Source organism: Streptomyces sp. NPDC040718, assembly GCF_055593565.1.
In genome coordinates this window covers 57,672-259,826 of record NZ_JBVIXO010000011.1, presented here as the reverse complement: position 1 = coordinate 259,826, position 202,155 = coordinate 57,672, and the positions used below count along the sequence as shown (strand labels likewise).

Annotated in this window: 178 protein-coding genes, 3 tRNA genes and 1 riboswitch (1 of these 182 cut by a window edge); of the genes, 113 read left to right on the top strand and 68 right to left on the bottom strand. The window is 72.7% G+C overall.

Going from position 1 to position 202,155, the window contains the following annotated elements; genetic code table 11:
• Nucleotides 1–485 precede the first annotated feature (485 nt).
• The 4 genes from ACZ597_RS26215 (at nucleotide 486) to ACZ597_RS26200 (ending at nucleotide 3,383) form a co-directional block, all read left to right on the top strand.
• Nucleotides 486–2,231, top strand: a complete 1,746-nt coding sequence (locus ACZ597_RS26215) for an RHS repeat-associated core domain-containing protein (RefSeq protein WP_471334671.1) — start codon at nucleotides 486–488, stop codon at nucleotides 2,229–2,231.
• 11 nt (nucleotides 2,232–2,242) lie between these two features.
• Nucleotides 2,243–2,551, top strand: coding sequence for a hypothetical protein (locus ACZ597_RS26210; RefSeq protein ID WP_471334669.1), 309 nt, complete (start codon nucleotides 2,243–2,245; stop codon nucleotides 2,549–2,551).
• Nucleotides 2,552–2,815: 264 nt separating this feature from the next.
• Complete coding sequence (locus ACZ597_RS26205; protein ID WP_471334667.1) at nucleotides 2,816–2,986, top strand: hypothetical protein; 171 nt, start codon at nucleotides 2,816–2,818, stop codon at nucleotides 2,984–2,986.
• Entirely contained in the window at nucleotides 2,976–3,383 is a 408-nt protein-coding gene (locus tag ACZ597_RS26200) for a hypothetical protein (protein ID WP_471334664.1), read from the top strand. The genes ACZ597_RS26205 and ACZ597_RS26200 overlap by 11 nt, the downstream gene beginning before the upstream one ends.
• Before the next feature lie 552 nt (nucleotides 3,384–3,935).
• Here ACZ597_RS26200 and ACZ597_RS26195 read toward each other — a convergent pair.
• The 3 genes from ACZ597_RS26195 to ACZ597_RS26185 are packed head-to-tail and all read right to left on the bottom strand — an operon-like array spanning nucleotide 3,936 to nucleotide 6,371.
• A complete protein-coding gene (locus tag ACZ597_RS26195; RefSeq protein WP_471334662.1) occupies nucleotides 3,936–4,454 on the bottom strand; it encodes a hypothetical protein in 519 nt (172 codons plus the stop codon).
• On the bottom strand, nucleotides 4,451–5,890 hold the full coding sequence (locus ACZ597_RS26190; protein ID WP_471334659.1) for a hypothetical protein: 1,440 nt from the start codon (nucleotides 5,888–5,890) through the stop codon (nucleotides 4,451–4,453). Before ACZ597_RS26190 ends, ACZ597_RS26195 begins: the two co-directional genes overlap by 4 nt.
• A gap of 10 nt (nucleotides 5,891–5,900) precedes the next feature.
• The gene (locus ACZ597_RS26185; protein ID WP_471334656.1) at nucleotides 5,901–6,371 is read right to left on the bottom strand and encodes a hypothetical protein; all 471 of its coding nucleotides are present in this window, start codon (nucleotides 6,369–6,371) and stop codon (nucleotides 5,901–5,903) included.
• A gap of 152 nt (nucleotides 6,372–6,523) precedes the next feature.
• On the opposite strand from ACZ597_RS26185, the gene ACZ597_RS26180 reads away from it, so the two are divergent.
• A complete protein-coding gene (locus ACZ597_RS26180) occupies nucleotides 6,524–7,768 on the top strand; it encodes a cytochrome P450 family protein (protein ID WP_471334653.1) in 1,245 nt (414 codons plus the stop codon).
• Here ACZ597_RS26180 and ACZ597_RS26175 read toward each other — a convergent pair.
• The 3 genes from ACZ597_RS26175 to ACZ597_RS26165 all read right to left on the bottom strand — a co-directional run bounded on the left by ACZ597_RS26175 (nucleotide 7,722) and on the right by ACZ597_RS26165 (nucleotide 10,592).
• Nucleotides 7,722–8,693 carry an endonuclease/exonuclease/phosphatase family protein gene (locus tag ACZ597_RS26175; protein ID WP_471334650.1) on the bottom strand — a complete coding sequence of 324 codons (972 nt, stop codon included), beginning with the start codon at nucleotides 8,691–8,693 and terminating at the stop codon, nucleotides 7,722–7,724. The genes ACZ597_RS26180 and ACZ597_RS26175 overlap by 47 nt on opposite strands.
• Nucleotides 8,694–8,786: 93 nt before the next feature.
• The gene (locus ACZ597_RS26170; protein WP_471334648.1) at nucleotides 8,787–9,275 is read right to left on the bottom strand and encodes a RidA family protein; all 489 of its coding nucleotides are present in this window, start codon (nucleotides 9,273–9,275) and stop codon (nucleotides 8,787–8,789) included.
• A 39-nt stretch (nucleotides 9,276–9,314) separates the two neighbouring features.
• Nucleotides 9,315–10,592 (bottom strand): M6 family metalloprotease domain-containing protein, encoded by a 1,278-nt coding sequence (locus ACZ597_RS26165; RefSeq protein WP_471334644.1) that lies wholly within the window; start codon nucleotides 10,590–10,592, stop codon nucleotides 9,315–9,317.
• 284 nt (nucleotides 10,593–10,876) lie between these two features.
• On the opposite strand from ACZ597_RS26165, the gene ACZ597_RS26160 reads away from it, so the two are divergent.
• From ACZ597_RS26160 to ACZ597_RS26150, 3 genes are all read left to right on the top strand, one after another.
• Nucleotides 10,877–11,602, top strand: a complete 726-nt coding sequence (locus tag ACZ597_RS26160; RefSeq protein ID WP_471334641.1) for a TetR/AcrR family transcriptional regulator — start codon at nucleotides 10,877–10,879, stop codon at nucleotides 11,600–11,602.
• Nucleotides 11,603–11,706: 104 nt separating this feature from the next.
• On the top strand, nucleotides 11,707–13,248 hold the full coding sequence (locus tag ACZ597_RS26155) for an MFS transporter (RefSeq protein ID WP_471334638.1): 1,542 nt from the start codon (nucleotides 11,707–11,709) through the stop codon (nucleotides 13,246–13,248).
• Nucleotides 13,249–13,379: 131 nt separating this feature from the next.
• Entirely contained in the window at nucleotides 13,380–14,162 is a 783-nt protein-coding gene (locus ACZ597_RS26150; protein ID WP_471334717.1) for a dioxygenase family protein, read from the top strand.
• On the opposite strand, the gene ACZ597_RS26145 is transcribed toward ACZ597_RS26150, so the two are convergent.
• Nucleotides 14,159–14,812 (bottom strand): Uma2 family endonuclease, encoded by a 654-nt coding sequence (locus tag ACZ597_RS26145; RefSeq protein ID WP_471334635.1) that lies wholly within the window; start codon nucleotides 14,810–14,812, stop codon nucleotides 14,159–14,161. The two genes, ACZ597_RS26150 and ACZ597_RS26145, sit on opposite strands and share 4 nt — an antisense overlap.
• Before the next feature lie 578 nt (nucleotides 14,813–15,390).
• On the opposite strand from ACZ597_RS26145, the gene ACZ597_RS26140 reads away from it, so the two are divergent.
• Entirely contained in the window at nucleotides 15,391–16,368 is a 978-nt protein-coding gene (locus ACZ597_RS26140; RefSeq protein ID WP_471334632.1) for a sigma-70 family RNA polymerase sigma factor, read from the top strand.
• An 88-nt stretch (nucleotides 16,369–16,456) separates the two neighbouring features.
• Here the strand turns inward: ACZ597_RS26140 and ACZ597_RS26135 are convergent, their stop codons facing one another.
• Nucleotides 16,457–17,398 carry a helix-turn-helix transcriptional regulator gene (locus tag ACZ597_RS26135; protein WP_471334629.1) on the bottom strand — a complete coding sequence of 314 codons (942 nt, stop codon included), beginning with the start codon at nucleotides 17,396–17,398 and terminating at the stop codon, nucleotides 16,457–16,459.
• 62 nt (nucleotides 17,399–17,460) lie between these two features.
• On the opposite strand from ACZ597_RS26135, the gene ACZ597_RS26130 reads away from it, so the two are divergent.
• Complete coding sequence (locus ACZ597_RS26130; protein ID WP_471334626.1) at nucleotides 17,461–19,020, top strand: MFS transporter; 1,560 nt, start codon at nucleotides 17,461–17,463, stop codon at nucleotides 19,018–19,020.
• Nucleotides 19,021–19,172: 152 nt separating this feature from the next.
• Complete coding sequence (gene pfkB, locus ACZ597_RS26125) at nucleotides 19,173–20,111, top strand: 1-phosphofructokinase (protein WP_471334624.1); 939 nt, start codon at nucleotides 19,173–19,175, stop codon at nucleotides 20,109–20,111.
• 24 nt (nucleotides 20,112–20,135) lie between these two features.
• Here pfkB and ACZ597_RS26120 read toward each other — a convergent pair whose 3' ends face one another.
• Nucleotides 20,136–20,903, bottom strand: a complete 768-nt coding sequence (locus ACZ597_RS26120; RefSeq protein ID WP_471334621.1) for a DUF6227 family protein — start codon at nucleotides 20,901–20,903, stop codon at nucleotides 20,136–20,138.
• A gap of 192 nt (nucleotides 20,904–21,095) precedes the next feature.
• Between ACZ597_RS26120 and ACZ597_RS26115 the strand changes: the two genes are divergently transcribed.
• Complete coding sequence (locus ACZ597_RS26115; protein ID WP_471334618.1) at nucleotides 21,096–21,734, top strand: vitamin K epoxide reductase family protein; 639 nt, start codon at nucleotides 21,096–21,098, stop codon at nucleotides 21,732–21,734.
• A 130-nt stretch (nucleotides 21,735–21,864) separates the two neighbouring features.
• On the opposite strand, the gene ACZ597_RS26110 is transcribed toward ACZ597_RS26115, so the two are convergent.
• Complete coding sequence (locus ACZ597_RS26110) at nucleotides 21,865–22,266, bottom strand: rodlin (RefSeq protein ID WP_471334615.1); 402 nt, start codon at nucleotides 22,264–22,266, stop codon at nucleotides 21,865–21,867.
• A gap of 282 nt (nucleotides 22,267–22,548) precedes the next feature.
• Between ACZ597_RS26110 and ACZ597_RS26105 the strand changes: the two genes are divergently transcribed.
• Nucleotides 22,549–23,079 carry a hypothetical protein gene (locus ACZ597_RS26105; RefSeq protein ID WP_471334612.1) on the top strand — a complete coding sequence of 177 codons (531 nt, stop codon included), beginning with the start codon at nucleotides 22,549–22,551 and terminating at the stop codon, nucleotides 23,077–23,079.
• 174 nt (nucleotides 23,080–23,253) lie between these two features.
• Nucleotides 23,254–23,496 carry a chaplin gene (locus ACZ597_RS26100; RefSeq protein WP_469115572.1) on the top strand — a complete coding sequence of 81 codons (243 nt, stop codon included), beginning with the start codon at nucleotides 23,254–23,256 and terminating at the stop codon, nucleotides 23,494–23,496.
• Between the two features lie 77 nt (nucleotides 23,497–23,573).
• Here ACZ597_RS26100 and ACZ597_RS26095 read toward each other — a convergent pair whose 3' ends face one another.
• The 5 genes from ACZ597_RS26095 to ACZ597_RS26075 form a co-directional block, all read right to left on the bottom strand.
• Nucleotides 23,574–23,915, bottom strand: a complete 342-nt coding sequence (locus ACZ597_RS26095) for a hypothetical protein (RefSeq protein WP_471334609.1) — start codon at nucleotides 23,913–23,915, stop codon at nucleotides 23,574–23,576.
• Nucleotides 23,916–24,094: 179 nt separating this feature from the next.
• A complete protein-coding gene (locus tag ACZ597_RS26090; protein ID WP_471334606.1) occupies nucleotides 24,095–25,312 on the bottom strand; it encodes a chaplin in 1,218 nt (405 codons plus the stop codon).
• A gap of 125 nt (nucleotides 25,313–25,437) precedes the next feature.
• On the bottom strand, nucleotides 25,438–25,671 hold the full coding sequence (locus ACZ597_RS26085) for a chaplin (protein WP_471334603.1): 234 nt from the start codon (nucleotides 25,669–25,671) through the stop codon (nucleotides 25,438–25,440).
• A 246-nt stretch (nucleotides 25,672–25,917) separates the two neighbouring features.
• The gene (locus ACZ597_RS26080; protein ID WP_471334601.1) at nucleotides 25,918–26,328 is read right to left on the bottom strand and encodes a rodlin; all 411 of its coding nucleotides are present in this window, start codon (nucleotides 26,326–26,328) and stop codon (nucleotides 25,918–25,920) included.
• Between the two features lie 118 nt (nucleotides 26,329–26,446).
• Nucleotides 26,447–26,695 (bottom strand): chaplin, encoded by a 249-nt coding sequence (locus ACZ597_RS26075; protein ID WP_471334599.1) that lies wholly within the window; start codon nucleotides 26,693–26,695, stop codon nucleotides 26,447–26,449.
• 103 nt (nucleotides 26,696–26,798) lie between these two features.
• Here ACZ597_RS26075 and ACZ597_RS26070 point away from each other — a divergent pair, with 103 nt between their 5' ends.
• The 9 genes from ACZ597_RS26070 (at nucleotide 26,799) to ACZ597_RS26030 (ending at nucleotide 38,488) form a co-directional block, all read left to right on the top strand.
• Nucleotides 26,799–27,974, top strand: a complete 1,176-nt coding sequence (locus tag ACZ597_RS26070) for a DUF3344 domain-containing protein (RefSeq protein ID WP_471334596.1) — start codon at nucleotides 26,799–26,801, stop codon at nucleotides 27,972–27,974.
• A gap of 19 nt (nucleotides 27,975–27,993) precedes the next feature.
• Entirely contained in the window at nucleotides 27,994–29,187 is a 1,194-nt protein-coding gene (locus ACZ597_RS26065) for a glycosyltransferase (protein ID WP_471334593.1), read from the top strand.
• Nucleotides 29,184–30,710, top strand: coding sequence for a sugar transferase (locus tag ACZ597_RS26060; RefSeq protein ID WP_471334590.1), 1,527 nt, complete (start codon nucleotides 29,184–29,186; stop codon nucleotides 30,708–30,710). The genes ACZ597_RS26065 and ACZ597_RS26060 overlap by 4 nt, the downstream gene beginning before the upstream one ends.
• A 2-nt stretch (nucleotides 30,711–30,712) precedes the next feature.
• Entirely contained in the window at nucleotides 30,713–32,131 is a 1,419-nt protein-coding gene (locus ACZ597_RS26055) for an O-antigen ligase family protein (protein ID WP_471334588.1), read from the top strand.
• 500 nt (nucleotides 32,132–32,631) lie between these two features.
• Nucleotides 32,632–34,389 carry a murein biosynthesis integral membrane protein MurJ gene (gene murJ, locus ACZ597_RS26050; RefSeq protein WP_471334714.1) on the top strand — a complete coding sequence of 586 codons (1,758 nt, stop codon included), beginning with the start codon at nucleotides 32,632–32,634 and terminating at the stop codon, nucleotides 34,387–34,389.
• Complete coding sequence (locus tag ACZ597_RS26045; RefSeq protein WP_471334585.1) at nucleotides 34,379–35,155, top strand: polysaccharide deacetylase family protein; 777 nt, start codon at nucleotides 34,379–34,381, stop codon at nucleotides 35,153–35,155. The genes murJ and ACZ597_RS26045 overlap by 11 nt, the downstream gene beginning before the upstream one ends.
• Nucleotides 35,156–35,214: 59 nt before the next feature.
• The gene (locus tag ACZ597_RS26040; RefSeq protein ID WP_471334711.1) at nucleotides 35,215–36,582 is read left to right on the top strand and encodes a glycosyltransferase; all 1,368 of its coding nucleotides are present in this window, start codon (nucleotides 35,215–35,217) and stop codon (nucleotides 36,580–36,582) included.
• A gap of 77 nt (nucleotides 36,583–36,659) precedes the next feature.
• Nucleotides 36,660–37,349, top strand: coding sequence for a YveK family protein (locus ACZ597_RS26035; protein WP_471334583.1), 690 nt, complete (start codon nucleotides 36,660–36,662; stop codon nucleotides 37,347–37,349).
• Entirely contained in the window at nucleotides 37,346–38,488 is a 1,143-nt protein-coding gene (locus tag ACZ597_RS26030) for a GNAT family N-acetyltransferase (RefSeq protein WP_471334581.1), read from the top strand. The genes ACZ597_RS26035 and ACZ597_RS26030 overlap by 4 nt, the downstream gene beginning before the upstream one ends.
• A gap of 14 nt (nucleotides 38,489–38,502) precedes the next feature.
• On the opposite strand, the gene ACZ597_RS26025 is transcribed toward ACZ597_RS26030, so the two are convergent.
• Nucleotides 38,503–40,212, bottom strand: a complete 1,710-nt coding sequence (locus ACZ597_RS26025; RefSeq protein ID WP_471334578.1) for a glycoside hydrolase family 26 protein — start codon at nucleotides 40,210–40,212, stop codon at nucleotides 38,503–38,505.
• Between the two features lie 150 nt (nucleotides 40,213–40,362).
• Between ACZ597_RS26025 and ACZ597_RS26020 the strand changes: the two genes are divergently transcribed.
• The 5 genes from ACZ597_RS26020 (at nucleotide 40,363) to ACZ597_RS26000 (ending at nucleotide 46,072) form a co-directional block, all read left to right on the top strand.
• Nucleotides 40,363–41,841 (top strand): carboxylate--amine ligase, encoded by a 1,479-nt coding sequence (locus ACZ597_RS26020; RefSeq protein ID WP_471334575.1) that lies wholly within the window; start codon nucleotides 40,363–40,365, stop codon nucleotides 41,839–41,841.
• 218 nt (nucleotides 41,842–42,059) lie between these two features.
• Entirely contained in the window at nucleotides 42,060–43,346 is a 1,287-nt protein-coding gene (locus ACZ597_RS26015; RefSeq protein WP_471334572.1) for an NAD(P)-binding domain-containing protein, read from the top strand.
• Between the two features lie 23 nt (nucleotides 43,347–43,369).
• A complete protein-coding gene (locus ACZ597_RS26010; protein WP_471334569.1) occupies nucleotides 43,370–43,672 on the top strand; it encodes a hypothetical protein in 303 nt (100 codons plus the stop codon).
• Nucleotides 43,673–43,686: 14 nt separating this feature from the next.
• Nucleotides 43,687–45,774 carry a SpoIIE family protein phosphatase gene (locus ACZ597_RS26005; RefSeq protein WP_471334709.1) on the top strand — a complete coding sequence of 696 codons (2,088 nt, stop codon included), beginning with the start codon at nucleotides 43,687–43,689 and terminating at the stop codon, nucleotides 45,772–45,774.
• 118 nt (nucleotides 45,775–45,892) lie between these two features.
• A complete protein-coding gene (locus ACZ597_RS26000) occupies nucleotides 45,893–46,072 on the top strand; it encodes a hypothetical protein (RefSeq protein ID WP_471334567.1) in 180 nt (59 codons plus the stop codon).
• A 36-nt stretch (nucleotides 46,073–46,108) separates the two neighbouring features.
• Here the strand turns inward: ACZ597_RS26000 and ACZ597_RS25995 are convergent, their stop codons facing one another.
• The gene (locus tag ACZ597_RS25995) at nucleotides 46,109–46,546 is read right to left on the bottom strand and encodes a DUF6299 family protein (protein ID WP_471334564.1); all 438 of its coding nucleotides are present in this window, start codon (nucleotides 46,544–46,546) and stop codon (nucleotides 46,109–46,111) included.
• A 170-nt stretch (nucleotides 46,547–46,716) separates the two neighbouring features.
• On the opposite strand from ACZ597_RS25995, the gene ACZ597_RS25990 reads away from it, so the two are divergent.
• Together ACZ597_RS25990 and ACZ597_RS25985 are read left to right on the top strand one after the other, a co-directional pair.
• Entirely contained in the window at nucleotides 46,717–47,349 is a 633-nt protein-coding gene (locus ACZ597_RS25990) for a DUF4352 domain-containing protein (protein WP_471334561.1), read from the top strand.
• 56 nt (nucleotides 47,350–47,405) lie between these two features.
• Nucleotides 47,406–47,897 carry a DUF5949 family protein gene (locus ACZ597_RS25985; protein WP_471334558.1) on the top strand — a complete coding sequence of 164 codons (492 nt, stop codon included), beginning with the start codon at nucleotides 47,406–47,408 and terminating at the stop codon, nucleotides 47,895–47,897.
• A 149-nt stretch (nucleotides 47,898–48,046) separates the two neighbouring features.
• Here ACZ597_RS25985 and ACZ597_RS25980 read toward each other — a convergent pair whose 3' ends face one another.
• Together ACZ597_RS25980 and ACZ597_RS25975 are read right to left on the bottom strand one after the other, a co-directional pair.
• Entirely contained in the window at nucleotides 48,047–49,300 is a 1,254-nt protein-coding gene (locus ACZ597_RS25980) for a cytochrome P450 (RefSeq protein ID WP_471334555.1), read from the bottom strand.
• 78 nt (nucleotides 49,301–49,378) lie between these two features.
• Nucleotides 49,379–50,551 (bottom strand): low temperature requirement protein A, encoded by a 1,173-nt coding sequence (locus ACZ597_RS25975; RefSeq protein WP_471334553.1) that lies wholly within the window; start codon nucleotides 50,549–50,551, stop codon nucleotides 49,379–49,381.
• A gap of 268 nt (nucleotides 50,552–50,819) precedes the next feature.
• Here ACZ597_RS25975 and ACZ597_RS25970 point away from each other — a divergent pair, with 268 nt between their 5' ends.
• From ACZ597_RS25970 to ACZ597_RS25920, 11 genes are all read left to right on the top strand, one after another.
• The gene (locus ACZ597_RS25970; RefSeq protein WP_471334550.1) at nucleotides 50,820–52,226 is read left to right on the top strand and encodes an MFS transporter; all 1,407 of its coding nucleotides are present in this window, start codon (nucleotides 50,820–50,822) and stop codon (nucleotides 52,224–52,226) included.
• A 554-nt stretch (nucleotides 52,227–52,780) separates the two neighbouring features.
• A complete protein-coding gene (locus ACZ597_RS25965; RefSeq protein ID WP_471334548.1) occupies nucleotides 52,781–53,071 on the top strand; it encodes a hypothetical protein in 291 nt (96 codons plus the stop codon).
• Between the two features lie 295 nt (nucleotides 53,072–53,366).
• Nucleotides 53,367–55,637: a formate C-acetyltransferase gene (pflB, locus tag ACZ597_RS25960; RefSeq protein ID WP_471334546.1), complete on the top strand. Its 2,271-nt coding sequence runs from the start codon at nucleotides 53,367–53,369 to the stop codon at nucleotides 55,635–55,637.
• A gap of 141 nt (nucleotides 55,638–55,778) precedes the next feature.
• The gene (pflA, locus tag ACZ597_RS25955) at nucleotides 55,779–56,645 is read left to right on the top strand and encodes a pyruvate formate-lyase-activating protein (protein ID WP_471334543.1); all 867 of its coding nucleotides are present in this window, start codon (nucleotides 55,779–55,781) and stop codon (nucleotides 56,643–56,645) included.
• A gap of 67 nt (nucleotides 56,646–56,712) precedes the next feature.
• Nucleotides 56,713–57,807, top strand: coding sequence for an MFS transporter (locus ACZ597_RS25950; protein WP_471334540.1), 1,095 nt, complete (start codon nucleotides 56,713–56,715; stop codon nucleotides 57,805–57,807).
• Complete coding sequence (locus ACZ597_RS25945; protein ID WP_471334538.1) at nucleotides 57,804–60,122, top strand: molybdopterin oxidoreductase family protein; 2,319 nt, start codon at nucleotides 57,804–57,806, stop codon at nucleotides 60,120–60,122. The genes ACZ597_RS25950 and ACZ597_RS25945 overlap by 4 nt, the downstream gene beginning before the upstream one ends.
• A 7-nt stretch (nucleotides 60,123–60,129) precedes the next feature.
• On the top strand, nucleotides 60,130–60,729 hold the full coding sequence (locus tag ACZ597_RS25940; RefSeq protein ID WP_405980287.1) for a 4Fe-4S dicluster domain-containing protein: 600 nt from the start codon (nucleotides 60,130–60,132) through the stop codon (nucleotides 60,727–60,729).
• Nucleotides 60,726–61,382, top strand: a complete 657-nt coding sequence (locus ACZ597_RS25935; protein ID WP_471334534.1) for a QcrA and Rieske domain-containing protein — start codon at nucleotides 60,726–60,728, stop codon at nucleotides 61,380–61,382. Before ACZ597_RS25940 ends, ACZ597_RS25935 begins: the two co-directional genes overlap by 4 nt.
• The gene (locus ACZ597_RS25930) at nucleotides 61,379–61,747 is read left to right on the top strand and encodes a hypothetical protein (protein WP_471334531.1); all 369 of its coding nucleotides are present in this window, start codon (nucleotides 61,379–61,381) and stop codon (nucleotides 61,745–61,747) included. The genes ACZ597_RS25935 and ACZ597_RS25930 overlap by 4 nt, the downstream gene beginning before the upstream one ends.
• Before the next feature lie 2 nt (nucleotides 61,748–61,749).
• Entirely contained in the window at nucleotides 61,750–63,174 is a 1,425-nt protein-coding gene (locus ACZ597_RS25925; protein WP_471334528.1) for a NarK family nitrate/nitrite MFS transporter, read from the top strand.
• Between the two features lie 61 nt (nucleotides 63,175–63,235).
• On the top strand, nucleotides 63,236–63,457 hold the full coding sequence (locus ACZ597_RS25920; protein ID WP_007264613.1) for a hypothetical protein: 222 nt from the start codon (nucleotides 63,236–63,238) through the stop codon (nucleotides 63,455–63,457).
• A gap of 13 nt (nucleotides 63,458–63,470) precedes the next feature.
• Here the strand turns inward: ACZ597_RS25920 and mscL are convergent, their stop codons facing one another.
• The 7 genes from mscL to ACZ597_RS25885 all read right to left on the bottom strand — a co-directional run bounded on the left by mscL (nucleotide 63,471) and on the right by ACZ597_RS25885 (nucleotide 70,129).
• Nucleotides 63,471–63,980 carry a large conductance mechanosensitive channel protein MscL gene (gene mscL / locus ACZ597_RS25915; RefSeq protein ID WP_471334525.1) on the bottom strand — a complete coding sequence of 170 codons (510 nt, stop codon included), beginning with the start codon at nucleotides 63,978–63,980 and terminating at the stop codon, nucleotides 63,471–63,473.
• A gap of 123 nt (nucleotides 63,981–64,103) precedes the next feature.
• Nucleotides 64,104–64,661, bottom strand: a complete 558-nt coding sequence (locus ACZ597_RS25910) for a hypothetical protein (RefSeq protein WP_471334523.1) — start codon at nucleotides 64,659–64,661, stop codon at nucleotides 64,104–64,106.
• A 139-nt stretch (nucleotides 64,662–64,800) separates the two neighbouring features.
• Complete coding sequence (locus ACZ597_RS25905) at nucleotides 64,801–65,358, bottom strand: carboxymuconolactone decarboxylase family protein (protein WP_471334520.1); 558 nt, start codon at nucleotides 65,356–65,358, stop codon at nucleotides 64,801–64,803.
• A gap of 285 nt (nucleotides 65,359–65,643) precedes the next feature.
• Nucleotides 65,644–66,477, bottom strand: coding sequence for an S-methyl-5'-thioadenosine phosphorylase (locus tag ACZ597_RS25900; RefSeq protein ID WP_471334517.1), 834 nt, complete (start codon nucleotides 66,475–66,477; stop codon nucleotides 65,644–65,646).
• Between the two features lie 86 nt (nucleotides 66,478–66,563).
• Nucleotides 66,564–66,875, bottom strand: coding sequence for an FmdB family zinc ribbon protein (locus ACZ597_RS25895; protein WP_471334514.1), 312 nt, complete (start codon nucleotides 66,873–66,875; stop codon nucleotides 66,564–66,566).
• A gap of 67 nt (nucleotides 66,876–66,942) precedes the next feature.
• Nucleotides 66,943–68,253, bottom strand: coding sequence for an MFS transporter (locus tag ACZ597_RS25890; RefSeq protein WP_471334512.1), 1,311 nt, complete (start codon nucleotides 68,251–68,253; stop codon nucleotides 66,943–66,945).
• Nucleotides 68,254–68,668: 415 nt separating this feature from the next.
• Nucleotides 68,669–70,129 (bottom strand): potassium/proton antiporter, encoded by a 1,461-nt coding sequence (locus tag ACZ597_RS25885; RefSeq protein WP_471334509.1) that lies wholly within the window; start codon nucleotides 70,127–70,129, stop codon nucleotides 68,669–68,671.
• A gap of 281 nt (nucleotides 70,130–70,410) precedes the next feature.
• Here ACZ597_RS25885 and ACZ597_RS25880 point away from each other — a divergent pair, with 281 nt between their 5' ends.
• Nucleotides 70,411–73,386, top strand: coding sequence for a penicillin acylase family protein (locus ACZ597_RS25880; protein WP_471334507.1), 2,976 nt, complete (start codon nucleotides 70,411–70,413; stop codon nucleotides 73,384–73,386).
• Between the two features lie 42 nt (nucleotides 73,387–73,428).
• On the opposite strand, the gene ACZ597_RS25875 is transcribed toward ACZ597_RS25880, so the two are convergent.
• Nucleotides 73,429–74,055 carry a 5-formyltetrahydrofolate cyclo-ligase gene (locus ACZ597_RS25875; RefSeq protein WP_471334505.1) on the bottom strand — a complete coding sequence of 209 codons (627 nt, stop codon included), beginning with the start codon at nucleotides 74,053–74,055 and terminating at the stop codon, nucleotides 73,429–73,431.
• A 94-nt stretch (nucleotides 74,056–74,149) separates the two neighbouring features.
• Between ACZ597_RS25875 and galU the strand changes: the two genes are divergently transcribed.
• From galU to ACZ597_RS25840, 7 genes are all read left to right on the top strand, one after another.
• A complete protein-coding gene (gene galU, locus ACZ597_RS25870) occupies nucleotides 74,150–75,052 on the top strand; it encodes a UTP--glucose-1-phosphate uridylyltransferase GalU (protein WP_470966013.1) in 903 nt (300 codons plus the stop codon).
• Nucleotides 75,053–75,056: 4 nt separating this feature from the next.
• Nucleotides 75,057–76,412 (top strand): molybdotransferase-like divisome protein Glp, encoded by a 1,356-nt coding sequence (gene glp, locus ACZ597_RS25865; protein ID WP_471334501.1) that lies wholly within the window; start codon nucleotides 75,057–75,059, stop codon nucleotides 76,410–76,412.
• Nucleotides 76,413–76,492: 80 nt separating this feature from the next.
• Nucleotides 76,493–76,972, top strand: a complete 480-nt coding sequence (moaC, locus tag ACZ597_RS25860; protein WP_007264601.1) for a cyclic pyranopterin monophosphate synthase MoaC — start codon at nucleotides 76,493–76,495, stop codon at nucleotides 76,970–76,972.
• A gap of 38 nt (nucleotides 76,973–77,010) precedes the next feature.
• Nucleotides 77,011–77,556, top strand: a complete 546-nt coding sequence (locus tag ACZ597_RS25855; RefSeq protein WP_471334706.1) for a MogA/MoaB family molybdenum cofactor biosynthesis protein — start codon at nucleotides 77,011–77,013, stop codon at nucleotides 77,554–77,556.
• A gap of 17 nt (nucleotides 77,557–77,573) precedes the next feature.
• On the top strand, nucleotides 77,574–78,194 hold the full coding sequence (locus ACZ597_RS25850) for a GNAT family N-acetyltransferase (RefSeq protein ID WP_405980304.1): 621 nt from the start codon (nucleotides 77,574–77,576) through the stop codon (nucleotides 78,192–78,194).
• A gap of 154 nt (nucleotides 78,195–78,348) precedes the next feature.
• Nucleotides 78,349–79,371, top strand: a complete 1,023-nt coding sequence (gene sepX / locus ACZ597_RS25845; RefSeq protein ID WP_471334498.1) for a divisome protein SepX/GlpR — start codon at nucleotides 78,349–78,351, stop codon at nucleotides 79,369–79,371.
• Between the two features lie 78 nt (nucleotides 79,372–79,449).
• Nucleotides 79,450–79,523 (top strand) — tRNA-Ala (locus tag ACZ597_RS25840).
• Here ACZ597_RS25840 and ACZ597_RS25835 read toward each other — a convergent pair.
• The 3 genes from ACZ597_RS25835 to ACZ597_RS25825 all read right to left on the bottom strand — a co-directional run bounded on the left by ACZ597_RS25835 (nucleotide 79,505) and on the right by ACZ597_RS25825 (nucleotide 81,725).
• The gene (locus tag ACZ597_RS25835; RefSeq protein WP_471334495.1) at nucleotides 79,505–80,140 is read right to left on the bottom strand and encodes a hypothetical protein; all 636 of its coding nucleotides are present in this window, start codon (nucleotides 80,138–80,140) and stop codon (nucleotides 79,505–79,507) included. The genes ACZ597_RS25840 and ACZ597_RS25835 overlap by 19 nt on opposite strands.
• Before the next feature lie 431 nt (nucleotides 80,141–80,571).
• Complete coding sequence (locus tag ACZ597_RS25830; RefSeq protein WP_471334492.1) at nucleotides 80,572–81,060, bottom strand: DUF4265 domain-containing protein; 489 nt, start codon at nucleotides 81,058–81,060, stop codon at nucleotides 80,572–80,574.
• A gap of 59 nt (nucleotides 81,061–81,119) precedes the next feature.
• Complete coding sequence (locus ACZ597_RS25825) at nucleotides 81,120–81,725, bottom strand: DUF6461 domain-containing protein (RefSeq protein WP_471334489.1); 606 nt, start codon at nucleotides 81,723–81,725, stop codon at nucleotides 81,120–81,122.
• Nucleotides 81,726–82,013: 288 nt separating this feature from the next.
• Here ACZ597_RS25825 and ACZ597_RS25820 point away from each other — a divergent pair, with 288 nt between their 5' ends.
• The gene (locus ACZ597_RS25820; protein ID WP_471334486.1) at nucleotides 82,014–83,333 is read left to right on the top strand and encodes a CoA transferase; all 1,320 of its coding nucleotides are present in this window, start codon (nucleotides 82,014–82,016) and stop codon (nucleotides 83,331–83,333) included.
• 24 nt (nucleotides 83,334–83,357) lie between these two features.
• On the opposite strand, the gene ACZ597_RS25815 is transcribed toward ACZ597_RS25820, so the two are convergent.
• Complete coding sequence (locus ACZ597_RS25815; RefSeq protein WP_471334483.1) at nucleotides 83,358–83,861, bottom strand: GNAT family N-acetyltransferase; 504 nt, start codon at nucleotides 83,859–83,861, stop codon at nucleotides 83,358–83,360.
• A gap of 38 nt (nucleotides 83,862–83,899) precedes the next feature.
• Between ACZ597_RS25815 and ACZ597_RS25810 the strand changes: the two genes are divergently transcribed.
• A complete protein-coding gene (locus ACZ597_RS25810; RefSeq protein WP_471334480.1) occupies nucleotides 83,900–84,703 on the top strand; it encodes an exodeoxyribonuclease III in 804 nt (267 codons plus the stop codon).
• Between the two features lie 25 nt (nucleotides 84,704–84,728).
• Here ACZ597_RS25810 and ACZ597_RS25805 read toward each other — a convergent pair whose 3' ends face one another.
• Nucleotides 84,729–85,508: a MerR family transcriptional regulator gene (locus ACZ597_RS25805; protein WP_471334703.1), complete on the bottom strand. Its 780-nt coding sequence runs from the start codon at nucleotides 85,506–85,508 to the stop codon at nucleotides 84,729–84,731.
• A 233-nt stretch (nucleotides 85,509–85,741) separates the two neighbouring features.
• Between ACZ597_RS25805 and ACZ597_RS25800 the strand changes: the two genes are divergently transcribed.
• The 4 genes from ACZ597_RS25800 to ACZ597_RS25785 all read left to right on the top strand — a co-directional run bounded on the left by ACZ597_RS25800 (nucleotide 85,742) and on the right by ACZ597_RS25785 (nucleotide 89,472).
• Nucleotides 85,742–87,349, top strand: coding sequence for a flavin-containing monooxygenase (locus ACZ597_RS25800; RefSeq protein WP_471334478.1), 1,608 nt, complete (start codon nucleotides 85,742–85,744; stop codon nucleotides 87,347–87,349).
• Nucleotides 87,346–88,326 (top strand): alpha/beta fold hydrolase, encoded by a 981-nt coding sequence (locus ACZ597_RS25795; RefSeq protein WP_471334475.1) that lies wholly within the window; start codon nucleotides 87,346–87,348, stop codon nucleotides 88,324–88,326. Before ACZ597_RS25800 ends, ACZ597_RS25795 begins: the two co-directional genes overlap by 4 nt.
• The gene (locus ACZ597_RS25790; protein ID WP_471334472.1) at nucleotides 88,323–89,207 is read left to right on the top strand and encodes an SDR family oxidoreductase; all 885 of its coding nucleotides are present in this window, start codon (nucleotides 88,323–88,325) and stop codon (nucleotides 89,205–89,207) included. Before ACZ597_RS25795 ends, ACZ597_RS25790 begins: the two co-directional genes overlap by 4 nt.
• 76 nt (nucleotides 89,208–89,283) lie before the next feature.
• On the top strand, nucleotides 89,284–89,472 hold the full coding sequence (locus ACZ597_RS25785) for a hypothetical protein (protein ID WP_471334469.1): 189 nt from the start codon (nucleotides 89,284–89,286) through the stop codon (nucleotides 89,470–89,472).
• A gap of 206 nt (nucleotides 89,473–89,678) precedes the next feature.
• Here the strand turns inward: ACZ597_RS25785 and ACZ597_RS25780 are convergent, their stop codons facing one another.
• On the bottom strand, nucleotides 89,679–92,942 hold the full coding sequence (locus tag ACZ597_RS25780; RefSeq protein ID WP_471334466.1) for a S41 family peptidase: 3,264 nt from the start codon (nucleotides 92,940–92,942) through the stop codon (nucleotides 89,679–89,681).
• Between the two features lie 223 nt (nucleotides 92,943–93,165).
• Here ACZ597_RS25780 and ACZ597_RS25775 point away from each other — a divergent pair, with 223 nt between their 5' ends.
• Nucleotides 93,166–93,744 carry a TetR/AcrR family transcriptional regulator gene (locus ACZ597_RS25775; protein ID WP_471334701.1) on the top strand — a complete coding sequence of 193 codons (579 nt, stop codon included), beginning with the start codon at nucleotides 93,166–93,168 and terminating at the stop codon, nucleotides 93,742–93,744.
• Nucleotides 93,745–93,938: 194 nt separating this feature from the next.
• A complete protein-coding gene (locus tag ACZ597_RS25770; protein WP_471334462.1) occupies nucleotides 93,939–96,149 on the top strand; it encodes an MMPL family transporter in 2,211 nt (736 codons plus the stop codon).
• 147 nt (nucleotides 96,150–96,296) lie between these two features.
• On the opposite strand, the gene ACZ597_RS25765 is transcribed toward ACZ597_RS25770, so the two are convergent.
• On the bottom strand, nucleotides 96,297–96,698 hold the full coding sequence (locus ACZ597_RS25765; RefSeq protein ID WP_471334459.1) for an SsgA family sporulation/cell division regulator: 402 nt from the start codon (nucleotides 96,696–96,698) through the stop codon (nucleotides 96,297–96,299).
• Between the two features lie 177 nt (nucleotides 96,699–96,875).
• Here ACZ597_RS25765 and ACZ597_RS25760 point away from each other — a divergent pair, with 177 nt between their 5' ends.
• From ACZ597_RS25760 to ACZ597_RS25745, 4 genes are all read left to right on the top strand, one after another.
• On the top strand, nucleotides 96,876–97,937 hold the full coding sequence (locus tag ACZ597_RS25760) for an energy-coupling factor ABC transporter permease (RefSeq protein WP_471334456.1): 1,062 nt from the start codon (nucleotides 96,876–96,878) through the stop codon (nucleotides 97,935–97,937).
• 1 nt (nucleotide 97,938) lies between these two features.
• The gene (cbiQ, locus tag ACZ597_RS25755) at nucleotides 97,939–98,700 is read left to right on the top strand and encodes a cobalt ECF transporter T component CbiQ (RefSeq protein WP_471334453.1); all 762 of its coding nucleotides are present in this window, start codon (nucleotides 97,939–97,941) and stop codon (nucleotides 98,698–98,700) included.
• Nucleotides 98,688–99,500, top strand: coding sequence for an energy-coupling factor ABC transporter ATP-binding protein (locus ACZ597_RS25750; protein ID WP_471334451.1), 813 nt, complete (start codon nucleotides 98,688–98,690; stop codon nucleotides 99,498–99,500). The genes cbiQ and ACZ597_RS25750 overlap by 13 nt, the downstream gene beginning before the upstream one ends.
• Nucleotides 99,501–99,677: 177 nt before the next feature.
• Nucleotides 99,678–100,841 carry a serine hydrolase domain-containing protein gene (locus tag ACZ597_RS25745; RefSeq protein WP_471334449.1) on the top strand — a complete coding sequence of 388 codons (1,164 nt, stop codon included), beginning with the start codon at nucleotides 99,678–99,680 and terminating at the stop codon, nucleotides 100,839–100,841.
• A 42-nt stretch (nucleotides 100,842–100,883) separates the two neighbouring features.
• On the opposite strand, the gene ACZ597_RS25740 is transcribed toward ACZ597_RS25745, so the two are convergent.
• The 3 genes from ACZ597_RS25740 to ACZ597_RS25730 form a co-directional block, all read right to left on the bottom strand.
• Entirely contained in the window at nucleotides 100,884–101,363 is a 480-nt protein-coding gene (locus tag ACZ597_RS25740) for a YbaK/EbsC family protein (protein ID WP_125818511.1), read from the bottom strand.
• 104 nt (nucleotides 101,364–101,467) lie between these two features.
• Nucleotides 101,468–103,120 carry a penicillin-binding transpeptidase domain-containing protein gene (locus ACZ597_RS25735; RefSeq protein ID WP_471334446.1) on the bottom strand — a complete coding sequence of 551 codons (1,653 nt, stop codon included), beginning with the start codon at nucleotides 103,118–103,120 and terminating at the stop codon, nucleotides 101,468–101,470.
• 79 nt (nucleotides 103,121–103,199) lie between these two features.
• A complete protein-coding gene (locus tag ACZ597_RS25730; RefSeq protein ID WP_471334443.1) occupies nucleotides 103,200–104,966 on the bottom strand; it encodes a dolichyl-phosphate-mannose--protein mannosyltransferase in 1,767 nt (588 codons plus the stop codon).
• 67 nt (nucleotides 104,967–105,033) lie between these two features.
• Between ACZ597_RS25730 and rsmI the strand changes: the two genes are divergently transcribed.
• The 13 genes from rsmI to ACZ597_RS25665 all read left to right on the top strand — a co-directional run bounded on the left by rsmI (nucleotide 105,034) and on the right by ACZ597_RS25665 (nucleotide 121,115).
• On the top strand, nucleotides 105,034–105,930 hold the full coding sequence (rsmI, locus tag ACZ597_RS25725; RefSeq protein ID WP_471334441.1) for a 16S rRNA (cytidine(1402)-2'-O)-methyltransferase: 897 nt from the start codon (nucleotides 105,034–105,036) through the stop codon (nucleotides 105,928–105,930).
• A 160-nt stretch (nucleotides 105,931–106,090) separates the two neighbouring features.
• On the top strand, nucleotides 106,091–106,585 hold the full coding sequence (locus tag ACZ597_RS25720; protein WP_471334438.1) for a hypothetical protein: 495 nt from the start codon (nucleotides 106,091–106,093) through the stop codon (nucleotides 106,583–106,585).
• Nucleotides 106,586–106,594: 9 nt separating this feature from the next.
• The gene (locus ACZ597_RS25715) at nucleotides 106,595–107,506 is read left to right on the top strand and encodes a TatD family hydrolase (protein WP_471334435.1); all 912 of its coding nucleotides are present in this window, start codon (nucleotides 106,595–106,597) and stop codon (nucleotides 107,504–107,506) included.
• Between the two features lie 145 nt (nucleotides 107,507–107,651).
• A complete protein-coding gene (locus ACZ597_RS25710) occupies nucleotides 107,652–109,127 on the top strand; it encodes a ubiquitin-like domain-containing protein (protein ID WP_471334432.1) in 1,476 nt (491 codons plus the stop codon).
• Nucleotides 109,124–110,035 carry a 16S rRNA (adenine(1518)-N(6)/adenine(1519)-N(6))-dimethyltransferase RsmA gene (gene rsmA / locus ACZ597_RS25705; RefSeq protein ID WP_471334430.1) on the top strand — a complete coding sequence of 304 codons (912 nt, stop codon included), beginning with the start codon at nucleotides 109,124–109,126 and terminating at the stop codon, nucleotides 110,033–110,035. Before ACZ597_RS25710 ends, rsmA begins: the two co-directional genes overlap by 4 nt.
• On the top strand, nucleotides 110,032–110,931 hold the full coding sequence (locus tag ACZ597_RS25700) for a 4-(cytidine 5'-diphospho)-2-C-methyl-D-erythritol kinase (RefSeq protein WP_471334427.1): 900 nt from the start codon (nucleotides 110,032–110,034) through the stop codon (nucleotides 110,929–110,931). The genes rsmA and ACZ597_RS25700 overlap by 4 nt, the downstream gene beginning before the upstream one ends.
• Nucleotides 110,932–111,087: 156 nt before the next feature.
• Entirely contained in the window at nucleotides 111,088–112,446 is a 1,359-nt protein-coding gene (locus ACZ597_RS25695; RefSeq protein ID WP_471334424.1) for an acyltransferase family protein, read from the top strand.
• A gap of 28 nt (nucleotides 112,447–112,474) precedes the next feature.
• Nucleotides 112,475–114,274 (top strand): ABC-F family ATP-binding cassette domain-containing protein, encoded by a 1,800-nt coding sequence (locus tag ACZ597_RS25690; RefSeq protein WP_471334421.1) that lies wholly within the window; start codon nucleotides 112,475–112,477, stop codon nucleotides 114,272–114,274.
• 188 nt (nucleotides 114,275–114,462) lie between these two features.
• On the top strand, nucleotides 114,463–116,151 hold the full coding sequence (locus ACZ597_RS25685) for an outer membrane protein assembly factor BamB family protein (protein ID WP_471334418.1): 1,689 nt from the start codon (nucleotides 114,463–114,465) through the stop codon (nucleotides 116,149–116,151).
• Between the two features lie 53 nt (nucleotides 116,152–116,204).
• Nucleotides 116,205–117,869: an outer membrane protein assembly factor BamB family protein gene (locus ACZ597_RS25680; protein ID WP_471334416.1), complete on the top strand. Its 1,665-nt coding sequence runs from the start codon at nucleotides 116,205–116,207 to the stop codon at nucleotides 117,867–117,869.
• Between the two features lie 133 nt (nucleotides 117,870–118,002).
• A complete protein-coding gene (locus ACZ597_RS25675; protein ID WP_471334698.1) occupies nucleotides 118,003–118,716 on the top strand; it encodes a response regulator transcription factor in 714 nt (237 codons plus the stop codon).
• A 185-nt stretch (nucleotides 118,717–118,901) separates the two neighbouring features.
• A complete protein-coding gene (gene galE / locus ACZ597_RS25670) occupies nucleotides 118,902–119,861 on the top strand; it encodes a UDP-glucose 4-epimerase GalE (protein WP_471334413.1) in 960 nt (319 codons plus the stop codon).
• A 480-nt stretch (nucleotides 119,862–120,341) separates the two neighbouring features.
• Complete coding sequence (locus ACZ597_RS25665; protein ID WP_471334410.1) at nucleotides 120,342–121,115, top strand: LuxR C-terminal-related transcriptional regulator; 774 nt, start codon at nucleotides 120,342–120,344, stop codon at nucleotides 121,113–121,115.
• Here the strand turns inward: ACZ597_RS25665 and ACZ597_RS25660 are convergent.
• Complete coding sequence (locus tag ACZ597_RS25660) at nucleotides 121,074–121,571, bottom strand: MarR family winged helix-turn-helix transcriptional regulator (protein WP_125603002.1); 498 nt, start codon at nucleotides 121,569–121,571, stop codon at nucleotides 121,074–121,076. The genes ACZ597_RS25665 and ACZ597_RS25660 overlap by 42 nt on opposite strands.
• A gap of 146 nt (nucleotides 121,572–121,717) precedes the next feature.
• Here ACZ597_RS25660 and ACZ597_RS25655 point away from each other — a divergent pair, with 146 nt between their 5' ends.
• Nucleotides 121,718–122,575, top strand: a complete 858-nt coding sequence (locus ACZ597_RS25655; protein ID WP_471334407.1) for a trans-aconitate 2-methyltransferase — start codon at nucleotides 121,718–121,720, stop codon at nucleotides 122,573–122,575.
• Nucleotides 122,572–122,967 (top strand): VOC family protein, encoded by a 396-nt coding sequence (locus ACZ597_RS25650; RefSeq protein WP_471334404.1) that lies wholly within the window; start codon nucleotides 122,572–122,574, stop codon nucleotides 122,965–122,967. Before ACZ597_RS25655 ends, ACZ597_RS25650 begins: the two co-directional genes overlap by 4 nt.
• Before the next feature lie 117 nt (nucleotides 122,968–123,084).
• Here the strand turns inward: ACZ597_RS25650 and ACZ597_RS25645 are convergent, their stop codons facing one another.
• Together ACZ597_RS25645 and ACZ597_RS25640 are read right to left on the bottom strand one after the other, a co-directional pair.
• Nucleotides 123,085–123,759, bottom strand: a complete 675-nt coding sequence (locus tag ACZ597_RS25645) for a TetR/AcrR family transcriptional regulator (RefSeq protein ID WP_351826256.1) — start codon at nucleotides 123,757–123,759, stop codon at nucleotides 123,085–123,087.
• Entirely contained in the window at nucleotides 123,756–124,727 is a 972-nt protein-coding gene (locus ACZ597_RS25640) for an acyl-CoA desaturase (RefSeq protein ID WP_471334400.1), read from the bottom strand. The genes ACZ597_RS25645 and ACZ597_RS25640 overlap by 4 nt, the downstream gene beginning before the upstream one ends.
• Nucleotides 124,728–125,124: 397 nt before the next feature.
• Between ACZ597_RS25640 and ppc the strand changes: the two genes are divergently transcribed.
• A complete protein-coding gene (gene ppc / locus ACZ597_RS25635) occupies nucleotides 125,125–127,818 on the top strand; it encodes a phosphoenolpyruvate carboxylase (RefSeq protein ID WP_471334695.1) in 2,694 nt (897 codons plus the stop codon).
• Between the two features lie 87 nt (nucleotides 127,819–127,905).
• Here the strand turns inward: ppc and pth are convergent, their stop codons facing one another.
• The 5 genes from pth to ACZ597_RS25610 all read right to left on the bottom strand — a co-directional run bounded on the left by pth (nucleotide 127,906) and on the right by ACZ597_RS25610 (nucleotide 132,097).
• On the bottom strand, nucleotides 127,906–128,496 hold the full coding sequence (pth, locus tag ACZ597_RS25630) for an aminoacyl-tRNA hydrolase (protein ID WP_471334397.1): 591 nt from the start codon (nucleotides 128,494–128,496) through the stop codon (nucleotides 127,906–127,908).
• A gap of 99 nt (nucleotides 128,497–128,595) precedes the next feature.
• Nucleotides 128,596–129,180, bottom strand: a complete 585-nt coding sequence (locus ACZ597_RS25625) for a 50S ribosomal protein L25/general stress protein Ctc (protein ID WP_471334394.1) — start codon at nucleotides 129,178–129,180, stop codon at nucleotides 128,596–128,598.
• Nucleotides 129,181–129,356: 176 nt separating this feature from the next.
• Nucleotides 129,357–130,334, bottom strand: coding sequence for a ribose-phosphate diphosphokinase (locus ACZ597_RS25620; protein WP_362459180.1), 978 nt, complete (start codon nucleotides 130,332–130,334; stop codon nucleotides 129,357–129,359).
• 133 nt (nucleotides 130,335–130,467) lie between these two features.
• Entirely contained in the window at nucleotides 130,468–131,916 is a 1,449-nt protein-coding gene (gene glmU / locus ACZ597_RS25615) for a bifunctional UDP-N-acetylglucosamine diphosphorylase/glucosamine-1-phosphate N-acetyltransferase GlmU (RefSeq protein WP_471334391.1), read from the bottom strand.
• Between the two features lie 109 nt (nucleotides 131,917–132,025).
• Nucleotides 132,026–132,097: transfer RNA gene (locus ACZ597_RS25610), tRNA-Gln, on the bottom strand.
• Between the two features lie 184 nt (nucleotides 132,098–132,281).
• Between ACZ597_RS25610 and ACZ597_RS25605 the strand changes: the two genes are divergently transcribed.
• Nucleotides 132,282–133,523 (top strand): sensor histidine kinase, encoded by a 1,242-nt coding sequence (locus tag ACZ597_RS25605; protein ID WP_471334388.1) that lies wholly within the window; start codon nucleotides 132,282–132,284, stop codon nucleotides 133,521–133,523.
• Nucleotides 133,524–133,537: 14 nt separating this feature from the next.
• On the opposite strand, the gene ACZ597_RS25600 is transcribed toward ACZ597_RS25605, so the two are convergent.
• Nucleotides 133,538–134,047, bottom strand: a complete 510-nt coding sequence (locus ACZ597_RS25600; RefSeq protein WP_471334385.1) for an SUKH-3 domain-containing protein — start codon at nucleotides 134,045–134,047, stop codon at nucleotides 133,538–133,540.
• A gap of 5 nt (nucleotides 134,048–134,052) precedes the next feature.
• Nucleotides 134,053–134,616: a YwqJ-related putative deaminase gene (locus ACZ597_RS25595; RefSeq protein ID WP_471334382.1), complete on the bottom strand. Its 564-nt coding sequence runs from the start codon at nucleotides 134,614–134,616 to the stop codon at nucleotides 134,053–134,055.
• A gap of 228 nt (nucleotides 134,617–134,844) precedes the next feature.
• Between ACZ597_RS25595 and ACZ597_RS25590 the strand changes: the two genes are divergently transcribed.
• The 3 genes from ACZ597_RS25590 (at nucleotide 134,845) to ACZ597_RS25580 (ending at nucleotide 139,380) form a co-directional block, all read left to right on the top strand.
• Nucleotides 134,845–135,840: an SMI1/KNR4 family protein gene (locus ACZ597_RS25590; protein ID WP_471334379.1), complete on the top strand. Its 996-nt coding sequence runs from the start codon at nucleotides 134,845–134,847 to the stop codon at nucleotides 135,838–135,840.
• Between the two features lie 7 nt (nucleotides 135,841–135,847).
• A complete protein-coding gene (locus ACZ597_RS25585) occupies nucleotides 135,848–138,382 on the top strand; it encodes an SUKH-4 family immunity protein (RefSeq protein ID WP_471334376.1) in 2,535 nt (844 codons plus the stop codon).
• Nucleotides 138,383–138,507: 125 nt separating this feature from the next.
• Nucleotides 138,508–139,380 (top strand): DivIVA domain-containing protein, encoded by an 873-nt coding sequence (locus ACZ597_RS25580; protein WP_471334374.1) that lies wholly within the window; start codon nucleotides 138,508–138,510, stop codon nucleotides 139,378–139,380.
• Between the two features lie 319 nt (nucleotides 139,381–139,699).
• On the opposite strand, the gene ACZ597_RS25575 is transcribed toward ACZ597_RS25580, so the two are convergent.
• Entirely contained in the window at nucleotides 139,700–140,056 is a 357-nt protein-coding gene (locus tag ACZ597_RS25575; protein ID WP_471334371.1) for a hypothetical protein, read from the bottom strand.
• A 59-nt stretch (nucleotides 140,057–140,115) separates the two neighbouring features.
• Here ACZ597_RS25575 and ACZ597_RS25570 point away from each other — a divergent pair, with 59 nt between their 5' ends.
• On the top strand, nucleotides 140,116–140,724 hold the full coding sequence (locus ACZ597_RS25570; protein ID WP_471334368.1) for a DUF7691 family protein: 609 nt from the start codon (nucleotides 140,116–140,118) through the stop codon (nucleotides 140,722–140,724).
• 300 nt (nucleotides 140,725–141,024) lie between these two features.
• On the opposite strand, the gene ACZ597_RS25565 is transcribed toward ACZ597_RS25570, so the two are convergent.
• Nucleotides 141,025–141,876: an alpha/beta fold hydrolase gene (locus ACZ597_RS25565; protein ID WP_471334365.1), complete on the bottom strand. Its 852-nt coding sequence runs from the start codon at nucleotides 141,874–141,876 to the stop codon at nucleotides 141,025–141,027.
• An 82-nt stretch (nucleotides 141,877–141,958) separates the two neighbouring features.
• Between ACZ597_RS25565 and ACZ597_RS25560 the strand changes: the two genes are divergently transcribed.
• Both ACZ597_RS25560 and ACZ597_RS25555 read left to right on the top strand, forming a co-directional pair.
• Complete coding sequence (locus ACZ597_RS25560; RefSeq protein ID WP_471334362.1) at nucleotides 141,959–142,519, top strand: CGNR zinc finger domain-containing protein; 561 nt, start codon at nucleotides 141,959–141,961, stop codon at nucleotides 142,517–142,519.
• 251 nt (nucleotides 142,520–142,770) lie between these two features.
• On the top strand, nucleotides 142,771–143,280 hold the full coding sequence (locus ACZ597_RS25555) for a hypothetical protein (RefSeq protein WP_471334359.1): 510 nt from the start codon (nucleotides 142,771–142,773) through the stop codon (nucleotides 143,278–143,280).
• Between the two features lie 51 nt (nucleotides 143,281–143,331).
• On the opposite strand, the gene ACZ597_RS25550 is transcribed toward ACZ597_RS25555, so the two are convergent.
• Nucleotides 143,332–144,177: a hypothetical protein gene (locus ACZ597_RS25550; protein ID WP_471334356.1), complete on the bottom strand. Its 846-nt coding sequence runs from the start codon at nucleotides 144,175–144,177 to the stop codon at nucleotides 143,332–143,334.
• Between the two features lie 150 nt (nucleotides 144,178–144,327).
• The gene (locus tag ACZ597_RS25545) at nucleotides 144,328–145,956 is read right to left on the bottom strand and encodes an MDR family MFS transporter (protein ID WP_471334354.1); all 1,629 of its coding nucleotides are present in this window, start codon (nucleotides 145,954–145,956) and stop codon (nucleotides 144,328–144,330) included.
• 434 nt (nucleotides 145,957–146,390) lie between these two features.
• On the opposite strand from ACZ597_RS25545, the gene ACZ597_RS25540 reads away from it, so the two are divergent.
• Together ACZ597_RS25540 and ACZ597_RS25535 are read left to right on the top strand one after the other, a co-directional pair.
• Nucleotides 146,391–147,167, top strand: a complete 777-nt coding sequence (locus tag ACZ597_RS25540) for an ABC transporter ATP-binding protein (RefSeq protein WP_471334692.1) — start codon at nucleotides 146,391–146,393, stop codon at nucleotides 147,165–147,167.
• Nucleotides 147,164–149,737 (top strand): ABC transporter permease, encoded by a 2,574-nt coding sequence (locus tag ACZ597_RS25535; protein WP_471334351.1) that lies wholly within the window; start codon nucleotides 147,164–147,166, stop codon nucleotides 149,735–149,737. Before ACZ597_RS25540 ends, ACZ597_RS25535 begins: the two co-directional genes overlap by 4 nt.
• Nucleotides 149,738–149,897: 160 nt before the next feature.
• Here the strand turns inward: ACZ597_RS25535 and ACZ597_RS25530 are convergent, their stop codons facing one another.
• A complete protein-coding gene (locus ACZ597_RS25530; protein ID WP_471334348.1) occupies nucleotides 149,898–151,331 on the bottom strand; it encodes a DUF2079 domain-containing protein in 1,434 nt (477 codons plus the stop codon).
• Nucleotides 151,332–151,624: 293 nt separating this feature from the next.
• Here ACZ597_RS25530 and mfd point away from each other — a divergent pair, with 293 nt between their 5' ends.
• Both mfd and ACZ597_RS25520 read left to right on the top strand, forming a co-directional pair.
• Nucleotides 151,625–155,161 (top strand): transcription-repair coupling factor, encoded by a 3,537-nt coding sequence (gene mfd, locus ACZ597_RS25525; RefSeq protein ID WP_471334345.1) that lies wholly within the window; start codon nucleotides 151,625–151,627, stop codon nucleotides 155,159–155,161.
• Between the two features lie 37 nt (nucleotides 155,162–155,198).
• Nucleotides 155,199–155,753, top strand: coding sequence for a GNAT family N-acetyltransferase (locus ACZ597_RS25520; protein WP_471334342.1), 555 nt, complete (start codon nucleotides 155,199–155,201; stop codon nucleotides 155,751–155,753).
• A 13-nt stretch (nucleotides 155,754–155,766) separates the two neighbouring features.
• Here the strand turns inward: ACZ597_RS25520 and ACZ597_RS25515 are convergent, their stop codons facing one another.
• The 3 genes from ACZ597_RS25515 to ACZ597_RS25505 are packed head-to-tail and all read right to left on the bottom strand — an operon-like array spanning nucleotide 155,767 to nucleotide 158,235.
• A complete protein-coding gene (locus ACZ597_RS25515) occupies nucleotides 155,767–156,636 on the bottom strand; it encodes a hypothetical protein (protein ID WP_471334340.1) in 870 nt (289 codons plus the stop codon).
• A gap of 30 nt (nucleotides 156,637–156,666) precedes the next feature.
• Nucleotides 156,667–157,449, bottom strand: a complete 783-nt coding sequence (locus tag ACZ597_RS25510; RefSeq protein WP_471334337.1) for a hypothetical protein — start codon at nucleotides 157,447–157,449, stop codon at nucleotides 156,667–156,669.
• Between the two features lie 36 nt (nucleotides 157,450–157,485).
• Entirely contained in the window at nucleotides 157,486–158,235 is a 750-nt protein-coding gene (locus ACZ597_RS25505; RefSeq protein WP_471334334.1) for a hypothetical protein, read from the bottom strand.
• 160 nt (nucleotides 158,236–158,395) lie between these two features.
• Here ACZ597_RS25505 and ACZ597_RS25500 point away from each other — a divergent pair, with 160 nt between their 5' ends.
• From ACZ597_RS25500 to ACZ597_RS25490, 3 genes are all read left to right on the top strand, one after another.
• The gene (locus ACZ597_RS25500; RefSeq protein ID WP_471334331.1) at nucleotides 158,396–160,462 is read left to right on the top strand and encodes an N-6 DNA methylase; all 2,067 of its coding nucleotides are present in this window, start codon (nucleotides 158,396–158,398) and stop codon (nucleotides 160,460–160,462) included.
• Between the two features lie 106 nt (nucleotides 160,463–160,568).
• On the top strand, nucleotides 160,569–161,255 hold the full coding sequence (locus ACZ597_RS25495; RefSeq protein WP_471334329.1) for a hypothetical protein: 687 nt from the start codon (nucleotides 160,569–160,571) through the stop codon (nucleotides 161,253–161,255).
• A complete protein-coding gene (locus ACZ597_RS25490; protein ID WP_471334326.1) occupies nucleotides 161,252–162,766 on the top strand; it encodes a protein kinase domain-containing protein in 1,515 nt (504 codons plus the stop codon). Before ACZ597_RS25495 ends, ACZ597_RS25490 begins: the two co-directional genes overlap by 4 nt.
• Nucleotides 162,767–162,849: 83 nt before the next feature.
• Here ACZ597_RS25490 and ACZ597_RS25485 read toward each other — a convergent pair whose 3' ends face one another.
• Entirely contained in the window at nucleotides 162,850–165,255 is a 2,406-nt protein-coding gene (locus tag ACZ597_RS25485; RefSeq protein WP_471334323.1) for a YfhO family protein, read from the bottom strand.
• A 176-nt stretch (nucleotides 165,256–165,431) separates the two neighbouring features.
• Here ACZ597_RS25485 and ACZ597_RS25480 point away from each other — a divergent pair, with 176 nt between their 5' ends.
• Both ACZ597_RS25480 and ACZ597_RS25475 read left to right on the top strand, forming a co-directional pair.
• Nucleotides 165,432–166,058: a SurA N-terminal domain-containing protein gene (locus tag ACZ597_RS25480; protein ID WP_471334320.1), complete on the top strand. Its 627-nt coding sequence runs from the start codon at nucleotides 165,432–165,434 to the stop codon at nucleotides 166,056–166,058.
• 28 nt (nucleotides 166,059–166,086) lie between these two features.
• Nucleotides 166,087–167,097: a nucleoside triphosphate pyrophosphohydrolase gene (locus ACZ597_RS25475; RefSeq protein WP_471334317.1), complete on the top strand. Its 1,011-nt coding sequence runs from the start codon at nucleotides 166,087–166,089 to the stop codon at nucleotides 167,095–167,097.
• 58 nt (nucleotides 167,098–167,155) lie between these two features.
• Here the strand turns inward: ACZ597_RS25475 and ACZ597_RS25470 are convergent, their stop codons facing one another.
• Nucleotides 167,156–168,328, bottom strand: a complete 1,173-nt coding sequence (locus ACZ597_RS25470; protein ID WP_471334315.1) for a globin domain-containing protein — start codon at nucleotides 168,326–168,328, stop codon at nucleotides 167,156–167,158.
• Nucleotides 168,329–168,477: 149 nt separating this feature from the next.
• Here ACZ597_RS25470 and ACZ597_RS25465 point away from each other — a divergent pair, with 149 nt between their 5' ends.
• From ACZ597_RS25465 to ACZ597_RS25435, 7 genes are all read left to right on the top strand, one after another.
• A complete protein-coding gene (locus ACZ597_RS25465; RefSeq protein ID WP_471334312.1) occupies nucleotides 168,478–169,752 on the top strand; it encodes a cytochrome P450 family protein in 1,275 nt (424 codons plus the stop codon).
• A gap of 115 nt (nucleotides 169,753–169,867) precedes the next feature.
• Nucleotides 169,868–170,890 carry a transglycosylase family protein gene (locus ACZ597_RS25460; RefSeq protein WP_471334309.1) on the top strand — a complete coding sequence of 341 codons (1,023 nt, stop codon included), beginning with the start codon at nucleotides 169,868–169,870 and terminating at the stop codon, nucleotides 170,888–170,890.
• 275 nt (nucleotides 170,891–171,165) lie between these two features.
• Nucleotides 171,166–171,338: riboswitch (cyclic di-AMP (ydaO/yuaA leader) on the top strand.
• A 2-nt stretch (nucleotides 171,339–171,340) separates the two neighbouring features.
• Nucleotides 171,341–172,075: a transglycosylase family protein gene (locus ACZ597_RS25455; protein WP_471334306.1), complete on the top strand. Its 735-nt coding sequence runs from the start codon at nucleotides 171,341–171,343 to the stop codon at nucleotides 172,073–172,075.
• A gap of 315 nt (nucleotides 172,076–172,390) precedes the next feature.
• The gene (gene eno / locus ACZ597_RS25450; protein WP_469115684.1) at nucleotides 172,391–173,677 is read left to right on the top strand and encodes a phosphopyruvate hydratase; all 1,287 of its coding nucleotides are present in this window, start codon (nucleotides 172,391–172,393) and stop codon (nucleotides 173,675–173,677) included.
• A gap of 126 nt (nucleotides 173,678–173,803) precedes the next feature.
• Nucleotides 173,804–174,292 (top strand): FtsB family cell division protein, encoded by a 489-nt coding sequence (locus ACZ597_RS25445; protein WP_471334303.1) that lies wholly within the window; start codon nucleotides 173,804–173,806, stop codon nucleotides 174,290–174,292.
• A 43-nt stretch (nucleotides 174,293–174,335) separates the two neighbouring features.
• Complete coding sequence (locus tag ACZ597_RS25440; protein WP_471334301.1) at nucleotides 174,336–174,890, top strand: DUF501 domain-containing protein; 555 nt, start codon at nucleotides 174,336–174,338, stop codon at nucleotides 174,888–174,890.
• Nucleotides 174,887–175,858: a Ppx/GppA phosphatase family protein gene (locus ACZ597_RS25435; protein ID WP_471334298.1), complete on the top strand. Its 972-nt coding sequence runs from the start codon at nucleotides 174,887–174,889 to the stop codon at nucleotides 175,856–175,858. Before ACZ597_RS25440 ends, ACZ597_RS25435 begins: the two co-directional genes overlap by 4 nt.
• Nucleotides 175,859–175,894: 36 nt before the next feature.
• On the opposite strand, the gene ACZ597_RS25430 is transcribed toward ACZ597_RS25435, so the two are convergent.
• The 3 genes from ACZ597_RS25430 to ACZ597_RS25420 form a co-directional block, all read right to left on the bottom strand.
• On the bottom strand, nucleotides 175,895–176,194 hold the full coding sequence (locus ACZ597_RS25430; protein ID WP_471334296.1) for a type II toxin-antitoxin system RelE family toxin: 300 nt from the start codon (nucleotides 176,192–176,194) through the stop codon (nucleotides 175,895–175,897).
• Nucleotides 176,191–176,463 (bottom strand): type II toxin-antitoxin system Phd/YefM family antitoxin, encoded by a 273-nt coding sequence (locus tag ACZ597_RS25425; protein WP_471334293.1) that lies wholly within the window; start codon nucleotides 176,461–176,463, stop codon nucleotides 176,191–176,193. Before ACZ597_RS25425 ends, ACZ597_RS25430 begins: the two co-directional genes overlap by 4 nt.
• 213 nt (nucleotides 176,464–176,676) lie before the next feature.
• Nucleotides 176,677–176,964 (bottom strand): hypothetical protein, encoded by a 288-nt coding sequence (locus ACZ597_RS25420; protein ID WP_471334291.1) that lies wholly within the window; start codon nucleotides 176,962–176,964, stop codon nucleotides 176,677–176,679.
• Nucleotides 176,965–177,526: 562 nt separating this feature from the next.
• Here ACZ597_RS25420 and ACZ597_RS25415 point away from each other — a divergent pair.
• Both ACZ597_RS25415 and ACZ597_RS25410 read left to right on the top strand, forming a co-directional pair.
• The gene (locus ACZ597_RS25415) at nucleotides 177,527–178,912 is read left to right on the top strand and encodes an NAD(P)/FAD-dependent oxidoreductase (protein WP_471334289.1); all 1,386 of its coding nucleotides are present in this window, start codon (nucleotides 177,527–177,529) and stop codon (nucleotides 178,910–178,912) included.
• 279 nt (nucleotides 178,913–179,191) lie between these two features.
• Nucleotides 179,192–180,568, top strand: a complete 1,377-nt coding sequence (locus tag ACZ597_RS25410; protein WP_471334286.1) for a class I SAM-dependent methyltransferase — start codon at nucleotides 179,192–179,194, stop codon at nucleotides 180,566–180,568.
• A gap of 97 nt (nucleotides 180,569–180,665) precedes the next feature.
• Here the strand turns inward: ACZ597_RS25410 and ACZ597_RS25405 are convergent, their stop codons facing one another.
• Together ACZ597_RS25405 and ACZ597_RS25400 are read right to left on the bottom strand one after the other, a co-directional pair.
• Nucleotides 180,666–183,215, bottom strand: a complete 2,550-nt coding sequence (locus ACZ597_RS25405; RefSeq protein WP_471334284.1) for an ABC transporter permease — start codon at nucleotides 183,213–183,215, stop codon at nucleotides 180,666–180,668.
• 77 nt (nucleotides 183,216–183,292) lie between these two features.
• Nucleotides 183,293–184,060: an ABC transporter ATP-binding protein gene (locus ACZ597_RS25400; protein ID WP_042803491.1), complete on the bottom strand. Its 768-nt coding sequence runs from the start codon at nucleotides 184,058–184,060 to the stop codon at nucleotides 183,293–183,295.
• Nucleotides 184,061–184,489: 429 nt separating this feature from the next.
• Here ACZ597_RS25400 and ACZ597_RS25395 point away from each other — a divergent pair.
• Nucleotides 184,490–184,572: transfer RNA gene (locus tag ACZ597_RS25395), tRNA-Leu, on the top strand.
• Between the two features lie 136 nt (nucleotides 184,573–184,708).
• Nucleotides 184,709–185,563 (top strand): Bax inhibitor-1/YccA family protein, encoded by an 855-nt coding sequence (locus tag ACZ597_RS25390; protein ID WP_471334281.1) that lies wholly within the window; start codon nucleotides 184,709–184,711, stop codon nucleotides 185,561–185,563.
• A gap of 101 nt (nucleotides 185,564–185,664) precedes the next feature.
• Here the strand turns inward: ACZ597_RS25390 and ACZ597_RS25385 are convergent, their stop codons facing one another.
• Complete coding sequence (locus tag ACZ597_RS25385) at nucleotides 185,665–185,895, bottom strand: DUF4287 domain-containing protein (RefSeq protein WP_471334278.1); 231 nt, start codon at nucleotides 185,893–185,895, stop codon at nucleotides 185,665–185,667.
• Nucleotides 185,896–185,997: 102 nt separating this feature from the next.
• On the opposite strand from ACZ597_RS25385, the gene ACZ597_RS25380 reads away from it, so the two are divergent.
• The gene (locus tag ACZ597_RS25380) at nucleotides 185,998–186,354 is read left to right on the top strand and encodes a hypothetical protein (RefSeq protein ID WP_471334275.1); all 357 of its coding nucleotides are present in this window, start codon (nucleotides 185,998–186,000) and stop codon (nucleotides 186,352–186,354) included.
• Here ACZ597_RS25380 and ACZ597_RS25375 read toward each other — a convergent pair.
• From ACZ597_RS25375 to ACZ597_RS25365, 3 genes are all read right to left on the bottom strand, one after another.
• A complete protein-coding gene (locus ACZ597_RS25375) occupies nucleotides 186,338–187,141 on the bottom strand; it encodes a hypothetical protein (protein WP_471334689.1) in 804 nt (267 codons plus the stop codon). The genes ACZ597_RS25380 and ACZ597_RS25375 overlap by 17 nt on opposite strands.
• 314 nt (nucleotides 187,142–187,455) lie before the next feature.
• A complete protein-coding gene (locus tag ACZ597_RS25370; protein WP_471334272.1) occupies nucleotides 187,456–188,676 on the bottom strand; it encodes an acetyl-CoA C-acetyltransferase in 1,221 nt (406 codons plus the stop codon).
• Between the two features lie 610 nt (nucleotides 188,677–189,286).
• Nucleotides 189,287–190,330: an SGNH/GDSL hydrolase family protein gene (locus tag ACZ597_RS25365; RefSeq protein WP_471334269.1), complete on the bottom strand. Its 1,044-nt coding sequence runs from the start codon at nucleotides 190,328–190,330 to the stop codon at nucleotides 189,287–189,289.
• 113 nt (nucleotides 190,331–190,443) lie between these two features.
• On the opposite strand from ACZ597_RS25365, the gene ACZ597_RS25360 reads away from it, so the two are divergent.
• The gene (locus ACZ597_RS25360; RefSeq protein ID WP_042803490.1) at nucleotides 190,444–191,826 is read left to right on the top strand and encodes a cystathionine beta-synthase; all 1,383 of its coding nucleotides are present in this window, start codon (nucleotides 190,444–190,446) and stop codon (nucleotides 191,824–191,826) included.
• Nucleotides 191,827–192,169: 343 nt separating this feature from the next.
• On the opposite strand, the gene ACZ597_RS25355 is transcribed toward ACZ597_RS25360, so the two are convergent.
• A complete protein-coding gene (locus ACZ597_RS25355) occupies nucleotides 192,170–192,532 on the bottom strand; it encodes a hypothetical protein (RefSeq protein WP_471334266.1) in 363 nt (120 codons plus the stop codon).
• 147 nt (nucleotides 192,533–192,679) lie between these two features.
• Between ACZ597_RS25355 and ACZ597_RS25350 the strand changes: the two genes are divergently transcribed.
• A complete protein-coding gene (locus ACZ597_RS25350; protein WP_471334263.1) occupies nucleotides 192,680–193,522 on the top strand; it encodes a MurR/RpiR family transcriptional regulator in 843 nt (280 codons plus the stop codon).
• A gap of 670 nt (nucleotides 193,523–194,192) precedes the next feature.
• Here the strand turns inward: ACZ597_RS25350 and ACZ597_RS25345 are convergent.
• A complete protein-coding gene (locus tag ACZ597_RS25345) occupies nucleotides 194,193–195,539 on the bottom strand; it encodes a type III PLP-dependent enzyme domain-containing protein (protein WP_471334260.1) in 1,347 nt (448 codons plus the stop codon).
• A gap of 105 nt (nucleotides 195,540–195,644) precedes the next feature.
• Here ACZ597_RS25345 and hutU point away from each other — a divergent pair, with 105 nt between their 5' ends.
• The 6 genes from hutU to ACZ597_RS25315 form a co-directional block, all read left to right on the top strand.
• Nucleotides 195,645–197,309 (top strand): urocanate hydratase, encoded by a 1,665-nt coding sequence (gene hutU, locus ACZ597_RS25340; protein ID WP_471334258.1) that lies wholly within the window; start codon nucleotides 195,645–195,647, stop codon nucleotides 197,307–197,309.
• A 71-nt stretch (nucleotides 197,310–197,380) separates the two neighbouring features.
• Nucleotides 197,381–198,571 carry an allantoate amidohydrolase gene (locus ACZ597_RS25335; protein WP_471334686.1) on the top strand — a complete coding sequence of 397 codons (1,191 nt, stop codon included), beginning with the start codon at nucleotides 197,381–197,383 and terminating at the stop codon, nucleotides 198,569–198,571.
• Complete coding sequence (locus ACZ597_RS25330) at nucleotides 198,562–199,902, top strand: formimidoylglutamate deiminase (RefSeq protein WP_471334255.1); 1,341 nt, start codon at nucleotides 198,562–198,564, stop codon at nucleotides 199,900–199,902. Before ACZ597_RS25335 ends, ACZ597_RS25330 begins: the two co-directional genes overlap by 10 nt.
• Before the next feature lie 127 nt (nucleotides 199,903–200,029).
• A complete protein-coding gene (gene hutI / locus ACZ597_RS25325; protein WP_471334252.1) occupies nucleotides 200,030–201,208 on the top strand; it encodes an imidazolonepropionase in 1,179 nt (392 codons plus the stop codon).
• Between the two features lie 150 nt (nucleotides 201,209–201,358).
• Nucleotides 201,359–202,048 carry an LPXTG cell wall anchor domain-containing protein gene (locus ACZ597_RS25320; RefSeq protein ID WP_471334249.1) on the top strand — a complete coding sequence of 230 codons (690 nt, stop codon included), beginning with the start codon at nucleotides 201,359–201,361 and terminating at the stop codon, nucleotides 202,046–202,048.
• A gap of 15 nt (nucleotides 202,049–202,063) precedes the next feature.
• Nucleotides 202,064–202,155: the start of a COG1470 family protein gene (locus ACZ597_RS25315; protein ID WP_471334246.1), read on the top strand. The gene runs 940 nt beyond the window's last position; only the first 92 of its 1,032 coding nucleotides appear in the window; it begins with the start codon at nucleotides 202,064–202,066; the stop codon falls past the right edge of the window.

Below are 202,155 nucleotides of genomic sequence, written 5' to 3'. Positions count from 1 at the left end.
CGGCGCCGCCATTCCGCACTCGGCCACATCAGCCCGATCGAGTTCGAACAACGCTCGATCAACTCAGGTAGCCTGAACTTGGTCGCATAATTCGCAGATGTCTACATAACGGGGCGAAGCCCGCCCTCACCGGCACCTACACCGCAAGCACCACCTACGACCCCATCACGGGTCTGGAGCGCCGCAACACCCTGCCGGCCGCGGGCGGCCTGCCCGCTGAGCGGCTCACCACCGGACGCAACACCAACGGGCTTCCGGTCTCGTACGGCTCGGACAACGTCAACTACGTCAACTTCACCGACTACAACGAGCTCGGCCAGGTCGAGCGGACGACCTTCGGCGACGACCCGAAGCAGACCAGCTTCACGAACGTCCACGATCCGGCAACCGGCCGCCTCCTGAGTACCCAGCTGAACAAGCAGGACTCGGGCACCGCGGTCGACGTCACCAACTACACCTACACCCCGGCCGGCGACGTCACCTCGGTGACCAACATCCAGGGAGCCGCCCGTGACACCCAGTGCTTCAGCTACGACCACCTCCGCCGGCTGACCGAGGCCTGGACGGACACCGGAGCCACGACTACCCGGCCCGCTCCATCAACGCCTGCCATCGGCAACTGCGTCAATGCCACCCCGCAGTCCGGCCAGATCGGAGGCCCCGCCCCGTACTGGCAGTCCTTCACCTACGACGTGACCGGCAACCGCATCTCTTCCACCGACCACGATCCGGCGGGTGACAGCGCCAAAACAGTCACCACCACGCACGCCTACCCGGCCCCCGGATCCCCGCAGCCGCACGCGCCGACCTCCACTACCAAGAAGACCGGCACCGGGACCACAGCCACCGCCGACAGGACGTACGACGCTGCAGGCAACACCCTCACCCGCCCGGACGCTACGGGCGGCAAGCAGTCCCTGACGTGGAATACCGAGGGTGACCTGGCCTCGGTGACCTCCGAGGCGGGTACCTCCACGTACCTCTATGACGCGGATGGCAGCCGCCTGCTGCGCAGGGATCCGGGCAAGACCACCTTGTACCTCGGGTCCACCGAGCTGACCCTCAGCACCGGCACTAATACGGTCTCCGGCACGCGCTATTACGCCACGCCGGGCGGCACGGCCATCGTGCGTGGATCCGACGGAAACGTTTCCTACGTCGCCGCCGACCACCACAACACCGGCACCACTGCGGTGGACGCCGCCACGCTCCAGGTCCAGCGGCGCGCTACCAAGCCGTTTGGTGAGGAACGCGGAACTGCCCCGAGCGCATGGCCGGGCGAGAAGGGATTCGTCGGTGGCACCCAGGACAACGCGACCGGCCTCGTCCACCTCGGAGCACGTGAGTATGATCCGGTACTCGGCCGCTTCCTGTCGGTGGACCCGCTGATGGTCGTGGAAGACCCTCGCCAGCACAACGGCTACCAGTACGGCAACAACAGTCCGCTGACCGAATGGGACCCCACGGGCGAAGCCCTCGACGAGTGCCGCAGCGGCATGTACACCTGCACCAACGGCGGCACCAGGCCTACCGGCTACGGCAACAACTACGAACGGGAAGTCCACGCCAACCGTGGCACCCCGGCACCCGAATACGTCAGGCAGAAGACCCGCGCCAAGACCGCCTGCCGCCATGACCCCGACTGCAGGTCCTCTCGTAGCTATGGAGCCTCATCTCATTCGACTCCGGTTCCCAAGGCTAAAAAGGCGGCAAAGAAGCCGGAGAAGAAGGGGTTCGTCGCTAATATCGTGGCCGGTGACTTCAAGGGGGCGTGGAACGCCACCGCAGGCAATTCGACCTGGTGGAAACACAAGGGCGTGGATCTAGGAATCAAGGTCTTGGCAGGCGTGGGAACTGCGCTATGTATCGCCTCGGCGGTTTGTGGGATGGGACTGTTCGTCGTGGGCGCCGCCGCCCTGTTCACTGCGGGGCTGGGAGCTCACATGGCCGTCGCATCGGAGGAAGAGAAGGAACAGGGAGCTTCCCAGTTCCTGCTGAAGACGGGTAAGGCCGAAGCAATCGGCATGGCCTCCGGTGCTCTATGGGGCCGAGGTTTGCTCTTCGCGTTCGCCAGGGGTGGATCAAGCAGGGCGGCATGGGCAGCCAAGGGGGGACACCTGCGAACGACCGGTTTCTTCGCGGGGGGCAATCCCATTGCCCACACGGCCTCGCGCGGCCCGGCACTCCTGCGCACCACACGTGAAGCCCTGAACAACCGCTTCGGACGATGACGGACGTAGCCATGGACCAGAAGTTCTGCGGAACGCCCAAGCACATCAGGCTCGAGCGGCCTCCGGCCGGCGCGCCGGGCCGCACGCGAGTCTCGGTGCTCGCTGTGCTGAGGTCCGAGTGGCTACCCCTCGCGGTCTGGGTAGCCGTCGCAGGCTTCGTCTTCTTCCTCTGGCACGGGGTGGGGGCAGTGATCGTTGCGGGTGTCTTCGTCGCACTCCTGGCCACCGGGTTCTTCTGGAACCTTTCCAAGGGGCATGCGCCGGGGTGCTGTTTCCTCAGCTCCCTTGCCTCGGCCCTGCGGGTGACTGAAGGACTTTGACCAGAACCGCTACTTAGCCCAATCGGTCCGCCAGTCTGACTGGCGGACCGATTCTGCTTGAGCGGACGGGTGGCCAGTTCGGCGATAGTCGAGGCTGTGTGGCCTAGGGAACCGTTTAGCGTCGTGAATTGACGCATAGGCTGCATTACAGCCCGGAGTCTCCTTGGTTCGATCCATGGTGACTCCGGGGTCCTCTGTAGCGTAGAAAGGCGGCTAAGGTGTAGAGGGGACCCGATTTAGCGAGAAGTTGCCGACTATGTGGTCGTGATTGAGGTGTGGGGCTTCAATGTCGATGTCAAAGCGATCAGGACATATCGGCGCCTTGCCGTCGGCGTGATGAACCATATGAAGGTGACGAAGGTGGGCCGTAAGGTGGGGTGGGCTGCCTCGCAGCAGCGTCTCTTTCTGGGGGTGGGAGATGGGAATGATCATTGAATGGGTGTTACTGTCGCTATTTGCGCTGGTTGCGGGGGTGTTGATGCGGATGGTCATAGCTCGTCGGGCGGCCCGGCGGGTGACGGGGGTTATGAACGGGGAGGGTGTCGGCATCCCCTGCCGGGTCGCGTGGGAGCAGGGGTTGGGGCGACGTGGGTTTGTGTATGGGAAGCTGATGCGGGATGCGGAGGACGCGGTGTTCAAGCGGCCGGCTCGCCGTCCGGTGACGCTGCCCGTTGGCGGCCGGGCATTTTGCCGCCCCAGCTGGCGTCCTGGGATGCAGGTGTTTGAGTACAAGGCGCCCGACGGCGAGGAGCTCCGCCTCCAGTTTTACGAAGCTGAGGCTCACCTCGTGGCTGATCTCCTTCGGATTCCGGATCCGGCCGACTACGCCTGACAGGCACGGGCCCAGCCCAGCAGCCGGCAGAGGGTCATACGTGGCGCGATGCGTTTGAACGGGGTGATGGCTCCCTTCGGAAACCGATCACTTCGGCACCTGCTGGTCATGCCCTTGGTGGTGTTGGACTTGAACCTGTACGTCCCTCAGGCCAGCGGGACTCGAGCTCGATCCTGCCCCACCCGGGGAGCGCGCTGACTGCGGCTTCGATGGTGGGAGGAGGGGTAACGGCCGCCCAACCTGACCTGCGAAGGGGCCTCACGCGTTCCTGGAATCCGAGAAGGGCGTTCCAGGGCGGGCCTGAGGCAAGCCCCTGACCTGCAGTTTCGGAGTTTTCCGCAAGGCCCACGAAGGCGAAGGCGGCGATGGCAGCCTGTGAGGGCGTAGCCACCGCGGCCAGTGTAGCGGGTGGCGCATGATCCGTAGGCAGAGTTGTGTGCTCACGGGCTCGGGCTGCCGGGGTGCGGGTGATCTTGACGTGGGCGGGGGAGTTGCTCGGGAGGCTGCGGCGGGGGGTTGCACTCCGGACCGCGTCAGGGTTTCCCGCGGGCGTCAGTCGACCCCTCTCAGGTAGATCCGGCTGCTCCGTTCGTCGATCTGAGCCACCGCGACCTTGAGCCAGTTCAGGTCGCCCTTGCACGGAGCGCACACCTGACCCTCCCTGATCTCGGGGAGCGAATCCGGCTCCGGGAGCCCCAGGCGTGCGAACGGTGTGGCCGGAGTCGCCTCCGCGGCGAACGGCTGCTCGCGCAGCCTGAGGGGCCGGTCCGGATCCAGCTGGGCGAGGAAGGGGTCCACCGCTTCCGAAGGCAGGACGAAGGACAGGATCAACCCGTCGTCCTGGTGCCCCTTGCGGTGCGCCGCCGCGGTTCGGGTCGCCGTCGGGGGGACCGCCACGTGCAGGGCCCGGGCGACGGAATCCACGGTGGCGCCCTCTTCCCACGCCGAAGACCCCGCGTCCGCCGTCCGGCGGGCCTCCCCGCCGCTCGTGGCACCGGACGCCCCGGAGCAGCCGGCGGCGAGCGTGCCGAGCAGTACCGCCGCCACGGCGGGCGTCCGCGCGCGGATCACCGGGCGGCCGAATTGCGGCCGATGTCCGTGCGGGTGCCGTCCCGCCCGGTGTCTTCGGGTGCCGGCCAGGATCCCCCTGCCGACAGGTCGTGCCGCTGTACCGAGCTGCTTCCTCGCATGTCGAACTCCCTGGCCAGTCCTGTCGTGTGCATACGGGCCATGTCGGCATCGGTGACGGTGGTCGGTCCGATCGGCGTGGCCTTGCCCGGGTCCCAGTTGTAGCGGTCCCACACGTTGACCTGGTAGTCGATGCTGACCTGCGGTTTCCCGTCGGGTCCGGGAACGGCGGTGACCACTCCGGTCGTGTTGGTCATGCCACTGCCCACGGCCAGGTACCAGTTGTTCGTGCCGTCCGGCCCCTTGGAGTGCTCGTACCCGGTGCTGCCGGACTCCACGGGGATGGCGACGGGCTTGCCGCCGGACTTCTCGAAGGCTTCCAGCGCCTGCTGCCGCCACTCGTCCTGCTCCGCTGCCCGTATCCTCGCCACCTCGTCCCGGAGCGCGGGGTCGTCGGCGAGCATGCGGTCGACGTCCAGATCGAGCGTCTTGCCACTGCCGTTGAGATAGTGGTCCATGTGCCGGGCCGCGTCGGTCTTGCCCATGAAGTCACCGGAGTTCGAGATGCCGTTGGCCTGTATCTCCTTCCAGTAGTCCGATATCCCCGGCGATTCGACGTCGTACGGTCCAGCGCCGTTGTCCGCCGAGACCTGCTTGACCTGGGGACGGAGCAAGCCGGCCGCGAGGAGGTCGTCCCGGTGCCGGGTCCACAGCTGGGCCCGGGCCTCGGGTCCGAGGGACTGCCAGAGCCGCTGCAGTTCCTTCCGCTGGCCGGTGTCGGTGTCTGCGCCGAGCCCGGCCAGTTTCAGTGCCCGGGGGAGCATGTCCTCGTCGAGGGACGTGTACGTCGCGTGGCCGGCGTCGTACGGATCCGCCCCGTGGCTGCCGCGCAGGGCGCGTACGGCAGCGGCATCGACCTCGGCCGCATGGCTCAGCACCGAGCCCAGGCTGTCGGCGTACCAGCGCATGAGGTCCTGCTTGCGCTGTCCGGGACCGTCCACCTCACACACCACGGCATCCTCGATCGTCACCGATCCGCCCTGGCCCACGCGGACGTTGAAGCCGTTCTCCTTGGCATCGGCGGTCAGGTTCCTCGCCTGCTGCTGGATGGCCACCAGTTCCGAGTGGGCGTCCTGGAGGATGCCGAAGATGCTCTCGGCCTCCGCGTGGAGGTCTTCCACCTCCTTGACCGTCTTGCCGACGAAGGCGCGGGTCACACCGGCGTTCACGCCTTCCCAGCGGGCCTTGTCCGCCTTCGCCTTCGCCCCGTCGCGCGCCTGCGCGCCCAGGCCCTGCAGCGCGTCGGCCATGCGCTTCCAGTCCTGAACCGCGGACCCCAGCTTCGTGAGGTCGAGTGTCATGAGGTCCGAGTAGTCCATGCCCTGCCCCCTACTTGAGGTACTCGTCTATCCGGGAGACCGACACGGCAGAGCCGTCACGGTTGCGCAGCGAGGCCGCGATGGCCTCGTCGTCAGCGGCGTGCGCCTTCTTCGAGTGGTCCAGGTGGTTCGAGATGTGGGCGCAAGCCTGCAGGACGGTCTTCACCTGAGAGGTCCACACGGACACGGTGGTCTCCAGCGCGCCGCCCAGCGAGAGGCCGGCCGCCTTGAGGGAAGCCGCAGCCTGCATCGTGGAGCCGCTTCCCGAGCCGTCGGCGCCGGCACCCGCGATGTCGGCCTGCGTCTGCAGCTGCCCGTGCAGCAGGAAGGCCTCGTGACCCACGTCGCCCAGATCATCCTGGTGTACGACCAGGGCGTCCTGGCCGCCACCGGGTCCGCTCGTCAGCTGGTTGAGCCGCGTCGACACCTGGCGCGTACCGGCCGCGTCCAGCTTCGCCCGTTCCCATTCATCCCACACCATGGCGCCATTCGATCACGCTCGGGCGGACGGCACAGCAGCAATGAGAGTCGGTCTTCAGGGCTCGAACCTGCCCGCTGCCGGGAGGAGTCCGCCTCTTAACCTGGTTCCGTGATCCGGCGCGTGCGGGGCCGTCGGCGAGGGGTGGGGGAGTCATGGGCGGGGTCGTCGAGGCAGGGGTTCTGCCGGAGCCGTTCGGGGACGGGTTCCGGGCCGATCCGTACGCCGTCTACGCGCGGTTGCGCGAGCAGGGGTCCGTGCACCGGGTCGCGCTGCCCGACGGGTCGGCGGTGTGGCTGGTCACGCACGAGGCCGATGTGCGGCGGGGGCTGGCCGACCCGCGGCTGTCCGTGGACAAGCGGCACGCCGGGAGCGGCTTCAAGGGCTTCGAGCTGCCCCCGGCGCTGGACGCCAACCTGCTGAACATGGACGGCGACGACCACCTGCGGCTGCGCCGGCTGGTCGCGCAGGGGTTCACACCCCGGCACGTCGAGGGGATGCGCACGTCGATCCAGGCCGCGGTGGACCTGTTCGCCGGCCGGCTCGCCGCCCGGGTCGAGGCGGACGGGACGGCCGACGTGGTCGCCGAGTTCGCCAGGCCGCTGCCGCTGAAGGTCATCGGCGACCTCTTCGCCGTCCCGGAGGCGGACCGCGAGCGGTTCTCCGGATGGGTCCTGACGATGCTCGACCCGGCCGGCCGCGAGGAACTCGCCCGTGCTGTCGGGGAGATCCACCGCTTCTTCACCGCACTCGTCGCCGAGCGCCGCGCCTTGCCGGGCGAGGACGTCCTGTCCGGGCTGATCGCCGCCCGCGACCTGGACGACCGGCTGAGCGAGGACGAACTCGTCTCGCTCGCCTTCCTGATCCTCATGGCCGGCAGCGAAAACGTCCAGCACCTCATCGCCAACGGGCTGTTCACCCTCCTCGCCCATCCCGAGCAGGAGGAACTGCTGCGCGAGCGGCCCGAACTCCTCCCCGACGCCGTCGAGGAGCTGATGCGGCACTCCCTCGCCAACCACACCGCCATCCGCCGCTTCCCGACCGAGCCCGTCGAGATCGGCGGCGTACGCGTTCCCGCGGGCGACACCGTGCTCCTCTCGCTCGGCTCCGCCCACCGCGACCCCGCCCGGTACCCGGAGCCGGACCGCTTCGACATCGCCCGCGCCGACAAGGCCCATCTCGCCCTCGGGCACGGGCTCCACTACTGCCTGGGCGCGCCGCTGGCCCGGACGCAGCTCACGCTCGGACTCGGCGCCCTGGTGGGCCGGCTGCCGGGGCTCCGGCTCGCCGTGCCGGCCGCCGACCTGGCGTGGACGACCACCTTCAGGTTCCACGCCCTGCGCGCGCTGCCGGTCAGTACCGCAGCGACGCCGCCACCGGCAGGTGGTCGCTCGCGGTAGCCGGCAGGGTCCACGCCGAGACCGGGGTCAGCCCGCCCCGCAGCAGGATCTGGTCGATCCGGGCGACCGGGAACCGGGCCGGCCAGCTGAGGCCGAAGCCGGCGCCCGCCTCCTCCTGGGCGGCGGTGAAGCCCCGCGTCACCGCGGCGAGCGCGCTGTCGTCGGTGGTGCCGTTGAAGTCCCCGAGCAGCAGGGTCCGCCCGGCCGGTCCCTCCCGCAGCCGGGCGGCGAGGTTGCGGGCGGCCTCGTCGCGGCGCTCCGTGGCGAAGCCGCCGCTGCCCAGCCGGACGGAGGGCAGGTGGGCCACGTACACCGTGACGGGCCCCTTCGGGGTGTCGGCGGTGGCGCGCAGCAGGAGCCGCCACGGCACGATCGGGGTGCCGCCCGTGTCGCGCAGCGGGAAGGTGCTCCACAGCCCGACCGTGCCGTGCACCACGTGGTACGGGTGGCTCGCGGCGAGCTCCCGCTCGTACGCGTCGAGCGCGGGCCGGGTCAGCTCCTCCAGGGCGATCAGCTGCGCCCCCGAGGCGGCGACGGCGCGGGCGGTGCCCGCCGGGTCGGGGTTGGCGTCGTCCACGTTGTGCGTGACGACGGTGAGGTCGGCGGGGCCGCCCCGCGTGCCGTCGCCCAGGGCGGGCCCGTACGACCACCCCCAGGCCAGGGCGGGCAGCAGTACGGCGGCCAGCGCGCCCCGGGACCGGCGCAGCAGGGCGGCGGCGAGCAGGACGGGCACCGCGAGCCCGGTCCAGGGCAGGAAGGTCTGTACGAAGCTGCGGGGGTTGCCGCTCGCCGGGCCGCCGGGCAGCCAGGGGTGCGCCAGCAGCAGCAGGGCGGTCAGGACGGCGAGGGCCGCGACCACGCCCCCGCGGGGAGGGCGGAGCCGGGCCGCGGCGCCCCGGCGGCGGGGTGTCACGTACGGGGTCATGCCCCTGGTGACGCGCCCGGCGCGCCGGAGGTTCTACGGCCCCGCAGACGCGCCCGGCGCGGCGGAGGTTCTGCGGCCCGCCGGAGCCCGCGCTCACACCCCCATCGGGGTGTGAAGCTCCACGGTGATCTCGACCTCGACCGGGGCGTCCAGCGGCAGCACCGCCACCCCGACCGCGCTCCGGGCGTGGATGCCCGCGTCGCCGAAGGCCGTGCCGAGCAGTTCGCTCGCGCCGTTGACCACGCCCGGCTGGCCGGTGAAGCCGGGAGCGCTCGCCACGAAGCCGACCACCTTCACCACCCGCTTCACGGCCGAGAGGTCCCCGGCGACGGAGGCCACGGCGGCGAGGGCGTTCAGCGCGCACCGCTGGGCCAGCTCCTTGCCCTGTTCCGGGGTGACCCCGTCGCCCACCTTGCCGGTGACCGGCAGGGCTCCGTCGACCATGGGCAGTTGGCCGGAGGTGTGGACGTAGTGCCCGCTGACCACCGCCGGTACGTACACGGCGACGGGCGCGGGGGCCGGCGGGAGCCGCAGTCCGGCCGCCGCCAGACGTTCCTCGGGGGTCGTGGGGGTCGCGGTCACGGGGGCTCCTCAGGGCAGGCGGTGGGGGAAGAGACGGGGTCAGGGCCGGGTCACGCGCACCTGGTAGCGGCCGCCGGCGAGCTCGCCCACCACGGCGATGCTGATGCCCGCCTTGTCGTCGGTGAAGGTCTCGCCCGGCCGGAACGGGGCGTCCGACAGCTCGGCGTGCACGTTGGGCCGGCGGGTGCAGCCGCCGCTGCCGGTCGCGCTGTCCGAGACGGTGACCGGCCCGCGCCCGGTGTCCACGTCGGAGTCGACCTTGTAGATGAGCACGCCGGGCTTGCAGACGGCCTCGTCGTTCCCGGCGCGGGTGCGGACCTCGACGGCGTAGCCGGCGCTTTCGGAGAGGGGGGCGAAGGCCAGCTTCTTGCCGCCCTCGACGGCCAGCGGGGACAGTACGTGGTCGGTGGTGCCGGAGGTGGAGGCGCAGCTGACCTGGCTGCTGTCGAGCCAGCCCAGCTTCCACTTGTGCCAGCCGAGGAGGTCGTTGTTGGCGCCCCAGTCCTCGCTCATGATGTCCCAGTGGCCGACCGTGCCGCCGCCGTCGGCGGTGTAGAGGTCGGGCAGTCCGAAGACGTGCCCGTTCTCGTGGGGGAGCACCCGGTAGCCGGTCTCCCGGTAGGAGCCGGAGCCGTCGTCCTGGCGGCTGTAGACGAAGGACGTGTTCGCGAGGGGGACCCCGTCGGCCATCGGCGCCTCGCCGTTGCCGGAGAAGGTGACGGACAGGACGGTGTCGAGGGCGGACGGTCCGGCGTTCGGGGTGACCAGGATGTTGACCAGGTCGTACCGGCTGAAGTCGACCTCGGCGTCGGCGGCCTTCGCGATGTGCTCGACGAGCTGCCGGTAGCCGGGCTCGTACGGGGACCCGCGCTCGATCCCGTACGCCGCGAACGGCATCGGCATCCGCAGCCAGTCCCGCACGGGTGACTCGGCGCGGTAGTTCAGGCGGCCGTAGGAGCTTGTGCGGAACCAGTCGGAGGTCTGGGGGAAGAACTCCGCCAGCCGGTCCATGGCCGTGCCCTCGCCCTTGGCGTCCGGGAAGTCGATCATCAGGTTCAGCGCGCGGACCTCGCCGGTGGAGCGGGAGTACCCGGGCGGGGTCGGCAGGCCCTCCGACATCTGGACGCCCATGGTCCCGGCGATCCGGCAGGGTGCCAGTACGGATTCGGCGCTGGTGGCGACGGGGCCGGAGGCCGACTGGCCGCGGCCGGATATGCCGCCGCTGGCGGTGGCGGTGACGCCCAGGGCCAGTGCGGTGAGGCCGATGAACGCACTGGTGCGACAGGGTTTGCGTATCCGGCGGCGGGTCTGCGGCATGGAGATCGCCTTCGGTCCGCGGCAGCCGGCCGGGTCCGGACTGCTCTCTGTGGGCTCACCCTCCGACGATTGCGACACGCCCGCGCGTCGAAAGCCTCCAAATGGGATGAGACCGGGGCAAAAGCCCCTCCTGGGAGTGTGGTGCAGGTCACACTTCCGAGTGAAATAACCGGGGACTGGATCCCCGTTTGAACGAGAGTCCCACGAAGCGGGGACCGGCTCCCCGGTTGGCGGAAGCCGTACGAACGGATCCGCCGGATCCCGCGCCCCAGGAAGGCCCCGGAATGAAGAGCCCCGCCCGCACCCCGGCGGCCGCACCCCGAGCGGCCGTGGACCTCGCCGGCCCCGAAGCCCGCGCCGCGGCCGCCCCGGCGGCGCCCGGCCGGGTACCGAAGCCCCGCGCCGACGCCGTGCGCAACCGCGAGCGCATCCTGGTGGCGGCGCGCGAGGTGTTCGTGGAGTTCGGGTCGGACGCCCCCCTCGACGAGATCGCCCGCAGGGCCGGCATCGGCAACGCCACCCTGTACCGGCACTTCCCCGACCGGGCCGCCCTCGTCCACCACGTGGTGCTCTACGTGATGGACCGGGTCACCGCCCTGGCCGAGGACTCCCTCGCCGAGGAGCCGGACGCCTTCGCGGCGCTCTGCCGCTTCACACACGGAGCGGCAGACGAGCGGATCGGCGCCCTGTGCCCGATGCTCGCGGCGGGCTTCGACGGTGAACACCCCGAACTCCTCGCCGCCCGGGCCGCGTTGGAGTCGGCCGTGGAGAGGCTGGTCGACGCCGGCCAGGGCGGCGGCCTGCTGCGCCCCGACATCGGCGTCGGCGACCTGATGGTCGCCCTGTCCCAGCTCAGCCGCCCCCTGCCGGGGACCGACTGTCTGGGCGTGGAGCGGTTCGTCCACCGCCACCTCCAGCTCTTCCTGGACGGGCTGCGGGCCCCGGCCAGGTCCGAACTGCCCGGCACCGCAGCCACGTTGGACGACCTCAGGCGCACGCCGCAGGCCTGAAGGCAGACCTGAGGCCGGCCCCGAAGGCAGACCCGAAGACTTTTCACCACCCGAGTAACTCTCAGTAATTTTTCAGTCATCCGCACAGTGAAGTGGGTACCCCCATGTCAAAAACAGCCGCGACCGCCGTGCCGGCTGCCGTCGACCCCAGTCGGTGGAAGGCCCTGGTCTTCATCGCCCTGGCGCAGCTGATGGTCGTCCTCGACGCGACCATCGTGAACATCGCCCTCCCCTCCGCCCAGACCGACCTCGGCATCTCGGACGGCAACCGCCAGTGGGTCATCACCGCGTACGCGCTGGCCTTCGGCGGACTGCTCCTCTTCGGCGGCCGCATCGCCGACAAGTGGGGCCGCAAGAACGCCTTCGTCGTCGGCCTGATCGGCTTCGCCCTGGCCTCCGCCCTCGGCGGCGCCGCCACCGGTGAGGCGATGATGCTGGGCGCCCGCGCCCTCCAGGGCGCCTTCGGTGCGCTGCTCGCCCCGGCCGCGCTCTCCCTGCTGGCGGTCACCTTCACCGACGCCAAGGAGCGCGCCAAGGCCTTCGGCATCTACGGCGCGATCGCGGGCGGCGGCGGCGCCGTCGGCCTGATCCTCGGCGGCTTCCTGACCGAGTACCTCAACTGGCGCTGGACCTTCTTCGTCAACATCCCCTTCGCGGTCGTCGCGGCCGTCGGCGCCTGGATGGTCATCCGCGAGCCGGCCGGCTCCCGCAACCGCGCCCGCCTCGACGTGCCCGGCGTGGTCCTCTCCACCCTGGGCCTGGTCGCCCTCGTGTACGGCTTCACCCGCGCCGAGTCGGCCGGCTGGTCGGACACCGTCACCGTGGCCATGTTCGTCTCCTCGGCGCTGCTGCTCGCGGCCTTCGTGTTCGTCGAGGCCCGGGTGAAGTCCCCGCTGCTGCCGCTGCGCGTCCTGCTGGAGCGCAACCGCGGCGGTGTCTACCTCTCGCTGGGCCTGGCCGTCATCTCGATGTTCGGCCTGTTCCTCTTCCTCACCTACTACCTCCAGGTCGTGAAGGGCTTCTCGCCCGTCAAGACCGGCTTCGCCTTCCTTCCGATGATCGCGGGCATGATCACGGGCTCCACCCAGATCGGCGCCCGCCTGATGACCCGCGTCGCCCCGCGCCTGCTGATGGGCCCCGGCTTCCTGCTCGCCGGCGCCGGCATGCTGATGCTGACGCAGCTGGAGGTCGGCTCCTCCTACCCGGCGCTGATCCTGCCGGCGCAGCTGCTGCTGGGCCTCGGCATGGGCACGGCCTTCATGCCGGCCATGTCCCTGTCCACGTACGGGGTGAACCCCGCCGACGCCGGCGTGGCCTCCGCCATGGTCAACACCTCGCAGCAGGTCGGCGGCGCGATCGGCACCGCCCTGCTGAACACCATCGCCGCCTCCGCGACCACCGCCTACCTGACCGACCACGCGGCCGAGGCCGCGGCGGGCGGGCCGGCCGCGAAGCTGGTGCAGGCGCAGGCCATGGTCGAGGGCTACTCGTCCGCGATCTGGTGGGCCGTAGGCATCCTCGCGGCCAGCGCGGCCATCGCGTTCACGCTGATCAACACCGGGCGTCCGAGCTCCGGCGGCCCGGTCGCCTCCGGCTCGGGCTCCACCGAGGACGCCGAGATCAAGGTCCCGGTGATCGCCCACTGACGCGGCCGCACCCCGTGCGGGAATGACTGAGGACCCCGCCTCGTTCAAATTTGAACGAGGCGGGGTCGCTTTTTTCGCGGCACCCCGCACGGACGACCGAGGAGCGCCCAGTGACCACCGAGACCCCCCGCATGCCGGCGCTGTACCTGAGCCACGGGGCCCCGCCGCTCGCCGACGACCCGGTCTGGCCGGCCGAGCTCGCCGCCTGGTCCGCGGCGCTGCCCAGGCCGCGCGCGATCCTGATGGTCTCCGCCCACTGGGAGGAGGCCCCGCTGGCGCTCGGCGCCGTCGAGCCCGTCCCGCTCGTCTACGACTTCTGGGGCTTCCCCGAGCACTACTACCGGGTGCGTTACGGGGCCCCGGGCGCGCCGGAGCTCGCCGCCTCGGTCCGCGCCCTGCTGAAGGCGCCCGGCACCCCGGTCCAGGACGTCCCGGACCGCGGCCTGGACCACGGCGCGTACGTCCCGCTCGTCGAGATGTACCCGGAGGCCGACATACCGGTCCTCCAGATCTCCCTGCCCACGCTGGACCCCGCACGGCTGATGGACATCGGCCGCAAGCTCGCGCCGCTGCGCGACGAGGGCGTCCTGATCGTGGGCAGCGGCTTCTTCACCCACAACCTGGCCGCGCTGCGGCACACCGGGCCCGGAGTGCCCGGCTGGTCGGCCGAGTTCGACGACTGGGGCCGCGAGGCGCTGGCCGCGCACGACGTCGACGCCCTGCTCGACTTCGAGGCCAAGTCCCCGGCGGGCCGCCTGGCGCACCCCCGCACGGAGCACTTCGCCCCGCTCTTCGTCACCCTCGGGGCCGCCGGATCCGACCTCACGGCCCAGCACACCCCGGTGGACGGCTTCTGGATGGGCCTGTCGAAGCGCTCCGTCCAGTTCGGCGGCGGGGGCCTTCACGCCGTCTAGGGGGCGTGGGCCGGCCCGGTGATCTGCTCGCCGATCACGAAGCCCCGGGCCGGCCCCTCGGGCACGGCCACCCCGGTGCCGTACGGCGCCCGCACCTCGCAGGCGTACCGCGCCTCGTCGGGGACGGGGCCGGTCAGCACGCTGACCGTGCCGTGGCCGTCGTAGTCGTCGACGATCACGTAGACGGGGATCCCGGCCCGGGCGTACGCGCGGCGCTTGCGGACCCGGTCCCGCGCGACGTCCTGCGGTCCCGGGGCGACGACCTCGGCGACCAGGGGCACGCTCGACGCCTTGATCCCCAGCTCCCCCCGGGCGGCGTGCCCGGTGAGGTCGTCCGGCGCGAGGAGCACGTCCGGGGCCCAGGCCTGGTAGCCGCCGACCACGTACATCGCCATGTAGGGGGCGTACGGGCCCCCGGCCAGGTGGGCGGCCAGCCCGGACCGCAGCCGGTTCGCGGTGAGGGCGTGCGTGAACGGCCGCCCCACCCGCCACATCTCGATCAGCCCCTCCACGATCTCGACGCGGAAGGTCTCGGGCGGGTCGATGGCCTGCCAGGCCCGCCAGAGGGCCTTGTCCAGATCGGGGTCGGGTTCGGGACCGGCGCTCGTCGGCGCCGCGGTGCGGGACGGCCGCGGGATGTGTGCGATCACTCCCGGCACGCTACGGCCGGAATGTGGCATGCCGACGGAATATGCCCGCGCTTCACCCGCACGAGGGCCGAATCACCCGGACGGACGCACGTCCGACAGGCGTCCGACGCACGCGCGTCCGCGGGCCGGCCGCCGCCTGGGCGGATGCCCGGTGATTTTTGGCGCTCTGTACCTCTTGTCGCGTTTCCAGCGATTCGATCGCCAGTCCAGGCAACCGCGAGCCGGTACGGCCCGTCTTCAGGATGGGAGCGCGTCCACGGCGGCGCCGCCCCGGGCTCGAACCGGGCGGTACCGGATGTGACGGCGGTCTCACGGACGCCGTCACCGTACGGCTCCGCGAGCACCCCCGAACCGGCCTCGAAGCCCGGCCTGACCTGCACGTTCCCGGGTTCTCGCAGGAGGCCGCCACCCCCGGGTCCAGGGGGCGGCAGGGCAGGATACTGCAAGATCTCGAAAAAGGGAGACCGGCGTGGGAATTCTGTCCCGATTCCAGTCGTTGTTTCCTTTCGGAAGCGGGCACTCGGAAGAGTGTCCGAAGACGCATCGCGACCGATTCATCGCATCGCAAGGGAGCACGCATGGCAACCCGCGCCGTCGCCCGTCGTCAGTCCACGAGCAGCGCCCGCGCTGCGGGCGGGGAGATCGTCGACCGTGACCTGGTCGGCATGTACCTCGACGAGATCGCGCGCACCCCGCTGCTCGACGCCGCCCGGGAAGTGGAGCTCTCGCAGATGATCGAGGCGGGCGTGTACGCCCGGCAGATCCTCGACGGCGAGGCGGAGCGCGACGGGGAGATGCCCGCCCGCGAGGAGCTGGAAGCCCTGGCCGCCGAAGGCGAGCGCGCCAAGGAAGTCTTCATCCGGTCCAACCTCCGCCTGGTCGTGGCCGTCGCCCGCCGCTACCCGCGCAGCGGCCTGCCCCTGCTCGACCTCATCCAGGAGGGCAACGCCGGCCTGGTCCGGGCCGTCGAGAAGTTCGACTACGCCAAGGGCTTCAAGTTCTCCACATACGCCACGTGGTGGATCCGCCAGGCCATCACCCGCTCCATCGCGGACCAGTCCCGCACCATCCGCCTCCCCGTCCACCTCGTGGAGGAGCTCGGCAGGATCCGCCGGATCCAGCGCGAGTTCAACCGGGAGAACGGCCGCGACCCCGAGCACGCCGAGATCGCCGCCGAGCTCGACTCCACCGAGAAGCGCGTGGGCGACGTCCTGGACTGGGCGCGCGACCCGGTCAGCCTCAACATGTCGGTGGACGACGAGGGCGACACCCAGTTCGGCGACCTGCTGGAGGACACCTCCGCCATCTCGCCCGAGCAGTCCGTGCTCTCCCTGCTGCGCAGCGAGGAACTGGAGGACCTCCTCGGCAAGCTCGACCAGCGCACGGCCTCCATCATCAAGATGCGCTACGGCATCGAGGACGGCCGCGAGCGGACCCTGACCGAGGTCGGCAAGCAGCACGGGCTGACCCGCGAGCGGATCCGCCAGATCGAGAAGCACGCCCTGCTGGAGCTGAAGCGCATGGCCCGCGACACCGGTTTCGACGCGGTGGCCTGACCCGCCCCGCCCCCCCCGAACGAGCCCCGGTGCCTACCCCCCCCCGGCGCCGGGGCTCCCCCCTGCCCGGGCAGCACGGGGGCCGGCCTCAGGCCCCCGCCCGCGCCAGCCGCGCGCCCAGCGCCCCGGCCGCCTCCGCCAGGAACTCCGGCCCGCGCACCGTGAACTCCAGCCCCGTCAGCGCCATCCGGGCCGCCAGCCACTCCGGCGCGTCCCCGGTCTCGAAGCGCACCCGCGCCCCGTCCGCCTCCGCGGCGGCCGCCTCCCGCAGCCACGTCGGCAGTTCCTCGGGCGGCGCGGCGAAGGACACGTCGACCCGGTACGTCCGCTCGCCCCGCAGCGCGCGCCGGACGAACTCGGCCGCCTCCATCGGCAGCGTGCGCGGCACGAACCGGGCCCCCGTCGCGAAGGGCTCGCTCACCCGGTCCACCCGGAAGGTGCGCCAGTCCTCCCGCTCCAGGTCGTAGGCGACCAGGTACCAGCGGCTCCCGGTGCTCACCAGCCGGTACGGCTCCACCAGCCGCCGCGAGTCCGCCCCGTCCCGCGCCCGGTACGCGAACCTCAGCCGCTCCGGCCCCGCCACCGCCCCGGCCATCGCCGTCAGCGTCCGCGGGTCCACGCTCGGCCCGTCGCCCCGGGTCACCGCGACCGTCGCCGACTGCAGGGCCCCCACCCGGTGCCGCAGCCGGGCCGGCAGCACCTGCTCCAGCTTCGCGAGGGCGCGTACGGAGGCCTCCTCGACCCCCTCGATGGCGTGCCCGGCCCCCACCCGCAGCCCCACCGCGATCGCCACGGCCTCCTCGTCGTCGAGCAGCAGCGGCGGCATCGCCGCCCCCGCCACCAGCCGGTACCCGCCGTCGGTGCCCAGCGTGGCCTCGACCGGGTACCCCAGCTCCCGCAGCCGCTCGATGTCCCGCCGGATGGTCCGCGAGCTGACCCCCAGCCGCTCCGCCAGTTCACTGCCGGGCCACTCGCGAGGGGTCTGGAGCAGGGACAGCAGGGTGAGCAGCCGGGCGGGGGTGGTGTTCATAGGCCAAGATTGCCAGGCAAGTAGGACACTCCCTGGCCTAGTTCCCGTCTAGGTTTCTCTCCATGAGCACCGAGACGTCCATGGCATCGCCCGAAAGAGAGAACGGGCCCGTACGAGAAGAGCGGAACGCACCCGCCGAAGCAGCCACCGCACCAGACGCCCCCGGCGACCCCGCCGCCCCGGCCGACCGCCGCCGCTGGCTGGCGCTCGCCATCGTGATGACCGCGTCCTTCATGGACCTGGTCGACGTCACGATCGTCAACATCGCGATACCCAGCATGCGCCAGGACTTCGGCGCATCGACCAGCGCCATCCAGTGGATCACCGCCGGCTACGCGCTCGCCTTCGCCGCCGGCCTGATCACCGGCGGCCGTCTCGGTGACATCTACGGCCGCAAGCGCCTCTTCCTCGTCGGCGTCGCCGGCTTCACCATCGCCTCGCTGCTCTGCGGCATCGCGCCCGACCCGGGCATGCTCGTCGCCTCCCGCCTCCTCCAGGGCGCCATGGCGGCCCTGATGGTCCCGCAGGTCCTCGCGATCATCCACGTCACCTTCCCGCCGCACGAGCGCGGCAAGGTCTTCGGCATGTTCGGCGCGATCGTCGGACTCGGCGCGGTGTCCGGGCCGATGCTCGGCGCCCTGCTCACCGAGTGGGACCTCTTCGGCCTGGAATGGCGCACGATCTTCCTGATCAACCTGCCCGTCGGCATCGCCGCCGTGATCCTGGGCCGCAAGTTCATCTCAGAGTCCAAGGCCCCCAAGGCCCTGCGGCTGGACCTGGTCGGTGTCGTCCTCGCCACGCTCGCGCTGGTCATGCTGATCTACCCGCTGACCCAGGGCCGGGAGAACGACTGGCCGCTGTGGGGCTTCGTCTGCATGATCGCCTCGCCGGTCGTCTTCGCGGTCTTCGTCGCCTACGAGAAGTACAAGATCAAGAAGGACGGCTCCCCGCTGGTCGAGCTCTCCCTCTTCCAGATCAAGAGCTTCGCCGGCGGCATCACGGTCCAGCTGGCCTTCGGTCTGGCGACCGGCATCTTCTTCCTGGTCTGGACGCTCTACATGCAGATGGGCCTCGGCTGGACCCCGCTGCACGCGGGCAGCACCGGCATCCCCTTCTCGATCGCCGTCTCCGTCTCCGCGGGCCTCTCGGTCGAGAAGCTCGTGCCGCGCTTCGGCCGCAAGGTGCTCCAGGCCGGTGCGCTGGTCATGGCCGCGGGCCTGCTCCTCTACATCTGGGAGTCCGAGCGGTACGGCATGGAGATCACCTCCTGGCAGATGGCCGCCCCGCTGGTCGTGATGGGCATCGGCATGGGCCTGATCGTCGCCCCGCTGAACGACACGATCCTGTCGCAGGTGCCGCGCGAGCACGCGGGCTCGGCTTCCGGCCTGATCAACACCACCGGGCAGATGGGCAACGCGCTCGGCCTCGCGCTGACCTCCGTCGTCTTCTTCGGGACCATCGACGACGACCGGATCCTCGGCGTGCCGTACACCGAGGCCTTCCGCGGCGCGCTGTGGTGGGTCGTGGCGGTCCTCGCCGTGATCTTCGCGGTGATGTTCGTGCTGCCGCGTCGGCAGGTGCCGATGTCGGAGCGCGAAGGGGCCGTCGAGGGCGCCCACTGACGGTCCCGAGTCCGGCCCGGAGGTGCGGACATGCCCGCTCTGATGAGCGGGTATGTCCGTTTTTCTTTGTTTTCCCCTGGTTCTCTGCGTAAGGTGGGAGGGAAGCGGCAGAATCCGGTAGCGAACGGACACGAACCCACAGGCGGCTCGCAATGATCCTCACGGTCACCCCCAACCCCTCCCTCGACCGGACCTACGAGGTCCCCTCGCTGGATCGCGGTGCGGTGCTCCGGGCCGCGGGGGAGCGGGTCGACCCCGGGGGCAAGGGGGTCAACGTCTCCCGGGCCGTCGCGGCTGCCGGAGGCTCCACCACGGCGGTCCTCCCGCTCGGCGGCTCCGCCGGCACCCTGCTCCTGGAACTGCTCACCGCCGAGGGCGTGGACGTCACCGCCGTCTCCATCGCCGGGCTGACCCGCTCCAACATCGCCGTCGTGGAACCGGACGGCACCCTCACGAAGATCAACGCGGCGGGCCCGGAGCTCTCCGCGCAGGAGTCGGACCTCCTGCTCGACACCGTCCGCGGCTCCGCCGGAGCCGCCTGGGTCGCCTGCTGCGGCAGCCTGCCGCCCGGCCTGGAGCACCGCTGGTACGCCGAACTCGTCATCCGCGCCCGGGAGGCGGGCGCCCGTGTCGCCCTGGACACCTCCGGCCCCGCCCTGGCGGCGGCCCTGCCCGCCCGCCCGGACGTCGTCAAGCCGAACGCCGCCGAGCTCGCCGAAGCGGTGGGCCGCCCGCTGGCCACCCTCGGCGACGCCGTCAAGGCCGCCGGGGAACTGGTCGGACGCGGCGCAGGCGCGGTCCTGGCCTCCCTCGGCGCGCAGGGCCAGCTCCTGGTCACCGCCGACGGCGCCCACCACGGCACGGCGCCCGTCGCGGCGGTCCGCAGCGACGTCGGAGCGGGCGACGCCGCCCTCGCCGGCTTCCTGACCGCCGGGGGCACCGGCCCCGCCGCCCTCGCCTCCGCCCTCGCCCACGGCGCGGCCGCCGTACAGCTGCCGGGCAGCGTCATGCCGGGCCCGGCGGACCTGCGCCCCGAGGCCGTCCACATCACCCGGGACCTGCCGCTGGACCTCCCGCTGTCCGCGGCCTGACGGCCACCGCGGCCGCCGGCCGCGTCAGCGCACGTTGGCCCGCAGCTCCATCGCCCCGCGCGCGGCGGCCTCACTGTCGTAGACCTCGCACATGTGCCGCCCGTCGGGGGTCGCCGTGTGCTCGACCTCCCACAGGCTGAACTCGCCCCCGTCCAGCAGCACGAAGGCGTGCTCGTACAGGCTGAAACCGGCGTCCCGCCCGTCGGCCAGGCACTGCCGGCCGCCGAACGCCTGCGTGATGTGGTGCGCGTACGCCGAGCGCAGCAGCACCGCCACCGCCTCACCGGGCCGGTCGGCGTTCTCCGCGCGGCGCAGCACCCGCCGGGCGTGGTCGGCGGACTGCTCCACCGTGTACTCGCGGCGGCGCTGCTGCGGCGACGGGGCCGCGAACAGCGCGCTCAGCACCGCCAGATCGCCCTCCAGGCCCTCGTCCCCGTCCTCCGGGCCGTGCGCCGCGGGCTCCGCCGGGGACTCGCCGAACAGCCGGGCCACCGCCAGCCCCAGTTCGGCCTTGCTCTCGAACACCTCGTACCGGGTGCCGCGGTCGCCCCCGAGCCGGTAGGCCAGCTCCCACAGGGAGGCCGCACCCCCGTCGGGCAGCAGGTAGGTGTGCCGGTGGGTCTCCCGCCACAGCCCCGCCGACGGGCTGTGGTGGGTGGTGTACAGCGAAGAGCTGTGGGCGAGCGCCGTGCCGAGGCGCTCGACCAACCTGTCCGGCAGGTCGAAGGAGTTGAGGGCGCGGCCCAGGAGTCGCTCGAGGTGCGCCTCGGTTGTCTCGTACGGATCGCTCAAGGTGGGTCTCCAGGCCGTCGCAGCTTGTCACTTCGCGGAAGCACAACGTAGCCCCTGGTGCTGACATCACGTCCGGGATTCGGTAAAACGTCCGGGAAGCATCAGGGGTTCCCGCCACACCTTCAGGTCAAGTTGGGTACGGATGGCCCAGGTTCGCGGCGGTCCGTCACATTGCGCGGGAGCATGGGCGGTATGGCAACGAACACAGTGGGCGTCCCCCGCCAGCAGGGCCGCCCCCGCATCCGCCCCGAGGGCGAACAGGGCGCCTCCCGGGGGCTGGCCTGGCTGCTGGTGGCCACCGGGGCCGCGGGCCTGCTCGCCTCCTGGGTGATCACCCTGGACAAGTTCCTCCTGCTGGAGGACCCGGACTTCAAGCCCGCGTGCAGCCTCAACCCCGTGGTGTCCTGCGGCAGCGTCATGCAGAGCGAGCAGGCCGCCGCCTTCGGCTTCCCCAACCCGATGCTCGGGCTGGCCTGTTACGCCGTCGTCGTCTGCGTCGGCGCGGGCCTGCTGGCCGGCGCCCGCTACCGGGGCTGGTTCTGGCTGGGACTGAACGCCGGGACGCTCTTCGGAACCGGCTTCTGCGCCTGGCTGATGGTCCAGTCGCTGTACGAGATCAACGCCCTGTGCCTGTGGTGCTGCCTGGCGTGGGTGGCGACCCTGCTGATGTTCTGGGCGGTCACCGCCCGCAACGTCCGTACCGGCGCGCTGCCCGCGCCCGGCCCGCTGCGGGGGCTGTTCACCGAGTTCGCCTGGGTGCCGCCCGCCCTGCACCTCGGGGTGATCGGGATGCTGGTCCTGACCCGCTGGTGGGACTTCTGGACGAGCTGACCGGAGCGGGGCGTACGCGAACGAGGGCCCCGGCGGCTGGACGCCGCCGGGGCCCTCGTCACTTCGTCACTTCGTCACTTCGCTCCACGGGCTCTGGCGGGCCCTGACCGGAAGGGCCGAGCGGAGGGGGTCAGCTGCCGATCGAGCCGTTGCCGGAGAGGATCGGGATGTTGCTCAGGATGTGGGAGAGCGGCTCGTCGCCCTTGGCCTGGGTGGAGTTCTCGGTGCACTGCTGGTTCTGCGGGTTCGACAGGACGTTGATGTCCTGGACGCCGATGTTGAGCGCGGCGAAGATCGACTGGGCGTTGACCTTCGCGGGCAGGCCGATGCACGGCTTGTTGAGGGTGCCCTGGACCAGGCCGAGCTGGGGGCTCATGTCGCCGGTGGTCTTCTGGTTGCCGTAGATCTGCTGGGCACCGTTGCCGTTGACGGTGTTGATCCCGTTGTCGTTGCCGATGGCCATGGCCGGAGCGGCGCCCGCGCCGACGGCGGCGGCGGTGACCGCGGCGGCGGCCATGATCTTCTTGAGCATCATTGATCCTTTTGTCGCACGAGTGCCCGCTTGTGGAGCGCCCTGGCCAACAGGCCTTCCGGGGGGTTGGTTCCGCTTCTTCACTCGAACGGCCCGCCCGGGGGAGACGTTTTCCCCGGTGCGGGTGAGGCGGCTGCGGACGCCTGCGCGAAGCCCGTACGCAGCCCCCAGAGCCGGACCCGCCGCTCAAGATCGTGTTGCGCTCCGTGGAGAGGGTACGCACGGTGGGTGAGGAAGCGGATTGTTCCCGTCCGCTTTCGCGACCACCCGAAGGAAGCCCCCATGCGTACGAAGCCGTCCCGCCTCCGCGTCCTCGTCCCCTCGGCCCTCGCCGTCGTCATACTGTCCGGCGCGGCCGCCCCCGCGGTGGCCGCCGACGGCGGCGGCGCAGCAGCAGCCGTCGAAGAGCGGGCGGCCGCCGTGCAGGAGCGGATCGAACGGATCGAGGAGGTCAGGCAGGCCGTCCCCGACCAGGTCGCCGCCGGGCCGATCGACGACCTCCTCGCCAGCCTGACCAAGACCCTGGGGGACCTGCTGGGCTCCCTCACGAGTCTGCTGGGCGGGGTGAAGCTGCCGCCGATCGAGCTGCCGAAGCTTCCCGAGATCAAGCTCCCCGAGATCAAGCTGCCGGACCTGCCCGTGACCGTTCCGCCGGTCAACCTCCCGGCGCTGCCCGCCGTCCCGGCGGTCCCGGCCGCTCCGGAGCTGCCCGCCGTCCCGGCGGTTCCGGCGGTCCCCGCGCTGCCGGCCACCGGGGTGATCCCGGAGCTGCCCGACATCCCGGATGTCCCCGACATCCCCATCCGGAGCTAGCCGGGCCGGGAGGGCGGCGGGGGACGAACCGGCCGCATGGTTACGACTATTGGGCTGAACAGGTCTGGTTCGGGTTCAATTCGGCTCGCGGCCGTGTCGTCCGGGAAGCTGGACCGTTTCGCTTCGTGTGAGCCCCGGATCGGGGCTGGACATCGAAGAGAAGGTGCACTTCCCATGAACACTGCTGCCAAGAAGGCCGCTGTGGCCCTGGCCTCCGCTGGTCTCGCCGTCGCCGGTGCCGCCGGCGCCGCCTCCGCCGACTCCGCGGCCGAGGGCGCGGCCGTGGGCTCCCCCGGTGTCCTCTCGGGCAACCTGGTCCAGGTCCCCGTCCACATCCCGGTCAACGTCTGCGGCAACTCCGTGAACATCATCGGCGCGCTGAACCCCGCGTTCGGCAACGTCTGCATCAACGACTGACGCACGCGTCGTCCGCACCACACGACTGTGGGCGCTCCCGGCATCGCCGGGGGCGCCCACAGTCGTTCCCGGGCTGCTCAGTTCTGGCCGCCGTTGAGCTGTACGCCGCCGAGCAGCGGGGAGACCTTGGTCGCCCCGTTCGCCAGGCCCAGTACCTCGCCGGGGGCGTTGTTGCGGAGCTTGTTGACGCCCTGGGCGGTGCCGACGACCTTGTTGACGGTGTCGCCCTGTTCGGCGAGGGCCATGCCCAGGGTCTCGGGGGCCGAGGCGACGACGGGCTCGACGGCGCTCAGCGCCGTGTTCCATCCGGCCGGCAGGCTCATGGGGACGGCGGGCGCGTCCGCCGCGAAGGCGGGGGCCGCCGCTCCGAGCGCGGCGACGGAGCCGACGACGACAGCGGCGGCCTTGGAGAGCTTCATTATCGAAAATCCTCTTCTATTCGTGGACAGGGGTGCCGGCGGCGACCGTCGCGCCGCTTTCGACCTGGGTAACGATTACCGGCCGCTACGGAAACGCGGAGCCGGGCGCACGGCAGCGGCCGGAGAATCCGATGTGGGATTCTCCGGCCGGTATTTCTTCTGATTACCGGTATTCCCGGTCAGTCGATACGGGACCTGCGGTAGAGAATCGCGCCGCCGAGGATCAGGGCCGAGGCGAGGGCCGCCATGGCCGAGGCCTCGCCCGCTCCGGTGGCCGCCAGCTCCGGCATCCCGGCCCGGGCCGGCGCGGGTACGGGAGCCGGCGGGGCCGCCTCGGGAGCCGGGGCCGGGGCGGGGGCGGGTGCCGGGGGCAGGTGCACCGGGAGGTCGCCGGCCGGGGCCGCCGGGGGCTGGTCCGCCGGGCGGACGACCTCCGGGACGGGGAGCGGCGCGGGCTCGGGCCGCTCCGGCTGGCTGCCGTGCGGGGGACGCGGCGCCGGAAGCTCCGCGGCGGGCGCCGCCGGGACGGGCGCCGGGAGGGTGTGCGGCTGCTCCTCGGGCTGCGGAACCTCCTGGACCGGGGCGGGCGCGGGGGCCGGCTGCGGCGCCGGGGTCTCGGCCTGCGGGGTCTGCGGCGGGGGAGCCGGCGCCGGTGCGGGCTGGGGAGCGGGCTGCGGTGCGGGGGCCGGCGCGGGCGCGGGGGCCGGCGTCGGGGCGGGGAGCGGCTGGGGCGCCGGGTGCTCCGCCTCGGGCCGCGGCTCGGGCTTGGGCTGCGGGTGGGGCTTGGGCTGCGGGTGGGGCGGTGCCGGGTGGGGCGCGGGGTGCTCGGCGCGCGGGGGCTGCGGCGGGTGGTCGTCGCACTCCTCGCCGCCCTGGCCGCCGTAGCCGCCCTCGTCGCCGCCGGTCTGGTGCCGGGGTGCGGGGGGCTCGTGGCGGGGCGCCTCATGGCGGGGCGCGGCGTGCTTGGGGGCGTGCGCGCGGGGCGCCCCGTACCCGCGCTCCTCCTCGTCGTGGCGCTGGCGGGGCAGCGCGTGCCGGCCGCCCTGCTGCTCGTCGAGGTAGCGCTCGAAGGCCGCGCGGTGCTCGGGGCTCAGGTAGCGCTCGTAGTCGCGGCCGCCGTCGTCGCCGGCGTGGGATCCGGTGGAGCTGACGCAGGTGTTCCCCATCGCGGGGTTGAGGGCGGCACCCCCGTCCACGCTGTTGCCGCACACGTTCGGTGTGACCGTGATCGGTACCGAGACGCTGTTGCCGGACAGCACACCCGGCGAATGCGAGGCTTCGGCCATCGCCCCTGGATGCGCGCAGGCCGCGCCGGTCGCGATCGACAGCAGGCTCGATGCGGCCGCAGCGGTGAGCACCCCCTTGCCCAGTACCTGTCGGCTCAGTACCTGTCGCATGGGTCCTTCCCTGTCCACCGGCGCGTGGGCCGGTACTGAATCGAAGGTGGCCTCGGAGTGCACCGCCGTGCACTCCGAGGCCACCCCGAGGAGGTCTGCCCTGCCCTCGCGGGCCCAGGGCTTCGTCAGGCGTTGACGCAGGTGTTGCCGAAGGCCGGGTTCAGCACACCGACCAGCTGGGCGGTGTTGCCGCAGACGTTCACCGGGATGTGCACGGGAACCTGCACGAGGTTGCCGGAGAGGACGCCGGGGGAGTCCTTGGCGACCCCGCTGGCGCCCGCGTCGGCCATGGCCGGGGAGGCGACACCGGCGGCCATCATCGCGCCGGCGGCCAGCACCACTGCCTTCTTGTGCTTCATTTCTTTTCCAATCCTTCCCGCAGAGGTGTATCCGCTGCAATAACAACAACGAGCGGGTCCGGGAAAAGAAACCACGAATTCCTCGGGGCTTCTCCGTAATTCACTCCGATGCCCCGGGGGTGCCGGGCCGTTAATTCGGGCGGCATTGAAGGGGCGTCGGAAGGGGCCGGAATCGCGCGGGCCCGGCATGCGGCGAGGCCGCCGCGACCCGGGGGGTGCGACGGCCTCGCTCGGGGTGCTGCGCGATCAGCTGCCGGAGGAGACGTTGCCGGAGAGGATCGGGATGTTGTCCAGGATGTGCGACAGGGCCTCGTCACCCTTGGCCTGGGTGGAGTTCTCGGTGCACTGCTGGTTCTGCGGGCTGGACAGGACCGGGATGTCCTGGACGCCGACGTTGATGAGCGCGAGGATCGACTGCGCGTTGACCTTGGCCGGGAGGGCGATGCAGGGCTTGTTGAAGGAGCCCTGGATCAGCGCCATCTGCGGGCTCATGTTGCCGTAGGTGGCCTGGTTGCCGTAGATCTGCGCGGAGTTGTTGCCGTTGACGGTGTTGATGCCGTTGTCGTTCCCGACGGCCATCGCCTGCGGGGCCAGGGCGGCACCGAGGCCCACGGTGGTGGCGGCAACCGCTGCGCCGGCCGCAAACTTCTTGATCATTATCGTCCCTTTTTTGCAGGATTGCCCGGTACAGGAGCATCCGGATCAACGGCCTCGCCCCGGTTCGGGTTGCGTGGCTTCACCCGGATGCCGCCGTTTCGGGCGCCGCGGTTGACGTTCAGGCGTTCACGCAGGTGTTGCCGAACGCGGGGTTCAGCAGCCCGATCACGTTGACGGTGTTGCCGCAGACGTTCACCGGGACGTGGACGGGGACCTGGACCAGGTTGCCGCTCAGCACGCCGGGGGAGCCGGCGGCGAAGCCGTCCGCCGAGGCGCCGCCGTGCGCGGAGGCGAGGCCCGCGCCGCCCATCAGCATCGCCGCGCCCGCGACCGCCACGGTGCTGCCGCGCATCAGCCTCTTCTTCATCTCCGTATTTCCTTTCGGTTCGAACGATGGTGCACCGGCATAACGACCCGCCCACGGAGAGGGTGCGTGCTATCGCCCAAAAGGCCGTACGAGCGAGTCCGACGTGATTTCCAGCCCGATTTCTGCCAAAGTTCACTCCTGTTTTGTCCCCTTGATCGAAAATGGAGACAGGGTCATGGGTTCCTCCCGCAGAATCCTCGGCACACTCGGCCTGCTGTCCTGCCTCACACTTTCCGCATACGTGCCCCCGGCGGGTGCCGCGGTGCCCGCCGCGGCGCGCGAACTGCCCCGGGTGCCCTTCACCCAGCGCTACCAGGCCGTCCAGCACGGCGGGCTGGTCAGGGCCTCCAACTCCGCCATCAGCTGCCGCCGCGAGGAGAACGACCAGGCCGAACCGTGTGCCGAGGTCAAGAAGGGCGCGGCGGGGGTCAACGGCGACTTCGAGATGTTCTACGACGAGGTCGACAAGGACCCGGACACCTACAACTCCACCCGGGCCGAGCTCAAGGTCCCGCAGGGCGCGAAGGTCTCGTACGCCCGCCTGTACTGGGGCGGGAACCTCCGGGTGGGGGAGCAGAAGCCGCCGGAGGACAACGGCCGGGTGCTGGTCGCCGAGCCCGGGGGCGCGTACAAGGCGGTGCTGGCCGACACCGTGATCGGGCACCACACGGACAAGGGCAGCGACGCCTACCAGGCCTCGGCCGACGTCACCCCGATGGTGCGCAAGGGCGGGGCGGGGATGTGGACCGTGGCCCAGCTCAACGTGGCCATGGGGCACTCGGAGGCGGGTGCCTGGGGCGGCTGGACGCTGGTCGTCGCGTACGAGCACCCGCAGGAGCCGCTGCGCCGGGTCTCGGTGTGGGACGGCTTCGAGTCGCTGGCCGCCGGTGCCGGTGAGGCCGCGGGGGAGACGGTGGAGGTCGCCGGCCTGGACGTGGCGCCCGGCGCCGCCGGGAAGGCCGGGGTCGTCGCGTACGACGGCGACCGGGGGACCCTCGGGGACTCACTCACCGTGACCGCCGACAGTGGCCGACGGGTCAATGTCAGCGATGCAGAAAATCCTTTTAATGATGTTATGAATTCCACGATCACGGAATTCGGACATCCCTCGTTCGTGCGACAGCCCGAACATATGAATAATCTCGGATATGACGCGGACGTGTTTGACCTGAGTCCCGCCCTGTCCGGTGGCGCCCGCAGCCTGAGCTTCAAGTTCGCGGGCGAAAGCCAAGGTCAATTCCTCGGTGTGCTCTTCGTTCAGACAGACGCGCGCCGCTGAACGCAGGAGACCACTCCACGTGCCGAAACACCCCTCGCCGGACCCGTCACCGGCCGGTTCCGGTTCCCCCTTCACCGTCCTCCACCTCGTCCAGCCCGTCGACGGAGGCGTCGCCCGCGTCGTCACCGACCTCGTACGGGCGCAGACCGCCGCCGGACTGCGCGTACTCGTCGGCTGCCCGCGCGGCGGGCAGCTCACCGATGCCGCCCGCGACGCCGGAGCCGAGGTGCACACCTGGCGCGCCGGACGCTCTCCCGGACCCGGGCTGCCCGCCGAAGTACTCGGCGCCGCCCGGCTGATCCGGCGCCTCGCCCCCGACCTGCTGCACGCCCACAGCGCCAAGGCCGGGCTCGCCGGGCGGCTCGCCGTACGCGGCTCCGTGCCGACGGTGTTCCAGCCCCACGCCTGGTCCTTCGACGCCGTCGGCGGCGCCACCGCCGCCCTCGCGCTGCGCTGGGAGCGGGCCGGCGCCCGCTGGGCCGACCGGGTGCTCTGCGTCAGCGAAGCCGAACGCCGGGCCGGCGAGTCCGAAGGGATCCACGCCCGCTGGTCGGTGATCCGCAACGGCGTCGACCTCACCCGCTTCCACCCCGCCCGCGGCGGCGACGGCGGCCGCGCCGAAGCCCGCACCGCACTCCGGCTGCCGGACGGCGGACCCCTCGCCGTCTGCGTCGGCCGGCTCTGCCCGCAGAAGGGCCAGGACGTCCTGCTGCGCGCCTGGCCGGAGGTACTGGGCACCGTCCCCGGCGCCCGCCTCGCCCTCGTCGGCGACGGCCCCGACGCCGAACGGCTGCGCCGCACCGCACCACCAGGCGTCCACTTCGCCGGAGCCGCCGCCGACATCCGACCGTGGCTTCGCGCCGCCGATCTCGTTGTACTGCCGTCGCGGTGGGAAGGCATGGCGCTCGCCCCGCTCGAAGCCATGGCCTGCGGCCGCCCGGTCCTGGTCTCCGACGTCAGCGGTGCCCGGGAGAGCCTGCCGTCGGGCCAGGGACGGCTCTGCCTGGTACCGCCGGAGGACCCGACGGCGCTGGCCAAGGCCCTGGGACGGCTGCTCGCCGAACCGCGGCTGCTCACCGAACTCGGGGAGCAGGCCCAGCAGCACGCCCGGACCGAGTTCGACGTGCGGCGGACCACGGACGCGGTCACCGGCCTGTACCACGAACTGCTGGGCAGGCCCCGGCCCTTGAACCAGGAGCGCATCAGCCGATGACGATGGACAGCGCACCCGCCCGGCACACCGGGCAGGGCGGCACGGGGCACGCCGGCGGCAGCGCCTTCGCCCCCGCGGCTCCCGCCGAAACCCGCCGTGCCGTGACCGCCATCCACCCCCCGCGCGGACCCCGCGCCGACCGGGCCCGCGCCGCCGTCCGGCCACAGCGGGCCCGCCGCCGCGAAGGCGTCACCGCGCTGCTGACCGCCGACGCGCTGGCCGCCGCCGTCACCGCGACCACCCTGCCCGCCGGCACCCTGCCCCCCGAAGCCGTACTGCCCGCCGCCGCCCTGCTCACCGCCCTGCACGCACAGGCCGGCCTCTACACACCCCGCCTCGCCCCCTCCGCACTGCGCGAACTGCCCCTGCTCGCCGGACGCGCCGCCGTGCTCTGGTGCGGGGCCGCCGCCCTGCTCGCCGCCGCCGCACCACAGCGCGCCCTCGGCTGGAGCGTGCTCCTCGGCGCCGTCTGCCTCCAGGTCGTACTGGCGTGTGCGGGACGCGGGTTCGCCAACCAGCTCCGCCGCCGCGCCGCCCTGCGACGTCCCGTCTCGGCGCTCGTGGTCGGCCCCGGCGAGGGCACCGGTGCCGTCGCCGCCGCCCTGCACAGCCGTCCCGAGTACGGACTGCGCCCCGTCGGGATCGCCGACACCGCAGCCCCCGCCGACGGGGACCCCGGCCAGCTCCCCGTCCTCGCCACCCACGAGGACGTCCGCCGCGCCGTCATCCAGAACTCCGTCCGGCACGCCGTCTTCACCTGTCCCCCCGAGGCCGACGAACGCACCGCCTCCCTGGTCCGGCTCTTCCACGACCACGGCTGCCGGCTCTGGCTCGCCGACCCCGCCGGGACCGCCAAGGTCACCGGCATGCGCGTCGCGCAGCCCGCCGACCAGCTCTGGGGATACGCCGTACAACCACTGCTGCCGCGCCCCTCCCGGCCGCTGGAACGGGCCGCGAAGCGGGCCATCGACTCCTGCCTCGCCGCCCTCGCGCTGCTCGCCGCCGCCCCCGTCATGGGCGCCTGCGCCCTCGCCGTCCGGCTCTCCGACGGACCCGGGGTCATCTTCCGGCAGGAGCGGGTCGGCCTCTACGGACGGCCCTTCACCCTGCTGAAGTTCCGCACCCTGCGCGCCGACGAGCACGAGTCCGCCACCCGCTGGACCGTCGCCGGCGACCGCCGGATGAGCCCCGTCGGCTCCTTCCTGCGCAAGTCCTCCCTGGACGAGCTGCCCCAGCTGTGGAACGTCGTACGGGGTGACATGAGCCTGGTCGGCCCCCGCCCCGAACGCCCCTTCTTCGTCGCCAAGTTCAGCACCGTCCACCCCGGCTACGAAGCCCGCCACCGGATGCCCGTCGGCATCACCGGCCTCGCCCAGATCAACGGGCTGCGCGGCGACACCTCCATCGAGGACCGGGCCCGCTTCGACAACCACTACATCGACACCTGGTCGCTGTGGCAGGACCTGTGGATCCTCGCCCGCACCGCCGCCTCCTTCTTCCGCTTCCGGCTGGGAGGGAGCTGAGCATGAGCCTCGCCGCATCCGCACCGGGTTCCGCCTCCGACGGCGTACGCGCCCTCGTCGCGGGCCCGCTGCGCCGCCACTGGCCGCTGCTGCCCCTCGCCGCGACCGTCCTGTTCCTCCTGGCCCCGCTCCCCGCCGGCGACGCGACCGCCTCCGGCAAGGTCGGCCCCGCCGACGCCGCCTCGCTGCTGCTCGCCCTCGTCTGCGGGATCCAGGCCCTGCGCGGCCGGGTGCGGACCCTGAGCCCGCTCGGCGTACTCGTGCTCGGCGCCCCGGGCGTCGGGCTCGCGGTGTCCACGATGACCGCCGGGGACCCGTACGCCGCCCTGCCCGGGTTCGTGCGCTACCTCCAGGTCTTCGTGCTCGTCCCGGCGGCCGTGGTGCTGCTGGTGCGCGACGCCCGCGAGTTCCGGATCGCCGCCGGGTGCTTCGTCGTACTGGCGCTGGTCCAAGGGGCGGTGGGCGTCGTCCAGTACGCCACCCACACCGGCGCCTCGTACCAGGGCGAGAACGTCCGCGCCGTGGGGACCTTCGGCCCCGGCGACGTGATGGGCATGGCCACCGTCGTCGCGTACGGGCTCGTCGTCGCGACCGCCGCCGCGCTCGCGCCGGGACTGCCCGAGCGGGTCCGGCGGACCGCCGGGGCCTGCGCCCTCGCGCTGGTGCTGCCGCTCGTGCTGTCCTTCAGCCGGGGCGCCTGGATCGCCACCCTCGGGGCGGCGGTGCTGGTGATGGCCATGGCCGGGATCCGGCGGGCCCTGCGGGTGCTCGTCGCGCTGGCCGCGCTGGGCGTCGTCCTCGTCGGCGGACTCGGGGTCGGCTCCGAGATGGTCGCGGAGCGGCTGACCTCGATCACCCAGGTCTCCAGCGCCCCCGACCAGTCCGTGACGGACCGCTACACGATGTGGGCCGCCGCCGAGTCGATGTGGCGGGAGCGGCCGGCGGTGGGGGTGGGCCTCAAGGGCTTCCCCGCGCACCGCGACGGACACTCCTCGCTGGGGCTGTCCTCCGGCAGCGACACCGGCGGCGCCGGACAGGCCTTCCTCAAGCAGCCCCTGCTGTCCCCGCACAACATGTACCTCCTCATCCTCAGCGAGCAGGGCCTGATCGGCCTGCTCGCGCTGGCGGGCGGCTGGGCCGCACTGCTGGTCGCGGGGCTGCGGCGGTGCGCGGTGGGGGCCGACCGGGCGGTCCGGGACTGCGGGCTGGTCGCGACCGGGCTGTTCGTGTGGCAGCTGACCGACTTCCTGTACGCGGACATCGGCGGGCCGTCCACCGTACTGACCGGAGTGATCATCGGGCTGGCGGCGTGGTGGGCCCTGCCCTCCGGGGGATTCGGCGACGGCTCCGGCGAGGGCTCCGGTGACGGCTCGGCGCCCGGGCGCGGCCCGCTGGCCGCCGAGGGGCCGGCCGGCCGGTGACCGACACGACTCCCTGGCGGCGGCCCGCGGCCGCGGCGACCGAAGTCGCCGCGGCCGCGGGCTCCGCGGGTACCGCCCCGGACCCGGCCCCCGGCCCGGGCGCGCCGGATCCCGGAACCCCGGCGGGCGGACCCGCCGCGGCACCGGGCTCCGACGGCCCGGGCCGGGGCGGGACCCCGGCGGAGCAGGGCGCGGCGGACGTACGCGGGCGCGCGCCCGGCGCGCCGGACACGGGCCGAGCAGGGGCGGGAGGTGGCCGGACGATGGCCGAGCGGTGGGGGCCGGACGTGCGGGACGGACTGTGGGACGCGGTGCGGGACGGAGCACGGCAGGACGCGCGGTCCGACGTAGGCGGGGACGCGCGGCCCGGCTACGCGGTCACGGGCCTCCGCGGCAACCCGGTCCCGGCGGCCGGGGACGCCGCAGCCGCCCGCGACGGCAGGCCGGCCGGAGCGGGCGCTCCGGACGCCCCGGCGGCCACGGGCGCCCGGCGGGGCGTCCTGGGACCGGCCGGGACCGGGGGCGGGAACAGGGCCGTCGGGCGGGTTCCCGCGCGGCGGGACCGGCAGGGCGAGCGGCCCGGCGCGGGCGGCCCCGGCACCGGCGGGTCCGGCGGCAGCGGAACCGCGCCGCTCGGACGGTTCCTCGCCAAGGCCGCCGCCGTCACCGCCGGACTGACCGCGGCCGGAGCCGTGTTCGGGCTCGTACGCGACCAGACCATCGCGCACCTCTTCGGCGCCGGGCACGACAGCGACGCCTTCCTCATCTCCTGGACCGTCCCCGAGATGGCCTCGACGCTCCTCATCGAGGACGCCATGGCCCTGCTGATGGTCCCCGCCTTCAGCCACGCCCTCGCCCGCCGGGCCGCCAGCCGGGCCGGGCTCACCCGCATGGAAGCCCGCGCCGCCGACCCCGTACGGCTCCTCGTCGGCGCGACCCTGCCCCGCCTCCTCGTGTTCCTCGCCGCCGTGGCCTCCGTGCTCATCGTCGCCGCGCCGCTCGTCGTCGGTGTCCTCGCACCCGGCCTGCCCGACCCCGGACTCGCCGTCCAGTGCACCCGGATGACCGCCCTCACCGTCATCACCTTCGGCATCGCCGGGTACTTCAGCGCCGCCCTGCGCGCCCACCGCTCCTTCCTGCCGCCCGCCGCGATCTACGTCTCGTACAACGTGGGGATCATCGGCACCATGGTCGCCCTCCACACCCTGTGGGGGGTCCGGGCCGCCGCCGCCGGAGTCGCCGCCGGCGGGCTGCTGATGGTCCTCGTCCAGCTGCCCGCCTTCATCCGCAACGTCGGCTTCGCCCCCGGCCGCCCCAAGGGCGCCCCCCGCAGCCAGCGCGACCGCGACCGGCCCACCCTCATCGCCTTCGGGGTCATCGCCCCCGTCATCTTCTTCGCGGTCTTCCGGCAGTCGCAGGTACTCGTCGAACGCTTCCTCGCCGCCTCCCTCCCGCCCGGCGCCATCTCGCACCTCAACTACGCGCAGAAGGTCGCGCAGATGCCGATGGTGCTCTCCCTGATGATCTGCACCGTCACCTTCCCGGTCGTCGCCCAGGCCATGGCCGGCGGCGAGCGGGAGAAGGCCCGGCGGCGGGTCGAGCAGGACCTGGCGCTGGCCTCCCTCGCCGTCCTCATGGGCACCGCCCTCGTCATCGGCTACGCCCCGCAGATCATCCAGGTCCTCTTCGAACGCGGCGCCTTCACCCACCAGGACACCCTCGCCACCGCCTCCGCGATGCGGGTCTACGGCCTCGGCCTCCTCGGCCACTGCCTCGTCGGCGCGCTGTCCCGGCCCTTCTTCTCGACCGCCCGGCCCATCTGGTTCCCGGCGCTCGCGATGGGCGCCGGACTCGTCGTCAACATCGTCGCCGGAGCCCTCGCCGTCGGCTGGTGGGGCACCTACGGCATCGCCGCCGCCAACGCCGCCGGCATCTCCACCGCCGCCGCCCTGCTCCTCACCGGCCTCGGCTCCCGCATCATCGCCATCCAGGTCCGCCGGGTCGCCGTCAGCATCGGCCGGCTCGCCGTCGCGGCCGCCGCCGCCTGCGGCACCGGCTGGCTCGCCGGCCCGATGATCGCCGACCCGCTCGTCAGCGCCGCCCTCGGCTGCCTGCTCGTCCCCGCCATGTTCGGAGCCACCGGAATGGCCATACGGGCGCTGGAGATCACCGCCCTGCCCGGCCAGATCGCCCAGCTCGGCTCCCACACCGCCGTCCGGATCACCCAGCTCACCCAGAGGTTCCGCAATGTCCGCTGACACCGACACGGCCCCCGCCGCCGTGACGGGCCCCGCCCGCCGGCGCACGTCCCCGTGGGTCCTGATGTACCACTCGGTCGCCGAGTTCACCGACCCCTCCGAGGACCCGTACGGGATCACCGTCACCCCGGTCGCCCTGGAGGCCCAGCTGCTGTGGCTGCGCGCCCGCGGGCTCCGCGGCGTCGGCGTCGGCGAACTGCTGCGCGCCCGCGCCGCCGGGCGCGGCCGCGGCCTCGTCGGGCTCACCTTCGACGACGGCTACACCGACTTCCTGACCCGCGCCCTGCCCCTGCTGCGCCGCCACGACTGCACGGCCACCCTGTTCGTGCTGCCCGGCCGGCTCGGCGTCGACAACGTGTGGGACCCGCTGGGCCCCCGCAAACCCCTCCTCACCGCCGAGCAGATCCGCGAAGTCGCCGCCTCCGGACAGGAGATCGGGTCCCACGGGCTGCTCCACCAGGACCTCACCGCTGCCCCCGACGACGTCCTCCAGCAGGAGCTGCGCGGCAGCCGCGAGCTGATCCGCGAGCTGACCGGCAGCCTCCCCGAGGGCTTCTGCTACCCGTACGGGCACCTCGACGCCCGGGTCGTCGAAGCCACCCGCGCCGCCGGCTACGACTACGCCTGCGCGATCTCCCCCGGCCGGCTCGCGGGCCGCCACGCCCTGCCCCGCACCCACGTCAGCCAGGCCGACGGACCGGCGCGGCTGTACGTCAAGCGGCTGCGGCACCAGGTGCGGGAGCTGCGCAGGAAGGTGCTGCGGTGAGGGGCTCGAAGGGCGCGAAGGCCGTCCTCGACGGCAAGGGCGTCAAGGACGTCAAGGACATCAGGGCCCTGCACATCATCACCGGGCTCGGCGTCGGCGGCGCCGAGCAGCAACTGCGGCTGCTGCTGCGGCACATGCCGATGCCCTGCGACGTGCTGACGCTGACCAACCCCGGCCCCGTCGCCGAGGGGCTGCGGGCCGACGGCGTCCGGGTCGTGCACCTGGGCATGCGCGGCAACCGAGACCTCGGCGCCGTGCCGAAGCTGGTCCGCTTCATCCGGCGCGGCCGCTACGACCTCGTCCACACCCACCTCTACCGGGCCTGCGTGTACGGGCGCCTCGCGGCGCGGCTCGCCGGCGTCCCGGTGACGGTGGCCACCGAACACTCCCTCGGCGACGGCGAGATCGAGGGCCGTCCGCTCACCGGCGGGGTGCGCGCCCTCTACCTGGCGAGCGAGCGGCTCGGCGCGGCCACCGTCGCCGTCTCCGGCACCGTCGCCGCCCGGCTGGAGGGGTGGGGGGTGCCCGCCGCCCGGGTGCACGTGGTCCCGAACGGGATCGAGGCCGCCCGCTTCCGCTTCGACGAGGGCGTACGCCGCGCCGCCCGGGCCCGGACCGGGCTGCCCGAACGCGCCTTCGTGGTGGGCGGGGTGGGACGCCTGGTGCCGGGCAAGCGGTTCGACGTACTCGTGAGGGCCGTCGCGGCACTCCCCGGCGCGCACCTGCTGCTGGCCGGGGACGGCCCCGAGCGGGCCGCGCTGCGGCTGCTCGCCGCCGAACTGGGCGCGCAGAGCCGGATCCACCTGCTGGGCGAGCGCGACCCGCTGGGCGACAGCCCCGACGGGCGCACCCCCGGGATCCCCGCCCTGCTGGCCGCCATGGACGTGTTCGTCTCCCCGTCGCGGGAGGAGGCGTTCGGGCTCGCCGTCGTCGAGGCGCTGGCCGCAGGGCTGCCCGTGCTGCACGTCACCTGCCCCGCCATCGACGACCTCCCCGCCGTCGAGGCCCCGGGGGCCCGGCGGATCGGCACCGGCACGGAGGAACTGGTCGCCGCGCTGCGCGGGCACATGGAGGCGGGCGCGCGCCGGCTGCCGCCACCCCCGGTGGCTCGCCGGTACGACATCGCGCGCACCGCCGCACAGCTGCTCGACGTGTACGCCCTCGCGCTGGCCGCGCCGGTACCGGGGCCCGCTTCGGAGGCTCCGACTCCGGCGGCGGGGCCCGGCACGGCGCCCGCCACCACCGGCCCGGCGGGGCCCGGGCCGGCCGTGCCGGGGCCGCTGTCCGGGGCGCGCCCGCAGGACCGCGCACCCGCGCCCGCGGCGGTGCCCGGCCCCGCGGACCCCGCGCCCCGGACTCCCCCGGCCCCCGGCGGGAGGTGCCCCCAGGCGGGGCCGGCCCTGGCCGAACCCGGCGGGGACGGCTGATCCCCCCCTGCTCCACCCCCGGCCGGGGGACCGGCCGGGACCGCACGAACTCCCCTCCACCCAGGAAGGCACCGCACATGGCCGACACCGCCGACCAGAAGAAGTCCGACCACCGCTCCGAGCGCAAGCGCCGGCTCCTGCCGCCGCCCGCCTGGTGGCCGCTGCCCGCCTGCGCCCTCCTCGGACTGGCCGCGGGCGGCGCGTACGGGGTCCTCAAGGCCCCCGAGTACGCCGCCACCAGCTACGTCGTGGCCGTACCGAACGAGACCACCGAGCCGGCCACCGCCCTCGGCTTCGCCCAGGCCTACGGCCGGATCGCGACCAGCAGCTCCACCCTCGCCTACGCCCAGCCCCGCGCCGGCATCAGCGCCCAGCGGCTGCGCACCCAGGTCCGCGCCGAGACCTCCCCCGACTCCCCCATGATCGCGATCACCGGCACCTCCAAGAGCCCCTCCGAGGCCGCCGACATCGCCAACGCCGTCGCCGACGCCCTCTCGCTGAGCAGCAACCAGGCCGCGAAGAACACCGGCGTGCAGCTGCTGCTGTTCAACCAGGCCGTCGCGCCCAGCGACCCCGCCTCCCCGTCCGCCCCCGTCAGCGGAGCCGTCGGAATGTGCGCCGGCGGCCTCCTCGGCGGGCTGTGGATGCTGGCCCGCCCGAGCCGACGCAAGGAGCAGGGGACGGGCCGCCCGGTGGTGGAGGAGTACGCCTCGCTGCCCGCCCAGGGCGAGCACACCGAAACCAAGGAGAAGGAGTCCGTGCGATGACGCGGGGCTCCGCCGGGGCCCTGACGGTGACGCTGTGCCGAGACCCCCGGCAGTTCGCCGCGCTGGAGGAGTCCTGGAACCGGCTCGTCCGGAACTGCCCCACCGCCACCCCCTTCCAGAGCCACGCCTGGCTCCACTCCTGGTGGCTGTCGTACGGGAAGGACGGCCGGCTCCGGGTCCTGCTCGTGCGACGCGGCGAGGAACTGGTCGGCGCGGCCGCGCTGATGCTCGTACACCGGCCGCTGCCGCGGCTGGTGCCGCTCGGCGGGCCGATCACCGACTACTTCGACGTGCTCGTCGCCGCCGAGCACGCCGACCAGGTCGTCCCCGCCCTGGCCAACGGGCTGCACCGGGCCGCCCGCAGCGCCGTCGTCGACCTGCGCGAGGTGCGCCCCGGGGCCGCCGCCGAGGCGCTGTACGAGGCATGGCCCGGGGTCGGCGCCAAAACCGCCGACTCCACCTGCATGGAACTGCCCGCGCTGCCCTTCGACCAGCTCGTCAAGCGGATGCCGGCCTCCGGTGCGCAGCGCGTGCGGGCCAAGCTGCGCAAGACGGACGCCGCCGGGATCGAGGAGCACGAGGTCACCGAGCGGGAGGTGCCGCAGGCCGTACGCACCCTGCTGCGGCTGCACGAGAAGCAGTGGCGGGGCCGCGGGGTGACCCCCGAGCACCTCAGGCCCCGGTTCGCCGAGCACCTGACCCGGGCCACCCGGCGGATGGTGCGGGCGGGGGAGGGCCGGCTCACCGAGTTCCGGCTGGACGGGAAGGTGGTGGCGGCCAACGTGACGCTGCTGTCGGCCGCGCTCAGCGGCGGCTACCTGTACGGGGCCGACCCGGACCTGCGCGAGCGGAAGGTGGACGTGGCGACGCTGCTGCTGCGCTACGAGGCGGGCCGGGCCCTGGAGGAGGGCCGGCCGGTGGTCAGCTTCCTGCGCGGCAACGAGCCGTACAAGAACCACTGGCGGCCCGAGACGGTGGTCAACCAGCGGCTGCTGCTGGCCACGCACGCGCTCGCGCCCCTGCTGCGGCTGCACGAGTCGCAGATCACGGGGCGCGAGCGGGCGGTGGACGCGCTGCGCGAGGCGCTGCCGGCCGCCCGGGACTGGCGGGCGCGGCTGAACGAACTGCGGGTCCGATGACCTGTCCGACCCGTCTAGAAGGGCCAGAAGCCGGAGTCCTTGCCCCAGTCGAAGCGGAAGCAGAGCGACTGGTTGCCGAAGAGGCCGTTCAGCCACTCCCCGAAGTCGAGCGGGAGGCACCACTGCCTGCTGTCGTTGGTGGGCTTCGGCTCGGGCTTCGGCTCGGGCTTCGGCTCGGGCGGCTGTGCGGGCTGCGTCGGCTGGGGCCTGGGCGCCAGGGGGCTCGGGGACAGCACCGGAGGCACGGGCGCCGAGACCTCGGGGGACGGCTCCGGAGCCGGCTCCGGCGGGACCGTGACCTCGGGCGACGGGGTGACGGGCACGGGTTCCGGGACGGTCGGAGTGGGCTCGGCGGGAGCGGGCGCCGGGTCGACGGGGGCCGGCCCGACCGGGGTCGGCTCGACGGGCGGGACGGAGGCCTCGGGGGCCGGGGTCTGCGGAGCGGGCACGTCGGGCTTCGGTGCCTCGGGCTTGGGGACGTCGGGCTTGGGGACGTCGGGCTTCGGTGCCTCGGGCTTGGGGGCCTCCGGCTTGGGGATGCCCGGCTTCGGGACGTCCGGCTTGGGTGCCTCCGGCTTGGGGACGGCCGGGGTCGGGAACTGCGGGCTCGGGAACTGCGGGCTCGGGAACTGCGGGGTCGGGAACTGCGGGGTCGGGACCTGGGGCGTCGGGATGTCCGGCTTGGGGACCACCGGCGGCGTCGGGACCACGGGCGGCGTCGGGACGGGCGGGACCGGTCCGGACGGCTCGTGCTCGCCCATCGCCTCGCGGAAGACCTTCGCCGACTGCGGGTTCTGCTTGCACCGCCAGACGCCGTGCGGGCAGTAGTCGGTGATGGTGTGGTAGAGCGGCTTGTGCTCGTCGATCCACTTCAGCATCTTCCGGACGTACTCCGGGTTGTCCCCGTTCCGGAACAGCCCCCACTCCGGGTACGAGATCTGCTTGCCGTGTGCTTTCGCGAAGTCGACGTGCTGCTGGAGCCCGTACGGCTGGCGGACGTGCTCCTCGAACGTCCGGCCCGGACCCTGGTCGTACGAATCCATGCCGATGACGTCGACCACGTCGTCACCCGGGTAGCACTTGGTCCAGCCGATCGCGTCCGTCCCCCGGTTGGGGGCGAAATCGAACTTGAACCGCTGCCCGGGGACGGAGCGCATCGTGTTGACGACGCGCTTCCAGTACGCCTTCCAGTTCTCCGGGTCGGGCCCGCAGCGGTGGGTGTACGTGGTGCCGTTCATCTCCCAGCCGAGCACGATCACCGTGTCCGGGACGCCCAGGGACACCAGCCGCTCGGCGAGCTTGCGGAAGTGCCGGTCGTACTGGCCCTCCGCGCCGGCCCGGATCAGCTGGACCACCTGCCAGTCGGGCACCCGGTCCTCGTTGCGGGCCTGCATGGGCACGTTGAGCACGAACATCCGGTCGTCCTCGGCCCGGCGCCACTCGGCCCAGTCCGCGAGGAAGTTCACGTTGCCCTCGATGCCCGGCCACTGGTCGCCGGGGAGATAGGTGTGCCCGACCCGGATCTCCCTGCCGCCGAGCCAGTGCGACAGGTAGGGGATGCGGGCGACCCCGGGCGGCCCGTAGCCGAGGTAGGCGCCCATGGCGGTGTCGGAGCCCCTGGGAGGCTCGTCGTCCGGGGCCGCGAGCGCGGCGCCGGTGGCGAGCAGCCCGGCCGTGACCGTACCGACGCAGGTGCTCACCAGGCGGTGGCGTGGTCTGGGCATGGCGTCTCCCGAGCTTTCGCGAACCGGTGTGCTTGGAAAAGACGTTAGACATCAGATCTGACGAATGGCCTGTCCGGTGGCCGCTGGGTAGGCCATTCGCAGGTGCGCATCCTCTCCGCTTGGTCCGACTAGGTGAAAGACACCGTTCCCATGAACGCGTTCGACGGCCATGTGCCCGCTGTTCTGCTCAGACTCGATCGGAATCCGTTCCACCACGGAACCCTCGGCGCCGTCAGATCCCTTGGGCGCAAGGGCGTGGAGGTCCATGCCGTCGTCGAAGCCGGGGGAGGTCCCGTGGGGCGTTCGCGCTACCTGCGCGCCGTGCACGCCGGCCCCGAGGGCGGGCTGGATCCGGAGGAGCCCGAGGCGCTGCTGGAGTGCCTGGTCGGGGTGTCGGAGCGGATCGGGCGGCCGGCGGTGCTCGTGGCCATGGACGACATGAGCGCGATCGCCGTGTCCCGGGTCGCACCGATGCTGACGGACCGTTTCCGGATTCCCCATCAGCCCGACGACCTGCCCGCCCGGGTGGCGGACAAGGCCGAGCTGTCGCGGCTGTGCGCCCGCTGGGGCGTCCCGCACCCGGAGACCGTGATCCCGGCGGGCGGCGGCGAGGCGGCGCGGGCGGCGTGGCGGCTCGGGCTGCCGGTGGTGGCGAAGTGGAGCCGGCCGTGGCTGCTGCCGGCCGGATCCGGGCTGCGGAGCACCACCGTCGTCAACACGGCCGCCGACGCGCGCCGGTTGTACGAGCGCTCCGCCGAGGCCGGGAGCCGGCTGCTGCTCCAGCGGTTCCTGCCCGCGGGGCCGGACACCGACTGGTTCTTCCACGGGGCCTTCGCCCGGGGAGGGCGGCCGCTGCTGGCCGGCTCGGGCCGCAAGGAGCTGTCCTGGCCGGTGCGGACCGGGCTGACGGCGGTGGGGCGCTGGCTCCCGGACCCGGCGGTGGAGGAGTCGGCGCTGCGGCTCGCCGAACGGCTCGGCTACCAGGGGATCCTGGACCTGGACTTCCGCCGGGACGAGTGCGGCACGTTCCGGCTGGTGGACTTCAACCCGCGGCCGGGCGCGCAGTTCAGGCTGTTCGCAGACGACTCGGGGCTGGACGTGGTCCAGGCCCTGTACCTGGACCTGACGGGTCAGCGGGTGCCGACGCCGACGGGCGGGCCCGGGCGGGTCTTCGTGGCGGAGAACTACGCGCTGCTGGCCGCCGTGCGGGGCCGCGCGCTGCCGCGCCGCGCCGCCGCCGAGCCCGCTCCGGCGGGTCCGGCGGGTCCGGCGGGGAACGCCGGCCCGGCGGGAACCGGGTCCGGGGAGCGGGGGCGTGAGGCGCGGCCGGGTCCGGTGCGGGTGCTGCCGCGCGGGGAGCGGGGGCGGGTGGAGGCGGCCTGGTTCGCCCTCGACGACCTGTGGCCGTTCCTGGCGATGCTCGGCGCCCTGCTGCGGCGCGGCTTCGGCAAGGGGGCCCGCGCCCTGCGCGGTGTCCCCGCACAGGGGCGGCGTACGGTCCGCGCGGTGCGGGCGCCGCGCCAGCGCGGCGGCGAACGGACGTGGCCGCGGTCCCAGCCCCCGGGACCGGCGGCCGGCCAGGTCCCGCCGGAGGCTTCGGCGGAGCCGGACGAGCTGGTGAGCCGGTGACGTGGTGAGGCGGTGACGTGGTGAGGCCGTGATGCGCTGACGCCGTGATGCGCTGACGCCGTGACATGTGACGCGGTGTCGTGCTTCGGGCGGTGTGGTGACGCGGTGGTGTCGGACCGCGGTGTCGTGGCGGTCCGGGGCGCGGTGACTCGGTGACGTGGCGAATCGGCGACGTGGTGACGTGGTGACTCGGTGGCGATCTGGTGGAAGGAGTGGCCGTGAGGCGGACGGACGATCTCGTGGTGGTCGGCGCCGGCCCGTACGGGCTGTCGATCGCCGCGCACGCGGCGGCGGCCGGGCTGGGCGTACGGGTGCTGGGCCGGCCCATGGCGTCCTGGCGGGACCACATGCCCGAGGGCATGTACCTGAAGTCGGAGCCCTGGTCCTCCAACCTCTCCGCGCCCGGCGGCCGGTACACCCTGGCCGACTACTGCGCCACCCGGGGCCTGGCCGCCGAGCACGGCAGCCCTTTGCCCATCGGCACCTTCAGCGCGTACGGACTCTGGTTCGCCCGGCACGCCGGCCTGCCCGACGTGGAGGAGGCCACCGTCACCGAGGTCACCCCGCAGGGCGACGGGTTCCTCGTCCGCACCGCCGAGGGGCCGCCGCTGCTCGCCCGTACGGTGGCCCTGGCCGTCGGGGTGATGCCCTTCACGCACTACCCCCGGGCGCTGCGCGAGCTGCCCCCGGGCCACTACTCGCACAGCAGCGGCCACCGCGACCTGTCCCGCTTCGCCGGGCACGAGGTCGCCGTCCTGGGCGCCGGGCAGGCCGCGCTGGAGACGGCCGCGCTGCTCGCCGAGGCGGGGGCCCGGCCGTGTCTGGTGGCCAGGCGGGCCCGGCTGAACTGGAACACCGTCCCGCAGCCCCTGGAGCGGCCGCTGGCCCGGGCCCTGCGCGACCCGCACAGCGGCCTCGGCACCGGCTGGCGCAGCTGGGTGTGGTCGGAGCTGCCGTGGGCGGTGCGCCGGCTGCCCGCGCCGACGCGCGAGCGGATCGCCGCGACCGCGCTGGGCCCCGCCGGGGCCTGGTGGCTGCGGGACCGCTTCGAGCGGCGGGTGCCCGCGCTGATGGGGCACCGGCTGAACCGGGCGGTGGCGGTGGGCGGCCGTACCCGGCTCGGGCTGACCACGGCGGCCGGGGAGTCCGTCGTACTGGACACCGCGCACGTCATCGCGGCGACCGGGTTCGCCCCGCGGCTGGACCGGCTGGAGCTGCTCGACGCCCGCCTGCGGGCCGCGCTGGCCACCGTGGGCGACAGCGGCACGCCGGAGCTGAGCGCGGGCTTCGAGTCCTCCTGGCCGGGGCTGTTCTTCGCGGGACTGCTGACGGCTCCCTCATTCGGACCTTCCATGCGATTCGTGCACGGTGCGGGGTTCACGGCGGGGAGACTGGTGAAGGGAGTCCGCAAGCGCCTCGGCGCCCGGGGTCCGCTGCCGGGCTCCTCCGGTGCTGCCCGGCCGGTCCGGGCCGCCGCCGGGCGACCGGAGACGTATCTACGCTGAGATCCACCTGAGAGGGGTCCGCGATGGGCGCGGAGCGAGCACAGGGCGGCCGTGGCTGGGTGCGCATCCCCGCCAGCCGCGGGGAGCAGTCCACGGCCCGGGCCGCGGCGGGCCAGCCGCCCCGGACGAGCGCGGGCCAGCCGCCCCGGGCGGCGGCCGGCACGCCGTACGGATGGCGGGCGCCCGGCCATTTCGGGGCCGGCGACCAGCCCTCGATCTACCTGTCCCTCGTCAAGCGGTGGCGGGAGGCCGGGCGCACCCTTCCGGGGCATCCTGACGAGGAGTGGGAGCGGCTCATCTCCCAGCCGTGCTGGCCAGGCCGTTAGGTGGTGTGTCTCTCGTGGCAGCGGAGCGGCGCAATGAACCGGAGCGCGGTACTCCAGGCCTGGTGACGGGCCCGGGGGAGCGGCTCGCGCTCAACGGCATGGGCAGCTTCGAATGGGACCTGGACGCGGGCACCCTCACCCTGGACGAGGCCGGCCTGGCCGTCTTCGACCTGGAGCCGGCCGAGTTCGACCACACCCCCGAGGGCCTCGGCGTGCGGATCCCGTCGGACGACGCGGCCCGGCTCTCGGACACCGTGACCGCGGTGCTGGAGGCCGGCGGGTCGACGTACGGCTCGTACTTCACGGTGCGCCGGCGCGACGGCCGCGACCAGTGGACCCACACCACGGGCCGGGTGCTGCGCGACGACGACGGCCGCCCCCTGCGGATCGCCGGGATCGTCCGGGACGCCACGGCCGAGCTCGCCCACGCGACGGTGCTGCGGAAGCTGGAGACCGCCCGCACCCAGCAGGCCGCCATCGTGCAACGCACCACGGAGGCCCTGTCGCGGGCGGTGACCGTCGACGACGTGACGGCCGCCCTGACCGGCGCGGGTGCGCTGGAGCGGCTCGGCGCGGACGGGCTGGCGCTGGGCCTCGTCGAGAACGGCACCATCAAGATCATCGCGCTGAGCGGGGAGACCCTGGAGATCCTCAGCGAACGCAAGTTCACCCGCCTGGACGGATCGCTGCCGCTCTCCCAGGCCATCCTCAGCCGGCAGGCACGTTTCGTCACCTCGCTCACCGAACTCGCCGGCGAGTTCCCGCTCCTCGCCGACTACCTGCTCCGCATCCACTACGGCGCGGCCGCCTACCTCCCGCTGATCGCCCAGGCCAAGGCCATCGGCGGACTCGTGCTCTTCTACCGCCGGCGCACCGAGTTCAGCCCCGAGGAACGCAACCTGTGCCTGGGCCTCGCCGGCATCGTCGCCCAGTCCCTCCAGCGGGCACTCCTCTTCGACCAGGAACGCGAGTTCGCCACCGGCCTCCAGGCCGCCATGCTGCCCCGCCGCATCCCCGACATCTCCGGGGGCGAGATCGCCGTCCGCTACCACTCCGCCTGGAGCGGTCGCGAGGTCGGCGGCGACTGGTACGACGTGATCGCCCTGCCCCGCGACCGCGTCGGCATCGTCGTCGGCGACGTCCAGGGCCACGACACCCACGCCGCCGCCATCATGGGCCAGCTGCGCATCGCGCTCCGCGCCTACGCGGGCGAGGGCCACCCGCCCTCCACCGTCCTCGCGCGGGCCTCCCGCTTCCTCGCCGAACTCGACACCGAACGCTTCGCCACCTGCATGTACGCACAGGTCGACCTGGAGACCGGAGGCGTACGGGCCGTCCGCGCCGGCCACCTCGGCCCGCTGATCCGCCACACGGACGGCCGAACCGGCTGGCCCAACGTCCGCGGCGGCCTCCCCCTCGGACTGGCCTCCGTCTTCGAACACGAGGACTTCCCCGAGACCCGCCTCGACCTGGTGCCCGGTGAAACGCTCGTGCTGTGCACCGACGGGCTCGTGGAGGAACCGGGCACCACCATCACCGCCGGCATGGACGCCCTCGCCCACGCCGTCCGCAGCGGCCCCCAGGGCGCAGGCGCCCTCGCCGACCACCTCCTCGACCGGCTCTGGGAACGCTGGGGCTCCGGCGACGACGTGGCCCTGCTCGTCCTGCGCCGCGCCCCGGACCCCGGCACCCACCGGGCGCCGCGGATCCACCAGTACGTCCACCAGGCCGACCCCGAGGGGCTGTCCGAGGCCCGCTACGCCCTGCGGCAGGCCCTGCGCGACTGGGGCATGCCCGAACTCGCCGACGACGTCGAGCTCGCGGCGGGGGAACTGCTGGTCAACGCCCTGCTGCACACCGACGGCGGGGCGGTGCTGACCATGGAGGTGCTGCCCGAGCCGGTGCGGCGGATCCGGTTGTGGGTCAAGGACCGCTCCAGCGTGTGGCCGCGCCGCCGCACCCCGGGCGAGGCGGCCACCACGGGGCGCGGGCTGCTGCTGGTGGACGCCCTGGCCACCCACTGGGGCGTGGAGTCCCGGGGCGACGGGAAGGCCGTCTGGTGCGAGTTCGACGCCGGGGGCGGGCCGCGCGGCACGACGTGACCGTACGGTCACGCCGAGTGGCGGCATGCGGGGTGCGGGGCGATGATGCCGCCATGGAACGGATGCTGGTCCTTCGGGACGTGCCGGTCTTCCGGGGCGCCCCGCTGCCGATGGGGGTATGGTGCGCCGCCTGACCAGGGGCGCGGTCACCGGGATCGCGGCGACGCTGGCGGTGCTGCTGCTGGCGGCCGGGGGCCGGGCGGTCGTCGACTGGACGACGGGGCGTCCGCACGCGGACCCCGGATGCCAGACGGTCGGGTTCATGTCGATGACGGGCGTCGCGCCCGAGTGCCGGTAGCGGCGGCTACCGCACCCGCGCGGCCGGCCGCGCCCCCTACGGGTGTTCGACGACCTCGATGGCCTTGTCGTCCTGCGCGAGCGTGTCGATGGCGCGGGGCATCAGGCCCGAGAAGTGGATCTCCTGGAGTTCCACCACGGCCCTGGCGTGACCCGGGTGGACGCCCCCGGTGAGCGGGCTGCCGGCCACCCACTCGTGCTCGGCGCCGTCGCAGACGACCTCGCCCGCGCCGATGCTCAGCCGGGTGCCGTCCTGGATGACGGTGGCCTTGATCTGAACCGCCCCCGAGGGTGACGCCGCCTCGCAGTGGTAGGTGCCGGAAAGGGTGATGGAACCGTCCCCGGCGATGTGAGCTTGTGACTGTACGGAAATTCCCTGATTGAAAACGGTGGCGTGGGCGGGGGCCGTGAGCAGGGCGGTCGCGGCCAGGGCGGAGAAGGCCCCCAGGGCCATTCGGCGGGCGTGCGTGCGCATTTTTTCCTCCAGGTGGGAGCGGCGGCGGGATTCCACCGGAACGCATTGTGCTGGCAATTGGCGGGCGACTCGTTCCGTGCGCTCGTGTCGGTGTGTGCAATTCCCCGCTCGGGCGCGTGAGACTGGCCGGAAATACTCCTCGCCCCGAAGATCCCCGAAGGGGTTCCCGCATGCGTCAGCCCGCCTCCGTGTCCACCTCGCTCTCCGCCCTCGCCGCCGCCGCTCTGATGCCCTTCCTGCTGTTCACCGCCACCGCCTGCCAGAGCGCCCCCGAGGGGGCCGCCCTCGCCCCCGCCGCGGCGCCCGCCGTCCCCGTCGACGACGGGGCACCCGGCGCCGACGAGGACCCGGCCGCCCAGGACCGGGCGGGCGCGGTGCCCGGGGCGTCGAAGGACGCCCATGTGGGTGACTCCGTACGGGTGCAAGGACACGAGGTGGGACGCCACCTCCAAGTGGTGCTGAACGCGTTCGTCGACCCGGCGGTCAGCGTCGAACCGAACTACCAGCCGCCCGCCGGGAAACGCTGGGTGGCCGCCTCGATGTCCTTCGTCAACGTCGGCGGAGCCTCGTACGGGGCGCTCGGGCGCATGTGGGCGTACGACGGCGCGGGCAAGCGCCACCCGGTGGTGCGCACCGGTGAACTGACGACCGGCAAACCACTCGTCTTCGATTCCCTCTCGGTCGGCGAGCGGGCCGAGGGCTGGGTCGTGTTCGAAATTCCGGAGAACCAGAAGATCGTGCGGCTCCAGTACCAGGACGCGAACGTGCAGGCGAATTCCGGAGGGGGATTCTGGTCGGTCTAGCCCGCAAGGGTGAAAGGCCGTGAAAGGGCCCGGCGCCGGAGCACTAAGGTGCGCGCATGACTTCTACGCAAGCCGAAACCGACCGCAGCCTGATCGGCACCATTTCCGTGCTCGCCTGGATCGGCGACCCCGCCGAGGGCCACGACATCCCGTACCTGCTCGCCTACACGCTCGGCGACGGGCCGCAGGGCCGGGAGGCGGGCGAGGCGGCCGCCCGCGGGCTGCTGGAGGAGATGGGCCTCGGCATCGGCGACATGGTGAACGGGACCGAGAAGCCGCAGAAGTTCGACGTGAAGATCATCCTCGCGGACAACCAGATCGCGCTGACCCTGCCCGGCCTGAACGCCACCTGCACCGCCCCGGACGAGTGGGTCGCGGCGGCGACCGAGAGCGGCCAGGCCTACTTCCTGTTCGCCACCCGCGCCTGGCCCGAGGCCGTCCCCGGCAAGCCGGTGAGCGCGGAACTCCTCCAGTCCTTCGCCGGCGACGAGGCGGTACTGACCAGCAGCGCCCACTGCATCGTCGCCGTGCAGAGCCTGCAGCGCTGAGGGGCCTCCCCTGTCCGCGGCAGCCGCCGCCGCGCCTGCGGCGGCCGCCGTGCTCCGGCCGCCGGGCTCCCAGCCTGCCCGGCGGCCGGCCCCCCGGGCCGTGTCCTTCGGATCATGCCGGGCCTGATCCGAAGGACACGGCCCGGCCGTCAGGGCCGCTCGAAGGCGAACCTCAGCGACCGGACCCGGTTGTCGAAGTTCGAGCCCGCCAGATCGGGCAGGCCCACCGCGCGCAGATCCACCGGCCGGGTCAGCAACTCCCGGAAGAGCGCCTTCATCTCCACCCGGGCCAGATGGGCGCCCAGGCAGAAGTGCGGTCCGCCGCCGCCGAAACCCAGGTGCGGGTTGGGGGAGCGGGTGATGTCGAACGCGTCCGGGTCGGGGAAGACCGCCTCGTCGCGGTTGGCCGACGCGTAGTACAGCACCACCTTGTCCCCAGGCTGGAACAGGCGCCCGCCCAGAGTGTGTTCGGCGGTGACCGTCCGGCGGAACTGGATGATCGGCGTCGAGTGCCGGATCATCTCGTCCACCGCGCCGTCCGCGTACTTCTCGAAGTCCGACAGCAGCAGGTCCCGTTGCTCCGGGAAGTCCGTCAGCAGGGCCAGCCCGTGGCTGATGGCATTGCGGGTGGTCTCCACCCCCGCCACCATCAACAGGCTGAAGAAAGCGCCCAGCTGGCGGGCCCCGAGCGCCTGGCCGTCCACGTTCGCGCACACCAGGGCGGAGATCAGGTCGTCGGTGGGGTTCTTGCGCCGCTCCCGCCCGATGCCCGCGACCATCCGCTGCATCCGGGCCAGGGCCCGCAGGCCGCGGCCGGGCATCCGCAGCCGGGCCGCCAGCCCCCGCTCCACACCGATGTTCTCCGAAGCGTGGTTGACCCGGTCCGCGATCTCCGCACGGTAGTGCTCCGGGATGCCCATCATGTTGCAGATGACCTCCAGGGGCAGCCGGGAGGACACCGCCGAGACGAACTCGTCCGGGCATTCGGCCAGGACGTCGTCCACGATCCGGGCCGCCACCGCGTGGATGTCCTCCTCGGCCGCCGCCAGCAGCCGCGGCGTGAACGCCCGCTGCACGATCTTCCGCAGCTGCGCGTGGTCCGGGCCGTCCAGATTGACCATGGAGTCCCCGAACAGCGCCCGCACCCACCGGGCCGGCTCCGGTGTCGTGACCCCGGGCGCGCTGGCGAACACCTTCGGCAGCCGGCTCGCCTCCTGCACGTCGGCGTGGCGTACGAGCGCCCAGTGGCCGCCGCCCTCGGGGACGAACACCGGGGAGTCCAGCGCACGCAGCCGGGCGAAGGCCGCGAGGCGCTGATCGGGGGGCCGCTGCCAGAAGCCCGGCTCGGCGAGTTCCCCTCCGGGGTCGGTGCCGGAGCCGTGCCGTTGCGGGGGGAGTGTCATGGGGGCTGTCTCTTCCTGTCGCCGTTCCGCTGAGCTGCTGAACGCGTTCGGGGGCTTGGGGGTGACGGCGCCGACGGCTCAGACTTCGGCCCCGACCCGCTCGGGGCTCCCGCCGCGGACGGACAGGGTCATGCCGACCACCACCGTGGCCGTCGCGACCAGCCCCGCGTACAGGACCGCGTACGAACCCGCCCAGGTACAGGCGAGCAGGGCCAGCGCGGACACCGGCAGCACCAGCTGCTGCGCCGCACCGCGCTTGAAGTGGCGGGAGTGCAGCAGCCACACCATCAGCAGGAACAGCGCCGCCGGAACGGTCACGGCGGCGTTCGCCGCGACCTGCGAGATGTGCGCCTTCCCCACCGCGTGCTCCACCGCCACCTCGATGCCCGCACCGATCGCCGCACCCGACGCGAAGATCAGCAGATGGCCGTAGCCCCACGGGATCGCCTCCCGGTTGGAGGTCAGCCGCTCGTGCATCGGCACCGCGAAGTAGATCCACCACGCGGCGAAGACGATCAGCAGCCCGCCCGCGGCGATGGGCAGCAGCTCGTCCAGCGCCTCGTGCTCGTCGAGGGCCGACTTCACCGCCACCGTGCTCGCCGCGATCGTCTCGCCCAGCACGATGATGGTGAACAGCCCGTACCGCTCCACGATGTGATGGGCGTGCCAGGGCGTCTGATGGCCCCGCTCGGCCAGCACCGGAACCATCAGCTCGGCCACCACCAGCACCAGGAACAGCCACCGCTTCGAAGCGTCCGGCGCGAACAGCAGCCCCACCCAGCCCGCCTGACAGATCACCAGGCCCGCCGCGTACTTCAGCGCCGCCGAACGAGCCGCACCGCTCTCCCCGGCCGCCGCACGCAGCCACTGCGCCGTCAGCGCCACCCGCATGATCAGGTAGCCGATGACGGCCACCGTCCAGTCGTTGTCGTCGAAGGCCCGGCTCACCCCCGCCGCGTAGACGAGCACGCCGGCGATCTGCACCAGCGTCGCCACCCGGTACGGCACGTCGTCGCAGTCGTAGGCGGAGGCGAACCACGTGAAGTTCATCCACGCCCACCACACCCCGAAGAAGACGAAGAAGTAGCCGACCACCCCGCTCCCCGGATGGCCCTCCGCCAGCGCGTGCACCAGCCGCGCCCCGGCCTGGGCGATCGCGACGACGAAGCAGAGGTCGAAGAACAGCTCCAGCGAGGTCGCCGTCCGGTGCCCCTCGTCGCGGCTGCGGGCGGTCATCGGTACGTACGTCATACCGCCCAGCACACCAGGGCCCGGCCCCCCGACCGCCGAGGCGCGCGGCCGATGGTCCCCCGGTACCCCGGGCGGACTCGTACCGGCCCGGCCCGCCGGGCGGCGCGCCCCCCGGCCAGCGGACCGGTCCGTCCGGCCAGGAGCCGAAGGGACCCCGACCGGCGGGACAAGGTCCCGCCGCCCACACGACGTTCGCCCCTGCCGCGGCCCACCCCCCGGAGCGGAGCCTGGATACGTCAGGACCCTTCTCAATGTTCAGGACCACGCCATGAGTTCCGCCACGCAGCAAGCGCCACAGGTCCTCACCGACCCGGCGCAGTACCGCCCGGGCCGCACCATCACGGAGTGGACCCCCGAGGATCCCTCCTTCTGGCACTCCACCGGGAAGAAGGTCGCCACCAGGAACCTGTGGATCGCCGTCCCGGCACTGCTCGTGGCCTTCGTGGTCTGGCAGGTGTGGAGCATCACGGCGACCAACCTGAAGGACGTCGGGTTCGGCTTCACCCAGTCGCAGCTGTTCTGGCTGACGGCCGTCCCCGGCATCACCGGCGGCACCGTCCGGATCCTCTACACCTTCCTCGGCCCGATGGTGGGACAGCGCCGGTTCACGGCCCTCTCCACGCTGGTGCTGGCCGCCCCGCTGCTGTGGCTCGGCTTCGCCGTGCAGGACCCGGACACCTCCTACACCACCATGGTCGCGATCGCCGCCCTCTGCGGAATCGGCGGCGCGAACTTCTCCTCCTCCCTCGCCAACATCGGCTTCTTCTACCCGAAGCAGGAGAAGGGCAACGCCACCGGCATCAACGGCGGCCTCGGCAACCTCGGCGTCTCCGTGGTCCAGCTGCTCACCCCCATCCTGATCACCTCCTCCGTCCTGGCCATCGGAGCGGGCCAGAAGAAGGCCAACGGCTCGGAGATCTACCTCCAGAACGCCGCCTTCGTCTGGATCCCGGTGCTGGTCGTGCTCGCGGCGGTCGCCTGGTTCGGGCAGAACGACCTCAAGGTCGCCTCCACCCCCTTCAGCCAGCAGAAGGTCATCTTCAAGCGCAAGCACAACTGGCTGATGACCTGGCTCTACGTCGGCACGTTCGGCTCCTTCATCGGCTTCGCCGCAGCCCTGCCGCTGCTCATCAAGACCACCTTCCCCGCGTACTCGGTCGCCACCTACGCCTGGATGGGCCCGGCCCTGGGCGCGCTGGCCCGCTGGGCGGGCGGCTGGATCGCCGACAAGCTGGGCGGCGCCCGGGTGACGATCCTTTCGTTCGCGGGCATGGGCGCGTCGATCATCGGCGTGATCAACTTCCTGCCCGGGGGGTCTGACCATGGTTCGTTCCACGGCTTCTTCCTCTGCTTCCTGGCCGCCTTCTTCTTCTCGGGCATCGGCAACGGCTCGACCTTCCGGCAGATCCCGGTCATCTTCCGGGCGCAGCACCTGAAGGGCCTGGCGGAGGGCACGCCGCAGTACGCGGCCGCCCTGAAGCAGGCGGAGATCGAGTCCGGCGCGGTGACGGGCTTCACCGCCGCCATCGCCGCCTACGGCTTCTTCTTCATCCCGGCGATGTTCGCCAACTTCTCGGTGACGAGCGCGATGTGGGGGTTCGTCGCCTTCTACGCCAGCTGCGTGGCCGTGACCTGGTGGTTCTACGCCCGCAAGAACGCGGAAGCCCCCAGCTGACCCCCACCGCCGGCCCACCGGCCGCCACCCCACCCGTCCCGGAGCCCACCCGGCCCCGGGACGGGTGGGCCCGAGGGGCGGCGCCAACGGCAGCCGGCCACCCGCTGCGCCGCGCGGGCACTACCGGGCCCCGGGAATCCGAGGCGCCGAGGCCGGCCGGGCCCGAAGCGGCCGGCCCACCCCCGACCCGCCCGACGCCCGGGCAGGCGTCGGGCGGGTCGGGCATCCGGGGCGGGGCAGGCACGGGCACAGCCACGGGCACAGGGCACGGGCACAGGGCACGGGCACAGCCACGGGCACAGCCACGGGCACAGGGCACGGGCACAGCCACGGGCACGGAGCGGTCCGGCTGTCCGGCCCGCAGGGCGCCGGCCGGCCCACCCCGCTGGGTCTTCACCCGCGGGGTCGTGCGCGGCTCATGCCGTCCGCCCCCAGCCGCTCTCGCCCGCCGTCCATGACGTGACCGGGGAAGGGCTCCGTCCGGCGCTGCGGCCCATCACCCTGCCTCCAACGCGGCCGGCCGCGGTATCACCGCGCCCTCCGTCCCCGCCGCAATGGACACCGCGACCGGGCCGGACGGCGGTGACGACCGGCACCCGCACCGCCTGGTAGCCCTGGCGGTTCCGGTGGCCCGGCAGGAGGCCGCACCCCCCGTCACCGACGCCGTTTCGCAGCCGCCGGCGCGCTGGTCCGCGTACCGCTTCCGCCTCCTCTTCCCCAGCGGGCCCGGCCGGGCGTCCTGGCCCGGGGTCTTCCTCATTGCCCCCGCGGACCTCGCGCAGGACCACCCCTGGTTCTTCGCCCTCATGCTGCCGCTCCTCTCCGCCTCTGCTCTCGCGCTCTGACTCCCTCCATGCTGCCGGGGTCGCTCAATACGTGCGTTGCGCTATCCACAGGCACGCCCCAAAGGCAGATTTTCCGACTTTCCGCCCCGTTCTCATATTCTTGTGAACGCTTTCACAAGAACACTAGTGACTTTGGTCCCGTTCGAAATCCCAGCTCAAGTGGGGTGGTGGTGATCAAAGTCCGACGGTCAAAGGACTTCCGGGCCTGAGCTCGGGACCATCGCGGCGCCAAATGATCGATCAAAAGGCGTGGAATGGACACAAGCAATGAGGCGACTCGGAGAAGGTGCCGGTGATGACTGCCACCCCTGTGGAGACCACGAAGAACAACGAGGCCTGGCAGGGCTTCGAGGGCGGCCTGTGGCGCGACGCCATCGACGTCCGCGACTTCATCCAGCAGAACTACACGCCGTACGAAGGCGACGATTCCTTCCTCGCCGGCCCCACCGCGCGCACCACCGCCGTCTGGAAGGCGATCACCGACAAGTTCCCGGAGGAGCGCGAGAAGGGTGTCTACGACATCGCGTACGACATCCCGTCGTCGATCACCGCACACGCTCCCGGCTACATCGACCGCGGCAAGGACCTGATCGTCGGCCTCCAGACCGACGCCCCGCTCAAGCGCGCGATCATGCCGTACGGCGGCTGGCGAATGGTCGCCGGCGCCCTGGAGACCTACGGCTACCCGGTCTCCGAGGAGCTGGAGAAGGTCTTCACCGAATACCGCAAGACCCACAACGCCGGCGTCTTCGACGCGTACACCGCCGAGATCCGCGCCGCCCGCAGGGCCGGCATCGTGACCGGCCTCCCGGACGCGTACGGCCGCGGCCGCATCATCGGCGACTACCGCCGAGTCGCCCTCTACGGAGTCGACCGCCTGATCGCCGTCAAGAAGGACGAGAAGGAGGAACTGAACTCCCTCCCCGCCGGCAACCGCCCGCTGGAGGAGACGATCCGCCTGCGCGAGGAGCTCGCCGAACAGATGCGCGCGCTGTCCGAGCTCAAGGCGATGGCCGCCTCCTACGGCTACGACATCTCCGGTCCCGCCGTCACCGGCCGCGAAGCCATCCAGTGGCTGTACTTCGCGTACCTCGGCGCTGTGAAGGAGCAGAACGGCGCGGCCATGTCCCTGGGCCGCACCTCCACGTTTGTCGACATATATCTACAGCGTGACATCGCGGCCGGCCTCCTCACCGAGGAGCAGGCGCAGGAAATCGTCGACGACTTCATCATCAAGCTGCGCATCGTCCGCTTCCTGCGGACCCCCGAGTACGACGAGCTGTTCTCCGGCGACCCGACCTGGGTCACCGAATCCATCGCCGGCATGGGAGAGGACGGCCGCCCGCTGGTCACCAAGACCTCCTTCCGCTACCTCCAGACCCTCTACAACCTCGGCCCGGCCCCCGAGCCGAACATGACGGTCTTCTGGTCGCCGCGGCTCCCTCAGGGGTTCAAGGAGTTCTGTGCCCGCGTCTCCATCGACACCTCCTCGGTGCAGTACGAATCCGACGAGCTGATGCGCCCGCGCTTCGGCGACGACACCGCCATCGCCTGCTGCGTGTCCGCCATGCCGGTGGGCAAGCAGATGCAGTTCTTCGGGGCCCGCGTCAACGTCGCCAAGACCCTCCTCTACGCGATCAACGGCGGCCGGGACGAGAAGTCCGGCGCCCAGGTCGGGCCGCGGACCGGCCTGCCGGCCTCCGACGTCCTCGACTACGACGAGGTCATGGCCAAGTTCGACGAGCAGATGGAATGGCTCGCCAAGACCTACGTCCACGCCCTCAACGTCATCCACTACATGCACGACCGCTACGCCTACGAGCGTCTCGAAATGGCACTGCACGACCGCGACGTGCGCCGCACCATGGCCTGCGGCATCGCCGGCCTGTCCGTCGCCGCCGACTCGCTGTCCGCCATCAAGCACGCCAAGGTCACCGCGTTGCGCGATGAGAGCGGTCTCGCCACCGACTACGCCATTGAGGGTGACTTCCCGGCATACGGCAACAACGACGACCGCGTCGACGAGATCGCCGTCAGGCTCGTCGAGGAGTTCATGAGGAAGATCCGCAAGCACGAGACGTACCGGGGTGCCGAGCACACCCAGTCCGTACTGACGATCACCTCGAACGTGGTCTACGGCAAGAAGACCGGCAACACCCCGGACGGGCGCCGGGCCGGCGAGCCGTTCTCCCCCGGGGCCAACCCGATGAACGGCCGCGACACCCACGGTTACGTCACCTCGGCCCTGTCGGTCGCCAAGCTCCCGTACGAGGACGCCGAGGACGGCATCTCACTGACCAACACCGTCACCCCCGACGGCCTCGGCCGCACCCCCGAGGAGCGGATCAAGAACCTCGCCGGCGTGCTCGACGGCTACATGGCCGTCGACGGCTTCCACATGAACGTCAACGTGCTGAACCGCGACACCCTCATGGACGCCATGGAGCACCCGGAGAAGTACCCGCGGCTGACCATCCGCGTCAGCGGCTACGCGGTGAACTTCGTGCGGCTCACCCGGGCGCAGCAGCTCGACGTGCTGAACCGCACCTTCCACGGCGCGCTGTAGCGCCGTCCGCCGTCCGCCGTCCGCCGTCCGCGCGGCCCGGGACCGGGCCCTCACCCGGCCCCGAGCCGCGTGCTCCCACAGGACACACCAGACACACCGGACGCCCGCCGGACACACCGGAACACGACTGGAGCACCTGCCATGACCGTCTACTTCGGTACGAGCCTCCCCGTCGGCCCCGAGAACGCCGCTGTCGTCAGCGCCGCGCGCCCCCCAGCCGCCGCGCAGACCCCGGTCACCCCCGCACAGACCCCGGCCGCCGCTGCGACGCAGCGGCCGAGCGAGGGCTCGGTGCACTCTTGGGACCTGTCCACCGGAGTCGACGGCCCCGGCACCCGGTTCGTGACCTTCCTCGCCGGCTGCCCGCTGACCTGCCTGTACTGCCACAACCCCGACACCATGCGGATGCGCAACGGCAGCCGCACCTCGGCCGACGCCGTCATCGCCGAAGCCCGCAAGTACACCCGGTTCATCTCCGCCTCGGGCGGCGGCGCCACCATCTCAGGCGGCGAACCGCTCCTCCAGCCCGTCTTCGCCGGCGAGCTCCTGCACCGCATGAAGAACGACCTGGGCCTGCACACCGCCCTCGACACCTCGGGCTTCCTCGGATCCCGGGCCACCGACGCGCTGCTGCGCGACGTGGACCTCGTACTGCTCGACATCAAGTCATGGGACCGGGAGACCTACGAGAAGGTCACCGGCCGGCCCCTGGAACCCACCCTGGACTTCGCCCGCCGGCTCGCGGACCTGGGCAAGGAGGTGCACCTGCGGTTCGTGCTCGTGCCCCGGCTCACCGACGCGCGCGAGAACGTCGAAGGGGTCGCCACCTTCGCCGGCGGCCTCGGGAACGTCTCGCGGGTCGACGTACTGCCCTTCCACAAACTCGGCGAGGGCAAGTGGGAAGCCCTGGACATGCCCTTCACCCTGCACGACACGCCCTCGCCCACCGCCGGGCAGGTGGCCGAGGCCAAGGCGGTCTTCGAGGCGCACGGACTGAAGGCCGTATGACCCGTCCGGACCAACCCCAAGGTCCACATAACGGGCTGAATATACATAGACCACCTAGCGTGGTGCTGTGTCCGAGCCCACAGAAGTACTCGCCGCAGACCCACCCCCCGGGCCGCCCGAGAACCCGCCGCCGGCCGGGCGGTCCGTCACCGCAAAGGCCACCGCGGCCGGCGTCGCCGTCTCCCTCCTGCTCATCGCCGCGATCGTGCTGGGCAGCCGCCTGCTGCGGGACTTCGACTCCGCCCTGCTGCCGTACGCCGTCGCCACGGTCTTCCTGGCCTTCGGCGTGGCCTACCGGTACACGGTCTGGGTGTCGGCACCCGGCGCGCGACGCCTCTTCAAGAAGGGCTTCGGCAGCTTCTTCTCGGCCGCCAACTTCAAGAAGGCGCCCACCGCCCTGCCGAAGATGGCCGCCACCTACCTCGGCTTCCAGAAGTTCCTCGGCGCCCGCTCGCGCGCCCGCTGGGCCGCCCACCAGCTGATCTTCTGGGGATGCCTGCTGGCCGCGGCGATCACCTTCCCCCTCACCTGGGGCTGGTTCACCTTCACCTCCGACAGCGGCTCCGGACCCGGCTACGAGATGCGGATCTGGGGCTTCAAAGTCCTCGGCTTCAACTCGCTCGACATCCTGGGCTGGCTGATGTTCCACGGCCTGGACATCGCGGCCGTCCTCGTCATCCCCGGAGCCTCGTACTTCCTCTGGCGCCGCATGAAAGACCGCGGAGCCATCACCGGCCAGCGCTTCGCCTACGACCTGCTCCCGCTGATCTGCCTGATCGTGATCTCGGTGACCGGGCTGCTGCTCACCTTCTCGTCGATCTTCCTGCACGGCGGCGGTTACGAGTTCCTGGCGCTCCTGCACATGGTCTCGGTGGTCTTCACCCTCATCTACATCCCCTTCGGGAAGTTCTTCCACATCGTCCAGCGGCCGGCGGCGGTCGGCATGCAGCTCTTCAAGTACACCGCCCGCCAGGACGAGGAGATCTTCGCCTGCAAGCGCTGCGGCGAGCCCATCGACACCACCCCGTACGTGGAGAACCTGCGCGGCACCATGCAGGACCTCCGGCTCGACTTCAACGCCTTCGCCGAATACTGCCCCCGCTGCAAGCGGGTCCTGCGCGGCAACGCCTACCTGACCCACGTCAAGAGGGGCTTCAAGTGACCGCGACGGACCCCGCCAAGCCGGCACCCCTGCCCCTCGACCCGGCCATCGCCCCGCCCGGCACCCGCAACTTCCGCGATGCCGGCGGCATCCCCGCCGACCGGTGGCACGCCGACCAGAACGGCGGGACCCTCGTCCCCACCCACTGCTGCTTCTGCGGCGTGCAGTGCGGCATGTACCTCCGCGTCGACAAGGGCGGCAAGGTCTTCGGCGTCGAACCCCGCAACCACGACATCAACCGCATGCGGCTGTGTCCCAAAGGCATCAACGCCTACCAGCAGGTCAACCACCCCGACCGGCTGACCTCCCCCCTGATGCGCCGCTCCCGCGACGAGGAGTTCAAGGAGGCCTCCTGGGACGAGGCCCTCGACTTCACCGTCTCCGAGATCCGGCGCATCCAGGCCGCCCACGGCAACGACGCCTTCGGACTGCTCGGCGGCGCCAGCCTCTACTCCGAGAAGACCTACCTCGTCGGCAAGTTCGGCCGGGTCGCCCTCAAGACCAGGCACGTCGACTACAACGGCCGCCTCTGCATGGTCAGCGCCGCCGGCGCCAACAAGCTCGCCTTCGGCATCGACCGCGCCGCCAACCCCTTCTCCGACATCCTCCTCACCGACTGCCTGCTGATCGCCGGGTCCAACGTGGGGGAGTGCTTCCCGGTGATGACCCAGTACCTCTGGGGCGCCCGCGACCGGGGCGCGTCGCTGATCGTCGTCGACCCGCGCGAGACGGCCGTCGCCCGCACCGCCGACGTCCACGTCCCCATCAAACCCGGCACCGACTCGGCCTTCTTCAACGCCGTGCTCCACGTGATCGTCGCCGAGGGCCTCACCGACGAGGCGTACCTCGCCGCCCACGCCACCGGCTGGGACGAGATCAAGAAAGCCGTCCAGGAGTACCCGCCCGCCCGGTCCGCCGAGATCTGCGGCATCCCCGCCTCCCAGATCGTCCAGGTCGCCCGGATGTTCGCCGGCGCGGACAAGGCGATGGCCTTCCACGCCCGCGGCATCGAACACCACTCGCAGGGCGTCGAGAACTGCCTGTCCGTCATCAACATGTGCGTGGCCACCGGCAACCTCGGCAGACCCGGCGCCGGCTACGGCACCATCACCGGCCAGGGCAACGGCCAGGGCGGCCGCGAACACGGCCAGAAGGCCGACCTCCTGCCCGGCGGCCGCTCCATCACGAACGAGGAGCACCGCCGTCAGATCTGCCGGATCTGGGGCATCGACGAGGCTGACCTCCCGCCCGCCGGCACCTCCATGATGGAAATGGTCTGGCAGATGCAGCGGCAGGAGATCCGCGGCCTGATCGGCATCTGCAACAACCCGTTCGTCTCACTCCCCAACTACGGGGCGGTCAAGCACGGCTACGACACCCTGGAGTTCCACGCGCAGTTCGACTTCTTCCTCTCCGAGACCGCCGTCAACGCGCACGTGGTCTTCCCGGTCACCGTCTGGGCCGAGGACGAGGGCGTCATGGCCAACACCGAAGCCCGGGTGGTCAAGCACAACAAGGCCCAGGAGCCGCCCGCCGGGGTGCGCACCGACACCTGGGTGATGTGCGAACTGGCCAGGCGCCTCGGTGCCGGCGACAAGTTCGACTTCCCCGGCTCCCGCGAGGTGTTCGAGGAACTGCGCGTCGCCTCCGCCGGCACCGTCAACGACTACTACGGCATCACGTACGAGCGGCTCGAAGAGACCGGAGGCATCGTCTGGCCCTGCCCGTCCACCGAGCACCCCGGCACGCCCCGGCTGTTCGAGGACGGCCGGACCTACCACCCCGACGGCAAGATCCACATGCAGGTCGTGGAATGGCACCCGCCCATGGACGCCTACACCGAGGAGTTCCCGCTCTCCCTCACCACCGGCCGCACCGTCGCGCACTTCCTGTCCGGCAACCAGACCCGTCGCCTGGGCGCCCTCGTCGAACAGACGCCGCGCCCGTGGGTGGAGGTGCACCCCTCCCACGGATTCCGCGACGGCGACCCCGTCCGGGTGGTCACCCGACGCGGCAGCGAGGTCTTCCCGGCCCTCGTCACGGAGGCCATCCGCCCCGACACCGTCTTCATCCCCTACCACTGGCCCGTCCCGACGGCAGCGAACGCCCTGACCATCGACGCCCTCGACCCCCGCTCGAAGATCCCCGAGTACAAGGTCTGCGCCGCCCGGATCGAGGCGGCGGAGCGGGTCGACGAGGTCCCCGCACCGCCCACGGCCCCCGGCCGCCAGGCCTACCCGGAGACCCAGGTCTCCCGCACCGACCCCCTGCCCCCCACGTCCTCGCAGGGCCGTGGCACGGCGGAGAGGAGCTGACGCCGCCATGATGGGCCGCACGATCTTCATCGACCCCGGCCGCTGCATCGGCTGTCAGGCCTGCGTATCCGCCTGCCGCGAATGCGACTCGCACCGCGGCAAGTCGATGATCCACCTGGACTACACCGACCCCGGCCGGTCCGTCGCCTCCCTCCCCACCGTCTGCATGCACTGCGAGGACCCCGTCGCGCCCTGCGCCGAGGTCTGCCCCGCCGACGCCATCCTGGTGACCGCGGACGGCGTGGTCCAGCAGGCCGACACCACCCGCTGCATCGGCTGCGCCAACTGCGTCAACGCCTGCCCCTTCGGCGTCCCGAAGATCGACCTCCAGGCGAAGCTCCAGATGAAGTGCAACCTCTGCTACGACCGCACCGCCTACGGTCTGGCCCCCATGTGCGCCACGGTCTGCCCGACCGGGGCCCTCTTCTACGGAACGCTGGAAGAGCTCCAGGCCGAGCGCCCCGGCGTCCAGGTCGCCGACTCCTTCGCCTTCGGCGACGTGGTCGTCTCCACCGGCGTGGCGATGGTCGTCCCCGCAGACAAGGTCCAGTGGCCCGTTCCCGGCGGCCTGCCCGTCGTGGAGGTGAATGGGGTGGATGTCCGATGAGCGTGACCCAGCAGCCCGCACCCGGCTCCGGACCGGGCCCGGACGCCGGCGACGCCGCCGCCGACCAGCTGCGCGACCGGATCAGCGCCGACTCCCTCACCACCCGGCGCGACTACCTGCGGATCGTCGCCACCGTCTCCGGCGGCCTGGCCATCGGAGGGGTCGGAGTCGCCTCAGGGATCCTGCACCGCCACGGGGACAGCGAGACGATGCCCGAGGCCAAGAAGGTCACCGACCGGCTCGCGCCGGGAGAGTCCGTGGCCTTCCGGTTCCCCGGCGCCGAGGACCGGGCCCTCGCCGTCCGGCTCGGCGACGGCAGCCTCGTCGCGTACTCCGCCGTCTGCACCCACCTGGCCTGCGGCGTGCTCTGGCGCGAGGACCGCGGGCCCGACGGGGAGCTGTACTGCCCCTGCCACGAAGGCGTCTTCGACGCGCGCACCGGTGAGGTGACCGCGGGCCCGCCGCCCCGCCCACTCCCGCGGATCTTCCTGACCGAGCAGGCCGACGGCAGCGTCTGGGCCATCGCCACCGCCCGCTCCGGGGAGCCCGCCAAGGAAGCCCTGTGCCGGCAGTTCGGGGACTCCCGGCCCGAGATGGCCCAGCGCCTGGGCTGCCCCGGAGCGGCCCGTGTCGACGAAAGCAGGCGGACATGAGCGACGCGCAGCTCCCTCCCCGCCCCGAATACCATCCGGGGAGCGCCCAGCCCCGGCTGAACCGGCCGGTCCGCGAGCGGTACCCGCAGATCCGCTCCACCAGCGGCTACGGCGACCCGCGCATCCGGCACACCGGCCCCGGCCCCGGCGCCGGCACCGAACAGGAACCGGAGCGCTCTTCCAAGCTCAACGCCCGGCTGGCCCTCGCCCTCACGGTCGTGATCGGGCAGCTCTGGGCGCTGACCGTCACCGTCAACGAGTGGATGAAGGGCAACAACGCCACGGCCTGGTGGGGGGCGGGATTCCTGGTCCTGTCCTTCCTCGTCGTGATCGCCCTGTGGCTCCTCGACCCGAAGGACCGATGACCATGTCGATCCCCACCACCCCGCCCCCGGTGCGCTCGCACCGCGCGGAGACCTACAAGCCCGGCGCCGTCATCGGTGACTGGCGTCCCGAGGACGAGGCCTTCTGGCAGGCCACCGGCCGCCGGGTCGCCCAGCGCAACCTCTGGGTCTCCATCCCGGCGCTGATGCTCGGCTTCGTGGTCTGGCAGGTCTGGTCGGTCACCGTGGTCAAGCTGAACGACGTCGGCTTCGGCTTCTCCAAGTCGCAGCTGTTCTGGCTGACCGCCATCCCCGGCATCACCGGCGGCACCTTCCGGATCCTCTACACCTTCATCGGCCCGATCTTCGGTGAGCGGAAGTTCACCGCCTTCAGCACCTTCATCCTGATCGGACCCATGCTGTGGCTGGGCTTCGCGCTCCAGGACACGGGCACCCCCTACTGGGAGCTGGCCCTCATCGCGGCCGTCTGCGGCATCGGCGGCGCGAACTTCGCCTCGTCCATGGCCAACATCGGCTTCTTCTTCCCCAAGCGGGAGAAGGGCAGCGCCAACGGCCTGAACGGCGGCCTCGGCAACCTCGGCGTGAGCGTCGTCCAGCTGATCGCGCCGCTGGTGGTCACCGCCGCCGTGCTCGGCGCTCCGGCGGGCGGCCCGCAGCACGACGCGAAGGAGAACACGGACATCTGGCTCCAGAACGGCGCCTTCCTCTGGGTGCCGCTGCTGGTGATCATGGCGTTGCTGGCCTGGTTCCTGATGAACGACCTCAAGGTGGCCGCGGCCCCCTTCAGCCAGCAGAAGATCATCTTCAAGCGCAAGCACAACTGGCTGATGACCTGGCTCTACGTCGGCACCTTCGGGTCCTTCATCGGATTCGCCGCCGGCCTGCCCCTGCTGATCAAGAACAACTTCGAGACGCAGGGCTACCAGGCCACCACCTACGCCTGGATCGGCCCCTTCATCGGCGCGCTCATGCGCTGGGCCGGCGGCTGGCTCTCCGACAAGATCGGCGGCGCCAGGGTGACCATGCTGTCCTTCGTCGGCATGGCGGCGGCCCTCGTGGTCGTGATCTTCGCACTGCCGTCCGGCGGCGACCAGGGAAGCTTCTGGGCGTTCTTCACCGGCTTCCTGGCGGCCTTCGCCTTCTCCGGACTGGGCAACGGATCGACCTTCCGGCAGATCCCGGTGATCTTCCGCGAGCAGCACATGCGCCAGGTGGAGGGCCAGGACCCCCAGGCGCAGGCGGCCGCGCTGAAGCAGTCGGAGATGGAGGCGGGCGCCGTCACCGGCTTCTCCTCCGCCATCGCCGCCTACGGCTTCTTCTTCATCCCCGCCATGTTCGCCGCCATGGCGGTCACCCACGCGCTGTGGCTGTTCATCGGCTTCTACGCCACCTGCCTCGCGGTCTGCTGGTGGTTCTACGCCCGCAAGGGCGCTGAGGCCCCCAGCTGACCCGGGCAGCGGCATCGGCAGGGACCCGGGCCGGGGGCGCGGGCGGCCGTACTCTTGGGGCATGAGCACCGCCCCCGCCTCCGACCCGCAGTCCCCGAAGCCCGAAGCCGGGGCGAAGCCCGAGACGAAGCCGAAGCCCAGGCCGAAGCTCGTCTTCGACGACCCGCTGGACCAGCAGTCCTCGGACGACACCGACCGGGGCTGGGGCGAGCGGCCCCCCGCCGGCGGGAGCGCGGCCGACCTGGCCCGCTTCCTCGACGAGAAGCCCCCGCACCACATCTGACCTTCCGCGGCCGTCAGAAGGCGTCGCGCGCTCCCGGCGTCCCCTGCGCCCTGGTGCCCTCGCCGTTCCCGGTCCGCTGCGCGACCAGGACGTCGCGGATGTCCTTGAGCACCTCCAGCTCGGTGATCTCCATGCTCTCCTGCACGCCCTCCTTGGCCTTGCGGCGCGCCTCCACCTTGGCGAGGTACTTCGCCATGGGCAGGACCATCAGGAAGTACACGACCGCCGCGGTGATCAGGAAGCTGAGCGCGGCGTTCAGCACGGAGCCCCACATGATGTTGACGCCGGTCGGCTCGCCCTTCGCGTCGACCCCACAAGGTGCCTTCAGACACGAGGTGTAGACATCCAGGTTCTTGGTGCCGATGGCGCCCACGAGAGGGCTGATGATGCCCTTGACGATCGAGTTCACGATGTTCGTGAACGCCGCGCCGATGACCACGGCCACCGCCAGGTCGACCACGTTCCCGCGCATCAGGAAGGCCTTGAAGCCCGCCAGTACGCTCTCCTTCTTCTTCTCGCTCACCACTGAGCCTTTCCTCGTGCCTGCTGTAGACGGAGCCAACGGTTCCGAAAGCTACGGCAGGCACGGCACGGCGTGTCCAATCAGGGCCCACTCCAGGGCGACTTGACTGCTCCCCAGTGCGAATCAGCACACCGTCACCGCCAGCCGCGCCACGGCACCCGCCCCCACGAGGGCACGCGCCGTGTCCCGGGGCACCGACAGCACCACCAGCGCCCCGCCGTCCCCGACACCCGCCTCCACAGCGGGCACTTCGGCAACCCGGGCACCCGTCGCCACCACCCGGGGCGGCCCGGTGCGCTCCGCCGCGACCACGTCGACCCGGTCACCGGGACGCAGCAGCCGCACCGTCCCGGCATCCGCGATGCGTACGGGCGCCGACACCATCCGTACCGCCGCGGGCGCCGGTTTCACCACGGGCGCGGGAGTGGGCGCGCCCCGGGAGGCCTGGGCCTCCGTTCCGCCCACCGCAAGGGCGGCCGCCACCACGGCCAGCCCGGCCGAGGCGACCCGCCGCCTGCGCCGCACCGCGCGCCGCAGCCGCCCTCCGGCCCGGCCCACCCGGAGCGGGGGAAAGGACGGCACGGGGCGCGCGGGCGGACACGTCGAAGAGCAGACGGGACGGGAGCCCGTCGAAGAGGAGGAAGAGGAGGAAGCGGGGGACGGGAGAGAGGTCCTGGACATGATGGGCACCGCCAAGCTGGTCGTGTTCCGGCGTCCGGGCCCACTGCCCGGACCTCCTCCACGATCCGTCGCCCCGCCACCGCCCGCTCCGGCCTGTGGACAATCCCCAGGCTGTGGACAAGTCCCTAACCCTCAGGTGTCAGCGTCCGGCCGGCACCTGGCAGGCCTCCGAGAAGCCCTGGCTGGTCAGACCGAAGGCGCTGTTGACCCGTGAGCGCCAGTTCTCCAACGCGACCATGGCGGTGAGCTCGACGAACGCCGCCTCGCCGAGCCGGCCGATCAGCTCGGCCGCCAGCTCGTCCGTGACCGACGGCTCGGTCTCGGTCATCGCCTCGGCGTACTCCATGACCAGCAGCTCCAGCTCGGTGAACACCTCGCGCGACTCCCGCCACCGCGGGACCCGCTCGATCTTCTCCGGCGAGAACCCCTTCTCACGGCCCTCCCAGTAGCCGAAGTCCATGCACCACGAGCAGTTGATGCGCGCCGCCGAAGCCATCACCGCCAGGTGCTTGAGGCCGGCGTCGAGCTCGTTCCACTTCGCGGCCTGCTGCTCCATGCGCACGTACGAGAACAAGACGCGGGAGTTGTGCCCGTACGCCTGACCCGGATCCAGCACCTTGCCGTAGGTGCGGCGCGAGTACCAGGCGCCGATGCGCATGAGGAGGGTGCGGGGCGGGGTGAGCGAGATGCGCGGCATGACTGGCCTCTTCCGGCTCGGGGGTCCTGGTGACCCCTTCGCCATGGAGACAGGGCAGCCCGGCGGAATGTGACACCGCCCGGGAATTTCTTTCGCCGGGCGGGACCGGGGGCCTCGGCAGGCGGCCGCAGCAGGCCCTACGGCCGCCACGCCGGCCCCTCGGGTCGGGAGGCGAGGGAAGGCGCAGGGGGGCGCAGGAGGGCGCAGGGATCCGGCGGCGGGAGCCGCAGCGTGCAGGGACGCTGCGGCCGGGCCCGCAAGGGATCCAGCGGCCCTCAATCGCCGCTACGGCAGTTCGATGCCCAGGTCCCAGCCGTCGTGGACGTGGGTGCACAGGCAGTCGCGGGCTTCGGTCGGCGGCAGCGCCGCCACCGCGTCGAAGAGCACCTCGCGCAGCCGGCTGACGTTCTCGCCGAACACCTTGAGGACCTCCGTGTGGGAAACTCCCTCACCCGTCTCGGCGCCGGCGTCCAGGTCCGTGACCAGGGCCATCGAGGTGTAGCAGAGCCCCAGCTCGCGGGCGAGCACTGCCTCCGGGTGCCCGGTCATGCCGACCACCGACCAGCCGGCCGCCGCGTGCCACCGCGACTCCGCCCGCGTCGAGAACCGCGGCCCCTCGATGACGACCATGGTGCCGCCGTCCACCGGCTCCCACTCCCGGCCGCGCGCCGCCGCGAGCGCCACCGACCGGCCCACCGGGCAGTACGGGTCGGCGAAGGTGGTGTGCACGACGTTCGGGACGGTCCCGTCCGGCAGCGGCTCACCGTCGAAGAAGGTCTGCACGCGGGCCTTCGTGCGGTCGACCAGCTGGTCCGGGACCAGCAGCGTGCCGGGCCCGTACTCCGGCCGCAGGCCGCCGACCGCGCAGGGGCCCAGCACCTGGCGGACGCCGACCGAGCGCAGCGCCCACAGGTTGGCCCGGTAGTTGATCTTGTGTGGCGGCACGGTGTGGCTGCGCCCGTGCCGCGGCAGGAACGCCACCTGGCGCCCGGCCAGCTCACCCACGTACAGGGAGTCGCTCGGAGGCCCGTACGGCGTCTCCACCTGGATCTCGGAGACGTCCTCGAGGAAGGAGTAGAAGCCCGACCCGCCGATAACACCGATCTCTGCGTTCACCATGGCCTCACCCTAACGGGGGACGCACAAGGCCCCGCCGCCCAAGAGGGCGGCGGGGCCTTGCGGAAAGCGGAAGACGTACTGCGGGATCAGGCGGCCGAGGTGGAGCTGCTGCCCGTGCTCGAGGTCGCCGAGGAGGTCGAAGCGGCGGGGGCGGCGGCAGCGGTCGACGTCGTCGTGGACGACGAGGACGACTTCGAGGCAGGGGTGCTGCTCGACGAGGTGCCACGGCTGTCGTTCCGGTAGAAACCGGAGCCCTTGAAGACGATGCCGACCGCGGAGAACACCTTCTTCAGGCGTCCGTCGCAGCTCGGGCACACGGTCAGTGCCTCATCGGTGAACTTCTGCACGGCCTCAAGGCCCTCACCGCATTCGGTGCACTGGTACTGGTAGGTCGGCACGAATTTCCTCCTGGCACTCTGACTCAATGAGTGCTAACGACGCTCCATGGTGACGTATTCCGGCGGATCAGTCCACCGTCACGGGCGTGCGGTGACCGATCCCACGCTCGTTCGCCGCGTTGCGGGCGGCCGGCGCGGACGAGTTCACGATCCGGCTCGGGGCCTTCGGCGCCAGCTTCGCGCGCAGCGCCACCAGGGTGACGAGGGCGAGGGCCGTGGCCACCAGCGGCACCAGGAAGCCGTACGAGGACCCGTGCGCGTCCGTCAGGCGGCCGGCCAGGGTCACGGCGGCGGCCTGCCCGAAGGCGACCGCTCCGGTCAGCCAGGTGAAGGCCTCGGTCCGTGAGGCGGCCGGGATCAGCTGCTCGATCATCGTGTAGCCGGTGATCAGCGCGGGGGCGATGCACAGGCCGACGACCAGGCCGAGCGCGCCCAGCAGGATCATCGAGTGCGCGGCCCACAGCACGGAGGCGGCGGCGGTCAGGCCGATGTAGCCCAGGATCAGGCGGCGGCGCGGGCCGATCTTCCAGGCGACGGCGCCCATCGTGATGCCGGCGACCATGTTGCCGGCCGCGAAGATGCCGTACAGCAGGCCGTTGGCGCCCGGGTTGCCGATCTCGTTGGAGAAGGCGGCGAGCGAGACCTGCATGCCGCCGAAGACGGCGCCGATGCCGATGAAGGCGACGATCAGGACGCGCAGGCCGGGGAAGGACAGCGCGGACTGGTGCTGGCCGCCGGCCGCCGAGAGCGGGGCGACCTTCGGCTCGGTGGCGCGCTGCGCGGCGAAGAACAATCCGCCGAGCAGGGTCAGGGCCGCCTCGGTCGCCAGACCGGCGGCCGGGTGGACGCCGGTGCACAGCGCGGTGGCGAGCACCGGGCCGACGACGAAGGTGAACTCGTCGGTGACGGACTCGAACGCGGCGGCCGTCGGCAGCAGCGGGGAGCCCTCCAGCTTGGCCGCCCAGCGGGACCGGACCATCGGGCCGACCTGCGGGACGGAGGCGCCGGCCGGGACGGCGGCCAGCGCGAGCGCCCACAGCGGGGCGCCGAGGAGCGCCAGCGCGGTCAGAGCGGAGACCGCGGCGGCGTGGACGAGGACGACCGGCACGAGGACGGCGCTCTGGCCGCGGCGGTCGGTGAACTTGCCCATGACCGGCGCGAAGAGGGCCATGGAGACGCCGGTGACGGCGGCGACGATCCCCGCGTCGCCGTAGGAGCCGGTGGCGTGCTGGACGAGCAGCAGGATGCTGATGGTCAGCATGCCGAACGGCAGACGGGCGGCGAAGCCGGGGAGGACGAAGGAGGGGGCGCCGGGCGTGCGCAGCAGCTGCCCGTAGCCGGGTCGGGCGGACTTGTCGGTCGTGACCGCGGATGTCACGGCCTGGCCTTTCCGCTGCCTGGTAGAGCGTCCCCGTCTGCGGACGGCGGGCCGCTTTGTGAGCGACCGCACCCGTACATGTGGGAGCCCCGAGAGCTGTCCTCTTGCGCAGAACCGAGTGATACCTGGGCGCCCACTGCGGGAGGGAGCCACGGCCGCTTTGCGGTCGCGCCAGCTCTGCGTCAGGCAGAGTTGGTTCGATGTGGTGTGCCTTCATCGTACAGGGGAATCCACTACCACGCCCTGTGATTACGGTGACAAGGCATGTCTTCACCTGCGATTAACTGGAACTTTGCATTCCGCGCCCCGTGAAATGGGGGCAAGCCCGGTCACAAGCCAGCGAAAATGGCCGAATTAGAACGCCGCTCTAACGAAAATCGATCATTCGAGCGGCGTTCCGGGCACCCTCCGCCACCTAGAGTGACGTTCCGCCACCGGTTCCCAGCCACCCCGCCAGCTTGCCGCCGCGCGCCACCGCCCGCAGTCGGGCCTCCGCCGCGTCCCGCACCGGATCCGTGGCCACCACCAGCAGCTCGTCCCCGCGCCGCAGCACGGTCGAGGGCGCCGGCACGAAGCTCTTCGCGTCCCGGACCACCAAGGTCACCGACGCCCCCGCCGGCAGCCGCAGCTCGCCGACCTCCACGCCGTGCATCCGCGAGGCGGGAGGGATCGCGAAGGACAGCAGGTGCCCGCGCAGCTTCTCCAGCGGCGCCGACTCGATGCCGAGGTCGGCCGCCGCCTCCTCGGTGTCGCGCAGGTTCAGCTTGCGCGCCAGCCACGGCAGCGTCGGCCCCTGCACCAGCGTGTAGACGACCACGAGCACGAAGACGATGTTGAAGACCCGGTCGCTGCCTTCGATCCCGGTGACCAGCGGGATCGTCGCCAGGATGATGGGCACCGCGCCGCGCAGGCCGGCCCACGACATCAGGGCTTGCTCCTGCCACGGAATGCGGAAGGGCAGCAGGCTGGCGAAGACCTCCAGCGGCCGCGCCACCATGGTCAGCACCAGTCCGATGATCACCGCGGGCCAGAAGTCGTTCACCAGCTCGTGCGGGGTGACCAGCAGGCCGAGCAGCACGAACATGCCGATCTGGGCGATCCAGCCGAGCCCGTCCGCGAATCCGCGCGTGGCCGGCCAGTGCGGCAGCTTCGCGTTCCCCAGGACCATCGCCGCCAGGTACACCGCGAGGAATCCGGAGCCGTGCGCCATCGCGCCGGCCGCGTACGCGGTCACGGCGATCGCCATCACCGCGATCGGGTACAGGCCCGAGGCGGGCAGTGCCACGTGCCGCAGCCCGTACGCCCCCAGGAAGCCCACCGCCAGGCCGATCGCGGCGCCGATCGCCAGCTCCAGCGCGATCTTGCCGAGCAGCACGTACCACTCGTCCACCGGCCCGACCGCGGCGAAGGCGACCACCAGGATCACGACGGGGGCGTCGTTGAAGCCGGACTCGGCCTCCAGTACGCCCGTCACGCGTGACGGCAGCGGAACCTTGCGCAGTACGGAGAAGACGGCCGCCGCGTCGGTCGAGGAGACGACCGCACCGATCAGCAGCGCCTGGCGCCACTCCAGCCCGACCAGGTAGTGCGCGCCCGCCGCCGTGACCCCCACGCTGACCGCGACGCCCACCAGCGACAGGACCACCGCCGCCGGCAGCGCCGGTTTGATCTCTTTCCACTTGGTGCCCAGACCGCCCTCGGCGAGGATCACGACGAGCGCCGCGTAACCGATGACCTGCGTCAGCTCGGCGTTGTCGAATACGACGTTGCCTATGCCGTCCTGGCCTATCGCGATGCCTATGCCGAGGTAGATGAGCAGGCTGGGGAGGCCGCTGCGCGAGGAGATGCGCACCGCCGCGACGGCGACGAGCAGCACGAGCGAACAGACCAGCAGGAGCTCATTGAGCGTGTGGACAGTCAGCGGGCGGCCCTTTCCTCAGAGCGTGCCTGGTGGATCGTTCCTCCGGCGGCGCATTCGGCAAGTACTTCGTTACCTTACCTAATCTTTGACGGACTCTTTACGCGATAACCACATTGTGAAACGCAGGTTCCCGCCTGTCCTACGGACCTCGACCCCTGGCGGATCAACGACAGCGGTCCTGCGCCTATGGTTGCTCCCAGCAATCCCAGGACCACCCTGCCCCTCTAAGGACAGCGATGCCCGCCAATGAATCCGGACCTTCCGTCAAGAAGAAGGGACGACGCGCACGCCTGCTCGTGCTCGTCATGGTCCTGGCGCTCTTGGCGGGCCTCGGCTACGGCGCGTACTGGAGCGTGGACACCGTGCGCGCCTCCTTCCCGCAGACGACCGGCTCCCTCAAGGTCCCAGGCCTGACCGGGACGGTCGATGTGAAGCGCGACGAGCACGGCATTCCGCAGCTCTACGCCGACAACGACGAGGACCTCTTCCGCGCACAGGGCTTCGTGCACGCCCAGGACCGGTTCTGGGAGATGGACGTACGCCGCCACATGACCTCCGGCCGCCTGTCGGAGATGTTCGGCTCCGGCCAGGTCGAGACCGACGCCTTCCTGCGCACCCTCGGCTGGCGCCACGTGGCGCAGGAGGAGTACGACAAGAAGCTCGCGCCGGAGACGAAGAAGTACCTCCAGGCCTACGCCGACGGGGTCAACGCGTACCTGAAGGGGAAGTCCGGCAAGGACCTCTCCGTCGAGCACGCCGCCCTCAAGCTGACCGACGACTACAAGCCGGAGCAGTGGACGCCGGTGGACTCGGTGGCCTGGCTCAAGGCGATGGCCTGGGACCTGCGCGGCAACATGCAGGACGAGATCGACCGCTCGCTGATGGCGAACAAGCTCTCGCAGGCGCAGATCGACGAGCTCTACCCGCCGTACCCCTTCGACCGGAACAAGCCGATCGTCGAGGGCGGCACCGTCGCCGGCGGCAAGTACGCGCCCCAGGGCACCCCCGGCGCCGGCTCGACCGGCCGCGGTACGGGCACGGGCGCGGGCACCGGCACCGGCACCGGCACCGGTACGGGCACCACCCCGGGCACCGGCACAGGCACCGGCTCGCAGACCACCCCCAACGGGGGCACGGGCACCGCCACCGGCCTCGCCGACAACGCCACCGCCCAGGGCGCGACCGTCGGCCTGCGCACGCAGATGGGCTCCCTCGCCAAGACCCTGGACGAGATCCCGGCCATCCTCGGCCCCAACGGCAGCGGCATCGGATCGAACTCCTGGGTCGTCTCGGGCCAGTACACGACCACCGGCAAGCCGCTCCTCGCGAACGACCCGCACCTGTCCCCGCAGCTGCCCTCGGTCTGGTACCAGATGGGCCTGCACTGCCGAGCCGCCTCGCCCCAGTGCCAGTACGACGTGGCCGGCTACACCTTCTCCGGCATGCCGGGCGTGGTCATCGGCCACAACGCCGACATCGCCTGGGGCATGACCAACCTCGGCGCCGACGTGACCGACCTCTACCTGGAGCAGGTCCGTCCCGAGGGCTACGTCTACGACAACAAGGTCGTCCCCTTCACCACCCGTGAAGAGGAGATCAAGGTCGCGGGCGGCAAGAGCAAGAAGATCACCGTCCGCACCACCAACAACGGACCGCTGATTTCCGACCGCAGCGACGAGCTGGAGACCGTCGGCTCCCGCGCCCCCGTCCCCAGCTCGGCCCCCGACCGCGGCAACGGCTACGCCGTCGCCCTGCGCTGGACCGCCCTGGACCCGGGCAAGTCGATGGACGCGGTGTTCAAGCTCAACCGGGCCAAGGACTTCAACAGCTTCCGCGCCGCGGCGGCCGACTTCGAGGTCCCCTCGCAGAACCTGATCTACGCCGACAACAAGGGCGCCAACGGCAACATCGGCTACCAGGCCCCGGGCCGCATCCCGATCCGCAACCAGGGCGACGGCCGCCTGCCGGCGCCCGGCTGGGACCCCAAGTACGCCTGGAAGGGCGGCCGGGACGGCAACGCCGGCTACATCCCGCAGAACGAGATGCCCTGGGAGCTCAACCCGGCGCGCGGCTACATCGTCACCGCCAACCAGGCCGTCACCGAGTCCGGCACCGGCACCGGCACCGGCACCGGCACTGGCACTGGCACCGGCACCGGTACCGGCACTGGCACCGGCACCGGCACCAGCGCCGGCGCCAGCGCCGGCAAGTACCCGTACGTCCTGACCACGGACTGGGGCTACGGCGCCCGGAGCCAGCGGATCAACGACCTCATCGAGGCGAAGACCAAGGACAACGGCAAGATCTCCACCGATGACATGCGCACCATGCAGATGGACAACAGCAGCGAGATCGCCGCGCTGCTGACCCCGATGCTGGCCAAGATCCAGGTCTCGGACCCGGACGTGCGCTCGGCGCAGAAGCTGCTCGAAGGCTGGAACTACACGCAGGAGCCCGACTCCGCGGCGGCCGCGTACTTCAACGCGGTCTGGCGCAACGTCCTCAAGCTGGCCTTCGGCGACAAGATGCCGAAGGAGCTTCGGGTCGAGGGCAGCTGCATGAACGTCAGCGAGGAGAGCACCGGCCCGAACGACGACCTCACCAAGACGGTCCGCGAGTGCGGTACGCGCGGCCCCGACTCGGCGCAGCCGGACGGCGGCGACCGCTGGTTCGAGGTGGTCCGCCGGCTGGTCAAGGACGAGAAGTCGCCGTGGTGGACGGCCACCCCGAAGACCGTCCACGACAAGCCGATCAAGACCCGTGACGAGCTCTTCGCCCGGGCCATGGAGGACGCGCGCTGGGAGCTGACGGCCAAGCTCGGCAAGGACCAGTCGACGTGGAGCTGGGGCCGGCTGCACCAGCTGACGCTGAAGAACCAGACGATCGGCAAGGAGGGCCCCGGCTTCATGCAGTGGCTCCTCAACCGCGGCCCGTGGAACGTGGGCGGCGGCGAGGCCACCGTCAACGCGACCGGCTGGAACGCCTCCAGCGGCTACGGGGTCACCTGGGTGCCCTCGATGCGGATGGTCGTCAACCTCGGCGACCTGGACAAGTCCCGCTGGATCAACCTGACCGGCGCCTCGGGTCACGCGTACGCCGGCACGTACACGGACCAGACGGAGATGTGGGCCAAGGGTGAACTGCTGGAGTGGTCCTTCGGGAAGGACGCCGTCGACAAGTCGACAGTGGACACCCTGACGCTCAAGCCGTGACGGTGACCGCGACCGTGACCGCGATGCCGGATCGCCGGCCGGTCACGCGGTAAAGCGCACCACCCCCGACGGGGTGGCCACCGCCTGGACGGGGTGGTCGTGCGGTTCCTCCGGGACCCGCGCGACCACCTCTTCGTCGTACAGGAGCACCACCAGCGCGGGATGCGCGCCGGCCCGCTCCAGGCGCGCGAGCACCCGGTCGTACGAGCCCCCGCCGCGGCCGAGCCGCATGCCGCGCCCGTCCACCGCGAGCCCGGGCAGCAGCACGGCGTCGGCGCCGGTCACGGCATCCGGGCCGAGCGGGGCGCCGGAGGGCTCCAGCAGCCGCATCTTCCCCGGGTGCGCGGCCTCGGCGAGGCTGTCCGGGCCCTCGTACGCGGCCCAGTCCAGGTCGTTGTCCGGGAGCAGCAGGGGCAGCAGCACCCGCTTGCCGGCGGTCCGCAGCGCGTCGAGCAGCTCGCGGGTGCCCGGCTCGGCGCCGACGGAGACGTACGCGGCGACGGTGTGCGCGCCGTCGAGCTCGGGCAGGGTGAGGGCGGAGCGGGAGAGCGCGCGGGCCGCCGCGTCGCGGTCCTCGGGGGACAGGGCGCGGCGGGCGGCGAGGAGTTCCCGGCGCAGGGAGGCCTTTTCGGGTACGAAGGGGTGGTTCCCGGGCGGGTTCTCTACCACAGTCTCGTCACAATTCCTTTCACATATGGATCAAGTCGGGCATATTCATCGGAACCCCGCTGGGGCTCCGATGTGACCCACTATCGTTCTGCCCATGACTCAGTCGCACCCAGTGATCAAGAAGGCCGTCATCCCGGCTGCGGGGCTCGGCACTCGGTTCCTTCCGGCGACCAAGGCGACCCCCAAGGAAATGCTCCCGGTCGTGGACAAGCCGGCCATCCAGTACGTCGTCGAGGAAGCCGTGTCGGCCGGGCTGGACGACGTACTCATGATCACCGGCCGTAACAAGCGGGCCCTGGAGGACCACTTCGACCGGAACTACGAGCTCGAATCGGCTCTGATCGCCAAGGGTGACGACGACCGGCTGAAGAAGGTCCAGGAGTCGAGCGACCTGGCCACCATGCACTACGTCCGCCAGGGCGACCCGCGCGGCCTCGGCCACGCCGTCCTGTGCGCCGAGCCGCACGTTGGCGACGAGCCGTTCGCCGTCCTCCTCGGAGACGACCTGATCGACCCGCGCGACCCGCTGCTGCGGCAGATGGTCGACGTCCACGCGCGCACCGGCGGCACCGTCATCGCGCTGATGGAGGTCGACCCGTCCAGCGTGCACCTCTACGGCTGCGCCGCCGTAGAGCCGACCGGCGAGGACGGCGTCGTCCGGATCACCGGACTCGTCGAGAAGCCGGAGCCGGCCGAGGCGCCCAGCAACTACGCGGTCATCGGACGCTATGTCCTCCACCCGGCGATCTTCGGCATACTGCGGGAGACCGAGCCGGGCCGCGGTGGGGAGATCCAGCTCACCGACGCCCTGCAGAAGCTGGCCGCCGACGAGAGCGTGGGCGGCCCGGTGCACGGCGTGGTCTTCCGCGGCCGCCGCTACGACACCGGGGACCGGGGTGACTACCTGCGGGCCATCGTCCGACTCGCGTGCGAACGTGAGGACCTGGGCCCGGAGTTCCGCACCTGGCTTCACCGTTACGTCACGGAGGAGATGTAGCACCTTGAGCAGTTCCGCACCGCAGCATCCTCGACCGGCGGGCGGCCGGCACCGTCTGTGGTCGGTGGACGAGCACCTCGCGGACGTACTCGCCGCCGTCCGGCCGCTGGAGCCCATCGAGCTCCAGCTGCTGGACGCCCAGGGCTGTGTCCTGGTCGAGGACGTCACCGTGCCCGTCGCCCTGCCGCCCTTCGACAACAGCTCGATGGACGGGTACGCCGTCCGCACGGCCGACGTCCAGGGTGCGAGCGAGGAGTTCCCCGCGGTGCTCGCCGTCATCGGCGACGTGGCGGCGGGCAGCGGCGAGCTGCCCACCGTCGGCCCAGGCCAGGCCGCCCGGATCATGACCGGCGCCCCGCTGCCGCCCGGCGCGGAAGCCGTCGTACCGGTCGAGTGGACCGACGGCGGCACGGGCGGCGGCGCCGCCTCCGGCATGACCCCGGCCAGCTCCGCGCCCGAGGGCGCGGCCGGCGAGGTACGCGTCCACCGCGCGGCCGAGGCCCGGGCGCACGTGCGCTCGCGCGGCAGCGACGTACAGGCCGGCGACCTGGCGCTCGCCGCCGGCACCGTCCTCGGCCCGCCGCAGATCGCGCTGCTGGCGGCGATCGGACGCGGCACCGTGCGGGTCCGGCCGCGCCCGCGCGTGGTCGTCCTGTCCACCGGCAGCGAGCTGGTCCAGCCGGGTGAGGCGCTGACCGCAGGGACGATCTACGACTCGAACAGCTTCGCGCTGGCCGCCGCCGCGCGCGACGCCGGCGCCATCGCCTACCGCGTCGGCGCGGTCGCCGACGACGCCGACACCCTGCGCTCCACCATCGAGGACCAGCTGATCCGGGCCGACCTGCTCGTCACCACGGGCGGGGTCTCCGTCGGCGCGTACGACGTGGTCAAGGAGGCCCTGACCGCCGCCGGCTCCGGCTCCGGCGACGAGCCCTCCGGCGGCGGCGTCGACTTCCGCAAGCTCGCCATGCAGCCCGGCAAGCCGCAGGGCTTCGGGACCGTCGGCCCCGACCACACCCCGCTGCTGGCCCTGCCCGGCAACCCGGTGTCCTCGTACGTCTCCTTCGAGCTGTTCGTGCGCCCCGCGATCCGGTCGCTCATGGGCCTGCCGGAGTCCGAGGTGTCCCGGCCCAGCGTGCGCGCCGTGCTCAAGGCCGACGCGCCGCTCGGCTCCCCGGCGGCCCGCCGCCAGTTCCTGCGCGGCACGTACGACGCCGAGGCCGGCACCGTCACCCCGGTCGGCGGATCGGGCTCGCACCTGATCGCCGCGCTGGCGCACGCCGACTCGCTGATCGTCGTACCGGAGGAGGTCACCTCGGTGGAGCCGGGGGCCGAGCTGGAAGTGATCCTGCTCGGCTGAGCGGCCGCCCGTGCGGGTAGCGTGTTGCATCACACAGGCCCCAGGCTCCAGGGGGCCCGGAGCGGGAGCGGCACGCAGATATGAGTACGCAGAGCAGGCTGACGCACATCGACGAGGCCGGCGCGGCCCGGATGGTCGACGTGTCCGAGAAGGACGTCACCACCAGGACGGCGCGCGCCAGCGGACGCGTCCTCGTCTCGCCGCGGGTGATCGAGCTGCTGCGCGGCGAGGGCGTGCCGAAGGGCGACGCCCTCGCCACCGCGCGGATCGCCGGGATCATGGGGGCCAAGAAGACCCCCGACCTGATCCCGCTCTGCCACCCGCTGGCGGTCTCCGGGGTGAAGGTGGACCTGACGGTCGCCGACGACGCCGTCGAGATCCTCGCCACCGTCAAGACCGCCGACCGAACGGGCGTCGAGATGGAGGCGCTGACCGCGGTCGCCGTCGCCGGCCTCACCGTGATCGACATGGTGAAGGCCGTCGACAAGGGCGCGGTCATCACCGACGTACGGGTGGAGGAGAAGACCGGCGGCAAGTCCGGCGACTGGACCCGCGCGTGAACCCCCCGCGCGGCGGCGAGGTCCACAGCCACAGCCACCTGACGGCGACGGCCTCGGCGGACGCGGCCCCGCAGCCTCCGGCGGGGCGCGCCCTGGTCGTCACCGCCTCGAACCGGGCCTCGCAGGGCGTGTACGCCGACAAGGGCGGCCCGCTGCTGGCCGAGGCGCTGGAGAAGCTCGGCTTCACGGTGGACGGCCCGCGCGTGGTGCCGGACGGCGACCCCGTCGAGCGGGCGCTGCGCGAGGGCGTGGCCGGCGGCTACGACGTCATCCTGACCACCGGCGGCACCGGCATCTCGCCGACCGACCGGACCCCGGACGCCACCGCACGCGTACTGGACTACGAGATCCCGGGCATCCCGCAGGCCATCCGTGCGGAGGGCCTGGCCAAGGTGCCCACCGCCGCCCTGTCGCGGGGCCTGGCGGGCGTGGCCGGCCGGACCCTGATCGTGAACCTGCCCGGTTCCACCGGCGGGGTGAAGGACGGCCTGGCGGTGCTGTCGCGGATCCTGCCCCACGCCGTCGACCAGCTGCGGGGCGGCGACCACCCCAGAGCGGACGCGGCGCCCGGGAGCCCGAGCTGAACGGCCCCTCCTGGCCGGTGGTGCTGGCGGACGGCGATGTCACGCTCCGGCCGATAAAGCTGCGGGACCAGCGCGCCTGGCGCGAGGTCAACCAGCGCAACCGCGACTGGCTGCGGCCGTGGGAGGCGACGATCCCGCCGCCCGCGCCGTGGGGGCCGGTGATCCACAGGCCGACGTACCGGCAGATGGTGCGCCACCTGCGGGCCGAGGCGAACGCGGGCCGGATGCTGCCGTTCGTCATCGAGTACCAGGGGCGGCTGGTCGGTCAGCTCACGGTCGCCGGGATCACCTGGGGCTCGATGTGCGCCGCCCACGTGGGCTACTGGGTGGACCGGGACGTGGCCGGCCGCGGGGTGATGCCGACGGCGGTCGCGCTCGCCGTGGACCACTGCTTCCAGAAGGTCGGGCTGCACCGGATCGAGGTGTGCATCCGCCCCGAGAACGGCCCCAGCCGCCGCGTCGTCGAGAAGCTCGGCTTCCGCGAGGAGGGGCTGCGGCCGCGTTATCTACATATCGACGGGGCGTGGCGCGACCACCTGGTCTTCGCGCTGACGGCGGAGGAGGTCCCGCAGGGGCTGCTGCGCCGCTGGCACCGCACGCGCAAGCGGGAAAGCCCACCGCCGACACCCGCCCCGTAAAGCAGGTAATCGCAAAAGCGTTCGAATTGCTGGCCGATTCGCCCATAACCTGATCCGAAGAATCACAAAAAAAGTCGGTGATATCAGCCGGATCGTGCGACACACCGGCCCAATTGGCTGATCCCCCCGGGCGCGCCCCTCTACGGTGTGAGGTGTGAGCAGCAGCGGCCTCATCTACGCAGTCATTGTCGGGGCCTGGGCCGCCTACTTGGTGCCCATGTGGCTCCGGAGGCAGGACGAGCTGAACGAAGCGCGTCCGACGGAACGCTTCTCCACCGCCATCCGGCTGCTTTCCGGCCGGGCGGGAATGGAGCGCCGTTACGCCAAGGGGCTGCGTGAGCGCGGTGAGGATCAGGCGGAGGCCCAGCCCCACGCGGACCCGGACGCGGCGACGGAAACGGTTAACTCCGTGGACGCCGACGCCCGGGCCATCGGCGTGTCCCCGACCAGGGCCGAACCGAGATCCATCGAGGTGGAACGGGTCCGACGGCAGCAGCGCCTCCAGGTGCTCGCGCGCCGCCGGCGCACCACGGCGCTCCTCTTCCTCGTCTTCAGCGGCGGCGCGGTGGCCGCGGCCGTCGGCGGCATCCGCTACCTGTGGGCCCCGGCCGTGCCGGCCCTGCTGCTGAGCGCCTACATCGTGCACCTGCGGGTCCAGGAGCGGCGGCGCTACGAGTTCACGATGGACCGGCGGCGCGCCGAGGCGGCCGCCCGCAGCCTGCGCGAGAACCGCCCCCAGCGCCATCGCGAACAGCCCGAGCCCGCCACCGCCGGCGCCGAACCGGACCCCGCCCCGCCGGTCTCCCCGCAGGAGGCCGGACGCCGGGCGCTCGTCGAGCAGACCGACCACGCCGAGTGGGTGGACCAGCAGCGCGAGCGGGAGCGCGGTCCGGCCCGCGGCGACAGCTGGGAGCCGGTGCCGGTCCCGCTGCCGACGTACGTGACGGCCCCGGTCGCCCCCCGCGCCACCGGCCCGGTCAACCCGGACGGCTGGAGCTCGGCCCGCTCCAGCACCGCCGAGCCGACCGACCCCCGCCTGCGCGCCCAGCCGGCCGTACCGAAGCCGGACCCGGGCCCGCAGCCCGCCCCGCCCCGCCCCCGGGGCCGCGATCTCGGCCGCACGCCGCTCTTCGACCAGTACGAGAGCGACGACCGCCCGCGCGCCGCGAACGAGTGACGGGTGACCTGCGCGGACCCTCCGGACAACGCGTTTTGGAGCACCCGCGCGGGGATGCTAATGTTTCACACGTCGCAAGGGCCTGTGGCGCAGTCTGGTAGCGCACCTCGTTCGCATCGAGGGGGTCTGGGGTTCAAATCCCCACAGGTCCACAAACGACAGTTCTTGAGTAGCTCTCAAGAATCGTCACGAGATCCCGTTCAGCCGAAAGGCTGGGCGGGATCTCGGCGTTTCCGGGGTGCGTTCGAGACGGTGTCCGATTGCCCGTCCCGGTTGCTTGGCCGGCCGGGATGGGGCTCGGGGTCTCGTGGCCGTAGGCCGTGACGCCGGTGCCGAAGCCGGTGAGGACGCTCAGTGTGCCGGTGGTCTGGTGCCAGCTGTGAAAGATGGCCAGGTTGACGGAGCAGATCATCAAGGCGAGGAGGACGGCCTGGGCGACGCGTCCGTGCGCGAGTTGCTTGGACGGGTCCGAGATGTCGATCCCGTGGGCCTTGGCACGGCCGTTGAGTCCTTCGATGTTGGCCCGTTGGGCCGCCTTCTGAGGGGGAACGCGATGGACCTGGTTGTAACGGGGGCAGGCGGCAGCCGGAGAAGGTCCGGCAGCCGGGCATTGGTAGCGGATGACGCCCCGCAGGTCGGCGGATTCCTTGACCTTGAGGAAGTACGGCTCCCGCTGGGCGATCTGGTCCTGCAGGGCAGGGGCGTTGGCGAGATCGCGTACGGCCTCGTCGCTGAGTCCGGTCGTCGCGTGCGCGAGCGCGTGGGGCATGGCGGGGCAGGTGAGGGAGCCGTCGACGAGGAGGGCTCCCTCGTGGGTGCCCTGGACGCCTCGTTGGTCCTGCTTGTAGTCGAGGGAAGGCTCGACGCCGATTGGGGTGTTCTTCCGACTCCTGTAGATCTACCTGCCGGGTCCGTACAGAGGAGGACTGGAAGGGCAGCTCGTCGACCACGGCCGGCTCCGTTCCCTGCCACTGGGCCCATCGGCCTGGGACAGAGGAGCAGGCCGCGGTGAGGTGGGCCAGACTTCGCCCCCGAACGTGCGACGAGATCACCGTACGGATCCTCGAAGTCGACCTCGCCCGCCACCGCCTCACCCTGTCCGCCAGAAACCTGCCACCGGAGGGGAAGCGGCCCTTCTTACGAGCGGCATGGGTGCAGCCCTGTGGCCCGCGACGTGCTGGAGACGGAACTCAGCTGCCCTCAGGCAGGAGCAGCGGCTTGCCAAGCGGCGGTGACACAGCCTTCCTCCCAGTGCCACCATTCCTTCGCTTCGCCGTGTTCCAAGAGCGTGCGGATCCGCGGCAGGTCCGCCTCGGGCGGGACATCCAGGGCCACCATCCGGAACTGCTCGATCCCCTCGCCGGTCGTGCCGAGGCGGTGGAAGACCTCCAGCACGCTTTTCCGGGCGGCGGCTGAGCCGTCGTCCTTCAGTACGATCAGCCGGATCGTGCAGTTCTGAGACCGTCGGACCGTCTCCCCGGCCCAGAGAACACCGTCGCCATCGAACTCCACCGTGATGATGTCGCCGCTGGCGACTCCGCGTACGAACCAGGGCGTGTTGTCCAACCGCACCGTGCCGTCGCCGAGGTCCACCGCCCACAGGCTCTCGACGCTTGCCGGCGGCCAGCCATCCTCATCCATGTCCATCCGGAAGTGGACCTTCACGTGGGCGTCACCGATGTTCGTCACCGCGCCGTCATCCCCACCCGCATTCGCAGGGCAGGCCCGGGGAGGGCGGCCGCGCGATGTCATCGGACCTGGACAGTGGCGCAGATGAAGGTCGTGTCCTGGAGCAGCTCCGGAGTGATGGCCACGCTGGTCAGGTGCTCGGCCAGAGCGAACGCCGCTGGTGAGGACAGATCCGTTTCCGGAAACTCGTCCTCGAGGTGGAAGCCGATCCGCTCCATGACGTCGAGGAGTTCGTCGGGTGCGGTGCCCCATCGGTCTTCCGGGAACATGGGGTCGAAGCAGAGTCGCAGAACCCGGTCCTCTGCCCAGAGGAACGTGCCGACAGCGTTGACGTTGACGAAGTGAGAGACCCAGCTCGCCCCGGCCGAGGCCGGCAGGGCTCGATCTTCGGTGACTCCGAGATAGCCGTTGGGCTCGATCAGGAGCGTCCAGGTACCCACAGTGGTCATGGCAACCAGCTGGCGGTTGCCCTCCTCCAGGTCGTACTGGGCGAAAGCAGCGTCGACGACCGCGGCTATGCCCTGCAGAGGCGCCTCCGGTCGTCCCTCGAGCCGGGACACCAGCTCAGCGGGCGACAGCCCCCGAACCAGGGTGAAGCAGTACGCCTCGGCGATGTCTGGAAAGTCGTTCTCGAACCACGTGTAGTCCGCTCCGGTCTTCGTCATGCCGCCCATCCTTGCCCCTGCGTCTGACAGCGGCGGGCCCGGTCGCCGGCAGGGCGGGAAACGATCTCCGTCGATTCGGGAAGCGATCTTCGCATGCCTCTGGAGCGCCCGGTCAGAGGTACTCGTGAACAGCCCGCAAACGACAGTTCTCGGATGGCTACCGGGAAGCGTCACGAGACCCCGTCCGGTCGAAAGCCGGGCGGTATCCCGGCGTTTCCGCGGTCGTGGCCGAAACCCGTGGGGAAGCCGCCGGTTGGGCGGCGCGCGGACAACGCGACAATAGGCCGCATGGTGAAGAACGGGGACGGGGCCGTCGCGCAGGCGTGGGAAGCGCTGGGCGGAGACGGCGAGTTGGCGGGACGGGTGGGTTTCCACGGGCCGAGCGGGCTGGAGGGTCCGCTGCCGGTACGGGAGATGGCGCGGGCCTGCGTCGGGGTGTGCGGGCTGGCCGCGGCCGAGCTGGCCGCCGTACGGAGCGGGGGCACGGCGCTCGACGCGGCCGCGGTCGCGGTGGACGAGGGGGCCGTGGCCACGGCGTTCGTCAGCGAGCGGCACCTGCGGGTGGAGGGCCGGGCGCCGGTGAGCTTCGCGCCGCTGTCCGGGTTCTGGCGGGCGGCCGACGGGTGGGTGCGGACCCACGCCAACTACCCGCACCACCAGGCGGCCCTGGTACGGGCGCTCGGCGTGCCCGGGACCCCCGAGGCGGTGCGCGAGGCCCTCTCCGGGCGGAGCGCGGCCGAGGCGCAGGAGGCGGTCTACGCGGAGGGCGGGCTCGCCGTCGCGGTCGCGCGGGAGTACGGGGAGCCGCAGCCGCTGGTGGAGTGGGTACGGGGCCCGGGGGCCGGCCGGCCGCCGGGGCCGGGCGCGCTGCCCGCGTCCGGGGTACGGGTGCTGGACCTGACCCGGGTCATCGCCGGGCCCGTCGCGACACGGACCCTGGGGCTGCTGGGCGCCGACGTGCTGCGGATCGACTCCCCGGCACTGCGCGAGGCGGACGACGCGCACGCGGACACCGGCTTCGGGAAGCGTTCCGCGCTGCTGGACCTCGGGGACGCCGCCGGCCGGGAGGTGCTGCAACGGCTCCTCGGCACCGCCGACGTGGTGGTGACGGGGTACCGGCCGGGCGCGCTGGAGCGGTTCGGGCTGGGCGCCGAGGAGCTGCTGGAGCGGTATCCGCGGCTGGTGGTGGCGCAGCTGTGCGCGTGGGGGTGGAGCGGGTCCTGGGCGGGGCGCCGGGGCTTCGACTCGCTCGTGCAGGCGGGGTACGGGATCGCCGCGCGGTGCGCGGGCGAGGACGGGAAGCCGGGGGTGCTGCCGGCGCAGGCGCTGGACCACGGGACGGGGTACCTGGTGGCCGCGGGTGTGCTGCGGGCGCTGGCGGAGGGCGGCGGCCGGGCGCTGCGGTTCTCCCTGGCCGGGACGGCGTCGTGGCTGGTGCGGGAGGTGCCGGCGGCGGGGCCGGCGGTGCCGGGGTACGCGCCGGAGCCGTGGCTGCGCGAGACGCAGTCCGCGTACGGGGTGCTGCGGTACGCCGCGAGCCCGTTCGGGGACTGGGGGCGGGGGCCGTCCCGGTGGGGCACGGACGGAGCCGTCTGGCTCGGCCGCTGACCCGGCGGAACGGCCCCGCGGGGGTCAGGAGCCCGAGGCCCGCAGCGGCTTCGCCATGCAGCGGCTGGACTCGTAGAAGCGGTAGTAGCCGAACTTCTCGGACTGGGCGTAGCCCGAGGAGAGGTAGAGGGCGATGGCCTCCGGCTGCTTGTCGCCGGTCTCCAGGACCATGCGGGTGCGGCCCGCCGCCAGGGCGTCGGCCTCCAGCTCGGCCAGGATGCGGCGGGCCAGGCCGAGGCCGCGAGCCTGCGGGACGACGTACATGCGCTTGATCTCGGCGTCGCCGTTCGAGTAGCCCTCGTCGTTCTTCTCCTGGCCGCGCCAGGCGCCGCTGGCCACCGGGGTGCCGGCGGCGTCGTAGGCGAGCAGGTAGAGGCCGTTCGGCGGGAGGAACATCGCCGGGTCGAGGAAGGTGGCGTCGCCCTCGCCGTCGTAGCGCTGCCGGTACTCGACCTGGACCTGCGCGTCGAGCGCCGCCGCGTCCGGGTGGTCGTACGGCACGGCGCGGATGTTTATACCGTGAGACATTCGAATATCGTACGGATCCATCCCGCTATGGTGCAGGGATGCTCACCGTGACCTCCGTGAATGTGAATGGGATCCGCGCCGCCGCCAAGAAGGGGTTCGTGGAGTGGCTCGCCGGATCCGACGCCGACGTCGTGTGCCTCCAGGAGGTGCGCGCCGAGGAGGCGCAGATCCCGGCGGAGGCCAGGGAGCCCGAGGGCTGGCACACCGTGTTCGCGCCGGCCGCCGTCAAGGGGCGGGCCGGCGTCGCGCTGTACACGCGGCGCGAACCCGAACGGGTGCGGGTGGGCTTCGGCAGTGACGAGTTCGACGCCGCCGGGCGCTACATCGAGGTCGACCTGCCGGGCGTCACCGTCGCCAGCCTGTACCTGCCCTCCGGAGAGGCCGGCACCGCGAAGCAGGACGAGAAGTACCGGTTCATGGAGGAGTTCCTCGGCTACCTCGGGGAGCTGAAGGCGCGGGCCGCCGCCGACGGGCGGGAGGTCGTGGTGTGCGGCGACTGGAACATCTGCCACCAGGAGGCCGACCTCAGGAACTGGAAGACGAACCGCAAGAACGCGGGCTTCCTGCCCGAGGAGCGGGAGTGGCTGGGGAAGGTGTACGCGGAGGCCGGCTACGTCGACGTCGTGCGCGGGCTGCACCCGGACACGGAGGGTCCGTACTCCTGGTGGTCCTACCGGGGCCGGGCCTTCGACAACGACGCGGGCTGGCGCATCGACCTCCAGGTGGCGAGCCCGGGGCTGGCGGCGAAGGCCGTGAAGGCCTTCGTCGAGCGCGCCGAGACGCACCCCGAGCGCTGGTCGGACCACGCGCCGGTGACGGTGGTCTACGAGCTCGGCGTCTGAGGGGCTGCTGCGTCGTCTGCGGCTGCTACGTCGTCTGCGGCGCCTGCGCTGTCTGTGGTGCCTGGGCTGTCTGTGGTGCCTGGGCCGTCTGTGGTGCCTGTGGCGTCTGAGCTTTCCGAGGAGGCTCGGGCTCGGGGGCCTGGGCGCGCTGCTGGTGCAGGCGGTCCATCGCCAGCGTCAGCTCCGCCTCGACCACGCTCTTGGCCAGCGGGCGCAGCCGGGTGACGGCCTCCTGCCCGAGGTGCGCGGAGATCAGCCCGGTGAACAGCTCCGCCAGCGCGTCCGCGTGCTCGCGGACCCGGCGGCCCGTCTCCAGCACCGCCGACAGCGGTACGCCTTCGCGGACCAGGGCCGAGGAGACGTCCAGCAGGCGTCGGCTGACGTGCACGATCGCCTCGCCGTCGGTGGCGACGTAGCCGAGGTCGAGCGCGGCCGCCAGGTTCTCCGGGGTGACCTCGCCCTCGAAGTAGTCGGCCAGCAGTTCGGGCGAGAGCCGGACCGGGGTCTCCTCCGACCCGCCGATCCCGAGCAGCTCGCCGAGCTGGCCGACGTCGCGGCCCTTCTCGAAGGCGGCGGTCAGCTCGGCGATGCCGCCGAGGGTGTGGCCGCGGTCCAGCAGGGCGGCGATCGTGCGCAGCCGGGCCAGGTGCCCTTCGTCGTACCAGGCGATGCGGCCTTCTCGGCGCGGCGGCGGGAGCAGCCTGCGCTCGCGGTAGAAGCGCAGGGTGCGCACCGGGATGCCGGCCGCCTCGGCCAGCTCCTCCGTCCGGTACTCGCGCCGGCAGTCGCGCTCCACGGGCTCCACGGGTTCCACGGCGGGCCGCGCCCCTCTCGTCACCGGTCTGTCCACACCCGCAGCCTAGGGGGTGCCCTGTGGATCGCGGCGGGGTCGATCCGCGGGGCGTCCGTAAGGGGTACTCGCGGTAACTTTCCGGGCGCGACCCCTACCCATGGGTACGGAGCTGCTCTACCCTCCCGATTGTGCCAGTGATTGCTGGCAACGTTGCGGTTCGGATTGCGGTGCGGAAGGCGGCGGGCATGGGCGGCACGGTCGGCAAGGGCCGGAAGGTCGGCAAGGGCGCGCGCGAGCACGTGCGGGTGGCGGTGGTCGGGTCCGGCTTCGGCGGGCTCGGCGCGGCCGTCCGGCTGCGGCGCGAGGGGATCACGGACTTCGTCGTACTGGAACGGGCCGACTCCGTCGGCGGCACCTGGCGCGACAACAGCTACCCCGGGTGCGCCTGCGACGTGCCCTCGCACCTGTACTCGTTCTCCTTCGCCCCCAACCCCGACTGGCCGCGGACGTTCTCCGGACAGCCGGCCATCCGCGCCTACCTGGAGCACGTCGCCGACACCTTCGGGCTGCGCCCGCACATCCGGCTCGGCCACGAGGTCCTGATGATGCGCTGGGACGCGCAGGAGCTGCGCTGGGAGATCGAGACCTCGGCGGGCGAGCTGACCGCCGACGTCGTGGTGTCGGCGACCGGCCCGCTGTCCGACCCGAAGATGCCCGAGATCCCCGGGCTCGCCGAGTTCCCCGGGAAGGTCTTCCACTCCGCCCGCTGGGACCACGACTACGACCTGAGCGGCAAGCGCGTCGCCATGATCGGTACGGGCGCCTCCGCGATCCAGATCGTGCCGGCCATCGCCCCCCGGACGGCCCGCCTGACGCTCTTCCAGCGCACCCCGCCGTGGGTCATGCCGCGCACCGACCGCGCCATCAGCACCGTCGAGCGCTGGCTGCACCGGCAGCTGCCCTTCACCCAGTCGGCCCGCCGCGGGCTGCTCTGGGGGATCCGCGAGCTCCAGGTCAGCGCGTTCACCAAGCGGCCGAACCAGCTCGGGCTGATCGAATCCCTGGCCAAGGCCAATATGGCGCGGTCCGTCAAGGACCCGGAGCTGCGGGCCAAGCTCACCCCGTCGTACCGGATCGGCTGCAAGCGGATCCTGCTGTCCAGCGAGTACTACCCGGCGCTGGCCCGGCCCGACGTGGACGTGGTCGCCTCGGGGCTCAAGGAGATCAGGGGCTCTGTGCTCGTCGCCGCCGACGGGACCGAGACCGAGGTGGACGCGATCATCTTCGGCACCGGCTTCCACGTCACGGACATGCCGATCGCCGACCGCGTCGTGGGCGCCGACGGGCAGACCCTCGCGGACTCCTGGAAGGACGGGATGCAGGCGCTGCGCGGGGCGACCGCGGCCGGCTTCCCCAACTGGATGACGATCATCGGACCGAACACCGGCCTCGGCAACAGCTCGATGATCCTGATGATCGAGTCCCAGCTGAACTACATGGCGGACTACCTGCGCCAGCTGTCCCTCCTCGACGGCGGCAGCCTGGGCGGGCGCACCGCGCTCGCGGCGCGGCCCTCCGCGGTCAACCAGTGGAACCGGCGCGTCCAGGCTCGGATGGAGCGGACGGTGTGGAACACCGGCGGCTGCACCAGCTGGTACCTGGACTCCCAGGGCCGCAACACGACGGTGTGGCCGGGCACGACGGGTGAGTTCCGGCGCGCCACGTTGACGGTCGACCTGGCCGAGTACGAGGTCGTACGCGTACGCGACCGCGAGCGCGGCCGGGTCCCGGCCCCCGCGGCGGCGACCGCTCCCGCCGCGGCGACCGCTCCCGCCGCCGAGGGGGCCGCGTGAGCCGGCCCGGGCACGTCACCGCCGGCCGGTACGCGCCCCCGGCTCCGGCCCGCGAGCTGGTCGCCGTATCCGCCGACGGGTCCCGGCTGCACGTGGAGGTGCACGGGGCGGAAGGGGCCCCGGCCGTCGTGCTCTCCCACGGCTGGACCTGCTCCACCGCCTTCTGGGCGGCGCAGGTCCGCGATCTGGCCCGCGACCACCGGGTCGTCGCCTACGACCAGCGCGGCCACGGACGCAGCCCGGCGGCCGCCGCCTACAGCACCACCGCCCTCGCCGACGACCTGGCCGCCGTGCTGGCGGCCGCCCTCGCCCCCGGGGAGCGGGCCGTGGTCGCCGGACACTCGATGGGCGGCATGACCGTCATGGCCGCCGCCGGCCGCCCCGAGTTCGCCGAGCACGCCGCGGCCGCCCTGCTGTGCAGCACCGGCAGCTCGCGACTGGTCGCGGAGGCGACCGTGCTGCCACTGCGCGCCGGGCGCGCGAGGACCCGTACGACCCGCGCCGTGCTCGGCTCGCGCGCCCCCCTCGGGCCCGTCACGCCCGTCGCCCGCGCGGTGCTCAAGTACGCCACCATGGGCCCCGGGTCCGCGCCGGACCGGGTGGAGGCCTGCGCCCGCATCGTGCACGCCTGCCCGGCGCGGGTGCGCCATGCCTGGTCCGAGGTGCTGGCGGGGCTGGACCTGGACGCCGAGCTGGCCCGGCTGACCGTCCCGACCGCCGTCATCGCCGGCCGGGACGACCGGCTCACCCCCGTCGCGCACGCCAGGCGGCTCGCGGCGGCGCTCCCGCACTGCGTGGGCCTGACCGAGCTCACCGGCATGGGGCACATGACCCCCGTCGAGGCCCCCGAGGCCGTCACCGCCGCCGTGCGCGAGCTGACGGGCCGCTACCTCGGCGCCGCCTCCGAACCCTCCGGCACGGCAGCCGCACCCGGCGCATCCGTTGCATCCCTCGCAGAGAAGGAGAAGACCGCGTGAGCGCTCGCAGGAGTCTGGAAGGCCAGGTCGCCGTCGTCACCGGCGCCGCCCGCGGGGTCGGCGAACTCCTGGCCCGCAAGCTGTCCGCGCGCGGCGCCAGGATCGCCCTGGTGGGCCTGGAGCCGGAGGCGCTCAAGGAGGTGTCGGGCCGGCTGCACACCGACAGCGACCACTGGCACGCCGACGTCACCGACCACGAGGCCATGGCCAGGGTCGCGCGGGAGGTCAAGGAGCGCTTCGGAAAAGTCGACATCGTCGTCGCCAACGCGGGCGTCGCCGCCGGCGGTCCGTTCGGGGACTCCGACCCCGAAGCCTGGCGCCGCGTCATCGAGGTCAACCTGATCGGCGGAGCCGTCACCGCCCGCGCCTTCCTGCCCGTACTCATGGAGAGCCGCGGCTACTTCCTCCAGATCGCCTCGCTCGCCGCGATCACCCCGGCGCCGATGATGACGGCGTACTGCGCCTCCAAGTCCGGCGTCGAGGCCTTCGCGCACTGCCTGCGCGCCGAAGTCGGCTACAAGGGCGTCAAGGTCGGCGTCGGCTACCTCTCCTGGACCGACACCGACATGGTGCGCGGTGCCGACCAGGACGAGGTCATGCGCGAACTGCGGCAGCGGCTGCCGTGGCCCTCGAACCGCACCTACCCGCTGGGGCCGGCGGTCGACCGGATCGTGGCCGGCGTCGAACGGCGCTCGGCGCACGTGTACGCGCAGTGGTGGCTGCGCGGCATGCAGGGCGTCCGCGGCTACCTGCCGGCGGTCGTCGCGGCGGCCGGGACGCGCGAGATGAAGCGCTTCGAACCGAGGCTCGCCGAGGTCTCCAAGGGGCTCGTCGGAGCCGGCGGAGCGGCCGACGAACAGGAACGATCCGGACACCGCTGATCGAAATGCGGCCTTTGTTCCGCCATGTCAGTCTGGTCGAGGCCCAACCACCAACACCCCGTACGGAGTGAGAAGCATGGGTATCAAGGACCAGTTCCAGGACAAGGCCAACGAGATCAAGGAACGTGCGGACCAGGCCAAGCAGGGCGCCAAGGACGAGATGTCCGAGCGCACCGCGAAGGCCAAGCAGCAGAAGAAGGACATGAGGTCCAAGTCCCAGCAGCCGGTCGACGACATCAGGGACGAGCTCGACGACCGGACCTGAGGTCCGGGAGCGATGACCGGAACGAACCTCGGGGCCTGACTGCTACCAGGCCCGGCACATCCGGCGCCGACGCACACGGCGCCGTCGCACACAGCGCCGAGGGGCGCGATCCGTACCGAGGAGGTCCGGATCGCGCCCCTTCCGCGTGACCGCGTACACCGCGCGTACACCGCCTGCTGCCCGTACGGCTGCCGCCGCCCGTACGCCTACTCGCGCGGCGGCAGCTTCGGACGCCGGCGGTCCGGTACGTCGGTGTAGCCGGGCGGGATGGCGGCGGGGTCCTGTTCCAGCAGCTCCAGCGCCAGGTTCACGGCGTCGTCCAGCTGCGCGTGCCGCCCCTCCGCCCAGTCGAGCGGGGTGCGCAGGATCGCGAGGTCCGGCTCCACGCCGTGGTTCTCCACCGACCAGCCGTATTCCGGGAACCAGGCGGCGTTCATCGGCACGGTGATCACCGTCCCGTCGCCCAGGGTGTGCCGGCCGGTCATCCCGACCACCCCGCCCCAGGTGCGCTGCCCCACCACCGGCCCCAGGCCGAGCAGTTTGAACGCGGCGGTGATCATGTCCCCGTCGGAGGACGTCGCCTCGTCGGCCAGCGCCACGATCGGGCCGCGGGGCGCGTTGGAGGCGTACGAGACGGGCTGGGCGTTGCGCGTGAGGTCCCAGCCGAGGATCGAACGGGTGAGTTTTTCCACGACGAGTTCACTGATGTGGCCGCCCGCGTTGCCGCGTACGTCCACGATCAGGGCGGGCCGGGACATCTCCATGCGCAGGTCGCGGTTGAACTGCGCCCAGCCCGAGCCGCCCATGTCGGGGATGTGCAGGTAGCCGCAGCGGCCGCCGCTGACCTCGCGGACCACCGCGCGGCGCTTGGACACCCAGTCCTGGTAGCGCAGCGGGCGTTCGTCGATCAGCGGCACGACCGCGACCCGCCGAGCCCGGCCCTCGCCCTCGGCGGGCTGGAAGGTGAGTTCGACGGTGGTGCCGCCGGCCGCCGACAGCAGCGGGTAGGGGCCGGCGACCGGGTCCACCGGCCGGCCGTCGACGTGGGTGAGGACCGCGCCCTCGCGGATGCCGGTGCCCGCGAGCGGGGAGCGGGCCTTGGAGTCGGAGGACTCGCCGGGCAGGATCCGCTTGACCACCCAGCCCTCCTCCCGGTGCACGAGGTTGGCTCCGAGCAGCCCGATGGCCCGCTGGTAGTGGGGCGGCCCCTCGTTGCGGCGGGCGGGGGAGACGTACGCGTGCGAGGTGCCGAGTTCGCCGAGCACCTCGCGCAGCAGGTCCGCGAACTCGTCGGGGGAGGCCACGCGTTCGACGAGGGGGCGGTACTGGCGCAGTACGCCGTCCCAGTCGATGCCGCACATCTTCGGCTCCCAGAAGTACGCCTGGATGAGCCGGCCGGCCTCCTCGAAGGCCTGGCGCCACTCGGCCGCCGGGTCCACCTCGTGCAGGATGCGCCGCAGGTCGAGGTAGACGGTGGAGTCGCCGTCACCCGATTCGGTGGCCGGCACGGCGCGTAGGTCGCCGTCGTCGTTGACGACGAGCCGGGTGCCGTCACCGCTGACCGCGAACCAGTCCAGCCCGGACGCCAGTTCCGTCTTGCGGGCCTTGGTCATGTCGAAGTGTTCGAGCGTCGGCTTGCCGCTGGTGTCGGCCGGGTTGGCGAAGGTCTCGCCGAGCGCGCCCGAGATGGGCCAGCGCAGCCAGACCAGTCCGCCGCCGTGCACCGGGTGGAGGGCCGAGTACTTCGACGCGGAGACGGGGAAGGGCGTGACCCGGCTCTCCAGGCCCTCCACCTCCACGGTGACCGTGCCGTCGCCCTCGCCCGGCTCGCCCTCGACCGGGTCGAGCCCGCCCGCCGCGGGCCGGCCGTCGGGGGAGTAGGCGAAGGGGGAGGGGGTGGCCGAGGAGAGCGGCACCAGGTAGGGGCGGCAGCCCAGCGGGAAGGACAGGTCGCCGGTGTGCACGTCGTACACCGGGTCGAAGCCGCGCCAGGACAGGAAGGCGAGGTAACGCCCGTCCCGCGTGAAGACCGGGTTCTCGTCCTCGAAGCGGCCGTTGGTGACGTCGACGATGACGCGCGGGCCGGGCCCGGAGATCTTCGCCATCTTGATCTGCCGCAGGGAGCGTCCGATGCCCGGGTGGGACCAGGTCAGCCAGCAGCCGTCGGGGGAGAAGGCGAGGTCGGTGACGGGTCCGTTGATGGACCGGATCAGCTCGGTGACCTCGCCGTTGGACTCCTCGGTCGCGTCGAGCAGCAGCAGCCGCCCGTCGTTGGAGGCGATGGCGAGCCGCTCCCCGTCGGGGTCGGACAGCAGTTCCGTGACGCGGCCCAGTTCGCCCGAGGCGAGCCGGCGGGGCTCGCGGTCGCCGGAGGCGCGGGGGAGGTAGGCGATCTCGATCGCGTCCTCGCCCTCGGCGTCGGTGACGTAGGCGACCTGTCCGCCGCTGCCGAGCATCTCGGGCAGCCGTACCCGCACGCCCGGGGTGTCGGCGATGGTGCGGGCGGGCCCGTCGCGGTGGGTGAGCCAGTACAGGCTGCCGCGTACGACGACGGCGCTGGCCCGGCCGGTGGTGTCCACGGACAGCGAGTCGACGTTGCTGGCGGCCGGCACCTGGTACGTACGCCGCCCCGCGCGCGGGCCGCCGAGGCGGACCGGCAGCTTGCGCGGCGAGGCCCCCTCGGCGAGGGAGTCCACGAGCCAGATGTCGCCCGCGCACTGGTAGACCACGCGGGAGCCGTCGCTGGAGGCGTGCCGGGCGTAGAACTCGTCGTGGTCGGTGTGGCGGCGCAGGCCGGTGCCGTCGGGCAGGCAGGAGTAGAGGTTGCCGATGCCCTCGTGGTCGGAGAGGAAGGCGATGCGGCCGTCGACGAACATCGGCGATTCGAGGTGTCCCTCGATGTCCTCCAGGAGCCGTTGCCCGTGCAGCCAGAGCCGGCCGGTGGCGCCGCCGCGGTACCGCTTCCAGGCGGCGGGCTCGTGCGGGGGCTTGCCGGTCAGCAGCAGGCTGCGGTGCTCGCCGGCGGTGTCGGCGACCTGGATGTCGGAGACCGGGCCCCAGGGGAGGCGGCCGCCGGGGCTGCCGTCGGTGGGCAGCTTGTACGCCCAGGAGTAGTACGAGAAGGGCTGCCCGTGCGAGGAGACGGCGAGGATGTTGCCGTCCGGGTCCCAGCCGCAGACGCGGGTGTCGGTGGAGCCCCAGTGGCTGAGCCGGCGGGCCGGGCCGCCGTCGACGGGGGCGAGGTGGATCTCCGGGTCGAGGCTGCGCCAGGTGGTGAAGGCGATGTGCCGGCCGTCGGGGGAGAAGCGCGGGTGGCCGACCCGGGTGCGGTCGACGGTGATGCGCCAGGCGCGGCCGGGGGTCTGGCCCTCGGGTACCAGGGGGGCGACCCAGAGGTCGTCTTCGGTGGCGAAACACAGCAGGTCGTCGTGCAGGTGCGGGAAGCGGAGGTACGCGACGTCGTGACTCACCCCCCAATGCTTTCCGCGCCGAGGGGGCCCGGCAACTCGTACAGGTGACCAAGTGGCGCCCGTGGGGGTGACGTGCGCGGAGTTCGCGGCGTGACCCATGCCACGCCGCTAGCGAAACGGAACGGTTTCGTTTCGTTAGTTGTGGAGGTAGGCTCTGAAGAGTACGGAACCGTTTCGTTCGGAGGAGGTCGCGATGAAGGCGAGTTGCCGGGTGACCGACGTCATGTCGGCCCGTCGCAGCCGGATCACCCCCGAACGGGAAGCCGAACTCCACGGGGCGGTCCTCGACCTCCTGCGCGAGGTCGGCTACGAGGCGCTGACCATGGACGCCGTCGCCGCCCGTACGAAGTCCAGCAAGGCCACCCTCTACCGCCAGTGGGGGAGCAAGCCGGAGCTGGTCGCCAAGGCCCTGCGATGTACCCAGCCGGTCTCTCTGCGGGAGATCGACACGGGCACCCTGCGCGGGGACTTCGCGATGATGGTCGAGCGCTCGGACGACGCGCAGATGGCCAAGGACACCGCGCTGATGCGGGGCCTGGCCCACGCCGTCCACGAGAGTCCGGAGCTGCACCGGGCGCTGCGCGACCTGCTGGTCGACCCGGAGATCAACGGTCTCCAGGAGATCCTGCGGCGCGCCGCCGAGCGGGGCGAGATCCGGCCGGACTGCCCGGCGCTGGACTTCGTACCGCACATGCTCATCGGGGCGTTCATCGCACTACCGCTGATCGAGGACCGGTCCGTCGACCGGGCCTTCCTCGGCCAGTTCATCGACGCCGTGGTCTTCCCCGCCCTCGGCGTCTGACGTCCCGCCCGGGTGCTTCGCCCCAGGCCGGCTCCCCGGCCGCACGACCGCACCACCGCGCGAAGTACAGCTCCCCAGAAGTGCAGAACGTCCTTCCTGCTGCTCCTGACACGCCGCTCTCGTCGTCGGGCCGGCTTTCCACGCCCAGATCCGTCCCGGATCCATCCCACGACCTGAAACGGGAGAACCACGACGTGGCCACCTTCCTCTACCGGCTCGGGCGCGGTGCCTTCAGGCGCCGCGGCCTGGTCGCCCTCGTATGGGTGGCGCTGCTCGTCGCCGCGGGCTTCGGCGCCGCGACGGCCTCCGCGCCCACCTCCGGCTCGTTCTCGATACCCGGCACGGAGGCCCAGAAGGCCTTCGACCTGCTGGACGAGAAGTTCCCGGGCACGTCCGCCGACGGCGCGACCGCCCGCATCGTCGTCAAGGCCCCGGCGGGCGCCAAGGTCACCGACCCGGGCCCCAAGGCCGAGGTCGAGAAGCTCATCTCCGGCCTGAAGAGCGGCGACGGCGCCGCCCAGATCGCCACCGTCGATGACCCGTACCAGACGAAGGCGGTGAGCCAGGACGGCTCCACCACCTACGTCAGCGTGAAGTACAAGGTCAGCGGCATGGAGCTGAAGGACGACACCCGAGAGGCCCTCAAGGACTCGGGCCACGCGGCCCAGAAGGCCGGCCTCCAGGTGGAGATCGGCGGTGACGCGCTGATGGAGGCCCCAAAAACGGGTTCCGGTGAGGCCATCGGCATCCTGATCGCCGGCATCGTCCTCGTCATCACCTTCGGCTCGCTGGTCGCGGCCGGGCTGCCGCTGCTGACCGCGCTGATCGGCGTCGGCATCGGCGTCTCCTCGATCACCGCGCTCGCCAACGTCCTGGACCTCGGCTCCACCACCTCCACCCTCGCGATGATGATCGGCCTCGCGGTCGGCATCGACTACGCGCTCTTCATCGTTTCCCGCTACCGCGCGGAGCTCGCCGAGGGCCGCGACCGCGACGAGGCCGCCGGCCGCGCCGCCGGAACCGCAGGCTCCGCCGTGGTCTTCGCCGGCCTGACCGTGGTCATCGCCCTGGTGGGCCTGGCCGTCGTCAACATCCCGATGCTGACGAAGATGGGTGTCGCCGCCGCCGGAACGGTGGTCATCGCGGTGCTCGTCGCCCTGACGCTGGTCCCGGCGATCCTCGGCTTCGCGGGCAAGAAGGTGCTGCCCGCCGGTCAGAAGAGCAAGCTGTTCGGCAAGGGCCGCCCGGCCGGCGCCGAGCCCAAGGCAAACGGCGGCACCCGCTGGGCCCGCTTCGTGCTGCGCCGCCCGGTGACGGTGCTGCTGGCCGGTGTGATCGGCCTCGGCGCCATCGCGATCCCGGCGAGCAAGCTGGAGATGGGCCTGCCGGACGACGGCTCCAAGCCGGTCTCCACCAGCCAGCGCAAGGCGTACGACATGCTGTCCGAGGGCTTCGGCCCCGGCTTCAACGGTCCGCTGATGGTGGTCGTCGACGGCGACAAGGCGCTGGCCGACAGCACCGCCGACCGGATCAAGGGCCTGGACGGGGTGGCGGCAGTGATGCCCCCGCTCCAGAACGAGGCCAAGGACGCCGCGATCGTCAGCGTGATCCCGAAGGACCGACCGTCCTCCACCGAGACCGAGGACCTGGTCCACGCGATCCGCGAGGGCAACGGCAAGGACGTGTTCGTCAGCGGCCAGACCGCGATGAACATCGACTTCTCGCAGAAGATGAACGACGCGCTGCTGCCCTACCTGGCGCTCGTCGTCGGCCTCGCCTTCCTGCTGCTGATGCTGGTCTTCCGCTCGATCCTGGTCCCGCTCAAGGCGGCCCTCGGCTTCCTGCTGTCGGTCGTCGCGGCCCTCGGCGCGGTCGTCGCGGTCTTCCAGTGGGGCTGGCTCGGCTCGCTCTTCGGCGTGGAGCAGACCGGTCCGATCATGTCGATGATGCCGATCTTCATGGTGGGTGTGGTCTTCGGCCTGGCCATGGACTACGAGGTCTTCCTGGTCACCCGCATGCGTGAGGCGTACGTCCACGGCGAGCGGCCGGGCCAGGCCGTGGTGACCGGCTTCCAGTACAGCGCCCGCGTGGTCGTGGCCGCCGCCGTCATCATGATCGCCGTGTTCTCCGGCTTCCTCGGCGCCAGCGACTCGATGGTGAAGATGATCGGCTTCGGCCTGGCCGTCGCCGTCCTCTTCGACGCCTTCGTGGTCCGCATGGCCATCGTGCCGGCGGTGCTGGCGCTGCTCGGCCACAAGGCCTGGTGGCTGCCGAAGTGGCTCGACCGGATCCTGCCCAACGTGGACGTGGAGGGCGAGAGCCTGCGCAAGCACCTCGGCGAGTCCGGGTCCGAGGCCGGATCGCCGGAGGACCCCGACAAGCGGCGCGAGCTCGTCAACGCCTGAGCCGCCGTCCGAGGCGCCGCCTGAGGCGACGACCCGGGGCCGATGCCCCGGGTCAACGTCCCGGGTCAATATCGGGCCCGGAAAGTCACACCTGCCGAACGCCGGCCCCGCACCTGGAACCCCAGGTGCGGGGCCGGCGGCGTTGCGCTACGCCGTCCGGGTGGTGGCGTACGTACGGCGCAGGAAGCGTCGCAGCGCCGTGCTGTCGAACTGGAGGACGGCGACCCCCTCGGGCGAGTGGAACTCCACCACCGCCTGGACACGCCCGCAGGGCCAGACGCGTACGTCCCCGCTCCCGGACGGGGCCAGCAGACCGGCCTCCAGGAGGGCGAGGGGGAAGACCCACTCGTTGTCGGTGTCCTCGGGGGACAGCTCGGCGGGGAAGACGACGCGTACGGCCAGCGGCTCGGCGGGAGTGAAGCGCAGGGCCACCGGAATGGCCCGGTAGAGGGGGTCGTCGGTGATCACGCGGGCGCGCACCCGCTCTTCGATGGCGGTCGCGGTCGCGGTCGTGGCCGCTGCTGCTGGATTCTCGGCGGTGGCTGACATCGACAAGACTCCTCGAAATCGGAACATTTGCGTCCGTTTGTCCGTCCAGCCTCGCACATTCCGACGAAAGCGCACGGGTCTATTTGTGACCTGCCTGCTCTTGCCAACGGTTTGCAACTGGGCACTACTCTTGAACGGTTAAAGACTTGTGCGAGAAAGAGGAAGCGGAGCTTCTCCATGCATGTGCCCGACGGATTCATCAACACACCCGTCTCGGTGGCCGCAGGAGTAGCGGCCGCCGCCGCTGTCGCGGCCAGCCTGCGCGGCGCCCGCCGTGAGCTCGACGAGCGCACCGCCCCGCTGGCCGGCCTCGTCGCCGCCTTCATCTTCGCCGTGCAGATGCTGAACTTCCCGGTCGCCGCCGGTACCAGCGGCCACCTCCTCGGAGGGGCCCTCGCCGCCATACTCGTCGGCCCCTACACGGGCGTGCTGTGCGTGTCCGTCGTCCTGCTGATGCAGGGCATCCTCTTCGCCGACGGCGGCCTGACCGCCCTCGGCGTCAACGTCCTCAACATGGCCGTGGTGACCGTGGTCGTCGCCTATGCCGTGTTCCGCGGGCTCCTCAAGCTGCTGCCCGCCGGCCGCCGCTCGGTCACCGTCGCAGCCTTCGCCGGCGCCCTGCTCTCCGTACCGGCCGCCGCCGCCGCCTTCACCGCCCTCTACGCCCTGGGCGGCACCACCGACGTCCCGATCGGCAAGGTCATCACCGCCATGGTCGGCGTCCACGTCCTCATCGGCATCGGCGAGGCCGCCATCACCGCCGCGACCGTCGGCGCCGTGATCGCCGTACGCCCCGACCTGGTGCACGGCGCGCGCCGGCTGACCACCCCGCTGAAGCTGCGCGTCGGCGGTGAGCTGGTCGACGCTCCCGCGCCCGCCGCCACCCCGGTGCCGGCCGCCGCCCGCCCCGCGCGCAAGCTCTGGCTGACCGGCCTGGCCACCGCCCTCGTACTGGCCGGCTTCGTCTCCTTCTACGCCTCCGCCAGCCCCGACGGCCTGGAGAAGGTCGCCGCCGACAAGGGCATCGACACCAAGGTCGAGGAGCACGCCGCCGCCGGCTCCCCGCTCGCCGACTACGGCGTCAAGGACGTCTCCGACGCCCGCCTCTCCGGCGGCCTCGCGGGCGTCATCGGCGTCGGCGCGACCGTCGCCGTCGGCACCGGCGTCTTCTGGGCCGTGCGCCGCCGCCGTGCGCAGGACCTGACCGCGACGTCCACGGCCGCCCCCTCGGCCGGCTGACATGGGAGCGGGCCACGCGCACAAGCTCTACCGGCACGGGCACTCGCCCGTGCACGAGCTGCCGCCGCACTGCAAGATCGCTGCGACGTTCGCGTTCGTGGTCGTCGTCGTGTCCACGCCGCGCGAGGCCGTGTGGGCCTTCGCGGGGTACGCGGTCCTCGTCGCCGCCGTCGCGGCGGCGGCCCGGATCCCCGCGGGCTTCATGCTGCGGCGGATGCTGATCGAGGTGCCCTTCGTACTCTTCGCCGTGCTCATGCCCTTCGTGTCCCAGGGCGAACGGGTGGAGGTCCTCGGCATGTCCCTGAGCGTCTCCGGCCTCTGGGGCGCCTGGAACGTCCTGGCCAAGGGCACCCTCGGCGTGGCCGCCTCCGTGCTGCTCGCCTCCACCACCGAACTGCGCGCCCTGCTACTGGGACTCCAGCGGCTGAAGCTGCCGCCGCTGCTCGTGCAGATCGCCTCCTTCATGATCCGGTACGGCGACGTCATCACCGACGAGCTGCGCCGCATGTCCATCGCCCGGCGCTCGCGCGGCTTCGAGGCGCGCGGCGTCCGGCACTGGGGAGTGCTCGCCAAGACGGCCGGAGCCCTCTTCATCCGCTCCTACGAACGCGGCGAGCGGGTCTACCTCGCCATGGTCAGCCGCGGCTACGCCGGCTCCATGCCGGTGATCGACGACGTCACGGCCACCCGCGCCCAGTGGGCGTACTCGGCCGTGCTCCCCGTGACGGCGCTCGCCGTCTGTCTGATGGGATGGACGCTGTGACGTCTTCTTCCGCTCCCTCCTCCCCTTCCGCCGCCACCGCGCCCTCCCTGGAGGTGTCGGGGGTCGCCTACGCCTACCCCGACGGGCACCAGGCCCTCTTCGGGGTCGACCTCACCGTCGGCCGCGGGGAGCGGGTCGCGCTCCTCGGCCCGAACGGTGCGGGGAAGACCACCCTCGTGCTGCACCTCAACGGCATCCTCGGCGGCGGGGTCGGATCGGTGAGCGTGGCCGGGCTGCCCGTGGAGAAGCGGAACCTCTCCGAGATCCGGCGCCGGGTGGGCATCGTCTTCCAGGACCCCGACGACCAGCTGTTCATGCCGACGGTGCGGGAGGACGTGGCCTTCGGCCCGGCGGCGGCCGGCCTGCGCGGCGCGGAACTGGAGGAGCGGGTCCGTGAGGCGCTCGAACTGGTCGGCATGGCCGGCTTCGCCGACCGGCCCCCGCACCACCTGTCCTTCGGTCAGCGCCGCCGGGTGGCGGTGGCGACCGTACTGGCGATGCGGCCGGAGATCCTCGTCCTGGACGAGCCGTCCTCCAACCTGGACCCGGCCTCGCGGCGCGAGCTCGCCGACATCCTGCGGTCGCTGGACGTGACCGTCCTGATGGTGACGCACGACCTGCCGTACGCGCTGGAGCTCTGCCCGCGCTCGGTGATCCTCAGCGAGGGCGTCATCGCGGCCGACGGGCGCACCCGGGACCTGCTGTGCGACGACGCGCTGATGCAGGCGCACCGGCTGGAGCTGCCGTTCGGCTTCGACCCGCGGTCGGTGGCGGCGGCGCAGGGCGGCGCCGGGCGGTGACGTCGGGCGGTGACGTCGGGCGGTGACCGCGTGCGGTGGCGCAGCACGGTCGGCTAATGCCACAGATTGAATGGTGGCATTAGCCGGCGGCGTTGGGGTGGGGCGGGCGTCGGCCGGGCGCACGGGGGTTCGCGCGGCCGGCGGCATAAGGGGCGGCCGGCGGTTGTTGGCCTGCTCGTGAACATCCAGGGTGCGGTGACCGAGGGCTTCGAGCCCGTCAGAGACGCCTTCGCGCGCAACTTCGAGGTCCTCGGGGACCGGGGCGCGGCCGTGGCCGTGTACCGGGACGGCCGCAAGGTGGTCGACCTGTGGGGCGGCACGAAGGACGCGGACGGCGACGCAGCCGGGCCCTGGACCGAGGACACCGCGACGATCGTGCGCTCCGCCACCAAGGGCGTGGCCGCCGCCGTCCCGCTGCTGCTGCACCAGCGCGGACTGCTGGACCTGGACGCACCGGTGGGCTCGTACTGGCCCGAGTTCAAGGCGGGCGGCAAGGAGAAGGCGCTGGTCCGCCACCTCCTCGCCCACCAGGCCGGCGTGCCCGCGCTGGACCGCGGCCTCACCACCGCGCAGGCCGCCGACGGGGTGAGCGGTCCGCGCGCGGTCGCCGCGCAGCGGGCCTTCTGGGAGCCGGGCACCGAGCACGGCTACCACGCGCAGACCTTCAGCTGGCTGGTCTCCGAGCTGGTGCTGCGGGCGACGGGCCGCACCGTCGGCGGCATCCTGGCGGAGGAGATGGCCGAGCCGCTGGGGCTGGACTTCTGGATAGGCCTGCCGGAGAGCGAGGCGTCCCGGGTGGGCCGGGTGGCGCCGGTGGAGCCGCCGCCGAGCGCGGGGCTGCTGAAGACCCGGCCGAGGAGAAACGTTTCCGAGGCGTACGCCGACCCGGACTCGCTCACCCGGCGCGCCTTCGCGGCCATCGACCCCCTGCCGGACGAGAACGACCCCGTCTACCAGGCCGCCGAGCTGCCCGGTTCCGCCGGCATCGGCACGGCGCGCGCCCTGGCCCGCTTCTACGGGGCGACCATCGGCGTGGTGGAGGACGGGGCGCGGATCTTCACCCCCGCCACCACCGCGCTGGCCGGCACGGAGTTCGCGTCCGGGCCCGACCGGGTGCTCGTGGTGAACACCCGCTTCGGCCCGGGCTACATGCTGCACGGACCGGCGTCCCCGCTGCTGTCCCCGGCCTCCTTCGGCCATCCGGGGCGAGGCGGCTCCCTGGCCTTCGCGGACCCGGAGTCGGGGATCGGCTTCGGCTACGTCACCAACTCCCACGCCAAGTCGGTCACCGCCGACCCGCGTGCGCAGGCGCTGGTGCGGGCGCTGCGGTCCTGCCTCTGACGCCGTACGGCGGGCGCGGCGCGGTCGGCGCGGTCGGCACGGTCAGGCGCCCTCGCGTACGTCGGCCAGCGCGGCCGCGGCGTGCTCGATGAGCTCCTTCGGGGCCATGGGGAAGACGGTGTGCGGGGTGCCGGCCGCGGCCCAGACCACGTCGTGCTCCAGCAGCGAGCGGTCGGCCAGCACCCGGGTGCGGGTGCGGTGGCCGAAGGGCGGGACGCCGCCGATGGCGTAGCCGGTGGTCTCGCGGACGAGCGCGGCGTCGGCACGGGTGACTTTCGCGGCGCCGAGTTGACGTCGTACCGCCTCGACGTCGACCCGTGAGGCGCCGTCCATGAGGACCAGCACCGGGACCCCGTCCGCTGCGAAGATCAGCGACTTCACGATCTGGCTGAGCTCGCAGCCGATCGCGGCGGCGGCGTCGGCGGCCGTACGGGTCCCTTCGGGGAAGGCGCGGACGTCGAGGTCGAGGCCCAGCTCGGTGAGGGCCCGGGCGAAGAGGGGGTGCGGGGTGCTGGTCGTCATGCCGGGACGCTAGCGCTGCGCGGGGCCCGGAGGCCACGCGTTTTACCCTGCCCGGCTCTGACCGGTAGGCCTGCCCGGCCTGCCCGGCTCCGCCGCCCCCCCCGTCAGGAGGCGTTCAGGACGGTCGCGACGATGGGGCCGGCCGTGTCGCCGCCGTGGCCGCCGCCCTCGACCATCGCGGCCGCCGCCACGTCGCCCCGGAAGCCGGTGAACCAGCTGTCCGGCGCCGTCGCGGCGTCGACCTCCGCCGAGCCGGTCTTCGCCCCCTTGTCGGAGCCGCCGACGGAGGACATGGCGCCCGCCGCCGTGCCGCCGGGGCCGGCGGCCTGCTTCATCATCCGTACCAGCTGCGCCGACACCCCGGGCGCCAGCGAGCGCGGGGCGGCGGCCAGGGCGCGACCGTCCAGCGACGCCTTGACCAGCACCGGCTGACGGAACACCCCGGTCCGGGCGGTCGCCGTGATCGACGCGACGTTCAGGGGGTTCATCTGGATCGCGCCCTGGCCGATGTACTCGGCGGCCGCGGCCGGGCCGGAGGTCACCGGCACGCTGCCGTCCTGGGACGGGATGCCGGTCTTCCAGTCCAGCCCGATGCCGAAGGCCTCCTTGGCCACCCTCGGCAGCGCGGCGTTGTCGTGCACCTCGTCGATCAGGCCGATGAAGGCGGTGTTGCAGGACTTGGCGAAACTGGTCGAGAAGGGCTGCCCCTTCAGCGAGAAGTTGTTCAGGTTGTGGAAGACCTTGCCGTCCCACGAGACGGTCTGCGGGCAGTCCGCCGGACGGTCCGCCGCCACCAGGCCCTTCTCCAGAAGCATCGCCGCCGTCACGATCTTCATCGTCGAGCCGGGGGCCCGCCGGCCCTGCATCGCCGCGTTGAAGCCGTCCCTGCGGTGGTTGGCCACCGCCAGGATGTCGCCGGTGCTCGGCTGGACGGCGACCACGGAGGCCTCGGGGTACTGCGCCACGGCCCTCTCGGCCGCCGCCTGCACGCCGGCGTCCAGCACGGTCTGGATCTGCCCCGGCTTGCCCTCCACCAGGGTCAGCAGGTTCCGCTTCGGCGCGTCCTGGGCCGCCGGCTCGATCCACAGCTCGACGCCGGGCGTGCCACCGGTCTTCTCTCCGTAGGTCTTGCGCAGCGATTCCAGCACCGGCCGCAGCGACGGGTACTGCTCGGCCGTCAGCTCCTTGCCGTTGCGGTCGACCGCCTTGACCGGCGGGCTCGCCGGGGTGCCCGCGCGCAGCGTCTCGCCCTTCTGGAGCTGCGGGTGGATCACCGACGGCTGCCAGTCGACGAGCGGCTTGCCGTTGCCGATGCCGCGGACGACCGTCAGCCGGGATTCGTAGACGAGGGGCTTGGTCGTGCCCTCGTGGCTGATCTCGGCCTCGACCTTGAACGGCACCGCGGTGCCCTCCGCCGCCCCGGGGGTGATGACGGCCTTGGACACCATCGCCTTGGCCCGGTAGTCGGCCACCGCGGTCTGCGCGGCCTGCGCGTTGTTGGTCAGCTCGGCGGCCGTGCGGTCGTCGCCGGCCGCCCACGCGGCCAGGAAGGCCTTCGCGGTGGCGGCCGCCTCCTTGTCCGTGACGGGTCCACTCGCCCTCGCGGCGGGGGCCGCGCTGTTCCCCGTACCGCGGTCGCCGCCCGCCGCGCCGCCGTCGCCGCTGTCCCCGACCAGCGCGTACACCCCGTACGCGGTTCCGCCGACCATCGCGAGGAACACCCCGCCGACGATGGCACCCTTTGCCGCCCCGTTCACTGCGTCCCCTCCCCAGGAGCCCCCGTTCTCTGAACATGTTCAAAGAACCTGTGAGGGGACCTTACCTCTCGGTAACGGGTCAGATCCAGCTGTCCAGCCACATCCGGCCGCGCCACGAGTCCATGGGCAGGGTCTGGCCTGTGTAGATCGGCCAGAAATAGATGAAGTTCCAGATGATCAGGAGGACGAGGACGCCCGCGCCGATCGCGCCCACCGCGCGCCGGCGCTCCGAGGAGCCCGCCGGGCCCAGCAGGGCACCGACCATCATCGCCACCGCCAGGCACAGGTAGGGGACGAAGACCACTGCGTAGAAGTAGAAGATGGTCCGCTCCTGGTAGTTGAACCAGGGCAGCAGGCCGGCGCCCAGCGCGCACGCGATCGCGCCCGCCCGCCAGTCGCGCCGGAAGAACCACCGCCACAGCACGTACAGCAGCGCGAAGCAGCCCGCCCACCACAGCAGCGGCGTGCCGAGGGCCAGCACCTCGCGGGCGCACTTGCCGGCCGCGGACGCCGGGCAGCCGTCGGTGCCGGGCGCGGGGGACTCGTAGAAGTAGGAGACGGGCCGGCCCAGGACCAGCCAGCTCCACGGGTTCGACTCGTAGGTGTGGCCGGAGGTCAGGCCCACGTGGAACTTGTAGACCTCCGTCTCGTAGTGCCACAGGCTGCGCAGCCACTCGGGGAGGAAGGACAGCGCGCTGTTCTGGTCGTTATTGGCGGCCCAGTCGCGGAAGTAGCCGCCCTTGCCGTCGTCCGGGCTGAGGATCCAGCCCGTCCAGGAGGCCACGTACACGGCGATCGCCACCGGCACCGTCGACAGGAAGCCGGGCAGCGCGTCGCGGCGCAGCATCGCCGCGTACGGGGCGCCCGCGCCGGCGGTGCGGCGGGCGGCCGCGTCCCACAGGACGGTGAGGATCCCGAAGAAGGCCAGCACCACGAGGCCGTTCCACTTGGTGCCGAAGGCCAGGCCCAGGCAGACGCCGGCCAGCAGCCGGTACGGGCGCCAGCCCAGCCGCAGGGTCTCCGCGATCGTCACGTCGGGGCGGGCGCGGCCCTCCTCGTCGACCGGCAGCGCGGCGGCGAGCCGGGCGCGCGCCCTGTCCCGGTCGACGACCAGCGCCCCGAAGGCCGCCAGGACGAAGAACATCAGCACCAGGTCGAGCAGCGCGGTCCGGCTCATCACCAGGTGCAGGCCGTCGACCGCCAGCAGCGCGCCCGCCAGGCAGCCGAGGGAGGTGGAGCGGAACAGCCGGCGGCCGATGCGGCACACCAGCAGCACCGACAGGGTGCCGAGCACCGCGGTCATGAAACGCCAGCCGAAGGGGGTGAAGCCGAACATCCACTCGCCGAGGCCGATCACCCATTTGCCGACGGGCGGGTGCACGACGTAGCCGGGGTCCAGGGGGAGCGGTACCGCGTCGGGATTCGCCAGGATCGACTTGTCGACATCCTTGGGCCAGCTGGCTTCGTAGCCCTGCTTGACGGTGGCCCACGCGTCCTTGGCGTAGTACGTCTCGTCGAATATCACCGCCTTGGGGCTGCCCAGGTGCGTGAACCGCAGCACCCCCGCCACCAGCGTGATCAGCAGCGGTCCCGCCCAGGCCATCACCCGCTGCCAGGTCCCCCGGCCCGCCTCGGGGATCCCGAGCGCCGTCCACAGCTGTGCGGACGGCCGTGCGTACGGGGGCACGAGGCGGGTGCGGACGTCGGTCACCGGCGCTGCCGGCGCGTAGCCGAACCCGCGCAGGCGGCGCAGCCACACGGGCGGCTCGTATTCGGAGTCGCCTCCGCCCGGCCGGACGGGCGGGGCCCCCGCGGGGCTGGGCGGCGGCGTCGCGGTACTGGTCACCGGATCATCGTAGGGAACGCCCCTGTGGAGCCCCAGCCCCCACGAGCCCCAATGAGAGGATGAGTCGGTGACAGCTGACCAGCCCCGCGGTGCCGAAGCCCCTTCCTCCCACGGCGTACTCGTCCTCGCCGGGACCCCCATCGGCGATCTCGCCGACGCCCCGCCCCGGCTCGCGGCCGAGCTGGAGCGGGCCGACGTGATCGCCGCCGAGGACACCCGGCGGCTGCGCCGGCTCACGCAGGGGCTCGGCGTGCACACCACCGGGCGCGTCCTGTCGTACTTCGAGGGCAACGAGTCCGCCCGCACCCCCGAACTGGTCGAGGCCCTGGAGGCCGGCCGGCGGGTGCTCCTGGTGACCGACGCCGGAATGCCCTCGGTCTCCGACCCCGGCTACCGGCTGGTCGCCGCCGCCGTCGAGAAGGACATCAAGGTCACCGCGGTGCCCGGGCCGTCCGCCGTGCTCACCGCGCTCGCCCTGTCCGGGCTGCCCGTGGACCGCTTCTGCTTCGAGGGCTTCCTGCCGCGCAAGGCGGGCGAGCGGCTGGGCCGGCTCCGCGAGGTGGAGGGCGAGCGGCGCACCCTCGTCTACTTCGAGGCGCCGCACCGGCTGGACGACACCCTGGCGGCCATGGCCGAGGTGTTCGGCGCCGGCCGGCGGGCCGCCGTGTGCCGCGAGCTGACCAAGACCTACGAGGAGGTCAAGCGGGGCGGACTCGGCGACCTCGCCGCGTGGGCGGCCGAGGGGGTGCGCGGCGAGATCACCATCGTGGTCGAGGGCGCGCCGGCGGCCGCGCCCGGCGACGTGGACGACGAGGAGCTCGTGCGCCGCGTGCGCGTGCGCGAGGAGGCCGGCGAGCGCCGCAAGGAGGCCATCGCGGCGGTCGCGGCGGAGGCCGGCGTACCCAAGCGCGACGTCTTCGACGCGGTCGTCGCGGCAAAGAATGCGACACAAAAGATGCCGTGAGTGGGTAAAGAGCTAACCTGAAAAGCAAAGCTCAGACCGCGCACCGGCCCCTTTGGGCATGACTCGGCCAAAGGCCGTCCATTACTGGACAGGGCCTGATGCGCTCCCGCCCGAAGAGGCGTCCACTGGCAGTGGCACCAGTGGAACAAGAGGAGCTGGCATGAGTGAGATCGCAGACACCCCGGTACCCGCCACGGCCGCGGGACCGGCACCTGTTCCCACCACCTCCGGCGTGCAGACCGTGCACGAGGCCTACTCGTTCGCGTGCATGAAGTGCGGCTACGGCTGGGAGCAGGCGTACGCGATAGAGCACCACGTCGACGGCAAGGGCGAGCCGTTCATCATGTACACGGTGAACGGCGAGCGGGTGCCCTCCCCGCTGTCGAACCCGACCTGCCTCAACTGCGGCGGACACGTCGTACGGATCATGCGCGCGGGCCAGGTCTCCACGGTGCTCGGCACGATCGACCGGCTCTACCACCACCGCATCGCCCCGGGGATCGCCGGACCCGTACCGGCCGGCGAGAACGCCCCCCGCCCGCCGAAGCAGCGCCGGATCCCGTCGCACGACTCGCCCGGACCGGTGGCGGTGGACGCGTCCGAGCGGCGCCGCGGCCCGCTCTCCCGCCTCCTCGGGCTCTTCAGGCGGTCATAAGATCGGCTCATGAGCCCCAGCCCCTCCTCCTCCCCGGCCGCCGCCTCCAAGGCCGCGTCGAAGGACGTCCCGCCCCCGCTGCCCGAGCCGCTGCGGGTGGCGGTGGCCGACTCGCACACCCACCTCGACATGCAGTCCGGCACCGTGGAGGAGGGCCTCGCGAAGGCCGCCTCCGTGGGCGTGACCACCGTCGTCCAGGTGGGCTGCGACGTGAAGGGCTCGCGCTGGGCCGCCGAGACCGCGGCAGCCCACGCCAACGTCCACGCCGCCGTCGCGCTCCACCCGAACGAGGCGCCCCGCATCGTCCACGGAGACCCCGACGGGTGGTCCCGGCAGGGCGCCCGGTCCGGCGGCGGCCAGGCGGCGCTCGACGACGCGCTCGCCGAGATCGAGGCGCTGGCCGCGCTGGACCACGTCAAGGCGGTCGGCGAGACCGGCCTCGACCACTTCCGCACCGGCCCCGAGGGGATGGCCGCGCAGGAGCGTTCCTTCCGGGCCCACATCGAGATCGCCAAGCGGCAGGGCAAGGCCCTCGTCATCCACGACCGCGACGCCCACGCCGACGTACTGCGCGTGCTACGCGAGGAGGGCGCCCCAGAGCGCACCGTCTTCCACTGCTACTCGGGCGACGCCGACATGGCCCGGGAGTGCGCCGCCGCCGGCTACTACATGTCCTTCGCCGGGACCGTCACCTTCAAGAACGCCGCGCCGCTGCGCGAGGCTCTCGCGGTGGCCCCGCTGGAGCTGGTGCTGGTGGAGACCGACGCCCCGTACCTCACCCCGGCGCCCTACCGCGGACGGCCGAACGCCCCGTACCTCATTCCGCTGACGGTCCGGGCCATGGCCGCCGTCCGTGGCATCGACGAGGACGCCATGGCCACCGCCCTCGCCGCCAACACGGCGCGCGCCTTCGGCTACTGACGCGCCCCGGCACCCGCCCGTCCCGTCCTTCGCGCAGCCGTTCGCCCGACACGCTGGGTAGTCGAACGGCTTTGGTGCGTGACGCCCCCTGCCGCTAGGGTGCCGTGCCCGAGCAGCCGGGGGCCGGACCAGTGGAGCGAGCGACGTGAGCGAAACGCAGGGCAGTCACCGCCGTGCCTCCTGGCCGGACCCCGCGCCGGACCCGGCTCCGGACACAAGCCACGACGGCCACGACGGCTCGTACGACGGCCCTTACGAGAACCCGTACGACGGCCCGTACGGGGACCCGTACGCCGCCGCCCCCGAGCCGCAGGTCCCCGCCCCCCGCGGCGAAGGCCGCCGGGCCGCCCGCCGCCGCGCGGCGGCCCCCGCCGGCGGACGCCGCCGCACCAGCACCGCGGAACCCCCGCCACCGCCACCGCCCGCCGCCCCAGGCGCCGACCCCGCCCCCGGCCGCCCGCCCGGCGCCGGGTCCGGCCGCCGCAGGCGCTCCGCCCCCGCCCCGGCCGGCCGGGGCGCCGCCACAGCCCGCGACAGCTGGCGGCGCATCGTCCCGCAGGCCCTCGTCGTGGCCTTCCTGGCCGGCGGCACCACCGCCTTCGTCGCCGCGGACAAGGCCGTGCGGCTCACCGTCGACGGAGTCCCCCGCACCCTCCACACCTTCGCCGGGAGCGTTGACGAACTCCTCGAAGCCGAAGGCCTCGGCGTCGGCCCCCACGACCTCGTCGCCCCCGCCCCAGGCTCCGCCCTCGACGACGGCCAGCAGGTCGTGCTCCGCTACGGCCGCCCCCTGCGCCTCACCCTCGACGGCACCACCCGCCAGATGTGGACCACCGCCCGCACCGTCGACGGCGCCCTGCGCCAGCTCGGCGTCCGCGTCGAGGGCGCCTACCTCTCCGCCCCCCGCACCGCCACCGTCCCCCGCTCCGGCCTCACCCTCGGCGTGCGCACCGAACGCGGCGTCACCTTCATGGCCGACGGCCGCGAACGCACCATCCGCACCAACGCCGCCACCGTCAAGGAAGCCCTCGACCAGGCCGGCATCACCCTCCAGGGCCAGGACACCACCTCCGTCCCCCCGGACTCCTTCCCCCGCGACGGCCAGACCGTCACCGTGCTGCGCATCACCGGCACCCGCGAGGTCCGCGAGGAGCGCATCCCGTACGAGACCGAACGCGTCGAGGACGCCGGGCTCTTCGCCGGCACCGAGGTCGTCGAACGCGTCGGGCGGCCCGGGGCGCGCCGGGTCACCTACGCCCTTCGTACCGTCAACGGGGTCCGCCAGCAGCCCCGGAAGATCGCCGAGGAGGTCGTCCGGGAACCCGTCAGCCAGCGCGTCCTGGTCGGCACGAAGCCGCTGCCCACCTCCGTCGCCGGCGCCGACGGCCTCAACTGGTCCGCGCTGGCCCAGTGCGAGTCCGGGGGCCGCCCCTCCGCCACCGACCCGTCCGGCACCTACGGCGGCCTCTACCAGTTCGACGTCAGCACCTGGCGGGCCCTCGGCGGCAGCGGCCGCCCGCAGGACGCACCGGCCTCGGAGCAGACGTACCGGGCGAAGAAGCTCTACGTGCAGCGGGGGGCGAGTCCGTGGCCGCACTGCGGCCGTAGGCTTGAGCGGTGAGCACCGCAGAGCAGCAGCCCCACCAGACCTCCGAGGCCCCTTCCGACGCCCTCCTCGGGCCGGCCGACATCCGAGAGCTGGCCGCCGTCCTCGGCGTCCGCCCGACGAAGCAGAAGGGCCAGAACTTCGTCATCGACGCCAACACGGTGCGCCGGATCGTGCGCACCGCCGGGGTGCGTCCGGACGACGTGGTCGTGGAGGTCGGACCGGGCCTCGGCTCGCTGACGCTCGCCCTGCTGGAGGCCGCCGACCGGGTGACCGCCGTCGAGATCGACGACATCCTCGCCGCCGCGCTGCCCGCCACCATCGAGGCGCGGATGCCGCACAAGAAGGACCGCTTCGCGCTGGTCCACTCCGACGCGATGCTCGTCACCGAGCTGCCCGGCCCGGCGCCGACCGCGCTCGTCGCGAACCTCCCCTACAACGTGGCCGTGCCGGTTCTGCTGACCATGCTCGACCGCTTCCCGAGCATCGAGCGGACCCTCGTCATGGTCCAGTCCGAGGTCGCCGACCGGCTCGCCGCCCGCCCCGGCAACAAGGTGTACGGGGTGCCCTCGGTCAAGGCCGCCTGGTACGCGGACGTCAAGCGGGCCGGGGCCATCGGCCGCAACGTCTTCTGGCCCGCGCCGAACGTCGACTCCGGCCTCGTCTCCCTCGTACGGCGCTCCGAGCCCGTCAAGACCACCGCCTCCAAGGCCGAGGTCTTCGCGGTGGTCGACGCCGCGTTCGCACAGCGCCGCAAGGGCCTGCGCGCCGCGCTCGCCGGCTGGGCCGGTTCGGCCGCCGCCGCCGAACAGGCGCTGGTCGCCGCGGGCGTCTCGCCGCTGGCGCGCGGGGAGTCCCTGACGGTGGAGCAGTTCGCCGCGATCGCCGAGCACAAGCCGGCCGTCGAGAGGCCCGCGCTGTGAGCGTGACGGTACGCGTCCCCGCGAAGGTCAACGTCCAGCTGGCGGTGGGCGCCGCCCGCCCCGACGGCTTCCACGACCTCGCCAACGTCTTCCTGGCCGTCTCCCTGTTCGACGAGGTCACCGCGACCCCGGCCGACGCGCTGACGGTGACCTGCGAGGGCCCCGACTCCGACCAGGTGCCGCTGGACCGCACCAACCTCGCGGCGCGCGCCGCCGAGCTCCTGGCGGCCCGGGCCGGCATCGAGCCGGCCGTCCACCTCCACATCGCGAAGAACATCCCCGTGGCCGGCGGCATGGCCGGCGGCAGCGCCGACGGGGCGGGCGCGCTGCTGGCGTGCGACCTGCTGTGGAAGCTGGACACCCCGCGCGAGGAACTGCTCGCGATCTGCGCGGAGCTGGGCAGCGACGTCCCCTTCAGCCTCGTGGGCGGCGCCGCGCTCGGCACCGGCCGCGGCGAGTTCCTGACCCCGGTGGACGCCGGCCGGTTCCACTGGGTGTTCGCGGTCGCCGACGGCGGCCTGTCCACCCCGGCGGTGTTCCGGGAGTTCGACCGGCTCACCGCCGGTACGGACGTGCCCGCGCCCGAGGCCTCCCCGGCGCTGCTCGCGGCCCTCGCCTCGGGCGACGCCGACGCGCTGGCCGCCGCGCTGCCCGGGTCGAACGGCCTCCAGGCCGCCGCGCTGTCGCTGCGCCCGCAGCTGGCCGACACCCTCGCGGCGGGCGCCGACGCGGGTGCGCTGGCCGGGCTGGTGTCCGGTTCGGGGCCGACGACGGCCTTCCTGGTCCGGGACGCGGAGTCCGCCGCGAAGGTAGCCGCCGCGCTGGAGGCCTCCGGCACCTGCCGTGCCACCCGGGTCACCTCCTCCCCGGCGCCGGGGGCCACGGCCGTCTCCTGACACGCGGGCCGGCGGCGGGCCGGTGCCGGGGCGTGCGTCGGGGCGTGCGTCGGGGGCGGCGCCGGGCCGGCGGGTTCTCCGCAACCGGCTACCTAGGCGCGGGATGAGTACCCGCGCCCTGTCGCGGCCCGGGGTCCGCCCGCGACCGTAGTGGGCATGACAGTCAGCGCACGCGGCATGGCCGCCGCCACGCCCGCCTCCCGCGACCGGTACGTGGACCTGCTCCGGGTCGCCTCGCTCGCCACCGTCGTGTGCGGGCACTGGCTGATGGCCGCCGTCAGCTCCGACGGCATAGGGAACCTGCTCGCGCTGGTGCCCCCGCTCCAGGTGCTCACCTGGGGGCTCCAGGTCATGCCGGTGTTCTTCTTCGTCGGCGGGTTCTCACACGCCCTCTCGTACCGTTCGCTGGAACGCCGCGGCGAGGGCCGGCCCGTCTACGCGGCCTTCCTGCGCGCCCGCCTCCAGCGGCTGCTGCGGCCCACCCTGGTCTTCGTCCTCGTCTGGGCCGCGTTCGCGCTGCTCGTGCAGCTCGCCGGGGCGGACGGCGGCCGGCTGGCCGGCGCCGCGCTGCGGATGGTCACGCAGCCGCTGTGGTTCATCGGGATCTACCTCGCGATGGTGGCCCTCACCCCGCCGCTGCTGAGACTGCACGCCCGCTGGGGCTGGGGCGCCTTCGCCGCCCTGGCCGGCGCCGCGGCCCTGGTCGACGTACTGCGCTTCGCGTTCGGCGTCCCCTACGCGGAGTTCCTGAACTTCGCCTTCGTCTGGCTCGCCGTGCACCAGCTCGGCTTCCTGCGCGCCGACGGCCGCATCACCCGTCCCGCGCTCCTGGGCGCCGCCGGGCTCGCCGGGGCCGTGCTGCTGGTGGCGGCCGGACCGTATCCGCTGTCCATGGTCGGGATGCCGGGGGAGAAGGTGTCCAACATGGCCCCGCCCACCCTCGCCCTGCTCTGCCACGGCATGTGGCTGGTCGGCGCCGTCCAGCTGCTCGCCCGGCCCGCGACGGCGTGGCTGGCCCGGCCGCGCGCGTGGCGCGGGGTCGTCGCCGCCAACGGCATCGCCATGACCGCCTTCCTGTGGCACCTCACCGCCATGCTCGGCGTGTACGCCGCCCAGCTCGCCCTCGGTCTGGCGCTCCCCGAGCCGGCCACCGCCGCCTGGTGGGCGCAGGTGCCGCCGCGGATCCTCCTCGCGGCCGCCCTCACCGCCGCGCTCGTCGCCTGCTTCCGCCGCTTCGAGGCGCCCCGGGCGGTACCCGCCGCCCCCGCCGGCGGCCCGCCCCGGACCGGCGGCGGCACCCGCGGCAGCGGGCCCGCCGCCGCGCTGGGCACCACCCTGTGCCTGCTGGGGATCCTCGGACTGTCCATGACCGGCCTCGGCGGGCTCCTGGAGGGCCACACCGCCGTCCTGATCGCCTTCCCGGTGACCGCACCCGCCGCCATCGGCATGGCAGTGGGGGGCGCCTGGCTGGTGGAACGTTCCGCGTCGGCCCGGAGGGTTAGGCTGAGGGGCTGATCCACACCCTTTCCCTGGAGCGCGTCTGATGGCCGTCAATCTGGTCAATGTCGAGGCAGTCAGCAAGGTGTACGGCACCCGTACCCTGCTCGACGGCATCTCCCTCGGCGTGTCCGAGGGAGACCGGATCGGCGTCGTCGGCCGCAACGGCGACGGCAAGACCACCCTGATCCGGATGCTGGCCAAGCTGGAGGAGCCCGACTCCGGCCGCGTCACGCAGAGCGGCAGCCTGCAGATGGGCGTGCTCACCCAGCACGACTCCCTCGATCCGGCCGCGACCGTCCGGCACGAGATCATCGGCGACATGGCCGACCACGAGTGGGCCGGCAACGCCAAGATCCGCGACGTCCTCACCGGTCTCTTCGGCGGCCTGGACCTGCCCGGCTTCGGCCAGGGCCTGGACACCGTCATCGGCCCGCTGTCCGGCGGCGAGCGCCGCCGCATCGCGCTCGCCAAGCTGCTCATGGCCGACCAGGACCTCCTCGTCCTCGACGAGCCCACCAACCACCTCGACGTCGAGGGCATCTCCTGGCTGGCCGGCCACCTCCAGACCCGCCGCTCCGCCCTCGTCTGCGTCACCCACGACCGCTGGTTCCTCGACCAGGTCTGCACCCGCATGTGGGACGTGCAGCGCGGTGACGTCTTCGAGTACGAGGGCGGCTACAGCGACTACGTCTTCGCCCGCGCCGAGCGCGAGCGGATCGCCGCCACCGAAGAGGTCAAGCGGCAGAACCTGATGCGCAAGGAGCTGGCCTGGCTGCGCCGCGGCGCCCCCGCCCGGACCTCCAAGCCCCGCTACCGCATCGAGGCGGCCAACGAGCTGATCGCCGACGTGCCGGAGCCGCGCGACAAGTCCGAGCTGATGCGCTTCGCCAACGCCCGCCTCGGCAAGACCGTCTTCGACCTGGAGAACGTCACCGTCCAGGCCGGCCCCAAGACCCTGCTCAAGCACCTCACCTGGCACCTGGGTCCCGGTGACCGCGTCGGCCTCGTCGGCGTCAACGGCGCCGGCAAGACCTCCCTGCTGCGGGCCCTCGCCGAGGCCGCCCGCACCCAGGGCGAGGCCCAGCCCGCCGAGGGCTCCGTCACCGTCGGCAAGACCGTGCGCCTGGCCTACCTCTCCCAGGAGGTCGGCGAGCTCGACCCCTCGCTGCGCGTCCTGGAGGCCGTCCAGCGCGTCCGCGACCGCGTCGACCTCGGCAAGGGCCGCGAGATGACGGCGGGCCAGCTGTGCGAGCAGTTCGGGTTCACCAAGGAGAAGCAGTGGACGCCGGTCGGCGACCTGTCCGGCGGTGAGCGGCGCCGGCTGCAGATCCTGCGCCTGCTGATGGACGAGCCCAACGTCCTCTTCCTCGACGAGCCCACCAACGACCTCGACATCGAGACCCTCACCCAGCTGGAGGACCTCCTCGACGGCTGGCCGGGCTCGATGATCGTGATCTCCCACGACCGGTTCTTCATCGAGCGCACCACCGACACGGTGATGGCGCTGCTCGGCGACGCGAGCCTGCGGATGCTGCCGCGCGGCCTGGACGAGTACCTGGAGCGCCGCCAGCGGATGATCGAGGCCGCCGCCCCGGCGCCGGCCCCGGCCGCCGCCGCCAAGTCGACGTCCTCGGGAGACTCGCGCGCCGCGAAGAAGGAACTCCAGAAGATCGAGCGGCAGCTCAACAAGATGTCGGACCGCGAGACGAACCTGCACGCGCAGATCGCCGAGCACTCCACCGACTACGACAAGGTCGCCAAGCTCGACGCGGAGCTGCGGGAACTCATCTCCGAGCGCGACGACTTGGAGATGCGCTGGCTGGAACTGGCCGAAGAGGCCTGAGTCCAAGGGGGTCCTCGGGGCCCCGGAATGCGCCGGCCGGGTGGATAACGGCCGTGTCACGGGCCGGTCCTCCCTTGGGAACAGGGGTGCGACCGGCCCGGTGCGTACCGGCCACGAGTGATAGAAAGGGTCGGTTCTTTTCGATCTCCCGGACCGCCCCCACCGCCCGAACCCGAAGGTATGCGCTGATGACCGAGCCGCCCCAGCCGCCGAACCAGCCGCCCTCCCCTTCCGGTTACGGGCACCTGCCCGGACCGCCGCAGCAGGGCTACGGATACCCGCCGCAGGGCGCCAACCCGTACGCGCAGCAGCCCCCGACGGTGCCGCAGCAGCCCGTCCAGCAGCCGGCGACGGTGCCGCAGCCGCTGTCCCAGCAGGGCGGCCACGGCTTCCCGCCGCCCGGGCCGGGCATGCCCCCCGGCCCGCCGGCACCCGGCGGACGGGGCCGGCGCAAGGGCGCGGCCGTCGTCGCGGCGGCCGTCGCGGGCGTCCTCGTACTCGGCACCGGCGCCTGGTTCACCTTCCTGAGCGACGACGACGGCGGCAAGAAGCCCGCCGCGCAGGGCTCGGCGCCCGCCGACCCCAAGCCCTCGGGCTCCCCGTCCGTGGACAAGGGCGACGGCAGCGGCAACGGCATGGCCGAGCAGACCGACCTCAACGCGGGCCGCAAGCCCGGCGAGGACAAGGCGCTGTGGCTCAAGACGGCCAAGCTCCTGGCCGCCGGCGACACGGGCATTCCCGCCCCGGCGATGTGGGTGGCCGGCGACACCGTCGTCAAGACCGTCGGCAAATCCCTCATCGCCTACGCCGTCACCGACGGCAAGGAGAAGTGGAAGCTCGACTTCCCGACGGAGATCTGCGGCTGGGCCGACCAGACCACCCCCGACGGCAAGACCGTCCTCACCGTCAAGGACGGCGAGGGCTCCAACGCCACCTGCAACCAGATGAAGCTCATCGACCTGAAGGCCGGCAAGGAGGGATGGACCAAGGAGCTCGCCAAGGAGAACCTCTTCGACGGCGGCGGCTCCGTCTCCATGGCCCTCACCGGCGACGTCTTCGTCGTCAACCGGATGGCCAACGCCACCGTCCACAAGCTCGGCACCGGCGACAAGCTCTTCTCCGGCAACACCCCCGAGGGCTGCCAGCCGACCCAGTACGCCGCCGGCAACGGCAAACTGCTCGCCATCGCCCTGTGCATGGACGAGGACAAGACCTACGAGATCCAGGACGCCGACCCGGTCACCGGCAAGAAGACCTGGTCCTACCGGCTGCCCAAGGGCTACCGCGTCGGCAGCGTCCTGTCCGTCTCCCCGATCGTCCTCGACATCACCAACCGGAACCTCAACAACGCGGACGACAACAAGCGGGCCATCATCTCCCTGACGCCCGACGGCAAGAAGCGCGCCAGCATGTCCGCCGAGGGCTCCTTCGAGACCAACTGCAACGCCGGCAGCTCCGACAACCTCCAGGGCTGCGGCAACTCCGTGGTCGACGGCGACACCCTCTACCTGCGCACCACCACCAGCAAGGGCTTCGACAACGAGGTCGTCGCCTTCGACCTCGCCACCGGCAAGGCCAAGTGGCGGCAGAAGGCCGGCGACAAGCGCAACTGGTACCCGGTCAAGGCGGGCAACGGCCAGCTCATCGCCTACCGTGCCGGCGCCCTCGACGAACCCGGCGAGATCGTCTCCATGGCGGTCGGCGGCGGTGCGCCCAAGACGCTGCTGCGCATGCCCTCCGGCCCCTCCGCGAAGATCGAGAGCGCCATGACCACCTTCCAGGTGCGGGCCTTCGAGGACGGCCGGTACTTCACCTCCACCACCAGGCTGAACGGCAACAACACGGAGGAGCGGCTCCTGATGGTCTTCGGCAAGTGAACGAGCCCACCGAGCGTCCCACCGAGCGCCCCACCGAGAGGCAGTAGCAAGCGATGAGTACCCCGCCGCCCCCCAGCCAGCCGCCCTCCGGTGGTTTCGGCGGCCCCCCGCCGCCGCCCGGCCCCCCGCAGCCCCCGGCCCAGCCGCCCACCGTCCCGGCCCCCCAGGCCGGCTACGGCTACCCGCAGCCCCAGGCACAGCCCGGCTACGGCTACCCGCAGCAGCAGCCCAGCACGCTCCAGGCCCCGGCCCAGCCCCAGTACTCCGCGGGCGGCGGCAGCAACGACAAGCGCAACCAGCTGGCGATCGTCGGCGCGGCCGTACTGGCCATGGCGCTCATCATCGGCGGCGGATTCTGGTACGTCTCCGGGGACGACGGCGGCGGCGGACAGCCCACGGCCAACGGCGCCAGCGGCTCCCCCGACGGCGACAAGGCCCCCGCCGGCACCCCCGGCAGCGAGAAGGTCCCGTCCAACCCCAAGTCGAAGTCGCTGGTCAACGTCCCCAGCCCGGCCCCGGCCGACGTGGTCTCCGTCGACGGCTCCTGGCTGACCGACACCACCTACGCCAAGTCCGACCTGGCGAAGGTCGTCGGATACAACCTCGTCGACGGCGGCAAGAAGTGGGAGCTCCCGCTCCCCGCCAACGTCTGCGGCGCCACCAAGCACATCAGCGACAACAAGACCGCCATCCTCTTCGAGGAGGGCATGGCGACCAACGAGAAGAAGTACCCCCAGTGCACCCAGGTCGGCGTCATCGACCTGAACACCGGGAAGCTCCTCTGGTCCGCCAACGCCAAGTCCGCCACCGGCGGCGACAGGCCGGTCTCCTTCAGCGAGGTCACCATCAGCGGCCAGACCGTCGCCGCGGGCGGCCTGTCCGGCGGCGCCGCCTGGAACCTCGCCGACGGCAAGTCCCTGTGGACCCCGAAGACCGACGGCGAAGGCTGCTACGACATGGGCTACGCCGGCGGCGAGGCCCTCGCCGTCCTGCGCAAGTGCGGCCGCGGCTCCAGCCCGACCCTGTACGCGCAGGCCCTCGACCCCGCCACCGGCGCACCGAAGTACCAGTACAAGCTGTCCGCGGGCATCGAGTGGGCCGGCATCATCTCCACCAAGCCGCTCATCATCGCCGCCAACGTCGGCAACACCGCCAAGAACGCCACCAACGTCAGCGACCTGTTCGTCGTCGACGACGCGGGCCAGCTCAAGACCCGCATCGGCCTCGCCGGCGGCAGCTACGCCCCCAAGTGCCCCGCCACCGAGGTGGAGCAGTGCTCGAAGATGGTCGTCGGCAACGGCAAGGTCTACCTGCCGTCGTACGAGCACCAGGGCACGGCCTCCGTCGGCCGCACCAACGAGATCGTCTCCTTCGACCTGGAGACCGGCAAGCCCACCAGCGACCGGGCCGACGCGGGCGAGAAGTACACCATGTACCCGCTGCGCATGGACGGGTCCAACATCATCGCCTACAAGGTGCCCCCGTACGACGGCGGCGGCCAGGTCGTCAGCATCGACGGCAAGACGATGAAGGAGACCCTGCTCATGCAGAACCCGGTGGACAAGGCCAGCCAGCGCATCGAGACCGCCTTCTCGCTGGACCACTCGGAGTTCCGCTACCACAACGGGCGCCTGTTCATCGCCCGCACCACGGTGCGCAAGCCGTACTCGGAGAAGTCCGACCCGGAGTTCCTCTTCGTCTCCTTCGCGGCGAGCTGACGCCCGCCCTCCCCCTTCGCCGAGAGCCCCCGGACGGTGCCGACCGATCGGGGGCTTTCGCGCGGTAACCGGCACGCCCCGTCGAACAAGCGTGTAGCTTGCCGGGTCAGAAGGATCTGGGGTGGGAGCCTTGATGGGCGTACGGGTCATGGTGGTCGACGAGCACCGTCTGCTGGCCGAGGCGCTCGCCTCGGCCCTGAAGCTGCGCGGGCACCGCGTGCTCGCGGCGGCCGCGCCGGCGGCCGGAGCCGCCGAACTGGTCATCGGCCGCGCCCCCGAGGTGTGCCTGTTCGGCACCGCGGCCCCGGCGGAGCCCGGGGTCTTCGAGCCGGTGGTGCGGATCAAACGGGAGCGCCCGCAGATCGCCGTGGTGGTACTGGGCCCCGTGCCGAGCCCGCGCGGGATAGCCGCGGCCTTCGCGGCGGGCGCCTCGGGGTACGTACGCCAGGACGAGCGCATCGAGGGCGTCGAGCGGGCCCTGGCCAAGGCCCGGGCGGGGGAGGCCGCCATCGCCCCGCAGCTGCTCCAGGGGGCCTTCGCGGAGCTGCTGAACCCCTCGGCGCAGCCCGACGACGAGGGCAGCAGGCTGCTGCGGCTGCTGACGCCGCGGGAGGTCGAGGTGCTGGTCAGGGTCGCGGAGGGCGAGGACACCCGGCTGATCGCGGCCGGCATGGCCATCGCGCCGAGCACAGCCCGTACACATGTGCAGCGGGTACTGATGAAGCTCGGCGTGGGGTCACGGCTGGAGGCCGCCGCGCTGGCCGCGCGTACCGGGCTGCTGGACCGGGTGGCGCTGCCCGTGCGGCAGCGGCCGCAGGATCCCGGGACCGAGCCGTCCGGGGACTGAGCCGTCCGGGGACCGAGCTGTCCGGGGACCGAGCCGACCCGGGCCCGAACCGGCCCGCCGGGGCCGCTCCGGGCCGTCCGGGTAACGTGCCGGGACGGCCGCGATTTCCCCGGAGGCGTGGAATCCGGTAAGCCAGTCACCAGAGCACGCGCATCCGCGTGCCTGCGCGAGAGGTAGGAGTGCGAGTGAGCAAGTACCTGGTCACCGGCGGCGCCGGATACGTGGGCAGCGTCGTGGCAGCCCATCTGCTGGAGGCCGGACACGAGGTGACCATCCTCGACAACCTCTCCACGGGCTTCGCCGAGGGCGTCCCCGCCGGCGCCACCCTGGTCGACGGCCGCATCCAGGACGCCGCCGACCACCTGGACCCCTCCTACGACGCGGTACTGCACTTCGCGGCGTCCTCGCAGGTCGGCGAGTCCGTGGTGAACCCCGGCAAGTACTGGGACAACAACGTCGGCGGCACCCTCGCCCTGCTGACCGCGATGCGGGAGGCCGGGGTGCGCCGCCTCGTCTTCTCCTCCACCGCCGCCACCTACGGCGAGCCGTCCGGCGGGGCGCTGACGGAGGCCTCGGTGACCGCGCCGACCAACCCGTACGGCGCCTCGAAGCTGGCCGTCGACCACATGATCGCGGGGGAGTGCGCGGCGCACGGCCTCGCGGCGGTCTCGCTGCGCTACTTCAACGTGGCCGGCGCCTACCGCGAGTTCGGCGAGCGCCACGACCCCGAGACGCACCTGATCCCGCTGGTGCTCCAGGTCGCCCTCGGGGAGCGCGAGTCCATCTCGGTGTTCGGCGACGACTACCCGACCCCCGACGGCACCTGCGTCCGCGACTACATCCACGTCGCCGACCTGGCGGAGGCCCACCTGGCCGCGCTGCGCGTCGCCGCCGAGGGCGAGCACCTGGTGTGCAACCTCGGCAACGGCAGCGGCTTCTCGGTCCGCGAGGTGATCGAGACGGTCCGCAAGGTCACCGGCCGGGAGATCCCCGAGGTCGTCGCCCCGCGCCGCGCCGGGGACCCGGCGGTCCTCGTCGCCTCCGCCCGTACGGCGCACGAGCGCCTCGGCTGGACCCCGACCCGCTCGGACCTCACCAACATCGTGACGGACGCCTGGAACTTCGCCCGCGAGCGGCGTTCCTGACCCGCCGGCCCCTTCCGCGCGCCCCCCGCACCCGACGGTGCGGGGGGCGCGCGCGTTGGTCCGGGGGGGCGCGCGCGTTGGGGCCGGGCGCGGCAGGCAGGCGCCGCGCGCGGGCGCCCGGCGTGCGTACGCCGGGCGAAATGCACCCCGTGCAACTGCCCGTGGCACGCGCCGGTCGGAAATCCGCCTCAAGGGCCGCCCCGAGGGTTGAGAACAAGCCACCACCAAGGCCGTTGTGGACCGTCCCACCGGAAAATCGCTCGAAAAACTTCTGCTATTCGGCCAACCGCGGGACGCCCCCCGCTCTACGCTGATGCGTGACACCGGTGGGGGCCGGAGTTGTTCAGGGGTCGAGACACGCCGGGTACGGCGTCCGGTCCGGGGTAGTGCACAGATGTCGCGGCGGCGGCCGCGGGGGCTGTGGGCCACCCGGCCGGCGCCGTACCCGTAGTCGTCCGTTCCCCGACCCTTGGGGGTTTTGTGGTTCGTATCCGGGTCCTGGTGGTCGACGGCCACCGCATCTTCGCCGAGTCTCTGGCAGCCGCGCTCGCGGCCGAGCCGGACGTGGACGTGTCCGCGGCCGGCAGCGGTCCCGCGGCTTCGCGCTGCCTGGAGCGCGCGGTGGCGGAAGGCCGCCGCTACGACGTGCTGCTCGTCGACGCCGACCTCGGCACCGGCGCGGCCGCGTCGGGCGCCGTGCCCGGCCAGCGGGAGGCGGGCTCCGGCCCGGCGCCGCCGGCCGACGGGATCGCCCTCGTCGCCGGGGTGCGGGTGGCGCACCCCGGCGTGCGCACCGTGGTCCTGGCCGAGCGCGACGACCCCCGCCGGGCCGCGCTGGCCCTCCAGGCGGGCGCCTCGGGGTGGGTGGCGAAGGACTGCTCGCTCTCGCGCCTGCTGGCCGTCATCCGCGGGGTGCTGCGCGAGGAGACCCACCTGCCGCCCGCGCTGCTCACCGGGGTGCTGCGGGAGCTGACCGCCGCCCGCAAGCACCGTACGGACAGCGAGCGGCTCGTGGAGTCCCTCACCCCGCGCGAGCACGAGGTGCTGCGCTGCATGGTGGCGGGGCTGGGCCGCAAGGACGTGGCCGCGCGGCTGTTCCTGTCCCCGCACACCGTCCGCACGCACATGCAGAACGTGCTGGGCAAGCTCGGGGTGCACTCCACCCTGGCCGCCGTGGCACTGGCCAGGCGGGCCGGGGTGCGCCCCGCGGAGCTAGCCGGGGATGTTGTCGAACGGAGCGGTCAACTGGCGTAGCAGCCCGGCGAGCTCGCCCCGCTGCGTCGTGGAGAGCTGGGCCAGGATCGCGCGTTCCTGGGCCAGCAGTCCCGCCAGGGACTGGTCGGCGCGGTCGCGCCCCTCGGGCGTCAGCCGTACCAGCACCCCGCGCCGGTCGCTGGGGTCGGGCAGCCGCTCGACGAGGCCCTTCTTGGCGAGCCGGTCGATGCGATTGGTCATGGTGCCGGAGGTGACGAGCGTCTGCGTCAGCAACTGTCCGGGAGAGAGCTGGTAGGGCGCGCCCGCGCGCCGCAGCGAGGTCAGGACGTCGAACTCCCACGGCTCCAGGCCGTGCTCGGAGAAGGCGAGCCTGCGAGCCCGGTCGAGGTGGCGCGCGAGCCGGCTGACGCGGCTGAGCACTTCGAGCGGTTCCACGTCGAGGTCAGGGCGCTCTCGTCGCCATGCCGCGACCAGTCGGTCGACCTCGTCCTCCATGCCGATCAGTGTACGTGGTCTGTCGACATGAAGTCTCTTCAAACCAAGAATCTTGACGTCGAGATATAGTCTGGACGAGCATGGGGCATGGAGGTGGCCGGAACAGCTTCCGCTTCCGATCGCCCCACCAGTAGGGAGGCTCGAACATGCATTCCGATATCGCGCCGGCCGTGCGCCCCCACGCCATGGACGGCTCCGCACCCGTCTGGGACCCCCAGCAGTACCTCCGCCACGCCGGCCACCGCACGCGCCCCTTCCTCGACCTGATGAACCGCATACCCGAGCTCCCCACCCGGCCCGCGCGCATCGCCGACCTCGGCTGCGGCCCCGGCAACGTCACCGCGCTCCTCGCCGACCGCTGGCCCGACGCCCGCATCACGGGCTTCGACCTCTCGCCGCAGATGCTCCAGCGCGCCACCGCCGAGCACGCCGGACCCACCCCCGGCGGCGGCCTGCTCGACTTCCGCCGCGCCGACCTCGCCGACTGGATGCCCGAGGAGACGTACGACCTCATCGTGTCCAACGCGGCCCTCCAGTGGGTGCCCAGCCACCCCGGTTCCTTCGCCGCCTGGATCAACGGCCTGCGCCCCGGCGGCACCTTCGCCTTCCAGATCCCCGGCAACTTCACCGCCCCCAGCCACCGCCTCCTCGCCGAACTGTGCGACACCCCGCGCTGGCGCGACCGCCTCGCCGGACACGGCGCGCGCTACATCCACATCCTCGAACCCGCCGAGTACCTGGCCCGCTTCACCGAACTCGGCTGCGCCGTCGACGTCTGGGAGACCACGTACTCCCAGCTCCTCCAGGGCGCCGACCCCGTCCTCGACTGGGTCAAGGGCACCGCCCTGCGGCCCGTCCTCACCGCCCTCGGCGACGACCGCGAGGCCGTCGACCGCTTCCTCGCCGAATACCGCGAGGCCCTGCGCGCCGCGTACCCGCCGGGCCCGCGGGGCACCGTCTTCCCGTTCCGCCGCATCTTCGCCATCGCCCACAAGGAGGCATGACCGTGCTGACCGCAGTCGACCACGTCCAACTCGCCGCCCCGCCCGGATCGGAGGACAAGCTCCGCGCGTACTACCAAGACGTCCTGGGCATGCGGGAGATCTCCAAACCCCCCGTCCTCGCCGCGCGCGGGGGCTGCTGGTTCACCGCCGGAGGCGTACAGCTGCACTTGGGCGTGGAAGAGGACTTCCGGCCGGCCCGCAAAGCCCACCCCGGCCTGCGGGTGACCGGCATCGAGGAGTACGCCGGCAGACTCCGCGAACGCGGCGCCGACGTCGTCTGGGACGACAACCTGCCGGGCCACCGGCGCTTCTACTCCCACGACCCCGTCGGCAACCGGCTCGAATTCCTGGAGCCCCTCGCCCCCGACGCCGGCGGCCCGGCGGCCGGCTGACGGACCGACGGACCGACGGACCGACGGACCCGCACGACGCGACGGCGCCCCGCCACCGGAACGACCGGTGACGGGGCGCCGTCGTGCACGGGTCCGTCCTGGCAGCCCGTACGGACCTCAGCTCTTGCGGTGGCCCACCAGCCGCGGCCGCGCCTCCAGGTTCTCCAGCCCGTGCCAGGCCAGGTTCACCAGGTGCGCCGCCACCTCCGCCTTCTTCGGCCGCCGCGTCTCCAGCCACCACTGGCCCGTCAGCGCCACCATCCCGACCAGCGCCTGCGCGTACAGCGGCGCCAGCTTCGGATCGAAGCCCCGGGCCTTGAACTCCAGCCCCAGGATGTCCTCCACCTGCGTGGCGATGTCACTGATCAGCGAAGCGAACGTGCCCGTCGACTGCGCCACCGGCGAATCCCGCACCAGGATCCGGAAACCGTCCGTGTAGTTCTCGATGTAGTCCAGCAGCGCGAACGCGGCCTGCTCCAGCAGCTCCCGCGGGTGTCCGGCCGTCAGCGCGCCCGTCACCCCGTCCAGCAGCTGTCGCATCTCGCGGTCCACGACCACCGCGTACAGGCCCTCCTTGCCGCCGAAGTGCTCGTACACCACGGGCTTGGACACCCCGGCCTTCGCCGCGATCTCCTCCACCGAAGTGCCCTCGAAGCCCTTCTCCGCGAACAGGGTGCGGCCGATGTCCAGCAGTTGCTGGCGCCGTTCGGCGCCCGTCATCCGGACCCGGCGTCCTCGCCTGGGCTTGTCGCTGCTGGAACTGCTGCCGTCGATCGCCACGTCCCCCATCATGCCGCGTTCGGCGTCTTTTCCCTGCGCCGGGCGTCGATCCTCGCCTCGGACGGCCAGCGCACGTCAGAGGCCCACCCCAGCAGCTCGAACCAGCGGATCAGCCGCGCACTCGAATCCACCTGGCCGCGCAGCACCCCGTGCCGCGCCGACGTCGGGTCCGCGTGGTGCAGGTTGTGCCAGGACTCCCCGCACGACAGCACGGCCAGCCACCACACGTTCCCCGAACGGTCCCGCGACTTGAACGGCCGCTTGCCCACCGCGTGGCAGATCGAGTTGATCGACCACGTCACGTGGTGCAGCAGCGCCACGCGCACCAGCGAACCCCAGAAGAACGCCGTGAACGCACCCCACCAGGACATCGTCACCAGACCGCCCACCAGTGGCGGGATCGCCAGCGACAGCACCGTCCAGAACACGAAGTCGCGGCTGATCCGCCGGATCGCCGGGTCCTTGACCAGGTCCGGGGCGTACTTCTGCTGGTCGGTCTGCTCCTCGTCGAACAGCCAGCCGATGTGCGCCCACCACAGGCCCTTCATCAGCGCCGGCACCGTCTCGCCGAACCGCCACGGCGAATGCGGGTCGCCCTCGTGGTCGGAGTACTTGTGGTGCTTGCGGTGATCGGCCACCCACCGCACCAGCGGCCCCTCCACCGCCATCGACCCCATGACCGCCAGCACGATCCGCAGCGGCCGCTTCGCCTTGAAGGATCCGTGCGTGAAGTAGCGGTGGAAACCGATGGTGATCCCGTGGCACGCCAGGAAGTACATGAACACCATCAGGCCCAGGTCCAGCCAGGTCACCCCCCAGCCCCAGGCCAGCGGCACCGCCGCGAGCAGTGCCAGGAACGGCACGGTGATGAACAGCAGCAGCGCGATCTGCTCCACGGAGCGCTTCTGCTCGCCACCGCGCGTCGCGGAGGGCGCGGATGGCGCCGAGGAGTCCTCGATCAGTTCGGGACTGATGGTCATGGTGGGGTTCCCCTGGGGGGTGAGAAGCCGGCAGGCGCCGGGCCACGGACCTACGGATCCGTAACCTACGGCAACGTAAGTATGGCAAAGACGGCCCGCGGGGCAACAGGACGACGCCACCCGCGCGACCCGAGTCCAAAGAGCGGGCGCTCTGCCGGGGCACAGGGGCGGGACACCTATCCTGGTGTCGTCGGACAGCGCGGTCCGCACGGGCAGCCCGGGCTGCGCAGCACGACCGGCATGGCCGCGCACCCCCGGGAGCCCACAGCCCAGTAGCGCTCGAACACTGCAAGGAGCCGCACCTGTGAGCAGTGCTGACCAGGCCGCCCAGGCCCCCGTCACCCAGCCCGCCGACCCCTCCGCCACGGCGCGGACGGCGGAGACGGCGAACGCGGAGCTGCGCGCGGACATCCGCCGCCTCGGCGACCTCCTCGGCGAGACCCTCGTCCGCCAGGAAGGCCAGGAACTCCTCGACCTCGTCGAGCGGGTCCGCGCCCTGACCCGCACCGACGGCGAGGCCGCCGCGGCCCTCCTCGGCGACACCGACCTGGAGACCGCCGCCAAGCTGGTGCGCGCCTTCTCCACCTACTTCCACCTCGCCAACGTCACCGAGCAGGTGCACCGCGGCAAGGAGCTGCGCGCCCACCGCGCCGCCGAGGGCGGGCTCCTCGCCCGCACGGCCGACATGCTCAAGGACGCCGACCCCGAGCACCTGCGCGAGACGGTCAAGAACCTCAACGTCCGCCCCGTCTTCACGGCGCACCCCACCGAGGCCGCCCGGCGCAGCGTCCTGAACAAGCTCCGCCGCATCGCCGCCCTCCTGGAGGAGCCCGTCTCCGGCGCCGGCGAGCGCCGCCGCCACGACCTGCGGCTCGCCGAGAACATCGACCTCGTCTGGCAGACCGACGAACTGCGCGTCGTACGCCCCGAGCCCGCCGACGAGGCCCGCAACGCCATCTACTACCTCGACGAGCTCCACGCCGGCGCCGTCGGCGACGTCCTGGAGGACCTCGCCGCCGAGCTCCAGCGCGTCGGCGTCGAGCTGCCCGCCGGCACCCGCCCCCTCACCTTCGGCACCTGGATCGGCGGCGACCGCGACGGCAACCCCAACGTCACCCCGCAGGTCACCCGCGACGTGCTGATCCTCCAGCACGAGCACGGCATCACCGACGCCCTCGAACTCGTCGACTTCCTGCGCAGCCTGCTCTCCAACTCCATCCGCATCGCCGGCGCGACCGAGGAACTCCTCGCCTCCCTCCAGGCCGACCTGGAACGCCTCCCCGAGATCAGCCCCCGCTACAAGCGGCTGAACGCCGAGGAGCCGTACCGCCTCAAGGCCACCTGCATCCGGCAGAAGCTCCTCAACACCCGCGAACGCCTCGCCAAGGGCACCCCCCACGAGGAAGGCCGCGACTACCTCGGCACCGCCGAGCTCCTCGCCGACCTCACCCTCATCCAGACCTCCCTGCGCGCACACCGCGGCGCCCTCTTCGCCGACGGCCGCATGGACCGCACCATCCGCACGCTGGCCGCCTTCGGCCTCCAGCTCGCCACCATGGACGTACGCGAACACGCCGACGCCCACCACCACGCCCTCGGCCAGCTCTTCGACCGCCTCGGCGAGGAGTCCTGGCGCTACGCCGACATGCCCCGCGACTACCGGCAGAAGCTCCTCGCCAAGGAACTCCGCTCCCGCCGCCCCCTCGCACCCACCCCGGCCCCCCTCGACGCCGCCGGCCAGAAGACCCTCGGCGTCTTCAGCGCGATCAAGGACGCCTTCGAGAAGTTCGGCCCCGAGGTCATCGAGTCCTACATCATCTCGATGTGCCAGGGCGCCGACGACGTCTTCGCCGCAGCCGTCCTCGCCCGCGAAGCCGGCCTCGTCGACCTCCACGGCGGCTGGGCCAAGATCGGCATCGTCCCGCTCCTGGAGACCACCGACGAGCTCCGCGCCGCCGACGTCATCCTGGACGAGATGCTCGCCGACCCCTCCTACCGGCGCCTCGTATCCCTCCGCGGCGACGTCCAGGAGGTCATGCTCGGCTACTCCGACTCCAGCAAGTTCGGCGGCATCACCACCAGCCAGTGGGAGATCCACCGCGCCCAGCGCCGGCTCCGCGACGTGGCCCACCGCCACGGCGTCCGCCTGCGCCTCTTCCACGGCCGCGGCGGCACCGTCGGCCGCGGAGGCGGCCCCTCCCACGACGCGATCCTCGCGCAGCCCTGGGGCACCCTCGAAGGCGAGATCAAGGTCACCGAGCAGGGCGAGGTCATCTCCGACAAGTACCTCGTACCGTCCCTGGCCCGCGAGAACCTGGAACTGACCGTCGCGGCCACCCTCCAGGCCTCCGCCCTGCACACCGCCCCGCGCCAGTCCGACGACGCCCTCACCCGCTGGGACGCGGCCATGGACATCGTCTCGGACGCCGCCCACGGCGCCTACCGGGCGCTCGTCGAGGACCCGGACCTGCCCGCGTACTTCTTCGCGGCCACCCCCGTCGACCAGCTCGCCGACCTGCACCTCGGCTCCCGCCCCTCCCGCCGCCCCGACTCCGGCGCCGGCCTCGACGGCCTCCGCGCCATCCCCTGGGTCTTCGGCTGGACCCAGTCCCGCCAGATCGTCCCCGGCTGGTACGGCGTCGGCTCCGGCCTCAAGGCCCTGCGCGAAGCCGGCCAGGACACCGTCCTCGGCGAGATGGGCGAGCGCTGGCACTTCTTCCGCAACTTCCTGTCCAACGTCGAGATGACGCTGGCCAAGACCGACCTGCGGATCGCCCGCCACTACGTCGACACCCTCGTACCCGACGAGCTCAAGCACGTCTTCGACCGCATCCAGGCCGAACACGAGCTCACCGTCCGCGAGGTCCTGCGCATCACCGGCGGGGAGCGGCTCCTCGACTCCCAGCCCGTCCTCCAGCAGACCTTCGCCGTCCGCGACGCCTACCTGGACCCGATCTCCTACCTCCAGGTGTCCCTGCTGGCCCGCCAGCGCCAGGCCGCCGCCCGCGGCGAGGACCCGGACCCGCTGCTGGCCCGCGCCCTGCTGCTCACCGTCAACGGCGTCGCCGCAGGCCTGCGCAACACCGGCTGACGGCCCCGTACGCCGTTCCGGGAACGCGAGGAAGCCCCCGCCGTCGGCGGGGGCTTCCTCGCGTTCCTCGTACGTTCCTCGCGCGGATCAGGAGTTGTACGCCGACTGGGCGCGCTCCAGACCCTCCTGGACCAGGCACTCCACCGCGTCCGCCGACCGGTCCACGAACCAGTCCAGCTCCTTGCGCTCCGTGGAGGAGAAGTCCTTCAGCACGAAGTCCGCGACCTGCATCCGGCCCGGCGGACGGCCGATCCCGCACCGCAGCCGGTGGTAGTCCGCGCCCATCGACTTCGTCATCGACTTCAGCCCGTTGTGGCCGTTGTCGCCGCCGCCCAGCTTCAGCCGCAGCGTCGCGTAGTCGATGTCCAGCTCGTCGTGGACCGCCACGATCCGCTCCAGCGGCACCTTGTAGAAGTCCCGCAGCGCCGTCACCGGCCCGCCCGACAGGTTCATGAACGACATCGGCTTCGCGATCACCACCCGGCGGTTCAGCGGCCCCGGAGGACCCATCCGGCCCTCGACCACCTGCGCCCGCGCCTTGTGCGCCTTGAACTTCCCGCCGATCCGCTCCGCCAGCAGGTCCGCCACCATGAAACCGATGTTGTGGCGGTTGCCGGCGTACTCCGCCCCCGGGTTACCGAGACCGACGATCAGCCACGGCGCCGCGTCGTCCGACATCAAAAGCTCCTTAAGCCCGTGAACGAGAACGACCGCCGTCCCGCTCCAGTGGAGCCGGACGGCGGTCGGTCAGCAACTGCTGAGGGGATGGGGCGAGGCTCAGGCCTCGGTGCCCTCGGCGACCTCGGCGGCCGGCTCCTCGGCCTGCGGGGCCACGACCTGCAGGACGGCGGTCTCACCGTCGACGGCCAGCGTGGTGCCGGCCGGCAGGACCAGGTCCTTGGCGTGGATGGAGGCACCGGCCTCCAGGCCCGCGATGGAGACGGTGACCTCGGTCGGGATGTGGGTGGCCTCGGCCTCGACGGTGATGGTCGAGAGCAGGGTCTCCAGCAGGTTGCCGCCGGCGGCCAGGTCGCCCTCGGTCACGACCGGAACCTCGACCGTGACCTTCTCGCCCTTCTGGACGATCAGGAAGTCGACGTGCGAGATGGTGCGCTTCAGGGGGTGGCGCTGCACGGCCTTCGGGATGACCAGCTCGGTGCCGTCGCCCGCGATGTTCAGGGAGAGCAGCGCGTTCGGGGTCTTGAGGGCCATCATCAGGGCGTGGGCCTCGACGTTGACGTGCTTCGGGGTGGTGCCGTGGCCGTAGATGACACCCGGGGTCAGGGCGTCGCGGCGGGCCTGGCGGGCAGAGCCCTTGCCGAAGGTGTCACGCAGCTGGGCGGAAAGCTTGATCTCGGACATGCTCACTCCTCGTGGGGTGACGGAAACGAACGGAAACGGTCACCCGGCCGAAACGGCCTGCTACGAAGAGCGCGTCGATAACGGAGCATCCGTACCGGAAAACAGGTACGGCCTCCCTCGCCGAGCAACTCGTCGAGTGTACCCGGGAGGGAGGCCGCGCCCAAAAGGATCTAGCCCTACTGCTGTTCCTCGAACAGGCTCGTCACCGAACCGTCCTCGAAGACCTCGCGCACCGCGCGGGCGATCATCGGGGCGATCGAGAGGACCGTGATCTTGTCGAGCTCCAGGTCGGACGGGTCCGGAAGGGTGTTCGTGAAGATGAACTCGCTGACCTTCGAGTTCTTCAGGCGGTCGGCCGCCGGGCCCGACAGGATGCCGTGCGTGGCCGTCACGATGACGTCCTCCGCGCCGTGCGCGAACAGCGCCTCGGCGGCGGCGCAGATCGTGCCACCCGTGTCGATCATGTCGTCGACCAGGACGCAGACGCGGCCCTTGACCTCACCCACGACCTCGTGGACGGTCACCTGGTTGGCGACGTCCTTGTCACGGCGCTTGTGCACGATCGCCAGCGGCGCGTCCAGGCGGTCGCACCAGCGGTCGGCCACGCGCACGCGGCCGGCGTCCGGGGAGACGACCGTCAGCTTCGAGCGGTCCACCTTGGCGCCCACGTAGTCCGCGAGGACGTTCAGGGCCGACAGGTGGTCCACCGGACCGTCGAAGAAGCCCTGGATCTGGTCGGTGTGCAGGTCGACCGTCAGGATGCGGTCCGCGCCCGAGGTCTTCAGCAGGTCCGCGACCAGGCGCGCCGAGATCGGCTCGCGGCCCTTGTGCTTCTTGTCCTGACGGGCGTACCCGTAGGACGGGATGATCACGGTGATGGAGCGGGCCGACGCGCGCTTCAGCGCGTCGATCATGATCAGCTGCTCCATGATCCACTTGTTGATCGGAGCCGTGTGGCTCTGGATCAGGAAGCAGTCCGCGCCGCGAGCCGACTCCTGGAAGCGGACGTAGATCTCGCCGTTCGCGAAGTCGAAAGCCTTGGTCGGCACGAGACCGACACCGAGCTGGTGCGCGACCTCCTCGGCCAGCTCGGGGTGGGCGCGGCCGGAGAAGAGCATCAGCTTCTTCTCGCCGGTCGTCTTGATCCCGGTCACAGCACTGTCTCCTCAGACGTGTGAAAGCTGCTCGCCCCCATGTGCGTCCGTCCCGCACACGGTGAGCCAGCCGAATTGCGTGCACCTATCACGGTACGCCGTCCTGGGCGTACCTGTTTCCGGTCAGTTCACCTCAATGGCTGCCGGAGTCCTTCTCCGCCGACGACTGCGCGGCCGTCGCCGCCGCGCTGCCGGGACGCTTGCGGGCCACCCAGCCCTCGATATTCCGCTGCTGGCCACGGGCCACGGCCAGCGCGCCGGGCGGCACGTCCTTCGTGATCACCGAGCCGGCGGCCGTGTAGGCGCCGTCCCCGATGGTGACGGGAGCCACAAACATGTTGTCCGAACCCGTCTTGCAGTGTGAGCCGACCGTGGTGTGGTGCTTGTGCTCACCGTCGTAATTGACGAACACGCTCGCAGCGCCGATGTTCGTGTACTCGCCGATCGTCGCGTCACCCACGTAGGACAGGTGCGGCACCTTCGTGCCCTCGCCGATCGTCGCGTTCTTCATCTCGACGTACGTGCCGGCCTTCGACTTCACACCCAGGTTCGTGCCCGGACGCAGGTACGCGAACGGACCCACCGAGGCCAGGTCGCCGATCACCGCGGTGTCCGCCACCGTGTTGTCCACCCGGGCGCCGGCGCCCACGCGCGTGTCCTTCAGGCGGGTGTTCGGGCCGACCTCGGCCCCCTCGCCGATGTGCGTCGCGCCGAGCAGCTGCGTACCCGGGTGGATCACCGCGTCCTGACCGAAGGTGACGGTCACGTCCACGAACGTTCCCGCCGGGTCCACCACCGTCACGCCCGCCAGCATCGCCCGCTCCAGCAGCCGCGCGTTCAGCAGCGCCCGCGCCTCGGCCAGCTGCACCCGGTTGTTGATCCCCAGGATCTGCCGGTGGTCACTGCCGACCGCCGCACCGACGCGGTGCCCCGCCTCGCGCAGGATCCCGAGCACGTCGGTCAGGTACTCCTCGCCCTGGCTGTTGTCGGTGCGCACCTTGCCGAGCGCGTCCGTGAGGAGCGCGCCGTCGAAGGCGAAGACCCCGGAGTTGATCTCCCGGATCGCGCGCTGGGCGTCGGTGGCGTCCTTGTGCTCGACGATCGCGGTCACGGCGCCGGTGGCCGGGTCGCGGACGATGCGGCCGTACCCGGTGGAGTCGGGGACCTCGGCGGTGAGCACGGTGACGGCGTTGCCGTCGGCCTCGTGGGTGGCCGCGAGGGCGCGCAGGGTCTCGCCGGTGAGCAGCGGGGTGTCGCCGCAGACGACGATGACGGTCCCCTCGACCGTGCCGCCGAGCTCTTCGAGGGCCATCCGGACGGCGTGGCCGGTGCCGTTCTGCTCGTACTGGACGGCGGTGCGGACGCCGGCGTCGACGCCGGCGAGGTGCGCGGTGACCTGCTCGCGGGCGTGGCCCACGACGACCACGAGGTGGGTCGGGTCCAGCTCGCGGGAGGCCGCGACCACGTGACCGACGAGCGAGCGCCCGGCGATCTCGTGCAGAACCTTGGGTGTGGTCGACTTCATGCGGGTGCCCTCACCCGCTGCGAGTACGACGACGGCTGCCGGGCGGGTTGCGCTCACGGGTGGGCCCTTCGGCTTCGGGGGTGGACCCGTGAAGGATAGCGGGGGGTCACAGTCCGAAAACGAGGCCGGGTCCCGACCGTGGTGGTCGGGACCCGAACGTGCCCAGCTCCCCCGCCAGGACTCGAACCCGGACATAAGGCACCAAAAGCCTCAGTGCTGCCAATTACACCACAGGGGATAGTCGATCAGCGCGAATCGGGCATTCGGTCGTCCCGGTCCAAGTTGATCGCTCCTACTATGCCGCACCGCGCCCCTTCGACGCGACGGTCAATACGGCACCGCGGCCCGGCGCCGTCCGGCGGCCGGGGGTTCCCGGGATTCGGCCCGGCGGCCGGCGGGGCCCGCTGCGTACGCTGGGCGGCATGACCAGTACGGGGGATGAGCGCGAGGGGACGGGCCGGGACGGGCCCTGGTGGTGGGAGCGGCGGCGGGGGGCCGTGCTCGACGTGGGGCTCGGGGTGGCCTCGGCCGTCGAGTGCGCCTTCGAGGGGGTGCCGACCGCGCGTGAGGCCGGGGTGCCGGTGTGGGCCGGGGTGCTGTTCGGCCTCCTGGCGGGGTCCGCCCTGGTGCTGCGCCGGCGTTGGCCCGTGGCGGTGGTGCTCGTCGGGATCGCCGTCACGCCGGCCACGATGGGCTTCCTGCTGAGCGTCGTGGGGCTGTACACGCTGGCCGCCTGCGAGGTGCCCCGGCGGGTCCTCGCGACGCTGGCCTCGATGTCGCTGGCCGGGACGTTCGTGGTGACCTACGTGCAGACCCGCGGGGACGTGGAGGCCGACGGCACGCTCGTGATCGTGCTGTCCGTGTTCATGGCGGTGGCGCTGACCGTGCCGCCGGTCCTGCTCGGGCTGTACGTGGGCGCGCGGCGCCGGCTGATGGAGAGCCTGCAGGAGCGGGCGGACTCGCTGGAGCGGGAGCTGTCGCTGCTGGCGGACCGGGCGGAGGAGCGGGCCGAGTGGGCCCGCCAGGAGGAGCGGACGCGCATCGCGCGGGAGATGCACGACGTGGTGGCGCACCGGGTGTCGCTGATGGTGGTGCACGCGGCGGCGTTGCAGGCGGTGGCGGCGAAGGATCCCGTGAAGGCGGTGCGGAACGCGGCGCTGGTGGGTGACATGGGGCGCCAGGCGTTGACGGAGCTGCGGGAGATGCTGGGGGTGCTGCGGGCTCCGGAGAAGCAGCCGGTGCGGGAGGCGTCCGCACCGGCGGCGCTGGAGGAGGGGCCTTCGCTCGGGGAGCTGGAGGCGCTGGTGGGGCAGTCGCGGGCGGCCGGGATGGTCGTGGAGGTGCTGGTGCAGGGCGAGGGCGGGGGCTACCGCCCGGAGGTGGAGCAGACGGCGTACCGGGTGGTGCAGGAGGCGCTGACCAACTGCCACAAGCACGCTCCGGGCGCGCGGGTCGTCGTACGGCTGGCGCACCGGGAGGGGGAGGTGGCCATGCAGGTGGAGAACGGGCCCTGTGAGGGGGAGGCGCCGGCCGCCGACCTGCCCAGCGGGGGGAACGGGCTGGTCGGGATGCGGGAGCGGGTGCTGGGGCTGGGCGGGGTGTTCGTGTCCGGGCCGACGGACGGGGGCGGGTTCAAGGTGTCGGCGGTGCTGCCGGCCCGGTAGCGGCGGCGGGCCCGTCAGCCGGTGGTGAGGCGGGCGGGCTGGAGGCCGGTGAGGAGGAGGACGAGGGCCTCGTCGAGTCCGGCGCCGAGGTACCAGTCGCCGGTGTGGTCGACGAGGTAGGCGCGGCCCTCGCGGTCGATCGCGAGGTGGGAGCCGCCGTCGGTGCCGGCGCCGAGCGGGCAGAGCTGGGTGGACAGGGCGCGTCCGAGGTCGGCGAAGGTGCGGGCGAGGTGGAGGCCGGTCAGCGGGTCGACGCGTACGGGCGTCGGGGCTATCTGGCGGCCGGGGCCCGGGGCGGTGAGGGTGAGGCCGCCGAACTCGGCCCAGGCCTCGACGGCGGCGGGGAAGACGGTGTGCCGGTGGCCGGCGGGGGTGGTGTGGTCGCGCAGGGCGTCGGCCCAGTATTCGGCCTGCTTGATGTCCCAGCGGCCGGGTTCCCAGCCGGCGGTGCGCAGGGCGGAGTCCACGGGGCCGGGGAACCGGGTGGCCGAGGAGCGGTCGTAGGAGGCGGAGGACGCGGTCATGGTGGCTACTCGGGGTGGGTGAGGTCGACGGGGCGTACGCCGAAGTGGTTGAGGAGCGCGTCGCAGGATCGGCAGGGCGGCGCGTAGGTGCCGTGGAGGGGGTCGCCGTCCTCGCGGATGCGGCGGGCGGTTATGCGGGCGTGCCTGAGGGAGCGGCGGGCTTCGCTCGCCGAGAGGGGTTTGCGGGAGGCGCGCTTGCTGCGGGCGCCCTCGACGGCGGCGAGGTGGCGGGAGAGCAGGATCGCTTCGGGACATCGGCCGGTGAAGCGCTCGCGCTGGCCGCTGGTGAGGGTGTCGAGGAAGTCCTGGACGAGGGGGTGCAGGACGGGCGGCTGGTCGCCCTTGCCGGCGGTGCCGGTGAGGGTTTCCCCGCGGACGGAGAGCGCGGCGGCGACGGTGGGCAGGATGCCGTCCCGGCGGAAGCGGAGCACGGGGGTGGTCTGGGCGGTGCCGGTGCTGCTCCAGCGCAGGCGGGGGTCGCCGGCGGGGCCGGCGTCGGCCGGCTGCGGGCGGCCCGTGCGGGGTGCCGCGTTTTGTGCGGTCGCGGTGTGTGTGGTCGCGGTCTGCATGGTTGCTCTTCCCTCCCGTGGCGGCGGTGGTGGTCGCTGTCGCGCACGCCCCCGTGCTGCGGGACAGCCTGTCAAATGTCACCTGTCGCGCGGAAGCGGGGTCGAATATTCGTATCAATTCGGATGTTCCTGCCCCGTCGGTGCACGCGTGGCTCGGGGGCGGGTGAGGGTCTTGCCGGAGCACATAGGCTGTGGTGAACCAGCCAGATCCAGCAGGGGGCTACCGCCATGACGACAGGTCGGCTCGGGCAGCAGGCCGCGCCACCCAACGCCGCGTACTCGGGGCAGGTCGTGCATTTCCCGGACCCGGTCCGGGCTGCGCGGCACCCTCACGGGGTGCGGATGGACGGCAACGGTCATCCCGATTTCTCGCGCTACGCGCGCGCGGCCGTGGAGATCGCCGAGCCCCCGGAGGGCTTCGGCGTGGACGAGCTGCGCCTGACGGACTTCGTGTCCGCCAACGCGGCGATGCGCGCCGCCGCCCACCCGCTGTGGGACACGGTGGGTCCGGTGGCGACCCCGCACGGCTGGACCTGGCACCACGTCGCGGGCTCGCGGCGGATGGAGCTGGTCCCGGTGGAGGTCAAGGCGCTGCTGCGGCACCACGCGGGTCTGGCGACGGCTCCGGTGGACCACGACAAGCGCGGGGCGCGGCCGCTGCAGGAGGCGCGTCCGGCGCACCTGGAGCTGCCGAAGGCCCTGGTGTCGGTGTCGGAGCTCCAGGTGCAGGGCGTGGAGGAGGACCTCGGCTACCGGCTGCCGGAGGCGTACCGCTCGTTCCTGAAGGCGGCGGGCGGCTGCGCGCCGGTGGGCGCGGGGCTGCTGGTGGAGCTGGGGCTGCTGGTGGACCAGCCGTTCTTCACGGTGCGTGAGGAGGCGGCGGTCAACGACCTGGTGTACGTCAACAAGTGTCTGCGGGACCACCTGACGAAGGACTACCTGTGCGTGGCCTTCGTGCAGGGCGGGCTGCTCGCGGTGAAGGTGAAGGGCGAGGGCGTGGGCTCCGTCTGGTTCTCCCCGTACGACGACGGGCGCGACCGGGACGGCTGGTCGGTGCAGGAGCGCGTGGAGCGCCTGTTGCTGCCGTGCGGTGCCGATTTCGATGCCTTCCTGGAGCGGTTGGCGGGTAATCCGCCGGAACTGGAGACGGTGGCCGGTCTGATGGTGGACGGCGGATTCGCGCGTTCGGTTGCAGTGTCCGGTGCCGGCATGGGTGAGGGGTGACGGCGTCGTGGTGACGTTCGCGCAGGCGCAGGAGCGCGCCGAGGAGTGGATCAACGGGGACGTGCCCGCGTACCAGCACCGCGAGGTGCGGGTACGGGAGTTCGGGCTCGGGTTCGTGGTGTGGGCCGAGGACCGGGCGGCCGGTCCGGTGTCCGGCGGCGGCCGGCAGCGGCTGGTCATCGCGCGGGACAGCGGTGAGGTGACGCTGTGGCCGGGGCTGCCGGTGGGCGAGGTGATCCGGCGGTACGAGGAGGAGTACGGGGCGGCTGCCGCACCGGCGGCTTCGGAGGCTTCGGTTCCGCCGCCGCGGATCGACTCCGAGCAGACCTCTTTCATGCTGACGCCGCCGCAGTGGCTGCAGGAGGCGGCGGACCGGGCGGGGATCCCGCCGGCGGGTGGTTCGGCTCCTGCCGCGGGTGCGGGGTCTTCGGGTGCGGGGGCTTCCGGCTCGGGTTCCGCGGGTTCGGGTTCCTCCGGACCGGGTTCCGCGGGTGCGGGTGCGGGTGGTCCGGTGCCGCTCGGTCGGGGGGGTGAGGTGCCCTACGAGCCGACCGCGAACGACGGGGTGCCGGCCGGGTCCACGCCGTGGGCCGGGACCGACGTGAACTCCGGTGCCGACGACGGCTCCGTTCCGCTGCCCGCCACCGTTTTCGCGCCGCCGCTGTCGGGTTCCGACCTGGACGACGCGCCCTCCGCCTCGGGGGTGGCCCCGGAGGCCAAGACCACGCTGATGGCGGGCGGCAGCCGGCTTCCGAAGACGACCGTGGCTCCGGCGCTGGCGGTTCCGGCGGATGCCGCGGCCATCGCCGACGCGCCGACGAGCCGGGCCCGCGTCTCCCCGCCGGGCGGGGCCGCGCAGCCGCAGCCTCCGCAGGCGCCGCCGGTTCCGCCGGCCGGTGCGCCCGGCGGCGGGGCGCAGTACGCCGCGACGATGCTGGCCGCGCCCGGCGTGACGCCGGCGCCTCCGGGGACGCCGCCGGCGCCCCCCGGTCCGCCCGGGCCCCCTGGGGCTCCGGGTGCTCCCGCGGCTCCTGGCGCGCCCGGTTCCCTGGGCGGGGGGCTGGATTACGCCGCGACCATGCTCGCCGGTCCGGCCGTGGTGCAGCCGCCCGGCCCGCCCGCGCCTCCTGGTCCGCCGGGTCCTCCGGCTCCGCCCGCGCCTCCGGGTGCTCCCGGCGCGCCTGGGGCTCCTGGCGCGCCCGGTGCCGGCGCGCACCATGCCGCGACCATGCTGGCCGGTCCCGGTGCGGTGCAGCCGCCCGGTCCGCCCGGGCCTCCCGGTGCGCCGACGCCTCCGGGGCCGCCCGGTGCGCCCGGTGGGTCCGGTTCCCTGGGCGGGGGGCTGGACCATGCCGCGACGATGCTCGCCGGTCCCGCCGTCGTACAGCCGCCCGGCCCGCCCGGTGCTCCGGCTGCGCCCGGGGCTCCCGGTGCGCCCGGTGCGCCCGGTGCCGGCGCGCACCATGCCGCGACCATGCTGGCCGGTCCCGGTGCGGTGCAGCCGCCCGGCACGCCCCCCGGCCCGCCGCCCGGCCCGGTGGGACAGCCGCAGGCCCCGTCCGGCGCGCCCACGGTCGGCCCCGGCTACCAGGCGGTGCTGCGCTACCGCGCGCCCGACGGCTCCGAGCAGCAGCTGATCCGCCGCTCGGCGCCCGGTACGCCGCACCCCGAGTGGCAGATCCTGTACGAGCTCCGGGCGATGAACGTGCCGCCGCAGCAGGTGCTGGAGCTGCACACCGAGCTGGCCTCCTGTGAGCTGCCCGGCGGCTACTGCGCCCGGATGATCCGGGAGACCTGGCCGCAGGTGCGGATCACCAGCGTGGCCCCGTACGGGACCGACCACGCGGGCCGTCAGCAGGGCATGCGCCACCTGCTCACCCATCAGGGTGAGCTGCACCAGGTGGCGGACGGACCCGCGCGCCCCGCGCCGGTCCGGGCGCCGCTGCCGCAGGTCCCGCTCCAGCCGGCGATCCCGATGGACGCGATCGCGCAGGAGCTGGCGGGTGCCTTCGGGCCGCAGGGGGTCTTCCGCTTCGACCAGCGGGCGGTGTCCCGTCAGGGCGTGCCGGAGATCGTGGCGCAGACCCTGATGTGGGCGGGTCTGCCGGTCGACTTCGGGCCGTTCTTCTGGGCGCAGGCGGTGCCCGGTCAGCCGGTGCCGACGCTGGCCGAGCTGGCCGCGCAGCGCGGGGTGCAGCCGGCGTCCGACGCGGGCTCGTACCTGGTCGTGGGCAGTGACTTCGGCAAGGCGCTGTGCGTCCAGTACGGGACCGCGCACATAGTGGCGGTGCCGGTGGAGGCCGGTCCCGGCGGGGCGCCCGTGCCGCCGCAGTTCGTGAATTCGAGCCTGCCGCAGTTCGCGAGGTCGCTGGCGATGCTGGGTCACATGTGGCGGCTGCGCCAGCATCTGACGCCGGAGCAGGCAGGTCGTTGGACCGTCGATTTCCAGGCGAATCTGGCGGGTCTGGACGGCGCGGCGCTGGCGTCGCCGGAAAGCTGGTGGTCGGTGCTGCTGGAGCAGATGTGGGACGGACTGCTCTGACGGGATGACCGTTTGCGTGGCCGGGCCGGGTCCCCTCGTGCGGGGGACCCGGCCCGGCCATTCCGGCTTCTGCGAGCAAATGACGCATCCTTGACAGCAATCCCCGCGAGAGAGGCGCTCCCAGGATGACTGCACCCTTTGCGACTGTGCGCGGTCGCGGCTACCGGATGGACGAAGTCGACCGGTATCTCGCGCGACTGTCCGGCAGCCGGGACGAGGCCTGGGAGCGGGTGGCGCGGCTGACCGTGCTGGCCCGTCAGATGGAGGCGGAGGCCGAGCGGTTGCGGACGGTCGTTGCCGCGCTGGCTCCGCAGACGTACGACGAGCTGAGCGAGCGCGCGCGGCGGATCCTGCAGTTGGCGCAGGAGGAGGCGGAGGTGCTGCGGGAGGAGGCGCGGGCGGACGCGGCGGAGGCGGCGGGCGCGGCCGAGGCGCATGCCGACCGGGTGGCCGAGCTGGCGCGGCACGACGCGGAGGCGGTGCGCGAGCAGACCGAGGTGCGGGCGCGGCAGGGGCTGCTGCGGGCTCAGCGGGAGGCGGACGGGCTCCGGTCGGAGGCGCGGGAGGACGCGGCGGGGTGGCGGTCCGAGGCGCAGGCCGCGCTGGCGGAGACGGGGCGCCGGGCGAGGGCGCTGCTCGCGGAGCGCGAGCAGGAGCAGGTCGAGCGGTGGGACGCGTCGGGGCGGGAGCTGGCGGCGCGGGCGGACGAGCAGGACGCGCGGTACGCGGAGCTGGAGCGGTACGCGGAGGCGCGGCTGGCGGAAGCGCGGCGGGGGTACGCGGAGGCGGAGGAGTCGGCGCGGCACGGCCAGGAGGACGCGGAGGCGCGGGCGGAGGAGCTGGTCGCGCAGGCGCGGGTCCGGGAGGAGCGGACGGGGCGCGAGACGGAGCGGATCCTGCGGGAGCACGAGGAGGCGCAGGAGGAGATGCGGGCGCACATGAGCCACGTCCGCTCCAGCCTGGCGGCGTTGACGGGGCGGGCGCCGGCGGAGGGGTAGGGGGTTGCCCTTGCCCTTGCCCTGGCCGGGCGGTTGTCGGTTCGGGGCGTCGCCCTGCTGCTGCGGGGCGGGGTCGGGGGCGGAACGCCCCGGCCGGCGGATGCGCCTCTCCTGGCGGATGCCCTGGCCGGGTGGGGGTCGCGCCTGGGCGGGTGTTTGCCGGGCGGGGTCGGGGTGGGTGGCTGCGGGGCCGGGGCCGGTATCCCTCCAGCCCCGGCCCGGCCAACTGCAGCCTCGCCGGCGTCTGAGGCGCGGGGGTCTGGGGGCGGAGCTCCCGGAAGGCGTCCGGGCGCAGCCGGGGAACGGGCGCACGGGCGAGTCAGGGGCGGCGCAGGGACTGCCGGGCCGTGGTGAGCGTGACCTCGATGTCGTCGCTCCAGGAGCAGACCTCCAGCCACGACAGGTACCCGTCCTCGGCGAAGACGAGCACCTCCCCGGGGCAGTCGCCGTCCTCGGTGTGGATCAGGGCCTCGGCCGCCACCACCGTGCCCGGCCCGCACGGTGCCGGATTCCCGGACGCGTGGGGCTCGAAGTACGCGGTGCCGCAGCCGCACGTGCAGCGCCCTCGTAGCCGCAGGTGCGGGACTTGGCCGCGGAGTGCCCGGTGGACCGGGTCGTCGCCGGCGAGGAGGAGGCCCAGCACGTCGGCGACATCGAGGGGGAGGGGCGCTGTCATGCCCGCACCGTAGTCGCGGTGCCAAGTGGGTTGTCAGTGGGCGGCGTTAGCCTCGCCGTATGAGTTCCTCGCTGAGTGTGTACCTGCTCGATCTGAACGCCACCCACGCCCTCGTCGGGTCCCGCGACGACGGTCTCCTGGGCGTCGTCCGGGAGCGCTTCGCCGCCGACCTCGCGCACGACGACGACTGGTTCGACTCCGAGATCGAGAACGGTGCGCCCACGGCGTACGAGGCGTTGCGCGCGGTGGTGTACGGCGGTCCGTTCAGCGAGGACCGGGAGCACGCCTTCCAGTACGCCTACGCCTACAAGCGGCTCTGCGACCTGACCGGGTCCTTCCTCGACAACTCCTCCTTCTCCCCGTACCGGGGCGACTGGCTGTCGATGGTCGACGCGGGTCTGCGGGCCCTGAAGATCGATGCCGTGTCCGTCGAGGACTTCGACTTCTCGGATCTGCCCGGCGGGCTGCCGTCCACGTACACGCCGGGTTGCGGCGAGTGGACGTACGAGCAGTGCGTGAAGGCGCTGGAGCAGTTCGAGGAGACCAAGAGGCGTGGTGAGGTGCCGCTGCTGGACAGCGAGGTGGCCGAGGCCGTCCGGGACGTGCTGGGGTGGCTGCGACAGGTCGAGGCGCGTCCCGGGTTCGGGATCGTCGGGTTCCGGTCCTAGGGGGTGGCTTGCGCACCAGGCACGGCGAGCCCGGCATGATCCGCGAGACACCCCCTGGGGTGCGCGAGGCGTTGGCGCGGGCCGGCGTCGAGGCGGTGCCCCGGCGGGGAGCGCCGCCGGCACCGGGTGAGGTTGCTGGAGCGGTGGGACGTCATGGGGGGCGGTGCGGAAACGGTTCTTGGGGTTGGCGCCGGGCGCCCCGGCTTCACCGCGCTGGCTTTGGACGGCGGCGGCGTCGCCGTCGTCGCCGCGTCGTATCAGGCGGGGCCGGGGTGCACGGGGTGCGCCGGTCCGGGTGTGTCACCGGTCGCCGGTGAGGAAGTCGTGGATCAGCGGGGCGATCTCGGGGAGGTGGGTCTCCAGGGCGAAGTGGCCCGCGTCCTCGAAGACGTGGACCTCGGCGTGGGGCGCGTCGTGGAGGTAGGCCTTCGCGCCCGCCGGGGTGAAGAACGGATCGCCGGCGCCCCAGGCGACGAGGACCGGGACGGCGGCCGCACGGAGCCAGGCCTGCCAGGCGGGGTAGTGGGTGAAGTTCGAGGCGTAGTCGAAGGCGAGGTCGGCCTGGGCGTCGGCGCGGCCGGGCAGGCCGAGGTAGTGGACGTCGAGCGTCCAGTTGTCCGGGGAGACGAGGGCGGGGTCCGCGACGCCGGTCTCGTACTGGAAGCGGGTGCCCTCCTCGGTGAACAGGGCGCGGACGCGCTCTTCGTTGCCGGGGACCTCGCGCCGTAGCCCGGCGAACTCGCGGGCGGCGTCGGAGAGGCCCTCGTCGTACGCGTTGCCGTTCTGGACGATCAGGTGCGTGACGCGGTCCGGCCGGCGGGTGGCGAGCCGCAGCCCGACGGGGGCGCCGAAGTCGAAGACGTACAGGGCGAAGCGGTCGAGGCCGAGGGCGTCGGTGAAGCCCTCCACGATGTCGGCGAGCCGGTCGAAGGTGTACGTGAACCCCTGCGGGGCGGTGGTGCGGCCGAAGCCGGGGTAGTCGGGGGCGATCAGCCGGTAGGGAGTGTCGCCGAGCGCGTCCATCAGGCGGGTGAACTGGTGCGAGGCGGTGGGGAAGCCGTGCAGGAGCAGCAGGACCGGGCCGTCGGCCGGGCCGCTCTCGCGGTAGGCGACGGTCACGCCGTCCACGTCGACGGTGCGGTGAGCGATCATCACATGCCTCCTTGGGCTTCGGTGGCATTAGTCTGCGGGAGTTGCGGCTAATGGGTCAAGGGGGATTGCTAGCATTAGCGGCGTGAACTTCTTTCCGCTGCTGGGCGAGCCCCTCGCCCTCGACCTGCTGAACACCCGGCCCGCCGGTGCCGGCGACCTCATCGCCGACCGGGCGGGACTCGCCGCCTGGCTGGCCGAGGAGCCCGGGCGGCTGAGCCGCGTCGCGGAGGTGGGGGCGGCCGAGGTGGCCGCCGTGCACGCGGTGCGGGAGGCGGCCGGGCCGCTGCTCGCCGCCGCCCGGCGGGGGGAGCGGCCCCCGGCCGGCGAGCTGGCCGCGCTCAACGGGATCCTCGCCGCCGCCCCGGCCCGTACCGAGCTGGCCTGGACGGCGCTGACCGGCATGACGGCGGCCCCGTACCGGGAGGCCGCCCCCGCGCAGCGGCTCGCCGCGGAGCTCGCGGAGGCCGTGGTGGGGCTGCTCACCGACCCCCGGGTGACGACGGTGCGCGAGTGCGAGGCGCAGGACTGCGTGCTGCTCTTCCTGCCGGCGCACCCCCGCCGCCGCTGGTGCGTGGCTTCGGCCTGCGGCAACCGGGCCCGGGTGGCCCGCTACTACGCCCGGCACAAGGGGGAGGGCGGGTGAGCGGGGCCTCCGGCCTGAGGGCTGAGGGGGCTGGACCGGGGCCGGCGCAGACCGGGATCCGCGAGGGGTGGCGGGTCGGCCGGATCTCCCCGCAGGGGGAGGCGGGGTGGGCCTGTGGGGGGCAGGGTGGGTGAACCTCGGGGCGCGCTCCCCGTGAGGAAAGGTTTCTCCTGCGTGTCGCGCTTCTACGCTCCCTCCCGGATGCCACCGGACCGGCATCCGCCCGCGGAAGAGAAGAACGGAACCCCCTCATGCGTCTTCGCACCACCGCCGTAGCCCTCGCCGGAGCCCTCACCCTCGTCCTGCCCACCGCCGCCGCCGCGCTCGCGGACGACGGCAAGGCTGCCCTCAGCTACAGCTTCCTCCAGGACGGCGAAAGCAAGACCGGGCAGGTGAGCGACCTGTCCGAGGGCAAGTGCCACCCGCTGGCCGTGACCGACGCCTCCTCGCTGGAGGAGGTCGCCAACGAGACCGACAAGGTGGCGCTGCTCTTCGACAACAAGAACTGCGAGGGCGAGCCGGTCGCGGCCGCCGGCCCGGGGGAGAAGGCGGGTGACTTCCCGGCCGTCGCCGTCGTCTTCGAGGCCGCCGAGGAGGGGCAGAAGGCCGAGGAGGGGCAGAAGGAAGAGCAGGGCCAGAAGGACAAGCGCGAGGAGGCCGCCCAGGCCCCCGTCCAGGCGCCGGCCGAGAGCGACAGCAGCGACGCCGACGACGAAGAGGACTCCGACGACTACGAGTCCCCGTTCCGCATGCTGGGCTGATCCTTCGCCTGGCGAACGAGGGGCCCGGCACCCGAGGGTGCCGGGCCCCCGTCATGCCCGCCGGGCCGGGACCGCGGGGGCGCCCTCGTAGCGGTACGGGTCGCTCCGCAGCCCGCGCGAGACGACCACCACCGTGAAAGGGGCCTTCGCGGTGGCCGGCAGCGGGGCCGTCAGGGCGCCGGTCGCCTCGTCCCGCGTCGCGGCGAGCGGGGTGTCGTCCACCGTGAGGCGGGGCTCGGTGAAGCCGCCGCCCTCCACCCGGAGCAGCCCCTCCGGGGTGACGGTGACGTCGGTGATGACCGGGTTGGCGCGGGTGGCCATCTTGTTCACCAGGTAGGCCCCCGCCGGAGCGCCGGTCAGGGCCCAGATCTCGGAGGGCAGCCGGGGAAGCCCGCCGCCCACGTCGGTGAGGAAGAAGAGGACGACGTAGAGCATCGTGACCGCGCTCAGGGCCACGTACTGGAGGTCCACCAGGTCGGTCCGGCCGCTGTCGTTCGCGATCAGCTCGCGCAGCGGGCGGTGGCCGCCGGGGGTGGGCTTGGGGGCCGGCTTGGCCATGCTGCCGTTCTCCACCCGGAAGCCGACGACCGCCTTCGCCGCGATCAGGGCCGCGTACGGGCCCCCGAGCAGCGGCAGGTACACCGAGGTCAGGGGTGACAGCGGGCCGTCGGAGCCGGAGCCCCGGAAGTAGGAGGTGCCGCCGCTGGCCGTCAGCCCGTACGCGAGGACCGCGAGCAGCAGCCAGAGCAGGATCACCGTCCAGGCGAGCGCGAGGGTGGTGGAGGTGGAGAGCCGGCCGTCGCGGCCGGTGACGAAGCCCGGCCGGCGGCGCAGCCGCAGGGCCACCGGCCCGGCCAGGGCGGCCAGTAACGCGAGCGCGAAGAGTGCGGATGCCATGTCGTCCCCCCGGAAACGGTCCTGGCAAGAGGTTCACCCACTGGGCCCGAACATGACAACCCGGCTGGCGGGCCGGAGCGGAGGAACCCGCCACCGGCCGCCACCGGCCGCCACCGGCCACCGGCCCCCGGCCCCCGGCTCCCGCCCCCGCTACTCGTGCTCCGGCAGTACCGGGAACCTGCGTGGCGCGACCAGCAGCAGCACCACCACCGCCGCCACCCCCGCGGCCGTCGAGCCCAGGAAGATGTGCTCCACCGCGGCCGCCACCGCCTCCCGCAGGTGCTCCGAGGCGGCCGGCGAGAGGCCGCCCGGCTCCGCCAGGGCCCGCGACACGTCGTCGAGGCGCTCCGGCAGCCCCGGCAGCGGCGTCCCCGCCAGCCGCCCGGCGACGGTCGCGTTGGCCACCGCCCCCAGCAGCGCGGCCCCCACGCTCTGTCCGACGGTGCGGCAGAACAGCACCGAAGCCGTCGTGGTCCCCCGCTCGGCCCAGCCCACCGTCGACTGCACCCCGACCACCAGCGGCAGCTGGAACAGCCCGAGGGCGGCGCCCAGCAGCAGCATCACCAGCGCGGGCTGCCACGGCCGCGCCGGGTACGGCAGCAGGGTGAAGGCGAACAGGACCACGGAGGCCAGCCCCATGCCCAGGGTGGCGGTGTCGCGGAAGCCGATGCGCCGGTACACGTGCTGGCACAGGGCGGCCGACACCGGCCAGCTCAGGGTCATCAGGGCGGTGAGCAGCCCGGCTCCGACCGGGCCGAGCCCGAGCACGGACTGGGCGTACGTCGGCATGAACACCATCGGGGCGACCATCAGCAGCCCCAGCGCCGCCATCGCCAGGTTCACGGCGGCGATGGTCCGCCGGCGCCACACCCAGCCGGGCAGGATCGGTTCTTCGGCCCGGCGCTCGATCCGGACCACCATCACGGCCAGGGCCCCGCTCGCCCCCAGCAGTCCCAGCGAGGGCGCCGACAGCCAGGGCCAGGCCACCCCGCCCTGCACCAGCGCGAAGAGCAGCAGCCCGCCGCAGGCGAAGACGGCGAGCGCCCCGGCCCAGTCCACCGGGCCCCGGCGGCCGGGGGAGCGTACGGGTTCCACGAGGTGGCGGGCGGTCAGCCAGAGGGCCAGGCCGGCCAGGGGCACGTTGATCAGGAAGGTCCAGCGCCAGCCCGCGTACCCGGCCAGCATTCCGCCGAGCGCGGGGCCGAGCAGGGCGGAGCTCGCCCACACGGTGGTCATCCGGGCCTGTATGCGGGGGCGGTCGCGCAGCGGGTAGAGGTCGGCGGCCAGGGTCTGCACGGTGCTCTGCAGGGCTCCGCCGCCCAGCCCCTGGACGATCCGGAAGGCGATGAGCGCGGCCATGTTCCAGGCGGACGCGCACAGCAGGGAGCCGGCCAGGAACAGGGCGGTGCCGAAGAGCAGGACGGGCTTGCGGCCGAAGGTGTCGCTGAGCTTGCCGTAGACGGGGAGGGTGACGGTGACGGCGAGGAGGTAGCCGGAGAACAGCCAGGAGAAGACGGAGAACCCGCCGAGGTCCCCGACGATCTGCGGGACGGCGGTCGAGACGATGGTGCTGTCGAGTGCGACCAGGGCCATGCTCAGCATCAGCGACACCACCACCCGGGTGGGCGGCCGGCCGGGCCCGGCCCCGTCGGTCCCGGAGTCCGGCCCCGAGGCCGTTCCGGGTCCGGGGCCGCCCGCGGAAGCGCTTCCACTGGTGGGGCGGATGGGGTCCGCCGTCTCGTCCGCGGGGTCTTTCGCCCCGCTTTCTGCTGCTTCCACCGCGTTCCCCTCGTCTGCGGGGAACACCATCTCACCGGGCCGCTCCGGGCGGTATCCCCGTCTCACGGGCACCGGATCCGTCGGTGCCCCCTACCCCGGGTCCGTCGGAGGGTGGACAACCCCTAGGGGTGGCTCAGCATTTGGGCCCAGGGGACGTTCGTCCCGGCGGAGGAGGCCCGGAGGCCCGCGAGGTCCTTAACTGGTTCATACGAGCGGGACCGCCGGGGGGTGGGGGTGGGGTTAACCCCCCGGTGGAAACGGAGACGGGCACCAGCGCGCCCGGCGCCTCCCGCACCGCAGACTTCGACGGCGACGACAACGGCGACGACGCACGCACCGGCGCGGCCGCGCACGTACGCGTACGGCCGAACCACCCGCGCCCAGGGCGCACGCACACGCACACCAACAGGGGAGACAGCACCGTGACAACGGCGATGACCGAGACCAGGCACGGGAGCGGCGGGGGACAGAACTCCGTCGCGGCCCGGGCGCGCCAGGTCGTCAAGGCCTACGGCTCCGGCGAGACCCGCGTCGTCGCCCTCGACCACGTGGACGTGGACATCCACCGCGGCCAGTTCACCGCGATCATGGGCCCTTCCGGCTCCGGCAAGTCCACGCTGATGCACTGCCTGGCCGGGCTGGACACGGTGACGGGCGGGCAGATCCACCTGGAGGACACCGAGATCACCGGCCTGAAGGACAAGAAGCTCACGCAGCTTCGCCGGGACAGGATCGGCTTCATCTTCCAGGCGTTCAACCTGCTGCCGACGCTCAACGCCCTGGAGAACATCACCCTCCCCATGGACATCGCGGGCCGCAAGCCGGACCCGCAGTGGCTGGACCGCGTCGTGGAGACGGTCGGGCTCGCGGGCCGACTCAAGCACCGCCCGACCGAGCTGTCCGGCGGCCAGCAGCAGCGCGTGGCGGTCGCCCGTGCCCTCGCCGCCCGCCCGGCGATCATCTTCGGCGACGAGCCGACCGGAAACCTGGACTCCCGCGCCGGAGCCGAGGTCCTCGGCTTCCTGCGCCAGTCGGTCGACCAGCTGGGCCAGACCATCGTGATGGTCACCCACGACCCGGTCGCCGCCTCCTACGCGGACCGCGTCATCTTCCTCGCCGACGGCCGCATCGTCGACGAGATGTACGGGCCCACCGCCGACCAGGTCCTCGACCGGATGAAGGACTTCGACGCGCGCGGGCGGACCTCGTGACCGTCATGAAGACCGCGCGGCGCAACTTCCTCGCGCACAAGGGCAGGATGGCGCTCTCCGCGATCGCCGTGCTGCTGTCGGTCGCCTTCGTCTGCGGGACCCTGGTGTTCACGGACACCATGAACACCACCTTCGAAAAGCTCTTCGCGGTCACCAGCTCCGACGTCACCATCAGCCCCAAGGAGGCCGAGGGGGGGGAGGAGATCTCCAGCCGCGGCAGGCCGGAGGGGCTGCCCGGCTCGGTGGTGGAGAAGGCGCGCGGCGCCGAGGGCGTCAAGTCCGCCGAGGGCGGCGTCATCTCCATGGCCGTGACGGTCGTCAACTCCAAGAACGAGAACATGGGGTCGACCACCGGAGCCCCGACCATCGCGGGCAACTGGAACGACAACGAGCTCAAGTCGATGAAGATCACCTCCGGCCACGCCCCGCGCGGCCCCACCGAGGTGATGGTCGACGCCGACACCGCGGACAAGCACGAGCTGAAGCTCGGGGACGAGCTGCGCACCATCGCCGTCACCGGTGACGTCCGGGCGAAGATCAGCGGTATCGCCGCCTTCACCGTGACCAACCCGGGCGCGGCCATCGTCTACTTCGACACCGCCACCGCCCAGGAGAAGCTCCTCGGCGCCGCGAACACCTTCACCCACGTCAACGTCACCGCCAAGGACGGCGTGACGCACGAGCAGCTGAAGAAGAACGTGGCGGCCGCGGTCGGCGCGGACACGTACAAGCTGCAGACCGCCAAGGAAGCCGCGGCGGCCAACAAGAAGGACATGGGCTTCCTCGACGTCATGAAGTACGTGATGCTCGGCTTCGCCGGCATCGCCTTCCTCGTCGGCATCTTCCTGATCTTCAACACCTTCTCGATGCTGGTCGCCCAGCGCACCCGCGAGATCGGCCTGATGCGCGCCATCGGCTCCGACCGGGGCCAGATCAACCGCTCGGTCCTCATCGAGGCCTTCCTGCTCGGCGTCGTCGGCTCCCTCGCCGGGGTCGCGGCCGGCGTGGGCCTGGCCGTCGGCCTGATGAAGCTCATGGGCCAGATGGGCATGCAGCTGTCCACCGCCGACCTGACGGTCAAGTGGACGACCCCGGTCGTCGGCCTGGCCCTGGGCATCGTCGTCACCGTGGTCGCCGCCTACGTCCCGGCCCGCCGGGCCGGCAAGGTCTCCCCGATGGCCGCCCTGCGCGACGCCGGCACCCCCGGCGACAGGAGGGCCGGCAAGGTCCGTGCGGCGCTCGGCCTGGTCCTGACGGGCATCGGCGGCGCGGCCCTGTTCCTCGCCGGGGCCGCCGACAAGGCCTCCGCCGGCTCGCTGTGGCTGGCCGTCGGCGTGCTGTTCAGCCTCATCGGCTTCATCGTGATCGGCCCGCTGCTGGCCGGCGTCGTCGTCCGGGTGCTCGCCGCCCCGGTGCTGCGGCCCTTCGGCTCCGTCGGCCGGCTCGCCGAGCGCAACGCGCTGCGCAACCCGTGCCGCACCGGCGCCACGGCCGCCGCGCTGATGATCGGACTGGCGCTGGTCGCCTGCCTGTCGGTGGTCGGCTCCTCCATGGTGGCCTCCGCCACCGACGAGCTCGACCGCACCGTGGGCGCCGACTACATCGTCTCCTCGCAGACCGGCCAGCCGATGATGCCGCAGGCCGAGCAGGCCATGCGGAATACCAAGGGCCTGGACCACGTCACCGCGTACCGCGAGGTCGAAGCGAAGATCACCGCTCCGGACGGCACCTCCGCCCAGGACCAGATCAGCGTCACGGACCCGTCGTACGCCCAGGACGTGCGCCGCAAGATGATCGCCGGCGAGCACAAGGACGCGTACGCGGCCGGATCCATGGCGGTGGGCTCCCTCTACGCCGACAAGCACCACGTCAAGGTCGGAGACGAGCTGACGGTCGCCTTCAAGGGCGGCAAGACCGCCAAGCTGAAGGTCGCCGCGATCACCTCGGACGAGGGCAACCTCGACAAGGGCGTGAAGTACGTCAGCACCGCCACCGCCGAGGCCAACATCCCGGCCGACCAGCTGGCGCGCCCGTTCATGCTGCTGGCCAAGGCCGAGAAGGGGCAGGCCGACAGCGCGTACAAGGCGCTCAAGGCGGCCATGGCCGAGTACCCGCAGTACAAGGTGCTCAACCAGACCGACTACAAGCAGGACCTCAAGGACCAGGTCGGGCAGCTGCTCAACATGGTCTACGGGCTCCTCGCGCTCGCCATCATCGTCGCGGTGCTGGGTGTCGTGAACACCCTGGCCCTGTCGGTGGTCGAGCGGACCCGCGAGATCGGCCTGATGCGCGCCATCGGCCTCTCCCGCCGCCAGCTGCGCCGCATGATCCGCCTGGAATCGGTGGTCATCGCCCTCTTCGGCGCCCTGCTCGGCCTCGGCCTGGGCATGGGCTGGGGTGCCACCGCCCAGCAGCTCCTCGCCCTCCAGGGGCTGAGGGTGCTGGAGATCCCGTGGCCGACCATCATCGGCGTGTTCGCCGGCTCGGCCCTGGTGGGCCTGTTCGCCGCACTGGTCCCGGCCTTCCGGGCGGGGCGGATGAACGTTCTGAACGCGATCGCCAGCGAATAGCGGGGCGGTCGTACGGGGGAGGCGACGGGGGACCACGGGGGCCACGGGGGAGCCGGGGCCCACGGGGGAGCCGGGGCCCACGGGGGAGCAGTACGGGGGAACGCGCCGGCCCCGGACCGTCCGCAGGGACGGTCCGGGGCCGGCGTCGTACGGCAGCGGCTCAGAGAACCCGCTGGACCAGGACGTACCCGCCCGCCTCGCCCAGCAGCGCGAAGCGCGACCCCGGGTGCAGCCGCTCGGCGTAGGCGACGGGGTCGCCGGCCCCGCCCGCGGAGTCGTCGAAGACCAGGAAGGCCGGCAGCACGCCCTCGGTGCCGCCGATCCAGTACACCTGGCAGCGCGAGGTCAGCCGGGTCAGCGGCCCGTAGACCGCCTCCACCCGCACCCCGTCCGGGATCTGCGCCAGCAGCCGTTCGACGGCGGCCACCCGCGCGGGCTTCTCGTACGCGGACCGCTCGCCGAGCCGGGCCAGCGGCAGGCTGGTCGCGCTCAGCGCGAGGGAGGCCGCGAGCACGGCCCCGGGCAGCTGGTGGGCGTACGCCCGCACCCGCGGCCGGCCGCTGTGCCGGGCGGTGTCGAGGGCGTCGGCCAGGGCCAGGGCGACGACCGGCATCAGGACGGCGCTGTAGTGGAAGTCGGTGGACCAGTAGTGCGGGTCCCCCGAGAGGAACCGCCAGCCCAGGGTGGGCACGGCCACCAGCAGCAGCGGGGAGCGCAGCGCGAGGAGCCCGGTGGTGGGGACGAGGACCCAGCCGAGGGTGGTCAGCTTCGTGCCGAGGCCGCTCAGCGGGCCGCCGCCCCGGCCCTCGCCGCCGCCGAGCTTCTCCCAGTAGGCGTAGCCGTCGGCGGCGAAGGCGGGGATGACCACGGTGAACACCAGTGCCGCGGCGGCCACGCCCGCCACGGCGACGGCCGCCGCGAGCCGCGCGGCCCGCGGGTCGGCGCGCCGGGCCCGCCAGGCCGTGACGAGGGCCAGGGCGGCCAGGGTGACCCCGAGGTCCTCCTTGACCAGCAGCAGCGGCAGCCCCCAGCCCAGGGCGGCCCGCCAGCGCCGCGCGAGCAGCGCCTCCAGGGCGAAGGCCAGCAGCGGTACGGCGAAGCAGATCTCGTGGAAGTCGAACTCCACGGCCCGCTGGATCCCCCAGGACAGCCCGTACGCCGCCCCGAGCGCGAGCCCCCGGGCCCGGCCGAGGAGCTTCACCGAGGCCCGGGTGACGGGCAGCGCGGACAGCGCGAGCAGGGCCGCCTGCACCACCAGCAGGGTGACGGGGGTCGGGAAGATCCGGTAGAGCGGGGCGATCAGGGCGATGACCGGGCTGAAGTGGTCGCCGAGGATGTTGGAGCCCGGGCCCTTCAGGTCCACCAGGGGCGCCTGGAGCCAGGCGTAGGCCCTGACCGCCTGCTCGAATATCCCGAGGTCCCAGGAGGTCTCCTCCATCCGCCGGTAGCGGGTCACCGAGAGCACGGCGTACGCGAGGAACAGCGCGGCGGTGAGCGCGTACGGCGCCCTGCGCGCGGCCCGCCCGGCGCGGTCGCCGGCGCCGGCGGGTGTCCGCGGAGCAGCGCCCGCCCCGCGACGCCCGGCACGCGGCACGCCCTCCGGGCGGGGGGTGCTGCTTCGCGGACACCCCCTGGGGGTGCTTGCGGGTATCGGCATCCGGACAGATTCTCACCCCCGACCGGAATGCTTCCCTCCGCCCCCCTGGCCCGGATCCCGCACGGCCCTCCCGCCCCTCCCGCACCGTCCGGCTCCCGCCACACCCTCCAATGCCCCGCGCGCCCGGGGGAACGGCGTCATAGGGTGGGAACCCCCGGCCCGTTCACGTGTCGGGCCCTTCGCGTTGCCCTCGGCACCCCTCGCCCCTCACCGGATGGAAAGCCTGTCTCATGAGCCTGCACGGACTGCTCGACGCCGTCACCCGGGATCCCGCCCTCGCCGAGGCGGTCACCGCGGCCGGGGACGGCAACCGCATGCACGTGGACCTCGTCGGCCCGCCCGCCGCCCGGCCCTTCGCGATCGCCGCGCTGGCCGCCCGTACCGAGCGGACCGTGCTCGCGGTCACCGCCACCGGGCGGGAGGCGGAGGACCTCGCCGCCGCGCTGCGCTCCCTGCTGCCCCCCGACGAGGTGGTCGACTACCCGGCCTGGGAGACGCTGCCGCACGAGCGGCTCAGCCCGCGCAGCGACACCGTCGGCCGCCGGATCGCGGTGCTGCGCCGACTCGCGCACCCGAGCAAGGAGGACCCGGCGGCCGGGCCCGTCTCAGTGGTCGTCGCCCCCATCCGCTCCGTGCTCCAGCCACAGGTCAAGGGGCTCGGGGACCTGGTGCCGGTGAGCCTGCGGCAGGGCGACACCACCGACCTGGGCGTGGTCACCGAGGCCCTGGCGGCGGCCGCGTACGCCCGCGTCGAGCTGGTCGAGAAGCGCGGCGAGTTCGCCGTGCGCGGCGGCATCCTCGACGTGTTCCCGCCCACCGAGGAGCACCCGCTGCGCGTGGAGTTCTGGGGCGACGAGGTCGAGGAGATCCGTTACTTCAAGGTCGCCGACCAGCGCTCCCTGGAGATCGCCGAGCACGGCCTGTGGGCCCCGCCCTGCCGGGAGCTGCTGCTCACGGACGAGGTGCGCGAGCGGGCCGCGGCGCTGGCCGAGGAGCACCCTGAGCTCGGCGAGCTGCTCAACAAGATCGCCGAGGGGATCGCGGTCGAGGGCATGGAGTCCCTCGCCCCGGTCCTCGTCGACGACATGGAGCTGCTGATCGACGTCCTGCCCGCCGGGGCGATGGCCGTGGTCTGCGACCCGGAGCGGGTGCGGACCCGCGCGGCCGACCTGGTGGCGACCTCGCAGGAGTTCCTGATGGCCTCGTGGGCGGCCACCGCCGGCGGCGGCGAGGCCCCGATCGACGTGGGCGCGGCCTCGCTGCGCGGGATCGCGGAGGTACGCGAGCACGCGCGCGAGATCGGCATGATGTGGTGGTCGGTGTCCCCCTTCGCGGCCGGCGAGGAGGTCATCGGCGGCGACGTGCTCAAGCTGGGCATGCACGCCCCCGAGGCCTACCGGGGCGACACCGCCCGCGCGCTCGCCGACACCAAGGGCTGGATCGCCGACGGCTGGCACACCGTCTACCTCACCGAGGGCCACGGCCCGGCCGCCCGCACCGTCGAGGTGCTCGGCGGAGAGGGCATCGCCGCCCGGCTGGAGCCGAGACTGGCGGCGCTGGAGCCCTCGATCGTCCACGTCGCCTGCGGCTCGATCGACAACGGCTTCGTCGACCCGGCGCTGAAGCTGGCCGTCCTCACCGAGACCGACCTGACCGGACAGCGCACCGCCACCAAGGACCTCGGCCGGATGCCGACCCGGCGGCGCAAGTCCATCGACCCGCTCACCCTGGAGGTCGGCGACTACATCGTGCACGAGCAGCACGGTGTGGGCCGCTACATCGAGATGGTGCAGCGCACCGTGCAGGGAGCCACCCGCGAGTACCTGCTCGTCGAGTACGCGCCCGCCAAGCGCGGCCAGCCCGGCGACCGCCTGTACATCCCCACCGACCAGCTGGAGCAGGTCACCAAGTACGTCGGCGGCGAGGCCCCGACCCTGCACCGGCTCGGCGGCGCCGACTGGACGAAGACCAAGGCGCGGGCGAAGAAGGCGGTCAAGGAGATCGCCGCCGACCTCATCAAGCTGTACAGCGCGCGCATGGCGGCCCCCGGCCACACCTTCGGCCCGGACACCCCCTGGCAGCGCGAGCTGGAGGACGCCTTCCCGTACGCGGAGACGCCCGACCAGCTCACCACCATCGCCGAGGTCAAGGAGGACATGGAGAAGTCCGTCCCCATGGACCGCCTGATCTGCGGCGACGTCGGCTACGGCAAGACGGAGATCGCGGTCCGGGCCGCCTTCAAGGCGGTGCAGGACGGCAAGCAGGTGGCCGTCCTGGTCCCCACCACCCTCCTCGTGCAGCAGCACTTCGGGACCTTCTCCGAGCGCTACAGCCAGTTCCCCGTCAACGTGAAGGCGCTGTCCCGCTTCCAGTCCGACACCGAGTCCAAGGCCACCCTGGAGGGGCTGAAGGAGGGCTCGGTGGACATCGTCATCGGTACGCACCGGCTGTTCTCGCAGGAGACGAAGTTCAAGGACCTGGGCCTGGTCATCGTCGACGAGGAGCAGCGCTTCGGCGTCGAGCACAAGGAGCAGCTGAAGAAGCTCCGCGCCAACGTCGACGTGCTGACCATGTCCGCGACCCCGATCCCGCGCACCCTGGAGATGGCGGTGACCGGCATCCGCGAGATGTCGACGATCACCACCCCGCCGGAGGAGCGCCACCCGGTGCTCACCTTCGTCGGCCCGTACGAGGAGAAGCAGATCGGCGCGGCCATCCGGCGCGAGCTGCTGCGCGAGGGCCAGTGCTTCTACATCCACAACCGGGTCGAGTCCATCGACCGGGCGGCGGCCAAGCTGCGCGAGATCGTGCCCGAGGCGCGGATCGCGACGGCCCACGGCCAGATGTCGGAACAGGCCCTGGAACAGGTCGTGGTCGACTTCTGGGAGAAGAAGTTCGACGTGCTCGTCTCCACGACGATCGTCGAGTCGGGCATCGACATCTCCAACGCCAACACCCTGATCGTGGAGCGCGGTGACAACTTCGGCCTCAGCCAGCTGCACCAGCTGCGCGGCCGTGTCGGGCGCGGCCGCGAGCGCGGGTACGCGTACTTCCTGTACCCGCCGGAGAAGCCGCTGACGGAGACCGCGCACGAGCGGCTCGCGACCATCGCCCAGCACACGGAGATGGGAGCCGGCATGTACGTGGCGATGAAGGACCTGGAGATCCGCGGCGCGGGCAACCTGCTCGGCGGCGAGCAGTCCGGGCACATCGCGGGCGTCGGCTTCGACCTGTACATCCGGATGGTCGGCGAGGCGGTGGCCGACTACCGGGCCGCCGTCGAGGGCGGCGGGGCGGAGGAGGAGCCGCCGCTGGAGGTGAAGATCGAGCTGCCGGTCGACGCGCACGTCCCGCACGACTACGCGCCCGGCGAGCGGCTGCGCCTCCAGGCGTACCGTTCCATCGCGGCGGCGAACTCCGAGGCCGACATCAAGGCCGTGCGGGAGGAGCTGACCGACCGCTACGGCAAGCTGCCGGAGCCGGTGGAGAACCTGCTGCTGGTGGCGGGACTGCGGATGCTGGCACGGGCCTGCGGGGTCGGGGACATCACCCTCCAGGGGCCGAACATCCGCTTCGGGCCGGTGGAGTTGCGCGAGTCGCAGGAGCTGCGCCTCAAGCGCCTCTACCCGGGGACGGTCCTCAAGCCGGCCACCTCGCAGGTGCTGGTGCCGCGGCCGAAGACGGCCAGGGTCGGCGGCAAGCCGCTGGTCGGCCGTGAACTGCTCGCCTGGACCGGGGAGTTCCTCACCACGATCCTCGGCTCCTGACGCGCGCGGCCCGGGGGGTCGTACATATCATCGGCAGATGACCACGCCGACGACCCTCCGGTCCGCCGCGACGGCGGACGTCCCGGCCCTGACCCTGCGCCCCTGGCGGGAGGAGGACGTCCCCGCGCTCGTGGAGGCGTACGCGGATCCCGTCCTGCGGCGCTGGACCACGGAGCCGCTGGGCGACGCGGCCGACGGGCTGCGCTGGGTGGCGGAGCAGCGGCGGGGCTGGGAGGCGGGACTGCGGTTCGGCTTCGCGGTGCTGGAGGGCGAGCCGGGCCGGCTGGTGGGCAGCGCGGTCCTCAAACGGCCGGGGCCGGAGGGCCCGTCGGCAGAGGTCGGCTACTGGACCGCCGCCCGCGCGCGGGGCAGGGGCGTCGCCCCGCGCGCCCTGGAGGCCCTCACGGCCTGGGCGTTCGACACCTTCGCCGGCTCGGGCCTGGAACGCCTCGAACTGCTGCACCAGGAGGACAACGGGGCCTCCTGCCGCGTGGCGGAGAAGAGCGGCTACGCCTTCCGCGCCACCCTCCCGGCGGCCCCGCCCGAGTTCCCGCTCAGCGGCCACCTGCACGTCCGGTCCGCGGGGGCCTGAACGGCGGGACCGGTCAGACCGCTTCGCCCGCCGGGCCGCCGATCTTGGAGAGGTCCAGGACGTCGGAGTCCTTGGGGGAGGCGGTGTCGACCGGGACGCCGAAGGCGGAGAACAGGGCCTCGCCCGTGGTGTCGCCGCTGACGGTCGACTTGAGGATGTACGGCTCGCCCTGCGTGGCGACCCAGTCGGTCTGGGTGCCCTGCCGGGCCGGGGAGGTGATCGCCAGGGCCGGCTTGCCGTCTATGGTGCCGGTCGCGCCCTTGCGGGCGAGCGGGCTGCCCTTGCCGAGGTCGTCCGTCAGCTTGCCGAGGTCGCAGCTGCCGGTCATCGGGGCGGCGCGGGGGTCGGTGGCGGGGATCTTCACCCAGCGGTCCGCGAGGGTGGCGACCATCTGGTCCGTCTGCTTCTGCGGGGCGTGCTTCTGCCTGGCCGCGCCCCGCCAGTAGTCGGCGTCGCCCCGGAAGTGGACGAGTTCGGCGGACTTGATGATGTCCAGCCGGCCCATCCCGTCGAGGCGGACGGCGCCGTTGCAGTTGCCGTTCTTGTCGAGGGAGAGGTCGATCCGCATCGGCTTGGCCTCGTACTCCGCCGTGGCCGTGACGTGCAGCGACTGCGCCTTGCGCGTGGCCTCGCCGGCCCGGGTGAGGACCTCCGCCCCCGACAGGTCGGCCAGTGCCCGCCCGCCCTTGGCGTCCGACGGGCCCGAGGGCGACACGGGCCCGGACGGGGACGCGGACGCGGACGCGGCGGACGAGCGGTCGGCGCGGGCGCGGCTCCCGACGTCGGAGGCCCGGCCGTCGGCGGGCACGCACGCCGTCAGCCCGCCGCCGATCAGGGCCGCGGCGGCGAGCGCCGATGCGGTGGTCTTCGTACGGCTGCGCATCTCGGTTCCCCCTGGAGCGGCGATCGGGTCTCAGGTTCCGAGGGTAGGCGTTGCCTGTGACACCGCCCCGGCCGGGCGTACGCCGTTGTATTCGACCCTGCCGGAGTCGTTCCCCGCCATGTGCCAGTGCTTGCTCAGGTACGGGACCGCGTCCAGCAGGACGTGGTCGGTGATCTCGGCGCCGCCGGGGGACTTCGCCTTGAACACCGCCACCGGCTTGCCGTTCTGGTACGTGTCCGGTCCGCGGCGGACGTCGGTCAGCTCCGCCGGGTCGGGGCGGCCCGCCGCGCACAGGGCGCGCAGGTGTGCGACCGAGGGGTCGGAGGTCCTGGCGTCGATCCATCCCTGGTCGGTGTCGGGCGACTTGGGGGGCGCGTCCCTGAACTGGTCCTTGACGAAGCCCTCGTCGCCCCTGAAGGACAGCCTGCTGCCTTCCATGAGGATCTCGCCCGTCCCGGCGCGCATGACCGTGACGCTGCCCCAGCAGTCGCTGTCGCCCCCGAAGCTCAGGGACGCGCTCATCTGGCGGTCGCCGACGGTGCGCGAGATCCACGCGTTCTTGGTCTGCGACTTCGCCGTCTCCTCGTACGCGGCGCGCAGGACGGCGGCCGGGTCCTTGCCCGCGAGCGGGTCGGGCGGCGTCGCGGAGGCGGTGGGTGGCTCCTTCGCCTCCGCGCCGGTTCCGGTCCCCTTCGCGGGGCCGCATCCGGTGACGGTCAGCAGGGCCGCGCAGGCGAGTGCGGTCGCGGTCGCGGCCGTGGTCGCGGACATGGTGGTGCGCATGAGCTGGTCCCCCCCCCTGGGATCGATCAAGAGCAGGAGGGTATCCGGTCGAGCTGGAGTCTGGAGTCAGGACTTCTTCCAGGTCGCGCAGCCCGTGGTCTTGAAGTAGCCGTCCTGCGCGGAGACCGTCACGACGGCCGGGCCGGTGGGGTTGTCGTTGGCGGCGATGGAGTCGATGTCGTGGGCGGCGTTCTTGGCGCGCTCCCAGTAGCAGCCGGCCGAACCCGCGGCGGGGCCGCTCGACTTGTAGGTGCCGGGGGCGAGGTCGAGGCCCACCTTGAACATCCCGCCGTCGCCCGCGGCCTCGGTCTTCGGGGCGTCGGAGACGGCCTTCGGGTCGACGGTCTCCCAGTCGTTGCAGCCGCTGGACTTGAAGAGCTTGTCGCCCGCCTCGACGGTCACGTAGCTGGTGCCGACGACGTTGTCGTTGGCGATGATCGACTCCACCTCGCCCGAGGTGTCCTTGGCGCGCTCCCAGTAGCAGCCCAGGCCCTTGTTGCCGGTGGTGCGGTAGGTGCCGGGCTGGAGGTCCGAGCCGACCTGGAAGGTGCCGCTGCCGCGCATCGCCGCCTTCTTGGCGTCCTTCTTCGGCTCGGACGGCTTCTGGCTCTGCTTGCCGCCGCTGGTCTGGCCGCCGCCCGCCTTGGGGCTGCTGCCGGCCGCGGCCGGCTTCTTCGCACCGGTGTCCTTCGCGCCTCCCGTGCCGCCGCCCCCGGTGCAGGCGCCGACCGCGACGAGGGCCACGAGCGCGCCGGTGCCCGTGAGGACCTTGTGGCGGGCGATCCAGCTGTGGCGCGGGGTGGAGGACTGGGACATGGGTGTGCTCCTGTCTCGGATCTCTCGGTGCGGCCGGCGTGCTCCGCTGTTGACGGGATCATCACAACAGGGCCTGTGAACCGAGTCAACACGGTGCACGCGATTGATTGGATTCACGTTGTGAAGTGGATTCCCGGCTGTGTACCGGTATGCTCCCGTCATGCTGGAGGAGAACGTCCCCGAGGTCACCGCCGCCGAGATCGCCCGCCTGGCCGGGGTCGGCCGGGCCGCCGTGAGCAACTGGCGCCGCCGCCACCCCGACTTCCCGAGGCCCGTCGGCGGCACCGAGACCAGCCCCTCCTTCGCGCTGCCCGAAGTGGAGGACTGGCTGCGGGCCCAGGGCAAGCTCGCCGAGGTCCCGCTGCGCGAACGCGTCTGGCAGCAGATCACCGCCCACCCAGGCGGGGCCGTCGCCGCGCTCGTCGAAGCCGGCGCCACGCTGCTCGTCGTACGCGACCGCCCCGCGCAGTGGCTGGAGCTCGCCGCCCTCCCCGACGAACGGCTCGCCGAGCGGCTGCCCGGCGTACGGGACGAGGCGCTCACCGCCCGGCTGGGAGCCGGCCACCCGGTGGCCGCGCGGACCGGGCCCGCACCCGTCCCCCTGCTGCGCGCCACCGCCGAACTCGCCGCGGGACCAGGCGCCCGACAGGCCTTCGAGTTCCTCCTCGGCCGCCACCTGGAGGCCAACCCCCGCCAGTACACGCTGACCCCCGACGGCTGCGCCGAACTCATGGCCGGCCTCGCCGGACCCGGGATCCGCACCGCCCTCGACCCCGCCTGCGGCACCGGCAGCCCGCTGCGCGCCCTCACCGGCGCCGCCGTCCTGCACGCCCAGGACGCCTCGCCCGAACTGGCCGCGCTCGCCGCGCTCCGCCTCGCCCTGCACGGCTCCGCCCAGGTCCGCGCGGCCGCCGCCGACAGCCTGCGCGCCGACGCGTTCCCCGACGCCGCCGTCGACGCCGTGCTCTGCCACCCCCCGTTCAACGAACGCAACTGGGGCCACGAGGAACTCGCCTACGACCCCCGCTGGGAGTACGGCTTCCCCGCCCGCACCGAATCCGAACTCGCCTGGATCCAGCACGCCCTGGCGCGCCTGCGCGAGGGCGGCACCGCCGTGCTGCTCATGCCGCCCGCCGCCGCGGCCCGCCGCTCCGGCCGCCGCATCCGCGCCGACCTGCTGCGCCGCGGCGCCCTGCGGGCCGTCGTCTCCCTCCCCGCCGGCGCCGCGCCCCCGTACGGGATCCCGCTCCAGCTGTGGGTGCTGCGCAAGCCCGCCCCCGGCGCCGCCGCCCCGGCCGGGCTGCTGCTCGTGGACACCGCCGGCCTCGACCCCGACGGGCCGGCGCAGGCACGGGCCGCCTGGCCCGACGTGCGCGACGCCGTCCTCGGCACCTGGACCGCGTACGACCGCACCGGCGCGACCCCCGAGGCCCCCGGCGTCAGCCGCGTCGTGCCCGTCATCGAACTCCTCGACGACGACGTCGACCTCACCCCCGCCCGCCACCTGCCCCCGCCCGCCGCCGGCGGCGGCCTCGCCGAGCTGGCCGCCGTACGCGAGCGGCTCGACGCCACCCTCGCCCGCGCGGCCCGGCTCACCCCGCCGCCCGCGTTCCCCGCCGGAACCACCGGAACCGCCGGACCGGCGGCCGCCTCCCCCTCGCAGACCACCGTCGGCGAACTCGCCCGCGCCGGAGCCCTGCTGCTGCGCGCCGGCACCGGCGCCGGCAGCGGCGAGCTGCCCGTCCTCACCGAGTACGACGTCTACGCCGGAACCGCCCCCTCCGGCACCGTGTCCACCCCCGGCACCGACACCGGCGAGACCCTCGTCGCCGAACCCGGCGACGTCGTCGTCCCCGTCGTCGGCGCCCTCTCCGCCGCCCGCGTCGTCACCGAGGACCCCGCCAGCGGGGCCGGCGCCGTCATCGGCCGCAACCTCCAGCTGCTGCGCCCCGACCCGGCCGCGCTCGACCCCTGGTTCCTCGCCGGGTTCCTGCGCGGCACCGCCAACGCCCGCCGCGCCAGCAGCCACGCCACCACCGCCACCCGCCTCGACGTGCGCCGGCTCCAGCTGCCCCGGCTGCCCCCGGCCGAACAGCGGCGCTACGGGGACCGCTTCCGGGCGCTCGCCGAGTTCGAGGACGCGCTGAGACTGGCGGGACGCCTGGGGGAGCAGCTCGTACAAGGCCTCTACGACGGACTGTCGGACGGGAGCGTCACGGCGGACTGACCGTGCTGCGACCCTGCAACGGTTGGGTCCATCCCCTCACGAACGGCCGGAAACGCTGTATACGCTTCGAGCCGTCACCTTTCCGCACGGCCCGTCAGGAGCACCGATGCACGGCCCCGGCATCCCGCCGCAGCAAGGCCCCCACGGCCACCGGCCCCTCTCCGGGGCCGCGATGACGCTGCGCGTGCTGTTCACGGCGCTGCCCGTCCTCAGCTGCGGGTTCTTCGCCTGGGGCTCGATGCTGCGGCTCGCGATCCTCACCCGCAAGGCCCGGGACTGGGCGCTGCTCGTGCTGAGCCTGGTGCTGTCGGTCGTGTGGATCACCTTCATCGAGCTCGACCCGACGGAGGAGACGAACGGCTGGCAGGGCAACCTCGGCGCCGGTGGCTCGATCTTCACCGGTTTCGCGATCTGCGTGTACTACCTCGTCGCCGACATCAAGCACCACGAGGCCAAGGCCCTGGCCCCGGCGCCCGCACCCTGGTACCCGCCCGCGCCGCAGGCCCCGTACGCCCAGCAGCACCAGCCCCAGCACCACCAGCCGCAGCACCACCAGCCGCAGCCGCCGCACCAGACCACGCCGGGCTACGGCTACCCGCCGGCCGGGCAGCAGGACGGCCGCCCGCCCGTTCCCCCGCAGCAGCCCACCCCGCCCCCGCGCCTCGGGCAGGTCCGCGCCGAACTCGACGAGCTCAGCGAACTCCTGCGCCAGCAGAACCCGCCCAAGCCCCCGCAGCCCGGCGGCCCCTACCAGGACCCCAACACCACGGCGTTCCAGGACCCGCAGCGGTGACCGAGCGGGAACGCCTCATCGGCGAGCGCTACCAGCTCGCCACGATCCTCGGCCAGGGCGGCATGGGCCAGGTGTGGACGGCCTACGACCGCCGCCTCGACCGCCGCGTGGCCGTCAAGCTGCTGCGCCCCGACAAGGTCGCCGGCCCCGGCACCGTAGCCGAGGAGCTGCGCCGCCGCTTCGTGCGCGAATGCCGGGTCACCGCCCAGGTCGACCACCCCGGCCTGGTCACCGTCCACGACGCCGGCAGCGACGGCGACGAGCTGTACCTCGTCATGGGCTACGTCGAGGGCTCCGACCTCGCCGACCACCTCGCCGAACACGACCCCTATCCGTGGCCCTGGGCCGTCGCCGTCGTGGCGCAGCTGTGCGCGGTGCTCTCCGCCGTGCACGCGGTGCCGATCGTCCACCGCGACCTCAAGCCGCGCAACGTGATGATCCGCCCCGACGGGACCGTCCTCGTCCTCGACCTCGGCGTCGCCTCCGTCATGGACACCGACACCACCCGCCTCACCAGCACCGGCTCCCCCATCGGCAGTCCCGCCTACATGGCCCCCGAACAGGCCATGGGCGGCGCCGTCGGCCCGTACACCGACCTGTACGCCCTCGGCGTGCTGCTGTACGAACTCCTCAGCGGCGGCGTCCCCTTCGCCGGCACCACCGCCCTCGGCGTCCTCCACCGCCACCTCTACGAACCCCCGGCCCCGGTCCGCCCGCTGCGCCCCGAGATCCCCGCGGAGCTGGAGGCCGTCCTGCTGCGCCTCCTCGCCAAGGACCCCCAGGACCGGCCCGGCTCCGCCCAGGAGGTCTACGAGGCCCTCGCGCCGCTGCTCCCGGTCCCCGGCAGCCGCCACCCGGCCGGCCCGCTCGACCCCACCCGCCCCTTCCTGCGCCCCCAGGCCCCCTGGCCCGACCGGGCCGCCGCCGTCCCCCCGCGACCGGCCGCGCCCCCCGCCCCGCCCCGCCCCGACATCCCCGGCGCGGTCGACGAGGCCCGCAAGCTGCTGGACCAGGGCCGGCTCACCCAGGCCGTCGACATCCTCGGCAACATCCTCCCGGCCGCCGCCGCCGAGCACGGCGAGCACTCCCCGGTGGTCCGCAGCCTGCGCAAGCAGTACGCCGCCACCCTGATGGACGACGGCCAGTACCGCCGCGCCCTGCCCGAACTGCGCCGCCTCGCCGACCAGTTCCCCGCCGGGGACCCCCAGTCGCTGCGCTTCCGCTACGACGCCGCGCAGTGCCTGGAACAGCTCGGCGAACCGGCGGCGGCCCTCGCGGAGTACCGCTCGCTGCTGCCCCTGTTCGAGAACCACTACGCCAACCCGGACCCGGGCCTGCCGCTGGAGGTCCGCCGCCGGATAGCGCACCTGCTGCTCTCCCTCGGCGACCGCCCCGCCGCCCACGACACCCTGGTCCGGCTCCTCTACGACGCCGACCGCGTCCACGGCCCGGCGCACCCCCTCCCCGTGGAGATCCGCCGCACCCTGCAATGGCTGGGCCAGGTGCGGTGACCGGACCCTGGCAGCTTCGTGGGCGGCGACACGTACGAGGCCTTCGGCGGCCGGGTCTTCGGCGGCCCTGACGCCGAGGACTACTACACCACCGCGCCCGCGCCCCGCTGACGGCGCCGCAGCGCCAGCCCGGCCGACACGAGTACGGACACCCCCGCGACGGCCGCCCCGGCCGGCAGGCCCGGCGGGCTGAACTCGCAGGTCACCGTGGTGGTGCGGCCGTCCAGCGGGACGGCGAGGAGGCCGAGGCGGGATCGCCCCGGGCGGCCGTCGCAGCTCCAGCCCGTGATCGCCGGCACCGCCACCACCGCCGTGCCCGCGCTGCCCGGGGGCAGGGCGGCGGTCAGCCCCGACGAGGTGACCCGGACGCCGGTGGCGGCCTTCGCCCGCAGCTCCGCGACCGCCGCGCCCAGCCGGGCCCCGTCCAGGCAGGACAGCGCCCACTGCGCGGGGGCCGGGCGGTCGAAGACGAGCTTCGAGGCGTTCCCGCGCGAGAGCCCGAGCGACTGGAGCGCCGCCCGGTTCTTGGGCGGGTTGCCGTTCAGCTTGAAGGGGCGCCCGCCCGCCAGACGGGCCGTCGCGTTGTACTCCGGCGCCCACAGGAAGGCCTCCGTCCCGGCCCGGCAGATCCCGGGCGCGACCGGGTCCTCGTACACCTTCGCGCCCAGCAGCAGCTCCTGGTTGGTGAAGGGCGAGTCCCCGTACGCCCCGGGCGCCCCCGCCGGGCGGACCGTGACCAGCGGCAGGGCCTCCGCGCGGGCGACCGTGCCGTCCGGCCTCAGCCGGGCGCCCACCGCGAACAGCGCGTCCGTCACCGGGTTGTCCAGGCTCTGCACGCTGCGCCCGCGCGAGGTCGAGCCCGCGCCGAGCGCCGTCATCGTGCGCGTGAACACGTCCGGGGTGTGGCTGCTGTAGTACGAGCCGCCCTCCCCGCCCAGCAGCATCGGGTCGTTGCCCGACAGCGCCGGCCGGCCCGCGTCCGTCCGGTACGCCGGCCAGCCCTCCGCCGCGGCCAGGGCGCGGGCGCGCGCGGTGTGCGACCGGTTCCAGGAGGGGTAGTCGTCCAGCCCGGCCAGCTTGCCCTTGTGCCCGTACGCCGTCGTCGCCGCGGCCTGCGCCACCAGCACCGCCGCGAGCAGCCCGGCGGCCGCCGGCCGCAGCCGCCGCCGGCCGAGCGCCCGCCAGGCGGTGGCGCCCAGCGCCAGCCCGCCCGCGAAGAGCGCGTACCCCCACGTCGTCACCAGGGCGCTGTCGCTCGCCCACAGCGCCGCCGCCGTCAGCAGACCGCCGCCCGCCGCGAGCGCCCGTCCGCCGGGCGCGCCCGCGGCGAGCCCCGTCCAGGCGGCGATCACCGCGATGCCGGCCAGCACGAAGGTCTGCCGGTACGCGCTGCCGTTCGGGGTGGCGAAGAGGTGCCACAGCAGATGGGTCGGCTCCCACTGCAAGGACAGCGTCACCGCCACCACGAGCCCCGCCCACCAGCAGCGGGTGCGGACCGGCAGCGCCCGGTGGAACGGCAGGGCCGCCACCAGCAGCAGGGTTCCGGTGCCGACGAACACGGCGGGGGAGTTGAAGGAGTACGTGGCCGGCAGCAGCCGGGCGAAGAAGTCCGACCACGGCACCGGCCCGAACTCCTTCGACCAGCCCGGGTACGCCTGCTTCGTGCTGAGGAACAGCGGCACCAGCACCGGCGCCGCCAGCCCGATCCCCAGCAGGGTCGTCCCCGCCGCCCGCCCCACCACGAGGGCCCGCTCGCGCGCCCCCTCCCGGGTCAGCACCACCCGCACCACCAGCACCAGCGCCGCGCCCAGCGTGGCCATGTACGCGGTGTAGAAGTTGGCGGTCCAGCCCACCGCGACGACCAGCACCCCGAGCACCGGCCGCCGCGCCCGCAGCGCCCACTCGCCGGTCAGGCACAGCAGCGGGAAGGCGACGAGCCCGTCCAGCCACATCGGGTTGTACGCGGCCTCGATCACCGACCACCCGCACAGCGCGTACGAAGCCCCCAGCAGCCCGGCCGCCCACCACGGCCCGCGCCGCTGGGTCCGCAGCAGCCACGCCATGGCGGCCGCCGCGGCCGCCGTCTTGAGCACGGTCACCACGTACACGGCGAGGTCGATGTCCTCGCGCGGGAACAGCGCCACCAGCACGGCGAACGGGCTCGTCAGGTACGTGCCGAAGTCGGGCAGGAAGCTGGTCCCGTACCCGGACTGCCAGTTGAACAGCAGCCCGCCCTCGGCCCGCCCGTGCAGCAGGTCCCACAGGTGCGCGTGGAACGGTACGAACTGGTTGCCGAGGTCGTTGACGCTGCGGTGCCGCGGCCCGTACGGGAACACCCGCGCGACGGCGTCCCCGCCGCACACCGCGACGGCGGTGACGAGCGAGGCGAACACCGCCCCGGCCACCCCCGCCCCCCGCCCGGCCCCCCGCGGGACCTGTGTCGCGGGCCGGTCCGGAATCTGACGCTGGGCGAGCTGAGATGTCGGCATGGTGCACCGACGATCTCAGGAAGGAAGGACTCCGCGGTGACCGGGGGTGAACTCGCACCCCAACACCGCCGGAATCGTTGGTCGAACCGGTGGCTCGGGCCACCCTGACTGCATACCATCGATCACCGCAAGGCCCTTGTGCACCGAAGCACAATCTCCCGGCCCTGGAGGCTCCTTTGCACCGTCGCACAGCGCTCTCCGTCTCCGCCGTCCTGCTCGCGGCGGCCCCCCTGCTGACCGCGTGTTCGGACGGCACCCGTCCCGGTACCGCCGCCGTCGTCGGGGGTGAGCGCATCACCACCTCGGCGCTCCAGGCCCAGGTCGGCGACGTGCGCGCCGCCCAGAACAAGTCCGAGCAGGGCGCGCAGCTGATCGGCGCGACCGCCGGGCTGGAGCGGCTCAAGCTGAACAAGATGATCCAGAGCGCCGTCCTGGAGCGGGCCGCCGAGGACGCCGGGCTGAGCGTGAGCCCGAAGGAGGTCCAGGACGTCCGCAAGGCGCAGATCGAGCAGCTGGGCGGGGAGAAGGAGCTGCGGGACGCGGCGCTCCAGCAGGCGCAGCTGGCGCCGGGGCAGATCGAGGCGGACACCCGCTTCAAGCTGCTGCGGGACAAGGTCTTCGCGCACTACGGCAGCCAGGACAAGGCGCTGGCCAAGCTGGCGGAGGCGGCGAAGGCGCTGCACATCGAGGTCAACCCGCGCTACGGCCGCTGGGACGCGCAGCAGATCCTGCTCGGGGACCAGGAGACGCCGTGGATCACCCAGCTGACCCGTCCCGAGCAGGCGGCACCCGCCGGAGCCTGAGGGCTGCGGGCGGGGGTAGGTTCGGGGGGTGAACGACACCCCCGCCTCCGCCGCCGCTCCCGCCGAGCCCACGGGCCGGATCGTCCTGCTGACCGCCAGCCACCGGGTCGCGCCCGGGCTGCTGTCCTGGCCGGCGTGGCAGACCCTGCACGCCGCGGACCGGGTGCTGTGCGCCGACCCGGGCCACCCGCAGCTGCCGTACCTGCGCGAGGCGGGGGTCGAGGTGTCGCACGAGGTCCCGGACGCGCACGCGCTCGTAGAGGCCTGCGCCGGGGGCCGCACGATCGTGGTGCTGCCGGCCGGGGAGGGCGACCAGCGGCTGACGGACGGGCTGGCGAGGCTGGCCGGCTCGGGCCGGGTCGCGATGCCCGACCTGGAGCTGTTGCCGGGCTCGTACGACCTGCCGGGGGCGCGGCTGCTGGACCTGGTGCAGGTCATGGACCGGGTCCGCCGCGACTGCCCCTGGACCTCGCGGCAGACCCACGAGGGGCTGGTGAAGTACGCCATCGAGGAGGCGTACGAGCTGGTCGAGGCGATCGAGGACGGCGACCGGGACGCGCTGCGCGAGGAGCTCGGCGACGTGCTGCTCCAGGTGGTCTTCCACGCGCGGATCGCCGAGGAGGAGGGCGGCGGCGAGGACGGGGCGGAGGCCTTCTCCGTCGACGACGTCGCGGGCGACCTGGTGGACAAGCTGATCCGGCGCCACCCCCACGTGTTCGGGGACGCCACGGCCGACTCCCCGGAGGAGGTCAGCGCCCACTGGCAGGCCACCAAGGCGGTCGAGAAGCAGCGGGACTCGGTCACCGACGGGATCCCGCTGGGCCAGCCGGGCCTGGCGCTGGCGGCCAAGCTCGCCGGGCGGGCCCGTACGGGCGGGGTGGCGGTGGAGCTGCCCCGGGGCGAGGGCATCGGGTACGAGCTGCTGGAGCTGGCGGCGCGCGCCGAGGCGTCGGGGACCGACCCCGAGGCGGCGCTGCGTGCGGCGGCCCGTGTCTACCGGGACGCGATCCGGGCGGCCGAGGGCGTGTCGGGGGAGTAGCGCGGGAGCGGCGGGGGAGCGGCCCCGGTATGCGCCGGCGGAATCCGGCGGGCGCGGCCTAGTCGCGCGGGGCGCGGCCCGAGGGGTTGTGCCAGTGCGGGGACGGGCGGTGCAGGAACCACTCGCCGAAGCCCAGCGGCCGGGTGCGCTGGGAGCCGGCGACGGGGACGGTGTCGTGGAATACCCGGTCGGGGCGGGCTCCGAGTTCCCGGAGGAGGTGGGTGGTCTCCTCGATGAACAGGGCCGGGCCGCTGAGGTAGACGTCCTGTTCCCGCCACAGGGCGCGGTTGCCGAGGGCGGTCGCGAGCCGGTCGGTGGCCTGGTTGCGGTGCTGCCCGGGGGCGGGGGTGATGTAGGTGACGCCGAGCCAGCGGCAGGCGGCGGCGTGCCGGTCGATCAGGGGCCGGTCGTAGAGGTGGGCGGCGTCCCGTGCGACCACGAAGAGCCGTACGTCGTGGTCGGGAGGGTGTTGGAGGAGTTCCTCCAGCAGGGCCCGTACGGGTGCCCAGCCGGTGCCGGCGGCGATGAGGGTGAGGGGGCGGTCCTCGCGGCGCAGGGTGAGCTGTCCGCCGGGGGCGCCGAGGCGGAGCACCTCGCCGGGCAGGACGTCGCGGACGAGGGCGGTGCTGAGCCGGCCGCCGTCGATCCGGCTGACGTGCAGGTCGACGGTGCCGTCGGGGCGGGGTGCGTTGCCGAGGGAGTAGGTGCGCCAGGTGGTCGGGACGCGGTCGCTGCTCACGCTGACGTACTGGCCGGGCAGGTAGGGCAGCGGGGTGCGCGGTGCGAGGGTCAGTACGCCGATGTCCTCGCCGTACTGGAGGTGGCGCACCACCTCGGCCTCCCACCAGGGAGGTTCGTCGTCGGCGGCCGCGCCGGCGGTCATGGCGTCGGCGATGACCTGGTAGGCCTCGCCCCAGGCCTTCTCGACGGCCGGCGTCCAGGCGTCGCCGGAGGTCTGGGCGAGGGCGGCGATCAGGCTGGCGCCGACGGCGGCGTAGTGCTCGGGGCCGACGAGGAACTTGCGGTGGTCGCGTCCGAGGTCGCGTAGGTAGGGGAGGAGGGTCTCGCTCTCCAGGTGGGTGACGACATGGGTGAGCGCGGCGAAGAGCCGGTCGCGCTGGCGTTCCATGTCCTCGGCGGAGGCCGGGAAGAGTTCGCGGAGCCCGGGGTTGTGCCAGAAGAGGTGGGAGTAGAAGTACTTGACCGCGTGCTCGGCCCGTCTCTCCACCACCGCGAAACTGCTTTTCAAGATCCTGACATCCACAGAACCGAAAGTAGGAATGTCGCAGAACCTGGCGTCAAGCGATGTCCGATCTACGGACAGCCGCGACGAAGCGGCCATAAGGGATGGCCGGTGGCGAGCCGGGATACGGTCGACGGGTGCACGATCAGACCTCCGCCGCCCAGCCCGATCCGTCCCGCCCCGAGGGGCCGACGCTCTTCGACTGGGAGTTCGCGACCGACCCCTATCCGGCCTACGCCTGGCTGCGCGAGAACTCGCCGGTGCACCGCACCCGGCTGCCCAGCGGCGTCGAGGCCTGGCTGGTGACCCGGTACGCCGATGCCCGCCAGGCCCTCGCGGACCAGCGGCTGAGCAAGAACCCGGCGCACCACGCGGAGCCGGCGCACGCCAAGGGCAAGACCGGGATCCCGGGGGAGCGCAAGGCGGAGCTGATGACGCACCTGCTGAACATCGACCCGCCGGACCACACCCGGCTGAGGCGGCTGGTGTCGAAGGCGTTCACCCCGCGGCGCGTGGCCGAGTTCACCCCGCGCGTGCAGGAGCTGACCGACCATCTCATCGATCAGTTCGCGGGGAAGGGGGAGGCGGACCTCATCCACGAGTTCGCGTTCCCGCTCCCCATCTACGCCATCTGCGAGATGCTCGGCGTACCGCGCGAGGACCAGGACGACTTCCGCGACTGGGCCGGGATGATGATCCGCCACGGCGGCGGGCCGCGCGGCGGGGTCGCCCGCTCGGTGAAGCAGATGCGCACGTATCTCGGGGAACTCATCCACCGCAAGCGGGATGATCTGGGCAATGACCTCATTTCAGATCTGATCCGGGCAAGTGACCACGGAGACCATCTGACGGAGGCCGAGGCCACGGCGATGGCCTTCATCCTGCTCTTCGCCGGTTTCGAGACGACCGTGAACCTCATCGGCAACGGCATCCACTCCCTCTTCATGAACCCGGACCAGCGCGAGCGCCTCCAGGCCTCCCTCGCGGCCGGCGAGAGCGCGCTGCTGGAGACCGGCGTCGAGGAACTGCTGCGCTACGACGGCCCCGTGGAGCTCGCCACCTGGCGGTTCGCCACCCGGCCGCTGACCCTCGGCGGGCAGGACGTCGAGGCCGGGGACCCGGTACTGGTGGTCCTCGCGGCGGCCGACCGGGACCCCGGGCGGTTCGCCGAACCGGACACCCTGGACCTCTCCCGGAGTGACAATCAGCACCTCGGGTACGGCCACGGGATCCACTACTGCCTCGGCGCCCCGCTCGCCCGTCTCGAAGGCCAGACGGCCCTCGGAACTTTGCTGAAGCGTCTGCCGGATCTGGAACTTGCGGTTCCCCCTACGGACCTGCGCTGGCGCGGCGGGCTCATCATGCGGGGCCTGCGCACCCTTCCCGTCCGCTTCACAGTCCCGAACGAATGAGGGCGCGCGCGAAGCCGAACTGACCGGAAGTCAGTCCACCGCCGAACTTGTGACATCCGTTCGAAGGCGGCTAGGTTCTGCCGTTACCCCGCCGTTATGCGAAAGGTGCAGTCTCATGCTTCCCGGGAACGGCCGCCACAGACGCCCCCGCCAGGTACCCGCGATCGTCGTCACCGCAGGAGTCACAGGCTCCGCGCTGGCCATGCCGCTGCTCGCCGCCACAGGCGCGAACGCGGCCGACACCACCACGTGGGACAAGGTCGCCGACTGCGAGAGCGGCGGCACCTGGAGCGCGAACTCCGGCAGCGGCGCCTACGGCGGCCTGCAGTTCACCCTGGAGCAGTGGCGCAACGCCGGCGGACTCGCGTACGCGGAGCGCCCGGACCTCGCCAGCCGCTCCCAGCAGATCGCGGTCGCCGAGCGCGTGCTGGCCTCCCAGGGCCCCCAGGCCTGGCCGCTGTGCTCCGCCTCGGCCGGGCTGACCCAGCAGGGCCCGGCGCCCGAGGTGGACCCTGGCGACAAGCTGAACCCCGGTCCCGTCGCGCCCACCCCGACCCGGCCCGACGCCTCGGTGCCGAAGACGGGCAAGGGCAAGCCCTCCACCGACTTCGGGGCCCCGACCCCGGCGCCGGGCGCCACGTCCAATCCGAGCGGGCTCCCGGACTACCCGCTGGGCCCCTCCAGCGGACTGCCCGTCATGCCCGAGCCGGACTTCACCGTCCAGCCCACGACGCCGGGCACGCCCACGCCGACCCCGGGTACCCCGACGGCGCCGGGCACCCCGACCGCTCCGGCAACCCCGACGGCCCCGGGCTCCACCCCCTCCCCGGGCGTCACGCCCACCGCCCCGGCCACCCCGGGCGCCCCGACGGGCACCCCGTCCGCCGAGGCGACCGACGGCCCGGGCAAGCACCGCGGCCCGGCGGCCATCGAGGTGCCCGCGGCGCCTGGCACGGCGTCAGCCGCCGCCGCGGAGCCCACGTACACCGTGAAGGCGGGCGACAGCCTCTCGGACATCGCCAACGCCCAGGGCGTCAAGGGGGGCTGGGGCGAGCTCTACAAAGCCAACGAGCAGGTCATCGGCGGGGACGCGGACCTCATCAAGCCCGGACAGAACCTGGATCTAACCAAGAAATAGAGGGCAGTTCGGACATCCATTACGAGCTGAATGTCCGTTATCGCCAAATGAGACATGCATCTCTTCCGGACAACTGGCGTGTCTCGTTCCGGAACTTCCGCAAACCCGCCTCTCACCTGCACAAACGTGCTCTCGAAGAAGGCAAGTAGGCCGGTTTCTCCCCAAAATCACACGTTGAACATCGGGGAGAGACCTGCCTACCTTCTGAATCGCTCGCCACCGCGAGCTCCTTCGACCGCATCGCCGAATCCTGCCGGCGGCCGGAGGGAACAGTCGTCGCGCAAGCGCCGAAGGCAGGAGCGGGGGAACCAAGGTAGGCGCCGGGAAAGGCCGTTGAGAGACGGCCCGCGTACCGGCTAGGGGTGAAGACACGCGCCGCGCCGCGTGACCGGGCAACTCATCCGCCCGAACCCGACAGCTCACCTCGAAGGCGTCGGTGAGGAGAACTCCATGCTGCTTTCCGGCAAGGGCAAGCACCGCCGCGGCTCCAAGGCCGTCCGCATCGTCACGCTCGCCGGTGTCGCCGGTGTCGCCGTCGCGGCCCCCCTGATGGCCGCCGGTACCGCCAGCGCCGCCACCGCGGCCGAGTGGGACAAGGTCGCCGCCTGCGAGTCCGGCGGCAACTGGTCCATCAACACGGGCAACGGCTACTACGGCGGCCTGCAGTTCTCGTCCTCCACGTGGGCCGCGTACGGCGGCAAGGCGTACGCCTCGCAGGCCAACCAGGCCACCAAGGGCCAGCAGATAGCCATCGCCGAGAAGGTCCTCAAGGGCCAGGGCAAGGGCGCCTGGCCGCACTGCGGCGTCGGCCTGTCCAACTCCTCGTACAACGGCGGCGGTTCGACCACCCCGGCCAAGCCGAAGCCCGAGACGAAGCCGGCCCCGGCCAAGCCCGCTCCGGCCAAGCCGGCCCCGGCGAAGCCCGCTCCGGCCAAGCCGTCCACGCCGAAGACCGAGACCGAGACCAAGGGCTCCGGCGCCGGCTCCGGCAACTGGACCCCGGGCAAGCCGTCGGCCCCGCAGGCGGGCAACGGCAGCTACACGGTCAAGGAAGGCGACACCCTCGGCACCATCGCCACGGCCAACAAGGTCAAGGGCGGCTGGGAGAAGCTCTTCGAGCTCAACAAGGACACCGTGTCCGACGCCGACCTGATCTTCCCGGGTCAGAAGCTGAAGCTCAGCTGAATGTCCGCGTAACTCTCGCGGCACCCCGCAGCATCCCCACCGCCCGGCGCGTATCCCCCCACGCGCCGGGCGGCGGCGTGTCGTCCTCCGGTACCCGCATTCCGGAACCGGAGCGCTGTCTTCCGTGGTGTGGCCTCCCACCGAGCTCGGCGAATCAAGGGCCCTATGTCCAGGAAGACGGGTATTCGGCCCCTTTTTCGTCCCAGGACCCGGGCGGTCGGGCAGCCCACACCCCGGAGCCGGTTAGGCTCTAGTCGGCAGGGCCGTCCCACGGCCACACGCCACCGCACACCCAGCGTCACATCCCAGAAGGAGATGCTCGTGCCGTCCATCGACGTCGTCGTAGCCCGGGAAATCCTGGACTCCCGAGGCAACCCCACGGTCGAGGTCGAGGTGGGCCTCGACGACGGCAGCACCGGCCGTGCTGCCGTTCCGTCCGGCGCCTCCACCGGTGCCTTCGAGGCCATCGAGCTCCGTGACGGTGACCCCAACCGTTACATGGGCAAGGGCGTGGAGAAGGCCGTCCTCGCCGTCATCGAGCAGATCGGGCCGGAGCTCGTCGGCTACGACGCCACCGAGCAGCGCCTGATCGACCAGGCCATGTTCGACCTCGACGCCACCGACAACAAGGGCTCGCTCGGCGCCAACGCCATCCTCGGCGTCTCCCTCGCCGTCGCCCACGCCGCGTCCGAGGCCTCGGACCTGCCGCTGTTCCGCTACCTCGGCGGCCCGAACGCGCACCTGCTGCCCGTTCCGATGATGAACATCCTCAACGGTGGGTCGCACGCCGACTCCAATGTGGACATCCAGGAGTTCATGATCGCCCCGATCGGCGCGGAGTCCTTCTCCGAGGCGCTGCGCTGGGGTGCCGAGGTCTACCACACCCTCAAGAAGGTCCTGCACACCAAGGGCCTCTCCACCGGCCTGGGCGACGAGGGCGGCTTCGCCCCGAACCTGGAGTCCAACCGCGCCGCGCTCGACCTCATCATCGAGGCCGTCAAGCAGGCCGGCTACACCCCGGGCAAGGACATCGCGCTCGCGCTCGACGTCGCCGCGTCCGAGTTCTACAAGGACGGCAAGTACGAGTTCGAGGGCCAGTCCCGCTCGGCCGCCGAGATGACCGACTACTACGCCGAGCTCGTCGAGGCGTACCCGCTCGTCTCCATCGAGGACCCGCTGTTCGAGGACGACTGGGCCGGCTGGAAGACCATCACCGACCGCCTGGGCTCCAAGGTCCAGATCGTCGGCGACGACCTCTTCGTCACCAACCCCGAGCGCCTCGCCCGCGGCATCGAGGAGGGCTCCGCCAACGCCCTGCTCGTGAAGGTGAACCAGATCGGTTCCCTGACCGAGACCCTCGACGCCGTCGAGATGGCCCAGCGCAACGGCTTCAAGTGCATGATGTCGCACCGCTCCGGCGAGACCGAGGACGTCACCATCGCCGACCTCGCCGTCGCCGTGAACTGCGGTCAGATCAAGACCGGCGCCCCGGCCCGCTCGGACCGCGTCGCCAAGTACAACCAGCTGCTGCGCATCGAGGAGATCCTCGACGACGCCGCCGTGTACGCCGGCCGCAGCGCCTTCCCGCGCTTCAAGGGCTGACACCGCCTCAGGGCGACGGCCCCGGGGGGACACCCCTGGGGCCCCAGCCTCCGTACGTCCCCGCACTCGGTCCCGTACCGTGTGCGGGGACGTATTGCGTAGTGCGCGCACAGGGGAGGCGGGACCATGGCCGGGAACCGGGATCGGTTCTCCACCTTCTCGACGGCGACCCGGCTCAAGCAGCTCGGCGAACGGACCGCGGCCCACGTCTACCGCTCGCAGTCCCGCCGGCACATCCGCCGCAGCCGGCTCACCGGCCGCGCGGCACTGCTGGTCCTCGTCCTCTGTACGCTGGTCGTCGCCCTCGCGTATCCGATGCGCCAGTACGTGTCCCAGCGCTCGGAGATCACGGACCAGCGGCGGGCCGCCGACACCGCGCGCAAGCGCCTCGAACAGCTCCGCGACGAGAAGGCCCGCTGGCAGGACCCCGCCTACGCGGAGCAGCAGGCGCGCAAGCACCTGCACTTCCTGCGCCCGGGGGAGATCGGCTACATCATGACCGACCCCGGGGCCGCGGCCCGGGAGCACCGCCGCGGCGGCCAGGACGGTTCCGACCGCCCCTGGTACTCCAACGTCTGGGACGGGGTCGACAAGGCCGACCGTCCCGGCGAATGACCCACCCATCACGTACGACCGAACGAAGAGACTTCCTCCAGGCATGCAGACGCCCCCGCCCCAGACCGACCGGACCGAGCCGACCGACGCGGACATCGAGGCGTTCGAGCAGCAGCTCGGCCGCCCGCCGCGCGGGCTGCGCGCCATCGCGCACCGCTGCCCCTGCGGCCAGCCGGACGTCGTCGAGACCGCACCCCGGCTGCCCGACGGCACCCCCTTCCCCACGCTGTACTACCTGACGTGCCCGCGCGCGGCCTCCGCGATCGGCACCCTGGAGGCCAACGGGGTGATGAAGGAGATGCAGGCGCGGCTCGCCGAGGACCCGGAGCTCGCCGCCGCGTACCAGAAGGCGCACGAGGACTACATCCGGCGCCGCGACGCCATCGAGGTGCTCCAGGGCTTCCCGAGCGCCGGCGGCATGCCGGACCGGGTCAAGTGCCTGCACGTGCTGGTGGGCCACTCGCTGGCCGCCGGTCCCGGGGTGAACCCGTTCGGCGACGAGGCGCTGGCCATGCTGCCGGAGTGGTGGGCCAAGGGCGCCTGCGTCACCCCGTGCGGGGAGAAGAAGGCAGAGGAGACCGGGGAGGAGTCCGCATGACCCGGGTCGCGGGCATCGACTGCGGCACGAACTCCATCCGCCTCCTGGTCGCCGACTGCGACCCGGCCACCGGCGAGCTCGTCGAGCTCGACCGCCGGATGACCGTCGTCCGGCTCGGCCAGGGCGTGGACAAGACCGGCCGGCTGGCCCCGGAGGCGCTGGAGCGCACCTTCGCGGCCTGCCGCGAGTACGCCGCGGTGATCAAGGAGTTCGGCGCCGAGCGGGTGCGGTTCGTGGCCACCTCGGCCTCGCGCGACGCGGAGAACCGGGACGAGTTCGTCCGGGGCGTGCTGGACATCCTGGGCGTCGAGCCCGAGGTGATCTCCGGCGAGCAGGAGGCGGAGTTCTCCTTCACCGGCGCCACCAAGGAGCTCGTCGCGCACGAGCACCTGGCGCGCCCGTTCCTGGTGGTGGACATCGGCGGCGGCTCGACCGAGCTCGTCGTCGGCGAGGACCGCGTACGCGCCGCCCGCTCGGTCGACGTGGGCTGCGTACGGATGACCGAGCGCCACCTGGTGGTGGACGGCGAGGTCACCGACCCGCCGACCGAGGGGCAGATCGCCGCCATACGGGCCGACATCGAGGCGGCCCTGGACCTGGCCGCCGAGACGGTCCCGCTGGCCGAGGCCCGCACCCTGGTGGGCCTCGCGGGCTCGGTGACCACGGTCGCCGCGATCGCGCTGGGCCTGGCGGAGTACGAGTCGTCGGCGATCCACCACTCCCGGATCTCCTACGAGCAGGTCCGCGAGATCAGCGGGCGCATGCTGACCGCCACCCACGCCGAACGCGCCGCCATCCCCGTGATGCACCCGGGGCGGGTCGACGTGATCGGCGCGGGCGCCCTGGTCCTGCTCGCGATCATGGAGCGCATCGGCGCCGCCGAGGTCGTGGTCTCCGAGCACGACATCCTGGACGGCATCGCGATCAAGACAGCAGAAGAGGTCGAGGCCGGCAAGCAGCGGTCTTGACCTGCTGCACGGCTGAACGGCGGCGCTCCGGTGAGTTCACCGGAGCGCCGCTGCCGTGTTCCGCGTCCAGATGTCGCGGTAGACCTCGCGACGGTCTCCGACCTTGACGACGAGGATGACGAGCTCGCCGTCCAGCACCTGGTAGGCGATCCGGTGGCTACCGACCCGGAGCCTGTAGAGGCCGGAGGGTCCCGTGAGCTTCTTGAGGTCGGCGTCCTCGGGGAAGGGGTCGTCTCCCAGCGCGGTCAGGGCGGCGAGGATCCGCATGGCGGCCGGCTTGTCGATCGCCCGGAGCTGCCTTTGCGCAGCGGTCGTGAACCGAAACGCGTACTTCACGCCGTGCCGCCGCCCCGTTCGCTGAACAGGTCGGCGAGGAGCTCGGCCATGGTCACGGTCGGTCCGCCCTCGGCGAGGACGGCCTCTGCCTCGCGCGCGAGCAGTTCGTCAGCTGCTTCTTCCAGTGCGTTGAAATCGGCGATCGGTACGAGGGCGGCCACTGGGGCACCGTTGCGGGTGATTATCGTCGGGGCGCCCTGCTCGGCCCGGTTGATGTGGTCCGCGAGGTGGGCGCGGGCTTCGCGCACGGTCACAGCGTTCTCACTCATGATCCCAGTGTACGCGCGGCTGTGTACACGTGCGGGATTGCTGCGCCGACCCGGCACGGGTTCACAGGAGATCCTGAACGGCATCGCCTGGTCCCGCGGCCTGAGCCCGCGGACGCCACGAAGGCCCCCGCCGACCGCGGGGGCCTTCGTCGTTCGCCGGGTGTCTCCCCGATCGCCTCCGGCGCCACCCGCGCCGCGAGGGAGTGACGCCGGCTACTTGCCCTTGGCCAGCTGGTCCACCCTCGGTATGGACAGCCCCAGCAGTTCCCCCACCTCCCTGAGCGTCCGCCCGTGGCGCAGCTCCAGCACGGCGGCGGTCCGCGCCTGCCGCGCGGCGCGCACGGCGTGGGGGAGCAGGTCGTCCGACAGCAGCCGTGCGGCGCGCTCGCGCTCCAGCGGGTCCTGGATGTCGTCGAGGTGCGCGAGGGCGGCGCTGATGTGCTCGGCCATGAGGGCCCGCAGCTCCGTGAGCCGCGCTTCCAGGGTGTCCTTTTCGATCATGGACTCAGCCTACGAGCGGGGCGTGCCCTACAGGGCCCCTTTGGCGACCCCGCCTCGACCGGTTCCCGGGCGGCCGTGCAGCGGCCGTCGTGCGGTCGTGTGGCTGAACATCGCGTTCCGCCCGATGGGTGGCTGGTGGGCGGGGGGAGGGGGGCCGGTGGGGCGGCAGTGCGGGGGCGGTGCGGGGCCCCCGGAGCGGCCGAAAGTGCCCCTGCGGGAACGAGGTTCGTGAAGTTCTTCACAAGGAAAAAGGGTCTGCCGGGTCAACAAGGGGGCCCTTCGGGGCCTTCTTGGGGGTCGCAGGGCCGTTTCGGCACCTGTTTGTGCGATGCGCGGCCGCGACGGGTTTCGTATCAGAGGTAAGGACGAAACCCAGTGGTCCAGTCCGGTTGAGGCCTTGGAGGCCAGTTCAGGACGGGTGAACAACGACTCCCGTTATACGTTGGTTCCCGTTGCGCGCCATGATCTGGGTCACGCGGGCCGCGCAGTGTAGCAGAGACCTTGTGTCACCTTGTGAAGGGGCTCACGAGCGTCACCCCTTGGGGTGCTGGATACTCGTTCCATGAGCACCACGGAGCGTCCCAGGATCCTCGTAGTAGGAGGTGGGTACGTAGGCCTGTACGCGGCCAAGCGCATCATGAAGAAGATGCGCTACGCCGAGGCGACCGTCACGGTCGTCGACCCGCGGTCGTACATGACCTACCAGCCCTTCCTCCCCGAAGTGGCCGCAGGCAACATCTCGCCTCGGCACGTTGTCGTCCCGCTGCGACGCGTGCTGCCCAAGGCTGAGGTTCTCACCGGCCGGGTCACCACCATCGACCAGGACCGCAAGGTCGCCGTCGTCACGCCGCTGGTCGGCGAGGCGTACGAGCTGCCCTTCGACTACCTGGTGATCGCGCTCGGCGCCGTCTCCCGCACCTTCCCGATCCCCGGCCTGGCCGAACAGGGCATCGGCATGAAGGGCGTCGAGGAGGGCATCGGCCTGCGCAACCACGTCCTCGAGCAGCTCGACAAGGCCGAGTCCACGACGGACGAGAACGTCCGCCGCAAGGCGCTCACCTTCGTCTTCGTCGGCGGCGGCTTCGCCGGCGCCGAGACGATCGGCGAGGTCGAGGACATGGCCCGCGACGCCGTGAAGTACTACTCCACGATCAAGCGCGAGGACATGCGCTTCATCCTGGTGGACGCGGCCGACAAGATCCTTCCCGAGGTCGGGCCCAAGCTCGGCACCTGGGGCAAGGAGCACCTCGAGTCCCGCGGCATCGAGATCTACCTCAGCACCTCCATGGACTCCTGCGTGGACGGCCACGTGGTGCTGAAGAACGGCCTCGAGGTCGACTCCAACACCATCGTGTGGACCGCGGGCGTCAAGCCGAACCCGGCGCTGGCCCGCTACGGCCTGCCGCTGGGCCCGCGCGGCCACGTGGACACCGCCCCGACCCTCCAGGTCCAGGGCACGGACTACATCTGGGCCGCGGGCGACAACGCCCAGGTCCCGGACGTCGCCGCCCGCAAGGCCGGCGTCGAGAACGCCTGGTGCCCGCCGAACGCCCAGCACGCGCTGCGCCAGGCCAAGGTCCTCGGCGACAACGTGGTCTCCGGCATGCGGGGCTTCCCGCAGAAGGAGTACGCGCACTCCAACAAGGGTGCGGTGGCGGGCCTCGGCCTCCACAAGGGCGTCGCGATGATCGTCATGGGCAAGATGAAGATCAAGCTCAAGGGCCGGCTCGCCTGGTACATGCACCGTGGCTACCACGGCATGGCCATGCCGACCTGGAACCGCAAGATCCGCGTCTTCGCCGACTGGACCCTCGGCATGTTCCTCAAGCGCGAGGTCGTCTCCCTCGGAGCGCTGGAGACCCCCCGCGAGGAGTTCTACGAGGCCGCCAAGCCGGCGCCGGCTCCGGCCGCCGCCGCTGCCCCGGCCGAGAAGGCCAAGGCCTCCTGACCCGGAGCACTCCGGCAGGAACCCGAGCACGACCCCGAAGGGGCCGCCCGCCATCCGTGGTGCGGGCGGCCCCTTCGGCGTACCCGGGGACCGCCGGGACGCGGGGCCGGGCGCGGTGGCCGGATCCGGGCGGGGGCGTGGCCGGACCCGCCCCCTTACCGCAGGTCCGGCGCGGCCGGGTGGAGTCCCGCTGGAGGGACGGTCCAGCGGCGAACCGGTCGTGATTGCCCCAGAGGGGAAGTGGGAAGTCGTTCCACGGAACTTCTGGAGGTGCCTGAGATGACCGACGCCGCGCCGCGGCTGGCAGTGATTGCCGAAACCCTGCTGGGCGCCCCCGTGCCCGTGCGGATACGGGCCTGGGACGGCAGTGAGGCCGGCCCGGCCGCCGGCCCCGTGCTGGTGATCAACCACCGGCGCGCCCTGCGCCGGATCCTGTGGAAGCCGGGCGAGCTGGGGCTCGCCCGCGCCTGGGTCGCCGGGGAGCTGACGGTCGAGGGCGACCTGTTCGACCTGCTCGACCGGGTGGCCGGCCTGCTCTGGGAACGGCAGCACCCGGCGCCCGCCCCCGCCCCGGCCCGTTCGGGGCCGGGCAGGCTCGCCGCCCTGCGCCCGTACCTGCCCCGGTTCGGCTCCCCCGCCGGGACCGCCGAGCTCCTGCGCGACCCGGCCGCACGGGCCGCCGTACGCGACCTCCTGGCCCTGGCGCGCCCGTGGACGGCGCCCGCGCCGCCGCCGGAGGAGGCCGTCCGCAGCGGCGGGCAGCGCCACTCCAAGAGGCGCGACAGCGAGGCGATCAGCCACCACTACGACGTGGGCAACGACTTCTACGAACGGGTCCTCGGCCCCTCGATGGTGTACTCCTGCGCCTACTGGAGCCCCGACGGCACCCTTGAGGACGCCCAGCGCGACAAGCTCGACCTGGTCTGCCGCAAGCTCGGCCTGGAGCCGGGGCAGCGGCTCCTGGAGGTCGGCTGCGGCTGGGGCTCCATGGCCCTGCACGCGGCCCGCGAGTACGGGGTGCACGTCACCGGCATCACCCTCTCGCGCGAGCAGGCCGCGTACGCCCGCAAGCGGATCGCCGAGGAGGGCCTGACCGACCGGGTCGAGATCCGGGTGCAGGACTACCGGGACGTCAAGGACGGCCCGTACGACGCGATTTCCTCGATCGGCATGGCCGAGCACGTGGGCTCCGCGCGCTACCGCGAGTACGCCGGGATACTGCACGCCCTGCTGGCCCCCGGCGGACGGCTGCTCAACCACCAGATCGCGCGGCCCCCGGAGCACGACGAGCAGGCGTACGAGATCGACGAGTTCATCGACGCGTACGTCTTCCCGGACGGGGAGCTCTCCCCGATCGGCACCACCGTCGGCGAGCTGGAGCGGGCCGGCTTCGAGGTCCGCGACGTGGAGGCGCTGCGCGAGCACTACGCGCTGACCCTGCGCGCCTGGGTGGCGCGCCTGGAGCGGCACTGGGACGAGGCCGTACGGCTCACCTCGCCCGGGCGGGCCCGGGTGTGGCTGCTGTACATGGCGGCGTCCGCGCTGGGCTTCGAGCACGGCCGGCTGGGGGTCAACCAGGTGCTGGCGGTGCGCCCCGACGGAGGGGCCTCCGGGATGCCGCTGAGGGCGCGCGTCTGGGGCGCGGGGCCCTCGTAGCCCCACGGCCGTCCCGGGCCCGCGGCCGGGCAACGGGAAGGGCCCCGGGGCGTGTTGCCCCGGGGCCCTTCCGCGTGTGCCGCGTACGGCCGTACGGCTACTCGGTCTTGATGGCGGTGAGCATGTTCAGCCGGGCGGCGCTGCGGGCCGGCCACATGGCGGCCAGGACGCCGACGACGGCGGCCAGCAGGAGGAAGATGCCGATCCGGTCGTAGGGGAGGACCAGTTCGTAGTTCGGCACGGACTTGGTGAGGGTGGAGCCGACGGCCCAGGCGAGGAAGACGCCGATGCCGATTCCGAGGACCGCGCCGAAGAGCGAGATGACCACCGACTCCAGGCGGATCATGTTCTTGACCCGGGCCCGGTCGAGGCCGATCGCCCGCAGCATGCCGATCTCCTGGGTCCGCTCGAAGACGGACATCGCCAGGGTGTTGACCACGCCGAGCACCGAGATGATCAGCGCCATGCCGAGCAGGCCGTACATGATGTTGAGCATCGTGTTGATGATGCCGCCCATCTCGTTGCGCATGTCCTGCTGGGTGGCGACGGTCATCGCCGGGTTCTTGCCGAGGGCGTCGATGACGGCCTGCTGGCTCGCCTTGGACTGACCGCCGGTGGTGTTGACGTAGACCTCGGGGATGAACTGCTCGTCGGTGTGCTCGGCGAGGATCTTGTTGTCCAGGACGAACGGGGACAGCAGGCCGTCGAGGTCCTCGTAGACGGCGCCGACCTTCAGGGTGGCCTTCTCGCCGTCCTCGAACCGGGCCTGGAGGGCGGAGCCGACGGTCAGGTTCTGCTTCTTGGCGGTCTTCTCGGCGACGGCGACCTCGCCCTTGCCGAGGCTGTCCAGGGAGCCGCTGACGACCTTGATGTTCAGCACCTGGCCGATGGCGGCCGGGTTGACGCCGGACGCGGCGCGGAAGCTGTCGCCGATCTTGAAGTAGCCGGCGGCCTGCGGGGAGACCGCCTTGACGCCGGGGGCCTTGGCCAGGGTTTCGACGACCGACTTGTCGAGGCTGCCCATGCCGCCGGACATGGTGACCTTGTAGTCGGCCTTGAGCTTGTCGGTGCTCATCCGGTCGATGGCCTTGCCCATGGTGACGCCGAGCACGGACATGGTGGTGACGAGGGTGAGGCCGATCGCCAGGGAGGCGGCCGTGACGGCGGTGCGGCGCGGGTTGCGCACGGCGTTCTGGGCGGCCAGCTTGCCGGGGACGCCGAAGACCTTCTGCAGTGCCGGGCGGACGGCCGCGATGACCGGCCTGGAGAGCAGCGGGAGCAGCACGATCATGCCGACGAGCATGAGGAAGGCGCCGCCGCCGATGACCATGCGGCCGTCGCCGCCCATCGAGACGCCGAGGAAGACGACGCCGATGCCCGCGAGGCTGATCACGGAGCCGATGACGTTGCGGACCACGAGGGACTTCGCGGAGGCCGGCAGGTGGGCGCTGCCCATGGCGGCGACCGGGGCGATCCGGCCGGTCCGCCAGGCGGGCAGCAGCGCGGCGACGGTGGTGACGAGGACGCCGATGACCAGGGCGGCGATGATCGTGCCCGGGGCGATGACCAGGTCCCCGGCGGGGATCTTGGCGCCGATGGTGTCCATCAGGGAGCGCATGCCGACCGCCAGGCCGACGCCGGCGGCCAGGCCGATGGCGGCCGAGAGGGCGCCGACGACCAGGGCCTCGGCGAGGACCGAGCGCATGACCTGGCCGCGGTTGGCGCCGACGGCGCGCAGCAGGGCCAGTTCCTTGGTGCGCTGGGCGACCAGCATGGTGAAGGTGTTGTAGATCAGGAAGATGCCGACGAAGAGGGAGATGCCGGCGAAGGCGAGCAGCATGTTGCTCATGCTGCTCATCCCCTTCTCGATGTCCTTGGCCTGCTGGGCGGCCAGCGCGGCGCCGGTCTGGGCCTTGGCGCTCTTGCCGTCGACCAGCGGCTTGATGTCGGCGAGCAGCTGGTCGGCGGAGGCGCCGGGGGCGGCGGCGACGGAGAGCTCGTCGTAGAAGCCGGGCTGGAGGTAGAGCTCCTGGGCGACCTTGGTGTCGAAGAGGACCAGGCTGCCGCCGGCGTTGACGGCGCCGTCCTCGGTGGTGAAGACGCCGGCGAGGGTGAACTCGCGGACGGGGCCGTTGGTGGCGACGCGGACCTTGTCGCCGGTCTTGTACCCGCCCTTGGCGGCGGTCTCCTTGTCGAGGGCGACCTGGTCGTCCTTGACCGGGCCGGTGCCGTCGGTGAACGTGTAGCGGGGGTCCTTGCCGTCCTTGACGGGGGCGTGGTTGGAGCCCTTGTTGGCCCAGCCGGTGCCGATCAGCTTGCCGTTCTCGTCGCCGACGCCGGCGAAGCCGGAGACGCGGCCGGAGACGGAGCCGACGCCCTTGACGGCCTTGACCTTGTCCAGGGTCTGCTGGCTGATGCCGGGGTCCCCCTCCTTCTGGCCGTCCTCGGAGCGGGCCTGCCCGTAGGAGGTGACGGAGACGGCGACGCCGCTGTAGCTCTTGGCGGACTGGCCGGACAGGGCCTTGCCGAGGGTGTCGGTGAAGACGAGGGTGCCGGAGACGAAGGCTACGCCGAGGGTGACGGCGAGCACCGTCATCAGCAGCCTCGCCTTGTGCGCGAGGACGTTGCGCAGGGCGGTACGGAACATGGGATCTCAGTCCTGGGGCTGGAAGTCTGTGAGGAGGGCTGCGGGAGCTCCGCGGGGCGGGGCGGTCCGGCTCCGGGTCAGCTGGTGCGGCCCTTGGCGTCGAAGGCCTTCATCCGGTCGAGCACGCCGTCGGCGGTGGGCGCGTACATCTCGTCGACGATGCGGCCGTCGGCGAGGAAGATGACGCGGTCCGCGTAGGAGGCGGCGACCGCGTCGTGGGTGACCATCACGACGGTCTGGCCGAGCTCGCGCACCGAGTTGCGCAGGAAGCCGAGGACCTCGGCGCCGGAGCGGGAGTCGAGGTTTCCGGTCGGCTCGTCACCGAAGATGATCTCGGGGCGGGCGGCCAGGGCGCGGGCCACGGCGACGCGCTGCTGCTGGCCGCCGGAAAGCTGCGTGGGGCGGTGGGAGAGGCGGCCGGAGAGGCCGACCATGTCCACGACGGTGTCCAGCCACTGCTTGTCGGGCTTGCGGCCGGCGATGTCCATGGGGAGGGTGATGTTCTCCAGGGCGGTCAGGGTCGGCAGCAGGTTGAAGGCCTGGAAGATGAAGCCGATCTTGTCCCGGCGCAGCTGGGTCAGCTGCTTGTCCTTGAGGGAGCCGAGCTCGGTGTCGCCGATGCGGACGGAGCCGGAGGAGAAGGTGTCCAGGCCGGCGACGCAGTGCATCAGGGTGGACTTGCCGGAGCCGGAGGGGCCCATGATCGCGGTGAACTGGCCCTGGGCGAAGTCGACGGAGACGTTGTCCAGCGCGACCACCTGGGTCTCGCCCTGGCCGTACACCTTGGAGAGCTGCGCGGCGCGGGCGGCCACGGCCTGTGCGGTGTGCTGCCGGGCGTAGTTCATGGCGGTCACGGGGGGACTCCTGTCGAACGGTTCTGCGATGTGGCGGGACCCTTCCATCCTCACCGGGGGCACCCCCGCCCGGGATCAGCCGCGGTGCCCGTTCGACGGCCCACTGGAGTCTGACCACAGGCGGCGCCGTCTCCTCCTTTGGTATGACAGGAGGCGGTCGCGGGGGCCGGGGCGGCGGTCCGGCGCACGGGGTGGCCCGGGGTGGCGGGCGGGGTGGCGCGGGGCAACGGAATCAGGTCAATCCCGGGGCGGGGCGACACATCCTCCGGAAGGGGCCGACCGCGACTTATCGGGTCTGACGCCCACTCAATCGCCAATAAAATCAGACAACATCGGATAGAGGGCCCCCTGTCGACCAGGGTGTTCCGGATAGGCTCGTCACTGCCTTCAAGGCATTTTCCACGGGGCCCGCCGCGCCTTGCCCGGATGGTGGAATGGCAGACACGGCGAGCTTAAACCTCGCTGGCCCTCGGGCCGTGCCGGTTCAAGTCCGGCTCCGGGCACTTCAGCGGCTCTTCCGTTTATCGGCGGCGGTTCGCCGAGCCTTCTCCTAAGATCCTCCTCCAGCAGTAGGGTGCTTTTTTTGCGAGCGCATTACTCTTGAAGCAAGGCCGCGCACGGTGGCCACGGAGGAGTGAGATGAGGAGCAGTAACCCGGTCTTCTCGCGACGGGGGTTCAGCCGCGACAACGGCGGCTACGCGGGCTTCGAGGCGCAGCACGCGCAGGCCGGGACCGCGACCAACCCGTACGCGACGAATCCTTACGCCACCGACCCGAGCACCGGCATGCCGGCGGCCCCGGTCCGCGGCGGCGCGATGACCATCGACGACGTCGTGACCCGTACGGCCATGACGCTCGGCACCCTGATCGTCACCGCGACCCTGGCGTGGATCGCCCTGCCCGTCGACGCGGCCAACGTCGGCAAGTCGTACGGCATCGCCGTCGGCTCGGCGCTCATCGCGTTCGTCCTCGCCATGGTCCAGAGCTTCAAGCGCAAGCCGTCGCCGGCGCTGATCCTCGGCTACGCGGCGTTCGAGGGTGTCTTCCTCGGCGTGATCTCCATGGTGACCAGCACCTACATCAGCCCCGGCGTGGTCGTCCAGGCCGTGCTCGGCACGATGTGCGTCTTCGCGGCGGTGCTCGTCGCCTACAAGATGCGCTGGATCCGCGTCACCCGCCGCTTCACCGGCTTCGTGATGGCCGCGGCCCTCGGCTTCGTCCTGCTCATGCTGGCGAACTCGCTGTTCATGCTGTTCGGCGGCGGTGACGGCCTCGGCTTCCGCAGCGGTCCGCTCGGCATCGTCTTCGGCATCGTCGGCGTCATCCTCGGCGCCTGCTTCCTCGCCCTGGACTTCAAGCAGGTCGAGGACGGCGTGACGTACGGCGCCCCGCGCGAGGAGTCCTGGCTGGCGGCCTTCGGCCTCACGCTGACCCTGGTGTGGATCTACCTGGAGCTGCTGCGCCTGTTCCAGATCCTCTCGGGCGACGACTAGTCGTACCGGCGAGAGCGAAGGGGAAGGCCCCGCGAGCGGACCGCTCGCGGGGCCTTCCCGCGTACTGGGCTCGTGAGGGGGACAACGGGTCGTCGGTGGGATCAGCCGAACCTGCGGGCGGCTCTGCGCAGGCCGTACTCGTGGATGATCGCCTTGGCCTGGCCGTACGACAGCTCGTGCGCGCCGAGCAGCCAGTTGACCTTCTCCTCGAACCGGACGAGGGAGGGGCCTTCGTCCACGGTGCGGAGCCAGTCGGAGATCTCACGACCGGTGGTCTGGGGGATTCTGTCGATCATGTTGCGGTGGGTCTTCTCGGAGAACTCTACGGACATGGGCGCCTCCGGGGGGTGTCGCCGTGCTGTTCTCTTCACGTCACCGTGCCGCAGAGTTCGCCCGTTGGCAATGGTGCCGGGGCGGCGCGTAAGGTCGGCCGGGTGCTCGATACCTCACCCCTGAACGCCGCCGTGGAACGCTTCGCCGACCGGCTGCGGGCGGCCCCGCAGAGCCGGCTCCAGCAGGGTGCGGCCGCGGAGGCCCTGGAGCTGGCCCGTGAGCTCGCGCTGCGGGCCCAGCGGCTGGAGGACCCGGACGGGGCGGCTCCGGCGCGTGTGATGCCGGACGCGGGCCTCTTCACGGTGGGGGACCAGGTGGCGGTGGCCGGCCTCGACCTCGCGGAGGCGCTGCGCGCCGTGGACCCGGTGGGCGGTCCGGACGGCGCGAAGGCCCCGTCCGAGATGCTGGACGAGGCCGTGGCGCTGGTGGAGCGGGCGGAAGTCAGAGCGATGCGATGACCCGGTCCGCGAGGATGTAGACGTTGCTGTCGGGGTCCTCGGCGTCACCGCAGGAGAAGGTCAGCGCGTAGGCGCCGGAGATGCCGGAGCCGCCCAGCAGGACCGGGGCGGTGCCCGAGCGCAGGGCCTCGGCGAGGCGCTCCGCGGTCTCCCGGTGGCCCGGGGTCATGCAGAGCGTGGTGCCGTCGGTGAAGACGTACACGTCGAGGGTGCCCAGCGGGCCCGGGCGGACGTCCGCGAGGGCCGTACGGGCCTCCGCGAGCTCCTCCAGGCGGTTCACGGTGCGCTCGTGGTCGGCGCCCGGGTTCGGCTGGACCGGGACGAAGTCGGGGTGCGAGGGGTGGCGGCGGCGGGCCGCGGCCAGCTCGGCCGAATCCTCGGGGTACTCGTCGGCGAGGTCGTCGCCCAGGACCGGCTCCAGGCCGACCATGTCCGCCTGCCGGGGCAGGAAGACCGGGCTGTCCTCGCCGAGGCCGGGCAGGCCGCCCAGCAGCGAGGGGGCGTCGGCGGCGTCGCGGGCCTCCTGCGCGGCCCAGAAGGCCCGCGCTTCGGCCAGCTCGCGCTCGCGCTCCTCGGCCAGGGCCTCGGCCACGGCGGCTCGTATCTCGGCGGCGGGGGACTGCACCGCGGCGCGGGCGTGCGGGACGGTCGCGGCGCGCGGGTGGGCCGACACCGCAAGCTCACCGCGCAGGGCGGTGACCTGCCTGCGCAGTCCGTGGACGGCGTGCAGCGCAGCAGCGCCCACGGCCGTGGCAGCGGCCGTGGTCAGCAGCAGGGCAAGAGACATGGCGCTCACTGACTAACTCCTGGTTGATTCGATCCCCCGACTTCCTACATCAGCTTGTCCTGTGCTGTGAATGGCGTGCAGTGCATTACGTCATGAAATGGACAGGTCTTTCGTCCTTGCGGACCAAGGGGGATGGCTTCTGACCTGGGCAAATACCGATCCCCCAGGACAAAGGTCACATCCTGGGGGAGATTCGGTCACAGGTCGGCCGCGACGGGGTTGGATTCGCCGTCAGTAGAGCGCACGGATCTGGAGGATCCCTTGCGGGGCCTGGGGGCCCCGCTCGATCCGGTGATCGGCGGGGCCGTCCGCGACTACGACAGGCGCTCGATCACCATGGCCATGCCCTGGCCGCCGCCGACGCACATCGTCTCCAGGCCGAACTGCTTGTCGTGGAACTGGAGGCTGTTGATCAGCGTGCCGGTGATGCGGGCACCGGTCATCCCGAACGGGTGACCGACGGCGATGGCCCCGCCGTTGACGTTCAGCTTGTCGAGCGGGATCTCCAGGTCGCGGTAGGACGGGATGACCTGGGCCGCGAAGGCCTCGTTGATCTCGAAGAGGTCGATGTCGCCGACGGTCAGCCCGGCCCGCTTCAGGGCCTGCTTCGACGCCTCGACCGGGCCCAGGCCCATGATCTCGGGGGACAGGGCGGTGACGCCGGTGGAGACGATCCGGGCCAGCGGGGTCAGGCCCAGCTCCCGCGCCTTGGTGTCGCTCATGATGACGAGCGCGGCGGCGCCGTCGTTGAGCGGGCAGCAGTTGCCGGCCGTGACCAGGCCGTCGGGGCGGAAGACGGGCTTGAGGCCCTCCACGCCCTCCAGCGTGACGCCGGCGCGCGGGCCGTCGTCCTTGCTGACGACCGTGCCGTCCGGGGTGGTGACCGGGGTGATCTCGCGGGCCCAGAAGCCGTTCTTGATGGCTTCCTCGGCCAGGTTCTGCGAACGCACGCCGAACTCGTCCATGTCCCGGCGGGTCACGCCCTTGAGGCGGGCCAGGTTCTCGGCGGTCTGCCCCATGGAGATGTACGCGTCGGGGATCAGGCCGTCCTCGCGCGGGTCGTGCCAGTCGCTGCCCTCGCTCTGGGCGACGGCGGAGGTGCGGCCCTCGGCGTCGGCGAAGAGCGGGTTGTGCGTGTCCGGCAGGCCGTCGGAGGAGCCCTTGGCGAACCGGGAGACGGTCTCGACGCCGGCGGAGATGAACACGTCGCCCTCGCCCGCCTTGATGGCGTGCAGCGCCATGCGGGAGGTCTGGAGCGAGGAGGAGCAGTAACGGGTGATCGTGGTGCCGGGCAGGTAGTCCATGCCCATCTGCACGGCGACGATGCGGGCGAGGTTGTGGCCCTGCTCGCCGCCGGGGAGGCCGCAGCCGAGCATCAGGTCGTCGATCTGGCGCGGGTCCAGCTCGGGGATCTTGGCGAGGGCGGCCTGGATGATCGTGGCGGTGAGGTCGTCCGGGCGGACGTCCTTGAGCGATCCCTTGCCGGCGCGCCCGATGGGGGAGCGGGCGGTGGAAACGATGACGGCTTCGGGCATCGGGACTCCAAGGGGGTGCGTCGTTGCGGGACCGCATGCGAAGTTACCGCCCCGTACGGTCGGGGTCACCGGCCTCGGCATGTGATGCCGCCCTCTTTCTCCTCTTGACGCGCCGCTCGCGCGGCTCGGCCGCGGGCGGCCTCCCCGGCTTCGCGGCGCTGCGACGGAATCCGTCCGGCGGGCCTGGGGCGGGGTCGGTTTCCGTGGCCGGGGGCGGTGGGTGTGTGCGGGGCCGTGGTCGGCGCCGGTGGGTCGGGTGCCGGTGGGTCCGCTGCGCGGGGCGAGGTCCCCTACCCGCCCTTCCACCGTTCCTTGGGCTCCGTCCCAGACCCGCGCCTCAAACGCCGCCGGGGCTGGATTTCGCCGATCCGGGTCGGCAACCTCAGCCCCGCCGGCGTTTGAGGCGCGGGCACGGTGGTGCCGCGTCTGTAGCCGCGCCGGCGATTGAGGCGGGAACGGTGGAAGGGCGGGTAGGGGACCGGCCCCGCGCAGCGGCAACCGCCGCCACCCCGTATCCGCCGGCCGCGCCGCACTCAAGGGCCGACCGGGGTCCGGTAGAGGGCCGGCAGGCTTCGGGCGGGGCCGGACGCGGACGGGCCCCGGACAGGGGCTACGCGGGGTCCTCCGGGACGGCGGCGGCGGGGGCCGTGGCGGCCGGGGCCGGGGATTCGGGTTCCGGGAGGCGCCGGCGGCGGCGGTGCTTCAGCAGGGCCCACGGCCCGCGGGCCGGGGTGACCTCGGTGCCGGGCTCGCCCGCCGCCGCCGAGGCGGCCTTGGCCACCAGCAGCATGTCCTCGTCCCGCGAGACGTCCAGCCGGTCCGACCCCGGCCACAGCCCCAGCGACGCGCACAGCGTCGGCAGCACGGCCATCGCGGCCGTCGCGTACCCCTCCGCCGAGGGGTGGTAGGAGTCCGGGCCGAACATCTCGCGCGGGTTCGCCGCGAACTCCGGGCCCAGCAGGTCCCCCATCGAGATCGTGCGCGCCCCCAGCGCGACCACGCCGATCGTCTGCGCAGCCGCCAGCTGCCGCGAGACCCGGCGGGCCATCCACCGCAGCGGCTGGTACACCGGCTCGATCGTGCCCAGGTCGGGGCAGGTCCCGACCACCACCTCCGAGCCGGCGAGCCGCAGTCTTCGTACCGCCGCCGTCAGCAGCCGCACCGACTGCGTCAGCGGCATCCGCTTGGTCACGTCGTTCGCGCCGATGATGATCACGCACACGTCCGGAGCGGGCCCGCGCCCGTCCAGCAGCAGGCTCACCTGGCGGTCGAGGTCGTCGGACATGGCCCCGGACAGCGCCACGTTGCGCAGCTCCACCGGCCGTTCGGCCACCGACGCCAGCCCGGACGCCAGCAGCGCCGCCGGGGTCTGGCGGGCCCGGTGGACGCCCAGCCCGGCCGCCGTGGAGTCGCCGAGCATGCCCATCCGCAGCGGCCCGGGGCTCAGTTCCGGGCCGCTGAACTCGCTCCCGTACAGGCCGTCGGCGCGCGGCGGATCACCCAGCCCGTTGCCCACCGTGCGCTTCGCGAACTGCACCTCCGCCAGCACCAGCCCGAACGCGGCGACCCCGACCAGCCCGAGTCCGCCTCCGCCGTACGCCGCCCCCGCCGCGATCCGGCGGGCCGTCCTCGCCCTGGACACCCTTGCAGCCACCTCCTGCGTCGTGTTGACCTACCTGCCCCGTACTGCCGGTCGGCCAATCCCTTTCCGCTTACTCTGGCCGGACCTCCCGGAGAACCCGTGGAGTCCCCTTCTTGGAGAACATGGTGCAATTCCACGACTCGATGATCAGCCTCGTCGGCAACACCCCGCTGGTGAAGCTCAACCGCGTGACCGAAGGCCTGCAGGCCACCGTGCTTGCCAAGGTCGAGTACTTCAATCCCGGCGGTTCGGTGAAGGACCGCATCGCCGTCCGGATGATCGAGGCCGCCGAGCAGAGCGGTGCCCTCAAGCCCGGTGGCACCATCGTGGAGCCCACCAGCGGCAACACCGGCGTGGGACTCGCCATCGTGGCCCAGCAGAAGGGCTACAAGTGCATCTTCGTCTGCCCTGACAAGGTGTCCATGGACAAGATCAACGTGATGCGCGCGTACGGCGCCGAGGTCGTGGTCTGCCCCACCGCCGTCGACCCCGAGCACCCGGACTCGTACTACAACGTGTCCGACCGCCTGGCGCGCGAGCCCGGCGCCTGGAAGCCCGACCAGTACAGCAACCCGAACAACCCCCGTTCGCACTACGAGACCACCGGTCCCGAGCTGTGGGAGCAGACGGACGGGAAGATCACGCACTTCGTGGCGGGCGTCGGCACGGGCGGCACGATCTCCGGCACCGGCAACTACCTCAAGGAGGTCAGCGGCGGGAAGGTCAAGGTCATCGGCGCGGACCCGGAGGGCTCCGTCTACTCCGGCGGCAGCGGCCGCCCGTACCTCGTCGAGGGCGTCGGCGAGGACTTCTGGCCGACGGCCTACGACCCGAACGTCACCGACGAGATCATCGCGGTGTCCGACAAGGACTCCTTCCAGATGACCCGCCGCCTGGCGAAGGAGGAGGGCCTGCTGGTCGGCGGCTCCTGCGGCATGGCGGTCGTCGCCGCGCTGCGCGCCGCCGAGGGCCTGGGCCCGGACGACGTGGTCGTCGTCCTGCTGCCGGACAGCGGCCGCGGCTACCTCAGCAAGATCTTCTCCGACGAGTGGATGGCCGGGCACGGCTTCCTGGAGGAGGCGGGTCCCGCCGCGCGCATCGGGGACGTCCTCGCGGACAAGGAGGGCGGCATCCCGTCGCTCGTCCACATGCACCCCGAGGAGACCGTCGGCCAGGCCATCGAGGTGCTGCGCGAGTACGGCGTCTCGCAGATGCCGATCGTCAAGCCGGGCGCCGGCCACCCCGACGTGATGGCCGCCGAGGTCATCGGCTCGGTCGTGGAGAAGGAGCTCCTCGCGGCGCTGTTCGCGCAGCGGGCCTCGCTCGGCGACCCGCTGGAGAAGCACATGAGCGCGCCGCTGCCGCAGGTCGGCTCCGGTGAGCCGGTGTCCGAGCTGATGGCGGTGCTCGGCGAGGCCGACGCGGCGATCGTGCTGGTCGAGGGCAAGCCCACCGGCGTGGTGAGCCGCCAGGACCTGCTGGCGTTCCTGGCCAAGACGGCCAAGTAGTCCCCGCGTACGCGGTCGGGGAGGCGGCGGGCCACGGGGCCGCCGCCTCGCCGCGGTCGCGGGAAAGGCGGGGACCGCCGCACCCCCGGCGGGCCGGGGGGCGGGACGACGGCGGTCCCCGCCCCGGGACACGGGCCGGGTCAGGGCCGTCCGCGTCCGTGGCGCCGACGCGTTCCGGGAGCCGCTCCGGGGGCGCGTCGGACGCCGTGCGAGGCGTCGGCGGGGTTCGCTGCCTTCCCGGTCGCCCGGGCCTCCCTGCCGACAAGACCACTGTGCCGCGCCCGTGTTAAGCCGGTGCTGCCGTCACGTGTCGCCCCCGTACCGTTTGCGCGAAGGGCGCGGGCTAGGCCTGCGTGTCGCGGCCGGGGCGGCGGAGCCGGCCGGTGTGGGCGAGGTTCACGCCCACGATGCCCGCCCAGGTCGCCACCAGGCCGCCGATGCCCTGGGTGATGCCGATGCCCGACAGCGGGACCGCCAGTACCAGCGTGACGATCGCGAAGCCGAAGCGCTCACCGAAGGCGCTCACCGGGGACCCGCCGGGGCCCGGTCCGCCGCGCGCCCGGAGCAGCCGCTCCTCGGCGAGCCTGCGCCGGACCTGGGTGTCGACCTTGTCCACGAAGGAGTCCACGAGCGCCGCCTCGTACTCCGGTCCGAGCTCCCGCCGGGCTTCCAGCGTGGCGGCGAGTTCCTTCTCGAGCTCTGTCATGCGGCCACCGTAGGAAGCGCCGCGGCGGCCGGCACTGGGGGTAGCCCCCGTATCCGGATCGCGGTCACGGCTTGCCGAGCTGCATAGACACATGCAGAGTGCAGGGTGACTGAATATTTCACCGGGGACGGGACGGAGGGGGCGGCGATGAACGACAGCCCGGCCGCACGGCTGCAACAGCTGTTCGAGGGACACCGGCTGACGCCGACCCAGCGGCGCATCGCGCACTGCATGGTGCGCGGCGCGGCGGAGGTGCCGTTCCTGTCGAGCGTGGAACTCGCCGAGCTGGCCGGGGTGAGCCAGCCCTCGGTGACCCGGTTCGCCGTGGCCCTCGGTTTCGACGGGTACCCGGCGCTGCGCCGGCACCTGCGCGAGGTGGCTCCGGCCGGGCGTCCCGAGCCCGCGCGCGAGGGCGAGTACAACGAGTACCAGCAGGCGGTGCAGGGCGAGATCGAGAACCTCCAGCGGCTCTCGGCGATGCTCGCGGACCCGGCGCCGGTCGAGGAGGCGGGCCGGGTGCTCGCGGCCTCGGCGCCGCTGCCGGTGCTCGGGCTGCGGGCGGCGTCCTCGCAGGCGCGCGGGTTCGCGTACTTCGCGGCCAAGGTGCACCCGGACGTACGCCTCCTCGACGAGGGCGGCTCCATGCTCGCCGACCGGATCGACGCGGCGGCCGCGGCCGGGGCCTCGGCGCTGCTGTGCTTCGCGCTGCCGCGGCACCCGCGCGAGGTGGTGGAGGCCCTGGAGCACGCGCGGGCGGCCGGGCTGACGGCGGTGACGGTCGCCGACTCGGCGTTCGCGCCCGTCGCCCGGCACTCGGACCTGCTGATCCCGGCGCCGGTCGGGACCGGGCTGGCCTTCGACACGGCGTGCGCGCCGATGCTGCTGGGGCGGGTGCTGCTGGAGGCGATGGCGGACGCCCTGCCGGACGCGCAGGCGCGGCTGGAGGACTTCGACGCGCGGGCCGCGGCGCGCGGGCTGTTCGTGGAGTAGCCGTCACCCGGCGGAACCTCGGCGGTGGTCCGGGCGAGGGGGGCGGGCGCCGTCGCGCACCTGGAACCGGGTGACGGGGACGCCCCGGGCGACCCGTGCGGCGGAGAGGGCGCCCGAGGGGCGGGCCGTCGAGGACGTCCGGGGCGAGGGCGTGGACCCACGGCGGCGCGGGTGGGGGTCCTCCTGGCGGGGTGCTGGCGCCCTCGGCCCGCCGGTCGAGGAGGACGAAGCCGACGCCGGCCCCGGAGCGGGCCGCGCGGGCGGTGGGCCTGGTCGCCGCCCAGCTCCCCGGCCTCGGCCTGAGCCGCGCCTGCTGCGCCTGCCCGGGGTGGCGGCGCTGACCCCGGCGGAGGTCGTGGACGGCCTGGCCCCGGCCCTCGCGGCCACCCTGACGGGGCCGTAGGGGCACAGCCGGACGTCCCGGCCCGCCGGACGCCGGCGGCCTTGCCCGGCCTGGCGGCCGTGCCCGGGGCTGCGCCCCGGCCCGCCGCGCCTCAGCCGCCGGCGGGCGCGCAGCGCCCGTACCGGGGTCCGGGGCGCGGCCCGGGGGAACGGGGGAAGGGGGAGAGTGCGGCTCCGCGCAGCGGTACGGCGGCGGCCCCGCCCGCAGCGGCCCGCGCTCCCGCGCAGCGGTACGCGGCAGTCGGCCCGCGTCCCCGGCCGGCCAGGCCTAACGCAGCGCGTCGCGGTGGTCGCCGCCCGCCTCCGTGACGATCTCCGCCGGGGACTGCGCCGGGCGGGCCAGGGTGAAGCGGACGCCGCCCTGCGGGCCGGGCGCGGCCGTGAAGCCGTGGACCGCCGGGCGGGGGAGGCTGTTGTAGCCGTAGTGGGCCGTGAAGGCGTACGCGCCCGTGTCCGGGACGGCGATCACGTCGCCGGGGGACAGCTCCGGCAGCTCCCGGGCGGTGGCCAGCAGGTCCCCCGCGAAGCAGGCCGGGCCCGCGACGTCCTGGGCCACCGGGGCGCCGGTCCTGGGCGCGCCCTTGGCGTCGTACGCCAGGATCCGCAGCGGCCAGGCCGCCGGCGCGTACACGGTGCGGGTCGCCAGCTGGACGCCCGCGTGGGTCAGGGCGATGCGGCGGCCGCCGGTCGTCTTCGTGTACTCGACCCGCGCCAGCACCAGCCCGTGCTTGGCCAGCAGTGACCGCCCGAACTCGGTGACCAGGCCGTACGAGCCGTCGAAGAGCGCCGGGACGGCCCCGCGCAGGGCCGCCACGTACTCCCCGTACGCCGGGGCGTGCTCGTCCGAGGCGAAGTTCACCGGCAGCCCGCCGCCGATGTCGAGGGTGTCCACCCGGCGCTCCCCGGCCGCCGCGTTGATCTCCTCGGCCAGCCGGTGCAGCTCCCGGACCCCCTCGGCGATCAGCTCCAGCGGCACGCCCTGCGAGCCCGAGTGGGTGTGCAGCCGGTTCAGCCACGGCCGCTCCAGGAAGGCCCGTACGAGCCCCTCGCGCGCCCCCGGATCGCGCAGCGCGAAGCCGAACTTGGAGGTGGCCGTGGCCGTGGACAGGGCGCCGATGGACCCGGCGCCCGTCTGCGGGTTGATCCGCAGCCCGACCGGGGAGCGCGCGGGGGCCGCCGCCGTCAGGGCGTCCAGGCGCTCCAGCTCCTGCCGGTTGTCGGCGTTGACGGCGATCCCCAGGGCCAGTGCCTCGCGCAGCTCCGACGCCGTCTTGGCGGGGGAGTCCAGCACCGTCCGCTCCGCCGGGACCCCGGCCGCCCGGGCCAGGGCGAGCTCGCCGGGGCTGGCCACCTCGCAGCCGAGCCCGGCGTCCGCGAGCAGCCGCAGTACGGGCACCAGCGGGGCGGCCTTCACCGCGAAGGTGTGCAGGACGGGCGTGCCGGGCGCCACGGCGGCCGCGAAGGCGGCCGTCAGGGCGGCCGCGGAGGAGCGGATTCCGGCCGTGTCCAGCAGACAGACCACCGGCTCGCGCTCCAGCAGCCCCTGCTCCACGGCGGCCCGTACGGCCCGGTCACGGCGCTCCGCGGCGCCCTGCGTGTGCGTGTCGGCAGCCATGTCCGCCATCCCATCATCAGGCCGACCCGCCCGCAGCTGTTGACTGGAACTATTCATGCGGCGAGGATGTGAATGGATTGACCAACATCGGAGGAGGCACCAGCCATGTCAGGACCCCGCCCCGTACGGGCCGCGCGAGGCACCGAGCTCAGCACCCTGGGATGGCAGCAGGAGGCCGCCCTCCGGATGCTGCAGAACAACCTCGACCCCGAGGTCGCCGAGCACCCCGACAAGCTCGTCGTCTACGGCGGCACCGGCAAGGCCGCCCGCGACTGGCGCTCGTACGACGCGATGGTCCGCACCCTGCAGACCCTCAAGCAGGACGAGACCATGCTGGTCCAGTCGGGCCGCCCGGTCGGCGTGATGCAGACCCACGAGTGGGCGCCGCGCGTCCTGCTCGCCAACTCCAACCTGGTCGGCGACTGGGCCAACTGGGAGGAGTTCCGCCGCCTGGAGCACCTCGGCCTGACCATGTACGGCCAGATGACCGCCGGCTCCTGGATCTACATCGGCACCCAGGGCATCCTCCAGGGCACCTACGAGACCTTCGCCGCCGTCGCCGCGAAGAAGTTCGGCGGCACCCTCGCCGGCACCATCACCCTCACCGCCGGCCTCGGCGGCATGGGCGGCGCCCAGCCGCTGGCCGTGACGATGAACGACGGCGTCGCCATCTGCATCGACGTCGACCCGCGCGCCATCGAGCGCCGCATCGAGCACCGCTACCTGGACGTCAAGGCCGACAACCCGGCCCACGCCCTCCAGCTGGCCACCGAGGCCCGCGACGCCCGCCGCCCGCTCTCCATCGGCCTCCTCGGCAACGCCGCCGAGCTGCTCCCGCAGATGCTGGCGGAGGGCGCGCCGATCGACATCGTCACCGACCAGACCAGCGCCCACGACCCGCTGGCCTACCTGCCGGTCGGCGTCGACTTCGAGGACATGGCCGACGCCGCCGCCAAGGACCCGGCCGGCTTCACCACCCGCGCCCGCGAGTCGATGGCCAAGCACGTCGAGGCCATGGTCGGCTTCATGGACGCCGGCGCCGAGGTCTTCGACTACGGCAACTCCATCCGCGGCGAGGCCCAGCTGGCCGGCTACGACCGCGCCTTCGCCTTCCCCGGCTTCGTCCCCGCCTACATCCGCCCGCTGTTCTGCGAGGGCAAGGGCCCCTTCCGCTGGGCCGCCCTGTCCGGCGAGGCCTCGGACATCGCCAAGACCGACAAGGCGATGCTGGAGCTCTTCCCGGAGAACGAGTCCCTGCACCGCTGGATCAAGATGGCCGGCGAGCGCGTCCACTTCCAGGGCCTGCCCGCCCGCATCTGCTGGCTCGGCTACGGCGAGCGCGACCGGGCCGGCGAGCGCTTCAACGACATGGTCGCGAGCGGCGAGCTGGCCGCCCCGCTGGCCATCGGCCGCGACCACCTCGACTGCGGCTCCGTCGCCTCCCCGTACCGCGAGACCGAGGCCATGCTCGACGGCTCCGACGCCATCGCCGACTGGCCGCTGCTCAACGCCATGGTCAACGTGGCCTCCGGCGCCTCCTGGGTCTCCATCCACCACGGCGGCGGCGTCGGCATGGGCCGCTCCATCCACGCCGGCCAGGTCACCGTCGCCGACGGCACCCCGCTGGCCGGCGAGAAGATCCGCCGCGTCCTCACCAACGACCCCGGCATGGGCGTCATCCGCCACGTCGACGCCGGCTACGACATCGCCGAGAACGTCGCCGACGAGCGCGGCGTCCGCGTCCCGATGCGCGAGGGTGACTCCGCGTGAGCTTGCCGCACGACCCGTCCCCGGCCGCACGGCCGGGGACGGGGTCCTCCCCGGGGTCCTCGTTCCACGAGATGTGGGCCGACCTCGCCCCCGTCGGCCGCCACGCCGACACCGGCGGCTACCGGCGCTACGCCTGGACCGGCGCCGACTCCGACTGCCGGGCCTGGTTCCGGGGCCAGGCCGAGGCGCGCGGGCTCACGTACGAGGTGGACCGCAACGGCAACCAGTGGGCCTGGCTCGGCGACCCCCTCGCGGGCGACGCCGTGGTCACCGGCTCCCACCTGGACTCCGTCCCCGACGGCGGGGCCTTCGACGGCCCCCTCGGCGTGGTGTCCTCGTTCGCCGCCCTGGACGAGCTCCGCGCCCGCGGCACCGCCCTCACCCGGCCCCTCGCCATCACCAACTTCGGCGACGAGGAGGGCGCCCGCTTCGGGCTGGCCTGCGTCGGCTCCCGGCTCGCCGCCGGACAGCTGACGAAGGAGAAGGCGTACGAACTGCGCGACGCCGACGGCGTCAGCCTGCCGCAGGCCATGGAGGCCGCCGGGTACGACCCGGAGGCCATCGGCGCCGACCCCGAACGCCTCGCCCGCATCGGCGCCTTCGTCGAACTGCACGTCGAACAGGGCCGCGCCCTCGACCTGTCCGGCGACCGCGTGGGCATCGCCTCCGCGATCTGGCCGCACGGACGCTGGCGGTTCGACTTCCACGGCGAGGCCAACCACGCGGGCACCACCCGCCTGGTGGACCGCCGCGACCCGATGCTCTCGTACGCGCACACCGTGCTCGCCGCCCGGCAGGAGGCGGCCCTCGCCGGCGCCGTCGCCACCTTCGGCAAGATCTCCGTCGAGCCGAACGGCGTCAACGCCATCCCCTCCCTCGTGCGGGGCTGGCTCGACTCCCGCGCCGCCGACCAGGCCACCCTCGACACGGTCGTCACGGCCGTCGAGAAGGCCGCCCGCGAGCACGCCGACCGCGACGGCATCGACCTGACCGTCGTACGGGAGTCCTTCACCCCCGTCGTCGAGTTCGAGCACGCCCTGCGCGACGAGCTCAACCGCATCCTCGGCGGATCCGTCCCGGTCCTCGGCACGGGCGCGGGACACGACGCCGGAATCCTCTCCGCGTCGGTCCCGACCGCGATGCTGTTCGTGCGCAACCCCACCGGCGTCTCCCACTCGCCGCGGGAGTTCGCGGCCGAGGACGACTGCGTCGCCGGGGTCCTCGCACTCGCCGACGTACTGGAAGGCCTGGCATGCCGCTGAAGACGTACTGGCTGGAGCACGCCTGGCTCGGCGACACCGTCGAGCCGGGCGTCGCCCTGGAGGTCTCGGCCGACGGGCGGATCGCCGCCCTGCGCACCGGGACGGACACCCCGCCCCCCGGCGCCGAGGTACTGCGCGGCCTGACCCTCCCCGGCCTGGCCAACGCGCACTCGCACGCCTTCCACCGGGCACTGAGGGGCACCGTCCAGGTCGGCTCGGGCACCTTCTGGACCTGGCGCGACGTCATGTACAAGGTCGCCCAGAACCTCACCCCCGACAGCTACTTCGACCTGGCCCGCGCCGTGTACGCGGAGATGGCCCTGGCCGGCATCACCAACGTCGGCGAGTTCCACTACGTCCACCACGCGCCCGGCGGCACCCCGTACGCCGACCCCAACGCCATGGGCGAGGCCCTGATCGAGGCCGCCGCCGCGGCGGGCATCCGCATCACCCTCCTCGACACCGCGTACCTCTCCTCCGGCTTCGGCGAGGCCCCCAACGAGCACCAGAAGCGCTTCTCCGACGGCACCGCCGACGCCTGGGCCGAGCGGGTCTCCGCCCTCAAGCCCCGCGAGCACGCGCTGATCGGCGCGGCCGTCCACTCCGTGCGCGCGGTCCCGGCGGACCAGCTCGCCACGGTCGCCGGCTGGGCGCAGGAGCGGCGGGCCCCCCTGCACGTCCACCTGTCCGAGCAGACGGCGGAGAACGACGCCTGCCAGGACGCCCACGGCCGCACGCCCACCCAGCTGCTCGCCGACCACGGGGTCCTCGGCCCGCACACCACCGGCGTCCACAACACGCACCTCACCGACGCGGACATCGCCCTCCTCGGCGGGACCACCACCGGCACCTGCATGTGCCCCACCACCGAACGCGACCTCGCCGACGGCATCGGCCCGGCCGGCCGGCTCCAGCGGGCGGGCAGCCCGCTGTCGCTCGGCAGCGACAGCCACGCCGTGATCGACCTCCTGGAGGAGGCCCGCGCGATGGAGCTCAACGAGCGCCTCGCCAGCCGCACCCGGGGCCACTGGACGGCGAACGCCCTGCTCCGGGCCGCCACCGAGGACGGCCACGCCGCGCTCGGCCTGCCCGACGCCGGCCGCCTGGAGGCGGGCGCCCTCGCCGACTTCACCACCGTCGCCCTGGACTCCGTGCGCACCGCCGGTCCGCTGCCGCGCCTCGGCGCGGAGACGGCCGTCTTCGCCGCCTCGGCCGCCGACGTCCGCCACACGGTGGTCGGCGGCCGGCACGTGGTCCGCGACGGCGCCCACACCCTGGTCGGGGACGTCGCCGCGGCCCTGGCCGACTCGATCGCCGCCGTCCGCGGCTGACAGCCTGGAGCCCCCACCCCGCCACCAGATCCAGCCTCGCCGGCGTTTGAGGCGCGGGGTCCGGGGCGGAGCCCCGGGAAACGGAGAAAGGGCGGGGTGGGGGACAGAACCCTCCGAGAGGAACCCCGTGTCCACCACCCTGATCACCAACATCGGCAGCCTCGTCACCAACGACCCCGCCCTCGGCGACGGCACCCCCCTCGGGCTGATCGAGAACGCGGCCGTCGTCATCGACGGCGACACGGTCGCCTGGGTCGGCCCCGCCGGCAACGCCCCCGCCGCCGACGCGTCCTTCGACGCGCAGGGCCGCGCCGTCATCCCCGGCTTCGTCGACTCGCACAGCCACCTCGTCTTCGCCGGCGACCGCACCGCCGAGTTCAACGCCCGGATGTCCGGCCGCAGCTACTCCGCCGGCGGCATCCGCACCACCGTCGCCGCCACCCGCGCCGCCACCGACGCGGAGCTGGAGGCCAACCTGCTGCGCCACCTCGACGAGGCCCGCCGCCAGGGCACCACCACCTTCGAGACCAAGTCCGGCTACGGCCTCACCGTCGCCGACGAGGCCCGCGCCCTGCGCATCGCCTCCGCGCACACCGAGGAGGTCACCTACCTCGGCGCGCACATCGTCTCCCCCGACTACGCCGACGACCCGGCCGGCTACGTCGGCCTCGTCACCGGCGAGATGCTGGCGGCCTGCGCCCCGTACGCCCGCTGGGTGGACGTCTTCTGCGAGAAGGGCGCCTTCGACGGCGACCAGGCCCGCGCCATCCTCACCGCCGGCGCCGCCGCCGGGCTGATCCCGCGCGTCCATGCCAACCAGCTCTCCTACGGGCCCGGCGTGCAGCTCGCCGTCGAGCTGGAGGCGGCCTCCGCCGACCACTGCACCCACCTCACCGACGCCGACGTGGACGCCCTCGCCCAGGCCGCGGGCACCACCGTCGCGACCCTCCTGCCCGGCGCCGAGTTCTCCACCCGCGCCCAGTGGCCCGACGCCCGCCGGCTGCTCGACGCGGGAGCCACCGTCGCCCTGTCGACGGACTGCAACCCCGGGTCCTCGTACACGAGCTCCATGCCGTTCTGCATCGCCCTCGCGGTCCGGGACATGGGCATGACCCCCGACGAGGCCCTGTGGGCCGCCACCGCCGGCGGGGCCCGCGCGCTGCGCCGCGGCGACATCGGCCGCCTGGCGCCCGGCGCCCGTGCCGACCTGGCCCTGCTCGACGCCCCGAGCCACGTCCACCTCGCCTACCGCCCGGGCGTCCCGCTCGTCTCCGCCGTCTGGCAGCGGGGGGTCCGCGCCGCCTGACCGGCGGCTCCGGCGCGCCCGCCGGAGCATCCGCCGGACCGCCCGAAAGTGCCATCCGCCCTTTGTCTTCCCTCCGTGAGGTCCCGGGCGTACCTTGTGCCACCAATCTGATGTGTCGTCAGTAACTTGTGGCCCGAGGGGAAGACGAAGGTGTCCGACCGGAAACGCTCCACCGCACTCGCGCCGGCGCTCGCGCTCGCCCTCGCCGGGTCCGCGGTCCTGCTCGCCGCCCCCGCGGCCCACGCCGACGTGGTCGACGTCGAGTACAAGTGCCAGACCCCGATCGGGGACAAGTCGGCGGTCTCGCCCATCGACATCAAGGCCGTCAAGGAGGGCGACGGCTACAAGCTGACGATGTCCTTCCAGAAGGGCGTCTCCTCCAGCCCCATCGAGCTCGGCAAGGGCGCGATGAACCCCAGCGCCGTGATCATGACCGACGGCGCCGAGAAGGTCTCCGTACCGGTCTCCGGACCGCCCAACCCCGAGGCCGCGCCCGCCAACACCCCCATCAAGATCACCGACCTGTCGGGCGGCTACACCCCGAAGAAGAGCGGCAAGGTCACCTTCACCGCGGGCGTCCTCACCATCAAGGCGATGGGGACCACCACCACCTGCACCCCGGGCAACAGCCCCAAGCCGTCCCTGGAGATGGACGTCACGGCGGCCGGCGGCGGAGCCCCGCAGACCGGCGGCGGTGGCGGGGACACCCTCCCGCAGACCGGCCCCGCCGACTCCGCCCTCGCCCTCGGCACCCTCGGCGCCACCGTGCTCCTCTCCGGCGCCGCCGGAGTGCTCTGGCTGACCCGGCGCGGCCGGCAGCCCCAGCGGACCCGGTCCTGAACGGAGCGCCCGCCCTTGCTCCCCACCCTCGGACGACGCGGCGTCGAGCGGCTCGGCGCCGTCCTCCTCGCCGCCGTCACCCTGTACGGCCCCACGGCCCAGGCCGC

Excerpts from the sequence above, each read along its gene's own strand:
- ACZ597_RS25980 (WP_471334555.1), bottom strand. The coding sequence starts at position 49,300 with ATGACACTCCCCCCGCAACGGCACGGCTCCGGCACCGACCCCGGAGGG.
- ACZ597_RS25570 (WP_471334368.1), top strand. The coding sequence starts at position 140,116 with ATGAGTTCCTCGCTGAGTGTGTACCTGCTCGATCTGAACGCCACCCAC.
- ACZ597_RS26055 (WP_471334588.1), top strand. The coding sequence starts at position 30,713 with ATGAGCCTCGCCGCATCCGCACCGGGTTCCGCCTCCGACGGCGTACGC.
- hutU (WP_471334258.1), top strand. The coding sequence starts at position 195,645 with ATGTCAGGACCCCGCCCCGTACGGGCCGCGCGAGGCACCGAGCTCAGC.
- ACZ597_RS25970 (WP_471334550.1), top strand. The coding sequence starts at position 50,820 with ATGAGTTCCGCCACGCAGCAAGCGCCACAGGTCCTCACCGACCCGGCG.
- ACZ597_RS25640 (WP_471334400.1), bottom strand. The coding sequence starts at position 124,727 with ATGACCATCAGTCCCGAACTGATCGAGGACTCCTCGGCGCCATCCGCG.
- ACZ597_RS25800 (WP_471334478.1), top strand. The coding sequence starts at position 85,742 with ATGGGCGGCACGGTCGGCAAGGGCCGGAAGGTCGGCAAGGGCGCGCGC.
- ACZ597_RS26025 (WP_471334578.1), bottom strand. The coding sequence starts at position 40,212 with ATGCCCAGACCACGCCACCGCCTGGTGAGCACCTGCGTCGGTACGGTC.
- ACZ597_RS25765 (WP_471334459.1), bottom strand. The coding sequence starts at position 96,698 with ATGTCAGCCACCGCCGAGAATCCAGCAGCAGCGGCCACGACCGCGACC.
- galU (WP_470966013.1), top strand. The coding sequence starts at position 74,150 with ATGACTCAGTCGCACCCAGTGATCAAGAAGGCCGTCATCCCGGCTGCG.
- ACZ597_RS26095 (WP_471334609.1), bottom strand. The coding sequence starts at position 23,915 with ATGAAGCTCTCCAAGGCCGCCGCTGTCGTCGTCGGCTCCGTCGCCGCG.
- ACZ597_RS25655 (WP_471334407.1), top strand. The coding sequence starts at position 121,718 with ATGCATTCCGATATCGCGCCGGCCGTGCGCCCCCACGCCATGGACGGC.
- ACZ597_RS25900 (WP_471334517.1), bottom strand. The coding sequence starts at position 66,477 with ATGGTGAACGCAGAGATCGGTGTTATCGGCGGGTCGGGCTTCTACTCC.
- ACZ597_RS25740 (WP_125818511.1), bottom strand. The coding sequence starts at position 101,363 with ATGACGACCAGCACCCCGCACCCCCTCTTCGCCCGGGCCCTCACCGAG.
- ACZ597_RS25715 (WP_471334435.1), top strand. The coding sequence starts at position 106,595 with ATGAGCCCCAGCCCCTCCTCCTCCCCGGCCGCCGCCTCCAAGGCCGCG.
- ACZ597_RS26030 (WP_471334581.1), top strand. The coding sequence starts at position 37,346 with ATGACGCGGGGCTCCGCCGGGGCCCTGACGGTGACGCTGTGCCGAGAC.
- ACZ597_RS25370 (WP_471334272.1), bottom strand. The coding sequence starts at position 188,676 with ATGCCCGAAGCCGTCATCGTTTCCACCGCCCGCTCCCCCATCGGGCGC.
- pfkB (WP_471334624.1), top strand. The coding sequence starts at position 19,173 with ATGATCCTCACGGTCACCCCCAACCCCTCCCTCGACCGGACCTACGAG.
- ACZ597_RS25335 (WP_471334686.1), top strand. The coding sequence starts at position 197,381 with ATGTGGGCCGACCTCGCCCCCGTCGGCCGCCACGCCGACACCGGCGGC.
- ACZ597_RS26080 (WP_471334601.1), bottom strand. The coding sequence starts at position 26,328 with ATGATCAAGAAGTTTGCGGCCGGCGCAGCGGTTGCCGCCACCACCGTG.
- ACZ597_RS25820 (WP_471334486.1), top strand. The coding sequence starts at position 82,014 with ATGGTGAAGAACGGGGACGGGGCCGTCGCGCAGGCGTGGGAAGCGCTG.
- ACZ597_RS25445 (WP_471334303.1), top strand. The coding sequence starts at position 173,804 with ATGGCCGGGAACCGGGATCGGTTCTCCACCTTCTCGACGGCGACCCGG.
- ACZ597_RS26010 (WP_471334569.1), top strand. The coding sequence starts at position 43,370 with ATGGGCGCGGAGCGAGCACAGGGCGGCCGTGGCTGGGTGCGCATCCCC.
- ACZ597_RS25685 (WP_471334418.1), top strand. The coding sequence starts at position 114,463 with ATGACCGAGCCGCCCCAGCCGCCGAACCAGCCGCCCTCCCCTTCCGGT.
- ACZ597_RS25565 (WP_471334365.1), bottom strand. The coding sequence starts at position 141,876 with ATGATCGCTCACCGCACCGTCGACGTGGACGGCGTGACCGTCGCCTAC.
- ACZ597_RS26175 (WP_471334650.1), bottom strand. The coding sequence starts at position 8,693 with ATGACCCCGTACGTGACACCCCGCCGCCGGGGCGCCGCGGCCCGGCTC.
- ACZ597_RS25880 (WP_471334507.1), top strand. The coding sequence starts at position 70,411 with ATGCCCGCCAATGAATCCGGACCTTCCGTCAAGAAGAAGGGACGACGC.
- ACZ597_RS25910 (WP_471334523.1), bottom strand. The coding sequence starts at position 64,661 with ATGTCCAGGACCTCTCTCCCGTCCCCCGCTTCCTCCTCTTCCTCCTCT.
- ACZ597_RS26200 (WP_471334664.1), top strand. The coding sequence starts at position 2,976 with ATGATCATTGAATGGGTGTTACTGTCGCTATTTGCGCTGGTTGCGGGG.
- ACZ597_RS25440 (WP_471334301.1), top strand. The coding sequence starts at position 174,336 with ATGCAGACGCCCCCGCCCCAGACCGACCGGACCGAGCCGACCGACGCG.
- ACZ597_RS25385 (WP_471334278.1), bottom strand. The coding sequence starts at position 185,895 with ATGTCCGTAGAGTTCTCCGAGAAGACCCACCGCAACATGATCGACAGA.
- ACZ597_RS26090 (WP_471334606.1), bottom strand. The coding sequence starts at position 25,312 with ATGCGACAGGTACTGAGCCGACAGGTACTGGGCAAGGGGGTGCTCACC.
- moaC (WP_007264601.1), top strand. The coding sequence starts at position 76,493 with ATGAGTACGCAGAGCAGGCTGACGCACATCGACGAGGCCGGCGCGGCC.
- ACZ597_RS25785 (WP_471334469.1), top strand. The coding sequence starts at position 89,284 with ATGGGTATCAAGGACCAGTTCCAGGACAAGGCCAACGAGATCAAGGAA.
- ACZ597_RS25555 (WP_471334359.1), top strand. The coding sequence starts at position 142,771 with ATGCGTCTTCGCACCACCGCCGTAGCCCTCGCCGGAGCCCTCACCCTC.
- ACZ597_RS25435 (WP_471334298.1), top strand. The coding sequence starts at position 174,887 with ATGACCCGGGTCGCGGGCATCGACTGCGGCACGAACTCCATCCGCCTC.
- ACZ597_RS25345 (WP_471334260.1), bottom strand. The coding sequence starts at position 195,539 with ATGGCTGCCGACACGCACACGCAGGGCGCCGCGGAGCGCCGTGACCGG.
- ACZ597_RS25400 (WP_042803491.1), bottom strand. The coding sequence starts at position 184,060 with ATGAACTACGCCCGGCAGCACACCGCACAGGCCGTGGCCGCCCGCGCC.
- ACZ597_RS25350 (WP_471334263.1), top strand. The coding sequence starts at position 192,680 with ATGAACGACAGCCCGGCCGCACGGCTGCAACAGCTGTTCGAGGGACAC.
- ACZ597_RS25650 (WP_471334404.1), top strand. The coding sequence starts at position 122,572 with ATGACCGTGCTGACCGCAGTCGACCACGTCCAACTCGCCGCCCCGCCC.
- ACZ597_RS25455 (WP_471334306.1), top strand. The coding sequence starts at position 171,341 with ATGCTGCTTTCCGGCAAGGGCAAGCACCGCCGCGGCTCCAAGGCCGTC.
- ACZ597_RS25485 (WP_471334323.1), bottom strand. The coding sequence starts at position 165,255 with ATGCCGACATCTCAGCTCGCCCAGCGTCAGATTCCGGACCGGCCCGCG.
- ACZ597_RS25605 (WP_471334388.1), top strand. The coding sequence starts at position 132,282 with ATGACCAGTACGGGGGATGAGCGCGAGGGGACGGGCCGGGACGGGCCC.
- ACZ597_RS25420 (WP_471334291.1), bottom strand. The coding sequence starts at position 176,964 with ATGATCGAAAAGGACACCCTGGAAGCGCGGCTCACGGAGCTGCGGGCC.
- ACZ597_RS25580 (WP_471334374.1), top strand. The coding sequence starts at position 138,508 with ATGACTGCACCCTTTGCGACTGTGCGCGGTCGCGGCTACCGGATGGAC.
- ACZ597_RS26100 (WP_469115572.1), top strand. The coding sequence starts at position 23,254 with ATGAACACTGCTGCCAAGAAGGCCGCTGTGGCCCTGGCCTCCGCTGGT.
- ACZ597_RS25975 (WP_471334553.1), bottom strand. The coding sequence starts at position 50,551 with ATGACGTACGTACCGATGACCGCCCGCAGCCGCGACGAGGGGCACCGG.
- ACZ597_RS25460 (WP_471334309.1), top strand. The coding sequence starts at position 169,868 with ATGCTTCCCGGGAACGGCCGCCACAGACGCCCCCGCCAGGTACCCGCG.
- ACZ597_RS26185 (WP_471334656.1), bottom strand. The coding sequence starts at position 6,371 with ATGGTGTGGGATGAATGGGAACGGGCGAAGCTGGACGCGGCCGGTACG.
- ACZ597_RS25995 (WP_471334564.1), bottom strand. The coding sequence starts at position 46,546 with ATGCGCACGCACGCCCGCCGAATGGCCCTGGGGGCCTTCTCCGCCCTG.
- eno (WP_469115684.1), top strand. The coding sequence starts at position 172,391 with ATGCTCGTGCCGTCCATCGACGTCGTCGTAGCCCGGGAAATCCTGGAC.
- ACZ597_RS26075 (WP_471334599.1), bottom strand. The coding sequence starts at position 26,695 with ATGAAGAAGAGGCTGATGCGCGGCAGCACCGTGGCGGTCGCGGGCGCG.
- ACZ597_RS26105 (WP_471334612.1), top strand. The coding sequence starts at position 22,549 with ATGCGTACGAAGCCGTCCCGCCTCCGCGTCCTCGTCCCCTCGGCCCTC.
- ACZ597_RS25675 (WP_471334698.1), top strand. The coding sequence starts at position 118,003 with ATGGGCGTACGGGTCATGGTGGTCGACGAGCACCGTCTGCTGGCCGAG.
- ACZ597_RS26135 (WP_471334629.1), bottom strand. The coding sequence starts at position 17,398 with ATGAACACCACCCCCGCCCGGCTGCTCACCCTGCTGTCCCTGCTCCAG.
- ACZ597_RS26130 (WP_471334626.1), top strand. The coding sequence starts at position 17,461 with ATGAGCACCGAGACGTCCATGGCATCGCCCGAAAGAGAGAACGGGCCC.
- ACZ597_RS26000 (WP_471334567.1), top strand. The coding sequence starts at position 45,893 with ATGGTGCGCCGCCTGACCAGGGGCGCGGTCACCGGGATCGCGGCGACG.
- ACZ597_RS25645 (WP_351826256.1), bottom strand. The coding sequence starts at position 123,759 with ATGATGGGGGACGTGGCGATCGACGGCAGCAGTTCCAGCAGCGACAAG.
- ACZ597_RS25690 (WP_471334421.1), top strand. The coding sequence starts at position 112,475 with ATGGCCGTCAATCTGGTCAATGTCGAGGCAGTCAGCAAGGTGTACGGC.
- ACZ597_RS26210 (WP_471334669.1), top strand. The coding sequence starts at position 2,243 with ATGGACCAGAAGTTCTGCGGAACGCCCAAGCACATCAGGCTCGAGCGG.
- ACZ597_RS25720 (WP_471334438.1), top strand. The coding sequence starts at position 106,091 with ATGAGTGAGATCGCAGACACCCCGGTACCCGCCACGGCCGCGGGACCG.
- ACZ597_RS26180 (WP_471334653.1), top strand. The coding sequence starts at position 6,524 with ATGGGCGGGGTCGTCGAGGCAGGGGTTCTGCCGGAGCCGTTCGGGGAC.
- ACZ597_RS25590 (WP_471334379.1), top strand. The coding sequence starts at position 134,845 with ATGACGACAGGTCGGCTCGGGCAGCAGGCCGCGCCACCCAACGCCGCG.
- ACZ597_RS25390 (WP_471334281.1), top strand. The coding sequence starts at position 184,709 with ATGAGGAGCAGTAACCCGGTCTTCTCGCGACGGGGGTTCAGCCGCGAC.
- ACZ597_RS25505 (WP_471334334.1), bottom strand. The coding sequence starts at position 158,235 with ATGTCCCAGTCCTCCACCCCGCGCCACAGCTGGATCGCCCGCCACAAG.
- ACZ597_RS25760 (WP_471334456.1), top strand. The coding sequence starts at position 96,876 with ATGCATGTGCCCGACGGATTCATCAACACACCCGTCTCGGTGGCCGCA.
- ACZ597_RS25660 (WP_125603002.1), bottom strand. The coding sequence starts at position 121,571 with ATGGAGGACGAGGTCGACCGACTGGTCGCGGCATGGCGACGAGAGCGC.
- ACZ597_RS25920 (WP_007264613.1), top strand. The coding sequence starts at position 63,236 with ATGAGCACCGCCCCCGCCTCCGACCCGCAGTCCCCGAAGCCCGAAGCC.
- ACZ597_RS25990 (WP_471334561.1), top strand. The coding sequence starts at position 46,717 with ATGCGTCAGCCCGCCTCCGTGTCCACCTCGCTCTCCGCCCTCGCCGCC.
- ACZ597_RS25600 (WP_471334385.1), bottom strand. The coding sequence starts at position 134,047 with ATGACCGCGTCCTCCGCCTCCTACGACCGCTCCTCGGCCACCCGGTTC.
- ACZ597_RS26155 (WP_471334638.1), top strand. The coding sequence starts at position 11,707 with ATGTCAAAAACAGCCGCGACCGCCGTGCCGGCTGCCGTCGACCCCAGT.
- ACZ597_RS26060 (WP_471334590.1), top strand. The coding sequence starts at position 29,184 with ATGACGATGGACAGCGCACCCGCCCGGCACACCGGGCAGGGCGGCACG.
- ACZ597_RS25815 (WP_471334483.1), bottom strand. The coding sequence starts at position 83,861 with ATGTCTCACGGTATAAACATCCGCGCCGTGCCGTACGACCACCCGGAC.
- ACZ597_RS25835 (WP_471334495.1), bottom strand. The coding sequence starts at position 80,140 with ATGCCCCACGCGCTCGCGCACGCGACGACCGGACTCAGCGACGAGGCC.
- ACZ597_RS26115 (WP_471334618.1), top strand. The coding sequence starts at position 21,096 with ATGGCAACGAACACAGTGGGCGTCCCCCGCCAGCAGGGCCGCCCCCGC.
- ACZ597_RS26150 (WP_471334717.1), top strand. The coding sequence starts at position 13,380 with ATGCCGGCGCTGTACCTGAGCCACGGGGCCCCGCCGCTCGCCGACGAC.
- ACZ597_RS25410 (WP_471334286.1), top strand. The coding sequence starts at position 179,192 with ATGACCGACGCCGCGCCGCGGCTGGCAGTGATTGCCGAAACCCTGCTG.
- ACZ597_RS25625 (WP_471334394.1), bottom strand. The coding sequence starts at position 129,180 with ATGTCCGAGATCAAGCTTTCCGCCCAGCTGCGTGACACCTTCGGCAAG.
- ACZ597_RS26165 (WP_471334644.1), bottom strand. The coding sequence starts at position 10,592 with ATGCCGCAGACCCGCCGCCGGATACGCAAACCCTGTCGCACCAGTGCG.
- ACZ597_RS25575 (WP_471334371.1), bottom strand. The coding sequence starts at position 140,056 with ATGACAGCGCCCCTCCCCCTCGATGTCGCCGACGTGCTGGGCCTCCTC.
- ACZ597_RS26110 (WP_471334615.1), bottom strand. The coding sequence starts at position 22,266 with ATGCTCAAGAAGATCATGGCCGCCGCCGCGGTCACCGCCGCCGCCGTC.
- ACZ597_RS25500 (WP_471334331.1), top strand. The coding sequence starts at position 158,396 with ATGCTGGAGGAGAACGTCCCCGAGGTCACCGCCGCCGAGATCGCCCGC.
- ACZ597_RS25965 (WP_471334548.1), top strand. The coding sequence starts at position 52,781 with ATGGACACCGCGACCGGGCCGGACGGCGGTGACGACCGGCACCCGCAC.
- ACZ597_RS25425 (WP_471334293.1), bottom strand. The coding sequence starts at position 176,463 with ATGAGTGAGAACGCTGTGACCGTGCGCGAAGCCCGCGCCCACCTCGCG.
- ACZ597_RS26190 (WP_471334659.1), bottom strand. The coding sequence starts at position 5,890 with ATGGACTACTCGGACCTCATGACACTCGACCTCACGAAGCTGGGGTCC.
- pflB (WP_471334546.1), top strand. The coding sequence starts at position 53,367 with ATGACTGCCACCCCTGTGGAGACCACGAAGAACAACGAGGCCTGGCAG.
- ACZ597_RS25595 (WP_471334382.1), bottom strand. The coding sequence starts at position 134,616 with ATGCAGACCGCGACCACACACACCGCGACCGCACAAAACGCGGCACCC.
- ACZ597_RS25515 (WP_471334340.1), bottom strand. The coding sequence starts at position 156,636 with ATGCGCAGCCGTACGAAGACCACCGCATCGGCGCTCGCCGCCGCGGCC.
- ACZ597_RS25680 (WP_471334416.1), top strand. The coding sequence starts at position 116,205 with ATGAGTACCCCGCCGCCCCCCAGCCAGCCGCCCTCCGGTGGTTTCGGC.
- ACZ597_RS26045 (WP_471334585.1), top strand. The coding sequence starts at position 34,379 with ATGTCCGCTGACACCGACACGGCCCCCGCCGCCGTGACGGGCCCCGCC.
- ACZ597_RS25750 (WP_471334451.1), top strand. The coding sequence starts at position 98,688 with ATGGACGCTGTGACGTCTTCTTCCGCTCCCTCCTCCCCTTCCGCCGCC.
- ACZ597_RS25330 (WP_471334255.1), top strand. The coding sequence starts at position 198,562 with ATGCCGCTGAAGACGTACTGGCTGGAGCACGCCTGGCTCGGCGACACC.
- cbiQ (WP_471334453.1), top strand. The coding sequence starts at position 97,939 with ATGGGAGCGGGCCACGCGCACAAGCTCTACCGGCACGGGCACTCGCCC.
- ACZ597_RS25495 (WP_471334329.1), top strand. The coding sequence starts at position 160,569 with ATGCACGGCCCCGGCATCCCGCCGCAGCAAGGCCCCCACGGCCACCGG.
- ACZ597_RS26085 (WP_471334603.1), bottom strand. The coding sequence starts at position 25,671 with ATGAAGCACAAGAAGGCAGTGGTGCTGGCCGCCGGCGCGATGATGGCC.
- ACZ597_RS25935 (WP_471334534.1), top strand. The coding sequence starts at position 60,726 with ATGAGCGTGACCCAGCAGCCCGCACCCGGCTCCGGACCGGGCCCGGAC.
- ACZ597_RS26140 (WP_471334632.1), top strand. The coding sequence starts at position 15,391 with ATGGCAACCCGCGCCGTCGCCCGTCGTCAGTCCACGAGCAGCGCCCGC.
- ACZ597_RS25520 (WP_471334342.1), top strand. The coding sequence starts at position 155,199 with ATGACCACGCCGACGACCCTCCGGTCCGCCGCGACGGCGGACGTCCCG.
- ACZ597_RS25930 (WP_471334531.1), top strand. The coding sequence starts at position 61,379 with ATGAGCGACGCGCAGCTCCCTCCCCGCCCCGAATACCATCCGGGGAGC.
- ACZ597_RS25905 (WP_471334520.1), bottom strand. The coding sequence starts at position 65,358 with ATGCCGCGCATCTCGCTCACCCCGCCCCGCACCCTCCTCATGCGCATC.
- ACZ597_RS25825 (WP_471334489.1), bottom strand. The coding sequence starts at position 81,725 with ATGACGAAGACCGGAGCGGACTACACGTGGTTCGAGAACGACTTTCCA.
- ACZ597_RS26160 (WP_471334641.1), top strand. The coding sequence starts at position 10,877 with ATGAAGAGCCCCGCCCGCACCCCGGCGGCCGCACCCCGAGCGGCCGTG.
- ACZ597_RS25695 (WP_471334424.1), top strand. The coding sequence starts at position 111,088 with ATGACAGTCAGCGCACGCGGCATGGCCGCCGCCACGCCCGCCTCCCGC.
- ACZ597_RS25355 (WP_471334266.1), bottom strand. The coding sequence starts at position 192,532 with ATGACAGAGCTCGAGAAGGAACTCGCCGCCACGCTGGAAGCCCGGCGG.
- pflA (WP_471334543.1), top strand. The coding sequence starts at position 55,779 with ATGACCGTCTACTTCGGTACGAGCCTCCCCGTCGGCCCCGAGAACGCC.
- ACZ597_RS25405 (WP_471334284.1), bottom strand. The coding sequence starts at position 183,215 with ATGTTCCGTACCGCCCTGCGCAACGTCCTCGCGCACAAGGCGAGGCTG.
- ACZ597_RS26020 (WP_471334575.1), top strand. The coding sequence starts at position 40,363 with ATGAACGCGTTCGACGGCCATGTGCCCGCTGTTCTGCTCAGACTCGAT.
- ACZ597_RS25540 (WP_471334692.1), top strand. The coding sequence starts at position 146,391 with ATGACCGAGACCAGGCACGGGAGCGGCGGGGGACAGAACTCCGTCGCG.
- ACZ597_RS25925 (WP_471334528.1), top strand. The coding sequence starts at position 61,750 with ATGTCGATCCCCACCACCCCGCCCCCGGTGCGCTCGCACCGCGCGGAG.
- ACZ597_RS25415 (WP_471334289.1), top strand. The coding sequence starts at position 177,527 with ATGAGCACCACGGAGCGTCCCAGGATCCTCGTAGTAGGAGGTGGGTAC.
- ACZ597_RS25940 (WP_405980287.1), top strand. The coding sequence starts at position 60,130 with ATGATGGGCCGCACGATCTTCATCGACCCCGGCCGCTGCATCGGCTGT.
- ACZ597_RS25375 (WP_471334689.1), bottom strand. The coding sequence starts at position 187,141 with ATGTCTCTTGCCCTGCTGCTGACCACGGCCGCTGCCACGGCCGTGGGC.
- ACZ597_RS25550 (WP_471334356.1), bottom strand. The coding sequence starts at position 144,177 with ATGGCATCCGCACTCTTCGCGCTCGCGTTACTGGCCGCCCTGGCCGGG.
- ACZ597_RS25810 (WP_471334480.1), top strand. The coding sequence starts at position 83,900 with ATGCTCACCGTGACCTCCGTGAATGTGAATGGGATCCGCGCCGCCGCC.
- pth (WP_471334397.1), bottom strand. The coding sequence starts at position 128,496 with ATGTCGGACGACGCGGCGCCGTGGCTGATCGTCGGTCTCGGTAACCCG.
- mfd (WP_471334345.1), top strand. The coding sequence starts at position 151,625 with ATGAGCCTGCACGGACTGCTCGACGCCGTCACCCGGGATCCCGCCCTC.
- ACZ597_RS25985 (WP_471334558.1), top strand. The coding sequence starts at position 47,406 with ATGACTTCTACGCAAGCCGAAACCGACCGCAGCCTGATCGGCACCATT.
- ACZ597_RS26035 (WP_471334583.1), top strand. The coding sequence starts at position 36,660 with ATGGCCGACACCGCCGACCAGAAGAAGTCCGACCACCGCTCCGAGCGC.
- ACZ597_RS25775 (WP_471334701.1), top strand. The coding sequence starts at position 93,166 with ATGTCGGCCCGTCGCAGCCGGATCACCCCCGAACGGGAAGCCGAACTC.